General features: G+C 65.4%; 196 protein-coding genes, 1 pseudogene and 3 riboswitches (2 of these 200 running past the window's edge). Of the genes and pseudogenes, 81 read left to right on the top strand and 116 right to left on the bottom strand.

The features are described 5' to 3' along the window. Window positions 1-975, bottom strand: the 5' portion of a protein-coding gene (hydA, locus tag JQ572_RS11410) for a dihydropyrimidinase (RefSeq protein ID WP_211383098.1). 495 nt of this gene lie to the left of the window's left edge; 975 of the gene's 1,470 nt are visible here — the first part of the coding sequence; it begins with the start codon at window positions 973-975; its stop codon lies beyond the left edge, outside the window. Window positions 976-1,031: 56 nt separating this feature from the next. On the opposite strand from hydA (JQ572_RS11410), the gene JQ572_RS11405 reads away from it, so the two are divergent. Further along, entirely contained in the window at window positions 1,032-1,694 is a 663-nt protein-coding gene (locus JQ572_RS11405; RefSeq protein WP_211383097.1) for an aspartate/glutamate racemase family protein, read from the top strand. On the opposite strand, the gene JQ572_RS11400 is transcribed toward JQ572_RS11405, so the two are convergent. From JQ572_RS11400 to JQ572_RS11370, 7 genes are all read right to left on the bottom strand, one after another. Beyond that, complete coding sequence (locus JQ572_RS11400; protein ID WP_211383096.1) at window positions 1,691-2,359, bottom strand: flavin reductase family protein; 669 nt, start codon at window positions 2,357-2,359, stop codon at window positions 1,691-1,693. The two genes, JQ572_RS11405 and JQ572_RS11400, sit on opposite strands and share 4 nt — an antisense overlap. Before the next feature lie 5 nt (window positions 2,360-2,364). Further along, window positions 2,365-3,297, bottom strand: coding sequence for an N-carbamoyl-D-amino-acid hydrolase (locus JQ572_RS11395; RefSeq protein ID WP_211383095.1), 933 nt, complete (start codon window positions 3,295-3,297; stop codon window positions 2,365-2,367). Window positions 3,298-3,444: 147 nt separating this feature from the next. Beyond that, window positions 3,445-4,740, bottom strand: a complete 1,296-nt coding sequence (locus JQ572_RS11390; RefSeq protein ID WP_211383094.1) for an aminotransferase class III-fold pyridoxal phosphate-dependent enzyme — start codon at window positions 4,738-4,740, stop codon at window positions 3,445-3,447. Then, window positions 4,737-6,332 (bottom strand): hydantoinase B/oxoprolinase family protein, encoded by a 1,596-nt coding sequence (locus JQ572_RS11385; protein WP_211383093.1) that lies wholly within the window; start codon window positions 6,330-6,332, stop codon window positions 4,737-4,739. Before JQ572_RS11385 ends, JQ572_RS11390 begins: the two co-directional genes overlap by 4 nt. Beyond that, on the bottom strand, window positions 6,329-8,338 hold the full coding sequence (locus tag JQ572_RS11380; RefSeq protein WP_211383092.1) for a hydantoinase/oxoprolinase family protein: 2,010 nt from the start codon (window positions 8,336-8,338) through the stop codon (window positions 6,329-6,331). Before JQ572_RS11380 ends, JQ572_RS11385 begins: the two co-directional genes overlap by 4 nt. A gap of 556 nt (window positions 8,339-8,894) precedes the next feature. Beyond that, on the bottom strand, window positions 8,895-10,304 hold the full coding sequence (hydA, locus tag JQ572_RS11375) for a dihydropyrimidinase (protein ID WP_211383543.1): 1,410 nt from the start codon (window positions 10,302-10,304) through the stop codon (window positions 8,895-8,897). 26 nt (window positions 10,305-10,330) lie between these two features. Then, a complete protein-coding gene (locus tag JQ572_RS11370) occupies window positions 10,331-11,071 on the bottom strand; it encodes a maleate cis-trans isomerase family protein (RefSeq protein ID WP_211383091.1) in 741 nt (246 codons plus the stop codon). A 200-nt stretch (window positions 11,072-11,271) separates the two neighbouring features. On the opposite strand from JQ572_RS11370, the gene JQ572_RS11365 reads away from it, so the two are divergent. The 6 genes from JQ572_RS11365 to JQ572_RS11340 all read left to right on the top strand — a co-directional run bounded on the left by JQ572_RS11365 (window position 11,272) and on the right by JQ572_RS11340 (window position 16,699). Beyond that, complete coding sequence (locus JQ572_RS11365) at window positions 11,272-11,988, top strand: GntR family transcriptional regulator (RefSeq protein ID WP_211383090.1); 717 nt, start codon at window positions 11,272-11,274, stop codon at window positions 11,986-11,988. Continuing rightward, window positions 11,985-12,737, top strand: coding sequence for an aspartate/glutamate racemase family protein (locus tag JQ572_RS11360; protein ID WP_211383089.1), 753 nt, complete (start codon window positions 11,985-11,987; stop codon window positions 12,735-12,737). Before JQ572_RS11365 ends, JQ572_RS11360 begins: the two co-directional genes overlap by 4 nt. Before the next feature lie 107 nt (window positions 12,738-12,844). Then, a complete protein-coding gene (locus JQ572_RS11355) occupies window positions 12,845-13,939 on the top strand; it encodes an ABC transporter ATP-binding protein (RefSeq protein WP_211383088.1) in 1,095 nt (364 codons plus the stop codon). A gap of 30 nt (window positions 13,940-13,969) precedes the next feature. Then, the gene (locus tag JQ572_RS11350; RefSeq protein ID WP_211383087.1) at window positions 13,970-15,016 is read left to right on the top strand and encodes an ABC transporter substrate-binding protein; all 1,047 of its coding nucleotides are present in this window, start codon (window positions 13,970-13,972) and stop codon (window positions 15,014-15,016) included. Window positions 15,017-15,020: 4 nt separating this feature from the next. Beyond that, window positions 15,021-15,884 (top strand): ABC transporter permease, encoded by an 864-nt coding sequence (locus JQ572_RS11345; protein WP_211383086.1) that lies wholly within the window; start codon window positions 15,021-15,023, stop codon window positions 15,882-15,884. Next, window positions 15,884-16,699 carry an ABC transporter permease gene (locus tag JQ572_RS11340; protein WP_211383085.1) on the top strand — a complete coding sequence of 272 codons (816 nt, stop codon included), beginning with the start codon at window positions 15,884-15,886 and terminating at the stop codon, window positions 16,697-16,699. The genes JQ572_RS11345 and JQ572_RS11340 overlap by 1 nt, the downstream gene beginning before the upstream one ends. On the opposite strand, the gene JQ572_RS11335 is transcribed toward JQ572_RS11340, so the two are convergent. After that, window positions 16,700-17,035, bottom strand: a complete 336-nt coding sequence (locus JQ572_RS11335) for a hydroxyisourate hydrolase (RefSeq protein WP_211383084.1) — start codon at window positions 17,033-17,035, stop codon at window positions 16,700-16,702. A 26-nt stretch (window positions 17,036-17,061) separates the two neighbouring features. Here JQ572_RS11335 and JQ572_RS11330 point away from each other — a divergent pair, with 26 nt between their 5' ends. Continuing rightward, a complete protein-coding gene (locus JQ572_RS11330) occupies window positions 17,062-18,258 on the top strand; it encodes an MFS transporter (protein WP_211383083.1) in 1,197 nt (398 codons plus the stop codon). Beyond that, window positions 18,239-19,606, top strand: a complete 1,368-nt coding sequence (locus JQ572_RS11325; RefSeq protein ID WP_211383082.1) for an amidase — start codon at window positions 18,239-18,241, stop codon at window positions 19,604-19,606. Before JQ572_RS11330 ends, JQ572_RS11325 begins: the two co-directional genes overlap by 20 nt. Window position 19,607: 1 nt before the next feature. On the opposite strand, the gene JQ572_RS11320 is transcribed toward JQ572_RS11325, so the two are convergent. After that, a complete protein-coding gene (locus JQ572_RS11320) occupies window positions 19,608-21,041 on the bottom strand; it encodes a PepSY domain-containing protein (protein ID WP_211383081.1) in 1,434 nt (477 codons plus the stop codon). A gap of 12 nt (window positions 21,042-21,053) precedes the next feature. After that, window positions 21,054-23,423, bottom strand: a complete 2,370-nt coding sequence (locus JQ572_RS11315) for a TonB-dependent receptor (RefSeq protein WP_211383080.1) — start codon at window positions 23,421-23,423, stop codon at window positions 21,054-21,056. A 115-nt stretch (window positions 23,424-23,538) separates the two neighbouring features. After that, window positions 23,539-23,740, bottom strand: a riboswitch (cobalamin riboswitch). Window positions 23,741-23,812: 72 nt separating this feature from the next. Between JQ572_RS11315 and JQ572_RS11310 the strand changes: the two genes are divergently transcribed. After that, a complete protein-coding gene (locus JQ572_RS11310; protein ID WP_211383079.1) occupies window positions 23,813-24,385 on the top strand; it encodes a histidine phosphatase family protein in 573 nt (190 codons plus the stop codon). A 6-nt stretch (window positions 24,386-24,391) separates the two neighbouring features. Here the strand turns inward: JQ572_RS11310 and cobT are convergent, their stop codons facing one another. From cobT to cbiT, 8 genes are all read right to left on the bottom strand, one after another. Further along, window positions 24,392-25,444 (bottom strand): nicotinate-nucleotide--dimethylbenzimidazole phosphoribosyltransferase, encoded by a 1,053-nt coding sequence (gene cobT / locus JQ572_RS11305; protein ID WP_211383078.1) that lies wholly within the window; start codon window positions 25,442-25,444, stop codon window positions 24,392-24,394. A gap of 10 nt (window positions 25,445-25,454) precedes the next feature. Continuing rightward, window positions 25,455-26,204, bottom strand: a complete 750-nt coding sequence (gene cobF, locus JQ572_RS11300; RefSeq protein WP_211383077.1) for a precorrin-6A synthase (deacetylating) — start codon at window positions 26,202-26,204, stop codon at window positions 25,455-25,457. A 45-nt stretch (window positions 26,205-26,249) separates the two neighbouring features. After that, window positions 26,250-26,927, bottom strand: a complete 678-nt coding sequence (locus JQ572_RS11295) for an energy-coupling factor ABC transporter permease (RefSeq protein WP_211383076.1) — start codon at window positions 26,925-26,927, stop codon at window positions 26,250-26,252. A gap of 39 nt (window positions 26,928-26,966) precedes the next feature. Next, window positions 26,967-27,186: riboswitch (cobalamin riboswitch) on the bottom strand. 45 nt (window positions 27,187-27,231) lie between these two features. Then, on the bottom strand, window positions 27,232-27,963 hold the full coding sequence (gene cobA / locus JQ572_RS11290) for a uroporphyrinogen-III C-methyltransferase (protein ID WP_211383075.1): 732 nt from the start codon (window positions 27,961-27,963) through the stop codon (window positions 27,232-27,234). Next, window positions 27,960-29,270, bottom strand: a complete 1,311-nt coding sequence (locus JQ572_RS11285; protein ID WP_211383074.1) for a cobyrinic acid a,c-diamide synthase CobB — start codon at window positions 29,268-29,270, stop codon at window positions 27,960-27,962. Before JQ572_RS11285 ends, cobA begins: the two co-directional genes overlap by 4 nt. Beyond that, window positions 29,270-30,052 (bottom strand): precorrin-4 C(11)-methyltransferase, encoded by a 783-nt coding sequence (cobM, locus tag JQ572_RS11280; protein WP_211383073.1) that lies wholly within the window; start codon window positions 30,050-30,052, stop codon window positions 29,270-29,272. The genes JQ572_RS11285 and cobM overlap by 1 nt, the downstream gene beginning before the upstream one ends. Next, entirely contained in the window at window positions 30,049-30,417 is a 369-nt protein-coding gene (locus JQ572_RS11275; RefSeq protein ID WP_211383072.1) for a cobalamin biosynthesis protein, read from the bottom strand. Before JQ572_RS11275 ends, cobM begins: the two co-directional genes overlap by 4 nt. Continuing rightward, window positions 30,414-31,595, bottom strand: a complete 1,182-nt coding sequence (gene cbiT / locus JQ572_RS11270) for a precorrin-6Y C5,15-methyltransferase (decarboxylating) subunit CbiT (protein WP_211383071.1) — start codon at window positions 31,593-31,595, stop codon at window positions 30,414-30,416. Before cbiT ends, JQ572_RS11275 begins: the two co-directional genes overlap by 4 nt. Between cbiT and JQ572_RS11265 the strand changes: the two genes are divergently transcribed. Beyond that, window positions 31,594-32,340, top strand: coding sequence for a cobalt-precorrin-6A reductase (locus JQ572_RS11265; RefSeq protein ID WP_211383070.1), 747 nt, complete (start codon window positions 31,594-31,596; stop codon window positions 32,338-32,340). The two genes, cbiT and JQ572_RS11265, sit on opposite strands and share 2 nt — an antisense overlap. On the opposite strand, the gene cobJ is transcribed toward JQ572_RS11265, so the two are convergent. From cobJ to JQ572_RS11230, 7 genes are read right to left on the bottom strand one after another with little or no spacing between them, the layout of a single operon-like run. Continuing rightward, window positions 32,316-33,050, bottom strand: coding sequence for a precorrin-3B C(17)-methyltransferase (gene cobJ / locus JQ572_RS11260; RefSeq protein WP_211383069.1), 735 nt, complete (start codon window positions 33,048-33,050; stop codon window positions 32,316-32,318). The genes JQ572_RS11265 and cobJ overlap by 25 nt on opposite strands. After that, window positions 33,047-33,778 (bottom strand): precorrin-2 C(20)-methyltransferase, encoded by a 732-nt coding sequence (locus JQ572_RS11255; protein ID WP_211383068.1) that lies wholly within the window; start codon window positions 33,776-33,778, stop codon window positions 33,047-33,049. Before JQ572_RS11255 ends, cobJ begins: the two co-directional genes overlap by 4 nt. Window position 33,779: 1 nt before the next feature. Next, window positions 33,780-34,409 carry a precorrin-8X methylmutase gene (locus JQ572_RS11250; protein WP_211383067.1) on the bottom strand — a complete coding sequence of 210 codons (630 nt, stop codon included), beginning with the start codon at window positions 34,407-34,409 and terminating at the stop codon, window positions 33,780-33,782. Then, on the bottom strand, window positions 34,409-35,572 hold the full coding sequence (cobG, locus tag JQ572_RS11245) for a precorrin-3B synthase (RefSeq protein ID WP_211383066.1): 1,164 nt from the start codon (window positions 35,570-35,572) through the stop codon (window positions 34,409-34,411). The genes JQ572_RS11250 and cobG overlap by 1 nt, the downstream gene beginning before the upstream one ends. Next, the gene (cobN, locus tag JQ572_RS11240) at window positions 35,569-38,817 is read right to left on the bottom strand and encodes a cobaltochelatase subunit CobN (RefSeq protein ID WP_211383065.1); all 3,249 of its coding nucleotides are present in this window, start codon (window positions 38,815-38,817) and stop codon (window positions 35,569-35,571) included. Before cobN ends, cobG begins: the two co-directional genes overlap by 4 nt. Then, window positions 38,817-39,866, bottom strand: a complete 1,050-nt coding sequence (cobW, locus tag JQ572_RS11235; RefSeq protein ID WP_211383064.1) for a cobalamin biosynthesis protein CobW — start codon at window positions 39,864-39,866, stop codon at window positions 38,817-38,819. The genes cobN and cobW overlap by 1 nt, the downstream gene beginning before the upstream one ends. Further along, a complete protein-coding gene (locus JQ572_RS11230; protein WP_211383063.1) occupies window positions 39,863-40,237 on the bottom strand; it encodes a DUF1636 family protein in 375 nt (124 codons plus the stop codon). Before JQ572_RS11230 ends, cobW begins: the two co-directional genes overlap by 4 nt. Before the next feature lie 95 nt (window positions 40,238-40,332). Then, a riboswitch (cobalamin riboswitch) is annotated at window positions 40,333-40,550 on the bottom strand. A 40-nt stretch (window positions 40,551-40,590) separates the two neighbouring features. On the opposite strand from JQ572_RS11230, the gene cobO reads away from it, so the two are divergent. Both cobO and JQ572_RS11220 read left to right on the top strand, forming a co-directional pair. Beyond that, on the top strand, window positions 40,591-41,226 hold the full coding sequence (gene cobO, locus JQ572_RS11225) for a cob(I)yrinic acid a,c-diamide adenosyltransferase (RefSeq protein WP_211383062.1): 636 nt from the start codon (window positions 40,591-40,593) through the stop codon (window positions 41,224-41,226). Window positions 41,227-41,236: 10 nt separating this feature from the next. Next, entirely contained in the window at window positions 41,237-42,685 is a 1,449-nt protein-coding gene (locus JQ572_RS11220) for a cobyric acid synthase (protein WP_211383061.1), read from the top strand. Here JQ572_RS11220 and cobD read toward each other — a convergent pair. Next, entirely contained in the window at window positions 42,674-43,639 is a 966-nt protein-coding gene (gene cobD, locus JQ572_RS11215) for a threonine-phosphate decarboxylase CobD (protein WP_211383060.1), read from the bottom strand. The genes JQ572_RS11220 and cobD overlap by 12 nt on opposite strands. An 11-nt stretch (window positions 43,640-43,650) precedes the next feature. Beyond that, entirely contained in the window at window positions 43,651-44,574 is a 924-nt protein-coding gene (gene cbiB / locus JQ572_RS11210) for an adenosylcobinamide-phosphate synthase CbiB (RefSeq protein ID WP_211383542.1), read from the bottom strand. A gap of 140 nt (window positions 44,575-44,714) precedes the next feature. On the opposite strand from cbiB, the gene cobU reads away from it, so the two are divergent. From cobU to bluB, 3 genes are read left to right on the top strand one after another with little or no spacing between them, the layout of a single operon-like run. Beyond that, window positions 44,715-45,218, top strand: a complete 504-nt coding sequence (cobU, locus tag JQ572_RS11205; protein WP_211383059.1) for a bifunctional adenosylcobinamide kinase/adenosylcobinamide-phosphate guanylyltransferase — start codon at window positions 44,715-44,717, stop codon at window positions 45,216-45,218. Continuing rightward, on the top strand, window positions 45,215-45,997 hold the full coding sequence (gene cobS / locus JQ572_RS11200; protein ID WP_211383058.1) for an adenosylcobinamide-GDP ribazoletransferase: 783 nt from the start codon (window positions 45,215-45,217) through the stop codon (window positions 45,995-45,997). The genes cobU and cobS overlap by 4 nt, the downstream gene beginning before the upstream one ends. Window positions 45,998-45,999: 2 nt before the next feature. Then, entirely contained in the window at window positions 46,000-46,632 is a 633-nt protein-coding gene (gene bluB / locus JQ572_RS11195) for a 5,6-dimethylbenzimidazole synthase (RefSeq protein WP_211383057.1), read from the top strand. A 95-nt stretch (window positions 46,633-46,727) separates the two neighbouring features. On the opposite strand, the gene JQ572_RS11190 is transcribed toward bluB, so the two are convergent. From JQ572_RS11190 to JQ572_RS11180, 3 genes are all read right to left on the bottom strand, one after another. Further along, on the bottom strand, window positions 46,728-48,422 hold the full coding sequence (locus JQ572_RS11190; protein WP_211383056.1) for a ShlB/FhaC/HecB family hemolysin secretion/activation protein: 1,695 nt from the start codon (window positions 48,420-48,422) through the stop codon (window positions 46,728-46,730). Window positions 48,423-48,433: 11 nt separating this feature from the next. Next, window positions 48,434-64,792, bottom strand: coding sequence for a leukotoxin LktA family filamentous adhesin (locus JQ572_RS11185; protein WP_211383055.1), 16,359 nt, complete (start codon window positions 64,790-64,792; stop codon window positions 48,434-48,436). A gap of 71 nt (window positions 64,793-64,863) precedes the next feature. Then, on the bottom strand, window positions 64,864-65,607 hold the full coding sequence (locus JQ572_RS11180) for a hypothetical protein (RefSeq protein ID WP_211383054.1): 744 nt from the start codon (window positions 65,605-65,607) through the stop codon (window positions 64,864-64,866). Between the two features lie 296 nt (window positions 65,608-65,903). On the opposite strand from JQ572_RS11180, the gene JQ572_RS11175 reads away from it, so the two are divergent. Continuing rightward, a complete protein-coding gene (locus JQ572_RS11175) occupies window positions 65,904-66,935 on the top strand; it encodes an ABC transporter substrate-binding protein (RefSeq protein WP_211383053.1) in 1,032 nt (343 codons plus the stop codon). After that, window positions 66,932-69,625, top strand: coding sequence for a hybrid sensor histidine kinase/response regulator (locus JQ572_RS11170; protein WP_211383052.1), 2,694 nt, complete (start codon window positions 66,932-66,934; stop codon window positions 69,623-69,625). The genes JQ572_RS11175 and JQ572_RS11170 overlap by 4 nt, the downstream gene beginning before the upstream one ends. On the opposite strand, the gene JQ572_RS11165 is transcribed toward JQ572_RS11170, so the two are convergent. Beyond that, the gene (locus JQ572_RS11165) at window positions 69,618-70,541 is read right to left on the bottom strand and encodes a LysR family transcriptional regulator (protein ID WP_211383051.1); all 924 of its coding nucleotides are present in this window, start codon (window positions 70,539-70,541) and stop codon (window positions 69,618-69,620) included. The two genes, JQ572_RS11170 and JQ572_RS11165, sit on opposite strands and share 8 nt — an antisense overlap. 128 nt (window positions 70,542-70,669) lie before the next feature. On the opposite strand from JQ572_RS11165, the gene JQ572_RS11160 reads away from it, so the two are divergent. The 4 genes from JQ572_RS11160 (at window position 70,670) to JQ572_RS11145 (ending at window position 73,322) form a co-directional block, all read left to right on the top strand. Continuing rightward, window positions 70,670-71,608 (top strand): ring-cleaving dioxygenase, encoded by a 939-nt coding sequence (locus tag JQ572_RS11160; RefSeq protein WP_211383050.1) that lies wholly within the window; start codon window positions 70,670-70,672, stop codon window positions 71,606-71,608. Further along, on the top strand, window positions 71,605-72,231 hold the full coding sequence (locus JQ572_RS11155) for an alpha/beta hydrolase (protein WP_211383049.1): 627 nt from the start codon (window positions 71,605-71,607) through the stop codon (window positions 72,229-72,231). Before JQ572_RS11160 ends, JQ572_RS11155 begins: the two co-directional genes overlap by 4 nt. A gap of 216 nt (window positions 72,232-72,447) precedes the next feature. Continuing rightward, window positions 72,448-72,573: a hypothetical protein gene (locus JQ572_RS35330; protein ID WP_256806291.1), complete on the top strand. Its 126-nt coding sequence runs from the start codon at window positions 72,448-72,450 to the stop codon at window positions 72,571-72,573. Beyond that, a complete protein-coding gene (locus JQ572_RS11145; RefSeq protein WP_249128953.1) occupies window positions 72,570-73,322 on the top strand; it encodes an ABC transporter permease in 753 nt (250 codons plus the stop codon). The genes JQ572_RS35330 and JQ572_RS11145 overlap by 4 nt, the downstream gene beginning before the upstream one ends. Window positions 73,323-73,772: 450 nt before the next feature. Here JQ572_RS11145 and JQ572_RS11140 read toward each other — a convergent pair whose 3' ends face one another. From JQ572_RS11140 to JQ572_RS11115, 6 genes are all read right to left on the bottom strand, one after another. Then, window positions 73,773-75,266, bottom strand: coding sequence for an ABC transporter substrate-binding protein (locus JQ572_RS11140; RefSeq protein ID WP_211383048.1), 1,494 nt, complete (start codon window positions 75,264-75,266; stop codon window positions 73,773-73,775). Between the two features lie 54 nt (window positions 75,267-75,320). After that, window positions 75,321-76,325: an ABC transporter ATP-binding protein gene (locus JQ572_RS11135; protein ID WP_211383047.1), complete on the bottom strand. Its 1,005-nt coding sequence runs from the start codon at window positions 76,323-76,325 to the stop codon at window positions 75,321-75,323. Then, complete coding sequence (locus JQ572_RS11130; protein ID WP_211383046.1) at window positions 76,322-77,335, bottom strand: ABC transporter ATP-binding protein; 1,014 nt, start codon at window positions 77,333-77,335, stop codon at window positions 76,322-76,324. The genes JQ572_RS11135 and JQ572_RS11130 overlap by 4 nt, the downstream gene beginning before the upstream one ends. Window positions 77,336-77,337: 2 nt before the next feature. Then, window positions 77,338-78,231: an ABC transporter permease gene (locus JQ572_RS11125; RefSeq protein ID WP_211383045.1), complete on the bottom strand. Its 894-nt coding sequence runs from the start codon at window positions 78,229-78,231 to the stop codon at window positions 77,338-77,340. Continuing rightward, on the bottom strand, window positions 78,228-79,178 hold the full coding sequence (locus tag JQ572_RS11120; protein WP_211383044.1) for an ABC transporter permease: 951 nt from the start codon (window positions 79,176-79,178) through the stop codon (window positions 78,228-78,230). The genes JQ572_RS11125 and JQ572_RS11120 overlap by 4 nt, the downstream gene beginning before the upstream one ends. A gap of 84 nt (window positions 79,179-79,262) precedes the next feature. Further along, window positions 79,263-80,684: an amidase gene (locus tag JQ572_RS11115; RefSeq protein WP_211383043.1), complete on the bottom strand. Its 1,422-nt coding sequence runs from the start codon at window positions 80,682-80,684 to the stop codon at window positions 79,263-79,265. 123 nt (window positions 80,685-80,807) lie between these two features. Here JQ572_RS11115 and JQ572_RS11110 point away from each other — a divergent pair, with 123 nt between their 5' ends. After that, entirely contained in the window at window positions 80,808-81,695 is an 888-nt protein-coding gene (locus JQ572_RS11110; RefSeq protein WP_211383042.1) for a LysR family transcriptional regulator, read from the top strand. A gap of 9 nt (window positions 81,696-81,704) precedes the next feature. Here the strand turns inward: JQ572_RS11110 and JQ572_RS11105 are convergent, their stop codons facing one another. From JQ572_RS11105 to JQ572_RS10985, 25 genes are all read right to left on the bottom strand, one after another. Further along, window positions 81,705-82,637 carry a carbohydrate kinase family protein gene (locus JQ572_RS11105; protein WP_211383041.1) on the bottom strand — a complete coding sequence of 311 codons (933 nt, stop codon included), beginning with the start codon at window positions 82,635-82,637 and terminating at the stop codon, window positions 81,705-81,707. Between the two features lie 5 nt (window positions 82,638-82,642). Beyond that, window positions 82,643-84,289 carry an FGGY-family carbohydrate kinase gene (locus tag JQ572_RS11100; protein WP_211383040.1) on the bottom strand — a complete coding sequence of 549 codons (1,647 nt, stop codon included), beginning with the start codon at window positions 84,287-84,289 and terminating at the stop codon, window positions 82,643-82,645. 37 nt (window positions 84,290-84,326) lie between these two features. Then, a complete protein-coding gene (locus JQ572_RS11095; protein ID WP_211383039.1) occupies window positions 84,327-85,100 on the bottom strand; it encodes an SDR family NAD(P)-dependent oxidoreductase in 774 nt (257 codons plus the stop codon). Window positions 85,101-85,131: 31 nt separating this feature from the next. Further along, window positions 85,132-86,139 carry an ABC transporter ATP-binding protein gene (locus JQ572_RS11090; RefSeq protein WP_211383038.1) on the bottom strand — a complete coding sequence of 336 codons (1,008 nt, stop codon included), beginning with the start codon at window positions 86,137-86,139 and terminating at the stop codon, window positions 85,132-85,134. Between the two features lie 11 nt (window positions 86,140-86,150). Further along, window positions 86,151-86,981, bottom strand: a complete 831-nt coding sequence (locus JQ572_RS11085; protein ID WP_211383037.1) for a carbohydrate ABC transporter permease — start codon at window positions 86,979-86,981, stop codon at window positions 86,151-86,153. Window positions 86,982-86,984: 3 nt separating this feature from the next. Further along, a complete protein-coding gene (locus tag JQ572_RS11080; RefSeq protein ID WP_211383036.1) occupies window positions 86,985-87,857 on the bottom strand; it encodes a carbohydrate ABC transporter permease in 873 nt (290 codons plus the stop codon). An 86-nt stretch (window positions 87,858-87,943) separates the two neighbouring features. Continuing rightward, window positions 87,944-89,254, bottom strand: a complete 1,311-nt coding sequence (locus tag JQ572_RS11075; protein ID WP_211383035.1) for an ABC transporter substrate-binding protein — start codon at window positions 89,252-89,254, stop codon at window positions 87,944-87,946. Window positions 89,255-89,500: 246 nt separating this feature from the next. Then, window positions 89,501-90,451 (bottom strand): sugar-binding transcriptional regulator, encoded by a 951-nt coding sequence (locus JQ572_RS11070; RefSeq protein ID WP_211383034.1) that lies wholly within the window; start codon window positions 90,449-90,451, stop codon window positions 89,501-89,503. Window positions 90,452-90,459: 8 nt separating this feature from the next. Then, window positions 90,460-91,125 (bottom strand): HAD family hydrolase, encoded by a 666-nt coding sequence (locus tag JQ572_RS11065; protein ID WP_211383033.1) that lies wholly within the window; start codon window positions 91,123-91,125, stop codon window positions 90,460-90,462. Between the two features lie 130 nt (window positions 91,126-91,255). Beyond that, the gene (mmsB, locus tag JQ572_RS11060; RefSeq protein ID WP_211383032.1) at window positions 91,256-92,446 is read right to left on the bottom strand and encodes a multiple monosaccharide ABC transporter permease; all 1,191 of its coding nucleotides are present in this window, start codon (window positions 92,444-92,446) and stop codon (window positions 91,256-91,258) included. Further along, window positions 92,443-94,020, bottom strand: a complete 1,578-nt coding sequence (gene mmsA, locus JQ572_RS11055) for a multiple monosaccharide ABC transporter ATP-binding protein (protein WP_211383031.1) — start codon at window positions 94,018-94,020, stop codon at window positions 92,443-92,445. The genes mmsB and mmsA overlap by 4 nt, the downstream gene beginning before the upstream one ends. A 195-nt stretch (window positions 94,021-94,215) precedes the next feature. Further along, the gene (chvE, locus tag JQ572_RS11050; RefSeq protein WP_211383030.1) at window positions 94,216-95,289 is read right to left on the bottom strand and encodes a multiple monosaccharide ABC transporter substrate-binding protein; all 1,074 of its coding nucleotides are present in this window, start codon (window positions 95,287-95,289) and stop codon (window positions 94,216-94,218) included. 73 nt (window positions 95,290-95,362) lie between these two features. Further along, complete coding sequence (locus tag JQ572_RS11045) at window positions 95,363-96,241, bottom strand: SMP-30/gluconolactonase/LRE family protein (RefSeq protein WP_211383541.1); 879 nt, start codon at window positions 96,239-96,241, stop codon at window positions 95,363-95,365. Then, window positions 96,241-97,317, bottom strand: a complete 1,077-nt coding sequence (locus JQ572_RS11040; RefSeq protein WP_211383029.1) for an aldose epimerase family protein — start codon at window positions 97,315-97,317, stop codon at window positions 96,241-96,243. The genes JQ572_RS11045 and JQ572_RS11040 overlap by 1 nt, the downstream gene beginning before the upstream one ends. 2 nt (window positions 97,318-97,319) lie before the next feature. Continuing rightward, window positions 97,320-98,246: a Gfo/Idh/MocA family protein gene (locus tag JQ572_RS11035; RefSeq protein WP_211383028.1), complete on the bottom strand. Its 927-nt coding sequence runs from the start codon at window positions 98,244-98,246 to the stop codon at window positions 97,320-97,322. Further along, a complete protein-coding gene (locus tag JQ572_RS11030; protein WP_211383027.1) occupies window positions 98,243-99,016 on the bottom strand; it encodes a FadR/GntR family transcriptional regulator in 774 nt (257 codons plus the stop codon). Before JQ572_RS11030 ends, JQ572_RS11035 begins: the two co-directional genes overlap by 4 nt. Then, a complete protein-coding gene (gene yjfF, locus JQ572_RS11025; RefSeq protein ID WP_211383026.1) occupies window positions 99,013-99,993 on the bottom strand; it encodes a galactofuranose ABC transporter, permease protein YjfF in 981 nt (326 codons plus the stop codon). The genes JQ572_RS11030 and yjfF overlap by 4 nt, the downstream gene beginning before the upstream one ends. Beyond that, window positions 99,990-100,982, bottom strand: a complete 993-nt coding sequence (locus tag JQ572_RS11020) for an ABC transporter permease (RefSeq protein WP_211383025.1) — start codon at window positions 100,980-100,982, stop codon at window positions 99,990-99,992. The genes yjfF and JQ572_RS11020 overlap by 4 nt, the downstream gene beginning before the upstream one ends. Further along, window positions 100,979-102,523: a sugar ABC transporter ATP-binding protein gene (locus JQ572_RS11015; protein ID WP_211383024.1), complete on the bottom strand. Its 1,545-nt coding sequence runs from the start codon at window positions 102,521-102,523 to the stop codon at window positions 100,979-100,981. The genes JQ572_RS11020 and JQ572_RS11015 overlap by 4 nt, the downstream gene beginning before the upstream one ends. Before the next feature lie 116 nt (window positions 102,524-102,639). Next, window positions 102,640-103,605 carry a galactofuranose ABC transporter, galactofuranose-binding protein YtfQ gene (gene ytfQ, locus JQ572_RS11010; protein WP_211383023.1) on the bottom strand — a complete coding sequence of 322 codons (966 nt, stop codon included), beginning with the start codon at window positions 103,603-103,605 and terminating at the stop codon, window positions 102,640-102,642. Window positions 103,606-104,083: 478 nt separating this feature from the next. Then, window positions 104,084-105,256 carry a fumarylacetoacetate hydrolase family protein gene (locus JQ572_RS11005; RefSeq protein ID WP_211383022.1) on the bottom strand — a complete coding sequence of 391 codons (1,173 nt, stop codon included), beginning with the start codon at window positions 105,254-105,256 and terminating at the stop codon, window positions 104,084-104,086. Window positions 105,257-105,369: 113 nt separating this feature from the next. Further along, complete coding sequence (locus tag JQ572_RS11000; RefSeq protein WP_211383021.1) at window positions 105,370-106,347, bottom strand: HEAT repeat domain-containing protein; 978 nt, start codon at window positions 106,345-106,347, stop codon at window positions 105,370-105,372. 2 nt (window positions 106,348-106,349) lie between these two features. Then, complete coding sequence (locus JQ572_RS10995; RefSeq protein ID WP_008141081.1) at window positions 106,350-106,583, bottom strand: 4Fe-4S dicluster domain-containing protein; 234 nt, start codon at window positions 106,581-106,583, stop codon at window positions 106,350-106,352. Window positions 106,584-106,614: 31 nt separating this feature from the next. Beyond that, window positions 106,615-108,357: a fumarate reductase/succinate dehydrogenase flavoprotein subunit gene (locus tag JQ572_RS10990; protein ID WP_211383020.1), complete on the bottom strand. Its 1,743-nt coding sequence runs from the start codon at window positions 108,355-108,357 to the stop codon at window positions 106,615-106,617. Window positions 108,358-108,460: 103 nt separating this feature from the next. Next, the gene (locus JQ572_RS10985; RefSeq protein ID WP_211383019.1) at window positions 108,461-109,234 is read right to left on the bottom strand and encodes a ferredoxin--NADP reductase; all 774 of its coding nucleotides are present in this window, start codon (window positions 109,232-109,234) and stop codon (window positions 108,461-108,463) included. A gap of 229 nt (window positions 109,235-109,463) precedes the next feature. Between JQ572_RS10985 and JQ572_RS10980 the strand changes: the two genes are divergently transcribed. From JQ572_RS10980 to JQ572_RS10960, 5 genes are all read left to right on the top strand, one after another. Continuing rightward, window positions 109,464-109,760: a gamma-butyrobetaine hydroxylase-like domain-containing protein gene (locus JQ572_RS10980; RefSeq protein ID WP_211383540.1), complete on the top strand. Its 297-nt coding sequence runs from the start codon at window positions 109,464-109,466 to the stop codon at window positions 109,758-109,760. A gap of 252 nt (window positions 109,761-110,012) precedes the next feature. Then, the gene (locus JQ572_RS10975; protein WP_211383018.1) at window positions 110,013-110,789 is read left to right on the top strand and encodes a Crp/Fnr family transcriptional regulator; all 777 of its coding nucleotides are present in this window, start codon (window positions 110,013-110,015) and stop codon (window positions 110,787-110,789) included. Window positions 110,790-110,969: 180 nt separating this feature from the next. Then, window positions 110,970-112,391, top strand: a complete 1,422-nt coding sequence (locus JQ572_RS10970) for an ABC transporter substrate-binding protein (protein WP_211383017.1) — start codon at window positions 110,970-110,972, stop codon at window positions 112,389-112,391. A 35-nt stretch (window positions 112,392-112,426) separates the two neighbouring features. Continuing rightward, window positions 112,427-113,296, top strand: a complete 870-nt coding sequence (locus JQ572_RS10965) for an ABC transporter permease (protein ID WP_211383016.1) — start codon at window positions 112,427-112,429, stop codon at window positions 113,294-113,296. After that, complete coding sequence (locus JQ572_RS10960; RefSeq protein WP_211383015.1) at window positions 113,293-114,165, top strand: ABC transporter ATP-binding protein; 873 nt, start codon at window positions 113,293-113,295, stop codon at window positions 114,163-114,165. Before JQ572_RS10965 ends, JQ572_RS10960 begins: the two co-directional genes overlap by 4 nt. 104 nt (window positions 114,166-114,269) lie before the next feature. Here the strand turns inward: JQ572_RS10960 and JQ572_RS10955 are convergent, their stop codons facing one another. The 7 genes from JQ572_RS10955 to JQ572_RS10925 form a co-directional block, all read right to left on the bottom strand. Beyond that, window positions 114,270-115,328, bottom strand: a complete 1,059-nt coding sequence (locus JQ572_RS10955) for a YeiH family protein (RefSeq protein WP_211383014.1) — start codon at window positions 115,326-115,328, stop codon at window positions 114,270-114,272. A gap of 111 nt (window positions 115,329-115,439) precedes the next feature. Further along, a complete protein-coding gene (locus JQ572_RS10950) occupies window positions 115,440-115,658 on the bottom strand; it encodes a hypothetical protein (RefSeq protein ID WP_211383013.1) in 219 nt (72 codons plus the stop codon). Window positions 115,659-115,824: 166 nt separating this feature from the next. Continuing rightward, the gene (locus JQ572_RS10945) at window positions 115,825-116,538 is read right to left on the bottom strand and encodes an ABC transporter ATP-binding protein (RefSeq protein ID WP_211383012.1); all 714 of its coding nucleotides are present in this window, start codon (window positions 116,536-116,538) and stop codon (window positions 115,825-115,827) included. Continuing rightward, the gene (locus tag JQ572_RS10940) at window positions 116,535-117,290 is read right to left on the bottom strand and encodes an ABC transporter ATP-binding protein (protein WP_211383011.1); all 756 of its coding nucleotides are present in this window, start codon (window positions 117,288-117,290) and stop codon (window positions 116,535-116,537) included. The genes JQ572_RS10945 and JQ572_RS10940 overlap by 4 nt, the downstream gene beginning before the upstream one ends. A 2-nt stretch (window positions 117,291-117,292) precedes the next feature. Beyond that, window positions 117,293-118,312, bottom strand: coding sequence for a branched-chain amino acid ABC transporter permease (locus JQ572_RS10935; RefSeq protein ID WP_211383010.1), 1,020 nt, complete (start codon window positions 118,310-118,312; stop codon window positions 117,293-117,295). Continuing rightward, window positions 118,309-119,211, bottom strand: coding sequence for a branched-chain amino acid ABC transporter permease (locus JQ572_RS10930; RefSeq protein WP_211383009.1), 903 nt, complete (start codon window positions 119,209-119,211; stop codon window positions 118,309-118,311). Before JQ572_RS10930 ends, JQ572_RS10935 begins: the two co-directional genes overlap by 4 nt. Before the next feature lie 90 nt (window positions 119,212-119,301). Continuing rightward, window positions 119,302-120,561: an ABC transporter substrate-binding protein gene (locus JQ572_RS10925; RefSeq protein WP_211383008.1), complete on the bottom strand. Its 1,260-nt coding sequence runs from the start codon at window positions 120,559-120,561 to the stop codon at window positions 119,302-119,304. Between the two features lie 169 nt (window positions 120,562-120,730). On the opposite strand from JQ572_RS10925, the gene JQ572_RS10920 reads away from it, so the two are divergent. The 4 genes from JQ572_RS10920 to JQ572_RS10905 are packed head-to-tail and all read left to right on the top strand — an operon-like array spanning window position 120,731 to window position 125,422. Beyond that, on the top strand, window positions 120,731-122,224 hold the full coding sequence (locus tag JQ572_RS10920) for an AMP-binding protein (protein ID WP_211383007.1): 1,494 nt from the start codon (window positions 120,731-120,733) through the stop codon (window positions 122,222-122,224). Further along, window positions 122,221-122,868 carry a TetR/AcrR family transcriptional regulator gene (locus JQ572_RS10915; protein WP_211383006.1) on the top strand — a complete coding sequence of 216 codons (648 nt, stop codon included), beginning with the start codon at window positions 122,221-122,223 and terminating at the stop codon, window positions 122,866-122,868. The genes JQ572_RS10920 and JQ572_RS10915 overlap by 4 nt, the downstream gene beginning before the upstream one ends. Further along, window positions 122,865-124,775: a flavin-containing monooxygenase gene (locus tag JQ572_RS10910; RefSeq protein ID WP_211383005.1), complete on the top strand. Its 1,911-nt coding sequence runs from the start codon at window positions 122,865-122,867 to the stop codon at window positions 124,773-124,775. The genes JQ572_RS10915 and JQ572_RS10910 overlap by 4 nt, the downstream gene beginning before the upstream one ends. 11 nt (window positions 124,776-124,786) lie before the next feature. Beyond that, window positions 124,787-125,422 (top strand): 2-hydroxychromene-2-carboxylate isomerase, encoded by a 636-nt coding sequence (locus tag JQ572_RS10905; RefSeq protein WP_211383004.1) that lies wholly within the window; start codon window positions 124,787-124,789, stop codon window positions 125,420-125,422. Between the two features lie 2 nt (window positions 125,423-125,424). Here JQ572_RS10905 and ald read toward each other — a convergent pair whose 3' ends face one another. Then, a complete protein-coding gene (gene ald / locus JQ572_RS10900; protein WP_211383003.1) occupies window positions 125,425-126,540 on the bottom strand; it encodes an alanine dehydrogenase in 1,116 nt (371 codons plus the stop codon). Window positions 126,541-126,674: 134 nt separating this feature from the next. Between ald and JQ572_RS10895 the strand changes: the two genes are divergently transcribed. The 3 genes and pseudogenes from JQ572_RS10895 to JQ572_RS10885 all read left to right on the top strand — a co-directional run bounded on the left by JQ572_RS10895 (window position 126,675) and on the right by JQ572_RS10885 (window position 130,552). Beyond that, window positions 126,675-127,160, top strand: a complete 486-nt coding sequence (locus tag JQ572_RS10895; protein ID WP_211383002.1) for an Lrp/AsnC family transcriptional regulator — start codon at window positions 126,675-126,677, stop codon at window positions 127,158-127,160. 449 nt (window positions 127,161-127,609) lie between these two features. After that, window positions 127,610-129,967 (top strand): annotated as a pseudogene (locus JQ572_RS10890) (Orn/Lys/Arg family decarboxylase). A 6-nt stretch (window positions 129,968-129,973) separates the two neighbouring features. Next, window positions 129,974-130,552 (top strand): GNAT family N-acetyltransferase, encoded by a 579-nt coding sequence (locus tag JQ572_RS10885; RefSeq protein ID WP_211383001.1) that lies wholly within the window; start codon window positions 129,974-129,976, stop codon window positions 130,550-130,552. 3 nt (window positions 130,553-130,555) lie between these two features. On the opposite strand, the gene JQ572_RS10880 is transcribed toward JQ572_RS10885, so the two are convergent. Both JQ572_RS10880 and JQ572_RS10875 read right to left on the bottom strand, forming a co-directional pair. Then, the gene (locus JQ572_RS10880) at window positions 130,556-130,768 is read right to left on the bottom strand and encodes a hypothetical protein (RefSeq protein ID WP_211383000.1); all 213 of its coding nucleotides are present in this window, start codon (window positions 130,766-130,768) and stop codon (window positions 130,556-130,558) included. Between the two features lie 119 nt (window positions 130,769-130,887). Beyond that, window positions 130,888-131,937, bottom strand: coding sequence for a hydroxyacid dehydrogenase (locus JQ572_RS10875; protein WP_211382999.1), 1,050 nt, complete (start codon window positions 131,935-131,937; stop codon window positions 130,888-130,890). Window positions 131,938-132,183: 246 nt separating this feature from the next. Here JQ572_RS10875 and JQ572_RS10870 point away from each other — a divergent pair, with 246 nt between their 5' ends. From JQ572_RS10870 to JQ572_RS10860, 3 genes are all read left to right on the top strand, one after another. Next, window positions 132,184-132,750: a thiamine pyrophosphate-binding protein gene (locus JQ572_RS10870; RefSeq protein ID WP_211382998.1), complete on the top strand. Its 567-nt coding sequence runs from the start codon at window positions 132,184-132,186 to the stop codon at window positions 132,748-132,750. 22 nt (window positions 132,751-132,772) lie between these two features. Next, window positions 132,773-133,369: a thiamine pyrophosphate-dependent enzyme gene (locus JQ572_RS10865; RefSeq protein ID WP_249128952.1), complete on the top strand. Its 597-nt coding sequence runs from the start codon at window positions 132,773-132,775 to the stop codon at window positions 133,367-133,369. Between the two features lie 76 nt (window positions 133,370-133,445). Beyond that, window positions 133,446-133,823 carry a VanZ family protein gene (locus JQ572_RS10860; protein WP_211382996.1) on the top strand — a complete coding sequence of 126 codons (378 nt, stop codon included), beginning with the start codon at window positions 133,446-133,448 and terminating at the stop codon, window positions 133,821-133,823. A gap of 39 nt (window positions 133,824-133,862) precedes the next feature. Here JQ572_RS10860 and JQ572_RS10855 read toward each other — a convergent pair whose 3' ends face one another. The 8 genes from JQ572_RS10855 to JQ572_RS10820 form a co-directional block, all read right to left on the bottom strand. After that, the gene (locus JQ572_RS10855) at window positions 133,863-134,246 is read right to left on the bottom strand and encodes a DUF1236 domain-containing protein (protein WP_211382995.1); all 384 of its coding nucleotides are present in this window, start codon (window positions 134,244-134,246) and stop codon (window positions 133,863-133,865) included. Between the two features lie 123 nt (window positions 134,247-134,369). After that, entirely contained in the window at window positions 134,370-135,281 is a 912-nt protein-coding gene (locus JQ572_RS10850) for a 2-hydroxy-3-oxopropionate reductase (protein ID WP_249128951.1), read from the bottom strand. Window positions 135,282-135,451: 170 nt separating this feature from the next. Continuing rightward, window positions 135,452-136,237: a hydroxypyruvate isomerase gene (hyi, locus tag JQ572_RS10845; protein WP_211382993.1), complete on the bottom strand. Its 786-nt coding sequence runs from the start codon at window positions 136,235-136,237 to the stop codon at window positions 135,452-135,454. A gap of 12 nt (window positions 136,238-136,249) precedes the next feature. Continuing rightward, the gene (gene gcl, locus JQ572_RS10840) at window positions 136,250-138,040 is read right to left on the bottom strand and encodes a glyoxylate carboligase (protein WP_211382992.1); all 1,791 of its coding nucleotides are present in this window, start codon (window positions 138,038-138,040) and stop codon (window positions 136,250-136,252) included. A gap of 152 nt (window positions 138,041-138,192) precedes the next feature. Further along, on the bottom strand, window positions 138,193-139,995 hold the full coding sequence (locus tag JQ572_RS10835) for an adenine deaminase (protein ID WP_211382991.1): 1,803 nt from the start codon (window positions 139,993-139,995) through the stop codon (window positions 138,193-138,195). 85 nt (window positions 139,996-140,080) lie between these two features. Continuing rightward, window positions 140,081-140,881 carry an NYN domain-containing protein gene (locus JQ572_RS10830; protein ID WP_211382990.1) on the bottom strand — a complete coding sequence of 267 codons (801 nt, stop codon included), beginning with the start codon at window positions 140,879-140,881 and terminating at the stop codon, window positions 140,081-140,083. A 105-nt stretch (window positions 140,882-140,986) separates the two neighbouring features. Then, window positions 140,987-141,835, bottom strand: coding sequence for an IclR family transcriptional regulator (locus JQ572_RS10825; RefSeq protein WP_211382989.1), 849 nt, complete (start codon window positions 141,833-141,835; stop codon window positions 140,987-140,989). Between the two features lie 61 nt (window positions 141,836-141,896). Next, window positions 141,897-144,026 carry an acetate--CoA ligase family protein gene (locus tag JQ572_RS10820; RefSeq protein ID WP_211382988.1) on the bottom strand — a complete coding sequence of 710 codons (2,130 nt, stop codon included), beginning with the start codon at window positions 144,024-144,026 and terminating at the stop codon, window positions 141,897-141,899. Window positions 144,027-144,373: 347 nt separating this feature from the next. Here JQ572_RS10820 and JQ572_RS10815 point away from each other — a divergent pair, with 347 nt between their 5' ends. From JQ572_RS10815 to JQ572_RS10800, 4 genes are all read left to right on the top strand, one after another. Continuing rightward, complete coding sequence (locus JQ572_RS10815; protein WP_211383539.1) at window positions 144,374-145,066, top strand: GntR family transcriptional regulator; 693 nt, start codon at window positions 144,374-144,376, stop codon at window positions 145,064-145,066. 74 nt (window positions 145,067-145,140) lie between these two features. Continuing rightward, window positions 145,141-146,874 (top strand): oxalyl-CoA decarboxylase, encoded by a 1,734-nt coding sequence (gene oxc / locus JQ572_RS10810; protein WP_211382987.1) that lies wholly within the window; start codon window positions 145,141-145,143, stop codon window positions 146,872-146,874. Between the two features lie 62 nt (window positions 146,875-146,936). Next, complete coding sequence (frc, locus tag JQ572_RS10805; protein ID WP_211382986.1) at window positions 146,937-148,214, top strand: formyl-CoA transferase; 1,278 nt, start codon at window positions 146,937-146,939, stop codon at window positions 148,212-148,214. Window positions 148,215-148,582: 368 nt separating this feature from the next. Then, window positions 148,583-148,765, top strand: coding sequence for a hypothetical protein (locus JQ572_RS10800; protein ID WP_211382985.1), 183 nt, complete (start codon window positions 148,583-148,585; stop codon window positions 148,763-148,765). Between the two features lie 86 nt (window positions 148,766-148,851). Here the strand turns inward: JQ572_RS10800 and JQ572_RS10795 are convergent, their stop codons facing one another. The 4 genes from JQ572_RS10795 to JQ572_RS10780 all read right to left on the bottom strand — a co-directional run bounded on the left by JQ572_RS10795 (window position 148,852) and on the right by JQ572_RS10780 (window position 150,976). Further along, window positions 148,852-149,076, bottom strand: coding sequence for a hypothetical protein (locus JQ572_RS10795; protein ID WP_211382984.1), 225 nt, complete (start codon window positions 149,074-149,076; stop codon window positions 148,852-148,854). Window positions 149,077-149,130: 54 nt separating this feature from the next. Next, window positions 149,131-149,373, bottom strand: a complete 243-nt coding sequence (locus JQ572_RS10790; protein ID WP_211382983.1) for a transcriptional regulator — start codon at window positions 149,371-149,373, stop codon at window positions 149,131-149,133. Window positions 149,374-149,470: 97 nt separating this feature from the next. Next, window positions 149,471-149,680 carry a cold-shock protein gene (locus tag JQ572_RS10785; RefSeq protein WP_211382982.1) on the bottom strand — a complete coding sequence of 70 codons (210 nt, stop codon included), beginning with the start codon at window positions 149,678-149,680 and terminating at the stop codon, window positions 149,471-149,473. 324 nt (window positions 149,681-150,004) lie between these two features. Beyond that, window positions 150,005-150,976, bottom strand: a complete 972-nt coding sequence (locus JQ572_RS10780; RefSeq protein WP_211382981.1) for a phytanoyl-CoA dioxygenase family protein — start codon at window positions 150,974-150,976, stop codon at window positions 150,005-150,007. 285 nt (window positions 150,977-151,261) lie between these two features. Here JQ572_RS10780 and JQ572_RS10775 point away from each other — a divergent pair, with 285 nt between their 5' ends. Together JQ572_RS10775 and JQ572_RS10770 are read left to right on the top strand one after the other, a co-directional pair. After that, entirely contained in the window at window positions 151,262-151,951 is a 690-nt protein-coding gene (locus JQ572_RS10775) for a hypothetical protein (RefSeq protein WP_211382980.1), read from the top strand. Window positions 151,952-152,081: 130 nt separating this feature from the next. Beyond that, entirely contained in the window at window positions 152,082-152,525 is a 444-nt protein-coding gene (locus tag JQ572_RS10770; RefSeq protein ID WP_211382979.1) for an SRPBCC family protein, read from the top strand. Between the two features lie 77 nt (window positions 152,526-152,602). Here the strand turns inward: JQ572_RS10770 and JQ572_RS10765 are convergent, their stop codons facing one another. Continuing rightward, window positions 152,603-153,934 carry an Hsp70 family protein gene (locus tag JQ572_RS10765; protein ID WP_211382978.1) on the bottom strand — a complete coding sequence of 444 codons (1,332 nt, stop codon included), beginning with the start codon at window positions 153,932-153,934 and terminating at the stop codon, window positions 152,603-152,605. Between the two features lie 311 nt (window positions 153,935-154,245). Here JQ572_RS10765 and JQ572_RS10760 point away from each other — a divergent pair, with 311 nt between their 5' ends. The 13 genes from JQ572_RS10760 to JQ572_RS10700 all read left to right on the top strand — a co-directional run bounded on the left by JQ572_RS10760 (window position 154,246) and on the right by JQ572_RS10700 (window position 169,917). Further along, on the top strand, window positions 154,246-154,383 hold the full coding sequence (locus JQ572_RS10760) for a hypothetical protein (RefSeq protein ID WP_211382977.1): 138 nt from the start codon (window positions 154,246-154,248) through the stop codon (window positions 154,381-154,383). 247 nt (window positions 154,384-154,630) lie between these two features. Further along, window positions 154,631-155,917: an oxalate/formate MFS antiporter gene (gene oxlT / locus JQ572_RS10755; RefSeq protein WP_211382976.1), complete on the top strand. Its 1,287-nt coding sequence runs from the start codon at window positions 154,631-154,633 to the stop codon at window positions 155,915-155,917. Between the two features lie 240 nt (window positions 155,918-156,157). Next, a complete protein-coding gene (gene oxlT / locus JQ572_RS10750) occupies window positions 156,158-157,480 on the top strand; it encodes an oxalate/formate MFS antiporter (protein ID WP_211382975.1) in 1,323 nt (440 codons plus the stop codon). A gap of 178 nt (window positions 157,481-157,658) precedes the next feature. Continuing rightward, window positions 157,659-158,087, top strand: coding sequence for a CBS domain-containing protein (locus JQ572_RS10745; protein ID WP_211382974.1), 429 nt, complete (start codon window positions 157,659-157,661; stop codon window positions 158,085-158,087). Between the two features lie 100 nt (window positions 158,088-158,187). Next, window positions 158,188-159,207 (top strand): 2-dehydropantoate 2-reductase, encoded by a 1,020-nt coding sequence (locus tag JQ572_RS10740; RefSeq protein WP_211382973.1) that lies wholly within the window; start codon window positions 158,188-158,190, stop codon window positions 159,205-159,207. Further along, window positions 159,207-159,992, top strand: coding sequence for a fumarylacetoacetate hydrolase family protein (locus JQ572_RS10735; RefSeq protein WP_249128950.1), 786 nt, complete (start codon window positions 159,207-159,209; stop codon window positions 159,990-159,992). The genes JQ572_RS10740 and JQ572_RS10735 overlap by 1 nt, the downstream gene beginning before the upstream one ends. A gap of 173 nt (window positions 159,993-160,165) precedes the next feature. Further along, window positions 160,166-161,572 (top strand): hypothetical protein, encoded by a 1,407-nt coding sequence (locus JQ572_RS10730; protein ID WP_211382972.1) that lies wholly within the window; start codon window positions 160,166-160,168, stop codon window positions 161,570-161,572. A 191-nt stretch (window positions 161,573-161,763) separates the two neighbouring features. Beyond that, on the top strand, window positions 161,764-161,964 hold the full coding sequence (locus JQ572_RS10725; RefSeq protein WP_211382971.1) for a hypothetical protein: 201 nt from the start codon (window positions 161,764-161,766) through the stop codon (window positions 161,962-161,964). Window positions 161,965-162,022: 58 nt separating this feature from the next. Next, entirely contained in the window at window positions 162,023-162,670 is a 648-nt protein-coding gene (locus tag JQ572_RS10720; protein ID WP_211382970.1) for a hypothetical protein, read from the top strand. Window positions 162,671-163,853: 1,183 nt separating this feature from the next. Beyond that, complete coding sequence (locus tag JQ572_RS10715; RefSeq protein WP_211382969.1) at window positions 163,854-164,849, top strand: NAD(P)H-dependent flavin oxidoreductase; 996 nt, start codon at window positions 163,854-163,856, stop codon at window positions 164,847-164,849. Window positions 164,850-164,874: 25 nt separating this feature from the next. Then, on the top strand, window positions 164,875-165,843 hold the full coding sequence (locus tag JQ572_RS10710; protein WP_211382968.1) for a quinone oxidoreductase family protein: 969 nt from the start codon (window positions 164,875-164,877) through the stop codon (window positions 165,841-165,843). A gap of 142 nt (window positions 165,844-165,985) precedes the next feature. Beyond that, window positions 165,986-167,359, top strand: coding sequence for a cation-efflux pump (locus JQ572_RS10705; RefSeq protein WP_211382967.1), 1,374 nt, complete (start codon window positions 165,986-165,988; stop codon window positions 167,357-167,359). Window positions 167,360-167,586: 227 nt separating this feature from the next. Further along, window positions 167,587-169,917 carry a PAS domain-containing sensor histidine kinase gene (locus JQ572_RS10700; RefSeq protein ID WP_211382966.1) on the top strand — a complete coding sequence of 777 codons (2,331 nt, stop codon included), beginning with the start codon at window positions 167,587-167,589 and terminating at the stop codon, window positions 169,915-169,917. A 2-nt stretch (window positions 169,918-169,919) separates the two neighbouring features. Here JQ572_RS10700 and JQ572_RS10695 read toward each other — a convergent pair whose 3' ends face one another. After that, entirely contained in the window at window positions 169,920-170,813 is an 894-nt protein-coding gene (locus tag JQ572_RS10695) for a LysR family transcriptional regulator (RefSeq protein WP_211382965.1), read from the bottom strand. Between the two features lie 224 nt (window positions 170,814-171,037). Between JQ572_RS10695 and JQ572_RS10690 the strand changes: the two genes are divergently transcribed. Genes JQ572_RS10690 through JQ572_RS10670 form a run of 5 tightly spaced genes read left to right on the top strand, consistent with a single transcriptional unit; the run spans window position 171,038 to window position 177,006 of the window. Beyond that, window positions 171,038-171,514: a formate dehydrogenase subunit gamma gene (locus tag JQ572_RS10690; RefSeq protein WP_211382964.1), complete on the top strand. Its 477-nt coding sequence runs from the start codon at window positions 171,038-171,040 to the stop codon at window positions 171,512-171,514. After that, window positions 171,511-173,067, top strand: a complete 1,557-nt coding sequence (locus JQ572_RS10685) for a formate dehydrogenase beta subunit (protein WP_211382963.1) — start codon at window positions 171,511-171,513, stop codon at window positions 173,065-173,067. The genes JQ572_RS10690 and JQ572_RS10685 overlap by 4 nt, the downstream gene beginning before the upstream one ends. 10 nt (window positions 173,068-173,077) lie before the next feature. Continuing rightward, entirely contained in the window at window positions 173,078-175,951 is a 2,874-nt protein-coding gene (gene fdhF, locus JQ572_RS10680; RefSeq protein ID WP_211382962.1) for a formate dehydrogenase subunit alpha, read from the top strand. Between the two features lie 4 nt (window positions 175,952-175,955). Then, window positions 175,956-176,783: a formate dehydrogenase accessory sulfurtransferase FdhD gene (fdhD, locus tag JQ572_RS10675; RefSeq protein ID WP_211382961.1), complete on the top strand. Its 828-nt coding sequence runs from the start codon at window positions 175,956-175,958 to the stop codon at window positions 176,781-176,783. After that, window positions 176,773-177,006 carry a formate dehydrogenase subunit delta gene (locus tag JQ572_RS10670; RefSeq protein ID WP_211382960.1) on the top strand — a complete coding sequence of 78 codons (234 nt, stop codon included), beginning with the start codon at window positions 176,773-176,775 and terminating at the stop codon, window positions 177,004-177,006. The genes fdhD and JQ572_RS10670 overlap by 11 nt, the downstream gene beginning before the upstream one ends. Here JQ572_RS10670 and JQ572_RS10665 read toward each other — a convergent pair. The 14 genes from JQ572_RS10665 to JQ572_RS10600 all read right to left on the bottom strand — a co-directional run bounded on the left by JQ572_RS10665 (window position 176,963) and on the right by JQ572_RS10600 (window position 194,328). Then, entirely contained in the window at window positions 176,963-179,950 is a 2,988-nt protein-coding gene (locus JQ572_RS10665; RefSeq protein WP_211382959.1) for a bifunctional [glutamine synthetase] adenylyltransferase/[glutamine synthetase]-adenylyl-L-tyrosine phosphorylase, read from the bottom strand. The two genes, JQ572_RS10670 and JQ572_RS10665, sit on opposite strands and share 44 nt — an antisense overlap. Next, window positions 179,947-181,407 carry a sensor histidine kinase gene (locus JQ572_RS10660; RefSeq protein ID WP_211382958.1) on the bottom strand — a complete coding sequence of 487 codons (1,461 nt, stop codon included), beginning with the start codon at window positions 181,405-181,407 and terminating at the stop codon, window positions 179,947-179,949. Before JQ572_RS10660 ends, JQ572_RS10665 begins: the two co-directional genes overlap by 4 nt. Beyond that, window positions 181,391-182,071, bottom strand: coding sequence for a response regulator transcription factor (locus JQ572_RS10655; RefSeq protein ID WP_038944287.1), 681 nt, complete (start codon window positions 182,069-182,071; stop codon window positions 181,391-181,393). Before JQ572_RS10655 ends, JQ572_RS10660 begins: the two co-directional genes overlap by 17 nt. Window positions 182,072-182,346: 275 nt before the next feature. Beyond that, window positions 182,347-183,930 carry a Do family serine endopeptidase gene (locus JQ572_RS10650; protein WP_211382957.1) on the bottom strand — a complete coding sequence of 528 codons (1,584 nt, stop codon included), beginning with the start codon at window positions 183,928-183,930 and terminating at the stop codon, window positions 182,347-182,349. A 224-nt stretch (window positions 183,931-184,154) separates the two neighbouring features. Next, window positions 184,155-185,498 (bottom strand): methyl-accepting chemotaxis protein, encoded by a 1,344-nt coding sequence (locus tag JQ572_RS10645; protein ID WP_211382956.1) that lies wholly within the window; start codon window positions 185,496-185,498, stop codon window positions 184,155-184,157. Window positions 185,499-185,606: 108 nt separating this feature from the next. Beyond that, complete coding sequence (locus JQ572_RS10640) at window positions 185,607-186,089, bottom strand: cytochrome c-type biogenesis protein (RefSeq protein WP_211382955.1); 483 nt, start codon at window positions 186,087-186,089, stop codon at window positions 185,607-185,609. A gap of 4 nt (window positions 186,090-186,093) precedes the next feature. Further along, on the bottom strand, window positions 186,094-188,076 hold the full coding sequence (locus tag JQ572_RS10635) for a heme lyase CcmF/NrfE family subunit (RefSeq protein WP_211382954.1): 1,983 nt from the start codon (window positions 188,074-188,076) through the stop codon (window positions 186,094-186,096). After that, window positions 188,073-188,579, bottom strand: a complete 507-nt coding sequence (gene ccmE, locus JQ572_RS10630) for a cytochrome c maturation protein CcmE (protein ID WP_211382953.1) — start codon at window positions 188,577-188,579, stop codon at window positions 188,073-188,075. The genes JQ572_RS10635 and ccmE overlap by 4 nt, the downstream gene beginning before the upstream one ends. Window positions 188,580-188,616: 37 nt before the next feature. After that, window positions 188,617-189,723: a c-type cytochrome biogenesis protein CcmI gene (gene ccmI / locus JQ572_RS10625; RefSeq protein WP_211382952.1), complete on the bottom strand. Its 1,107-nt coding sequence runs from the start codon at window positions 189,721-189,723 to the stop codon at window positions 188,617-188,619. A gap of 130 nt (window positions 189,724-189,853) precedes the next feature. Then, window positions 189,854-190,123: a hypothetical protein gene (locus JQ572_RS10620; RefSeq protein ID WP_211382951.1), complete on the bottom strand. Its 270-nt coding sequence runs from the start codon at window positions 190,121-190,123 to the stop codon at window positions 189,854-189,856. A 98-nt stretch (window positions 190,124-190,221) separates the two neighbouring features. Further along, complete coding sequence (locus tag JQ572_RS10615; protein ID WP_211382950.1) at window positions 190,222-191,622, bottom strand: hypothetical protein; 1,401 nt, start codon at window positions 191,620-191,622, stop codon at window positions 190,222-190,224. 161 nt (window positions 191,623-191,783) lie between these two features. Then, window positions 191,784-193,160, bottom strand: coding sequence for a sensor histidine kinase (locus JQ572_RS10610; RefSeq protein ID WP_211382949.1), 1,377 nt, complete (start codon window positions 193,158-193,160; stop codon window positions 191,784-191,786). Between the two features lie 93 nt (window positions 193,161-193,253). Further along, window positions 193,254-193,928: a response regulator transcription factor gene (locus JQ572_RS10605; RefSeq protein WP_211382948.1), complete on the bottom strand. Its 675-nt coding sequence runs from the start codon at window positions 193,926-193,928 to the stop codon at window positions 193,254-193,256. Between the two features lie 244 nt (window positions 193,929-194,172). Next, window positions 194,173-194,328, bottom strand: coding sequence for a hypothetical protein (locus JQ572_RS10600; RefSeq protein ID WP_165448146.1), 156 nt, complete (start codon window positions 194,326-194,328; stop codon window positions 194,173-194,175). 235 nt (window positions 194,329-194,563) lie between these two features. Here JQ572_RS10600 and ku point away from each other — a divergent pair, with 235 nt between their 5' ends. The 10 genes from ku (at window position 194,564) to JQ572_RS10550 (ending at window position 204,463) form a co-directional block, all read left to right on the top strand. Continuing rightward, window positions 194,564-195,547, top strand: coding sequence for a non-homologous end joining protein Ku (gene ku, locus JQ572_RS10595; RefSeq protein WP_211382947.1), 984 nt, complete (start codon window positions 194,564-194,566; stop codon window positions 195,545-195,547). A 58-nt stretch (window positions 195,548-195,605) separates the two neighbouring features. Continuing rightward, on the top strand, window positions 195,606-195,842 hold the full coding sequence (locus JQ572_RS10590) for a hypothetical protein (RefSeq protein WP_211382946.1): 237 nt from the start codon (window positions 195,606-195,608) through the stop codon (window positions 195,840-195,842). Between the two features lie 203 nt (window positions 195,843-196,045). Continuing rightward, the gene (locus JQ572_RS10585; protein ID WP_211382945.1) at window positions 196,046-196,228 is read left to right on the top strand and encodes a hypothetical protein; all 183 of its coding nucleotides are present in this window, start codon (window positions 196,046-196,048) and stop codon (window positions 196,226-196,228) included. Window positions 196,229-196,420: 192 nt separating this feature from the next. Then, complete coding sequence (locus tag JQ572_RS10580) at window positions 196,421-196,585, top strand: Flp family type IVb pilin (RefSeq protein ID WP_211382944.1); 165 nt, start codon at window positions 196,421-196,423, stop codon at window positions 196,583-196,585. Between the two features lie 153 nt (window positions 196,586-196,738). Next, complete coding sequence (locus JQ572_RS10575; RefSeq protein WP_211382943.1) at window positions 196,739-198,280, top strand: thymidine phosphorylase family protein; 1,542 nt, start codon at window positions 196,739-196,741, stop codon at window positions 198,278-198,280. Further along, on the top strand, window positions 198,277-199,197 hold the full coding sequence (locus JQ572_RS10570; RefSeq protein ID WP_211382942.1) for a ribose-phosphate diphosphokinase: 921 nt from the start codon (window positions 198,277-198,279) through the stop codon (window positions 199,195-199,197). The genes JQ572_RS10575 and JQ572_RS10570 overlap by 4 nt, the downstream gene beginning before the upstream one ends. After that, window positions 199,194-200,789, top strand: a complete 1,596-nt coding sequence (locus tag JQ572_RS10565) for an MBL fold metallo-hydrolase (RefSeq protein ID WP_211382941.1) — start codon at window positions 199,194-199,196, stop codon at window positions 200,787-200,789. Before JQ572_RS10570 ends, JQ572_RS10565 begins: the two co-directional genes overlap by 4 nt. Before the next feature lie 251 nt (window positions 200,790-201,040). After that, window positions 201,041-202,603 carry a hypothetical protein gene (locus JQ572_RS10560; RefSeq protein WP_211382940.1) on the top strand — a complete coding sequence of 521 codons (1,563 nt, stop codon included), beginning with the start codon at window positions 201,041-201,043 and terminating at the stop codon, window positions 202,601-202,603. Window positions 202,604-202,775: 172 nt separating this feature from the next. Beyond that, complete coding sequence (locus JQ572_RS10555; RefSeq protein ID WP_211382939.1) at window positions 202,776-203,771, top strand: glycosyltransferase family 2 protein; 996 nt, start codon at window positions 202,776-202,778, stop codon at window positions 203,769-203,771. Window positions 203,772-203,779: 8 nt separating this feature from the next. Continuing rightward, window positions 203,780-204,463 carry a class I SAM-dependent methyltransferase gene (locus JQ572_RS10550; protein ID WP_211382938.1) on the top strand — a complete coding sequence of 228 codons (684 nt, stop codon included), beginning with the start codon at window positions 203,780-203,782 and terminating at the stop codon, window positions 204,461-204,463. 1 nt (window position 204,464) lies between these two features. Here the strand turns inward: JQ572_RS10550 and JQ572_RS10545 are convergent, their stop codons facing one another. Continuing rightward, the gene (locus tag JQ572_RS10545) at window positions 204,465-205,910 is read right to left on the bottom strand and encodes a hypothetical protein (protein WP_211382937.1); all 1,446 of its coding nucleotides are present in this window, start codon (window positions 205,908-205,910) and stop codon (window positions 204,465-204,467) included. A gap of 757 nt (window positions 205,911-206,667) precedes the next feature. Here JQ572_RS10545 and JQ572_RS10540 point away from each other — a divergent pair. Together JQ572_RS10540 and JQ572_RS10535 are read left to right on the top strand one after the other, a co-directional pair. After that, a complete protein-coding gene (locus tag JQ572_RS10540) occupies window positions 206,668-208,302 on the top strand; it encodes a thiamine pyrophosphate-requiring protein (RefSeq protein WP_211382936.1) in 1,635 nt (544 codons plus the stop codon). 113 nt (window positions 208,303-208,415) lie between these two features. After that, entirely contained in the window at window positions 208,416-210,914 is a 2,499-nt protein-coding gene (locus JQ572_RS10535) for a GAF domain-containing sensor histidine kinase (protein ID WP_211382935.1), read from the top strand. A 3-nt stretch (window positions 210,915-210,917) separates the two neighbouring features. On the opposite strand, the gene JQ572_RS10530 is transcribed toward JQ572_RS10535, so the two are convergent. Together JQ572_RS10530 and JQ572_RS10525 are read right to left on the bottom strand one after the other, a co-directional pair. Further along, complete coding sequence (locus JQ572_RS10530) at window positions 210,918-212,504, bottom strand: MDR family MFS transporter (protein WP_211382934.1); 1,587 nt, start codon at window positions 212,502-212,504, stop codon at window positions 210,918-210,920. Between the two features lie 156 nt (window positions 212,505-212,660). Further along, window positions 212,661-213,176 carry a YcgN family cysteine cluster protein gene (locus tag JQ572_RS10525; protein ID WP_211382933.1) on the bottom strand — a complete coding sequence of 172 codons (516 nt, stop codon included), beginning with the start codon at window positions 213,174-213,176 and terminating at the stop codon, window positions 212,661-212,663. 292 nt (window positions 213,177-213,468) lie between these two features. On the opposite strand from JQ572_RS10525, the gene JQ572_RS10520 reads away from it, so the two are divergent. The 3 genes from JQ572_RS10520 to JQ572_RS10510 are packed head-to-tail and all read left to right on the top strand — an operon-like array spanning window position 213,469 to window position 216,926. Then, window positions 213,469-215,757 carry a transglycosylase domain-containing protein gene (locus tag JQ572_RS10520; protein WP_211382932.1) on the top strand — a complete coding sequence of 763 codons (2,289 nt, stop codon included), beginning with the start codon at window positions 213,469-213,471 and terminating at the stop codon, window positions 215,755-215,757. A gap of 9 nt (window positions 215,758-215,766) precedes the next feature. Beyond that, on the top strand, window positions 215,767-216,345 hold the full coding sequence (locus JQ572_RS10515) for a DUF1214 domain-containing protein (RefSeq protein ID WP_211382931.1): 579 nt from the start codon (window positions 215,767-215,769) through the stop codon (window positions 216,343-216,345). Continuing rightward, on the top strand, window positions 216,342-216,926 hold the full coding sequence (locus tag JQ572_RS10510) for a DUF1254 domain-containing protein (protein WP_211382930.1): 585 nt from the start codon (window positions 216,342-216,344) through the stop codon (window positions 216,924-216,926). The genes JQ572_RS10515 and JQ572_RS10510 overlap by 4 nt, the downstream gene beginning before the upstream one ends. 291 nt (window positions 216,927-217,217) lie before the next feature. Here the strand turns inward: JQ572_RS10510 and JQ572_RS10505 are convergent, their stop codons facing one another. From JQ572_RS10505 to JQ572_RS10485, 5 genes are all read right to left on the bottom strand, one after another. Further along, entirely contained in the window at window positions 217,218-217,988 is a 771-nt protein-coding gene (locus JQ572_RS10505; RefSeq protein WP_249128947.1) for an amino acid ABC transporter ATP-binding protein, read from the bottom strand. Between the two features lie 37 nt (window positions 217,989-218,025). After that, the gene (locus JQ572_RS10500) at window positions 218,026-218,721 is read right to left on the bottom strand and encodes an amino acid ABC transporter permease (protein ID WP_211382929.1); all 696 of its coding nucleotides are present in this window, start codon (window positions 218,719-218,721) and stop codon (window positions 218,026-218,028) included. Further along, on the bottom strand, window positions 218,718-219,512 hold the full coding sequence (locus JQ572_RS10495) for an amino acid ABC transporter permease (protein ID WP_211382928.1): 795 nt from the start codon (window positions 219,510-219,512) through the stop codon (window positions 218,718-218,720). The genes JQ572_RS10500 and JQ572_RS10495 overlap by 4 nt, the downstream gene beginning before the upstream one ends. A 68-nt stretch (window positions 219,513-219,580) precedes the next feature. Next, window positions 219,581-220,489 carry an amino acid ABC transporter substrate-binding protein gene (locus JQ572_RS10490; RefSeq protein ID WP_211382927.1) on the bottom strand — a complete coding sequence of 303 codons (909 nt, stop codon included), beginning with the start codon at window positions 220,487-220,489 and terminating at the stop codon, window positions 219,581-219,583. A 19-nt stretch (window positions 220,490-220,508) separates the two neighbouring features. Further along, window positions 220,509-221,669 (bottom strand): aminotransferase class V-fold PLP-dependent enzyme, encoded by a 1,161-nt coding sequence (locus JQ572_RS10485; RefSeq protein ID WP_211382926.1) that lies wholly within the window; start codon window positions 221,667-221,669, stop codon window positions 220,509-220,511. A gap of 190 nt (window positions 221,670-221,859) precedes the next feature. Between JQ572_RS10485 and JQ572_RS10480 the strand changes: the two genes are divergently transcribed. Beyond that, window positions 221,860-222,660: an IclR family transcriptional regulator gene (locus JQ572_RS10480; RefSeq protein ID WP_211382925.1), complete on the top strand. Its 801-nt coding sequence runs from the start codon at window positions 221,860-221,862 to the stop codon at window positions 222,658-222,660. Window positions 222,661-222,727: 67 nt separating this feature from the next. Here the strand turns inward: JQ572_RS10480 and JQ572_RS10475 are convergent, their stop codons facing one another. Genes JQ572_RS10475 through JQ572_RS10460 form a run of 4 tightly spaced genes read right to left on the bottom strand, consistent with a single transcriptional unit; the run spans window position 222,728 to window position 226,896 of the window. Then, entirely contained in the window at window positions 222,728-223,912 is a 1,185-nt protein-coding gene (locus JQ572_RS10475) for an MFS transporter (protein WP_211382924.1), read from the bottom strand. A 28-nt stretch (window positions 223,913-223,940) separates the two neighbouring features. Beyond that, a complete protein-coding gene (locus JQ572_RS10470; protein ID WP_211382923.1) occupies window positions 223,941-225,161 on the bottom strand; it encodes an MFS transporter in 1,221 nt (406 codons plus the stop codon). Beyond that, a complete protein-coding gene (locus tag JQ572_RS10465; RefSeq protein WP_211382922.1) occupies window positions 225,158-226,528 on the bottom strand; it encodes an NAD(P)-binding domain-containing protein in 1,371 nt (456 codons plus the stop codon). Before JQ572_RS10465 ends, JQ572_RS10470 begins: the two co-directional genes overlap by 4 nt. 50 nt (window positions 226,529-226,578) lie before the next feature. Continuing rightward, the gene (locus tag JQ572_RS10460) at window positions 226,579-226,896 is read right to left on the bottom strand and encodes an ArsR/SmtB family transcription factor (RefSeq protein ID WP_211382921.1); all 318 of its coding nucleotides are present in this window, start codon (window positions 226,894-226,896) and stop codon (window positions 226,579-226,581) included. A gap of 123 nt (window positions 226,897-227,019) precedes the next feature. Between JQ572_RS10460 and JQ572_RS10455 the strand changes: the two genes are divergently transcribed. From JQ572_RS10455 to arsC, 3 genes are read left to right on the top strand one after another with little or no spacing between them, the layout of a single operon-like run. After that, a complete protein-coding gene (locus tag JQ572_RS10455; RefSeq protein WP_211382920.1) occupies window positions 227,020-227,382 on the top strand; it encodes an ArsR/SmtB family transcription factor in 363 nt (120 codons plus the stop codon). After that, window positions 227,375-228,079, top strand: a complete 705-nt coding sequence (locus JQ572_RS10450; RefSeq protein WP_211382919.1) for an aquaporin — start codon at window positions 227,375-227,377, stop codon at window positions 228,077-228,079. The genes JQ572_RS10455 and JQ572_RS10450 overlap by 8 nt, the downstream gene beginning before the upstream one ends. Beyond that, on the top strand, window positions 228,076-228,477 hold the full coding sequence (gene arsC / locus JQ572_RS10445; RefSeq protein WP_211382918.1) for an arsenate reductase (glutaredoxin): 402 nt from the start codon (window positions 228,076-228,078) through the stop codon (window positions 228,475-228,477). Before JQ572_RS10450 ends, arsC begins: the two co-directional genes overlap by 4 nt. A 99-nt stretch (window positions 228,478-228,576) precedes the next feature. Here the strand turns inward: arsC and JQ572_RS10440 are convergent, their stop codons facing one another. The 3 genes in view from JQ572_RS10440 to JQ572_RS10430 are tightly spaced (at most 35 nt apart) and all read right to left on the bottom strand, a layout consistent with a single transcriptional unit that may run on beyond the window. Further along, window positions 228,577-229,341, bottom strand: coding sequence for a hypothetical protein (locus JQ572_RS10440; RefSeq protein ID WP_211382917.1), 765 nt, complete (start codon window positions 229,339-229,341; stop codon window positions 228,577-228,579). A gap of 2 nt (window positions 229,342-229,343) precedes the next feature. After that, a complete protein-coding gene (locus tag JQ572_RS10435) occupies window positions 229,344-229,502 on the bottom strand; it encodes a hypothetical protein (protein ID WP_249128946.1) in 159 nt (52 codons plus the stop codon). Window positions 229,503-229,537: 35 nt separating this feature from the next. Beyond that, on the bottom strand, window positions 229,538-229,927 hold the 3' portion of the coding sequence (locus JQ572_RS10430) for a hypothetical protein (protein WP_349643090.1). The gene runs 87 nt beyond the window's last position; only the last 390 of its 477 coding nucleotides appear in the window; the start codon falls outside the window, past its right edge; its stop codon occupies window positions 229,538-229,540.

Below are 229,927 nucleotides of genomic sequence, written 5' to 3'. Positions count from 1 at the left end.
GAAACGATACGGCGCGTGATCCGACGAGATGGTCTGGAGATCGCCGAGCGACAGCGCCTGCCACAGCGCCTCCTGGTCGGAATGTGTCCGCGGCGGCGGGCTGCACATCCACTTGGCGCCCTCCGCGCCGGGCTTGTCGAGATCGTTTGCGGTGAGGAACAGATATTGCGGACAGGTCTCGGCGAAGACCTTCAATCCCTGCCCGCGCGAGTCGCGGATCACCTTGGCGCCTTCGGCGGTCGAGACGTGGAAGATCATGATGGGCTGGTCGATCAGCGCTGCCATGCCGATCAGCCGGGTGAAGGCTTCCGCCTCCGACACGCGGGCGTGGCTGACGGCATGGTACTTCGGCATCGTGTAGCCGCGCGCGAGCAGGCGTTTCACCATCCAGGCGATGATGCCGTGGTTCTCGGCATGGGCGCACAACATCGCGCCGGACTGCCGCGCGGCAAGCAGGATGTCGAGCAGCGGCTCGTCATCGACCTTGAGCCGGTCGTAAGTCATGAAAATCTTGATCGACGCATGACCCTGCTTCACTAGCGCCGGAATGTGCTCCTCGACCGTCTCCCTGGTCGCATCAGCAATGATCATGTGGAAGGCGTAGTCGATCACCGCGCCCTTCTTGGCCAGCGCGTGATAATCCTCGACCACTTGCGGCAGCTTCATGCCGACATGCTGGGCCGCGAAGGGGATCACCGTGGTCGTGCCGCCGAAAGCGGCAGAGACGGTCGCGCTCTCGAATGTGTCGGCATTCATGATGCCGGCCGCGGACAATTGCTCGATATGGGCGTGGCTGTCGACGCCGCCGGGCAGCACCAGCTTGCCCCGGGCGTCGATCTCACGCTTGGCTTCTGGAAGCCCGCGGCCGATCGCCGCGATGGTCTCGCCGGAGATGGCGACGTCGGCTTCGAACACGTCGGTCGTCGTCGCGACGCGCCCACCGCGAATGATCAGGTCGTAAGCGGGTTTAGTCATGAGGCACTCCATGATAGGCTCGAGGCAAGTAATCGAAATTTTGCAGGAAGACCGTCATGCCCCGGCCGCGCATTCTCGTCATCAATCCGAACTCCAACCCTGCCGTGACCCAAGGGCTGGAGGACGCGCTGAAGCCGCTCGGTTTTGAGGGCGGTCCGGAACTGGTCTGCCAGACGCTGGCCGAGGGTCCGTTCGGCATTGAAAGCCAGGCGGATGTCGACGGCGTCGCGATGCCGCTGCGCCGGCTGGTCGAAGGCGACAACAGCTCGGCCGCCTTCGTCATCGCCTGCTACAGCGATCCCGGGCTGCAGGTCTGCCGCGAAGGCACCGATAGGCCCGTGTTCGGGATCGCCGAGTGCGGCGTGCTGACGGCGCTCGCCCGCGCCGAGACATTTGGCGTCATCGCGATTGCGCAGCGCTCGATCCCGCGTCACATGCGCTACCTCAGGCAGATGGGGCTGACCGACCGCCTCGCCGGCGAACGGCCGCTCAACATGAGCGTTGCGGAAAGCGCCTCGGGCGAAGGTACACTCGCCAGGATGATCGACATCGGCCGTGCGCTGCGCGACGAGGACGGCGCCCGCGCCATCGTGATGGGCTGCGCCGGCATGGCACGCCATCGCCGGCCGCTGGAAGACGCCCTTGGCATTCCCGTGATCGACCCGACACAGGCGGCCGTTACCATGGCGCTGGGTACGGTGCAGTTCTCGGCTCACTAGGCGTCCTTCAGCTCTTTGGCGTCCTGCCGCGCGAGCCATTGCGCATGGCTCTCGCGGACAAGCGCAAACGTGTCCCGCTGCGTCGTGTAGAGATTGCCGAACATGCGGCCGATCGGCCGGTAGGCGTCTAGATCGACATACATGTTGGCTTCATCGACGAGGCCCTCGCGGGCGTGAACCCTGAGCACCTCGCCGACCAGCAGCTCGCGGTCGGGCGAAAAATTCAGCACGACATGCCGCCGGCATTCCAGCGCGAACGGTGCTGCGGCCAGACGCGGCACTTTCACGTCGACGGAGGGAAGCGTGGCCAGCCCCGTCGCTACGACCTCGCTGTCGCCGGAGGGAAAATCGATCGCGCAGTCGTTCATCGACGCTGACAGCGCCTCGTCCACCATGTGCACCACGAACTCGCCGTCGCGATGGATGTTGCGGGTCGTGTCCTTCGGGCTGTGATCCGGCTTGTGCTGGAGCCCGAGCACGATCAGCGCCGGGCTCTCCGAGAAGACATTGAAGAAGCTGAACGGCGCGGCGTTGACCGCCCCGTTCTCGTCCAGCGTCGTCACCAGCGCGATCGGCCGCGGCACCACCACGCCGCAAAGCAGCTTGTAGCGGTCGCGCGGATCGAGCTCGTGCAAGGATATGCCCGGTGCGGTATGGCCAGCCATCAGTGTCACTTCTCCGGCGGCGGCACTGCGCCGGTCTGGCTGGTGATCAGGCCGTAATGCTCGATGCGGCGATGCCGGGCGAAATCGAAGATCGTGGTCTTGCCGAAGGCGGTGGCGTCGAGGTCGCAAGCGTGAACCAGAACCTCGTCGTCCTCGGTCTTGGCCTCCGCGACGATCTCGCCGTTGGGATCGACAATCAGACTGCCGCCGAACAGCGGGTGCCCATCCTCGACACCGGCCTTACCCACCGCGACGACCCAGGTCGCGTTCTGGTAAGCACCGGCCTGTACCGACAGGCGGTTGTGAAACAGGCGCTTCTCGACGCCCTCTTCGCTCTTCTCCGCGTTGACGGACGGCGTGTTGTAACCGATCAGCACCATCTCGACGCCCTGCAGGCCCATCACACGGTAGGTCTCGGGCCAGCGCCGGTCGTTGCAGATGGCCATGCCGATGATGCCGCCGAGTTCGCGCCAGACTTTGAAGCCGAGGTCGCCCGGCTCGAAATAACGCTTCTCCAGATGCTGGTGCGAGCGCTTGGTGTCGTACTCCACATGACCCGGCAGATGGACCTTGCGATATTTGCCGACGATATTGCCCGACTTGTCGGTCAGGATCGCGGTGTTGAAATGATGGCCGTCCGGCGTCAGCTCCGCATAGCCGAAATTCATCGCCATCTGGTGGCGCGCGGCTCGTTCGAACAACGGCTTCGTCGCAGCGCTCGGCATCTCGCGCTCGAACCAGATGTCGAATTCAGCCCGGTCCTCCGCATACCAGCGCGGGAAGAAAGTCGTGAGCGCAAGCTCCGGATAGACGATCAGGTCGGCGCCCTTCGCCTTGGCTTCGTCCATCAACGCAATCATGCGCTTGACCACGGCCTCGCGGCTGTCGGCCTTCTGGATCGGGCCCATCTGGGCGGCGGCAACATTAACGATGCGCATCAGCGAATTCCTGGTGATCTCTTGGTGATTTCTTGGGGGAAGCCACGGCTTCAGTGATTGTCCGGCGCCGGCAGCTTAGCGCAGCCCCGCCGGGCATTGCCAGTCGCCCCCTTCGGGGCGGCAGTGCGTGCCTCGCGTGATCCGCGCTCACCCGTGCTCCTTGTCGGCAATATCGAGGCCGTGGTCGAGCGCGTCGAGCAGCAGTTCGGCCTCGCGCGCGGAGATGACAAGCGGCGGCGCCAGGAACAGCGAAGTCTGCTCGCCGCTGGTTCCGATCACCGCGCCGGCCTCCAGGGCGCGCTCCGCGACGCGCGAGGCGATCGGCACCTCGCTCGTGTCGGCACGCCAGGAGCGCCAATCCGGGCCGTGCAGTTCCACCGTCCAGTGCAGCCCCTGCCCCGCCACACGCCGCACGCTCGGATGCTTTTCCGCGATCGCAAGCAGGCGGCGGGTAAAAAGCCTTTCGAGCGTCTGCACGTGCTCCAGAATGTTTTCGTCAGAGACGACCTTCAGATAGGCGCTGACAGCAGCCATGCTGATCGGATGGCCGCGCAGTGTGCCGTAATTCTGCCAGCTGGAGCCCTCGAGCCGCTGGACGATCGCCTTCGACACCACGACCGCAGCGACGGCAGCTGCACCACCGCCAAGCGATTTTCCGAGTGTCACGATGTCGGGACGGCTTTGGGCTCCCTGGAACGCGAACCAGCGGCCGGCACGGCCGGCGCCGGTCACCACTTCGTCGGCGATCCAGTACGAGCCAGCCTGGCGCGCACAGCGGGCCACTTCATCCTGATAGGCGCCATCGTAATAGATGCCGCCCTGCGTGTAGTCGATGATCGTTGCTGCGGTGTCCGAGAGCACGCGCGTGGCGTCTGCCAGATATTCGCTGGGCGGGGCGTTGTTGGCCGGCCCACCATAGATCGCGCCATCCGGCGCCGGGAGAACCCGCACGGGCGCCATCGGCGCCGGCAGCTTCGAGCCGCCTGAGTGCACCGCGAGCCCGCCATGCCATTGCGGCTGCACCGTCATGCTGCGAGACAGGCCGGTGATACCGTGATAGGCGCGCTCGCGTGTCGCCAGCGCCGAGCGCTGTGTGAGAGCCTGGCAGAGCGACAGCGCCATGTCGTTGGCCTCGCTGCCGCTGATGCAGAAGCGCACCGCGCCGACCCAATCCTGTTCGCCGTTGAAGGCAGTGGCCATCAGGTCGTCGGCGGCCTGCTCGCGGCCGACCCAGGTCCAGCCTTCGTTGACGACCGGCGTATCCGCCGCGCGGCGGATCGCCTCCACCATCGCGGGATGGCGATGGCCGAGGCCGCCGCCGGTGTTGCTGCCGTCAATGAGCTTGCGGCCGTCAGCGAGATGAAAGTACACGCCCTCGCCGCCGATCACAGCCATGGGTGCGCTGTCGCCCGCATTCAGCCCGGTTCGCAGCAATCTGCTCATCGCAATCCCTTCATTTCCGCGGCCACGGCGCCGTAACCACCGCCGCCGCAAGTCTCGACCGTGACGAGATCACCCTGCTGCAACACCAGGTTCGACTTGCCGTCGATCGGAACGTTTCCGCCCTGCCTGATCAACGAGATCCGACAGGCCTTGCCGGGTTCGCCGCCCTGCATGCCGAACGGAGGAATCACCATGCGCTCGATGCAGGTGGTCAGATGCATCGAGGGGGCAAGGATACGATAGGTGCGAACGACACCGTCGCCACCGCGATGCGCGCCGGCGCCGCCGGAATGCCGGCGAATGGCCTGCTGCTCGAGGCGGATGGCGTAGTTCGCCTCGATGACTTCGACCGGCGTGTTCGAGGTGTTGGACAGATGCACCCGGGTGGCCGAGATACCGGCCCGATCGTGCCGCGCGCCCTCGCCGCCGCCGTGAACCTCGTAGAGCATCTTCCACGAGCCGTTTTGGCGCGGTTCGGCGAAGAACAGCACGCCCGCCGTGGTCGCCCCGCCCGCCGACAGGCGCTCTGGAATGGTGTGCTGCATGGCGCGAAAGATCGCATCGACGATGCGCATGGAGGTCTCGTGGTTGCCGGCGGCGACGGACGCGGCCCAGCCCGGCTCCAGGATCGAGCCCGGGCGCGTGATGATGGTCAGTGGCCGTAGCGCGCCGGCGTTCTGGTGCATATCGCGCCCGCTCATGATGCGCGCGGCATAGGCCACCGCCGAGCGCGCCATGAACGGCGTCGTATTGCAGAAATTGGAGACGCGGTCGCAGCATTCGGAGAGGTCGAAGGTCGCCTCGTCACCCGCGATGGTGATTTTCACGTGGATCCGCGCCGGCGCATTGTTCTCGCTGCCGTCGTCGAGATGGTCCTCGCCTTCGTAAACACCGTCCGGCAGGTCGCGCAACGCCTCGCGCATCTCGATTTCGGAGAGATCGTGCAGGCGCGACTGCGTCGCCATGAAGACCGCCTTGCCGTGCTCGCGGCAAAGCTCGACGATACGCTTCTCGCCGGCCTTGGTCGCTGCGATCTGGGCGAGAAGGTCGCCCTCGCAGGATTCGGGATCGCGGACGTTAGCCTTGAGCAACTGCACGATCGGCGTGTTGACGCCGGCCGAGGTTGCGATAAGCACCGGCGGAATCCGCATCGCTTCCTGGAAGGTGTCGATGGCCTTTGCGAAATAGCTGCCGGGCCAGGTGCCGCCGATATCGGGCCAGTGCGCAAGGCTGATCGCAAACGCCACGATCTCGCTGTCGACGAAGACGGGCCGCACGACCTTGACGTCGTTGAGATGATTGCCGCCGAGCGCGCCGACATTGTATATCAGCGCGTCACCGTCGTTCAGGCTATCGCGCGGCACCACTTTCAGCAATTCGGGAACCGTATAGGCCATCGCGCCGAGATGGATCGGGATGTCGCGGCCCTGCCCGACCAGATCGCCGCGGCCGTCCGTGATCGCCGACGACAGGTCGCCGGCCTCGCGCAGCAGCGGCGAGCGCGCCGACCGCGTCATCACCAGGCTCATCTCCTCGGCCGCGGCGGAAAGACCGTGGCGGATGACCTCGACGACGAAAGGATCGAGCTTCATGCCGCCCTCCGGGTCAGGAACAGATTGCCTGAAACGTCCGGCCTCGCCTGCCAACCCGGCGGCACCACCACCGTCGACCACGCGTCTTCGATGATGGCCGGACCGCCGACGATGTCGGTCAACGAGGCGCGGTCGATGATGGCTGTTGCGATGTCGTGGAAGCCTTCGAACGAGCAAACGCGGCGACCGCTGGACACCGCCCTGACGGCGGTCGCCGGCCGGCTCACCACGGTCGTGGACGGGCGGCGCGCTTGCACCCGCACAGATTCGATGACGCAACTCTCGCTCGTCGCATAGCCGAAGAGCTCGTGATGCCGCGCCAGGAAGTCCTTCTTCAGCCTGGCCACATCCAGCGGTAAGGCGAACGACACCGGAATGGCGTCATTCTGCGCCGCGTAGCGCATCAAGGCCACCAGCTCGATCTGGATTTCAGCCTTGGCGATGCCATTGGCGATCAGCGGCGCCGAGGCATCTTCGATCAGCGTGTCGATGCGCTCCGACGCGCGGGCGAGATCGATGCCGTCCAGCGCCGCGCGGAGTGTCTGCTGCTGGAGGAAGCTGAAGTCGGCGGTGAGACAACCCAGTGCCGAGAACGCACTCGAGGCGCTCGGCACGACGACCTCTGCAATCCCGTAGAGATCGGCAAGACCCGCAGCGTGCATCGGACCGCCGCCGCCGAAGGCGAGCAGCATGCAGTCGCGCCCGTCGATTCCGCGCTCGACGGTGACGCGGCGGAGCGCGCGGGCCATTGTCGCGTTCGCGACCTTGACGATGCCGAGCGCGGTTTCGGTCAGGCTCAGTCCCAATGCGCGCGCAATGGGATCAATGACGTCAGCAGCAGCCTTGATATCGATCCCGATCCGGTCGCCGAGCTTCGTCTCGGGATTGAGGTAGCCGAGCACGGCATTGGCGTCGGTGATCGTAGGTTCGGTGCCGCCGCGGCCGTAGCAGGCCGGTCCCGGCTCGGAGCCGGCGCTTTCCGGCCCGACCGTCAGGCCACCCGGACCATTGCGCACGATCGAGCCGCCACCCGCCCCGATGGAATGAACCGCGAGCATCGGCTGGCGCAACGGCTTGTCGCCGAGCATGCGGCCGTCGGTCATTTCGGCCTGGCCGTCGACGATCAGGCACACGTCCGTCGTCGTGCCGCCCATGTCGAAAGTCAGCATGCGCGACGTGCCGAGCTGGCGCGCGATGCTGACGGAGGCCGAGACGCCGGCCGCCGGGCCGGACATCGCCATCACCAGCGGCCGCCGCTTCACGGCGGAGATCGGGATCATGGCGCCGGCCGAATGAAACACCTGCAGGCCAGGCCCGATCGGCAGGCGCTGCTCGAGCTCGCTGAGATATTCGACAGCGATCGGCATCGCAGCCGCATTGAACACGGTTGCCGACGTGCGCTCGTATTCGCGCGCCTCGGGATTGACCTCGTGCGACAGCGAGACGTGGGCAACGACGTCCTTGAGGCGTTCGCCGAGGATTTTTTCGTGGATGGGATTGGCATAGGCGTGAAGCAGAGCGACCGCGACACTCTGGACGCCGGTCTGCTTCAGCCAGGCCACCAGACGCCGGATTTCCGTTTCATCCAGCGCCTTCAGCACCCCGCCCTCGTGATCGAGACGCTCGACAAGCCCAAAACATCGTTCAGGCGGCACCAGCGGCGGCGATTTCGGCGGCACGTCGAGACGATAGAGATCGCGGCGGCGATAGCGCGCGATCTCCAGCACGTCGGCAAATCCTTCGGTCGCGACCAGCGCCACCTTCGGCAGCCGGCCCTCGACGATCGCGTTGGTCACGCGCGTGGTGCCGTGGACGAAGCGCTTGACCTCGCTCTTGCGCAGCCCCACCGCTTCGATCGCTTCCAGCATCGCCTGGACCGGCGCCTGCGGGCGCGACGGCACTTTCGCAATCCGCGCCTCAGCGGTATCGCGCCGGATCGCGATGATGTCGGTGAAGGTGCCACCGATATCGGTGCCGACTTCCCAGCGATTTTCGTCAGTGCTCATGTCCAAGGGTCAGTCACGGATGACGTCCGAACCGGACGCCGGGTCCTTCCCGTCCGTCGCCAAGTTCAATGCCGAGTCCAATGCCAAACCGGGAGCGCTCATCTTGCATCCCTTCTCATGCCACTGTCTGCGAGGGTGCGACAGAGCCACGGGCTCGGGAAAGGGCCGGAGTTGTCGCAATCCGCCACTCCAGCGCGTGACCGACGCCGTCGCGCCGCGGCATCAGCTGCCCATTTTGGTGCAGTGCTGCTCGCGCAAAGAGCAGGCAAACGCTAACCGTCCCACGCGAGAAAAGTGCAGCGCACCACGGGTTTTTCTGCACGAAACCCGCGAGCCTGCTGCATTGCAATCCGAGTGCCCGAGATCGACTGTCTAATTTGCAGGCGATCAACCGGCGCTGCGGACCATCCGAATGCCTATGAGCTATGCACGACGGTCGGCTCAGCCTCTCTTTATTGTACGAACAATAAGATGCGACGTGGAGGGTCGCATGGTGCGTTGCCGCCAATGCCGGCTGCGATTGTCGCGAGCAGTGGCCGCGCACCTTCGTGGCGCATCACACCAGGCTGGACTTGCCGCGGCTCAGCACCCGGCCCGCCCCTTTGTCGCCCACGATTTTGCCCTGCTCGTACACGACGCGCCCGCGCGCGATGGTGGTGACGGGCCAGCCGGTGACGTCAAACCCTTCCCAGGGCGTATAGTCCGCGCCGTGATGCAGGTCGACCTGCCGGATCGGCCTGGTCAGCCTGGGATCCCACAGCACGATATCCGCATCGAAGCCGACGCCGATCGAGCCCTTGCGCGGATAAAGGCCGTAGATGCGCGCATGGTTGGTCGCGGTCAGCTCGACGAATTTCTGCAAGCTGATCCGTCCCTTCGAGACGCCTTCCGAGAACAGGATCGGCAGCCGCGTCTCGACACCGGGAATGCCGTTCGGCACCCAGCGAAACGAGGTGCGGGAATTCGGCGTCAGCTTGCCCTTGGGATCGTCGTAGCGGAACGGACAATGGTCGGACGAAAAGGTCTGGAAAACGCCTGATGTGATGCCTTCCCAGATCGCCTGCTGGCTCTCGGCATCGCGCGGCGGCGGCGAGCAGACATACTTCGCGCCCGTGATGTCCATGTTCAGGCCCTTCATGTCGTCGGCCGTGAGCGTGATGTATTGCGGGCAGGTCTCCGCATGGACCGGCAATCCGCGCTGCTGGGCCCAGCGCACCTGCTCCATGGCCTCTCGCCCGGAGACGTGCACGATCATGATGGGGACGCCGATCACCTCGGCATGGCTGATGGCCCGATGCGTCGCCTCGCGCTCGACGGCCTGGGGGCGCGAGGTGCCGTGATAATAGGGCGCGATATGGCCTTCGCGTTCGAGCTTGGCGGTGAGGAAACGGATGGCGTCATAGCCCTCGCAATGGACCATGACCAGCGCCTCCTCGCGGCGCGCGACGTCGAACACCTCCAGCAACTGCTTGTCGCTGAGCACGAGGTCGTCATAGGTCATGAAAACCTTGAACGAGGTGTAGCCGTCCTTGACGAGAGCCGGCAGCTCCTGCCCGAGCACGACCGCGGTCGGATCGGAGATGATGAGGTGGAACGCGGTGTCGATATAGCACTCGCCCTCGGCAAGCTTGCGGTAGTTCTCGACGCAGGTCCGCAGCGAGGTGCCCTTCTCCTGGAGCGCGAAGGGCAGCACCATGGTGTTGCCGCCGGCTGCCGCCGCGCGCGTCGCCGAGGCAAAATCGTCGGCCATCACCACGTCGGGGCCTGAGGCTTGCGAGATGTGGACGTGGCTGTCGATCCCGCCCGGCAGCGCCAGCAGGCCCGTCGCGTCGATCTCGCGCGCCGCGCCCTCGATGCTGTCGGCGATGGCAACGATCTGGCCGTCGCGGATGCCGATATCGGCGCGAAACTCGTCGCTGGCCGTTACGATGGTGCCGCCGCGAATGGCGAGATCGAGCTGCGTCACTTGACCTTGAAGCACGTGCGTCTCCGTCATTTGATGATCGGCATTGTCTGGAATATCCGTCCCCACGGCGCAAGGGCCGCGATGTCGCCACCGGCGAGGCCGAGGCTTCGCCACAGCGTGACCGCAACGGAGTCGAGCACAACGATATTCAGCTCCTGCTCGAGCGAGGCCGCAAGCGCTGCGCCGTCCAGATTGGTGCAGAGGATGACGACGGCGTCGGCACCCTCCGCCGCCACCGCACGGATCATGTCCGCGATCGTCGCGGGCGCGACCTCGCCGAACGAGAAATTGTCGCGCAGGCCGAGGTGTCGCTCGACGTGTGGCGCGATACCCTCCCGTGCCCAGACGTCGGCGATGCGCCGCTGCACGTCATCCGTATAGGGCGAGACGAGCGCGACGCGTTCGGCTCGAACCGCGCGGGCGGCGTCGATGCAGGCGAGCGTCGAGGTTGTCGCCGGCACGCCGGTGCGCGCCGTGATCGCCTCGCAAAGGCTCCTGTCGCGGCCGATGCCGAGCCAGCTTGCCGACGTACCGTTCCAGGCGATGGCGTCGACCCTGGCATCGGCGAGAAGGTCAGCGGCGGGCAGCATCACCGATGCATCGAACTGACTCAGCGCTGCCGCGTCGAGCGCGATCTCGGTGACGCGGAATCGGGAGAAATGTGCGGTAACGCCGTCGACGCCGTGAAGCATGGCGCTGGTGACGGGCTCCAGCACCGAATTGGAAGACGGCGTGATCATGCCGAGACGCTTGCGCAGGACTGACATCGATCACGGACGCTCCATTGCGGGGGCGCGATTGCCCCCTCGAAAGATCATCCTTGCCGGCATCGCGCTACGCAAGCCGCAATCTGCATGCTGCATACAATTTGTTCGATATGCATTTGTTTTGAGCCACATACGTCGCCAATTTGGGCATCGTATTTGGCTGGGAGTGGATAGGATCATGCGCAGGCAGGAAGTCCGGCGTGCAGCAGAAATCCGAACCAAACCCGGGACGAAAGTCGCCCAAACTCAAGCGGATGGGCTTGCACGAGCGTGCCGCCACGCGGATGCGGACGATGATCATTCGCGGCGAGTTGCCGCCGGGATCGCAGACCCAGGAGACCAAGCTGTCGAAGTCGCTCGGCGTGTCGCGCACCCCCTTGCGCGAAGCGATAAAGGTGCTCGCCGCCGAAGGATTGATCGAGCTCCGTCCCAACCGCAGCCCGCGCATCGCCGATATCGCGGTCGGCGGGATCTCGGAATTGTTCGAGGCGCTGGCCGGCATCGAGCGACTTGCCGCAGAGCTCGCCGCGGAGCGCGCCACCGAGCGCGATCTTGCCCGCTTGCGCACGCTTCAGACCCGGATGGAGGGTCATCACCGTAACGGCAAGCTCGACGACTACTTCGCCATCAATGGCGAGATCCACAACACCATCGTCCGTATGGCCCGCAACACGCCGCTACGCGAGGCGCATGAGACGCTGATCTCCCGCGCCGAGCGCGCGCGCTACCTCGCACTCGGTGCCGACCGCCGCTGGAGCAATTCCGTCGACGAGCACGCCGGTATTCTTGCCGCGCTCGAGGCGCGCGACGGCGAGGCGGCCGGCCGCCTGCTCGGCGCTCATGTCGCACGCACCGGCACGGCGCTGCTCGAAGTCCTCGCCAAATCCCAACCCAGGCGGACGGCGTCGCAATCATGAAGCTTCTGCTGCTCAACCCGAACACCAGCACCGAGGTCACCCGGCTGATGACGGGCGTCGGACAGCGCGCGGCGTCCCCCGGCACCGAGCTGATCCCCTGCACCGCGACGCGCGGTGTGCCCTATATCTCGACTCGCACCGAGGCCCAGATCGGCGGCGCGATCGCGCTGGAGATGCTGGCCGAGCAGCAGCGGAACGTCGACGCTGCGATTATCGCAGCCTTTGGTGACCCAGGCCTGTTCGCCGCACGCGAGACCTTCGACATTCCCGTGGTCGGCATGGCAGAAGCGGCGATGCTGACGGCGTGCATGGCCGGGCGCCGCTTTGCCATCGTCACTTTCGCACAGGCCCTTGGGCCCTGGTACGAGGAATGCGTCCGCGCCCACGGGCTGTGGGAGCGCTGCGCCGGTATCCGCATGCTCGATACGCCGTTCCAAGCGATCTCCGAGGTCGGCACCGAAAAGGAGGATGTGCTCGTCGAGCTCGCGCAACGTGCGATCGTCGAGGACGAGGCCGACGTTCTGATCTTCGCGGGCGCCCCGCTTTCGGGTCTCGCCGAGCGCGTCGCCCACCGGGTCCCCGTCCCTGTGGTTGATCAAGTGGCGGCCTCAGTGAAGCAGGCCGAGGCGCTGGTTGCGCTGCGCCTGCGCAAGGCCACCGCGGGGACGTTCCGAAGGCCTGCTGCCAAACCGACCATTGGCCTGGCCGAGGTGCTCGCCGCCCGGCTCGAGCATCGCGACAACCAGTGAGAAGGGTCTGACGATGCGAGCGGTACGATCGGTTTTCAGTTGCACGGCTGGCGGCAGACCAGGGCACGAGACTTGCTTTCTCTCCGAGGAGAACGGGAGGCAGCACCATGGCTGAAACGCAAGGCGGCCGTTCGCTCGTCGTCGACGCGGTGACCCACCGCTATCCGAGCGGCGCGCTTGCCGTCGAGAACATCAATCTCGACATCAAGGGCGGCGAGATCATTGCGCTACTCGGCCCCTCCGGCTGCGGCAAGACCACCCTGCTGCGGATCATCGCCGGCTTCATCGCGCAGAGCCAGGGGCGGATCATCATCGGCGACGACATCGTCGACGCACTGCCGCCGAACCGCCGCGCCGTCGGCATCGTGTTCCAGAACTACGCACTGTTTCCACATCTCTCGATCAGCGAGAACGTCGGCTACGGCCTCGCCGCCCGCGGTGTCGATAAGGCGACGCGCCAGCGCGAGGCCCAGCGCCTGCTCGAACTGGTGCAATTGCCGACAATGTCGGAGCGGCTGCCGCGGCAGCTTTCCGGTGGCCAGCAGCAGCGTGTCGCACTCGCCCGCGCGCTCGCGATCAAGCCGTCGATCCTGCTGCTCGACGAGCCCTTTGCCGCGCTCGACAAGAACCTGCGGCTCGACATGCAGATCGAGGTCAAGCGGTTGCAGCGCGTCTCCGGGATCACGACGTTGATCGTGACGCACGACCAGGAAGAGGCGTTGTCGATGGCCGACCGCGTCGCCGTGCTCAGTCATGGCAAGCTCGAGCAGTTCGGGTCGCCATCGGACGTCTATGATCGTCCGCAGACGCTGTTTGTGAACACCTTTGTCGGCGCCAGCAACCGGATGCCCGGCGTTGTGGTATCGGCAGACCGAACCGCTGCAAAGGTGCGCCTCGACGCCGGCGCGGAGATCATCGCGCGGCCAGCGGGCGGCGCCCTGACCGAAGGCGGCCGCGTCACCGTCTGTATCCGGCCCGAGCATCTGCAATTCGTCGGCGACGAGACCGGCTTTGCCGGCGTGGTCGGCATGTCGCTGCCGCTAGGGGCCACCGTCGTCCACGAGGTCACCACCGCCGACGGCTCCGGCGTCAAAGTTTCCCAGGCGCGTATCGGCGAGACGCGCGCGCTGGAGAGCGGCGCCGCGGTGCGCCTCGCACCGCTCGCCCCGTCGCTCGCCAACGCCTTTCCTGCAACGCTTTAGATCCAGTCTTTGTCCAAAGGGAGTTCGAACATGATCATGAACCGCCGAAGCCTGATGACGACCGCACTCACCCTCGGCGCCATGAAGGCGTTTCCCGGGCTGAGCTACGCCCAGGCCCGCCCACTGGTGTTTGCAACCTTCACCGGAAGCTGGGAGGAAGCGCACAAGGCCGTGCTGGTGCCGGCGTTCCGCAAAGCCAGCGCCGACGCGGCGGTCGTGCTCGATCCGATGCTGTCGGTCGACCAGATCGCCAAGGTCAATGCGGCCAAGGCCAATCCGCCGATCGACGTCATGCTGCACGATCCTGGTCCGGCGCTTGTCGCGATCGGCCAGGATCTGGTCGAGCCGTACCCGGTCGAGAAGAGCGCCTATTACAAGGACCTGATCGCCGAGGCGCAGGAGCCGATGGGCCCCGCCCCGTTCTTCCAGGTCGTCGGCCTCACCTACAATCCCGAAACGATCAAGACGCCGCCGACCTCCTGGGCCGATCTGTGGAAATCCGAGTTCAAGGGCCGCGTCGGCATCACCAATCTGAACTCGACGCTCGGCACCGGCTGGCTGGTCGAGATCGCCAAGATGCGCGGCGGCTCCGAGGCCAATGTCGATCCGGGCTTCAAGGCGCTGGAGGAGTTGAAGCCCAATCTCGCCGCCGTGGCCGCCAATCCCGGCGCGCTCGCGACCCTGTTCCAGCAGGGCCAGATCGACATCTCGCCCGGCAATTTCAACGCGATCCAGATCCTGAAAGCGCGCGGCGTGCCGGTCGAGTTCGTGGCGCCGAAGGAAGGTGCCATCGCCTTCAAGACCACGATCCACATCGTCAAGAACTCGCCCAACCGCGAACTCGCGTTCAAGCTGATCGAAGCGTCGCTGACGCCGGAGGTGCAGACCACGCTGATGAACCCGCCTTATCTGATCGTGCCGACCAACTCGAAGGTCAAGATGGGCGGCGAGATCGCGCGCGTGCTGGCCAAGGATACCGCCGAGCTGAAGCAAAAGTTCGTGTTCCAGGACTGGAAAAAGATCAACGAGCAGCGCTCGGCCTGGATCGAGCGTTTCAACCGCGAGATCAAGATCTAGCGCCATGGGCACAGCACCGGCATCACGGGACGTGACGTCCTACGGGATGGGATTGGCAGCGCCGCTGGCGCTGTTCTTCCTGGTCTTCTTCGTGGCGCCGCTGCTGCAGCTGCTCTGGCTCTCGCTGCACAACGACACGGCCGCGCTCCATTGGGGGTTCGGCCAGTACCTGCACTTCCTCACCGATCCCTTCAGTTTAGGGGTGCTCGGCTCGACGCTGCTGCTGGGGGCCGAGGTGACGGCCGTCTGCCTCGTGCTCGGCTTTCCCATCGCCTGGCTCTACCAGCGGGTCGGGCCGCGGCTGCAGACCATCATCATCCTGATCGTGCTGCTGCCGCTCCTGACCAGCGTCGTGGTGCGCACCTTCGCCTGGATCGTGATCCTGGGGCGCCAGGGCATCATCAATGCGACGCTGCAGTCGCTCGGAATCATCGATACGCCGCTGAAACTGCTCTATACCCAGTTCGGCGTGGTGATCGCGCTGGCTCAGGTGCAGATGCCGCTGATGACACTGCCCCTGATCACCGCGCTCGGCCGGATCGACCCCAATCTCGACGACGCCTCCTGCTCGCTCGGCGCCGGGAGCTGGCGGACCTTCTTCAGGGTCGTGCTGCCGCTGTCGCTGCCCGGCGTGATCGCCGGCTGCACGCTGACCTATGCCGCCGCGATCACCGCCTTCATCACCCAGTCGCTGATCGGCGGAGGGCAGATGCTGTTCATGCCGATGTATCTTTATCAGCAGGCGTCCACACTGCAGAACTGGCCGTTCGCGTCCGCGATCTCGATCATCTTCCTGCTCGCCGTGCTCGCGGTCGTCTCCGTCTTCACCACGCTCGGTCGCATGTCGCGCGGCTATGGAGGCGCGTGATGAGTGGGCGCAAGCGCACCCTGGAAGCGATCAGTTTCGAATTCGTCATGACCGTCATCGCGATCATCGCGTTGATCATCATCATTGCACCGTCGCTGGTGGTCCTGATCGTCTCCTTCACCAGTGGCTTCTCGCTGCGGTTCCCGCCGCCGGGTTATTCGTTGCGCTGGTACGCCGAGCTCTGGGATGCCTGGCAGCTCCACTTCGCGGCGAAGAACAGCCTGATCGTCGCGCTTTGGGCAACGGGCCTGTCCGTCGTGCTCGGCGTTGCGGCGGCACTTGCGATCTCGCGATCGCGGACGCTGTCGGCGCGGCTGCTCGATTCCCTCTTCATGTCGCCGCTGGTACTTCCGGCGCTGGCTTTCGGTCTCGCCGCGCTGATGTTGTTCTCGCTGGTCGGCCTGCCGGTGTCGCCGCTGACGCTGGTGATCGGCCACGCCGTGGTCTGCGTCCCCTATGTCGTGCGCAACACCGTTGCGGCGCTGGCCCAGCTCGAACCGACCCTGCTCGAAAGCTCGGCGGTGCTGGGCGCGAGCCGGCTCTACACGTTCCGCCGCATCGTGCTGCCGCTGATCCGGCCCGGCATCATTGCCGGGGCCTTCATCGCCTTCATGTCGTCGTTCGACAACGTGCCGGTCTCGCTGTTCCTGCGCGATGCCGCAACCGACATGCTGCCGATCCGGATGTGGCAGGACCTCGAAGGCAAGCTCGACGTCACCATCGCAGCACTTTCGAGCGTGCTGATCATCGCGACGGTCGCGATGGTCGCGGTCATGGAGCGCGTCACGGGACTGTCGCGGCGGCTGACCAACTGATCAGGCGCCGCGGAACAGCGAATAGCCCCAGCGCGTGAATTTCAGCGGCAGATGAAAATGCTCGTCGACGTGCTTGATGCGGAAGCGGAACGGCGTCACCGTGAGAAAACCGTCGCCGTCGCCAAAGAACTCTCCGAGATGAAACAGGACCTCGTACTCGCCTGCCGTCACACCAGCGCCCTGGACAATGGGATGATCGAGTACACCATTTGCGCCGAGCCGCCCGTCGGCGACGCGCGAGGAGTCCGGATCGATCCGCCATATCTCGACGCGCAGCCCCTGCGCGGGACGTCCGCTCGCCACATCGACCGCGTGAATGGAAATGCCGCCTGCCACAATGTTCCTCCCGTGAGCGCAGCGCCATGGTAGACGCAAACCTGGCCGCTCGGCCAGCGTCCGCTTTGCTGCCGGCGCTCGGAGCAATGACCTGGCTTCAGGCGCTGGTGGCGCTGGCCTTGTTTGCGCCGGGCGTGGTGGCGCCGCGCGCCCATATCGAGGTCTGGCAGCTCTCGATGTTCTCATGCGCGGTGTTCGCCGTCGGCATCCCCGCCTCGTTCTGGGGCGGCGGCTTCATCGCGCGGCTCGGATCGCTCCGGATCGCGAGCCTGTGCGCGGTGGCCATCGTCGCCAGCATGGCGCTGGCCTCGCTCGGATCGACCGCCGCGCTGCTTGCAGCAGGCCTCTGCCTCGGTCTTGCCATGGGGCCCGAGACGCCCGCGAGCGCGGCGTTGCTGGCGCGGCTCGTCACCGCCGAGCGGCGCGCCTTCGTGTTCTCGGTGCGCCAGACCGGCAACCAGATTGGCGCGGTCTTCGGGTCGCTGGCCCTGCCCGCACTCGCCATCTCGTTTGGCCCCGCCTGGTGCTATGCGGCCGTCGGTGCCTGCGCCCTTCTGGCGATCGCCCTGTTCGAATGGCTGCGGCCGGCCTATGCCGGCAGGATCGTGCCGCCGCCGAAGCTCGATCTGCGCGCGCGGCTGGCGCTGGTGACCGCGGACCGGCGGATCGCGATGCTGGCGCTGGCCTCGATGCCGTTCAGTGCGATGCAGGTGTCGCTCAACACCGTCTTCGTCACGCTCGGCACCCGCGAGCTTGGCCTCAGCCACATCGAGGCCGGGATGGCGCTTGCCTGCGCGCAGGCCGGCGGCCTGGTCGGCCGGCTCGGTTGGGGCTATGTCGCGATGCGCCTCGACGCTTCGCGCATGGTGCTCATCGTCATTGGCCTCGGCATGGCCATCTGCGCCGCGCTGCTTGGCCTCGACGGCGCATCGCTCGGCCGCCCCGGTCAGTTTGCGTTCGCCGCATTGTTCGGCCTGACGGCCTCGGGGTGGAACGGTGTCTTCATCGCCGAGATCGCGCGCCTCGCGCCGCAGGACCGGATCGGCGAGACCACGGGCGCGGTGCTGACCGCCTCCTATTTGGGCCTGCTGGCCGCGCCGGCGCTGGTATCGATCCTCGATGGTGCAGCCAGCCTCGGCGCGGCCTTTGTCGCCTTGGCCTGTCTTGCGCTGTGCGGCACATTGGCGCTGATCTGGGGGGACCATGACAAAGCCGGCAGATAGCGCGCGGGAGATCGCAGCCGACGTTACGGCCGGGCGGACGAGCGCCGTCGAGACAGCCAGGGCCGCGCTCGCCCGGATCGAGGCCGGCAAGGCGTTGAATGCGGTCGTCACGACCGATCCCGCCCGCACACTCGCCGATGCCGCCGCGGTCGACGATCGCCTGCGCGCCGGCGGGATGATGCCTCTCGCCGGTGTCCCCGTCATCGTCAAGGACAACATCTGGGTCGGCGGCTGGCGTGTAACGCAAGGCTCGCGTCTGTTTGCCGATTTTGTCGCGCCACGCGATGCCATCGCGATCGAGCGGCTGCGTCGCGCCGGCGCGGTCGTTGTCGGCATAGGAGCGACATCCGAGTTCGCCAGCAAGGGCGTCACGACGTCGCCGCTGTTCGGGCCAACGCGGCATCCGCAAAATCCCGCGCTGACGCCGGGCGGCTCTTCGGGCGGACCCGCCGCAGCCGTCGCAGCCGGCCTTGTGCCACTCGCGATCGGCACCGATGCCGGCGGCTCCAGCCGCAGGCCCCCGGCCCATGTCGGCGTCGCCGGCTTCAAGCCGTCCTTCGGCGCGATCCCCTATGGGCCCGGTTTCGCCGAGCCATTCTTCGGCCTGTCCGTCATTGCGCCGATCGCCATTGATGTCGGCGATATCGCCCTGGCGTTCGAAACCTTGGCCGGCGACGATCCGCGCGATCCGGACTCGGCGAGCATCGCGCAAGATGCCAGGGACATCTCCAGCCTGCGCATCGCGTTCTCGCCGCGTCTCGGGCTCGACGTCGCAGTCGACGATGTCGTCGCAAATGGCCTCGCCTCCGCGATTGCGCGTCTCGCCGCCGCAGGTTTACCTCTCGCACGACGCGATCCCGTCTGGCCGCCGGATGCGACGGAAGACGCAATCATGCCGCTTCAGCACGCGGGCCTTTCCGCTCTCTACGGCGATGCCTTTCGCAAGGATCCGGCCGCTTTCGATCCTGATATCGCCAAACAGGTCGAACGCGGTCTCGCCTGGTCAGGCAGCGATGTCGCCCGGGCGCTGGTCGCCAGCACGTCGATCGCCCATGCTTTTGCGACTTTCTTCACCGAAACCGACCTGCTGCTGGCCCCGACGGTGCCCTGCGTCGCCTGGCCGTTCACCCAGCTCGGACCCGACATGATCGGCGGTCGCCCGGCGAGCCCCCGCGGGCACGCCGTATTCACGCCCTTCGTCAATCACGCCCGGCTGCCGGCGATCTCGATCCCCTGCGGGCGTGATAAGGCCGGACTTCCTTTCGGCCTCCAGATCATCGCCCGGCGCGGACAGGACCGCACATTGCTGTGCGCCGCACGACATATCGAGGCGCTGCTGCGGGTGTAATTCACGTCACGAAAGTCGCCCGCAAACGCCGCCAGCCGATCACGATGCCGGTGACGGAGAACACCAGGCCGAGTGCACAAAGCCCGACGATCAGGACGTCGCGCAGACGCGGATGCGCCATGAGGACAGGGAAATCGAGCGTGTGCAGCGCGCTGTAGAACCAGCGATAGGCCCGCCGGGAGGCGTCCAGCCGTTGCAACAGGCTGCCGTCGGCGCCGTCGATGTCGAACCAGAGATCACCGCAGCGGGAGCGGTAGACGGGCGCGCCGGGAACGATGGACTGGGCGGGGTAGTCGTCGTTATCAGCAAGGACGGAGGGTGCGCCGCAGCCGGCCGCAAGGCGCGCGGTCAGCCTCTGGACCTCGTGCACATCCAGAAATCCCGCAGGCCCCGCGCGGGGCGCCTCTTCCGCCTCGATCAATGTCTGACCATCAAGGTCGATCCGATCCCGCCGATAGACATTGCCGTTGAAGACGAACCATTCGATTTCGCGGGCCGACGGCGATAGCGGCTGCTGACCGAACGATGAGGCCGCCGTCCAGTCCGGCCGGGCATTCATCGCGCCGGCTTCGGCTGCGGTCAACTGCCCGCGCGAGAACAGCCTCCCGTGATCCATGGAGAGCCAACCGCTGAAGATCCAGGTCAGGACGAACGTCATTGCCGCAAGGCCCATGAGATGATGGAGCGCGTGCCAGCCACGATAAGGCGACGACACCTTGTACCTGCGCAATTTCACCCGCGCGATCCCGAGCACCGCGCCGAGCACCGCCGCACTCAAGGCCAGCAGCGACAAGGTCCAGACCACGCGATCCCACAGCGGCCAGTTGCTCCTCAAAGCCGTCGGATAGATCCAGTGCAGCACGCTGCCGACGAGATTCCAGCCTCGTTCCTTCCGCGTCGTATCCAGGACGATCTCGCCGGTCAGCGACGAGACATAGACCTCCGTTCCCGCGGCATCGCCCAGGGCAATGCGAAACAAGGGCCGATGGCGGTCAAAGCCGTTCGGCACGCTCCATTGGTCATAATCCGCGTGGGCGAGGATCATCGCCCGCGCGGCGTCGAGCCCGCGCCGGCGGGCGTGGTCTTGCGCGATGGCCAGCGCAATATCGGACGAGGCGACAGACGCGCCGGCTCCGTCGGAGGCGTGGACTGCGCCTGTGCGCGATGGTCCTGAGACGATATAGACCGGCCCGTCGCTGCGCTGGACCAGGCGAACGCGGCTGGCATCGGCAATTCCGGTCGCGGTCACGGCATCGGCGACCGAGATCCTCACCTGCGCGCGATCCAGCGGCACGAGTCCGGCAAAGCGTTCCGTTTCCGCCAGCGACGGAAACGGAACGAAGTGCATCACGATTCCGCTCGCGAACCACATCGCGAACAGGAGACAGAACGCGATCCCGAGCCAGCGATGCAGCAGGACGATCGCGCTCATCATGCGGTCAGCGCCTCACCATTTGAACGCGGCCGAGAGCTCGTAGGTGCGCGGCGCACCCAACAGGATCTGATCGGGATAAAACGGGTCGCCCCAGATCGCGTAGCGCTTGTCGGTGAAGTTGCGCACCCGGAAAGTCAGGCGAGCCTGGTCAACCGCATTGAAGATCGTCCTGGGGATATCGACGAAGGCGTAGACATCGCCGACGGTGTAGGCATTCATGGTCACGGTGTTGGCGTCGGTATTGTAGCGGTCGCCGACGTGGCGGCCGGTGATGCCGACCTCCACCGGCCAAGGCGTGAAGAACCGGTACGATGCGCCGGCATTGGCAACGATGCGCGGCACGTTCGGCGGCGTGTTGCCGGAGAATGTGCCACCGACGAAATTGTAGTCGGCGTAGCGGGCATCGACATAGGCGATATTACCCCAGAGCCGCAGCGGCTCGATCGGGCGCACCGAAGCGGCAAGTTCCATGCCCTTCGACTCCTGCCGCCCGGCGATGTTGAGCGCCATGCCGCCGGCGGCCGCGTAGACGTTCTTGCGCTGGATGTCGTAAGCGGAGAACGACCACTCCGCCCGGTTGTCCCAGAACAGATGCTTGACCCCGGTCTCATAGGTACGCGCAGTCGTCAGGTCGAGCGGCTGGGTGGGCCCAAGCAGGAAGATGTTGTTGGCGGAGATGTCGGCGCCGGTGGCGTACTGGCTGAAGAAGGTCAGGCCCGGAACGGCCTCCCAGGTGTAGCCGATACGGCCGGTGACCGGCGTCCAGGATTTCGAGAACGGAAAATTCGCGTTCTCCAGACCGTTGACGTCGGTCGAGTTGCGATCGAGCCCGATATGCTCCACACGGAGACCACCAACCAGCGCGAAGCTGCGCGTGAGCTTCAGCCGGTCCTCGAACGACAGCGCCTCGTTGTCGATACGCGCGGTCTGCTGCTTGGTCGTCAGCAGGCCGTAGAAGCCGCGGTTCGGATCAACGAGATCAACGGAATCGCCGGGAAAATTCGCGGCACCCGGCCTGACGAAGTCGAGGTAGCTCGACGACAGCGTCGTGACGAGACGATTGTCGAAGCCTGCGATGTTCGCATCCCAGGTCAGGTCGGTGATGTTGCCGACCAGACGCTGGCTGTGCGCCACATAGAAGCGGCTGCGATCAACCGTGTTCGTCGCGGTGTTGAACGCCTCGACCTCGTTGTTGAACCAGGAGCGCTCGGCGCCGTAGGCATAGGCCTGGCTCTTCAACGTCAGGTCGGGGGCAAGCTTCAACTCGAAGCCACCACGCAGCCAGACCTCCTGCGCCACGTTGCGATTATCGAGGACGTTGTAGTTGGTGTTGAAGGTGCGGTCGTCGATCGTGATCGACCCGAGATTCGACGGGTTGAAGCTCGAGACATAAGTGCCCGAGACGATGCCTGCCGTCGCGTGCGAGCCGCTGAAGGCCACCGGCACCAATGGCGCGCCCCAATAAGCCTTGGAGCGGTCTTCCCGGTACTCGATCGCGCCCCAGACCTTGAGGCTGTCGGAGATGCGGTAGTTGAGCTGACCGGAGACGTCGAGGGTCCTGGTGTTGGTATCGTCGGCAAAGCCGTTGAGCGAGGAGCGGCTGATGTCGAAGCGATAGTCCAGCCCCTGCACATTGGTGCTGCCGCCGGACCCGTAATGGGCGCGGAACGAGTTCAGCGAGTCCCAGGAGAAATCGGCTTCGCTGCGGATCGGCCCCGTAGGCGGCTGCTTGTTGACGAAGTTGATCGCGCCGCCAGCGGCGCCCTCGCCCGAGATCAGCGAGGCCGGGCCCTTGAGGATTTCCACAGCTTCGAGATTGGCGGTGTCCATGATCCGCGAGGTCATGTTCTGCGGGCCGATCTTGATGCCGTTGTAGAGCGTGTTGATCTGGCTGTTGGTGAAGCCGCGCATCGAGAAGGCCGAGGGTTCGGCCGGATTGTCGCCGGCGGTGACTCCGACGGCGCCTTGCGCCACGTCGGAGACGGTGCGGTAGCCCTGATCGCGCATGGTCTCGGCTGAGATCACCTCGACGGTGGCGGGGGTCTCCCGCACGGTCAGGCCGAGCCGCGAGGCGCTCTCCGCCACCGCGTTGCTGTTGAGCGGTGTCGGCGTTTGTTCCGGCGCTGCCGCACCCGGCACCGTGGGCTTTGGCTCTGCCGCTGTGCCAGCGGACCTGCGCGATGAGGCGCGGCGTGCGGTTTGCCCCTCGCGACCGGCTGGCCTCGCCTGCCTGCGGGATTGGGCCGGCGACACCTCAACCGGCGGCAGGGGTTCGCGGGCCTGCTGCGCGACGACAGCGGGCAGGTCGGCGGCTGCGAGCGATGTGAGAGCAGCGGAAGCGAGCAGGAAGCGGCGCGGTCGTACAATACGGATGGAAGACACGGCTTTGGACCTCGGTGTGACGTCAGTGGCACGTCACAGCGAACGAGGTCTCACCCTGGGCCTGTCAGCCTTCCGATGAAGCCGAATGTCTGTACTCCCCGACCGACATCTTCGCGTGTGACCACGGCTGACGGCAGGTCTCCTGGCTCGCGGGTCATTACCTTCCGTCGCCTTCCCGGGACCGAGATACCCAGTGGCTCGTGACGCAAGATTCGCCGCTTACAGTTGCGGGGGCAGCCACGGCATTGGGGACAAATTCCCCGCACCGCATTCCCTTTTCATCCCCTCTCGGGGAAACCGTCGCGAGCATCTAGGATTACGATCCAGACAGAGTCAATGTGCCAGTTGCGGCGTTATTGCCACAGCGACCAACTTCCTTGGAGATAAGCATGGAAGGCGAGACCTTCCTCTGGCTGATACGGCATGCGCGCGTCGACGGCATTCCCGGGACGATCCATGCCGCCGACGCGCCGGCCGATCTTGGCGATCGCGCACAGTTGGAGGCGCTGCGACAGAGACTGCCACGCGACGGCGCGGGCTATGCCAGCCCGGCGCGCCGCACGGTTGAGACGGCGCGCGCACTGGGACTCGAACCGGTGCAGATGGCCCAATTCGGTGAGCAGGACTTTGGCGACTGGACCGGCCGGCGGCACGACGATCTCGCAGCGGCCGGCGGCGAGACCTATGCGCGGTTCTGGAGCGATCCGGCTTGCGAACGGCCGCCCGGCGGCGAAAGCTTCGAGGATCAGGTCGCGCGTGTCCGGACGGGACTGTCGGGGATCGGAACCGGGGCCGCGACGCTTGTCGTGCATTCCGGCACGATCCGCGCGGCGCTGTGCGTCGCGCTGGATCTCGCGCCACAAGCGGCCCTGCGCTTCGTGATCGATCCGCTGTCGCTGACCCGGATCGACCGGCTCGCAACCGGCTGGCGCGTCGTGTCCGTCAATCAGCGAATGGTTTGAGCCGGATCAGGCTGGACGATCCGGCACATTGGCCTGCGCAAACGTCGCCATGTCGTTGTGGAGGGTGCAGGCCGACCGCACCAGCGGCAGCGCGATCGCGGCGCCCGATCCTTCGCCGAGCCTGAGATCGAGGCTGATCAGCGGCTGCACATTCAGCGCGCGCAGCACCAGCCGATGCCCCTGCTCCGCCGAGAGGTGGGAGGCGAGCTGGAACGGCTGGCACGACGGATTGAGCCGCGCCGCGACCAGCGCCGCCACCGACACGATGAAACCGTCGATCAGCACGGGAATGCGCGCTTGCGCGGCCGCGATGATCGCGCCTGCGATCGCTGCGATCTCGAGACCGCCGACGGCACACAGTATCTTTTCGGGCGATGCGCCCGCAACGCCATGGCGGGCTATCGCAGCGTCGATCACCCGCGCCTTGTGCGCCCGGCCGGCCGCATCGACGCCGGTGCCGCTGCCCGCGATCTCCTCGGCGCTCACGCCGAGCAGGCTGGCTGCAATCGCCGCGGACGTTGTGGTGTTGCCGATGCCCATCTCGCCGAAGATCAGAAGATCGGGCTGCCCGGACCGCGCGCGCATGACCGCTCGTCGGCCGGCTTCGAAAGCAAATGCCAGCTCTGCAGCTGCGAGCGCGGCCTCGACGCTGAAATCACGCGTGCCGCGACGCGGCTTGTCGGTCACGATGCCTGCCGTCTCCTCCTGCGCCAGCGTGCCGACGTCGACGACCTCCAGGCTGGAGCCAAGCTCACGCGCCAGCACCGAGATCGCGGCGCCGCCGGACGCAAAATTCGCCATCATCGCGATGGTCACTTCTTGCGGATAGGCCGACACGCCCTGCGCGACGATGCCGTGATCGCCGGCGAAGATGATGATCGGCACCCGCGCCGCGCGCGGCTGTTCGGTCGCCTGCAGGCCCGCAAGCTCGATCGCGAGTTGCTCGAGCCGGCCGAGCGCGCCGGTTGGTTTCGTGAGTTGCGCCTGCCGCGCGATCGCCGCCTCGCGGTGGACCGCCGAGATCTCGGGGCATTCCTGGGAGACCCATTCGGGGAGCATCGTGCCTCGCTTACGGCCTGCGCTTGAGGATGTAGCTGTCCATGATCCAGCCGTGACGCTCGCGCGCGTCCTGTCGCGCAGCGACGATGCGCGGGCCGATCTCTGCCAGAACGCCGGACATGATGATCTGGTCGGGCATGCCGAGATAGGCGCCCCAGTAGATATGAAGCTCGCCAGCATCGAGCGACTGGAACGCGGTGCCACCGTCAAGCATCACTACGACTGTATCGACGCCTTGCGGCCAGCCGCCTTCGCGCAAACGGCGTCCTGTCGTGACAAGGAACGGCTCACCGACGTCGTTGAGCGGCAGCGCATGCGCCGCGCACAGCGTCTGGATCGAGGTGATGCCGGGCACGACCTCGATCTCAGGCAATGGATTGAGCCGCCGCGCGATGCGTAGCGAGGAATCATAGAGCGAGGGATCGCCCCAGATCAGCAGTGCGACCTTGCCCTCGCCCTCGAGGCGATTTGCGATCGTCTGCGACCAAGTTGCGGCCACGGCATCGTGCCAATCGTCCACGCCCTTGCGGTAGTCCGCTTCGGCCGCATCGCGCACGGGAAGATCGAACTCGGCGATATCAGTCGTTTGGTTGGTAAGGACATCCGCGCAGATCGTGCGCCTGAGATCGGCGAGATCGGACTTGGCCGTCCCCTTGCGCGGAATCAGGATGAGATCGGCCGCGTTGATGGCGCGGATCGCGGCGCGCGTGAGTTGCTCGGGATCGCCGCAACCGATGCCTATCAGGGAGAGCGTGAGCATCTTGCCCGCGAAAGGCGGCCATGACGGCCGCCTTTCGCTTGTCTCTTAAGCCGCGTTGTGCAGACGCGGGGTGACGAGGCCGGGCGCGGTGACGCCGCGCAACGACTTCGCCAGCGCCAGCACGGCGAGATCGGCGAGCGGCTCGATCACGATGACCAGCGCATAGGACGCCGCGAAAGTCGCGATGTTGACGAGGTTGGTCACGGCAAAACCGGAGCCGTAGAGCGCCCAGAACGCCACCCAGGCGATGACGCCGGCCTGATAGGTCGTCGAAAGCGCCAGCGCCTGGCGATACCTGAGATCGACATAGGCGGTGTTGCGGGCAATGATCCGCGCGGCGATTGCCTGGATCGCGAACAGCGGCACCAGCAGCGTGGTGACGTTCATGCCGTATTGCGGCAGGTCGGCCGGCTCGAAGAACATCCCCTGGAGCAGCAGGCCAATCGCGAGGCCGAAGGCCGCGGGCGCCGCGCCGAACAGCAGGAACAAGGTCGAGCCGAGGATGAAGTGCACCTCGGAGACCCCGACCGGGAAGTGCGGCATGATCTCGAAGAAGGTGAACACCAGGCCGGTGGTGGCGAGCGTTCGCGCCGCGAACGACGTGATCCCCTGCTCGCGCACGGTCTCGGCCGCGAGCTTCAGGGCAACGCCGCCTGCGGCGATGCCGGTTGCGTAACTCAACACGAGCTTGGCGCCCGTCACGATCCCGGGTTCGATATGCATGGCTCTCAGATCCTTCCTGCCGTCACACCCGACGGCCTTGGCCTCAAAACGTGCACGGCCGGTCTCCTGGCTCGCGGTTCACTGGGGTTCTCCGGCCTTCCCGAACCCTTCGGCCCAGTGGCGGTTCGGAGCCCCTCACCGCTTACAGTCGCGGGGGCGGCTGGGGTTTTGGGCGCCGCAACTGGGTCCGCCCACCCCCATTCCCGATTATGCTCCGGCGCTTTGCGCCGCGTGGAGCACCATGCATCTCCTGTGTGCCCCTTTCGCGGAGCCGGCGTCAAGGGGCGAAGGGCGGCCGACGCCGTCATGACGGATAATCCCCCGCCAGCGCGCCGAACAGGATCACGGCCGCCGTCGAAGCGGCGCCGCCTCGCCCAAGCTGCTCGGCAAGCTCGGCAATCGTGGTGCGAACCAGCCGCTCGTCGGGGCGGCCGAGAGATTCGGCGAACAGCGCCGGGGTGGTCGGCGAGAGGCCGTGCTCGATCAATTTCGCGACAAGCGCCGGAAACGTGCGGCGGCCCATATAGACCACGGTCGTCGCCTCCGGATCGGCCAGCGCCGCCCAGTTCAGGTTTTGCGGCAGCTCGCCGGTGACATCGGCGCCGGTCACAAACTGCACCCGGCGCGAGGTGTGGCGCCGGGTCAGGGGAATGCCGGCATGGGCCGCGGCCACACAGGCCGAGGTGACGCCGGGGATGATCTCGTAGCCGATGCCGGCTTCGCGCAAGGTGTCGAGCTCCTCCTCGAGCCGGCCGAAGATGCCGGCATCGCCCGACTTCAGCCGCACCACGCGCGACCCCGTAGCCGCATAGTCGACCAGCAGGCGGTTGACGTGGTGCTGCTTGGTCGAGGGCCGGCCTGCCCGTTTTCCCACCGCGACGAGATTGGCGCCGGGCCGGGCCAGATCGAGGATCGCGCCGGATGCGAGGTCGTCATAAAGCACGACGTCGGCCTCGCGCAGCCGGGCGGCGCCCTTGAGCGTGAGAAGCTCGGGGTCGCCGGGTCCGGCGGAGATGAAAGTGACAAAGCCGCTCACCGGTCCTCCGCGATCAGATGGAAGAACGTGCCGGTGGCATGCCCGCGGCGGGAGCCGGTCTCGGCGATGACCGCGCCGGTGGCGTCATGCACGACCGCCAGAGGTGTATCGGGCTGCGCCGCGATAGTGGAATAGTGGAACTCGTGGCCGCGCAGGCGTGCGCCGACCTGGTGCCCCGGCATCGGCACGGCGAGCGCGGCGAGACGGTAACCGAGATGCATGCGGCGTTTGGCAAAGCTCGTTTCGAGGCCAAGCAGGCCCGTCATCTCATGACTGATGCCGTCGGCGTCGGTCAGAGCGGCTCCCAGCACCATATAGCCTCCGCATTCGCCGTGCACCGGTCGCGTCTCGGCGAAGGCGCGCAATCCGTCGCGGAAGCGGGCATTGCCAGCGATCGTCCCGGCATGCAGCTCGGGATACCCGCCGGGCAGCCAGCACACATCCGCACCCGCATCAGGACCTTCATCGGCAAGCGGCGAGAATGTCGATATCTCGGCGCCCGCCGCACGCCACGCCTCCAGCATATGCGGATAGACGAACGAGAATGCGGGGTCGCGGGCAAGCGCGATGCGCTGGCCGGGCGGCGTCACGTTGAAGGCGTTCGCGGCGGGTTGCGGCGACCAGCTGGCTGCCGATCGAAGCACCGCATCGAGATCGACGTGCTCGGTGACGAAGCGCGCAGCTTCGTCGATCAGCTTGCCGATCTCCGCCTGCTCCTCGGCCTGCACCAGGCCGAGATGCCGTTTCGGCAGACTGATCTCGGCATGGCGCGGCAGAGCGCCGAACACGGCGATGCCGGCATCGTTGAGCGCACGCCGCACGAGGTCTTCGTGGCGCGGGCTCGCGACGCGGTTCAGCACCACGCCGGCAAGGCGCACGCCGGGGCGGTAGTCGCGCAGGCCCGCGGCGATCGCGGCCGCCGTCTGCGCCTGGCCGGAAGGATCGATCACCAGCACCACCGGCCAGCCCAGCATCTCCGCAATGTCGGCGGTGGCGCCGGTGCCGGAGACACCTCGCGCGGCGACGCCGTCGAACAGGCCCATCGAGCCCTCGGCCAGCACGACGTCGGCGTCAGCGCCGCGGTCGACGAGATGCGCGATTGCCCCGCGATCCATCGCCCAGCTATCGACGTTGACGGAGGCGCGTCCCGTGGCGGCGGCGTGGAAAGCAGGATCGATATAGTCGGGCCCGCTCTTGAAGCACTGCACGTTCAATCCGCGATTGCGCCAGGCGCGGGCGAGCGCCAGCGTCAGCGTGGTCTTGCCGACGCCGGAGGCCGGTGCGGAGATGACGAGGCCTGCTGCCATCACGACACCTCCGGAAAGCGCGGCTCGGCGCCGACCGGCCGGTAGCGGCGATCGTAATCGGCGGCATAGAGGCGGCTCTCGTCGAAGTCCGCCGCGCCCAGTGTCCTGCCGACCAGGATCAGCGCGGTGCGCTCCATCTCGGCGCCGACAGCGGCATCGAGCGTCGCCAGCGTCGCGCGAACGATGCGCTGGTCCGGCCAGCTCGCGCGCCAGACGATCGCGACCGGGCAGTCGGCGCCGTAATGCGGCGTCAGCTCTGCGATCACCTTGTCGAGCAGATGGATCGACAGATGGATGGCAAGCACCGCGCCGGTGGCAGCGAATGCGGCGAGCTTCTCGCCTTCAGGCATCGCGCTGGCGCGGCCCGGCGTGCGCGTGAGCACCACCGATTGGGCAAGCCCGGGCAACGTGAGTTCGGCTTCGAGCGCTGCCGCGGCGGCGGAGAACGAAGGCACGCCTGGCGTCACCGTATATGGAATCCCGAGGGCGCGCAGGCGCCGGAGCTGTTCGCCCATCGCCGACCAGATCGAGAGATCGCCGGAATGCAGGCGCACGATATCCTTACCTTCCGCATGCGCGGCCGTGATTTCCGCGATGATCTCGTCGAGCGACAAAGGCGCGGTGTTGACGATGCGCGCCCCTGGCGGGCAATGCGCCAAGACGCCCTCGGGCACCAGCGAGCCCGCATAGAGGCAGACCGGACAGGCGGCGATGAGGTCGCGTCCGCGCAACGTCAGCAGATCTGGAGCGCCCGGCCCGGCACCGATGAAATGCACCGTCATGGGCCGTCTCCTTCCGCGATCGCCGCGGTCGCGGTGCGATCCTGGGAGACCACGCGCGCCGCGATCAGCCGCGCGCCGGACCCGGCTGCCGCGAGCGCCGCAGCTTCGGCAACGGATCCTGTGCCGAATTTTTCGCTGATGAGCTCTGACTGGGTCGGCGTCGGGATGCCTGCAAGCGCGGCGGGCGGAACGGCCCTGATCGGCACACCGCATTCGCGCGCAAGCTGCTTCAGCGCCTCCGTGTCGGCCTTGTCGCTGACGGTCGCTAACGCCGCGAGGCCTGCAGTGCCGCCGGCCGCCAGCAGCGCCTCGCGCAGCGAAGCCAGCGTGACGTCCTTCTTGAACCCGAGTCCGGCAACTTTCATCGGACCGCACTCCACTGCACGACCGGCCGCGCCGCCTCCCAGGACCGGTAGCGGCCGAGCGAACCGGCACGGGCGATCTCGACCCGCATCAGCTCGCCGCCGTGGCGCTGGTGCAGTTCGCCGAGCAGTGCTTCCGTCTCCAGCGTCACGGCATGCGCGACGAGCCGCGTGCCGGGTGCTATGCGCGACCAGATGGCATCGAACACCGCGCTATCGAGGCCACCGCCGATGAAGACGGCGTCAGGTGCGTCCAGCGCGACCAGAGCTGCGGGCGCTTCGCCCGCGATGACATCGATCCGATGCGCCAATCCGAATTGCGCCGCGTTGCCCCGGATGTTGGCGGCGCGATCCTCGCGCGCCTCGATCGCGGTCGCCGTCCCGCCGCACAGCGCCCACTCGACCGAGATCGAGCCCGAGCCGGCACCGATATCCCACAGCCTCGCTCCGGAACGCGGCGCCAGCGCCGAGAGCGCAAGCGCGCGCACCGGCCGCTTGGTGATCTGGCCGTCATGGACGAACAGATCGTCTGGTAGGCCGGAGCTGCGGGGAATGCCTTGGGCGCCCTTTGCCTCGACGGCGACCGCGACCAGGTCTCCAGCGACATCATTAGCAAAACCGTCGGTGCGATGCATCCTGATGCTTTCGCGCGGCCCACCGAGCGCCGCGAGAGTCCAGAATGCCGAGGCGCCCCATCCGCGCGCGCTCAGCCACTTCGCGAGATCGCCGGCCGCCTTGCCGTCGCGCACGAGACAAATGATGCGCGCATCATGCGCCAGAAGCGGTACGAGACGCTCGAACGGCGCGGCGTGGAGACCAAGACAAGCAATTGCTTCGAGGCGCCAGCCGAGCCGCGCGGCAGCGAGTGAAAACGTCGAGGGCGCCGAATGCGCGATCCACTCGCTTGCATCCAGCTTTTCGGCAAGGCCGGCGCCGGCGCCGTGCCAAAACGGATCGCCGGACGCGAGCACTACCGTCCGACTGCCGCGACAAGTCAGCACAACGTCCGCATCGAACGGCACCGGCCACAGGTGGCCGCGCCCGGTCACACCCGCAAGCGCGAGGTGACGCTCGCCGCCGAAGACGGTTTCGGCCTCACGCAGCGCCTTTCGGCTTGCCTCCGACAGCCCGGCAAGGCCATCTTCACCGATACCGATGATGGTTAGCCAGGGATCAGCCATGACACGCGCCCTCATTCTGGGCGGAACGAGCGATGCTAGCTTGCTCGCCGTTGAAATCGCTCGCGCGCGCATCGACGCCGTCTATTCCTATGGCGGTCGCACCCGCGCGCCCGCCGACCAGCCGCTGCCGACCCGCATCGGCGGTTTCGGTGGCGTACGCGGGCTTACCGACTACATCCGCGCGGAAGCCATCACGCATGTCATCGACGCGACGCATCCCTTCGCCGCCGAGATGAGCCGCAACGCGATTGAAGCGTGCGCGGAAACCGGCACGCCGCTGATCGCACTGGAGCGTGCGCCTTGGGCCCAAGCGTCCGGCGACAACTGGATCGAAGTGCCGGACGTCAACGCCGCCGTCGTCGCACTGCCCGAGCGGCCCGCAAACGTGTTCCTCGCCATCGGTCGCCAGCACATCGCGCCGTTCGCGACCAGGCCGCAGCACGCCTACACGCTGCGCTTCGTCGATCCGCCCGAGGCGCCGCTGCCGTTCCCGGCCGATGTGATCGTGTCGCGTGGGCCGTTCACGCTTGACGCCGAGCTGGAGATGCTGCCCGCGCGCGGCATCGCCTGGATCGTCGCCCGCAATTCCGGCGGCGACGGCGCGCGTGCCAAGATCGATGCGGCCCGCATGCTGAGCCTGCCCGTGATCATGATCTCGCGCCCGGAATTGCCCGAGCGCCGGCGGGTCGAGAGCGTCGCCGAAATCATGCAGTGGCTCGGTCATCGCGCCTGCCTCGGCGCATAAACCCAGCGGCCGACGCGGCGTGTCTGCGAATTGCCGACGATCACCAGCGTGCGCATGTCGGCCATCTCGGGCGTCGCGTCGTCCAGCGTCACGATCTCGATTGTCTCGTCAGCCGCGCTGATCGCGCGCGCGAAGATCACGAGGCGCCCGCCGCAGCCGGCTTCCTTCAGCACCGCAAGCGCGCGGCCAAATCCCTCCGGCCGGCTTGCCGAACGCGGATTGTACATCGCAATGGCAAAATCGCCTTCCGCCGCGAGCCGCAAGCGCTTCTCGATCACCGCCCAGGGCTTGAGATTGTCGGAGAGGTTGATCGCGCAGAAATCATGGCCGAGCGGCGCGCCGGCGCGCGCAGCCGCCGCCAGCATCGCGGTGATGCCGGGCAACACGCGGATCGGCAGCTCCTGCCATTGCGGCGCCCGTTCGAGCGCCTCGAATACGGCTGAGGCCATTGCGAACACGCCGGGATCGCCGGAAGACACGACGACGACCTGACCGCCTTCGGCAGCCAGCCGCAGGGCTTCGCCGGCACGCTGCAGCTCTTCGCGATTGTCCGACGGATGCAGGTTGAGCCCAGCCCGCGGCGGCACGCGCGCGACATAGGGAGCGTAGCCCAGAATGTCGGTCGCGGCCGCCAGCGCGGCGGAAACCTCGGGCGTCACCAGCGCATCATTGCCCGGCCCGAGGCCCGCGATGGTCAGCGTGCCCGTCATTCGGCGGCGTCCGGATGCCGGCCCTTGCCGTGCACCAGCACGATCGCAAAGTAAGGACAATCGGCGGCATCGATGGCGGCGAGTCGCACCACGCGCTCGCCGGGCATGGTGCCACGCTCGACCAGCCAGGCATCGTCCAGCCGGCCGGCGGCAGCGAGCGCGCGGCGCACCTTTGCGAGATTGCGGCCGGTCTTCATGATCACGATTGCGTCGGAATCGCGCATACGCCGTTCGAGCTCGTCCTCGGCCAGCGTGCCCATCAGCACCGTCGTCACGTCGTCGCCAAGCGCGATCGGCTGTCCCACACCATTCCAGCAGCCCACCATGCCGGGAATGCCCGCGATCACCTCGATCTCGACGCGGCCCTGCAGGCGCGTGTGCAGATGCATGAAAGAGCCGTAGAAGTAGGGATCGCCCTCGCAGAGCACGACGACGTCGACCGCGCGCGCCAGCTGCGCCAGCCGCTCGGCCCATTCGTCGTAGAAGCCGGCGAGCAGCTGCACGTATTCAGGACTGTCGAAGGCGATCTCGGTCGTGACCGGATACTCCATGGGATATTCGGTGACGCCGCTTCCGAGCATGCCCTCGACGATGCGCCGCGCCTGTCCCGGCCTGCCCTTCTTGCGGAAATAGGCGACGTGCTCCGCACCGCGCACCGTGCGGTCGGCGCGCACGCTCATCATATCGGGGGCACCGGGGCCGAGACCGCAGCAGATGATGCGTCCCATCTTACTCGCTCCGGCTCGCCAGCGCATTCACGGCGGCGACCGTGATCGCGGAACCGCCGAGACGGCCCTCGACCGTCAGCGCCGGCACCGGCGGATCGGTCATCAGCGCAGCCTTGGATTCGGCCGCGCCGACAAAGCCGACCGGGCAGCCGATGATCGCCGCCGGCCGCGGGCAGTCGCGATTTTCCAGCATGTTGAGGAGATGAAACAGCGCCGTCGGCGCGTTGCCGATCGCAACGATCGCGCCACCCAGATGCGGCCGCCACAGTTCCAGCGCTGCGGCTGAGCGCGTGTTGCGCATGGATTGCGCCAGCGCGGGAACGGTCTCGTCGCCGAGCGTGCAGATCACGGCGTTGGCCGCCGGCAATCTCGCGCGCGTAATTCCTTCGGAGACCATGCGCGCGTCGCACAGGATCGGTGCGCCCTTCTGCAAGGCCGCGCGGGCAGCGACGGCCATGCCTGGCGTGAAGCGGATATGCGCTTCGAGGCCGACCATGCCGGCGGCATGGATCATCCGCACCACGACCTGCTCCTCGTCCGGCGTGAAGTGCGCGAGATTCGCTTCAGCCCGGATGGTGGCGAAGGATTGCCGATAGATCGCAGCGCCGTCTGTCTCGTAGCGATGCGGCATCAGTGTCCTCCCATCAGGATGGAGGGATCCCTGACGATGTCGTCGCGGTTCAGCCCACGCAGGATCGGTTCATCGCGCGTCGACCCGGCGCACACGAGGTCGAAGCCCGCGCCGGTCGCGACCAGCGTGATGGCCGCCGCACCGGAATGGGCGCAGCCCTTGGCGCAGCCGGAGACGTGAAGGCGTGCGGCTGCGCCTATGTTCGGGGCCAGGGCCGCGGCAAGGCCGCGCGTATCGGCATGCGCCTCACGACAGCGTGGCGCGCCGCTGCAGGCGATGACGCGCAGCGCGGGGTCGTAGGCCTCGGTGATCAGGCCGGTCGCGTTCGGCATCACGCGCTTGGCTTCGCTCAGAACCATCCGCCATGGCGTCATGCGCAGCGCATGTCCGCAACCGGCGAGCTGGTTGAGCGTCGCATGCGGCATCTGTCCAAAGGCGACGCCGACCATCGCACCTTGCGAATAGAGGCCGGGACGCGCCGCGGCCATGATCGGGGCGGGCTCGGCCTCGCCGCGCAATGCCGCAGGCAAGGTTGCCCCGGCGGCAAGATGCGCAGCCATCCGCCCTCGTCCGCCTTTGGCGCCGCCCGAGACCACGAACCATTCGGCGAGCGCGAGCGCGGTGGTCACGGCCTCGCCGCGCGCGACCGGGCGGCCGAGCTTGTCGCCATCGGCTCGCACCAGCAGCCCGCCGGAACGATCACGCTCGATCCGCACATCCGCGGAATCGCCCGCAAGCACGCGCGAGGTGCCGTCATCGATGGCGAAGCCGAACTTGGTCGGAAGGTCGAGCTTGCACTCCGCGAGCGCCTCTTCGAGCTCGGCGGCGAGCAATTGGGTCTCGTCGCCGGTGCGCCAGAACGGCGTCACGAGGATATTGCGGCGGGATTCGGTGTCAGCGTCCGGGTCGAGCAGAGCCAGTTGCGAAAGGCCGTCGAGCAGCCGCCGATGGCTGCTGTCGTTGACGCCCCTGATCTGGAGATTGGCGCGGCTGGTGACGTCGATCAGACCGTTGCCATGGCGTTCGGCAAGATGGGCCAGTCCGGAAATTTGTGCCGCATCGAGCCGCCCACCGAACGGCCGCACGCGGACCACGAGGCCGTCGCCCGATTGCATCGGGCGCAGTGCGCCGGGACACCAACCCTTGACCACGGAAGCGCTCATGACGCCTCCCGCAACGCCGCCGCGATCGAATTGCGGCGCGTTCGCCAGAGTGACGCCTCATGCAGGCGCGTGAAGCATGTCTCCATCGCAGCGAGCGCCGCCGGATTTTCGTGCGCCATGAAGGCGCGGACGTCGTCATGGCCAAGCGTCGCATCGTAATAGAGATCGAACAGATGCGGCGGCACGGCGCCGGCCAGGTGCGCGAATGCGGCCATGTGCTCGAGCGTCGCGGTGATTTCGGCGGCGCCACGAAAACCGTGACGCATCATGCCGGCGATCCAGGCCGGGTTGGCAGCGCGCGCGCGGACCACGCGGGAGATTTCCTCGGTCAGCGTGCGCGCATGCGGCTGCTCGGGCCGGGTCGTATCGAGATGATAGAGTGACGGGCCCGTCGTACCGAGATGTGCCGAAGCCGCAGCAACGCCGGCTTCATGCGCGGCATAGTCGGCGGCGAGCAGAAGATCGGTCTCCGGCAGATCCTGGACGTGGACAAAGGCATCGGCCGACGCGAGCCGCTGTTCGATGCCCGCACGATCGGGCTTGATCTCGCCGTCGGCAGAGAACGCCCAGGAGGACGCCCACAGCCAGGCTTCGCCGGCCGCGTCGCGCGTCTCGGCCGTGAAGGCATCCGGGATCACCGAAAGGCCGACGCCGTATTGCCCCGGTCGCGGCGCGAACACGCGGGATGCACGATCGCGGTATGGATTTTCATCGCCCTCCTCATCGCGCGCCGCGAGCGCCTCGGAAGCGGCTTCGAACAATTGCGCAAGGTTCGCGAAGACGTCGCGAAACAGGCCCGAGACGCGCAGCGTGACGTCGATGCGGGGACGGCCGAGTTCGGCCGGAGCGATGATGTCGTAGCCCGTGACGCGACCGGAGGCGTGATCCCAGCGCGGCGCGAGGCCGGCCAGATGCAGCGCCATCGCGAACTCCTCGCCGGCCGTGCGCATCGTCGCCGAGCCCCAGAGATCGACCACGAGGCCTTTCGGCCAGTCGCCATGATCCTGTAAATGGCGGCGGAGCAGCTCTTCCGCGAGCTTGATGCCCTGCGCATGCGCCGACGGCGTCGGCACCGCGCGCGGGTCGACGGCATAGAGGTTGCGCCCGGTCGGCAGCACGTCCTGGCGCCCGCGGTAAGGAGAGCCTGAAGGCCCCGGCAGAACACGTTTACCGGCGAGCGCGGCACGGAGCGCGTCCCGTTCCGCGTTGCCGCAGGCACCGCGGCCGAACACATGCAAACCGTCGCCGAACTGGCTTTCCTTGAGATCGCAGACGAAGCGATCGATCCGCGGGATCGCTTCGGCCGGTGCTGCCGATGCATCGAGGCCGAGATCGTCTTCGAGGCCTGCGGCGCGCGCCTCGTCGCGGATCGCGGCAATCAGACGCTGGCGGCGGGCGGGATCGAGGCCATCGGCCGTCGAGTACTCGTCGAGAAGGTGTTCGAGCCTTCGCAGCCCTTCCGGCACCGCTGATGCTGCCAGCGGCGGCGGCAGATGGCCAATGGTGACGGCACCTAAGCGCCGCTTCGCCTGCGCGGCCTCGCCGGGGTCGTTGACGATGAAGGGATAGATGATTGGCAAATCGCCGACCAGAGCATCCGGCCAGCAGCTCGGTGACAGCGCCACGGATTTTCCGGGCAGCCATTCCAGCGTGCCGTGCGCGCCCATGTGCACGACAGCGTCAATGCGCTGTGCGCGAAGCCACAGATAGAACGCGACATAGGCATGCCGCGGCGTGCGGGCGAGATCGTGATAGTCGGAATCGCGCGTGGTCGCATCGCCGCGCTCCGGCTGAACCGCGATGATCGAGCGGCCGGACTGGATCGCGGCGAAGTGGAACGCGCTGTCGCGACAGCTCGGATCGGTCTCCGGCGCGCCCCAGGCTCGCGCGAGATCATCCTGCAACGATTGCGGCAGGTGCGAGAGCGCGGCGCTGTAATCGGCGACATTCCAGGCCAGTTGCCGCTCCAGCAGCGTCTCGCCGAGCGCGTGGACCGGTCCAACTTCGAAGCCGCAATCGGCGAGGTCGGATACCAAAGCCTCGACCGAAGCGAGCGCATCGAGACCAACCGCATGCGCGATCTGGTGCGGACGTCCCGGATAGGTCGAGAGCACGAGCGCCATCCGCTTCTGGGCGGCCGGCGTCTCCGCAAGGCGCCGCCAGGCTGCAACGCGCGCAGCGACGGCCTCTACGCGCTCCTCGTCGGACCTGTGAGCGAGATGCGAAAATTGCAGATCGGGATCGCGCATTGCGGCCGACTTGAAGCTCACCACGCCCGCGAACAGGCGGCCGTCGACCTCGGGCAGCACCACATGCATCGCAAGGTCGCCGGGCGACAGGCCGCGCAGCGACGCCGCCCAGTCCTCGCGCCGCGCCGTGGAGAGCGCGACCTGGAACACCGGACATGGTACGGCGTCGAACGGCGTCGTTCCGTCGTCGCCGATGGCCGAGAACGCCGTCGCATTGATGATCGCTGCGGGAGGAGTCTTCGCAAAATTATCCTGCAGCCAGCCCGCGACGCCCGCCGCCTTCAGCGAGGTGACAAACGCGCCGTATGCGTCAAATCCCTTCTCACGAAGCGCGGCAATCAGGGCGTCGACCGGGCCGGTGTCCGCGGCGGTGAGATAGGACCGATAGAAGGTCACCAGCGCGCGCGGCCTGCCCTCGCCGTCCGACGGTGCGGCAATCACACCACGCGCGGGATCATAAAAGCCCATCTCGGGAACGATCATCTCGCCGACGACCGGTCCGGCATAGAGGCCGGAGGCGAGCGCAAGCTGCGCGATCGCAGCCTGGGCCGCGACGGGACCGCCGGTATCGCAGAGCACCTTGAGCCGCCGCAGCGTCGAGACCGGCAAGGTCGAGTACGCATCCAGCCGCGTGTCATCGCGACCGTCGGCCGGCAGCACGGCGAGCACGATACCCCGCGCCTGCGCGAGTTGCTGAAGGGTTGCGAGGCCGTAGGGCCAGTAGGACTCACCGCCGATCAGGCGCACCAGAATGCCGCGCGCCTGTGACAGCGTGCGCTCGACATAGGTGTCGACCGAGAGCGGATGACGCAGTTCCGCAAGATTGACGAGCCGCAACGATGGCAGGCTGTCGCGGCCGCGGCGCCAGCCCGCCGCGAATGCGGCAAGGTCGGAATCCGAATACGAGAGCACCACGAGATCGGCCGGGTCCTGGCCGATGTCCCTTGGCGTCGCGGTCTCCTCGAGACCACGGCTCTCGCGGAAAACGACGTGCATCAGATGCCGGGTCCTGAAAGTCCGAGTCCCGCTCTTATCGCGGCCTCGTCGATATCGCCGTGCTCGCCGATCACGACGAGCTTTGACTGCCTGATACCCGCACCCCAGGGCTTGTCGAACTGGTGCCGCACGCGCTCGCCGACCGCTTGCAGCAAGAGACGCATCGGCTTGCCTTCCACTGCGATATAGCCCTTGACGCGCAGCACGCTCTGCTCCCTCGCCAGACGCTGCACCGACGCCACCAGTGCGTCGATGTCGGTGATTTCAGGAAGATCGATCACGACCGAGGCAAAATCGTCGTGCTCGTGATCCTCCTCGCCGTCGTGGTGCGAGGGACGCGCGGCGAGATCATTCTCCGCCGCAGCGCCGAGACCAAGGATCACACGCGCATCGATCGCGCCGTCGGTGATCGCCAGCATCGGCACGAGGCGCGGCATCTCGGCTGTGATCGCCGCCTTGGCGGCTTCAATGCCCGCGCTGCCGGCAAGATCGGCCTTGGTCAGCAGCACGATATCGGCGCAGGCGATCTGGTCCTCGAACACTTCCGACAGCGGCGTCTCGTGATCGAGATTTTCGTCGGCCGCGCGCTGCGCTTCGACAGCAATCGGGTCGGGCGCGAAGCGGCCGGCGGCGACGGCCTCGGCGTCGGCGAGCGCGATCACGCCATCGACCGTGATGCGCGAGCGGATCTCTGGCCAGTCGAATGCCTTGAGCAGCGGCTTTGGCAACGCCAGGCCCGAGGTCTCGATCAGGATGTGATCTGGTCTGACGGGTCGCGACAGCAACTTCTCCATGGTCGGAATGAAATCGTCGGCGACGGTGCAGCAGATGCAGCCATTGGCGAGCTCGATGATGTTCTCTTCCGGGCAATTGGCATCGGCGCAGGATTTCAGGATTTCGCCGTCGACGCCCTCGCTGCCGAACTCGTTGACGAGCACGGCAAGCTTCTTGCCGTTGGGGTTGGCGAGCAGATGCTGGATCAGCGTCGTCTTGCCGGAACCGAGGAAGCCCGTGACCACCGTGACCGGGACTTTTGCGAGCGAATTCATTCGGCGGCCTCCGGCACGACGGCGATGGGGGGAATGCGGGCAAGCGACTGCTTGCGGAAGATTTCCGGGCGGCTGCGCCACGGTACGATTCCGTCAGATGCTGCGGCGTAAGCTGCAGCCCCCGCGACGACGTCTTGCGCGTTCGCATCCGAGAGACGGCCATAGACGTAGGACCAGCGGCCGGGCGCGCTGAGCGCGACCGAGCAACCCTGGCTGCATGCCGACAGGCATTCGACGGGAACCACATTGACTCCGTCGGGCACGCCGGCCTCGATGATCGCGCCATGCAGGCGCTTGCCGGGCGTCGTCTCGCCCTCGTCAAGCGTCTGACCGGCGCGGCAGGTGATGCAGACGTGAAGTGTGACGGTCATCGCCTCTTCCATAATAAACAGCGGGAAGCGAAGAGGCCCACGAACCGTTCTTGCGAAGGTCCGTTTCCCCGTCGCGGAACACCCCGTCCGCCGGTCCAAGATCGTCCGCGCTGGCAGGTCTCCCGGCTTGCGGAGCAGGGTTTCCCCTTCGATCCCCGCCTTCCCGATCCCCAGGGGATCAGTGGCTTCGGGCATCTCTCCGGTCACGGTCGCGGGGGCGGCTGCATTTTGGACCCAAATCTTGCCGATTCGGACCCTATCGCATTCCCTCTTCGCCTGTCATAGGACAGGAACCAACGCCGGGCCACCATTTGCCCCCGGCCGCCTCTTGTCAAGCCGAAGGACGAGGTACGATGACGCCTGAACCGGATACCCAGACGGCCGAGGAAACCGACGCCCGCCACGCCGCGAAAATGGCGAAGAAGAAGGTCGCCCGCGACAAGATCATGGCGACCAAGAGCGGCGAGAAGGGCCTCGTCATCGTCCACACCGGCGCCGGCAAGGGCAAATCCTCCTCGGCCTTCGGCATGATCGTCCGCTGCGTCGCCCATGGCTTCCCCTGCGCAGTCGTGCAGTTCATCAAGGGTGCCTGGGACACCGGCGAGCGGCGTCTGCTCACCGGCCATTTCGGGGATCTCTGCCAGTTCCACGCCATGGGCGAAGGCTTCACCTGGGAGACGCAGGACCGCGCCCGCGACGTCGCCGCCGCACTCGCCGGCTGGGAGAAGGCCAAGGAGCTGATCCTCGATTCCAGCCTGCGCATGGTCGTGCTCGACGAGATCAACATCGCGTTGCGTTACGATTATCTCGATATCGCCGAGGTGGTCGAGTTCCTGACGACTTCGAAGCCGCCGATGACCCATGTCGTGCTCACCGGGCGCAACGCCAAGGACGAGCTGATCGAGATCGCCGATCTCGTCACCGAGATGACGCTGGTGAAACATCCGTTCCGCTCCGGCATCAAGGCGCAAGCCGGCGTCGAGTTCTAAGTCTTCCACGATGGCGCGCGCATTGATGATCCAGGGAGCCGGCTCGGACGTGGGCAAGTCGCTTATCGTCGCCGGCCTCGCGCGCGCCTTCACGCGGCGCGGCCTGCGCGTGCTGCCGTTCAAGCCGCAGAACATGTCGAACAATGCCGCCGTCACCGTCGATGGCGGCGAGATCGGCCGCGCCCAGGCGCTGCAGGCGCTCGCCGCCGGCGTCGAGCCGCACACCGACATGAACCCGGTGCTCTTGAAGCCCGAGACTGACGTCGGCGCGCAGGTGATCGTGCAGGGAAAACGCATCGCGACCGCGCGTGCGCGCGAATATGCGGCGATGAAGCCGTCACTGATGGGCGCGGTGCTGGAGAGTTTCGCGCGGTTGAAGGCGCGCGCCGATCTCGTGCTGGTGGAAGGCGCCGGCAGTCCCGCCGAAGTCAACCTGCGCAAGGCCGACATCGCCAATATGGGCTTTGCGCGCAAGGCCGACGTGCCGGTCGTGCTGGTCGGCGACATCGATCGTGGCGGCGTCATCGCCCAGCTCGTCGGCATCAAGACGGTGATCGACCCTGACGATGCCGCGATGATCCGGGGCTTTGTCATCAACAAGTTCCGCGGCGATCCCACGCTGTTCGACGACGGCTACAGACTGATCGAAGCGAAGACCGCGTGGCGCGGCCTTGGCGTGCTGCCCTGGTTCACGCGCGCCGGCGAGCTGCCGGCCGAGGACGCGCTGGGCCTGAGTGATGCGCGAAAGCCGGGCCAGTGCAAGATCGCCTGCCTCGCGCTGTCACGGATCGCCAATTTTGACGATCTCGATCCGCTCAAGCTCGAGCCTGGCGTCGACCTCGTGATGGTGCGCCCGGGCGAAGCCATCCCCGGTGACGTGCGCCTCGTCATCATTCCGGGCTCCAAATCCACCCGCGGCGATCTCGCATTCCTGCGCGCGCAGGGCTGGGACATCGATCTCCTGGCCCATCACCGCCGCGGCGGCCACGTCCTCGGCCTCTGCGGCGGCTATCAAATGCTCGGACGCAGCGTTGCGGATCCTGATGGGATCGAGGGCCCAGCCGGCGACACGGCGGGGCTCGGACTTCTGGATGTCACCACGGAGATGACCCCGCAGAAGACGCTGACGCGCGTCTCCGCGGTGCATGCGGCGACCAATCGGCCGATCGAGGCTTACGAAATCCACATCGGCCGCACCGACGGGCCGGATCGCGCGCAGCCATTCGCAAGATTGAATGGCGAACCGGAAGGGGCGATCTCGCGTGATGGACGCGTGCAAGGGAGTTATCTGCACGGCCTGTTCACCTCGGATGATTTTCGCAAGGCGTTTTTGGCAAAGCTCGACATTCCCACGGGCGACGAGCCCTATCATGCCAGGGTCGAGAGCGCGCTCGATGCGCTCGCCGCTCACGTCGAAACCCATCTCGATGTCGAAGGCCTGCTCGCGCTAGCGCGCTAGCACCTCGGCAAGGCGCGTCCATTCGGCCTCGCTGCCGGGAAGCCCGAGCCGCAGCCATGTCGGCTCCTTTGCGAACACACGCGACCAGATCTGGCCGCGCGCCAGTTCCTCCTGCGCGGCGAGCGCGTCGGGCGTCTCGTAGAGACGAAACAGCGGCGTTCCGCCGACGAGCCGCCAGCCCTGGGCTTGCACCAGCACGTCGAGGCGAACACAGTCCCGCACGAGCCGCGCGGACGTGGCCTCCGCCCACGAATTGTCAGCCAACGCGCGGCAGCCGATTGCGATCGCCACTCCCGAGACCGGCCATGGCCCCGACATTGCCGAGAGCCTGCCGATGTCGGCCGCATTGCCGATAGCAAACCCGAGTCGCAGACCGGCGAGGCCATAAAACTTTCCGAACGAGCGCAAGATCAGCAGTCCCGGCTGGGCCGCTTCCGGCGCGAGCGATAGTTGCGGAACGGCATCGACAAAGCTCTCGTCGATCACGAGACGGCCGACGCGCGGCAGCAGTGCGAGCAAATCCTTTTGCAAATGGCACCGGCCGTCCGGATTGTTCGGATTGACGACGATCGCAATATCCGCGCCCGCCATCGCGTCGAATTCATCGACTTCCTGGACGTCCCAGCCCGCGGCCGATAACACGCCGGCATATTCGTTGTAGGTCGGCGCGAGGATCCGGGCGCGGCCGGGTGGCGCCAGTTGCGGCAGCAATTGAATGGCGGCCTGTGCGCCGCCCATCGCGACGACCGGTGCGCTTGTGCCGTAAGCGTGCTGCGCAGCGTGGTGCAGCGCTTCGATCTCGGCGCGCGACGGCAATGCATTCCAATAATGCGCGCCGATCTCGCCGACGGGATAAGGCAGCCGGTTTATCCCGGTCGACAGATCGATCCAGTCCTCCGCGCGCCCGCCGAACCGCTGCCGGGCCAGATCGAGATTTCCACCGTGCTCGCGCATCTTTTGTTCTTTCACGCGAAAGCCAGGATCGCAAGGATTCCGGCGAGCAGCAGCATGGCACGGCGGTAGACCGTCAGTCCCGCGCCGATATCGGGGCCAAGCGGATCGCGCGCGCCTTCGTTGAGCCAGGGCTCGTTGGTGATGCTGCCATGATAGATGCGCGGACCGCTGAGCCGTACGCCGAGCGCGCCCGCCATGGCCGCTTCCGGCCACCCGGCGTTCGGCGAGCGATGACGGCGTGCATCCCGCGTCATGCATGACAGCGCCTCAAAGCGTCGCGGCGCGAGCAGCACGAACAGAAATCCGGTCAGGCGCGCCGGAATGACATTGGCGGCATCGTCGATGCGCGCCGCCGCCCAGCCGAAGGCCTCGTGCCGTTCGTTGCGATGGCCGATCATGGAGTCCAGCGTATTGATCGCCTTGTAGCCGAAGATTCCCGGCAAGCCGAACAGCGCGCCCCAGAACACCGGCGCCACGATGCCGTCGGATGCATTCTCGGCGAGGCTCTCGAGCGCCGCGCGCGCGATGCCGGCTTCGTCGAGCGCCGCGGGATCGCGACCGACGATGCGCGACACCGCGTCGCGCGCTGCGGCGATGTCGCCGGCTTGCAAAGGCGCCGCGACTGCGGCGACATGGTCATGCAGCGAGCGTAGCGCGACCAGCGGCCAGGCCAGGACGCCGACCAGCACGATCTGGATCCAGCCCAGGGAAAGCAGGGACTGAAGCGCCCAGCCGAGCGCGACGGAGAGCGCGATCACCGCGAGGGCGCCGGCGATACCCGCGGCGCGACGGAGCGCCGGCGGATCGGACGGCCGATTGCATGCGTCATCGATCGTGGAAATAAGCCGGCCGAGCCAGGTCACGGGGTGGCCGATCCGCGCGAACAGCCATAACGGCCAGCCCATGAGGGCATCCACCGCTATCGCTACCGCCATCGCACCCGCAAAACCCACGCACGCCTCCTGTCCCGCCCCTGTTGCGCAAAGCACGGCCGGAGCGCAAGCCCCTGCCCGTCTGATTTCGGCTTTGTCTTTGGCCTCGTTTGGTGATTAGTGCTGGCCGGCAGGAGACCTTCATGGCCGTCATCTTGATCACAGGCGGAGCGCGATCGGGCAAGAGCAAGCGCGCGGAAACGCGCGCGCGCGCCTTCCCCGGGCAGCCCGTCTATGTCGCGACGGCCGAGGTCCTCGATGCGGAAATGGAGGCGCGCATCGCCAAGCACCGTGCACGCCGCGGAACCGACTGGATCGAACGCGAGGTGCCGCTCGATCTCGTCGAGGTGCTGGCCGCAACCGATGGCGGCGGCGCGAGGCTCGTGGACTGCCTGACGCTGTGGCTCTCCAACCTGATGCATGCGGAGCGCGCCTGGGAACGCGAGGTGAGCGAACTCGCCGCCGCCTTGCCCCGCCTCAAAAGTCCCGTCGTCTTCGTCACCAACGAGGTAGGCCTCGGCATCGTGCCCGACAACGCACTGGCACGCAGCTTTCGCGACGCCGCCGGGATCATGAACCAGACCGTCGCGGCCGCTGCCGACGAGGTCGAGTTCATCGTCGCGGGCCTGCCGATGAAACTGAAATGATGCCGCGCGCCGAACTTCTGAAAGACATCGTCGCCGATCTCAGGATCGCTGTGTCCTTCGTCACGATCCTGCCGGTGGCATCGTCGAAGCCCGCCGGTGACGGCACCGTTGCGCGCGCGACCTGGGCCGTTCCGGTCGCCGGACTGCTGGTCGGCCTCGCGGGCGCTGCGGCCTATACGATCGCGAGCAGGCTGGGATTGACGCCGGGCCCTGCCGCCCTTCTCGCGCTGGCCGCGACTGCTCTCATCACCGGAGCGCTGCACGAGGACGGTCTTGCTGATACCGCCGACGGGCTCGGCGGCGGGCGAACCCGCGAGCGCAAGCTCGAGATCATGCGCGACAGCCGGATCGGCACTTATGGCGTCTGCGCGCTAATCCTGTCGTTCGGCCTGCGCTGGAGCGCGCTCGCCGTCATCGCCAACCAGTGGACGGTCACGCTGGCGCTCTGCGCTGCGCATGCCGCGGCCCGCGCCGGAGTACCGGCCTTCATGTCGCTGGTCGCGCCGGCGCGCCCCGACGGTCTGTCGGCGAGCGCCGGAGAGCCGCCGCGCCGCAGCATCGCCATCGCCTTTGCTGTCGGAACGCTCACCCTCGCCCTCGCGCTCGGGCCGGGCAAGGCGCTCGTCGGCCTGATCCTGCTGTCCCTCGCCGGCCTGATCCTGGCGCGGCTCGCCGTCCGCCAGATCGGCGGGCAGACCGGCGACATCCTCGGCGCGTTCGAGCAGAGCGGCGAGATCCTCATCCTGCTGGTGGCGGCATCGTTCCGGATGGGAGACTGATCATGGTCGAGTTTGACGACACCTTCCGTCAGCACTTGCGCGAGTTGTTCGTGTGGCGCCGCGACGTGCGCCGCTTTCGAACGAACCCGCTGCCGGACGGCGCCATCGCGCGGCTGATCGAAACCGCCTGCCTTTCGCCTTCGGTCGGCCTCAGCCAGCCCTGGCGCTTTGTCATCGTCGAGGATGCCGCGCGGCGCCGCGCCGTGATCGACGATTTCAAAGCGTGCAACGCCGATGCATTGAATGCCTACGCCGGCGAGCGCGCCGCGCGCTATGCCACGCTGAAACTGTCGGGCCTCGAACAGGCCCCAGGCCACCTCGCCGTGTTCGCCGACAAGGCCAGCGACATCGGTCACGGCCTCGGCCGCGCGACCATGCCGGAGACGACGGAATACTCCGTGGTCGCCGCGATCACCGCGATGTGGCTCGGCGCGCGCGCCGACGGCATCGGCCTCGGCTGGGTATCGATCCTCAATCCGGATCGCATCCACACCATTCTCGACGTGCCGGACTCCTGGAAATTCATCGCTTATCTCTGCATCGGCTATCCGGAAGTAGAATGCGACCAGCCTGAGCTCGAGCAGGCGAAATGGGAACATAGGCGGGGAGCAGAGGGATTCACGGTGCGGCGCTAATTGCGAGCGCAGCGAGCAACCAGAGTTCATTGGCGGAAAGATTCTGGTTTGCTTCGCTGCGCTCGCAATGACGACCGAGAGAGAGCAATCCGCCTCTACGACTTGCTCTTGCCGGCAACCGCCGCCACAGGCGTCGGATTTTCCGGCTTCTGGAACATCAACAGCGGGCGGAAGATCACGCGGCCATAGGCCTCGTAGTGCTTCTGGGTCGAGACCGCCACCTTCAGCGGCGTCGCGTAATTTGCCTCGAATGTCAGGAACGACGCGTAGGTCCAGGAGAAGCCGACACCGACCGAACTCAGCTCGGTGACCCCCGGGTATGTCGAATACACCGCGCCCCAGTCGGTGAAGACGTAGGTGTCGAAACCCCTGAGCCATTGCGACCAGTTGTAGTGCAGTTCGGCGTTGAAGTAATAGCCGCTGTCGCCGGACGCCGAGTTGGAGGGATAACCGCGCACGGTGGTGGGACCGCCGATCGAGAATATCTGGTCGCCCGGCAGCAGCTTCTCCTGCGTGTACTGCCAGCTCGCCAGCAAATTTGTGCTGAAATTCGCCGGCCCGGCGGCGCTGGTCGCGATCAACGAGCCGGTATAGGTGTTGAACGAGCGGTTGTTGCCGAGCACATGGTCCTGCCATTCGATATAGTTCACGGCCGGAGAGACCGTGATCGAATAGGCGTCGCCGGAATTGGTCACCGAGAAGCCTGCCGTGGCCTTGTCGTAGTGATCGTCGGTGACGGCGACGGTGGCGAAGCGGCTCACAGTCTTGCCTTCGGTCTCGGCGGCGTTGAGCAGCACCAGCCAGTTCTGCGTCACCCAGACCGGCTGGCTGAAATTGACCGCGGCCTGGCTCGAGCGGCCGGTGACGTCGAGCGAGACGAACGGTCCCTGGATGATCTTGATCTTGCCTTCGGTGTAGCTGACGCCGACGCGGCCGCCCCAGGGATTGACCGGAACGCTGTAGGCGACGTTGCCGTTGAGATTGCCGTCGGAACGCACGCCGTAGAAGGTCAGGCGGTCGTCGACGCCGAACAGGCCGTGGCGCTTGTAGAAGGCCCCGCCCTCCCAGCGTCCGGTGTTCTCGACGCCCTGGTTGTCGGTGAACAGCTGCAGGGTGTCGACCGGCGGCTCGATCACCGCGAACTGGAGGTCGGTCAGGCCGAAGCTCGTGCCGGGCTGGAGCAGCGCCTTGATCTGCACGTCGTCGGTCCGGTTGAACCAGATCACGTCGCGATTGAGTTTTGGAACGTCGAGGACCTCGCCTTCGGGCTCCTTGACACGCTGAAGGATGTAGTCGGTGCGGGTCTGCTTGTTGCCCTCGATGGTCGTCTTCTGAAGCCGGCCCTCGGTCAGCTTGACGCGGACGATGCCGCCCTTGGCATCCTGCTCGGGCAGCGTCGCGATACCCGTGACGATGCCGCGCTCGGTGTAGATGGCGTTGATGTCGGCGACGAGCTGCAACAGCGCGGCGATGTCGACGTTCTTGCCGACATATTTCTTCGCGATCTCATCGAACTCGGCCGGCGTGATGAACTTGGACCCGCTGAACTCGACCTTGCGCAGGCGGAATTTCGGCCCGCCCGGCTTCAGGAGCTGGGACTTTTCCCGCTCGCCGCCGATCACGGCCGGCCCGTTGAGCTTGGGCGGCGCGCTCCGCTGCTCGAGCTGGCGGCGCTGCCGGTCGATGTCGTTCTGGATCACGCCGGGGTTGATCGAGGGAACTTGCGCGCGCGAGGCTGCGATGCAGCAAGCTGCAAGCCCGACCCCAAAAGCTGCCCCCCAAATCCGCATCCCGAATCCCATTACCACGCCTGTGCGAGCCGGCCGACCGCCGGCTTCGTCGTCTCAACCGCCGCGTCCTTCCAGCCCGTGCGCCCCGCGCGCTGCCCCTGGCGGCGCAGCTTGCGCATGTCGCTCAATCCCTCGATGTTGACGGCTGGCCCGGAACCGATGGTCTCGACCGGCCGCGGCGTCAGCAGCGCGTCGAGCCGTGCCTGGCCGGAGAGACCGAGCAGGTAGAACGTGCCCCCGTCCTTCTTCGCGAGCCAGGTCTCGATGCTCTCGCTGCCCTCGCCGTCGACGGAGATGTTGCGGATCATGCTGGCGCCGGTGAAGTCGTTGCAGCAGGTGTGGGTCGGCCCGTAGTTGGTGACAGTCGCCGAGATGTCACCGGTGTAGAACACCACATAGGCGTTGCTGACATTGGCGTTGCCGACCTGGCTCATCGTGAACACGCCACCCGGTTGATAGAGCTGAAGCGTCGGCCAGTTGGACGGAGCCGGCGTACGGTTGTTGAGCAACACCTGCTGGGTCGCCGTGGTGAGCATGAGCTGACCAGGCACATAGCCGCTCAGGATCGCGACGGCCCGCGCGTCGGTCCAGAAGTTGGCGTCCACCACCCTGAACTGGTTGATGATGATGCTGTCAGGATCGATCGAGACGTTGGCCGAGGTCGCGGTGCCGCCGTTGTAGCCCGTCACGTTCATGATCAGCGGGATCTGCGGCGTCGAGCGGATCTGCTCGCCCCTGACGTTGATCGTGTCGGCCGCGAGGTCGAGCTCTTTCCGCACGCTGACGAAGCCGATGGTCAGGTCACCCGGCGAGGACAGCTTGATCGTGGAGCCGCTGATCCGGTCGAGCGAGACCGATCCCGCCGAAGCGAAGTGCGTGTCGCCGTTGGCGAAGATCGATCCACCCCGGATCGAACCGGCATCTGCGCGCAGGTCGATATCACCGGCATCCCCGGGGATGCCTGTGGTGGTGAGCTGGGCGAATACGATGTCGCCCGCGGCGTGCAGGGTCTGCGTGCCGCCGCTGACGGCGGTGCCGAGCGTGATCGCACCTGTCGTCGCGGTCATGCCGAGCGAACCGCCGACATTGAGATTGTCCCAATTGACGACGGTGCCCTGCAGCACCGCGTTGCCGGTCGACGCCGTGAGGTTATGACCGGTGTTGGTCCCTGCCGCGATCAGCCGCGCCGAGCCGTTGGCCGAGACCGAGCCGAGTGTCGGCACGCCGCCCGCCATCACTGTCTGCGCCAGGATGAAGCCGTTGTCGGCAGTGACGGTGACGTTGCCGATGTCGCCGCTATTGCCAGTGGCCGCCAGCGCCTTGAACGTGACGTTCTGGCTGGCGTGGACCGTCTGCGAGCCGCTGGTGTCGGCGGTTCCAATGACGATGCTGCCATTGTTGGTAACGGCGCTGAAGAAGCCGCTCGCCCCGGTTGCCGTGCCCGCCAGCACCTGATCGAGCGTCAGCTCGCCTGTGCCGACGATGTCCACGCTGCCCTTTATCGCGGACAGCAGGCTCGCCTCGGTGTCGGTCAGAGCCTTCAGATAGATGTCGCCATCGCTCGTGCTTGCCGACAGCCGCGCAGCGTTGAAGTCGTACCGGCTCGTCGCGCTGCCGATGCCGTTCGATGCGCTCAACGAAACTTCGGCGCCCGCGCCGGACGCTACGAACTTGGTCTGGCCGTCGCCATTGTCGATGATCGCTCCGAGCGAGGCGACGCCACCGGCAGTGACGATGATCGAGGGCGCGTTCGAAGCCGCCGCATAGGACAGCGACGAATTCAGCTGGCCGATCGTCGCATCGCCCGTGGTGGTCACCGAGATCACGCCGGCCGCGTTGATGGCCGAATAGGTGCCCATCGACAGCGTCGCGGCGACCAGCGTCATACCGTCGGAGCTGCTGGTCGCAACCACCGGCGCTGCGCTGGAGCCGGCGGCGAAGGTCAAACCGCGGTTGGCGAGCAGTTGCATCAGGCCGTCGCTGGTGATGTCGGCATTGATGGTGAGCGCACCGCGCGGCACGTTCAACGTCAGTGCGCCGCCGGCCGTCACCGTCCCGTAGGCGCCGCTCGCGCCGATCACGAGATCGCCGGTGACCGCCAGGATGCTGAGATCGCCGAACGCCGAGCCGGTTACGCTGCCCGAGATATTCACCTGCAAGGGCTGGAAGATGGAGCCATTGAAGCCGATGTTGCCGCCGGCGCGCAGATCAAGGTCGGTGCCCAGGATATGGATCGCCGAACGGTCCGTGAAGCCGGCTTCGGCGTAGATGCTGCCGCTCGCCGCGAGCTGGATCGCATTGCCGGCGGAGATATTGCCGAGGATGAGATCGCCGGTGGTCTGCTTCACATAAATGCCCTGAGCGGACGAGACCTGGTCGAGCTGGTCGTTGGCCGGGTCGGCGAAGGCGATCTGGATCGCGTTCGCGTTGGTCGCGGGATTGCTTCCGGCTGCCCCTGAGGCGCCGACATTGCCATGCTCGGCGATCAGGGTCAGGTTGCCGATATCGCCTGATATCACCGGAGTGCCGGTCACGCCGGCGGCGGCGCTGATGCTGGTTACAGCGTCGAGCTTGACGTCGCCGCGGCCGGTGACCTCGATGCCGTTGGCCTGTGCGGCCGCGATCGGGCCATAGTTCGCGGTGATGCCGCCGAGCGTGAGGCTGTTCTTGCTGCCGAGATACACATTCGTCAGCGCCTTGGCCGAGATCGCGATCGGATTGTCGACAACGACGAGGTTCTGCTGCGACAAGCTGACCGTATAGGTCACGACATGGGTCGTCGGGTCGGTGGTCGCGCCGACGGTGAGCTGGCCGGGACCCGCCGTCGCGAGCAATCCCCTCTGCTCCGGCGACAGCGCCGAGGAATCGACGCTGGTGAAGTTGAAAGTCTGGGGCGCGGCCGAATTGCCGACCGAGCCGCGCGGCGCGTAGAGCATGATCTGGTTCGCGCTGACATTGGCAACGACGTTCTCGTCGATCGGCGGCGGTGCGGCGCCGACGGCCGACGAGGACACGGTGTAGGCGAGCTGGCTCTGCGTCCACTGCGCGCCGGCGGTGATGATGCCGTAGACCCGCTCGGTCGATGCGAGCGTGTAGGCGTAGCCCGCATTGTAGGAGTTCAGCGCTGTCTGCAGCGCCGTGTTGCTCGGCATGCGCTGATTGGCCGTGGAGACGCCGTCGAACAGCTTCGTGAACAACGCCGACGACAGCGAGCTGCCGAACACGGCCCCCAGCGGATCTGCGGGGGCGGTGCCAAGCAGTGCCGTCAGCGAGCTCTTGAGCTCGTCGGTGGTGATCTTGCCGAGCAGGAACTGGTCCCTCAGGAACCGCGTGGTGGCCTCGACTTTCATGTCCATCGTCGAGACGTTGGCCGGATCGATGCCGAGCTTGGCAGCCACTTGCGCCCGAAGCACCGTCAGGCCCACCGAGGTCGGGTTGTAGGTGCTGCCGTTCGCGAAGGCGATGTTCTTGAGCTGGAAGTAGTCGTTATAGGCCGACGTCACCATTGACTGGTAGCTGTTGACGGCGTTGGTGGCGGCGTTGCCGCTGAGCAGGTCGAGGCTGGCCCAGACGTCCTGGAGATGCTGGCTCTGCGCCTGGGTGAGACCCACCGCTGCCCGGCCGTTCAGGATGTTGGCCTGATTGCCGTCGGAGCCGGCCGCCTCCAGGAACACCGGGCCGCCGCTCGACTGGACCGTGCCGAGGCGCAAATCGCCCTTGGACTGGACGATGTAGGTGCCGGTGGCCGAGGCGCTGTCGAGAACGCCGCCATCGACGCTGCCGCCGGCCTGCGCGGTGCCCGTCGCCTGGATCACCAGCGGATTGATGTTGGTCAGGGTAGACGCGCCATTGACGACGCTGCTCGTCGCGCCGATCGCGCCGGCGGTGGAGTCGATCTCGACGTTCTTGCCGGTCACGACGGGGTTGGCGCCGTTGTAGGGGGACGCCGAGTTGATGTCGCCGGTCGCCGAGATAGAGACGCTGCCCTGCGGCGGCGCGCTGCCTGCCGAATTCACTTTCACCTGGTTGATCGAAAGCGAGCCGATGGCCGCGATCGCGATGTCGTGGTCGATCGAACTAGCCGTCAGGCTGCCGCCATAGACCTGCACCTGGACGGGAACACCGTTCGCGCCGATCGTGCCGATACCGCCATCCGCCGAGAGAATCACGCTCCTGCCCGATATCATCGGGTTGTTCGCGTCCGCGCCGGAGGTGACGGCCGAATTGGCTCCGGTGGCGCTGACCGTCGTCGTGCCCGAGAGGTTGTTGATCGGACCGTTGACGACGATGCCGGAGTTCGAAGTGACCGAAACCGTGCTGTTGCCGCCGCCGCTGAACGAGATGTTGATCGGGTTCGACGCCTTGACCGTATTCGTCAGCGTCAGGGTCAGGTGATCGTAGATCTCCTGGTACCAATTGTATTGGCCGTCCGCGCCGCAGCACTTCTCGGGATGGGTGCCGCCGCCGCCGCTGTGATAGCCGCCGGTCGCGGTGACGACTTCCTGGAAGTTGCTGCTTTGCAATTGGCCGGTGTTGCCGCCGCCGCCCGTGGCCTGCATCACATTCGAAACGAGGCTGATCGTGCGGGTCCAGTTCTGCCCGGTGGTCGAATTAGGCGTGTAATGCCAGCCGTAGTCGAACTGCGTCGAGTCCGTCGGACGATCGAGCGTGGCCGTATCGACCCACTGGTAATACATGTTTGCCTTCGGCGCGTACTGGATGCCTGCCGTGCCGCTGAGGCCGGTCAGCATCGAGTCGGTGTACTGGCTCGCATTGACGCCGCTCGTCCGATACGTCGACACCTGCTGGCTGCCCGCAGCGGAAGGATTGTAGACGTACCACGTCGTCTGCTGCTGGAGCTGATCGACGATCTCGATCACGCTCGGCGCGCTGACGCCGGTATTGATGGTGTTGGTGACGAGCTGGAGCCCGGTTGAGTTGTTGACCGTGATCGAGCCGGCGCCGCCTTTGACCGCGATAGTGCCCTGGGAAACTCCATCCTGGGTCGAGGTCGAGATGATCTTTCCGTTCAAATAGACGTAGCCGCCCGAGCCCTGCACCACGCCGTTCACCATGATCTGGTCGGTGAGAGCGTTGTACTTCACCCCGATCTTGATGTCGCTGGCGGCCTCCGTCGTCGCAGAGGCCGTGATGTCGTAATAGCTGCCGTTCCGCGCGTTGGCCTGGGCCTGGGCAAAGTCCGCGCCATTGTTGCTGGTCTTGAGGGTGTTGATAGCGGTCAACGCGGCGCCGCCGATATCGACCGAGTAATCGCTGCTCGTGCCGCTCTGGATGGTGCCGTTGATGTTGATGACGCCAGCCGAGATGATGATCGCCTTGCCGAAGATGAAAGGCGCGTTAGCGGGCGTTTGGTACCCCGCGGTCGCGGTCGAGCTATTGTTCGAGGAAGAGTTCGATTGCGCGGTCCTCGGCGTGATCACGTCGGGCTGGATATTGACGACCTGGAAGTAGGCAGAACACCCCGCGCAATTGAATGGCGAGTAGAACGTGGACGTGTGGTTGGTGGTGGTGGTGTTGCCCTGGGAATCTGTCGAGGTCGTGGTGTAATCGTAGGTCGTGTTGCTGTAGACGCCCTGGCCGGTATAGGTATCCCGTTCCCACGGCGCGGTGGAGATGGTCTGAACCGTCGGCCCTTCCATGATCGCGAGCGTAGCGGCGTTAGGCACGCTGCCGGCGTTGGGATTACCGTTGCCCGGCGCACCCTGGCCCATCGGCAGGAAGATCGCCGAATAGAGCGACAGGCCGTCGTAGTACAGATCCAGCATGCGCGCGGTGAAGATCGTGCTGCTGCTCGCCGTTTGCTGAACGCCGGTATTGCCGTCGACGCAGCAATAGTAGGAATACGGGTGGCCGCCGCCCGCGCCGATATGCGGGCTGGTCGCGTAGTCGCCATAGGCGCCGAGATAGGTCGCCGCCGCCATGACCGCCGTCAGCGTGTCATCGTCAGCCGGCTTGAATTCGACACCCGCCCATTGCGAGAGAACATCGTGGTTGGAGGTGTAGAAGCTGCCAAGGCCGCCCAGGAAGACGAACGAGCCGTTGGGCGCCACCATCTGGACGGTCGCGGCATTGAGCGACTGCGACGCGACGATGCTGCCGAGATTGTTGGTGATCTTGAGCAGGCCGTTCTCGTTATTGACGGCGCCGTCGAAGTAGATGTCGGGCGTGCGGGTCAGCTGGTTGCCGTTCTGGTCGACGCCGAGCCCGCTGAAGGGATCCAGGCGGTTGTAAGTGGCCGAGATGTCGATGATCGGCGTCGCGCTCGGTGTGGCGGTGAAGGTCACATTGGAGTGCGAATCCGGGTCGACATGGTCGATCTGGCGATAGGTGATGTTTCCTCCGGTCACATTGGTGACCGTGAGGTTGGCCAGGTCGATGAAGTCGAGGCCCTTGTTCTCGATCTTGATCATCGGCGAGCTGCGCGCGATGACCGCGGGCGCCGCGGGGTTCGTGCCGCTGTTTCCAGTCAGCTTCTGCGCCAGGATCGAGACGTTGCCGGCGGATACCAGCATGTCGCCGAATGCGAAGGCGTTGCCGGGGGAGTCGGAGGTATACGGCGCCTGCTGGATCAATGTGTTGATCTGGCGCTGGATGTCGCCGGTCGGATCGGTGCCGGACGGCGACATCGTCGCTGGCGCCGCGGGCGTCGCCGCCGCGAGCTGCGAGCGGATTTGCGTCTCGGTCAGGCCGGTCAGCGTGACGAGCTGGTTGACGACGTTCTGGTAGGGATTGAAGCCGCCGACGATGGTGTACTGGACCACCTGATGGTTCCAGCTCATCATCGGGTTGAAGTGATCGACGTCGGCGACATATTCGAGGGTGGGTGTCGACGAACCGCCGGACAGCAGTGACGAGTAAGCACTCGTCGTGCTCGCGGTCGGCGCACTCGCACCGATGTCGATCGTGATTGTGATATCGTTGTTGATGCCCGCCACCACCAGGCCATTGAGCGCGACATCGCCGGTTCCGCTGGTGTGGCTGTGGTTGTCGCTGTTCTTGGCGCTGAAGATGCCCAGATACGGATTGTAGTTGCTGCCGTTGCCGGAGGCCGTGACCTGACCCTGGGTCGCTCCCAGGGCAATGTTCTGTACGCCGAGCACGCTCGAGGTGTTGGCGAGTGTCAGGCTCGTGGTGTCGCCGGCATTGGCCGTGCCGCGGTAGAGCGCGGAGATCGGAACGGCGGTGTTGTTGTAGACCACCGTCGTCGCGGTTGCCTGCACGCTGCTGAAGGTGATGGTATCGCCCGACATGCCGGCATAGATGTTGATCTGGCCCCAGGCCTCGACCTTGGCGTGGTCGCCGACATTGACGGCCTGGTCCGCGTGGACCCAGCTGTTGGTGCTGGCACCGACGCCGGCGATCGCGCCGTAGAGACTGGCGTTGGCATTGTTGGCCGCCGCCATCTTCGCAGCCGTGCCGATATAGATCTTGCCGACGCTGAACAGCTCGCGGGCATTGATGTTGACCGCAAGCGTGGCGTTCGCCGTCATGTTGGATTCGGCGCCGCCACCGGCGAAGAAGCTGGCCGTGGCCAGGCTCGCCGTGTCGTTGGTGTTCAGCGTGTTGTAGGCCTCGATGTTGATCACCGCCGCCGAGGTCCGCGGATCGCCGTTCAGGCTCAGGACCGTGCCGGCGCCGATATTGGTGGTGACCGTCTGGGTGACGTGGGAGTCGCTGAGCGCGGCAGCGCCCGAGAACGAGCCGCCGGAGCCCGACCGCGCGCCGCCGCCGGCCTGGTTGACGATGTCGTTGGAGATGACGACCATGTCGCCGCCAGCCGAGTTGATGATCAGATGCGTTCCGATCTCGGCAGTGGTGGTCGAGTCGACGTCGTTCTGCGCGTTGCCGGCGGAGACGCCGGCCGTGGACGCCTGATAGGCGTCGCCGCTGGCGGCATAATTCGTGGTGTGCTTGGCCTGGATATTGAGACCGCCGAAATAGAGCGTGTCATCCGTCGCGCCACCGTCGAACCGCGCATCTGTCACGGCGGTCGAACTCGTCGTCGCGACCGCCGCGGCGCCGGCGTAAGTGCCGCCCGCGCCGACCGTTGCGCTGGAGACGTTGGTATCCTTGCCGGTGGCCGTGATCTGCAGGATGCCGGTGTAGTCGGTGTGATTGAGATGGGTCGCGTCCATATCCGCGGGCGCCCCCAGATAGGCGTAGGTATGCGCGATCGACGACGTCTGGGCGACGGTCGCACCCAGTGCCAGGAACCCGGTCGAAAGGCCGGTCGCCTGGGCGTATTGGCTGCTGTCGTTTTCAGCCGCAATCACCACATCGCCGTTGGGAAGCGTAATCCCGGTTCCGCCGTACGCGCTGACCGTCGCGTTCTCGGAAGCCATGGCCAAACTGCCCTGCGCGCCGATCAGCGAGCCGCCGCCCCCTGCGAGCGCCCAGGCGTAGGTCGTCGTGCCGCTGGTCGGAACCAGCGCCATGGCGGTCACGGCGAGCGCACCGCCCGAGAAGTCGGCATTGTCGCCGACATCGGCCGTGACCGTGGCTCCGACCGTAGACTTGGCGACGGCCACGCCGACCGCGCCGCCGCCGACCGAGACGCCGATCGCGCTGCTCGACAGATTGGGCATGATCGACGCGGTCACCAGCGTGCCGACGCCGGTCGCGGACGTGGTGATCGAGGCGCCCGATCCGATCTCGGCCAGTACGGACGAGTTCTCGTGCGCCTCTGCGTCCGCACCAACGCCGGCGACGATACCGCCGCCGAGTGCGGTTGACGTCGTGGTCATGGTGCCGGCGCCGGATGCACCGACCGCCAGCGTCGAGGCATTGACGGTGGCGTCGTCCAGAACCTTCGCCGCGACCGAGCTCGATCGTCCCGCGGTGGCGACGGAAGCGCCGACGGCCACGGCGCCGCCGGTGACGCCGCCGGTGAAGACGACCTGGGTCGAGGAGTCCTGCGCCATGACGGCGACGCCGGTGCCGCCGGTGCCGGTGACCTGGCCGCCGAGCTGTGCCATCACGGTGTTGGCAACGTTACCGACCGCCACGGCCGCGTCCGCGCCGAAGTAAAGCGCCGCGCCGCCGGCGATCGCCTCGGTGTCGATGGTCTTGCCGGCATAAGGCCCGGTGCTGGCGTCCTTGACGACCGCCGCGACGCTGACGGAGGGCGCGGACACGACCGCGCTCAGATTGGCCAGCACGCTGCTGTCGACGCTGGTGTAGCCGATGCCAGCACCGATGCCGACGTTCTTTGCGAAGCCGGCGCCGAGCAGGTACATCTTGGCCGCATTGGCGCTGGTGGCGGCGACATGGACCTCAGAACCCGTGACGTTGCCGCCCGCGATCTGCGCGGTGACGCCGTCATTGCCGCCCGTGAGCACGCTGCTGACGTCGTAGGTCGACGTCACATTGGCATTGTTCGGATTGCCAGCTGTGCCGCTCGCGACCGCGTTGCTGCCGTGCGAGGAATTGGTGCCGGCGTTTACTGACGCGATGGTGCCGTTGCCGCCCTGATTGAGCTGGCCGGTCTGCTCGCCCTGCGTATCCGGATCGGCCGTGTTGGTGCCGATGATGATGACGCCGACGGTCGCACCGATGCCGACGCTGCCGCCGATGCCGGCGGTGACCGCGTAGGACAGCACTTCCTTGGTGCTGAGCGCGCCGACATTGATCGCACCGGACGAGTTCAGATTGCTGTTGCGGCTTTCGGCAGTGGTCTGGCTCTTGAACACGATGACATTGGCGGCCGCTCCGACGCCGACGCCGCCTCCGCTGGCACCGATCGCGAGCGCGCCGGCGATCTCCTTGATCGCGACGTCCTCGTTCGCGTTGATGGTGACCGCGCCGGCGGCCCCGCCGGTGACCGATTGCAGGGTCGTGTCGTAGACGCCGGCGATGGTGGTGTTGCTGGCGATCTCGATGTTGGCCATACCGGCGATCGCGGCCGTCCCGGTCGAGAGCGCGCCGCCGACCGCATAGGCCTCGAAGCGATTCTTCGTGTTGGCCTCGACGTCGAGCGCGCCGCTCAGATTGAGCGCGGTCGTATGCGCGGCGCCGTTGCCCTGATAGTGGAACTCGTCACCGACATACGCCTCGGTCCGGTTTGATGACACCTGGACCAGGAACGCCGCGCCGATCGCGGCCTGGCTGCCATAGGCGCCGGAGCCATTCGCGGAGAAGATGCCGGTGTTGTTGTTGGCGTTTACCGTGAGTGACGCCGCCGTCAGCGCGCCGCCATCGACATAGGCTTCCGTCGTTGCCTGGAAGACGTTCAGCCCGACCGAGCCGGTGTTGAATCCGATCGCGATCGAGGACGCGTCCTGCTCGGCATTGGCCTTCACGGTGACGGCGCCGACCGTCGGGCTCGACGAGGACACGCCGCCGACAGTGGAATTGGTAATGTAGGCGCGCGTGTCGCGTGACATCGTCGTGCTGATGATGGTGGCGCCGCCGCCGCCGCTACCGGTGGGCGGCACGATGCCGACGCCCAACGCGCCGGAATAGGAGAAGCTCGAGGCGGCGACCTCGATCTGCGGCGCCAGCGTCGACGAGGTCAGGCGAGAGTCGATGGCTGCGCTGTCGATATAGGCCCGGGTCGCTCCGCTCATCACATTGGTGATCGGGTTGATCATGATCGCAATGCCGCTGCTTGCGGCGAGCGACGCCACGTTGGTCACGACCGCCTGGTGCGAGCTCGCGACGACGGCAAGGCCGCGCACCGTGTCCTGGTTCTCGGAGAGGTCCGGCGTGTTGTCGCTCGGCGTCTGTGCGGCGCCGAGATCGAAGGCATGAACGAGCGTGCCGTTGTTGACCGACAGCGTATCGGTCGCGCTGGTTCCGCGCGCATCGACCTTGGTGTTCGTCCCGCTGATATAGGCCGCGGTGGTTCCGGTAATCTGACTGGTCACCAGCGAGCCCGCGGCGCCGCCCGCGCCCTTGCTGATCGACACGGCGCCGCCAAATACCGCCGCCTTGTCGTTGTTGCCGGCGATCACGGCAACATTGTTGTTCGCGGTCACATCGGCGCCGTTGATACCGTTGGTGCCGGCAGCGGTGATGCCGGCGGTGACGTTGGTTCCCAGCAGATTGGTGGCGACCGAACCGGCCAGGCCGACCTGCGAGGACATCGCGATACCGACGGCAACGGTCGAGATGCTGGCGTTCGAGTTCGCGCTGACGGCGAGATTGCCCGAGGCGGTCAGCTTGGAGCCGGTGACGCCGGCGCCGACATTGTTGGCGATGCTGCTGTAGACGAGCGCGAGACCAGCAGCGCTGCCCTGCGTCGAGGCGCCCGCGATAGCGGCCGTTCCGGTGATGCTGGAATTGTCGCTCGCACTGACGGAGATGTTGGAGGCCGTCACGGTCGATTGCGTCGTGTCGGACTGACTGTTTCCGATAGCCGCCGAAACGGTATTGGCGATCGAGCTGATCGTCATGCCGCCGACGCCGGCAAACTGGCTGGTCGCCAGGCCGAATCCGATTGTGACCGACTGGATCTTCGTGGTGTCGACAGCATTCACACTGACACTGCCGAGGGCCGACATCCGGACGTTGGCGATATAGGCCCAATGCGTCGTCGCGATGGTATCGTACACCATCGAGGCGCCGACATTGTTCTTGCCGGCCTGGATGGTGCCCGCAACGGAGATGATGCTGGCGCCCGGACCGTTACCCATGCCATCGTTGAGCGCCGCCGCGCTGAAATCGATGCAGTTCTGCGTGCCATTGCCGGCGGCGGCCGTGCACGTGTCCGATGCGAGATGATTATTGTTCGACTTCTTGACGAGATTTCCGAGCGCGGTATCGAGGTCCGACACAGCGCCGCTGTCCGCCAGCACCGTCACGCGCCCGACGTTGATGTTCACAGTCGAGCTGCTGTTGATATAGGCCGTCGTCGTGGGCGTAACCTCGTCGACGACGATCGCACCGGCAAGCCCGTTGGCCCCTGCCCCGCCCGTGGCCGCACCGGCGGCAATGACGCTGGCGCTGTCGGCCAGCACCAGCAGGCTGTCATAGTTCGAGATCGACGTGCTGCGGATATGCGCGTCAGTGGCATTGCCGCCCGTGGGATCGGCAATCGACGCGTAAGTCAGCCCGATGCCGACACCGGCCTTACCGCCGGACACATAGAGCGAGCCGCCGCCGATTGCGATGTTCGTGGTCTGATAGGCGTCGACCTCGATCGCGCGATTGGTCCCCGTCGCGTAGCCCGTGATGGTCGAGCTCTCGATGTAGGCGTTGGCGCTGTCCGTCATGATGCCGACCGACCCCGACAGCGCGGCCGCATTGGCTGACGTCCCGCCCGCAACCCCGATGGCGACGACGGTTTCCGACCCGCCATTGAGCGCCTGCACCGTCACAGACGTCTGGTTCTGCATCGTGGTGCCGTAGATATAGGCGAGCGTGGCATTGCTGGACATCGCAGCCGCAATGGCGGCGCCGACGGCGGCTCCCTGAGCCGACGAGCCCGACATGTTGGCCGCGGCGGAGCCGGAGCCGTTGCTGAGGATCGTGTCGTTGAGCGCCTGCACGATCGTGCCCGTGTTCGCCGCGGTCGCCGTGGTGAATTTATTGACCGACGTATTCCTTATATAAGCACTGGTTCCGAGCGAGACGTCGCTCACCGACGAACTACCCGCGAGGTCCATGGTGAAGCCGTTCGTGCTCGATCCGGAGCTCGAGCTGATCTTGTTTGCAGCCAGCGCAATTCCGGCCGGCCCGCCGGTCGCGGCGGCGCTGGCGGCGCCCGCCTTGTCGGCGAAGCTGGACAATGAGGGCTCGGTAATCGAAGCCGCGACGGCCGCTGACGTGATCCGGCCTGAGGTGGTGGCGCTGATCGTGAGGTTGTCGACGTTGACCGAACCGCTTCCGCCGCTGTTGCCGGCAAACGGATCGTCGGTGCTGAACGGCCCGGGCCGGATGTCGGAATGGTTGTCGCCGATATAGGCGGACGTATCCATATTCGCGCCCAGATAGGCAACGGACAATCCAACCGCCGAGCCGCCGCCAACATTGACCGCACCGGCGATCGTCACGACCGACAGGTCCTGTTGCGCCAGGATGTTGAGCGTCGGAGAAAAGACGCTGGCCTGGCTGGAGATCGAGGCGTGCGTCGTGTTGTTGAGGAAGCCGAGCGAGGTGATGCCGTTCAGCGCCAGCGCGCCGGCCGCCTTTCCGGACGACGGCGCCACCGCGACAAACTGGTCCGAGGTGATCGCGTTGACGGCGATGTCGTCCGCCGCCCGCAGCGTCGCCTGGTCGGAAACGCCGGCGATCGTGCTGGTGTTGAACTGGACGAAATTGAGCGAGCCGCCCACCGAGGAGCCGCCGGACGTGTTGCCGGGCAGGAAGCCGAGCGTGCCGACATTGCCGGCGGCGTCGATCGAGGCCGTCGTCGTCGTCGCCGCGATCTGGATGCTGGAGTCGTAGGCGTGGACGTCGCCGTTGTTCACCGTCGCGGACCAGCTGCTGCCGCAAGCCGCCGTCGTGCATGTCGCGGTCAGGCTGGCACTGCTGGCCACCCACGCCGTGGTGTTGTTGTCCACGACGAAATGGTTCACCGAGCCGGCGACGGCGGCGGTATCGCCGGCGTCGGCCGTGGCGTTGGCATAACTGGTCAGGATGTTGCCGCCGACGCCGAGATTGCCGTTGAGGTGGCTGAGAACCTCGGTCAATCCGTCCCACTTCAGCCAGGTATTGGTGATCGGCATCCAGGTGCTGGCGTCGACCGCGATGTTGGCTGCGTTGATCACGGTGCCGCCGCCGATATAGGCGTTTGAATTGTGGTTGAAATTGCCCCAGGCGACCGCGGCGCTGATCGCAACCCCCTCGCCGGTTGATGCGTTCGACGTGATCGCAGCAGCCGTCGCGTTGCTCCGCACGCCCCGGTCGATGAGAGTGCTGACGACGGCGACGTTGCCGTTGATATAGAGGCTGGGTGTGCCACCGCTTGGATTTTGCCCGATCGATGCGGTCGCGTTTTCGGTGCTGTTGGCCAGCGACAGCGCGGCGGCAACCTTCAAATCGAAGTTCACCGGAAAGAGCGGGACCATCTGCTGGGCGATCAGCGGACTAAGGGTTGGCGAGGAAACCATGAACTCCTGGATAGCGCCGATCAGGGCCGGCGTACCGACGATGGTCGAGGCCATGGTCGAGTTGCTCGTGGTGTTCGACGTCGCCTCGACCGTCACGGAGCCGTTCATCCGGGAGGAGGCGCTGGCGCCAAGCGACGAGCCGAGCTTCGCGGTCGCGGAGGTGGTGACGTCGCTGATGGCAAGCGCGCCGCCGATCCCGCCGCTCGCATTCGGCGTGCTCAGCGCAACCGACGTGGCACCGGTCGAGAAAGAGTTGTTGTTGATCGCACGCAGCGTCAGCGAATTGCCGGATGCAATCACGGTGCCGACGGAAAGGTTTGCACCGGTCGCGACGTTCGCCGTGGTCGAGACCGAGCCGGTAGAATAGGCAACGGTCTCGATGAATTGCGCGCTGGAGGTCGCCGCGACCGCAGTCACGTTCAGCGTGGCGTCGTTGGTGGCGTGGATGGCGAGGTTGCCGCCCGCGCTGATCGTGGCGCCGGAGGCCACGTTGGTCGTGACGTTACCGTCGAGCTTGCCGACGACCGCGGCGGCGCCGATCGGCGAGCCGCCGAGCAAGGTGCTCGCGATCGCCGGATCCTGCGCCGTCTCCGAGCCATGCGAGGCGATCATGATATTGCCGGCGCCGTTGATGTTGGCGTTGCCGTTGATGTTGACCGTCGCCGTGGCGCTCGCGGCCACATAGCCGCCGTTGATGCCGAGAAGCGAGGCCGCAAGCGTGGTGCCCACCAGCGTGAAGAGGCCGGGGACCGAGCTCGTGAAGCTGGACGTCGCGATCGACGTCGCGCCGATCGAAATGTCGCCGCCGGTGATCTGGCCGTCGACCGTGATCCCTGTGGTCGCGGTGGCCTGGCCCGACAGCCTGGTGTCGCTCGCCGTCGCCGTCAGCCTGACGTTGCCGTTGGTGTAGTGGGAGCCACCGAAATCGACCACCTGGGCTAGAATCCTGGCGCCGCTCGAAATGGTGATATTCGGCGCGTCGATGGTGACGTTGTTGGCATTGCCTGTCGAATGACCATTGGCATCGAGCCGTCGGGCATCGACCAGCGCATGCGCCAGCATCGTGATCGAATTGTCGGCCTGGACCAGATAGGTGGCGCCGGCGCTCAGCGCCGCAATGGCGTTGGCGACCGAGCTGTTCGACAGCGTCACGCCGGTGTCGCCCTGGCTTGCGTCACCGATGACCACATCGGTCGGGTCGATCAGCAGCGTGCCAGCCAGGCCGGCCGGTGCGCTGAGGTTGATGGTAACCCCGCTGCCGACGTCGATGACGCCGTTTCCGCTCAGCTCGACCAGGCCCGCATTGCCCATCTTCGAGCTGGCATTGAACTTCGCGCCACTCCTGACGGTTACGTCGTTGACGGCCTTGACGAGAACGCCGCCGGCATCTCCCGTCCTGCTCGCCGTGCTCAGCCTGGCGTTCTTGCCGAGGTCGATGTTGTTGCCGGCCTGCACCGTAATGTTGCTCGGCGTCGAGGTCTTGCTGCGAGCGGTCAGGCGCCCGTTGATCCTGGCGTTGTTGACCGCGCCGATATGGATCGAGCCGTTGCTCACGGTGATGGCGCTGGCGCTGCGCAGGCCCTTGGAATTGACCGAGGCTGCGAACTTCGCGGCGTGATCGAGATTGGCGATGTCGCGCTGGCTGGCACCGCCGACGAAGACGTTCTGCCCGGTCAGGCGCACGCCGTCGATGGCGTTGACCCGGCCGTAGATGCGGATGTTGCCGTCCGGCGAGACCGGGAACGAGCCCGCCATCAGATGGCCGACGGCAGAGCCGTTGATCTGCCCCTGCGCACCGATCAGGCTGTCGGTGAACTCCCGCGTCGGCGTCGAGACGTTGAGGCTGCCGACGTTCACGGTGCCGCTGCGGCCGACCACGAAACCCTTGGGATCGGCGAAATAGACGTTACCGCCGATCGCACCATTCATGTACGAATTGAGCGTGCCGTTGACGTAGACCGGCGCGTCGCGAACGATGTTGACGAGGTTCCGCGTCCCGGTCGGCAGTTGCAGATTGACGGTGTTGCCCTGCCCGACGCTGAACTGCGAGAACGAGTTGAAGGCGTTGTTGCCCGAGACCGTCGAGGTCGTGACGTTGGTGACGCTGCCGGAGGTCTGAAGGCTGGTCCCGGTGCGGCCATCGGGTGTGATCACGTTCGCCGTCTGTGCCTGGAGGCGCACGCTGAACACCGGCAGGAAGACCATCTGCAGCGCGCAGAGCAGTGACATCGAACGGAAGCGCGCAAGCCCCCGCAGCGTCAGCTCGGCATTGTCTCGCCTCGCAGATGGCCTGCGCATTTCAGATCCTCGTCATCGGCATTGGCGCCGATCCACAACCGGGTGGGAGAATGTCGTGCGGCTGTCCGGCATCAGAACTGGCCGGGCGGCAGCTTGAAGATGTCGGGGCTCTTGGCGTCGGCCACGTAGAACAGCAGCAGGCTGGTCGGCGTCAGCACACGCTGGTTGTTCTCCTTGTTCTCGAACGTGCCCTGGAGCAGGAGGATCACCGAGCGGTCCCTGGGGTCGCTGCCGCGGAACATCACGATGCCGCCGTTGACGGGCATGTTGACCGCGATGGAGTCGGGCTTGAATCCCTCGCTGAGGAAATGGGCGCGCAGGATGTTGGCGTTGGAGAACAGCTTCTCCGGCGTCATCGCCGCGTCGGTGCCCTTCGACCAGACGACGCCGACCTGGATCAGCGATTTCGACTTGTAGCCGAACACGTAGGAGAGTTCGGCGGTGCCACCGTTCGGCAGCAGGTCGGGCGCTGAATAAAGCAGGCTGTGCGTCAATTCCGAGGCATTGTCCTGTGCCTTGACCGCGTCGGGCTTGGCGCCGAAATCCTTGGACATCGCCGCGCGCACGTCGGCCTCGTTCATGCCGAACTTGGCGGAACGGAAACCGTCGATCGCCTTGATCTTGTCGTCTGCGGCCGCTGTCTCGGCGGCGGCTGCCGACGTCGCGCCGGCGGCAGTGGGTGCAGTACCGGCTGCGGCAGCTTTCGGCGCCGGCGCGGCTTTCTGCTTCGGCACGGCGCCCTGGGCCGCAAGGGGCCCGGCTGCAACGGAGGTGAGCAGACCAACGAGGGCCGGAACGAGATAGATCTTGCGCATTGAAAACCTTCGAAACAACTTGAAACAGCGCTTCAAAAATCGGCAGCTACGAAATCGACTTCTCCGGACCGACCTCGCAACCCAAGCGGAAAATGTTGCAACGCCACAATGCGTTACAGATCGGCACGGAGCAGACAAAGCTCGAAACAGCGACTCCTTGGCCGGGACAGCAATACGGTATCGGACTGCCGAATGCTGCGAACGAACATTCATAAGCGCATTTTTTCATCAATTGTGGACACCGCCCTTTCGCGTTAAGCAACCGGCTTGGGACCGACCATCGTGCAAAGAATTCCATGACCGAACGGCCTTCCGCGCTCGCGCTCGATCGCCGCGGCTTCATACGGCTTGCAGGCACAACCGCGGCAGGCTGGATTGCGCTCGGCGCAACGTCAGATCGCATGCGCGTGGTCGCATCGCTGACGGCATTGCCGCTCGACGACGAACTGACCAGACGAAGCATGATCGACGGCCCGTCCTCCCGCCTGGGTGGCCTCATCGTCGGCTTGAGGCAGCGAGGCTGGGTCGAAGGCGTCAACTTCAGATTCGAGCTCCGCTCGACTTTCGGCGGAGCGGACAAGCTCGCGACCGCGGTCCGGGAATTGATGGAGCTCAAGCCGGACGTGATCGTGACCGGCTCGACGATCGATACCGCGGCAGTCCTGGCGGCCACCAAGACCATCCCGATCGTCTTCGCGACCGCCAACGATCCGGTCGGCAACGGCTTCGTCGAGAGCCTCGCGCATCCCGGCGGCAACGTCACAGGCTTCACCAACAGCACCGCCGAGATGGGCGGCAAATGGCTCCAGCTCATCCGGGAGGCCGTGCCGGATCTTGCGCGCGTCGGCGTCCTGTTCAACCCGGCGACCACACCTCGCGGCGGCCGCTTCTTCCTCGAATCCATCGAGCAGGAGGCCGCGACGGCCGGAGTGTCCGTGGTCCCCGCCCCCGTCAACGCGCCGACGGAGATCGACGAAACCATCGGGCGCTTTTCCGAACCGCCCAAGGCCGCGATGGTTGCGCTGGTCGACAGCTTTCTCGTAGTCAACCGGAAGGCCGTCGTGACGGCTGCGGCGAGCCATCGCGTGCCCACGATTTATCCGTTCCATTATTTCATGGATGTGGGCGGGCTGATGAGCTACGGGCCGACACTCGAAGTGCGCTCGGCCGACTACGTCGACCTGATATTGCGCGGAACCAAGGCCGGTGATCTTCCGGTGCAATCGCCGCGGAAATACGACCTCCTGATCAACCGCACGGTCGCCCGCGCTCTGGATTTGACGATTCCATTCACGCTGCTCGCGCGCGCCGACGAGATCCGCGAGTGAACGAGACGGTCGACCAGGAGCATTTGCCGACGCCTCCCGGCCGATTGTTCCGCAAATATCTCTACTCGATCGTCGCCCTCGCCTTTGCAGCACTTGCGATCAGCACCGGATTCGACGTCTGGTTCTCCTACCGCGAGCAGAAGCAACTTCTCGCGGCGACCCAGCGCGAGCAGGCCGCTTCCGCGGCCATTCAGATCGGCCAGTTCATCGGCCAGATCGAAAACCAGATCAAATGGCTCTCGCGGCTGCCGCCGGAGCTGTCCTCGAACGAAGACGAGCGTCTGAACGCCATCCGCCTCCTGCGCCTTTCGCCCGCAATCGCCGAAATTGCGGAGCTCGACTCGCAGGGCCGCGAGCAGGTGCGCGTGTCGCGCCGTGTCGCGGACAGAGTCGGCGGCAAAGCTGACCTCTCTGCCACCCCGGCCTTCCGCGGCGCCAACGAGAGCCGCACCTATTACGGGCCGGTCTACTTCTTCAGCGACACCGAACCGTTCATGACGATCGCCGCGCGCGGCGTCGGCCGCGATCCGAGCGTGATCGTCGCCGAGGTCAATCTGCGCTTCATCTGGGACCTCGTCGCCGGGATCAGGGTGGGCAATACCGGCAAGGCCTACGTGGTCGACCGCATGGGGGTCTTGATCGCGCATCCCGATTTATGGCCGGCACTGCGCAGGAGCGATCTTTCCGGCCATGCCGACGTCCGCGCCGCGCTCGATGGCGTGGGGCCGCCCTCGAACGGCCTGGTCAAGGAGGATCTGTCGGGCCAGCGCGTGCTGTCGACCTACGCAACGGTCCCCTCGCTGGGCTGGCTGGTGTTCGTCGAGCTGCCGCTCACCGAAGCCTACGCGCCGATCTATGCATCGATCGGACGCTCGACGTTTCTCCTGGTCGTCCTTCTCGCAATTGCGGTGCTGGTGTCGCTCTGGCTTAGCCGGCGCATGACCGTGCCGATCCAGATCCTGACGCAGGGCGCGCGGCGGATCGGCAGCGGCGATCTCGGCCTGCGGCTCGCGATCAAGACCGGCGACGAGCTGGAAGCGCTCGGCGACCAGTTCAACCGGATGGCCGCGCATTTGCGCGAATCCTACGCGACGCTGGAGCGCAAGGTGATCGAGCGCACCTCCGAGCTGGAGAAGACCCGCGACCAGGCTCTTGCCGAGCACGACGCCGCCGAGCGCGCGCGCAGCGCGGCGGTGGCTGCCAACGAAACCAAATCGCGCTTCCTCGCGGTCGTCAGCCACGAGTTGCGTACGCCGCTGAACGGCGTCATGGGCGTGCTGCAATTGCTCGACGACGGCGGCCTCGGCGATGCCCAGCGGCGTCACCTCGCGACTGCGGCCGCATCGGGCGAAACGCTGATCGCATTGGTCGACGCCATCCTGGAATACGCACGGCTGGAAGCCAGCGTCGAAGCGCTGGAGACGCGTGACTTCCGGCTTGACCAGCTCATCGAGACGGCCGCCGATCTGATGCGCCCGCAGGCCTTCGGCAAGGGACTGACCTTCGACCTGTCCTGCGATACGACGGTCAACACTTCCGTGCACGGCGATCCGGTGCGGCTCAACCGCATCCTGCTCAATCTGATCGGAAATGCGATCAAGTTCACCCCGCGCGGCGGGGTAGGCTTGAACGCGGCCGCCGGGCGGCATGATGACCAGATCCTGCTGCGCATCACCGTTCGCGACACCGGCATCGGCATCGCACCCGACATGCACGAGCGGATTTTCGAGGATTTCGTCCAGGCCGACGACAGCATTGCGCGGCGGTTCGGCGGCACCGGCCTCGGACTTGCGATCGCGCGCCGCCTCACCCGGCTGATGCGCGGCGAGCTGACGGTGGAGAGCACGCCGGGCGCCGGCAGCGCGTTCACGTTTGAAGTGCCGCTCGGCCACGCCGCCAGCGGCACCGCGCAAGGCGCGCCTTCGCCGCCATCGCGGCAGTGCCGCGTCCTGCTGGTCGATGACGACCCTGTTAATTGCGAGGTCGGCGAAGCCATATTGAACCGGCTCGGCCACCGTTGCGCGATCGCAACGAACGGCGCAGCCGCGGTCGCGCTCGCCGGCGACCAGACGTTCGACGTCATCCTGATGGATCTGCACATGCCCGACATGGATGGCGTGGAGGCGGCCGCGCGCATTCGGCACCTCCCGCTGCAGCCGATGCCGCGGATCATCGTCGTGACTGCCGATGTGTCGCGCGGCACCCGCGAGCGGCTCGCAGGCGCCGGGATCACCAAGGTCGTTAGCAAGCCGATCCTGATCAACGCGCTTCGCGAGGCGATCGAGGACGAGCCCGAGCATGCCGCGACCGACGCTCCGCTTGCGACCGGCGCGTTGATCGACCAGCATTTTCTCGACGACCAGAAAGAGCTGCTCGGCGCCTCACAGATTGCGAAGCTTCATGATCTGCTGGATCAGACCGGCGAAAAGCTGATCGCCGACATCACTGCGGCCGCCGCGTCCGGCGATCACAAGCAGCTCGCGCGATTGGCGCACCAGCTTGGCAGCGCGGCGAGCGCGCTCGGCCTCGTCCGCCTGTTCGAGCGTTGCCGCGACATCGAGTTGGCGGCGCCCTTGATGTCACCTCCCGAATGCCAGAGTGCCGCGCGTGAACTTGCCGCGCTTCGGCGGGCTTCGATGAATTCGTTGAACGATTTGCTTCACGGCACCGAACAGCGCTCGTTCAGTTAGCCGCAGCGGTTTTACGCGCGCCTGCCTCCTCCTCCCGGCCAAAACGTTCGACCAGGAAGTCGATGAACAGCCGTACCTTGACCGACAGATGCCGCGTCGGCGGATACACCGCATAGAGCGCAAGCGGCGGCGCGGAATAGACGTCCAGCACGGTCCGCAGCTCGCCCTTCCGCAAAGCGTCCGCGGCGATAAACTCGGGAAGCAGCGCGAGCCCCCTGCCCTTGATCGCGACGTCGCGCAGCACCTCGGCGTTGTTGACGCAGAGCGACCAGGCCGGCTGGATCCAGTGATCGCCGTCGGCGCCGGTGAGCTTCCATTGATTGCCGGTGAGCAGGAAGCCGTAGGTCAGCGAGGCGTGCTCGCGTAGATCCTGCGGATGCCTTGGCGTGCCGTGGCGCGCCAGATAATCCGGCGAGGCGCAGATCATGCGCGCCACCGGCATGATTTTTCGCGCGATCAAACTCGAAGATTCCAATTCCGCGATCCGCAGCGTCACGTCAAAGCCGTCCTGCACCGGATCGAGCAGATCGTCGCTGAGCACGATCTGGAGCTGAAGCTCCGGATAACGCGCCATGAAGTCGGCGAGCACCGGCCCGAGCCGCATGGTGCCGAACGACATCGGCGCGTTGACGCGCAACAGGCCGCGCGGCGCCAACTGGGCCTGCGTCACCGCCTGGTCGGCGGCCTCGATCTCCGAGAGGATGACGACGGCGCGCTCGAAATAGCGCTGACCATTCTCCGTCGGGCTGGCGTGCCGCGTGGTCCGGTTCAGGAGCTGGACGCCGAGGCTCTCCTCGAGGTCGGCGATGTATTTGCTGATCGCCGAGCGCGACAGCCGCAATTGCCGGCCGGCCTCGGCAAAGCTGCCGCTTTCGACCACTTTGACGAAGGCCCGGAGGCTGGCGACCTTATCCAAGGGCCGGCCTCCGCGATTGTTTCCAAATCGTAGACATAGACGTCATATTTGCATGGATTGTCTCCAAACCAAAGCGGAACGATATTTCCGGTCAGAGCAAGACGCTGCCAGAGTTTTGGAGGACGACAATGTCTGGACTGCACCATGTCACCGCGATTGCAGGCGACCCCATCAGGAATTTTGGCTTCTACACCTGGGATCTCGGCCTGCGCTTCGTCAAGAAGACGGTCAATTTCGACGATCCCGGCACCTACCACTTCTATTATGGCGACGAGACCGGCCGGCCAGGCACCATCCTGACCTTCTTCCCCTGGGCCGGCGTGCCGGCCGGGCGCCGCGGCGTCGGCGAGACCCATCAGACCGCCTTCCGCGTGCCGCAGCGCTCGCTCGGCTACTGGACGCAACGCTTCACCGAAAAGGGCATTGCTTATGAGGCGCTCGAGAAGCGCTTTGGCGAGTCCGTGCTGCCGTTCACCGATCCCGACGGCATGGCGCTCGCGCTGGTCGGCATCCCCGGTGCCGAGAACGAACCGGGCTGGAGCAATGGCGATGTGCCGGCCGAGCATGCGATCCGCGGCTTCCACGGCGTGACGCTGCTGCTCGACAGCGCGGCGAAGACGGCGGCGGTCCTCACCGACGTGTTCGGCTTCAAGGAAACGGGCCGCGAAGGTTCCGTGATCCGCTTCAAGGCCCCAGGCGATGCCGAGGGCAGCGTCGTCGACATCTACGAGGCCAAGGGCTTCTTGCGCGGGCATCAGGGCGGCGGTTCGGTGCATCACATCGCCTTCCGCGCGGCCGACGATGCCGAACAGGGCAAGATGGCGCAAAAGCTCGTGAGCAATCACGGCCTGCACCCGACCGAGCAGAGGGACCGCAACTACTTCCGCTCGATCTACTTCCGCGAGCCCGGCGGCGTGCTGTTCGAGATCGCGACTGATGTCCCCGGCTTCGCCGTCGACGAGCCCGTGGCGACGCTGGGACGTGACCTGAAGCTGCCGAGCTTCCTCGAAGCGCAACGCAAGCAGATCGAGGGCGTGCTGCCGAACCTGGAGGAGGGCGTGTCGTGACCAACACCTCATTCGTCCATCGCTTCGAGCCCGCGACCAGCGCGGGCTCCCCACCGCTGCTGCTGCTGCACGGCACCGGCGGTGACGAGAACGATCTGCTCGGGCTCGGCAAGATGATCTCGCCCGGCTCCGCCCTGCTCTCGCCGCGCGGACGCGTGCTCGAGCACGGCATGCCGCGCTTCTTCCGCCGTCTTGCCGAGGGCGTGTTCGACGAGGAAGACGTGCGCCGCCGCGCGCACGAGCTCGGCGACTTCGTCAGCGAGGCACGGCAGCGCTACGGCATCGCCGCGCCCGTCGCGGTCGGCTTCTCCAACGGCGCCAACATCGCGGCCGCGCTGTTGCTGCTAGAGCCGAACGTGCTGGCGGGCGCGATCCTGCTCCGCGCGATGGTGCCGCTGTCGGATTCGCCTAAGGCTGAACTCGGCGGCAAGCCCGTCCTGCTCCTGTCCGGACAAGGCGATCCGATCGTCCCGGCGAGCAACTCGGCACGCCTCGCGGCGCTGCTGTCGCAGGCAGGCGCCGACGTGACTCACAAGGTCCTGCCGGCACGCCATCAATTGTCGCAGGCCGATGTCACGCTCGCCCGCGACTGGATCGGCAACGTCGCCGCGGAAGCGGCTTGATCCCCAGAAGCGGCGCACCGCCATCCGCGGTGCGCCGCTTCGAAATCCTGGCCAAGCGAGCTTCCGCCGCATCTGCGCAATTGGGCACCACCCTGCCGGAAATTTCCGCTTGCCCGTTTCCGCGTCGGGCCTGGAATTGGGCAAGCCGAAGAGCTCGACCTCGCGGCTGCTGCGCTCCTTGCGCGACCGGCGCTCGCCACTTCGAACGGCCGCGCCATGCTCGCCCGCCTCACCGACGAGGACATCCGCGCACGTGTGCCCGCGACCTATCCAAAGCTGCGGCGGATGACCGGAGATCCCATCGACCAGGCCGCGGCACGCGTTCAGACGGGGACGCGATGAGCAGCGCCACCACCCCGTGCCCCAACGGCCTTGCGCTCTTTGTTCTGCCAAGCGCACTGCTGTTTGCGCTGTTCTTCTTCCTGCCGATCGGATTGATGGCGCTGATGAGCGTGCTCACCGGCAATCCGGTGGTGGCGCCGAAGGTCGCCTTCACCACGCGTCACTACGCCCGCATGTTTGATGTTCCGTTTTATCTCGAGGTGATCTGGACCACGATCCGGATCGGGCTCGTGACCACGCTGGTCGCGCTCCTGATCGGCTATCCGCTGGCACACTGGATGGCCCGCATCAGGAGCCGCACCGGGCACGCGCTGCTGCTGATGGCGGTGCTGGCGCCGATGCTGACCGGCATCGTGGTGCGCACCTTCGCCTGGATGACGCTGCTGCCCGACAAGGGCGTGATCAATCAGACGCTCATCTCGCTCGGCGTGATCAGCCAGCCGCTGAAGCTGATGTACACCGAGACCGGCATCGTGGTCGGGCTCGTCCACATCTACGTCCCCTTCATGGTGCTGACCCTGACCGGCGTGATCGGCCGCATCGACGAGCGGCTGGAGCAGGCCGCGGAAAATCTCGGCGCCAGCCCCTTGCGCGCCTTCATCGAGGTGACGCTGCCGCTCAGTCTGCCCGGCATCCTCGCCGGCTCGCTGCTCGTCTTCGCGCTCGCGATCAGCGCCTATGTCACGCCGATCCTGCTCGGCGGATTCCAGATCATGACGCTGCCGATCCTGATCTACCAGCAGATCTAGACAAAAACTGCGAAAACAACCCCATGCACAGTAGCCGGGGATAGCAAGATCAACGGCTTGTGCGGGCAGGCCACGAGGCGGAGACAGACCCCTCACCCGAGTGAGTTCATGTCTACCGGCGTCGCTGCCCTCTCCCGCAAGGGAGAGGCGCAGCAACGGGCATTCCTGCTGTTTGACACGTCGGGCAAAACAGAGGTATATTGCTAATATTCCGAAATCTTGCGGTCTTCTCTCCCTTCTCCCCTTGTGGGTGAAGGTGGCGCGAAGCGCCGGATGAGGCGTCTCTATCCGCGGACAAAGCTGCTCAAGAATGAGAGAGGGTCATACGCGGAGACATACCCCTCACCCAAGTGAGTCCGCATCGACGAGCGGAACTGCCCTCTCCCACAAGGGGAGAGGGCACAATAACGGGCCGTGCGCGCTCGAACGATGAGGGTGCTTCCGCGCCCCCTACTCCCAGGCCCACGCCGAGAAATCGTTCTCGAACTGCGGGACTTCCTTCCAGACGCCCTTCAGCTTCTTGTTGATGACGGTGGGCCATTGCGGCTGGAACAGGTAGGCGGAGACGGCGTCGGTGGCCAGCATACGCTGGGCTTCGCCGAGCAGCTTGGCGCGGGCCGTTTGGTCCGGCGTCGACACGATCTGCTTGTAGAGCGCGTTGAACGCCGCGTTGTTGTAGCCGAGATAATAGTCCGGCTCGGTGATCTTGACGAGGTCGAACGGCTCGACATGGCTGACGATGGTGAGGTCGAAATTGTGCGGACCGTTGCCGGCGAACACCTGCGACAGCCACTGCGCCCATTCGACGTTCTCGATCTTGGCGATGATGCCGACCTTGGCGAGCTGGGCCGCGACGATCTCGCCGCCCTGCCGCGCATAGGGCGGTGGCGGCAGCTTGAGCGACAATTCGAGCGGCGTGGCGACGCCGGCTTCAGTGAGCAGCTTCTTGGCCTTTTCAGGATCGTAGGGATTGATGCCGGTGGTGTCGACATAGCCCAGCGATCCCGGCGTGTAGAAACTGCCGATCGGCGTGCCGAGCCCCTCGACCGCGCCGTCGATCAATGCCTTGCGGTCAATCGCAGCGAGGATGGCGCGGCGAACGCGGACGTCATCGAGCGGCTTCTTCCGATGATTGATCGCGACGATGGTCTTGGCCTTGGAGCCGCCGATCAGCACCGTGAAGCGCGGGTCGCTTTTGAACTGAGCAACGACGCGAGTCGCGATGCGCGGAAATGCATCCACGTCTCCCGACAGCAGCGCCGCAGCCTGGGCGGCCGGATCGGAGATGAAGCGGATCGTCACCTTCGAGAGCTTGATCGCGGATGCGTTGCGGTAGTCCGCCCATTTGGTCAGCGTGATCGAGGAACCCTTGGCCCAGGCGCCGAGCTGATAGGGCCCGGTTCCGACCGGCTGCGTGATATTGGTGGCTGCGCTCTTCGGCTCGACGATCGAGGCACTCGCCTGTCCCATCAGGAACGGCAGGTTCGGCTCGGAATTCTTCAGGGTGATCACGACCGTATCGGCATCGGGCGCGGCAACGGACTCGAAGCTCTGGAACAGGCTCTTGTCCTTGTTGGTGCTGGTCGGCGCCGCATTGCGCTCGAACGAGAACTTCACCGCGGCGGAGTCGAACGGCTCGCCATTGTGGAATTTGACGCCCTTGCGCAGCTTGAAGGTGTAGGTCTTCAGGTCAGGCGAAGCGGTCCAGCTTTCCGCCAGCAGGGGCGAAGTGGAGCCGTCCTCGTTGATCTTGGTCAGGGTCTCGTAGATGTTGTAGAGCGTGACTTCGGCGATCGCCGCGGCGGCCGCGTTGGTGGGATCGAGCCCCGGCGGCTCCAGCGTCATGCCCATGACGACGCTGTCCTTCTTGCTTTGCGCCAGCACCGGCAGCGGCGCCGCGACAAACGCGGCAATGAGTGCGACGATGGATAGTTTCCTGAACATGCGTAACTCCCCTGCCTTCTCTAGTCCCAGTCTACGCCAATCCCGCGCCCGAGACTAACCCTCCGCGGCCGCTGGCGGCAACGCCATCACTGCCTCCGCCTTGTGGCAGGCGGCGAGATGGGCTTCCCCGACCTTGCGTAGCTCAGGCAGAACCTCGCGGCAATGCTGGTCGGCGAGCCCGCAGCGCGCGACGTAAGGGCATCCGGCAGCGGTCGCCGATTGCGAGGCGATCGCCTGGGCCCCGCGCCGGCGCCGGCCGCCCGCGGGACGCGCCCGCGGCACGGCGTCGAGCAGCGCCCGCGTATAGGGATGGGCGCCGCGCTCGAACAGGTCCTCGGGACGGCCCTGCTCGACGATGCGGCCGAGATACATCACCGCGACCTCGTCGCAGAGATAGTCGACGACGGCGAGGTCGTGGCTGATCAGGACGTAACTCAGGCCGAACTGCTCCTGGAGATCTTGCATCAGGTTCAGGACCTGGGCCTGCACGGAGACGTCGAGCGCGGAGACCGGCTCGTCGGCGACGATCAGCTTGGGCTGGGTGATCAGCGCGCGCGCAATGGCGATGCGCTGGCGCTGGCCGCCGGAGAATTCGTGCGGGTATTTGTCCATGTCGGCATCGCGCAAGCCGACCTGCCGCAGCACCGCGGCGACGCGTTCCCGGAACGTAGTGCGGTCGGCGCCGTCCAGCACGGTGAGCGGCTCGGCGACGATGCGGGCGATGGTCTGGCGCGGATCGAGCGAGCCGTAGGGATCCTGGAACACCATCTGGAAATCGCGCCGGGCGCGGCGCAGCTCATCGGCGGAGATGCGGTTGAGGTCCTGGCCGAGCAGCGCGACCTGGCCGGATGTCGGCCGCTCCAGCGCCATCACCACCCGCGCGAAGGTGGACTTGCCCGAGCCGGACTCGCCGACGATGCCGAGGCTCTTGCCGGCGGCCAGCTGCACGCTGACGCCGTTGAGCGCGCGCACCTGTCCGGGCGGCTGGAACAGGCTCTCGCGCGGCAGCTTGTAGCGTTGCTCCAGATCCTTCACGTCGAGAAGAGGCGCGGTGCTCATGCGGACAGCGCTCCGACATTTTCGGCCATGGAGACGTCCGTCCGGATGCAGCGCACGGAGTGGCCGGGGCCGACGTCCACCATCGGCGGCAGCGCGGTGCGACACGGCTCGATCACGAGCGGACACCGATCGGCGAAGGTGCAGCCGGACGGCAGATCCGCGAGTTCCGGCACCGTGCCCGAGATGGTCGTCAGCCGCGTGCCCTTGCGCGCGCCGAGCTTCGGCCGGGCGCGGAACAGGCCCTGCGTGTAGGGATGGCCCATCCGCCGGAACACCTCATCGGTCGGCCCGCTCTCGACGACGGCGCCGCCATACATCACCATCATGCGCTGCACGTTCTCGGCGATGACGCCGAGATCGTGCGAGATCAGGATCATCGACATGCCGCGCTCCTCGACGAGATCGGCGATGAGGTCGAGGATCTGGCCCTGGATGGTGACGTCGAGCGCGGTGGTCGGCTCGTCCGCGATCAGAAGATCGGGCTCGCAGGCGAGCGCCATCGCGATGGTGACGCGCTGGCGCTGGCCGCCCGAGAACTGGTGCGGATAGGCATCGACGCGCCTCGCCGGGTCGGGCAGCCCGACGCGGTCGAGCAAGGCGATCGTCTCCTTGCGCGCCTGGGCCGCCGAGTATTTCTTGTGACGCCGCAGCGGTTCGGCGACCTGGTGGCCGATCGTGTGCATCGGATTGAGCGCGGTCATCGGCTCCTGGAAGATCATGCTGATGCGGTTGCCGCGCAAGCTGCAGTAATCCGCATCCGGAAGCCCGGCGAGCTCGCTGCCGTCAAGCCTGATGCTGCCGGTGACGACGGCGCTGTCCGGCAGCAGTCCCATCAGCGACAGCGCAGTGACCGACTTGCCACAGCCGGATTCGCCGACGAGCCCGAGCGTCTCGCCGCGCTTCAGCGCGAAGCTGACGCCGCGCACGGCCTGCGCCGGCCCGCGGCTGGTGTTGAGGCGCACACCGAGGTTATCGACCTCGATCAGCGGCATGGTCGAGCGCTCGCCCATCGTCATCGTTCCCGCGCCAATCGTGGATCGAGCAGATCACGCAGTCCGTCGCCGAGCAGATTGAGGCCGAGCACGGCGACCGCAATCGCCGCGCCCGGATAGACGGCGAGCATCGGCGACTGGAACAGCAGCGTCTGCGCATCGTTCAGCATCCGCCCCCAGGACGGCTGCGGCGGCTGCGTGCCGAGACCGAGATAGGACAAGGCGGCTTCGGCGAGAATTGCCAGCGCGAACTGGATCGTCACCTGCACGATCAGGATCGACAGGATATTGGGCAGCACATGCTCGATGGTGATGCGAAACTTGCCCTTCCCCGCGGCGCGCGCGGCCAGCACGAATTCGCGCGCCCAGATCGCGTTGGCAGAGCCGCGCGTCAGCCGCGTCAGCGTCGGGATCTGGAAGATGCCGATCGCGACGATCGACGTCACCATGCCGGGTCCTGCGACCGCGGCGAGCATGATCGCGGAGAGCACCGCCGGAAAGGCAAAGGTGAAATCGGAGAAGCGCATGATGATCTCTTCGGTCCAGCCGCGCCTGGCCGACGCCACCAGGCCGAGGCAGACGCCGAAGGTGAGACCGATGCTCACGGCAATGATGCCGACCATGATGGTGGAACGGGCGCCGGCGAGCAGCAGCGAGACGATATCGCGGCCGAAAGCGTCGGTGCCGAGCCAGTGCGCCGCCGAGGGCGGCCGGAGTTTCGAGGCGATGTCGATCTCGTACGGTGACCAGGGCGTCCACACCAGCGACAGCAGCGCCGCGGCGAGCACCACGAGACTCAGCGCGCCGCCGAGCACGAAGCTGCGGTGGCGCAGCGCACGGCGCCAGAACGTCCGGGCCGGCAAAGGACGCGTTGCGATCGGCGCGTCAACCAGAGTGGTCAGCGGCGCGCTCACAGATCGTGGACCTTGATGCGGGGATCGATGAAGGCATAGAGCACGTCGACCACGAAATTGACGATGACGACCATGGTCGCCAGCAGCATCACGCAGTTGCGCACCACGATCAGGTCGCGGTTGGCGATCGACTGGAAGATCAGGCGGCCGAGGCCCGGAAGATAGAACACGTTCTCGATCACGATGGTGCCGGCGAGCAGATTGGCGAATTGCAGCCCCATCACCGTCATCACGGGAATCATGGCGTTGCGCAGCACATGGCTCCACAGCACCTCGCGCTTGCCGAGCCCCTTCGCGCGCGCGGTGCGGACGAAGTCTTCGCGCAGCACCTCCAGCACCGCCGAGCGCGTGACCCGCGCGAGGATCGCGGCCTGCACCACCGCAAGCGAGATCGCCGGCAGCAGCAGCGACTTGATCCCGAGCCAGATGCCGTCCTCCCAGCCGGCAAAGCCGCCCGCCGAGAGCCATTGCAGCCGCACCGAGAACAAGAGCACCAGCAGGATCGCGAACCAGAAATTCGGCAGCGCGATCCCCACCTGCGTCAGCGACATCACGCCGACGTCGCCGAGCTTGTTGTGGTTGGCGGCGGTGTAGATGCCGGCCGAGAGCGCCAGCGTCACCGTGATCAGCATCGACATGATCGCGAGCGGAATGGTCAGCACCAGCCGCTCCGCGATCAGGGCGGCGACCGGCGTGCCGTAGACATAGGAGTTGCCGAGATCGCCGACGAGCAGGCCCTTGATCCATTGCAGATAGCGAACTGCCAGCGGCTGGTCGAGCCCGAGCTTGACGGTGAGCGCGCGCACCGCGTCGGCCGAGGCATCGGCGCCCATCAGCATCTGCGCGGCGTTGCCGGGAAGTGCATCCAGCACCAGGAAAATGATCACGGATGCGCCGACCAGCGTCGCCAGCAAGGTCAACAGACGTCGGAGGACAAATACGCTCATGCGCGCTCGGCTTCAGGGCTCACCCGCGGCACGATCAACATGTCCGGGCGCCGGAGGCAAGTGCTTTGCGGCATCTGCCTCACCTCAGCCGGGCCAACGTGACAGAAGGTCCTGCGAAGCCTCGAACAGCGCGCTCACGCGCAGCAATTCAGCATCGGCGCGGAAACGCCCGACCAGTTGCAGGGCGATCGGCAGGCCGTCGCGGCCGAAGCCGCAGGGCAGACTGATCGCGGGGTGTCCGGTCATGTTGAACGGCATGGTCCAGGGGAACCAATGCGGCCGGACACTGTCAAAGTGCTTGCCGTCGATCTCGATGGTGCCGAACAGGTCCTGCTCGATCGGCAGCGCGGTGCGGGTGAGCGTCGGCATCGCCAAAAGGTGTCCGCGCGCAAGCAGGGATTGCACCCGGCGGAACAGCGCGGTGCGCGCGAACATCGCCTCCTGATAGGCGACGCCGCTGACGTCGGTGGCGAGCGCGAGCTGTTTGAGGAAGGCCTCGCTCAGCGCCTCCCCGTGCTCGTCCGCGAGCCTGGCAAAGCGCGTCCGCCAGACCGTGTGATTGATGGCGCGCCAGATCGGCTCGATGTCGAAGCCGTCGCCGGAGAATTCCTCGAGCTCGGCGCCAAGGCTCGCGAGCCGATCGAGGCTCTCTTTGAATGCCGTGGCGACGTCCGCAGACACGGGGCGTCCCGGCGGCGACAGGCAGAACAGGATTTTCTGCCCGCGCAGATCGCCGCGCGGAATAGCGGTGCCGATGAAATCGGGCACGGGCATGCCGATCGACCAGGGATCGCAAGCGTCCTCCCCGGCCATCGCCTGCATCATCAGCGCGGTGTCGGCGACATCGCGCGTCATCGGCGTGACATAGGTCTGGTTGCCGAACGCATCCAGCGCCTGGCTGTGCGCGATCACGCCATTGCTCTGCTTCAAGCCCACGACGCCGTTGCAGGCGGCGGGAATTCGCGTCGAGCCGCCGCCGTCGGTCGCGATCGCGAGCGGCGCGATGCCGCTGGCCACTGCCACCGCCGCGCCGCCGCTGGAGCCGCCGGAGGAACGCTCCGCGCTCCACGCATTGCGGGTGCGGCCGAACAGCGGCGAGTCGGTCAGGCATTTGCTGCCGAATTCCGGCGTCGTGGTCTTGCCGATCAGGATCGCGCCCTCGCTGCGCAGCCGCGCGACTGCCACCGCGTCCTCAGCCGGCACGTTATCCTTGTAGGGCACGGCGCCGAAGGTGGTCTTCACGCCCCTGGTGTTGACGATATCCTTGACGGTGACGGGGATGCCGTGCAGCAGGCCGAGCGGCTCGCCGGCCATCATCTTGCGCTCCGCCACGCGCGCGGCCGCCATGGCCTCGTCGCCGCACAGCGTGATGAAGCAGTTCAATTCGGGCTGCAGCGCCTCGGCGCGGGCAAGCACGGCACGGGTGAGCTCGACGGGGGAAATCCGCTTTTCGGCAATGAGGCCGCGCAGTTCGGTTGCGGACAGCAGGCAGGGATCGCCGTTCATCGTCTCATCACGCTCCGAAGCCGGCCGCCGTTGGCCGATACCATTGACAGCGAGAATGACAGTTTTGTTAACTCGCCGTCCAATACGATTTTGATGGTCAACCCATACGTTTTCGGTATGCCAATGGAACTTCGCCGGCTCCGCTATTTCGTCGCCGTCGCCGAGGCGCGCAGCGTCGGCAAGGCCGCCGAGCGGCTGCGCATGGCGCAGCCTCCGCTGTCGGTGCAGATCCGCAAGCTGGAGGCCGAAATCGGCGCGCCGTTGTTCCGCCGCGGCACGCGCGGCATGGACCTGACCGCGGCGGGCCAGGCCCTGCTGGTGCGCGCCGGCGAGGCGCTGGCGCTGGCGGCCGACGGCGTCGAAGCCGCCCGCGCGGTCGCAGCCGGGCGCCGCGGGCGGATCTCGGTCGGATACATGTTCGTGCTGGCGAATGCGATGCTGCCGCGCCTGATCCCGGAGCTGCGGCGGTCCATTCCCGGTGTCGACCTCGAGTTCGCCGAGCTCAGCGCCTCGACGCGCGAGGCACGGCTGCTCGATCGCAGCGTCACGGTCGCGCTGTGCATGCCGGCGATCCATCATCCCGAGATCCAGGTGGCGCGGATTGGCGCGCAACCGTTCATGCTCGCCATGCCGATCCGCTCACCGCTCGCGCGCCTCGGCGCAGTGCCGATGGCGAAATTGCAGGGCCGCCCCCTGATTGCACTGCCGCCGCCGGAGCAAGACCCCGCCTCGTCCGCGGTCGCGGCCTTGCTGCGGCGGCACCAGGTCGTGATGCCGGTCGCAAGCCGGGTCGAGACGGTGCACTCGGCGATGAGCCTCGTTCTCGCCGGTGAAGGTCTCGCGATCGTGCCCGCCTGTGCGCAGCTCGGGGCACCGCGCGGCATCGTGTTCCGGGCGCTGCGGGATGCGACCGACTCCATCGACATCGCCGTCTGCTGGCGCCGGGACACCCACAGCCCGCTGATCCGCACCTTCCTCAAATGCGCCGAGAGGGTCGTGGCGCGGCTGTGATGCGCGCCGTCAGCTCCAGCCCATCTCATGGCTCCAGGGCGGATCGGCACCTGGGCGCGTGCAGGTGAGCCCGGCGCAATTGGCGGCAAAGGACAGCGCGCGGCGGAGTTCGTCCTCGCCGATGTCCTTCAACCGCTGCCGCGCGAGGCGTGTCTGCTTGTGCAGGGCGAACAGCAGCGCCGCCTGGAAACTGTCGCCGGCGCCGATGGTGTCGGCGACCTCGATCCTGGGCGCGGCGACCTCGATCTGCCCTGCCCCCGCGTGCCATGCGATCGCACCGTTGTTGCCACGGGTGATCACGACGAGGCTCGTGCCCTGCCCGAGCAGCGCGCTCGCGCGCTCGTGATACGGCTCGTCGCCGAAGAGATAGGAAAAATCGACGTCCGACATCTTGATGAGATCGGCGGTGCTCGCGAACTCCGCCATGCGCGCGAGATAGGCCGGCTTGTCCTTGACGAGGTTGGGGCGGCAATTCGGATCGAACGAGATGGTCGACGACATCCGCGCGTCCGCGATCAGCGCTTTCGTTTCGGCCGCGCCCTGATCATTGACCAGCGTGGTCGAGCCGACATGAAGGGCTTCGACGTTCGCAAACGGAATCGACCCGCGCCGATAGGTCCAGTTCCGCGTCGCGGTCTCGGCATCGTAGAAGGCATAATGCGACTCGCCCGCGACAATGCGGACGAAGGCCAGCGTGGTCTGGTGATCGCTGCGGGTGGCGAGAGCGAGTTCGACGTTCGACGCGGTTGCATGATCGGCGATCATGCGCCCGAACATGTCGGTCGAGATGCCGCCGACGAAACCGGTGGGCGCGCCCAGCCGCGCCATGCCGATCGCGACGTTGAGGCAGGAGCCGCCGACGGCCGGCATCACCGCTTCGCGCCCGTCGGCATTTCGCGTCGGGACGAAATCGATCAGCGCATCGCCGCAGGAAATCAACATCCGTCTCAACCTCTCGCGATGTCGCGCATCGCGGCGCGGCTGCCGCGATCGACCTCGCGCAGCAGCTTGTAGACCTCGCGCTTGCGCGTGTGAAACACGGCCATCTCGGGCACGGTCGGCTCGCTTTTCCGGCCCAGCGCCGACATCTTTGCCATGGTCTCGCCGATCGAGGCATAGGCGCCGCCGGCCACCGCCCCGAGCATCGCGGCGCCCAGCAGCACCGGCTCTTTCGTCTGCGGCAGCGCGACGGTGAGACCGGTCGTATCGGCCATGATCTGCCTCACCAGCGGGCTGCGGCTCGCGCCGCCGCCCATGATCATGATGCTGGAATGGACGCCGTGTGCGGCAAAGGCTTCGATCACCTCGGCGAGACCATAGGCGAGCCCGCAGAGGCCGGCCACGAACAGGCGTTCCATCGAGGCGATATCGGTGTCGAGATCGAGGCCCGCGATCACCGCGCGCGTGTCGGGATCGGCGTAGGGCGAGCGGTTTCCGATGAACTCAGGGAGCACATGGACGTCGCGGGCGAGCAGCGCGGCGCGACTGGCATCACCTGCGCGCGCGATGATGCGGCGCTCGAGGAAATCGATGAGGTCGAGGCCTTCGCTGCGCGCCGCCGCGCTCGCCTCGACGTGCCCGGGATGCGATTTAAGAAGATGGTCGATCGCCGCGCCGGCGGCTGACTGCCCGCCCTCGTTGAGCCAGAAGTCCGGCACCATGCCGGAATAATAAGGACCCCACACGCCGGGCACGAAACACGGCTCCCTGGTCGTCGCCATGATGCAGGCCGACGTTCCCATGATGTAGGCGAGACGGTCGCAGACCTCCGTTGCGCCGTCCGATCCGTCGCGGCCTCCGATCGCGCCGATACCGCCGGCATGCGCATCGATCAGCGATGCGCCGACCGGCGTGCCGGGCGACAGGCCAAGCTCGGCCGCCGCCGCGCGCGTGAGTCCCTCGCCGAGCCGCGTGCCGGGGGCGACGATCTCGGTGCCGACACGCCCGTAATTTTCCGCGACGAAGTCGGCGAGACCGATGCGCTTGAAGAACGGCGCGCTCCAACCGCCGCCGTCATGCGCCAGATAGTTCCACTTGCAGGTGACAGTGCAGGTGGAGCGCTGGAGCGAGCCGGTTGCGCGCCAGGTCAGGAAATCCGCCAGGTCGAAGAAGTGGCCGGCCGCGTCGAAGCTCGCGCGCATGCGCCGCTTCAGCCACAGCAGTTTCGGCATCTCCATCTCGGGTGAAATCGAGCCGCCGACATAGCGCAGCACCGGGTCCCCGGTCTCGTTGATCAGCCGGGCCTCGGCCGTGGCGCGGTGATCCATCCAGACGATGACGTTGCGTTGAGCTTCGCCGGAGGCGCTGACGGTGAGCGGCTCGCCCTGCCGGTCAAGCACCACGAGAGAACAGGTGGCATCGAAGCCGATGCCGCCGACGCTGTCGGGCGCGATTGCAGCCTCCGCCATCGCGGCGCGCACCGAGGTCGTGCAGGCATCCCAGATGTCCTGGGACGATTGTTCGACGACGTCGCCCGCCTCGTGCCAGATCCGGATCGGATGCCGCGCAGTCGCCAGCAGGGTGCCGGCCTCGTCAAACACCCCAGCCCGCGTGCTCGTGGTCCCCACGTCGACGCCGATATACGCTCGCGGCATTGTCGCTCCCGGTCGCTTCGTCAGTTTTGACGCAAGCCTACCAGCAAGTATAGCCGCCATCCACCAGCACGATACTGCCGGTCATCAGGCTCGCGGCCTCGGACGAGAGGAACAGGACGACGGAGGCGATCTCCTCGACCTGCCCCAATCGCGCCATCGGGGTTCCTCCGATCCAGGCGTCGTACATTTTCGGATTGCTCTTCACGAAGGCGTTGAGCGGCGTCTCGATATAGGTCGGCGCCACCGCATTGACGCGGATGCCGCGTGCGCCCCATTCGGCCGCAAGTGACTTGGTCAGATGGTGCACGGCGGCCTTGGAGGCGTTGTAGAAACACTGCTCCTGCGGCTTGTTGACGATGAAGCCGGACATCGAGCCGACATTGACGATGGCGCCGCTCCTGGCCTTGAGCATATGCTTGCCGAATTCGCGGCAGCACCAGAAAGTGCCGTTCAGATTGACGTCGATGACGTTGAGCCAGTGCTCGTCGGTGACGGTCTCCGCCGGCGTCTCGCTGCGGGCGATGCCGGCATTGTTGACGAGGATGTCGACCTTGCCGTGACGGGCGACGAGGTCGTTGGCAACTTCGGCGACGCGCCTAGTGTCGGTCACGTCCATGGTCGCCGTCTCGATGTCGTAGCCTTTCGCTTTCAGCTCGGCCTTTGCGCTGTCGGCGACCTTGCTGTCGCGGTCGCCGATCACGACCCTGGCGCCGGCTTCGGCCAGCGCTTCCGCGCAGCCAAGGCCGATGCCCTGCCCGCCGCCGGTGATGAACGCGGTCTTGCCGTCCAGCCTGAATTTTTCCAGATACATTTTGGTCTTTCCGTTTTCTTGCCGTTTCTTGTCAGCCCCGAATGGCGTTTCCGCCCGCATCGAAGCGGTGAATGCGCGCTGGGTCCGGCACCAGCGACACGCGGTCGCCGGCATGCAGGCTCAATTCGCCGATATAGCGCGCCGTCAGCATTCCGAACGGACCGGCATCGACATAAAGGAACGTGTCGCTGCCGAGATGCTCGGCGACCGCGATCGTGCCCTGCCATCCCCCCGCCCCGTCGCGCTCGATCTTGAGATGCTCCGGCCGTACGCCGATCGTCGCCGCGCCCTTCTGCAAGGCGTGCTCTCCGGTGACGAAGTTCATCTTGGGCGAGCCGATGAAGCCGGCGACGAACAGATTGGCGGGCTTCTCGTAGAGTTCCAGCGGCGAGCCGTATTGCTCGATCTTGCCGCCGTTGAGCACCACGATCTTGTCGGCCATCGTCATGGCCTCGACCTGGTCGTGGGTGACGTAGATCGCGGTGGTGCCGAGCTGCTTCTGGAGCCGCGTCACCTCGATCCGCATCTGCACGCGCAGCGCCGCGTCGAGGTTGGAGAGCGGCTCGTCGAACAGGAACGCCTTGGGCTCGCGGACGATGGCCCGGCCGATCGCGACGCGCTGGCGCTGGCCGCCGGACAGCTCGCGCGGCTTGCGGTCGAGATAGGGCGTGAGATTCAGCGTCGCAGCGGCCGCCTCGACCTTGCGGTTGGTTTCGTCCTTGGAAAGCCCCGCCATCTTCAGGCCGAAGCCGATATTGCCGCGCACGCTCATGTGCGGATAGAGCGCGTAGGACTGGAACACCATCGACAGCCCGCGCTTGGCGGGCGGCGTGTCGACGACGTTCTTGCCGTCGATCAGGATCTTGCCGCCCGAGACGTCCTCGAGCCCGGCGATCAGCCGCAGCAGCGTGGTCTTGCCGCAGCCCGAGGGGCCCACGAACACCACGAAGGAGCCGTCGGCGATCTCCAGATCGGCGCCCTTGATGATGTGCACGGGGCCGAAGGATTTCTGCACGTCCTGAAGTGTGATCTGACCCATCGCAGCCCCTTCTACTTCACCGCGCCAAAGGTGAGCCCGCGCACGAGCTGCTTCTGGCTGAACCAACCGAGGACGAGAATGGGCGCAATCGCCAGCGTCGAGGCCGCCGACAGCTTTGCCCAGAACAGCCCTTCCGGGCTCGAATAGGAGGCGATGAACGTCGTGAGCGGCGCGGCATTCGAGGTCGACAGATTGAGCGTCCAGAACGCCTCGTTCCAGGCGAGAATCAGATTAAGCAGCATGGTCGAGGCGAGGCCCGGGATCGCCATCGGCGTCAGCACGTAGACGAGCTCGCGGCCGATGGTGGCGCCGTCCATGCGCGCGGCTTCGAGGATGTCGCGCGGAATCTCCTTGAAATAGGTGAACAACATCCAGATCACGATCGGCAGATTGCCGAGGCAGAGGATGAAGACGAGGCCGATGCGGGAGTCGAGCAGGCCGAAACTCTTGTAGATCAGGTAGATCGGCACCAGCACGCCGACCGGCGGCATCATCTTGGTCGAGAGCATCCAGAGCAGGATGTCCTTGGTGCGCTTGGTCGGCGAGAACGCCATCGACCAGGCCGCCGGGATCGCGATCAGGAGCGCAATCAGCGTCGAGCCACCGGCGATGATGACCGAGTTCAGCGCGTGGTGAAAATAGTCGCTGCGCTCCTGCACGGTGACGTAGTTTTCCGTGGTCCAGTGGAAGAACAGGAAGGACGGCGGAATGGCGAAGGCCTCGAGCTCGGTCTTGAAGCTCGTCAGCACCATCCAGAGGATCGGGAAGAAGATCAGGAAGCCGAAGAACCACGCCCCGATCGTCGATATCACCACCCGCCGCGTCGTCGCCATTCGCGCCATGCTTCAGGCCTCCAGATTGCGGCCGACGATGCGGACGAGGAAGAAGGCGACGATGTTGGCGATCACCACCGCGACGAGGCCGCCCGCGGACGCGCTGCCGACGTCGAACTGGATCAGCGCCTGCGAATAGATCAGGAAAGCGATGTTGGTGGTCTGAAGGCCCGGCCCTCCCCCGGTCGTCACGAAGATCTCGGCGAACACCGTCAGCAGGAAGATGGTCTCGATCAGGATCACCACCGTGATGGGACGCGCCAGATGCGGCAGCGTGATGTAGATGAAGGTCGACACCGCACTGGCGCCGTCCATCTCGGCGGCTTCCTTCTGTTCCTCGTCGAGCGATTGCAGCGCGGTCAGCAGGATCAGCGTCGCGAACGGCAGCCATTGCCAGGCCACGATCAGGATCACCGCGAGCAGCGGCGCGTCGGTGAACCAGTCGATCGGCGTCAACCCGACCAGCTTGGCGAGCCAGGCGAACAGGCCGGACACGGGGTGCATCAACAGGTTCTTCCAGACCAGCGCGCTCACCGTCGGCATCACGAAGAACGGCGCGATCACCATCAGCCGCACGAAATTGCGTCCGATCACGGGCTGGTCCATCAGCAGCGCCAGGGGAATGCCGAGCAGGATCGTCAGCGCCAGCACCGAGCCGACCAGCACCAGCGTGTTCTGGAGCGAGGCGAGGAAGGCGGGATCGGTCAGGAAGTAACGGAAATTCTCCAGGCCGACGAACTCTTCGGAGCCGGGGTCGAGCAGGCTGTAGTGCAACGTCGAGAAATAGATCGTCAGCGCGAGCGGGACGATCATCCAGATGAAGAGCAGCCCGACCGCCGGCATCAGGAGCGAGCGCGCAAGAATCTGCGTTTGCCGGGTTGCCATTCCTAACTTCTCCGCCTGCGGGAAGAAGGCGGCCATCCATCGAAGCGGTGGATGGCCGCAAGTTTGAGCTCAGGGAGAACTCGGGCTCACTTGATGTAACCGGCCCGCTTCATCTCGCGCTCGGTCGCGGATTGCGCGGCGGCGAGCGCGGCATCGACCGTCATCGATCCCGCGAGCGCGGCGGAGAATTGCTGGCCGACCTGCGTGCCGATGCCCTGGAACTCGGGGATCGCGGCGTACTGCACGCCCACATAGGGCACGGGCTTGACGGTGGGCTTGTTGGGGTCGGCCGCGTCGATCGAGGCCAGCGTCAGCTTCGCGAACGGCGCAACCTTCAGATACTCAGGATTCTGGTAGAGCGAGGTCCGCGTGCCCGGCGGCACGTTGGCCCATCCGTCCTTCGAGGCCACGAGCTTGGTGTAGTCCTTGCTCGTTGCCCAGGCGATGAACTTCTCGGCCGCATCCGCCTTCTTGGAGCCAGCGGGAATCGCCAGATTCCAGGCCCACAGCCAGTTGGCGTTCTTTCCAAGCCCGGTGTTGGGCGCCAGCGCAAAGCCGACCTTGTCGGCGACCTTGGAATCCTTCGGATTGGTGACGAAGGACGCCGCAACCGTCGCATCGATCCACATCGCGCATTTGCCGGCGTTGAACAGCGCGAGGTTCTCGTTGAAGCCGTTCGAGCTTGCACCGGGAGGGCCGGCGTCCTTCATGAGATTGACGTAAGTCGTGAGCGTCGTCTTCCATTCCGGCGTATTGAACTGCGGCTGCCATTTCTCGTCGAACCAGCGCGCGCCGTAGGAATTGGCCATGGCCGAGAGGAACGCCATGTTCTCGCCCCAGCCGGCCTTGCCGCGCAGGCAGATGCCGTAGGTGCCGGCGCTCTTGTCCGTGAGCTTCTTGGCCGCGTCGACGACGAAATCCCAGGTCGGCTTTTCCGGCATCTTCAGGCCGGCCTTCTCGAACAAATCGGTGCGATACATCACCATCGAGCTCTCGCCGTAGAATGGCGCGGCGTAGAGCTTGCCGTCGACGGAGACCGCGTCCTTGATCTTCGGCAGCAGGTCGGCGACGTCGTAATCCGCGCCGAGATTGGCGAGCGGCACCAGCCAGCCCTTCTTGGCCCAGATCGGCACCTCATAGGTGCCGATGGTCAGAACGTCGAACTGGCCGCCCTTGGTGGCAATGTCGGTGGTGACGCGCTGGCGCAGCACGTTCTCCTCGAGAGTCACCCATTTGACGGTGATATCGGGATTCTTCTTGGTGAATTCAGCCGTCAGCCCCTGCATGCGGATCATGTCGCCGTTGTTCACGGTGGCGATGGTCAGGGTGGTTTCGGCCATCGCGGGGACGGCCAGCAACAGGCAAGACGCGCCGACGGCGCCGAGGACGTGTTTCACGGTGACCTCCCTCAAACTCGCGTTTTGAGCATATGCCCACGCGTTGGGCGTATGTTCAACTCACGGACGGAAGATTGTCAAGCAGTCGCGCGGGCGTTTTGGCAACTTCTGAGTGCTGCGATGCGGGAAGGATGTCGCGTACTGCGAGTGTGGTGGCAGTTGTCCGGGCAAGCGCCCGCGGCTTGCTCCACCTCTCCCGCTTGCGGGAGAGGGAGCGCAGTCCCGATGCGGCTACGGCGAACGGCCCTACCGCTCCAGAATCGCCCTTGCCGTCGCCTCGTCGGTGATCAGGCCGTTGATCAGGCGTCCATTCAGCGCCGCCGCGATCGCCGGCACCTTGGCCGCGCCGACGGCGGCCCCGATCGTCGTGGTCCTCGCCGGCACTTCCGGCGAAATGCTGGTGAGGCGCTTGTTGGTGCCGCCCTTGAGCACGCGGCCCTTGGAATCATAGGCCCAGCCGGTGATCTCGCCGATGGCCCCCTGGCGCATCATCTCGAACAATTCGTCGCGGGTGACGAAGCCGTCGACATGGACCTGCGCCTTCTGGTCCATTTGCCCGATGCCGACGAGGCGCAGATCGGCCTTGGCCGCAACCGCCTTCACCTTCGCGATCGGCTCGATCCTGACCATCTTGTTGCGCTCGTCCTCCGAGGACATCAGGAACGGCAGCGGCATCGGATAGTGGCGCGCACCGGTGCGGTCGGCGAGCCGGCCGACGGTGTCGTAGAAGCTCGCAGAACCGTCAGCGGAGATATTGCCGACCAGCGAGACGATCTGGTGATTGGGCCGGTCGATCGGCGTGACGCGCTCGACCGCGGCGCGCACCGCGCGCCCCGTGCCGAGTGCGACGATGACGGGCGTCTCCGACCGCAGCGTCGCGTCCAGCAGATTGGCGCAACGTTCGGCAATTCCCGAGGTGGCCTGCGGCGCAGCAGGATCGGCCGGCACCACCTCGCAATGGGCAAGGTCAAAACGCTCCTTCAGCCGCGCGGCCAATTCCATGCAGGCGGCGATAGGGTGTTCGAGCCGAAAGGTGATCAGACGTTCGGCAAGGCACAGCGACACCAGCCGCTGCGCCGAAGCGCGCGAGACCTGGAGCATCTTTGCGATCTCGTCCTGGGTGTGGCCGGCAATGAAATAGAGCCAGCCGGCGCGCGCGGCATCGTCGAGCCTGGATTTTTCGTTCTCGGCGGCCATGGCGGGCGTCAGGCGTCCTTCCAGAAATCGCTCATGCGCGCGAAGACCCGATCGGCCCCGGCGCCGGACAATATAGCCTGTCCGTCGCGTCCGCGATAATGGCTGCCGCCGACAAATCCCCAGACGGTCATGCCGGCCGCCTTCGCCGCCTGCACTCCGCTGACGCTGTCCTCGATCACCAGCGTGCGCGCAGGTTGCACATCCATCTTCGCCGCCGCATGGAGAAACAGGTCCGGGGCCGGCTTGCCGTGCCTGACCATTTGCGCCGTGTAGATCCGTTGGCCGAAAGATGGCGCAAGGCCGGTCACCTTCAGCGACAGCGCGACGCGGTCGAGATCACTCGACGAGGCCACGCAATAGGGCACGCGCAGGCCGGACAGGACGATTTCGACGTCCGGAACCGGATGGAGCGCCTGCTCGAAGGCGGCCAGCACGCGCGATTTCAGCCGGAGGGGGAAATCGACCGGCAGCACGTGGCCGAGTTCGCGATAATGCTGCGTGACCGCGCTCGTGCTCCGCCCGAGAAACAGCTCGAGCGCCTGCGCAAGCGTCAGCGATATCCCGAATGCGGACAGCTCGTCGGACAGGCACTGGCAGCTCAACAGTTCGCTGTCGACGAGCACGCCGTCGCAATCGAAGACGACGAGGTCGGGCTCTGGCCGGATTTGGTCCATCCCGCCATTCGATCATATACCCAATCTCTGAGCAATAGTTCGGCTGGAACCGAGCGCGGCGATTTTACCTTCGGTTCAATGAGCAACCTGCCGGCAGATCGCCGGCAGCGCCGCAGGCACTATCGTCCCCTCACCTTCGCTGGTTATACACGTCGATGCACACCGCCCCGAGCAGCACCAGGCCCTTGATGACCTGCTGATAGTCGATGCCGATGCCGAGGATGGACATGCCGTTGTTCATCACGCCCATGATCATGGCACCGACCACGGCGCCGCCGACACGCCCCACTCCGCCATAGGCCGAGGCGCCGCCGATGAAGCAGGCGGCGATGACGTCGAGCTCGAAGCCGAGTCCGGCCTTCGGGGTCGCGGTGTTGAGGCGCGCGGCGAAGACGAGGCCGGCGAGCGCGGCCAGCACGCCCATGTTGACGAAGGTCAGGAAGGTCAGCCGCTCGGTCTTGATGCCCGACAGGCTTGCCGCTTTCGCATTGCCGCCAACCGCGTAGACCTGCCGGCCAATCACGGTGCGGCGGGTGACGAAGCCGTAGAGTGCGATCAGCGCGGTCATGATGACCAGCACGTTCGGCAGGCCCCGATGCGAGGCGATCAGATAGGTGAAATAGAGCACGGCGCAGGCCAAAAGAATGCTCTTGCCGAGGAAGAACGCGTAAGGCTCGACCTCGATGCCGTGCAACTGCTCGCGCGAGCGGCCCTTGGCGCTGGCATAGACGAGGCCGAGCGCGAGCACGGCACCGATCAGCATGGAGGTCGGATGCAGCGTGCCGGCCTCGGGCAGCACTTCCGGAATGAAGCCGGAGGACAGTTTCTGGAAGGTCGCCGGAAACGGCCCGAGCGACTGGCCCTGCAACACCGCGAGCGCGAGGCCCTTGAACACCAGCATGCCGGCCAGCGTCACGATGAAGGACGGGATCTTGAAATAGGCGACCCAATAGCCTTGCGCCGCGCCGATCGCCGCCCCCAGCAGCAGGCAGGCGATGAAGGCCAGCGTGTAGTCGACCTTGTATGTCACCATCAGCACGGCGGCCACCGCGCCGACGAAGCCCGCGACCGAGCCGACCGAGAGATCGATATGGCCGGTGACGATCACGAGCAGCATACCCAGCGCCATGATGACGATGTAGCTGTTCTGGAGCACCAGATTGGTCAGGTTGAGCGGCTGCAGCAGCGTGCCGCCGGTCATGACCTGGAAGAACAGCATGATCGCGATCAGCGACAGCAGCATGCCGTAATTGCGCAAATTGTTCTTGATGAAGCTGCCGTGCCGGCGCTCCTCGGGCAGCGAAACCGTCTTGTCGGTCATGGCTGCGATCCTCCCATCTCGGCGCCCGCCAGGGCGCTGCTCCCATAATTTCTGTCGTTGCGCATGATGGCACGCATGATCTTTTCCTGCGTCGCCTCTACGCCCTTGAATTCCCCGACGAAGGCGCCGTCGTTCATGACACAGATGCGGTCGCAGATGCCGAGCAGCTCGGGCATCTCCGAGGAGATCACCACGACGCCGCGGCCGGCCTCCGCGAGCTCGTTGATGATACAGTAAATTTCGTATTTGGCACCGACGTCGATGCCCCGGGTCGGCTCGTCCAGGATCAAGACCTTGGGATCGGTCATCAGCCATTTCGACAGCACCACCTTCTGCTGGTTGCCGCCGGAGAGCTGGCCGGTCTCCTGGTAGACGTCGGAGCAGCGGATGCGCATGCGGCTCTTGTAATCGCTGGCGACCTTCAGCTCGGCGATGTCATCGATCACGCGGTTAGGCGCGACCTGGTGGAGGCTTGCGAGCGTGATGTTCTTGCGGACGTCGTCGGCGAGGATCAGGCCGAGCTGCTTGCGGTCCTCGGTGACATAGGCAAGGCCGGCGTCGATCGCCGCCGCGACGCTCGGCAGCGCGATCTCACCGCCTTCGAGCCGGATGCTGCCGCTGATATTGGTGCCCCAGGACCGGCCGAACAGGCTCATCGCAAACTCGGTGCGGCCGGCGCCCATCAGCCCGGCGATGCCGACGACTTCGCCGCGCTTGACGCCGAAGTTGACGTTCTTGATGACCTGCCGCTCGGGATGAATGGGGTGATAGACCGACCAGTTCTCGACGGTGAGGACAGGCTCGCCGATCTTCACGCTGCGCTCGGGGAAGCGATGGGCGAGATCGCGGTTGACCATGCTGCGGATGATGCGGTCTTCCTGGATCGGCTCGGCACGGCAATCGATGCTATCGACGGTGCGGCCGTCGCGCAGCACGGTGATGTGGTCGGCGACCTTGGCGACCTCGTTGAGCTTGTGCGAAATCAGGATTGAGCCGATGCCCTGGTCGCGGAAGGCCATGAGGCGTTCGAGCAGCGCGGCGCTGTCGGCCTCGTTGAGGCTGGCGGTCGGCTCGTCCAGGATCAGCATCCGCACCCGCTTGGACAAGGCCTTCGCGATCTCGACCAGCTGCTGCTTGCCGACGCCGAGGTCGGTGATCAGCGTATCCGGGGATTCCTTCAGGCCGACCTGCGCGAGCAGGTCCCGTGTCCGCCGGTACACCTCGTCGCGGTCGATCACGCCTAACTTTGACGGCGGATGCGACAGGAAGATGTTTTCCGCGATCGACATCAGCGGGATCAGCGCCAGCTCCTGATGGATGATGATGATGCCAAGCGCCTCGGAATCGTTGATGTCACGAAAACGCCGCTCCTCACCCTCGAAGATGATGGTGCCCTCGTAGCTGCCGTGCGGATAGACGCCGCTGAGCACCTTCATCAGCGTCGACTTGCCGGCGCCGTTCTCGCCGACGAGGGCATGGATCTGCCCGGCGTCGACCGAGAAATTGACGTCGCGCAGCGCCTGGACGCCGGCAAAGCTCTTGCTGACGTTGCGCATCTCCAGCATTGCGGTCATCGTTTCATGTCCCATCCGTTACTTCAGCCCGCCCCGCTGGCGGGGAGAGCATAGGCCGCTTTGTGCGGCCGTTCCTGGAAACGCCGAGCCAGAGCTTCGGCTATGCGCGAAGCGATCGGGTGAGGGAGAGTCTCCGCGAAGAGTTCGCCCTCACCCGCACCCTCTCCCCGCAAGCAGGGAGAGGGAATAGGCCCCTTACTGGAACTGCGCCTTCTTGTAGTAGCCGCTATCGACCAGAGTCTTCTCCCAATTGTCCTTGTAGACCACGACCGGCTTCAGGAGATAGGACGGCACGGTCTTGGCGCCGTTCTCGTAGGTCTTGGTGTCGTTGACCGTGACCTGCTTGCCGGCGAGCGCGGCGTCGACCATGTCGGCGGTCACCTTGGCGAGATCGCGGGTGTCCTTGAAGATGGTCGAGTACTGGTCGCCGCGCAGCATCGCCTTGATCGAGGGCACCTCGGCGTCCTGGCCGGAGATAATCGGCATCGGCTGGTCGGCGCTGCCGTAGCCCACGCCCTTCAGCGAGGAGATGATGCCGATCGAGAGGCCGTCATAGGGCGACAGCACCGCGTTGACCTTCTTGTTGCCGTAGTAGGCGCTGAGCAGATTGTCCATGCGGGCCTGGGCGGTGGCGCCGTCCCAGCGCAAGGTCGCGACCTTGTCCATGCCCATCTGACCGGAGGCGACCACGAGCTTGCCGCTGTCGATATAGGGCTTCAGCACGCTCATCGCGCCGTTGTAGAAGAAGTACGCGTTGTTGTCGTCGGGCGAGCCGCCGAACAGCTCGATGTTGAACGGGCCCTTGCCTTCCTTGAGGCCGAGCCCCTTCTCGATCGATTGCGCCTGGAGCACACCGACCTGGAAATTGTCGAAGGTCGCGTAATAGTCGACGTTCGGCGTGCCGCGGATCAAGCGGTCATAGGCGATCACGGTGATGCCCTTGGCCTTGGCCTGCTTGAGCACGTCGGACAGCGTGGTGCCGTCGATCGCGGCGATCACCAGCGCCTTGGCACCCTTGGTCACCATGTTCTCGACCTGCGAGAGCTGGTTCGGGATGTCGTCCTCGGCATATTGCAGGTCGGTGTTGTAGCCACGCTCCTTCAGCACCTTGACCATGTTGTTGCCATCGTCGATCCAGCGCGCGGAGGATTTGGTCGGCATGGCGATGCCGACCGTCGCCTTGTCCTGCGCGGAAGCGGCGACGCCCGTGGCCATCGTCGCAGCGCCGGCCAGCGCCAACGCGAGGAATGTCGTCTTCAGTTTCAGCATATTTCACTCCCTTGGGTGTCAAACTGTTTCTTCGTTTCGTCGAGAACGTTGGTCGTATGCGGCTTCGGTCCTCCTATGCAAGCTTGACGTCGGGCTCCGCGCGCCCTCGCGCGGATGCCTCGAGCAGAAAGGTGCGGCCGGCCTGCGGATCGGCGGCGCGCGCCGCCGCGTCCATGTCCTGCCAGGCCGAGGTGACGAGGAGGCGCGATAGATCGGGGCCGACGAAGGCCGGGCAGCTCGCCTGCTTTGCCGGCACGCTCAATGAGCGCAGGCGCTCGCCCTGCGGGCTATAGACGTCGACCCGGCTAGCGCCCCAGCACGCATTCCAGATCCGCCCGTCGGCGTCGCACACCGAGCCGTCGAGACCGCCGATGCCGGTGTGGCGCAGCAACACCTCGGGCTCGCCGCGCGGCAGACCGGTCGCGGGATTGAGCGGCACCGCGTAGAGCACCGCGCGCGCGGTGTCGGCGAAGTAGCCAATGCCGCCGTCCGGAGAGAAGCAGATCGAGTTGGGAATGCTGATACGCGGGAACAGCAGCGAGATCTTGCCGCGGTGGAACGCGTAGATCGCGCCTGCCCCTGCTTCCGCCTTGCGGCCCATGGTGCCGATCCAGAACGTGCCGGACTGATGCACGCGGGCATCGTTGGAGCGCGTCGCGGGATTGTCGGCTTCGAGCGGACAGAGCAGCGTCATCGCGCCGTCGGCGAGCGTGCGGATATAGAGGCCGTCCTCCGCGACGATCAACTGGCGGCCGGCGTCGATGCGCCCGAGCGCGCTCGCCATCCGGCCGAGCACGTGGACGCGAATGCCGCCACGGCCGAGTTGTGCCTCGAACAGCCGCCCCTCGCGGATGTCGAACCACCAGGCCGTACCGGTGGTCACGTCATAGGTCGGCCCTTCGCCGAGATGGCAGGGATCGTCCGACAGAACGGACGTCGGCACCTCTTCCATCATGGCGACCTCACTGCGAAGCGATAGACCGTGTGATGGCGGTAGACCTGGCCGGGATCGAGGCGCGGGCTCGGAAAATCCGGCCGGTTCGGCGAATTGGGCCACATATGCGGCTCAAGGCAGATGGCGTCCGACTGGCGATAGAGCTTGCCGCCCTTGCCCGAAATCGTGCCGTCGAGATAGTTGCCGGAATAGACCTGGAGGCCGGGCTGATCGGTGAACAGTTCCATGACGCGCCCCGAGCGCGGCGCCTCCAGCCGCGCCGCCAGAGCAAGCTTGCCGTCGCTTGCGAGGCAGTAGGTGTGGTCATAACCCCTGCCGTTGCGCAATTGCTGGTCGTTCTCGCGGATGCGTTGGCCGACGGGCCGCGGCTCGCGGAAGTCGAACGGCGTGCCGGCAACGCTGCGCGGCGGCTCCGGCAACGGAATGGCGGTGGGATCGATCGCGAGGAAATGCTCGGCAGCGACCATCAGCTTGTGATCGAGAGTTGGCGTCCCCGAATTTGCGCCTTCCAGATTGAAGAAACTGTGATTGGTCAGGTTGACGATGGTCGGCCGATCGGTCCGCGCCTCCATGGTCAGCGATATCTCGGCCGGGCCGGTGACGCGATAGGTCAGGCGCACATCGAGCCGACCGGGATAGTTCTCCTCGGCATGCCGGCTCGTGTAAGTCAGCGTGACTGCAGGCCTGGCGCCGTCGTCGATCTCCGCAATATCCCAGAGCTTGCGGTCGAAGCCGTCGAGGCCGCCGTGCAGCGCATTCGGACCGTTGTTGACGGGAAGCTGCACCGTTTCGCCGTCGAGCGAGAACTGCCCGTTGGCGATGCGGTTGGCGTAGCGGCCGACGGTGGCACCGAAGAACTTCCGTTCGGCAAGATAACCTGCGAACGTGTCATGGCCGAGCACGACGTCGTCATGGCCGCCCCTGGCATCCGGCGCGATCAGTGCCTGGATCACCGCGCCGTGGGTGATGATGCGCGCTTCGAATCCGCCCTCGCCGCGCAGCACGATGCGCTCCACGCTGCGGCCGTCCGGCAGCGTTCCGAAGACGTCTTTTGCTATTTTCGAGCCAGCCATGATCAATCCACAAACGGTTCGACGACAGTGCGCCTGCCGAGCAGGAAGGCGTCGGCGACCAGACGAAGCGGCGCGAGATCGACGTCGCTCGCGCCGGTTTCGGCAAGCGTGACGAAGCGCCGGTAAAGCTCCCGATATTCCTCATCCGGCGCCTCGGCAACGGTTTTGCCGTCAATCGCCATGCGCCGGCCGCCGCCGGACAGCGTCAACCGGCCTTGGTCGGTTTCGACGAGGATATCCCAGCTCTGCGGCCCGGTCTGCCGGAAGTCGAACTCGGCGGTCACAGGCAGGCCGCCAAGGTCGGTCAGCGTCAGGCTCGCGGCGATCGGCGCCTGGCAATTGGCGGGGAATGAAAGATCGGCCGCGGTGACGAACACCGGCTTCGGCAGTATCCTGGTCAGGATCGACAGCGCATTGATGCCGGGATCGAACACGCCGAGCCCGCCCGGATCCCAGATCCAGGCCTGCCCGGGATGCCAGACGCGGACGTCCTCCTTCCAATTGATATGCACGGAGGCGATCCGCCGCGTCGCGAGCCACTCGCGCGCCGGCTCGACTGCCGGCGCATGACGCGAATGCCAGGTCGCAAACAGCGTTCGCTTTGCCTCCCCCGCCATCGCGATCAGCGGATCGAGCTCGGCAACGCCGATGCCCGGCGGCTTCTCCAGCATGACGTGCTTGCCGGCTTTGAGCGCTGCAGCGGCCTGGGCGCGGCGCACTTGAGGCGGCGTGCAGAGCGACACGGCGTCGATCGGCGGGCCCTGCTCCAGCAATTCCTCGATGGTGGCGAAATGCGGCAGCCCCGGCAGCGATGCGTTGCGGCTGGCGACCGCCGCGAGCGTCGCGCCCGGCACCGCTGCGATCGCGCCGACATGCTGGTCGCGCGCGATCTTGCCGAATCCGACGATGGCGATGCGAAGTTCAGTCACGATTTTTCTCCAGCTTCCGCGGATGGCAACTCGCCCGGCGCGGCTACGGTCACCGCACCCTCATGGCGGCGCATGCCGTTGTGAATGACGTAGATCATCGCCTCCGATGCAGTCGCGGCGTCACCGGCCGCGATGGCATCGACGATCTTCTGGTGCCAGAGCAGCACGGTGTCGCGGTCCTCGGGTTCGACCGGCGCACTGAGCAGGAACGAGGCGCGCAACGCAGCCTCGATGACATGCCCGATCGAGCGCATGAAAAGATTTCCGGACGCGCGCGCCACGGCGACGTGGAGCGCGAGGTCGGCATCGGCGAAGCCGACGGAGTCGGAGGCTTCGAGCCGCATCCGTTCCATGCTGCGACGGAGCTCGGCGAGATCCGCCTCCGACCGCTGCGCCGCCGCCAGCCCGGCCGCGCGCGGCTCGACCGCGAGGCGGATCTCGGCGAGGTCGTTGAGGAAGCGCTTGTCGATGCCGGCGTCCAGGTGCCAGGCCAGCACGTCGGCGTCGAACATGTTCCAGGCGGTGCGCTCGCGCACCACGGTGCCGACCCGCGCCTTGGTGGTGAGCAGGCCCTTGGCGACCAGGGTCTTCACGCTCTCCCGCAGCACCGGCCGCGAGACGCCGAACATCGCAATCATCTCGGCGTCACCGGGCAGGCGCGTCCCCTCCCCGTAGCGGCCGGCGATGATGTCGATGCCGATCGACTGCGCCACCTCCGCGTGGTTGGAATGGGCCCGCCGCGTCGGGATCACGACGATGCGCGAGGTCATGAGGCAGCTCCCACGCTCTTCGCCGCCGGCCGGCGCGCCAGCGCGACCAGCCCCTGCTGCAAGGCGATGAAGGCGAACAACAATACGCCCGTCGCGATCTTGGTCCACCAGCTCGACAGCGTGCCGTCGAAATTGATGTAGGTCTGGATCAACCCCTGGATCAGCACGCCAAGGAATGTGCCGATCACCGAGCCCTGCCCGCCCGTCAGCAGCGTGCCGCCGATCACGACGGCCGCGATGGTGTCGAGCTCGACGCCGACGGCGGAGAGCGAATAGCCGGCGCTGGTGTAAAACGAGAACACGATGCCGGCAATGCCCGCGAGCACGCTCGACAGCATGTAGATCCTCACCGTCATCCTGCCGACGGCCACGCCCATCAGGCTCGCCGCGGCCCGGTTGCCGCCGAGCGCGTAGACGTTGGCGCCGAACCGGGTGAGCTGCAGCAGCAATGCTCCGCCGATGACGATCACGAGCATGATGATCGCGATCGCCGTCAATCGCCCGCCACCGGCCATCCGCAAAGCGAAGTCCGACACGGTGGAATAGACCGGCGCGGTGATCGGCACCGATTCGGTCGAGAGCAGGAAGCTTGCACCACGGGCCAGGAACATGCCGGCGAGCGTCACGATGAAAGGCGGCAGATCGAAGACATGGATGATCGCGCCCATCGCCGCGCCAAAGGCCGCCGAGATCGCGAGAATGGCGACGAAGGCGAGCAGCGGCGGCACGCCCCAGCGCTCGATCGCCAGCGCCACGAATACCGTGGTGAAGCCGATCACCGAGCCGACCGACAGATCGATGCCGCCGGAGATGATGACGAAGGTCATGCCGGTGGCGACGATGCCGAGGAAGGCGTTGTCGGTGAGGAGATTGCCGACCACGCGCGTCGAGGCGATGTTGGGGAATTGCACCGCGCAGAGCGCGAATCCCGCGACGAGCACGATGGCCGTGATGAGGACGGGCGGCAGGCCTTTCATGCTTTCGTCCCCCGCAGCCGCGCGATCATTGCTGCGATCCCCGAGAATTTCGGCGATTGCAGCAGCAGCACCGCGAGCACCACCACCGCCTTGACCAGCAAATTGAACTCCGGCGGATAGCCTGACAGCAGAATGCCGGTGTTCATGGTCTGGATGATCAGCGCGCCCAGCACGGCCAGAATGAGGCTGAAGCGGCCGCCGAACAGCGAAGTGCCGCCGATCACCACGGCCAGGATCGCATCGAGCTCGAGCCAGAGGCCGGCATTGTTGGCATCCGCACCCATGATGTCGGCGGCCGCGATGACGCCGGCAAGAGCGGCGCAGACGCCGCACCAGACATAGACCGCCAAGATCATCGCGCGGGTGCCGACGCCGGCAAGCTCGCTCGCCCGCGCATTGCCGCCGGTCGCCTCGATCAGCAGCCCCAGCGCCGAGCCGCGCACCACCGCGGCGGTGAGGATCAGCATGCCGATGGCAATCGCAATCGGCACCGGCAGGCCGAGCACGGCACCATTGCCGAGCCAGACCAGATCCGGTGAGGAGAAGGTCACGATGCGGCCTTCGGTGATGAGCTGGGCGATGCCGCGGCCCGCCACCATCAGGATCAGCGTCGCCACGATCGGCTGCATGCCGAGCACCGCGACGAGAAATCCGTTCCACAATCCGCAGATCAGCCCCGCGCCGAGCGCCGCCGCCAGCACCACGGGCAGGCCGTGAGTGTCGGCGAGACTCGCCGCAATCGCGCCGGAGATCGCCATCACTGCGCCGACCGACAGATCGATGCCGCGCGTCGCAATCACCAGCACCATGCCGAGCGAGAGCAGCGCCACCGGCGTGCCGCGGTTGAGCACGTCGATGAGGCTGCCGAACAGGCGGCCGTCCTGGAGGCGCAGGTCGAAGAATTGCGGCGAGACAACGCGATCGACCGCCAGAATGACGATCAGCGCCAGGATCTGGGCAAGGCCGCGGCGCGGCAACAGCGCGGTCATGCCCGTCCCTCGTGCGCGATGCTGGCGCCATCGGCGGCAATGGCCGTGAGAATGCTGCCGACGTCGATCGCCTCGCCCGCGAGCTCCTCGACATGGGCGCGATCGCGCAGCACCACGACGCGGTCCGAATAGGTCACGATCTCGTCGAGCTCGGACGAAATCACGAGCAGCGCCAGACCGTCGTCACAGAGCCCGCGGATCAGGCGGATGATCTCGGCATGCGCGCCGACGTCGATGCCGCGCGTGGGTTCATCCAGCACGAGGAGCCGCGGCGAGGTCGCGAGCCAACGCGCCAGCAGCACCTTTTGCTGATTGCCGCCGGACAACAGGCCCACCGGACGTTCCGGATCCGAGGGGCGGATGTCGAGCATTTTGACGTAGCGGCGCGCAATCTCATCCTGCTCGCGGCGCGACAGCGGCCGATGCAGGCCGCGCTTGGCCTGAAGCGCCAGCACGATGTTCTCGCGCACGGTGAGCTCGGCGACGATGCCGTCGGTCTTGCGCTCCTCCGGGCAGTAACCAAAACCGTGGCGCACGCCGTCGCGCGGCGACTGCAGCCGGACAGGCGCGCCTTCCACCCTCGCCTGCCCGCGGTCGGCGCGCTCGGCGCCGAACACCAGCCGTGCGGTTTCGGTGCGGCCCGAGCCCAGCAGGCCGGCAAGGCCGACGACCTCGCCATGGCGCAGCTCGAGATTGAACGGCGCGATATAACCGGCCTTGCCGTAGTTCTCGAAACTGGCGCAGATTTCGCGCGGCATCTGCTCGCCTGCCGCGGCTCGCGCGCTGGTGGTTTCGGCAAGCTCGCGGCCGAGCATCATCCGGATCAGCTCGATCCGCGGCAACGAGGCGGCCTCGCGCTCACCGACCAGGCGGCCGTTGCGCAGCACGGTGATGCGATCGGAGATCTCGTAGACCTGGTCGAGGAAATGGCTGACGAAGACGATGCCGATGCCGCGCTTTGCCAGCTGGCGCATGATGCCGAACAGGATTTCGACTTCGTGACGGTCGAGGCTGGCGGTCGGCTCGTCCAGGATCAGCACGCGCGCGGAGAGATCGACGGCGCGCGCAATCGCGGTGACGTGCTGTACGGCGACGGAATAGCTGCCGAGCGGTGCTGATACGTCGATGTCGAGACCGAAATCCGCAAGCAACGCCTTGGCGCGACGTCGCATCTCGCCTTCGCGCACGATGCCGAAGCGCATCGGCTGGCGGTCGAGGAACAGGTTCTGCGCCACCGAAAGGTTCGGCAGCAGGTTGACCTCCTGGTAGACGGTGGCGATGCCCGCCTGAAGCGCGGCCTTGGCCGAACGCGGCGCGACCTCTTCGCCACCGAGCCTGACGATGCCGGCATCGCGCGGGAACACGCCGGTGACGACCTTGATCAGCGTGGACTTGCCGGCGCCGTTCTCGCCGAGCAGCGCATGTATCTCACCTGCGCGAAGCGTGAAGTCGACCTCCTGCAACGCGCGCACCGCCCCGAAACTCTTGCTGAGCCCGCGCACCTCCAGCAGGGACGGAGCAGGATCCGGGCTGTTCTCCATGGCAAATTCACTCCCACCGGTGCCCGCGGATGACGCGGACACCCAGCCTAGTCGTACGCGCAGCGGTTTCGAAGGGGCTGCCGGACCGCAGGGAACGGTCCGGCGCGGCGCCCGCCTCAGTAACCGAGGCCCTTCTTGCTGTCGTAGATCTTCTGCGGATCGTCGGCGGCAGTATAGAGCTTGGAGTCGGTCTGGATCCACTTCGGCGGAACCGTGCCCTTGCCCTTGAAGGCCGCGATGGCATCGAGTGCCGGGCCCGCCATGTTCGGCGTCAGCTCGACCGTGGCATTGGCTTCGCCGGCGGCCATCGCCTTGAAGATATCCGGGACCGCGTCGATGGAGACGGTGAGGATTTCCTTGCCGGGCTTGAGGCCGGCTTCCTTCATCGCCTGGATGGCGCCGACCATCATGTCGTCGTTATGCGCGTAGACCGCGCAGATCGACTTGCCGCCGCCTTCGGCCTTGATGAAGCTCTCCATCACTTCCTTGCCCTTGGCGCGGGTGAAGTCGCCGGTCTGGCTGCGCACCACTTTCAGGTTCGCATGCTTGGCGATGGCGGTGTCAAAACCCTTCTTGCGGTTTGCGGCGACGCTGGCGCCGACCGTGCCCTGCAATTCGACGATGTTGCAGGCTTTAGCCCCGACGGTCTTGGCCAGCCAGTCCCCGGCGACCTCGCCTTCGTGCACGCTGTCGGAGGTCACGGCGGTGAGATAAAGATCCTTGCCGGAGGGATCGATGTCGCGGTCGAGCAGCACGACCGGAATCTTGGCCTCCTTGGCTTCCTTCAGCACCGAGTCCCAGCCGGTCGAGACGACCGGCGCGAGAAAGATCGCATCGACGTTCTGCGCGATGAAGGAGCGGATCGCCTTGATCTGGTTCTCCTGCTTCTGCTGCGCGTCGGCGATCTTGAGATTGACCTTGCGCTTGGCGGCCTCCTGCTTGGAGACCGACGTCTCGGCTGCGCGCCAGCCGGATTCCGATCCGATCTGCGAAAAGCCGATGGTGAGTTCGGCGGCGCTGGCCGGCAGCGCGAGGAGCAAGGCGGCCGTGGCGCTGGCCGCGAAGAGGGCTTTGAGGATCATCAGGCGTGTCTCCCAAATGTTATCCCGGGCGCCCCATTGGTAGCATGACACCCGACGACCGCCCTTTCCGGACGGTGAAGGCACTATTTCACGGAACATCGGTTCCGACTAGTCATATTATCTGACTATTGAACGGAAATGCAGGGCGGGCGGATGGGCGCTATCTACGACACACCCAAAGCGTTTTAGTTCCAGAAATGCAACGAAAAGATGAAGAAAATGATGCGGTAGTTGGGATGAGGGCACTCTCTGCGAGGACGGTCAAAGACGGACCCGCAACCTCTCTTCCCCATCATCGCGAGCGCAGCGAAGCAAACCAAAGCCTCTTCGCGGAGCGATCCTGGATTGCCTCGCTGCGCTCGCAATGAGGACGTAGAGCTCTGCGGATGTCGACCAAATCGACTCGCGAAGAAGCCCCCTCACCCCGCATCCGCCTTCGCTGAAGCTTCGGCGGACAAGCGCGGGGAGAGGTGAAAAGCTAGATCAGCTTCCGCTGCGCCAAATTCTTCATCAGCGCACCGATGCCGAAGGTCCAGGGCTCGCACTCGTCGCTGGTCCGCATGCGGTTGACGAGCTTGCCGAGCTGCGGCGCTGAGATCGTGACGATGTCGTCGCGCTTGTGGGTGAACCCCTGCCCCGGCGCGTCGCGATCCTTGACCGGCGCGAACATGGTACCGAGGAACAACACGAAACCATCTGGATATTGATGGACCTTGCCGATCGTCTGCTCGACGAGGTCCGTGGGATCGCGGCTGATCATGCTGATCGAGGAATGGCCGTCGAGAACGAAGCCGTCCGCGCCCTTCACGTTCAGGCTGATGTCGAGCTTGCGCACGTCGTCGAGGGTAAAGCTGTCGTCGAACAGGCGCAGCAACGGGCCGATCGCGCACGAGGCGTTGTTGTCCTTGGCCTTCGACAGCAAGAGCGCAGAGCGTCCCTCGAAGTCGCGGAGGTTCACGTCGTTGCCGAGCGCGCCGCCGACGATCTTGCCGCGGCTCGACACGAACAGGACCAATTCCGGCTCGGGGTTGTTCCAGGTCGACTTCGGATGCAGCCCGGCATCCATGCCGGTGCCGACCGAGGACAGTGTCGGGGCCTTGGTGAAGACCTCGGCGTCCGGACCGATGCCGACCTCGAGATACTGGCTCCAGGCATTCTGATCGATCAGCACCTGCTTCAGATGCATGGCCTGGTCCGAGCCAGGCTTGAGCTTCGACAGATCGTCACCGATCAGCCGCGTCACTTCTTTCCGGATCGCCTCGGCCGAGGCCGGATTGCCTTTCGCCCGCTCCTCGATCACGCGCTCCAACATCGAGATGGCGAAGGTGACGCCGGCCGCCTTCAATGTCTGGAGATCGACGGGCGCAAGCAGCCACGGCTTTTTCGGGTCGCGCCTATCGGGTGCCGTATTGGCCACGATGGCGTCGAGCTCGCCGATGCGCTCGCCCTTGGTCGCAGCAAGCGCCTTGGCCGGATTGTCCTCCTCGCAGAGCGCGCTGACGGTGGGGAATTTCGCGGTGACGTCGAACACGCCATCGCCGCGCACGGCGACCACGGCCGGGCCATTCGCCTGCGGCAGCCAGACGCGGCCGACCAGCGTCCCCTTCGTTCCATCCTCGGGGAGAAGGTCTTTAACCGTCAATGTCGTCATGGCCGGCGTCCTCGCTGTTTTTCGGACCGGCCGCGTTCACGGCAGCCGATCCCATTGGCGAAGACCAATAAACGTCTGGCTCCGGAAGTCCAGAGCGCCAGCGCGCCGCGCTTCTATGCCCCTGCCCGCGCCTTTCGGGCCGCGATCTGCTGCAGCGCCCAGCGCGCGTTCTTCCGGACATCGGGATCGGAATCGTCGGCGATGACGGCCAGGAACACCTCGCCGTCGGGATGGGCGATCTCGCCGAGCGCGGCAGCCGCCTCCTTGCGTAAATTGGCCTGGTCGTGATTGACGCAATTGCCGATCGAGCGCACCGCGCGCTCGATCTTCATCCTGCCGAGGCTGCGGATCGCCTTCAGCCGCACCTGCCAGAACTCGTCGGCAAGGCATGCAACCAATTGATCGGCGGCAATTGCGCCGTTGACGTTGAGACCGAGCGTCTCCGCCGCCATCTCGCGAACCATCCAGTCGGTGTCCTTCAGCGCGCGGGTAATCGTCTCCGCCGCCGGCTTCAGTTGGGAAAACGCCAGCGCACTCACCGCAGCGCGGCGCACATGGGCGTCGGGATCGTTGATCAGCGCGGTCAGCGCGGGGATCGATTCTTCCAGCTTGAGGAAGCCGATCACACCGATCGCCTGGACGCGGACGGCGGCATCCGTATCCTGGAGCGCTTCCAGCGCCGGCTTGAGCGTGTCCTTGCAGCGCAGCTCCTTCAGCGCGCGCAACGCGCCCATGCGAACGAAGGCGTGGGCGTGCTTCACCAGCGGCAGGATGACTTCGGCGCAGGCGGGATCCTTGAACTCGGCCATGCTGTCCGCCGCGGCCGATGCCACGATCCTTTCGGGATCGACCAGCAGCTTCACCAGCGCACTCGCCGCTTCCGGCCCGTCGAACTCGCCGAGCGCCATCGCGACCTGCTGGCGCACGCCGGCGTCGGGATCGGCGACCATGTTGGCGAGATGGACGACCGCAGCCGGATCGCCGGAATGGCCGAGCGCGATGATGGCGACGCGGCGCTCGGCGGGATCGGCGGCCTGAAGCCGCTCGTCGGCGTCTTCGAGGTCGTCGTAGGATTCGAACGGGCTCGACATGATCACCTCAACAGATAGGGAATGTTGACGGTGACGGCGCCAGTCGGACAATCGGCCTCGCAGGGCATGCAGTACCAGCACTCGTCATAGGCCATGTAGGCCTTGCCGGTCATGTCGCTGATACGGAGGACGTCGAGCGGGCAGACGTCGACGCACACGGTGCAGCCCTTGTCGGCGATGCATTTGGCGTCGTCGACGACCACCGGAACCGATGTCTGATAGGAAGCGAGAGGCATTGGATGTCTCCTGTTGCTATGTTCTGGTGGGTCAGGCCGAGGCGCGGATGCGCTGCTTGTCGTAGAGGTCCTTCTCGTCGTCGGCGATCGGCACGACATAGGGCTCCACGGCACGCTTCTCGCTGGTCATCTTGCCGTTCTGCTTGCTCAGCAGGGTGTGGCAGAACCAGTTTTCGTTGTCCTTCTCGGGAAAATCCGTGCGCCAGTGATAGAGGCCCCAGCGGCTTTCCTCGCGGTACAGCGAGGCATGCACCGCCATGTCGGCGCAGTCCATGATCGACTGCACTTCGAGCGCGCGGAGCAATTCGTGTGCGTTGCGCGCGATCATGTGCTCCTGCATGTCCTCGCGCGTCTCTGCGAGACGGCGCATCCCGAGCTCGTATTTGCGGGTGACCTTCGGCGGCTGGAGATAGTCGTTGACCAGGCGCCTTGTCTTGTACTCGACCTGGTTCGGCGGAATGCCGTCCTCGCGCCTGGTCGGTGCCAGCACGCGGTCGCGTTCCTTCGCCACATCCTGCGCATCGAACTCCGCAAAATCGTGATTGTCGGCAAACTCCATCGCATCGATGCCCGCGACCGAGCCGTTGGTGAAGGCGCCGAGCATGTAGTTGTGCGGCACGCTCGCCATGTCGCCGGCGGCGTAGAGGCCCGGCACGGTAGTGCGGGCATTGTCGTCGACGAACACACCCGAGGCGCTGTGGCCGGAGCAGAAGCCGATCTCGGAAATGTGCATCTCGATCGACTCGTTGCGGTAGTCGACGCCGCGCCCCTGCTGGAACAGGCCGCGCGTCGGCCGCTCCACCTTGTGCAGCGTCGATTCAATCTCGGAGATGGTGTCGGGATGCAGATGCTTGAGCTGGAGGAACACCGGACCCTTGCCGGACAAGAGCTCGTTATAGAACTCGAGCATCATCTGGCCGGACCAGTAGTCGCATTCGATGAAGCGCGATCCCTCGTTGTTGGCGGTGAAGGCACCGAACGGGCCGGCGACATAGGCGCAGGCCGGGCCGTTGTAATCCTTGATCAGAGGGTTGATCTGGTAGCATTCGAGGTTCGCGAGCGCGGCGCCGGCGTGATAGGCCATGGCATAGCCGTCGCCGGAATTGGCGGCGTTCTCGTAGGTGCCGAACATGTAGCCCGAGGTCGGCAGACCGAGCCGGCCGGCGGCGCCCATGCAGAGGATCACGGCCTTGGCCTTGATCACCAGAATCTCGGCGGTGCGGGTGTTGACGCTGATCGCGCCGGCAATGCGGCCGTCGGCGGATTTCAGAAGTCGCGTCGCCATGTAACGGTTCGAGATCAGGATGCGGGCGCGGCGGAGCTGGCGGTACAGCGCCTTCTTCACGGTCTCGCCGTTCGGCATCGGCAAGACATAGGTGCCGATATGGTGCACCTTCTTGACTGCGTAGTCGCCGTTCTCGTTCTTCAGGAAGCGGATGCCGAAACTGTCGAGCTCCTCGATGATGCTGTAGCAGTTTTGCGCGTATTTATAGACCGCCTTCTGGTCGACGATGCCGTCATTGGCGATGGTGATTTCCTTGGTGTACTGCTCAGGCGTCGCGTAACCGGGGATGACGGCATTGTTGAGCCCGTCCATGCCCATCGAGATCGCGCCGGAGCGCTTGACGTTGGCCTTTTCGAGCAGGACGACGTTGGCCTTCGGATTCTTCAGCTTCGCCTTCAGCGCCGCCATCGGGCCGGCCGTGCCGCCGCCGATGACGAGCACGTCGCAGGAAACCTCCGAAAGTCCGTCGACGATCTGATCTAGTGCCATCGCTTGCTCCTGGTTCGCCGGCAGGTCCGGCGCCTTTGCATCAGATTTGTTCAGGGGGCTTTCCGGCGATAGCAATTAGTTGTCGCCGGAGGCCGATTTGTCCTCAGCGCTCGACGAAAGCCTTCTCGATCACGAAGTGGCCGGGCCGGCTGTGATTGCCCTCGACAAAGCCGCGCGCGGAAAACATCGCGGGGAGTTCCTCGAGCATCGCCGGGCTACCGCACAGCATGATGCGGTCGGTCTCGATATCGAGGCCGGATTGCCCGATGTCGTCGAACATCTGGTTCGAAGCGATCAGGTCGGTGATGCGGCCGCGGTTCCTGAACGGCTCGCGGGTGACCGTGGGATAGTAGACGAGCTTGTCACGGATCAGCGGCCCGAAGAATTCGTGATTGCGCAAGCCATCCACCAGGTGCTCGCCATAGGCAAGCTCGGAGACCTGGCGACAGCCATGGGCAAGCACGATGGTCTCGTAATTCTCGTAGACGTCGGGGTCCTTGATCAGGCTGGCGAAGGGCGCAAGGCCGGTGCCGGTCGAGAGCAGCAAGAGACGCTTGCCGGGAATGAGATTGCCGGTGATCAGCGTGCCCGTGGCCTTGCGGCCGACCAGGATGATATCGCCTTCCCTGATCTTCTGAAGGCGCGAGGTCAGCGGCCCGTCCTGGACCTTGATCGAGAAGAACTCGAGCGCCTCCTCGTGATTGGCGCTCGCCATGCTGTAGGCCCGCATCAAGGGCTTGCCCTCGACCTCCAGCCCGATCATGGCGAACTGCCCGTTCTGGAAGCGGAAGCCGGGATCGCGCGTCGCGGTGAAGCTGAACAGCGAGTCGGTCCAATGTCTGACCGACAAAACCGTTTCCTTCTGAAATGCGCTCATCCGTCGTCTCTCCTTGTCGCGATGGCGCACAAGGTTTCGGAGAGACGGGACTCCGGCAACGCAGAACTGAAATTTCCGGTCGATTAGTTTCACATTTCGCGGGCGATGACCGAAGAGGAAGCAGTAAAGGTCGGGCGACCTGCCTCGCCGCGCCTCCGCGCCGGCAATTAGTTGCTATTCGCGCCGGCCAGCGACAACGTAGAAGAGAGGTCGGAGATACGTCATGACCATGACCTTGGTGGCACCGACCGTGGCCGACTATGAAGCAAGCGCTGATCTCGCGACGCTCCTCGTCCGCACAACCGAGGGCGATGCACTCAGCCTGCCCGCCGAGCAGCTCCGCCTCTCCTGCAAATGCGCCCACTGCACCCGCGCCCGCTTCGACGGCCGCTTCCCCGATCGGTTTCCCGGCATCGCGATCACCGAGATCGGCGATCTCGGTTACGGTCTGAACATCTCGTTTTCGGATGGGCACGACCGGGGGATCTATCCCAAGCCATATCTGCTGAGCCTGGCGGGGCGGTAGGTCCAAACCACGTCACCAACTCCGCAGGCATTCCCTGCGACCCGGCTACGCCAAGGCTTCGCCGGGGCTGAAGTCCAGGGGCGCCGAAGCTCCAGCATAGTCTGCAAGCGGGGAATCCGGTACGCCGCAGCTTCTCCGTATCCCATTGCAATCCCTGGAATACTGGATCGTCCGCCTTCGCGGGCGATGACAGTGGAGTGATTGGCACGGACATTGCTCGTCTTTAGAACGATTTGAACGTTCCGGAGGCAGATGATGTTGCAGGCGGCCAATGTGGTTCGCGGGACGGTTCCCGCAACGGTCCGGCCTGCCGGCAGCTCCTCGCTGTTGCTCACCGAAAACCAGCAATGGATCGGTGGACCGCCGGCGCTGATGGACAAGCTCACTCAGCGCGAGCGGGAGCTGGTGCTGAAGCAGGGCCGCCGCAAGGTGCTCAACCGCGGCCAGACGCTGTTCAGCCAAGGCGGCAGGCATGACGGTATCTGGCTGATCGAGAGCGGCCGTATCCGGGTGTTCTACACCTCCCCGCTCGGCCGCGAGATCACGCTGGCCTACTGGCATGTCGGCAATTTCGTCGGTGGGCCCGAGGTATTCGAAGGCACCGTACACCAATGGTCCGGCGTTGCATCCAGCAATTGCAGCGTCGTGCACCTGCCCGGAAAAGAGCTGCGGGCGCTTGCCGTGGATATCCCGAATCTGGCCATCGGCCTGATCGAAGGGCTTACTTTCAAGGGCAAGTGCTATTCGGCGCTGGCCCAGATGCTGGGAACACGCTCGATCACGCAGCGCCTCGCACATCTGCTTCTGCATCTGGTCGACCTCTACGGCGTCGAGGACGCCGACGGCCGGGTGATCGCGGCGGCCTTCACCCATGCCGACATCGCTCACATGGTCGGCGCGACCCGGCAATGGGTCACGATCAGCCTGAAGCGCATGCAGGAAAAGGGAATCGTCGTGACCAAGCGGTCGCAGATCGTGGTCTGCCGGACCGACGTGCTCGAGGAGATGCGCGGCCAGGCGGCCGATTAAAGCGGCCGCGATCAGGGTCGATGCACAGGCAAGCGGCTTTATAGTGCAGGACTGCCCAAGGAGTATGCAATCAGCTTTTCCCGGCAACTAATCGACTGCGGCGGACATTCCGGATTTGCCCTGCTCTCGCCCTCACCCAATCATGGCAACCACAGCACATCCAACCGAATGAGGATGAGAATGGTCCGCCATCTTCCCACGCTCTCGATCGCGATGTCGGTGACGTCGCTGGCGCTTCTTCTCGCGCCGCCGGCCTCGGCGGAAACCGTCACGCTCGGCATCGGAATACAGGACACGACGACGAACACGGTCACGGCCGGCGCCGTCATCCGCCAATTGCATCTCCTCGAAAAATACCTGCCGAAAGACGGCAAATACGCCAACATCAAATTCGAGATCGAATGGCAGAATTTCACCTCCGGCCCGCCCGTCACCAACGCGATGATGGCGAACAAGCTGCAGATCGGCATGATGGGCGACTACCCGCTGATCGTGAACGGCTTCACCTTCGACAGCAATCCCGAGAGCAAGAGCCGGCTGATCGGCATCGCCGCCTACAGCCTGTCCGGCTCCGGCAACGGCATCGTCGTTCACAAGGATTCGCCCTACTACGATCTCGCCGACCTCAAGGGCAAGCTCGTCAGCGTACCGTTCGGCTCCGCCGCGCACGGCATGGTGCTCAAAGCGATGCAGGACCGCGGCTACGGGTCGGATTTCTTCCAGCTCGTCAGCCAGAGCCCGGAGGTCGGCTCGACCAACCTCCAGGAGAAGAAGATCGACGCGCATGCCGACTTCGTCCCCTTCGCCGAGCTGCTGCCGTTCCGGGGCTTTGCGCGAAAGATCTTCGACGGTGTCGAGACCAATTTGCCGACCTTTCACGGCATCGTGGCCCGTACGGACTTCGCCGAGAAATATCCTGAAGTCGTCGTCGCCTACTTCAAGGCGCTGATCGCCGCCAATCAGTGGCTGCGCGACGATCCCAAGCTCGCCGCCGAGAAAATCCAGGAATGGACCGGCATCAACAAGGAGGTCGTCTACATCTTCTTAGGTCCCGGCGGCAACATGACCACGGATCCCACGATCAAGCCGGCGCTGATCGACGCCGCCACGGCCGACGTCAAGGTGCTGCAAAACCTCGGCCGCATGAAGGAGTTCGATCCGAAAAAATGGGTCGACGACAGCTACATCCGCAAGGCCTTTGCCGAGATGAAGCTCGACTATGACGCACAGCTTGCGAGCACGAAGAACTATGAGATTTCCGGCGAGGATTCCTTCTGCAAGAAGCCGATCACCGATCCGCGCAAGGCCGGCGAGGTCTGGGTCGACGACGCCGGAATCCTGCCGTTCTCGTCGGCCGCCTGCACGCTCGGCGCCTATGCCGACTTCAAGGCCAAGGGCAAGAAGATCAATGTCGCCTACGTCTTCGACGGCACACGCGGCATCAAGCTGTTCGCCAACCAGGCGTTCTTTGCGGTCGGAAATGGCGAGGTCGCCCCGTTCCTGCTCAAGAAGGACGCCGAAGCCTACGCCGCCAAGATCAGCGGCAAGGTGCTGGGCTTCGACGACGCGGTGAAGGCGGCGGTCGGCGGAGGCAAGACGTGAGCAGTCCCGCCCTCCTCAGACAAACCGAGGACAGCATGTCGGCAAGTGCAATCGCGGAAACGACCTCCGTGCCCGCCACCACTCCACCCGTGGCACCGCCCTCCTTCAGCACGCTCGCGCTGCGCTGGTACCGGCTCAACCGGGACGGGCTGCGCGCGATCGCGATCGGCATCGTCTCGCTCGCCGCCTTCCTGCTGGTCTGGCACCTGCTCACGACCTACCGCGTCGTGTTCTTCGTGCGTTTTACCAACGTGCCCTCGCCGCTCGCGGTCTATGCGAGCTTCACCAAGGCGATCCACGATCCCAAATTCCTGATGCACATCGTGCTGAGCTGCCGGCGCATCTTCATCGGCTTCTCCCTCGCGGCGATCGTCGGCGTACCGCTCGGCCTGATCATGGGACGCTTCAAGCTGGCGCATGAGATCATCTTCCCCGTTGCGGAGGTGCTGCGGCCGATCCCTGCGATCGCCTGGGTGCCGATGGCGATCATGCTGTGGCCGACCAACGAGCAGAGCATCGTCTACATCACGTTCCTCGGCTCGTTCTTCCCGATCCTGGTCAACACGCTGCACGGCATGTCGCTCGTCGACCCGGTGCTGGTGCGCGCGGCGCAATGTCTCGGCGCACGCGAACGCTCGATCTTCCGCGAGGTGTATTTTCCGGCGTCGCTCCCGCACATCTTCACCGGCCTGACCGTCGGCATGGGCGTGGCCTGGGTGTCGCTGATCGCCGCCGAGATGATCTCGGGGCAGTACGGCATCGGCTATTTCACGTGGGAGGCCTATTCGCTGGTCCAGTACGCCGACATCGCGCTCGGCATGATCGCGATCGGCGTGCTCGGCCTCGGATCGAGCATGTTGATCCGGGGCGCCGGACGATTGGTGATGCCGTGGAGGCTGAAATGAACGAAATCCCGACCAAAGCACCGCAGGGTCATATCGAGGTCAGAAACTTCTCGCTCAGCTACGAGAGCATCGAGGGACCGGTCGAGGCCGTCACCGATACGCAGATTCACGTGAAGCCCGGCGAGTTCGTCTCGATCGTCGGCCCGTCCGGCTGCGGAAAGTCGACGCTGCTCAACGCGGTCGCGGGCTTCCTCAAGCCGACCACCGGCGTGGTCACCGTCGACGGTGAGCGCGTGAACGGCCCCAGCGCCGAGCGCGGCATGGTGTTCCAGCAATATTCGCTGTTTCCCTGGAAGACCGTGCGGGAGAACGTCGAGTTCGGCCTGAAGATGCGCGGCATGGCGCGCTCGCAGCGCGAGCGCGCCGCCCGCACGCTGCTCGGGCTCGCGGGTCTCGAGGCCTTCGAGAAGCATTATCCGGAAAAGCTCTCCGGCGGCATGAAGCAGCGCGTCGGCATCGTCCGCGCGCTCGCGACGGGGCCGAAAGTGCTGCTGCTGGACGAGCCCTTCGGCGCGCTCGACGCGCAGACCCGCGTCATCATGCAGCAGATCCTCACCAACATGTGGCAGCGCCTGAAGATCTCGGTGCTGTTCGTCACCCACGACATCGACGAGGCGATCTTCCTGTCCGACCGCGTCTACTGCATGACCGCACGTCCGGGCTCGATCAAGGCGGAAATCCCGATCCCGCTGGAGCGGCCGCGGCAGCAATCGATGATGATGTCCTCGGAATTCCTGGCGCTCCGCCGCGGGCTGATGTCGCTGATCCGCGAGGAAAGCCTGAAGGCGATGGGCGGTGAGATCAGCGACATGGGCCTGCAGGGGCTCAACATCGAGCTGCACGGGCATTCGCTCGCGGATGTGATCTGATTCATCTCGACGCTTGCACGCTGCCTTCCCGTCTCGCCGCTACGCGGCGAGCCACTCTCTCCCACAAGAGGAGCGGGTGCACTGCCATCGCCGCGCGATTATTCTCACTTGAACCAATGCACCAGCGCGATGCTGATGCCGAGCAGCAGCATCAGCGACAGCGTCACGGCCGCCGTCACCCTGCCCCCGACATTGGCCAGCACGCGGACGTCGACACCCAAGCCCAGCGCCGCCATCGACACCACCGTGAGGAAGCTCGTGATCTTCGTCACCGGCCCGACCACGGTGCCCGGCACGATCTCCAGCGAGCGCAACGTCGCGAGCGCGAGGAAGCCGAGGATGAACCAGGGGACGAGGCGGAAGAAGCCGACATTGGTCTTCTTGGCGCCGCTCTGCCAGCGCGAGGCGGCGAGCGACAGGCCGACGACGACCGGCCCCAGCATCAGCACCCGCATCAGTTTCACGAGCGTACCGATCTGCGTCGAGACCAGCCCCGCCGGCACCGTCGCCGCCAGCACCTGCGGCACGGCATAGACGGTGAGGCCCGCGAGGATGCCGTATTGCGTGGCCGTGAGGTGCAGCAGCGGAATCAGCAGCGGCAGGCCCAGCACCATCATCACGCCGAGAATGGCGGTGAAGGAGATCGACGATGCGATCTCGTCGTTGTTGGCGCCGATGATCGGCGCCACAGCCGCGATCGCGGAATTGCCGCAGATCGAATTGCCGCAGGCGATCAGGATCGACAGCCGCGTCGACAGGCCGAGTACGCGGCCGATGCCGAAGGAGACGGAGAGCGCGATCACCACGACGGCCGCGATCGACAGGAGGAGCGCGACGCCGGAGGCCGCGATGGCGGCAAAGCTGATGGAGGCCCCGAGCAGCATGACCGCGACTTCGAGCAGCTGCTTGGCACTGAAGGCGATGCCCGCCTGCCAGCGCGGCGCGGGCTTCCAGAAGCTGCGCAGCGCCATGCCGAGCAGAATCGCCATCACCAGCGCCTCGACATAGGGATGCTCGAACACGCCCAGTTCGGCCCGCTCGAGCAGGGCCGAGATGCCGGCCACGGCAATGCAGAGAAGGATGCCGGGAATCAGCGCGACAATGCGGCTTACGGCAGTGGCCGGCTTGGCGTCGGCCGGGCTGGATGCTTGATTCTGCGACACAAATCTCTCCCAGAAGAGAAAGATTTATACGCAGCGACGCTCGATTGGGAAATAAGTTTTCGACATATCAGGGTCGAGGGAAGTTCTGTCCCCAGCCCGGAATAAACGGGATCAGAAGATCAAGCTCTTGGCGAGCGAAGCGACGCGGCTGAAGCCGTCATAGACACCGGGCTCGAAGAAGGCTGCACGCGCGAGCACGATGCCCGCCACCAGCGACCAGAACAGGCCCGTGCCGGCACGCAGCAGGAGCTTCGACGCACGCGACCGCGGCTGGGTGTCCGTTGCGGACACCAGCTGCTCGCCGAAGGGCTCAAATCCAGTGCGTTCCATGGCAGTCGATCCATCAATTTCTGACAGGAATGTCGTTGTTTCGGCCCAAAACAGCAATGGAAGCGATTGGCGTTTTTACCCCGGGGAAGGGAAACTCCTTCCGCAGGAAGGTCCTGCGGCAATGGTTTTCTTCTTCAACCCTATTTGGGCACCGGGAGCTCCCCGGCTAAAGTGCCAGGTAGCGGCGGCGGATGGCGTCATTGGCCTTCAGCTCGTCGATACCGGCGGCATAGACGATCTGGCCCTTGTCGATGACCGTGGCATGGCTCGCAAGCCCCAGGCAGAAATGCATGTTCTGCTCGGCGATCAGCACGGTCGAACCGAGCTGGCGAAGCTGCCGCAGCAGCTCGCCGATCCGCTGCACGATGATGGGCGCGAGGCCCTCGCTCGGCTCGTCGAGCAGCAGCAGCGCCGGATTGCCCATCAGCGTGCGCGCGATCGCGAGCATCTGCTGCTCGCCGCCCGACAGGCGTCCGGCGATGCGTTGGCGCAGCGGCTCCAGCAGCGGGAAGACTTCATAGATGCGCTTGATCGGCCATTCGTCCTGGCCTTCCGGGCCCTTTTTACGACCGATGACGAGATTGTCCTCGACGGTGTGCTCCGGGAAGATCTGGCGGTCCTCCGGGACGAAGCCGAGACCGGCGCGCGCGATGTGGTGCGGCTTCTGGCCGGAGATCACCGCACCGCGCAGGCTGACCCTGCCCCGCCGCGGCGGCGCCAGGCCCATGATCGCTTTCATCGTCGTCGATTTGCCGGCGCCGTTGCGCCCGAGCAGCGCCATGGTTTCGCCCTTCCGCACGGAGAGAGCGACGCCGAACAGGATCTGACTGGTGCCATAATAGACGTCGAGATCGGCGACTTCGATGACTACGGCACTCATGCGGCGGCTCCCGCATGTTCAGTGCCGAGATAGGCCTCGATCACCGCGCTGTCGTTGCGGATCTCGTCGGGCGTGCCGATCGCGAGAATGCGGCCGTAACAGAGCACGACGATCTTCGGCGCGATCTTGAACACGATGTCCATGTCGTGCTCGATGAAGACGACGGTGATCTTTTGCGTCTCCCAGAGCTCGCGCACCTTGTCGATCATGCGCCAGCGTTCTTCCGGACCCATGCCCGCGGTCGGCTCGTCCAGCAGCAGCACTTTCGGTTCGAGCACCAGTGCCAGCGCGATGTCGAGGAGCTTTTGATCGCCATGCGAGAGCGTCGCGGCGGTGCGATTGCGTTTTCCCGCGAGCCCAAGCAGCTCCATCACGTGCTCGGCGCGGTCGCGCGTCTCGGGCAACGGAAAGCGCCTGTGCAGCACCGCGGAGGAGCGCTGGTCGGCGCTGACGGCGGCGAGCATGGTCTCCTGCACCGTCAGCGATTTGAAGATGCTGGCGACCTGGAAGGCGCGGCCGATGCCATGGCGCACGATCTCAGGCGGCGAACGGCCGGCCAGATCGACGCCGTCGAGCAGCACCTGGCCGGAATCCGGCTTCAGCGCGCCGGTTATCAGGTTGAAGAAGGTGCTCTTGCCCGCACCGTTCGGGCCGATCACGGCCGTCAGCGAGCCGTCGGGGAAGTCCAGCGTGACGTCGTTGGTCGCCTTCACGCCACCAAAGGATTTTGCGAGGTTGCGGATTTCGAGCATGGCTAACGCCCCTCGCCCGCATCGCGCCGGTGCGCAAACCATTCGGCGACGAAATCCAGCAGACCCTTCCGCAAGCCGAGCGCAAAGAACAGGATGACCACGCCGAGCACGATGCCGTGGTATTCCGTGAAGCGCGTGACTGTGTCGTTGAGCAGCAGCAGCAATACCGTGCCGACCATCGGTCCGAGGAAGGTCGAGACGCCCCCGAGCATGTTGATGAAGATGCCCTCGCCCGAGATGGTCCAATAGGCGAACTCCGGATAGGCGCCGGAGACGAACAGCGCCATCACCATGCCGCCCATCGACGCGAACAGCGCCGCCAGCACGAACACGGTGAGCTTGGCGCGCCAAACGTCGATGCCGAGAAAGCTCGCGCGCGCGGCGTTGTCGCGGATCATGCGCAAGGTGTAGCCGAACGGCGATTGTGCGATCTGGCGCATCGCGAGCAGGCCGAGGATCAGCAGCGCACAGCTCGCGATGTAGAGATGGACGTGGTTGGACAGATCGATGCCGAGGAACCGCGGCCGCGCGATGCCACCGCGCAGGCCCTGGTCGCCGCCGGTAAAGGAGGCCCACGACAGGATCGTCGAGTGGATCAGCATCTGGAAGGCGAGCGTGACGAAGGCGAAATAGATCTCCTTCAGCCGCACGCAGATCGCACCGATGATCGCCGCAACCACTGCGGTGATTGCAAGCGTCGCAACGAAGGCGACCGGAATAGGCACGCCGAGCTTCTGCATGATCAGGCCGAAACTATAGGCGCCGAGCCCGAAGAACATGCCGTGCCCGAACGAGGTCAGGCCGGTGTAGCCGACCAGCAGATTGAGCGAGGTCGCGAACAGGCCGTAGGCGGAGCAGCGGATGACTAAATCGAGCAGCGCCTTGCTGCCCGTGAACAGTGGCAGGCTCGCCAGCACGGCGAAGGCGACCAGCGCGATCAGCACGTCGCGGTATCGCTGAAGTCCGGCGTCGCCGCGCACCGGCACCAGCGTCCGCGTACGTCCGGCCTCCAGCTCGGTCATGCCGCCTCCTTGCCGAACAGGCCGGTGGGCTTGGAGACCAGCACGATCACCATGAAGAGATACATCAGGCCTTCCGTGAACAGGGGAAAGCCGAGCGAGCCGAACGAACGGATCAGGCCGAGCAGCAGCGCGCCGACCAGCGCGCCCACGATCGAGCCCATGCCGCCGATCACGGTGACGATGAAGGATTCGATCAGCACCGAAAATCCCATGCCAGGGGTCAGCGACCGCACCGGCGCGGCGAGCGCCCCCGCCAGCCCCGCCAGCATCCCGCCGAGCGCGAACACGCCGCCATAGATCAGGCCGGTGTTGATGCCGAGCGCGGAAACCATGCCGGGATTGTGCGCGGCGGCGCGTATCACCTTGCCGATGCGACTGCGCGACAATCCGATGCCGAGTACGATGGCCGCGACGAGCGCGACGCCGATCAGCAACAGGTAATAAGGCGGCACCACCCCGCCGGCGATGAACAGCGGCATCACCTGGAACGCCGCCGGCATGCCCATCGACTTGAATTCCGGTCCCCAGATCAGCCGCACCACATCGTCGAAGATGAGCACGAAGGCGTAGCAGACCAGAAGCTGCATCAAGACGTCGGCGCCGTAGACGCGGCTCATGAAGACGCGCTCAAAGATCAGGCCGAGAACGGCGGTGCCGGCCGCACCCGCGAACATCGCCAGCGCAAAGCTGCCGGTGAGCTGATATGCCGTCATCGCAAAATAGGCGCCGAACATGTAGAAGGCGCCGTGACTGAAATTGACGATCTTGAGCACACCGAAGATCAGCGTCAGCCCGACCGCGACCAGGAACAGCAGCATGCCGATGATGAGGCCGCTGGTGGTTTGCGTCACCAGGCAGGCGGAGCTGGAGAGGCAACCGGCAAGCGCGTCGAGATCCACGGGAGCACTTTCATTGCGTCGCGCCGGATCCGGCGCGGAGAGCCAAACGAAGCAGGCGGAGACGGTCGGCCGTCTCCGCCTTGTGCGTGATCAGGTGTAGCCCTTGCTCTTCTTCCACTCGGCTTCGAGTTCGAAGATGGTCTTCCAGTCGCCGGCCTTGACCTCGGGCACGTACGGCTCCTGCGGGATCGTGGTGCCCCAGCCGATGGCGTAGCCGACCAGCGTATGGTCGTCGCCGCGCATCGTCACGGTACCGTCGGCGCCGAACGGGCACTTGATGGTGAGGCCGGCCAGCACCTCCGCGATCTTCTTGCCGTCGGTGGAATTCGCCTTCTTGGCGGCCTCGGCCAGGAACATCACGGCGGTGGCGTTCTGCCACGACCAGTTGGTCGGATATTCGTTGTACTTGGCCTTGTAGGCATCGCCCCAGGCGGCGTTCTCCGGCGTGGCCGGGAAGGTCTTGATGTAGCGATTGCCGGAGTGGATGCCCTTCGGCAGGTTCTTCACCACGGTGAGCGCGGTGTAGTCGGCCATGTTGACCGCGAACACCTCCATCTGGCCGAACATCGCGTAGATGTTGGCCTGGTCGATGTAGGAGGTGAGATCACCGCCCCACAGGCAGGAGTACAGCGCCTGCGGCTTGGCCTGCAAAATCTTGGTCACCACCTCGGTGTAGTCGGGCTGGAAAAGTTTTGGCCAGGACTCGCTGATGAGCTCGACGTCGGGCGCGAAGCGCTTCAAGTACAGCGTGAACTCGCCGGTGGTGTCGCGGCCATAGGCATAATCCGGCGAGCAGGTCGCCCATTTCTTCAGGCCCTTGGTCTTGGCGATCGCGGCCGCATAGCTGCCGCCGACGATCGAATCGTGAATGCCCTGCCTCACGCAGCGGAACGCATTCGGAATGTGCTGCTTCGGATCGGCAGTCAGCGAGGACGCTTCCGAGCAGGTATGGACACAGAGCACGCCGAGATCGCGCGCCACCTCGTGCACCGCGAACGATCCGGACGACGCCTCGCCGTCGATCAGCCATTCGCAGCCGTCGGTGTTGACGAGTTCGCGCGCGACACGCGCGGCTTCCTGCGGCTGGCCCTTGGAGTCGCGGATCACCATCTCGATCTGCCGGCCGGCAAGACCGCCGGCCGCATTGACCTTGTCGACCTCGAGCATCACCGCATTGCGCGACGACGTGCCGAGCTGCGCGACGCGGCCCGACAGAATCGTCGGCATGCCGATCTTGATGGTCTTGGCTTGCGCACGCGCCACCCACGGCGCGGCGACGCTGATTGCACCGGCGCCCATCAGCGCCAGTGACGAACGGCGGCTGATGCCCGGTGTGCGGGTTCTCGTCAATTTCCCCTCCCTCTGTCGGGTCGGCGTTTCCTGATCCCAGTCGGAGATCGTCGCGTCTCCGTGGCTCCAACAATTCCAGAGGTAGGGGGTGACGTCAAGACAAACATGAATTATGAGTCACTATTCAGACGGGAGGAAACGAGGCCGGCAATCGGCCCGAAACCGCAGCATGATCAACCTTTCGAGCTTCATCGCCTTCCATGCCCGGCGCTCGCCGGATCGGCCCGCGCTGAAATATCGCGGCCAGGAGATCTCCTACGCCGTTTTCGATGCGCGCATCCGGCAGGCGGCCGGCTGGCTCGCCGTACAGGGTATCGGCGCCGGTGACGTCGTTGCCGTGCTGATGAAGAACAGCGCGGCGTTTCTGGAGCTCGTCTTCGCGACCAGCCATCTCGGCGCGGTGCTTCTGCCGATCAACTTCCGCCTCTCCCGCGACGAGGTCGGCTACATCGCCGGCAATGCCGGCGCGCGGCTGTTGATCGTCGATGAAGAACTCGCGCCGAATGCAGCGGGCGCGAAGATCGTCGTACTCGATGAGGCCGCGCAACAGAGCCTCACGCGCCTCGTGGGCGATGTTTTGGCCGCGCCAATGCATGTCCGCGCTCCATCCGACCTGATGCGGCTGATGTACACCTCGGGCACCACCGACCGCCCCAAGGGCGTGATGCTCACCTACGATAATTTCTACTGGAAGTCCGCCGATCAGACTATTGCGCTGGGCTTGAGCGCGCAGACGCGCCTTCTCGTCGTCGGCCCGCTCTATCATGTCGGTGCGCTCGATTTGCCCGGCATCGCCGTGCTCTGGCATGGCGGGTTCATCCACATCGAACGCAATTTCGAGCCGGAGACCGCGCTCGCAGCGATCGCCGAGGACAAGCTCAACGCCGCGTGGTTCGCGCCTGTAATGACCACCGCGATGCTCACCTGCCCCACCCGCGACCGCTACGACGTCTCCAGCCTGGAATGGGCGATCGGCGGCGGCGAGAAGACGCCGGAGATACGTATTCGCGCGTTTTCCGAGTATTTCCGCAACGCGCGCTACATCGACGCCTATGGCCTCACCGAGACCGTCGGCGGCGACACCTTCATGGAGCCCGGCCGCGAGATCGAGAAGATCGGCTCGACCGGACGCGCCATCGCTCATGTCGAGATCGAGATCCAAGACGAGAACGGCAAGACCCTGCCTCCGAACGTCAACGGCGAGATCTGCCTGCGCGGCCCAAAGATCACGCGCGGCTATTGGCAGGATCCGGAGAAGACGGCCTCCGCCTTCTTCGGCGACTGGTTCCGCAGCGGCGACGTCGGCTATCTCGACGAGGAGGGCTTCCTGTATCTCACCGACCGCAAGAAGGACATGATCATCTCCGGCGGCGAGAACATCGCCTCCTCCGAGGTCGAGCGCGTCATCTACGAGCTATCAGGAGTGCGCGAGGTCGCGGTGATCGGCCTGCGTGATCCGCGCTGGGGCGAACGGCCGGTGGCTATCGTCGTGCTGGCCGAGGGCGCGAGCCTCGAGCTCCCTGCCCTCACCGAGCACTGCCGGGCGCGGCTGGCGAGCTTCAAGGTGCCCAAAGAGCTCATCATTCGCGACGGCCTGCCGCGCAATCCCTCAGGAAAGATTCTCAAGCGCGTGCTGCGCGCCGAACTGGAGACCGTGGCATGACGCAAGGCCCCGCCACCGCAAAAATCACAAAACTCAACCGGGTCGAGCGCAACGCCTGGACCAAGCAGAAGATCTTCGAGGCCGCGACGAAGGTCGTCGGCAAGCACGGCTATGCCGAGGCCTCGGTCGCCCGTATCACCGAGCAGGCCGGCGTCGCCCAAGGCACCTTCTACAATCATTTCGAGAACCGCCAGGAATTGCTCGACCAGCTGCTGCCCAAGATCGGCCTCGACATGGTCGAGTTCATCCGCGCCCGCACCGGCACGGCGGATGCGGCACGGCAGGAGATCGCGCGCTTTTCCGCCTTCTTCGACTTCATCCGCGAGGTGCCGGAGTTCTTGCGCATCCTCAACGAAGCCGAGTTCTTTGCGCCGGTCGGATACCAGAAGCATCTCGACAACATCTCGGTCGCCTATGTCCGCATTTTGCGGCGCGCACGGCATTCGGGCGCCATCGCGGATTACAGCGACGAGGAATTCGAAGCCATCGTCCACATGCTGATGGGATCGCGCGGTTATCTCAGCCGCCGCTACTCCTATTCGGAAGGCGGCGTCACCGCCGTGCCCGAGCACGTCATCTCCGCCTACCGCAAGCTGATGACGCGCGGCCTCTTTCGTGCATCCGGAGATCAGGACACGCCATGAACATCGAATCTCCGCACAAGCCGCTCGACCTCGCCTCGACCATCGCCGAGGGCGACATCCGCTGCCTTCTGATGGTGCTGGTGCACATGACCGGCGACGACAAATGGCTCGCGCCGCCGTATTTACCCAGACGCGACATCCGCCTCATTCCCGATCCCGAGGCCGGGGTGCCGAAGGAGGTCCAGGACGAAATTCGCGCAGCGGTCGTCGAGCTCTTTGCCGATGGTACGCCGAAGCCAGTCATTGCCGACCCCGGCGAGGAGCTGCTGCTCAAGATGATGCGTGCCTGCCTCGGCGAGAACGTCGCGCCGGAATATGCGCCCCTGATGCGCGAGGAGATGGGTTTTGTGCCGCGCGAGCCGCGCTGGACCAAGCGTCCCTCCGACGAGAAGCTTGCCGACCAGCATGTCCTGATCGTTGGTGCCGGCGTCTGCGCCATCGCGCTTGGCGTCGCGCTCGGCCATCTCGGCATCCCCTACACCATCGTCGAGAAGAACGACGAGCTCGGCGGCACCTGGTGGATCAACCGCTATCCCGGCTGTGGCGTCGACACGCCGAACCACTCCTATTCCTACTCTTTCGGCTCGGGGAATGCATGGACCCGCTATTTCTGCCAGCGCGAGGAACTGCTCGGCTACCTGCAGAAGGTCGCGGAGGAATACGGCATCCGCAAGCATCTGCGCGTCAACACCGAGCTGACATCATCGCGCTGGGACGAAGGCAGGCGGCGCTGGATCTCGACGCTCAAGACAAACAGTGGCGAGGAGACCTTCGAATCAACCGCGCTGGTCTCCGCGATCGGCCAGCTCAACGATCCCTCCCGCGCCCGCTTCAAGGGCGAGGACGAGTTCGAGGGAACGATCCTGCATTCGGCGCTGTGGTCCGACGATATCAACATTGACGGAAAGCACGTCGCCGTGATCGGCACCGGCGCGACGTCGATGCAGCTGGTGCCGGCGATTGCAGGCCGTGTCGCCTCGGTCACGGTCTATCAGCGCAGCGCGCAATGGGCGCGGCCGGTGAAGGGCTATGCCGATCCGATCAGCGACGGCGCGCGCTGGCTGCTCGCGCACCTGCCGTTCTATGTGCAGTGGTATCGCTTCAACATGTTCTGGCGCTACGGCGACGGGCTGTTGCCCTTCTTGCGCAAGGACCCGACCTGGCCGCATCCCGAGCGCGCCGTCAACAAGGGCAATGACCGGCATCGTCAGGAGCTGACCGATTTCATCCTGTTGGAGCTGAAAGACCGGCCCGATCTGATCGAAAAATGCGTCCCGACCTACCCGCCCTACGGCAAGCGCATCCTGCTCGACAACAACTGGTTCAAGACGTTGACGCGGCAGAATGTCGAGCTCGTCACCGACACCATCGATCATATTGACCGCGATGGCATCGTCACGGCCGACGGCAAGCACCGCCCCGCCGACATCATCGTGGTGGCGACCGGCTTCAAGGTCACGGAGATGGCGGCGCGTCTCAACATCAGCGGCCGTGACGGCAAGGATTTGCGCGACGCCTGGGTCAACGACAATCCAACCGCGTTCCTCGGCCTCACCGTGCCGGGCTTTCCAAATTTCTTCTGCATGCTGGGCCCCAACTCCGGGCCCGCCCATGGCGGCAGCGTCATCTTCCAGTCGGAATGCCAGAGCCGCTACATCTCCGCCTGCCTTGCCGACATGATCGAGCACGACGTCGCCGCCATCGACGTCCGCAGGGAGGTGCTCGACGACTACGTCCAGAAGGTCGATGCCGAGCACGAGGCCATGATCTGGACTCACCCCGGCATGAGCACCTACTATCGCAACAGCAGCGGCCGCGTGTTTTCGGCGATGCCCTGGCGGTTCGTGGATTACTGGCGCATGACGCATGATCCGGATCTGAGGCAGTACAGGCTGACGAAGGCGTAAGGAATCCGCCTATGCCCAAACCCCGCGTGCGCATCTACACCGACTACAAGAGCCCCTACGCATTCGTGGCGAACAAGCGCCTGTTCGAGTTCGAGGAGACGCACGGCGTCGAGCTCGAATGGCTGCCCTACACGCTACGCATCGCCGAATTCATGGGGACGGTGGAGGAGCGCAAGCCGCATTTCTGGCGCAAGGTGCGCTACGCCTATATGGACGCGCGGCGCTATGCCAATGCGCAGGGGCTTGTCATGAAGGGCCCGAGGCGGATCTACGATGCCTTCTATTCCAGCGTCGGCATGCTGTTCGCGCAAGCCCACGGCTTCTTCCGCCCCTACCACGACACGGTGTTCCGAAAGTTCTGGAGCCATGAGCTGGAGATCGACGATCTCACCGCGATCACGGATGTCATCACGTCGTGCGGCGGCTCGGCGAGCGAGTTCGAGGCCTATGTCAGCGGCCCCGCCCGCGCCGAGCATGACCGCATCATCGACGAGGCCGAAGCGCTCGGCGTGTTCGGCGTGCCGACCATGGTCTTCAACGGCGAGCTGTTCTGGGGCGGCGACCGCATCGACATGCTGATCGAGCGCATCGAGAGACCCGAGACGATCGAAGCCGCACTCGGCAGCCGCCACCGCAAGCCGACATAGTCCTACGCCGCCAGCCCGCTCTCCACGGGCGCGAACTCAAGCCCGAGGCTTTCGGCCACGGCCTTGTTTGTGATCCGGCCGCGATGGACATTGAGGCCGTTGCGCAGATGCGGATTTTCCAGCACCGCGGCAAAGCCCTTGTTCGCGAGCATCAGGCCAAACGGCAGCGTCGCATTGTTCAGCGCCTGGCTGGATGTCACCGGCACCGCGCCGGGCATGTTGGCGACGCAATAATGCACGACGCCGTCGACCTCATAGGTTGGATCGACATGCGTGGTCGCATGGGACGTCTCGAAGCAGCCGCCCTGGTCGATCGCGACGTCGACCAGCACGGCGCCCGGCCGCATCGATTTCAGCATCGCGCGCGTGACGAGCTTTGGCGCGCTGGCGCCCGGCACCAGCACCGCGCCGATCACGACGTCGGCGGCGAACACCTCCTCTTCGACCGATTCGATCGTCGAGAACCGGGTGCGCACGCGCCCGGCAAAGAGATCGTCCAGTTCACGCAAGCGCGGTATGGAGCGGTCGATGACGGTGACTTCGGCGCCGAGCCCTGCAGCCATGCGCGCGGCCTGTGTTCCCACCACGCCGCCGCCGAGCACGACGACCCGCGCCGGCTGAACGCCGGGGACACCGCCCAGCAGCAGCCCGCGTCCGCCAGCCGAACGCCTGAGCGCGGCGCCGGCGGCCTCGATGGCGAGGCGGCCGGCGACTTCGCTCATCGGCGCGAGCAGGGGGAGGCGACCGGCCGCGTCGGTGACGGTTTCATAGGCGATCGCCGTACAGCCGGAGGCAAGCAAGCCCTTGGCCTGTTCGGGATCCGGCGCGAGATGCAGATAAGTAAACAGGATCTGGCCTTCGCGAAGTTGGGCCCACTCAACCTTCTGCGGCTCCTTCACCTTCACGATCAGGTCGGACTTCGCGAAGATATCGTGGGCGCTGTCGGCGATGGAGGCCCCTGCCCGCCGATAGACCTCGTCGGAGGCGCCGATGCCGCTGCCGGCGCCGGTCTCGACCGTCACCTGGTGTCCTGCCGCGCTATATTCGCGGACCGCGCCCGGGGTAAGCCCGACGCGATATTCCTGCACCTTGATTTCCTTGGGCACACCGACGCGCATTCTGGGCTCCTTTTGATTCACTCCGATCATCGTAACGACGTGCCCGGTTTGGTTTCGTGCAAATATCCGCTAGCTTTGCCCTCCCCGCGCCGGTTTCAGGCGCGGAAGTGCCCTTTCACGCTGGAAACCAAACCTTGGCCCTGGACCGGAAAGATCTCGCCATCCTTGCGGAACTCACCACCAATGCGCGGGCCAGCCACACCGAGCTCGCCACCAAGGTCGGCCTGTCGAGCACGGCGCTGGCGCGGCGGCAGAAAACCCTGGAGGACGACGGCTACATCCAGGCCTACCAGGCCGCGCTCGACCTCGCGCAATTCGGCCTCACCACGACGGTGCTGGTCCGGATCGCGCTGGAAAGCCAGAGCGACGAGGCGCTGAAGGCGTTCGAGGCGGAGGTGGTGAAATGCCCCTCCGTCGTGCGCTGCTTCCTGATGTCGGGCAACGACGACTACATCCTGATCGTGCTTGCCCGCGACATCCAGGATTTCGAACGCATCCACCGCACCGAGCTGTCGCGCCTGCCGCGGGTGGCGCGGGTGCAATCGAGCTTCGCGCTACGCGACGTCGTCAACCGCGCGGTGCCGACCGTGGTGTTCGGCGAGGCAAAGCGACAAGGCTGATGGCTTCCGTCGGCACACCCGGCTCGTGACTGGAGAGTTACACGCGCCAGGGAATACGCGAGTTCCCATCACACGCAAGCACCGAGATCAACCGAACGGTTGAAGACACCCCGCGCCTCGCGACCCACACCCGCGTCCTCGGTACGGGTGCCCCCGCCCAGAAGACCACGGCCATCATCTCTGACGTCGATCTCTACGACATTCCCGGCGGGGTCGGGAAAGTGATCGGCGTCCTCCGCAAGGGGCAGAAGTTTCCGCTTGTGGGATGCCGGACGGACGATTGGTGTCAGTTCTCGAACGGCTGGGTGTGGGGTTCCTTCATCATGCGCACTCACGTGCCCTGACCCGCGAACCGCCATTGGCTCATCAACACCGGCCTTTTGGCTCCGTCATAGAACTGTCATCGAATACGCAGAGACCTGTCGGTCCCTGCACATTCGGGACCTGACATGGACTATTTCAAGCGCTTCAACTTCCTCTTCGCCGCACCCGTGTTCGACGCGGACGACCTCGAAGGCATCCGCTTCAACCAGATCATCGAGGAGATCCAGCGCTCCGGCTTCGAGGTGGTCCGGGCCCGCAAGCTGGAGGACGCCGAAATCGCGGTGCAGACCGATGCCGCGATCGGCTGCATGGTGGTGGACTGGGGCAAGAAGGGCCTGGAGGGCAAGACCTCGGCGCTGATCAATCTGATGCGGCGGCGCGGCCTCGATTTCCCGATCATCCTCCTGATCCGGCGCAAGCGCTTCGAGGATCTCCCCGTCGAGGTGCTCGACTTCATCGACGGCTACGTCTTCCTGTCCGAGGAAACCCCGACCTTCATCGCCAAGAACCTGATCAGCCGGCTCAAGCAATATGCCGAGACGCTGAAGACACCGTTCTTCGGCGCGCTGGTCGACTATGCCGAGGAAGGCAACCAGCTGTGGACCTGTCCGGGCCACAATGGCGGCGTGTTCTACAACCGCAGCCCGATCGGCCGGGTCTTCGTCGAGCATCTCGGCGAATCCGTCTTCCGCGACGATCTCGACAATTCCGTGCTCGACCTCGGCGACCTCCTTACCCATGAGGGACCGGCACTGAAGGCGCAGAAGGAAGCCGCCCAGATTTTCGGTGCGGAAAAGACCTATTTCGTGCTCAACGGCACCTCGACCTCGAACAAAGTCGCGCTCGGCGCGCTCGTGACCGACGGCGACCTCGTGCTGTTCGACCGCAACAATCACAAGGCCGCTCATCATGGCGCGCTGATGATCAATGGCGGCGTCCCGGTCTACGTGCCGACCATCCGCAACGCCTGGGGCCTGATCGGCCCGATGCGCTGGGATATGCTCGACGAGAAGGCCTTGCGCGAGGCGATCCGCAACCATCCGCTGGTCACGGACAAGGATGCCTGGCGCAAGGAGCGGCCGTTCCGCGTCGCCGTGGTCGAGCAGTGCACCTATGACGGCACGATCCACAGCGCCGAGATGATCCTGAAGCGCATCGGCCATCTCTGCGAGTACATCCTGTTCGACGAGGCCTGGGCCGGCTTCATGAAGTTCCACCCGCTCTATGCCGGCCGCTTCGCCATGGGGCTTGCGAACCTTTCCCCCGAGGCGCCCGGCATCATCGCGACGCAGTCGACCCACAAGCAGCTCGCGAGCTTTTCACAGGCCTCCTAGATCCACGTCAAGGACCGCCACATCCGCGGCCAGAAGCGGCGCGTCGAGCACCGCCGCTTCAACGAAAGCTTCATGCAGCACGCCTCGACCTCTCCCTTCTATCCGCTGTTCGCCTCGCTCGACGTCGGTGCGCAGATGATGAAGGGCCGCTCCGGCGAGGTGTTGTGGGACGACACGATCCGCCTCGGTATCGAGCTGCGCAAGAAGATCCGCGCGATGCGCCGGGAGTTCGAGGAGAAGGAGCAGAAACCGGACCGGCGCTGGTTCTTCGAACCCTTCGTTCCCGATCGCGTCGCCATTCCCGATGTCAGCCGTCCCGGCGCGGCGCACAATGTCGCCTGGGAAACGCTCTCCACCGACGAGCTCGCCACCAATCCCGCACTGTGGCAGCTCTCTCCCGATACCAACTGGCACGGCTTTCCTGGCCTCAGCGAAGGCTTTGCCATGACCGATCCGAACAAGCTGACGCTGCTCACCCCCGGCTTCGATCGCGCCAGCGGCGCTTATGCCGAGCACGGCATTCCCGCGCCGGTCGTCGCGCAATATTTGCGCGAAAACCGCATCGTCCCCGAGAAGAACGATCTCAACTCCCTGCTCTTCCTGCTCACGCCCGGGGTCGAGGCGAGCAAGGCCGGCACGCTGATCTCCGGTCTCGTCGCATTCAAGAGGCTGCACGACGACAACGCGCTGCTGGCCGACGTGATCCCGGAATTTTATCAGCGGCGACAGGCGCGCTATGCCGGCGTGAGGCTGCGCGACCTCTGCGGCGAGATGCACCGCTTCTTCCGTGCCGCCGATGTCAGCGCGCTCCAGGCTCGGCAGTTCATGCCCGAGCACATGCCCGAGATCGCGATGTCGCCCCGTGATGCCGCGCGTTATTTGTTCCGCAACGACGTCGACTATCTGCCGATCGAGGCGATCGCGGGTCGCATCGCCACCACGCCGTTCGTGGTTTATCCGCCCGGCATTGCCACCATCGTGCCCGGCGAGCGGCTGACGGAACGGGCCAAGCCCATGGTGGATTATCTCAAGATGTTCGAGACCTGCTTCAACACGTTTCCGGGCTTCGATGTGGAAATCCAGGGCGTCTACAAGGAGATCGATGCGCAGGGGCGTATCGGGCTCTATACGTACGTCGTTGCCGAGTAGTTGCCGATGAACGAGACGGCGGTTGCACGTCAGGATGACGAGCCGGTGCTGGTCCGCACCTCACGCGAAAGCGACGTCGAGGCGATGCTGGCGATCTACCGCCATCACGTCCGCACTGGCGTGCCGCGCGACGTCGAGGGAACCGGCGCGCCGGAGCCCGACGATCTGCGCGACCGGCGCAAGAATCTGAAGCAGACGCGCCTGCCGCATCTGGTTGCGACCTATCGCGGCGAAGTGGTGGGCTATGCCTATGCGGTGCTGTTCCGCAAGCGTCCGGCCTATCGCTATACGGCCAAGCACTCGATCTACGTCCACCACGCGCATCTCGGCCGTGGGGTCGGACGGCTGCTGCTCCAGGGAATGATAGACGCCTGTGCCGCGGCCGGCTTCCGCCAGATGATCGGCTATATCGATGCCGACAACGCCCCGTCGCTGGCGCTGCACGAGCGGTTCGGTTTCACGCGCGCCGGCCTGCTCAGCGGTGTCGCCTATCGCCACGGCCGCTGGTCCGACACCGTCATGGTGCAACGGTCGCTCGGCGCCGGGACGACGGCGCCCCCGCCTGTCACGACTCCGGGCCGGTAGGTCTCACGACGGAAAGTCAGCCGGTCTGACCTGGATGCGGTCGGCATGCAACGACCAGTGATGCAACGCCTGGTCCTTGCAAAACCTGGCCTTCGCCCGCTCCCGGGCCTCGTCCTCATCGGAGGCGTCGATCTCGAGCGTGCCTTGGCACACCTCGATCTGCCGGCCGTACTGGCCGAGCACGTCCTTCATGAACCTGACGACATAAGTTGACATGGGACCTCCTGCCTGCCCCGGCGGCACTCTAATCCCATTTAGCCTGACTGCGGGAGGGGGATTTTGACGCGGATCAAGGTGGGAGGGCGGTTCTCGCCACCGTGTCGTTCCGGCGGCCCCTACCCCGGCGTCACCCCGAAGGCCTGCTTGAAACGCTCCGCGTAGACCGGCCAGACCTCCGGATTGATCAGGCGCGGCGGACGCTTGCCGTCCAGCACGTCAAGAACCTGCTCGGCGGCGATCCGGCCCATGTTCTGGCGGGCCTCGATGGTGACGCCTGCGGTATGCGGGCTCGCCAGCACGTTGTCGAGCTGGAGCAGCGGATGCTCCGGCGGCGGCGGCTCCTTGGACCAGACGTCGAGGCCGGCGCCGGCAATACGCTTGTCGCGCAACGCCCCGAGCAGCGCGTCCTCATCATGGATGAAGCCGCGCGCCGTGGTGACGAAATAGGCATGCGGCTGCATCAGCCCAAACTCGCGCACGCTGATCATGTTGCGGCTGCCCTTGTTGAGCGGGCAGGAGATCGAGACGAAATCTGCGCGGCGCAACAGCTCATCGAGCTCGACCTTCTCGCCGCCGCGCTCGGCCATCACCTCGGCCGACAGGTACGGATCATAGGCCAGCACCTTCATGCCGAGCAGGCCCTTGCACAATGCGGCGATGCGGCGGCCGACATTGCCGAGCCCGATGATACCGACGGTCTTGTGTTCGACCTCGTTGCCGACGAGCTCGTTGCGGTTGACGTCGCGCTCGCGGCGCAGGCGGCGATCGGACTGGATGATGCGCTTGGACAAGGTCAGCATCATCGCCAGCGCGTGCTCGGCCACGGAATGGGCGTTGCCGCCGGACTGGTTGACGACCAGCACGCCCGCGTCCGTGCAGGCCTCGACGTCGACCGGATCGAATCCGGCGCCGTTGCTGGAGACGAGCAGCAGGTTCGGCGTCCGCTTCAGGAAGGCGGCGTCGACATGGAAATGAGGCGCGAGCTCGTCGCGGGCGGCGCCGATCTGGTAGACATGGGCGGCACTGATGATCGGCGCGTAGAAATCCTCGGGGCTCTCGTTCTCGATGCGATCGAGCCGGACGTCGGGCCGCGCCTTCAGGATGTCGATGTAGATCGGATTGGCCAAATAATTGGAGTAGAAGACGCGCTTGCTGTTGACGGACATCAGGACCCTTCCGGCTCTCTCGAGGAGATCCGCAAGGCCGGCGCATCGAGCACCCCTTCCATGCGTCCCTCCGCTTTTTTTCGTTGCCGCCCCCTATGACATGGCGGTGCCGGCCGCGGCAGGCCATCTGGCGCAGATCACGGTCCGGCCCGGACATGTTGACAATCCGGCCCGCCGCGTCAAGTTCGGCAGACCGCCGTGACGTCCGAAAAACCAAGAAGCATGCGCGGCTGAAGGGAGAACGCAATGGCGATTGCGGAACAGCAGTCCTCGCCCCAGGCGAAACAGGAGTCGAGCGACAGGAGCTGGCACGGCATCGTGCAGCAAACCCTGAAGCGGAACGAGATCAGCCTGATCCCCTACGTGCCCGACCGCGTGCTGACGCCGCTGATCAAGAACCTGCACGCCGATCCGTTCTTCACCACCTTTGCCACCGCCCGCGAGGAGGAGGCCGTCGGCATCGTCTCGGGCGCCTGGATGGGCGGACGACGCGGAGCAGTGCTGATGCAGACGTCCGGCTTTGCCACGCTCGCCAACGTGCTGGCCTCGCTCGCGGTGCCCTACCAGATTCCGCTGATCATGTTCGTCTCCGAGCGCGGCACGCTCGGCGAGTTCAACTACGGCCAGTCGCTGGTCTGCCGCACCATGCGTCCGGTGCTGGATTCGCTGGCGCTCGAACACCACACCATCACCCGGCTCGACGAACTCGAATTCATTGCGGACCGCTCGATCAAGCAGGCCGTCACCACGCAGGCGCCGGTGGCGCTGATCCTCAACCCGCTGCTCACCGGCGGCAAGACTTTCGACAAGTGAGGTCGGCCAAATGAGTTCTAAAATGAACACGCGCAATACCAAGGTGATGAACCGCTTCGATGTGACCTCGCGCCTGATCGCAAAACTCAAGCACGAGGAAGCCGTGATCGGCGGCATCGGCAACACCAATTTCGACCTCTGGGCCGCCGGCCATCGCCCGCAGAATTTCTATATGCTGGGCAGCATGGGCCTCGCTTTCCCGATCGCGCTGGGCGTGGCGCTGGCGCAGCCCGATCGCCGCGTCTTCGCGCTCGAAGGCGACGGCTCGCTGCTGATGCAGCTCGGCGCGCTCTCGACCATCGCGGCCTTGAAGCCGAAGAACCTCATCATGATCGTGATGGACAACGGCATCTACCAGATCACCGGCGCGCAGCCGACGCCGGCGTCCAGCGTGGCCGACATCGTCGCCATCGCTGCCGGGTCGGGCCTTGGCAACAGCGCCTGGGCGGCGGACGAGGAGGATTTCGAGCGGCTGGTCGACGAGGCCATGGCGGCTGGCGAGCCCAGCCTGATCGCCGTCCGCATCGACGACAAGCCGGGCGTGGGGGCCACCCGCAGGGATCCCGTGCAGATCCGGGAACGCTTCATGCACGGGCTCGGCGTGCGCGAGCCACTTTAAAGTTTCGTCATTAACTACACGGCGATCTGATGCCGGCGCCCCGGCAGGCTGCTGCAATCCGTGCTAAGCGGATCGGATGTCCATTTTGGTTCGCTCCTCCGCCTGGCTGCTTGCCGCCGCCGTCGCCTTTGCAACCCTCGGCCCGCCCGGCCTGCGGCCCCATTCCGACCTCGGCCAGGACGGCGAACATGCCCTTGCGTTCATCCTGGTGGGATTCGCCTTCGGCCTCGCCTACCGGAGCCGCCGGACGTCCGTCGCGGCCATCTCGGTGGTCCTGATCGGCCTGCTCGAGCTGATGCAATTCTGGGCGCCGGGACGGCACGCGCGGCTCGAGGACTTTCTGGTCGATGCCGGCACCGCCTGCGTCGGCTTCACGCTCGCGGCCATCGCCGATTGGGTCAGGACCCGGTTTCGCGCAAATTCGGCCCTGACAAGCCAAGGCCCCGCGGAGTGATGCTCCGCAGGGCCCGCCTCTTCAAAGCTCAACGTCCGATCAGTCGATGATCTTGACGACGCGGCGTGTGCGCGGCTCCACGATCACGCGGCGATCGTTCACAACCGCATAACGATATTCGGTGTAGTTGGGCACGGGGCGCAGCACCACGGTCGCGGGCAGCGGCTCGCCGACCACGACGCGCTCGTGAACCACCACGGAGTCATCGCGCGGGATTCCACCCAGGATCGCATTCGGGATTTCCAGGCCAGCACCGACGGCCGCACCGACCGTGCCGCCGACCATGGCTCCGACCGGGCCGCCAATGTCGCCGCCAGCGCGTGCGCCGTTCCTGGCGCCTTGTTCGGTCGTCGACTGAGCAAAGGCTGCACTCGACGCCAGCAGTGACGCGGCAACCAACGAAATCGCAAGACGGGTTTTCATGTGCTTATGTCTCCAGTGATTGTCCTGCGCTCACAACCCGCGGGGCCGGACCATTGTTCCGGTTCCCGCGTGACGAAAGACAGGCCAAATCTGGCAAATCTGGAGAGTGTTACTGTGTAACACTTACACCGCCGAAATCTCGTGCCCTGCCATCAGTTCCAGCGCGCGCACCATCGCCGAGTGGTCCCAACCCTTGCCGCCATGCGCGGTGCAGGACGAGAACAATTGCTGCGCCACTGCCGTGCTCGGCAGCGACAGGCCGAGCGCGCGGGCGCCTTCGAGCGCGAGGTTGAGATCCTTCTGGTGCAGCTCGATGCGAAAACCCGGATCGAAATTGCGCTTCACCATGCGCTCGCCATGCACCTCGAGAATGCGCGACGACGCAAAGCCGCCCATCAGTGCCTGCCGCACCAGCGCCGGATCCGCGCCGGCCTTCGATGCGAACAGCAGCGCTTCGCTCACCGCCTCGATCGTCAGCGCGACGATGATCTGGTTGGCTACCTTCGTCGTCTGGCCATCACCATTGGCGCCGACCCGGGTGACGTTCTTGCCCATCCTGTCGAAGACCGGCTTCATGGTGCCAAAGGCGCGCTCGGGGCCGCCGACCATGATGGTGAGGCTCGCCGCCTTGGCACCGACCTCCCCGCCCGACACCGGGGCGTCGAGATAATCCGCGCCGAGTGCCTCGATCTTCTTTGCGAACTCTTTCGTTGCGAGCGGCGAGATCGAGCTCATGTCGACCACGATCTTGCCCTTGGAGATACCACTGGCAACGCCGTCCTTGCCGAACAGCACGGCTTCCACATGCGGCGTATCCGGCACCATGATGATGACGGCATCGGCCTCCTCCGCGACCTCCTTGCCCGACTTGCAGGCGACACCGCCGGCCGCGATCAGCTCGGGCGGGACCGGGGCGACGTCATGCAGGAGAACGCGATGACCAGCGGCCAGAAGATGGCCGGCCATCGGCCGTCCCATGGTGCCAAGTCCGATGAAGCCGATTTCGATCATGGTTTTGGTTTCTCTCAGTTGCATTAGTGAAGTTTCATCCACGCGCTCGGTGCTCCTCTCCCGCTTGCGGGAGAGGTCGGCGCAGAGCGCCGGGTGAGGGCTCCTTCCACCGGGGATTTTCTCAGTGCACCTCAACGAGCCCTCCCCTCTCCCGCAGGTGGGAGAGGGAGCGCACCGTCGCTGCGGCTACAGTTTCACGTCTCGAATGTCTGCGCGGCGTGCCAGGACAGGCCTTCCAGCGTCGTGGTGCGCGGCTTGTATTCGCAGCCGATCCAGCCGCGATAACCGATCGCGTCGAGGTGGCGGAACAGGAACGGATAGTTGATCTCGCCGGTGCCGGGCTCGTGGCGGCCGGGATTGTCGGCGAGCTGGATGTGCGCGATCCGGGGCAGATATTCCTGCATGGTGCGGGCAAGATCGCCCTCCATGATCTGCATGTGATAGATGTCGTACTGGATGAAGAGATTGTTCGACCTCACCTCGGAGATCAGCTGCACTGCCTGTTCGGTACCGTTGAGGTGGAAGCCGGGAATGTCGAGCGTGTTGATCGGCTCGACCAGCAGCTTGATGTTCTCCCGCGCCAGCGTCGAGGCGGCGAAGCGCAGGTTCCCGACCAGCGTCTCGTTGAGCTCGCGCGGATCGGCGTCGACAGGCGCGATGCCGACCAGGCAGTTGAGCTGCTCGCAATCGAGCGCCTTGGCATAGTCGATAGCGCGGAACACGCCGTCGCGGAATTCGGCGACGCGATCAGGCAGGATCGCGATGCCGCGCTCACCCGCTGCCCAGTTTCCGGCTGGCAGATTGTGCAGCACCTGCGTCAGCCCATGGTCATCGAGCTGCTCGCGCAACAGCGCCTTGTCGAAATCATAGGGGAAGAGGTACTCCACCCCGGAAAAGCCCGCCGCCTTCGCCGCGGCAAAGCGGTCGACGAACGGCATCTCGTTGAAGAGCATGGTGAGGTTGGCGGCAAATTTCGGCATGATGCTGTGCTCCTACTCTGCCGGCTGCAACACGCCCGGCCGCGCCCGCTCGACCTCGTCGAGTGGCAGATCCAGCACCTCCTCGAACTCGACGATGTTGTCGATCTCCGTGCCCATCGCGATGTTGGTGACGCGTTCGAGGATGAACTCGACCACCACGGGCACGCGATGCTTCGCCATCAGCTCGCGCGCGGTCGCGAATGCGGCCTGCGAGTCCTTCGGGTCGGTGACGCGGATCGCCTTGCAGCCGAGCCCCTCGGCGACTGCGACATGGTCGACGCCGTAGCCGCCGAGTTCGGGCGCGTTGATGTTCTCGAAGGAGAGCTGGACGTGGTAGTCCATGTCGAAGCCGCGCTGGGCCTGACGGATCAGGCCGAGATAGGAATTGTTCACGACGACGTGGATGTAGGGCAGATTGAACTGCGCGCCGACCGCCAGCTCCTCGATCAGGAACTGGAAGTCGTAGTCGCCGGAGAGCGCGACGATGGCGCGATCGGGACACGCCGCACGCACACCGAGCGCGGCGGGCAGCGTCCAGCCGAGCGGACCTGCCTGCCCCGCATTGATCCAGTTGCGCGGCTTGTAGACACCCAGAAACTGCGCGCCGGCGATCTGCGACAGGCCGATCACGGTAACATAGGTGGTATCGCGGCCGAAAGCCTTGTTCATCTCCTCGTAGACGCGCTGCGGCTTGATCGGGACGTTGTCGAAATGGCTCTTGCGCAGCATCGATCGCTTGCGATCGCGGCAGGCCGCGGGCCACGCCTGGCGCTCGCGGAGCCTGCCCGACCGGCGCCACTCCCTGGCGACGGCGACGAAGAGTTCAAGCGCGGCCTTGGCGTCCGAGACGATGCCGAGATCGGGATTGAACACCCGCCCGATCTGGGTCGGCTCGATGTCGACATGCACGAAGGTGCGGCCCTTGGTGTAGGTCTCGACCGAGCCGGTGTGACGGTTGGCCCAGCGGTTGCCGATACCGAGCACGAAATCGGATTCGAGCATCGTGGCGTTGCCGTAGCGGTGGCTGGTCTGAAGGCCGACCATGCCGGCCATCAGCACGTGGTCGTCGGGGATGGCGCCCCACCCCATCAATGTCGGCACTACCGGCACGTTCGCGATCTCGGCGAATTCGACCAGGAGGTCCGAGGCGTCGGCGTTGATGACGCCGCCACCCGCGACGATCAGCGGACGCTCGGCGGCGTTGAGCATGTCCAGCGCCTTCTCGACCTGCTTGCGCGTCGCGGCTGGCTTGTAGACCGGCAGCGGCTCATAGGTCTCGTCGTCGAACTCGATCTCGGCGAGTTGCACGTCGAGCGGCATGTCGATCAGCACCGGTCCCGGCCGCCCCGAGCGCATCACGTGAAACGCCTGGCTGAACACGCGCGGCACCAGCGCCGGCTCGCGCACCGTCACCGCCCATTTGGTCACGGGCTTTGCGATCGACTCGATATCCACCGCCTGAAAATCCTCCTTGTAGAGCCGTGCGCGCGGCGCCTGGCCGGTGATGCAGAGGATCGGAATGGAATCGGCGATCGCCGAATAGAGCCCGGTGATCATGTCGGTTCCCGCCGGCCCCGACGTGCCGATGCAGACGCCGATATTGCCGGCCTTCGCCCGCGTGTAGCCCTCGGCCATGTGCGAGGCGCCCTCGACATGGCGCGCAAGAATGTGGCGGATCGAGCCGCGCTTCTTCAGCGCCGAGTAAAGCGGGTTGATCGCAGCCCCGGGAACGCCGAAGGCGGTCGAGATACCTTCCTTCTCCAGGATACGCACGGCAGCATCGATAGCTCGCATCTTCGCCATATCGGACCTCGCTCAGGTTGCGTCAGCGAGCGGGATCATCAGGCGCGCAAGATGCGATCTCAACGAGATCGATTTTATTTTCCACGATGCGGCAGCCGCGGAAAAATCGCGGCGGCTTCAGTCAGTTAGGCGAAGACAGGCGTGAAAGCGGATCACTCGAACAGCGGCGCCAGCTCCATCTGCGGCACCAGCACGAGGCCCTTGTCGGTGATGCGAATTTCCGGAATGACCGATAGCGGAATCAGATTGAAGCCCATGTAGGGGATGGTGCAGCCGGCTTCCGCCCATTCCTTCTTCAACACCTTAACCTCTTCGGCCACCTCGGTGACGCGCTTGTCGGACAGCAGGCCGGCGATCGGCAGCGGAACCAGCGCCCTCACCTTGCCGTCGGCGACGACACAGACGGCGCCCTGGTGTTGCTTGATCGCGGCAATCGCCACTTGCATGTCGCCCTCGTTGGTGCCGGCAACGATGATGTTGTGGCTGTCGTGCCCGACGCTGGAAGCGACCGCGCCCCGCTTCAGGCCAAAGTCCTTCAGCAGGCCATAGGCGACGTTGCCGGCGGATTTGCCGTGGCGCTCGACCACCGTGACGAAGCACAGGCCATAGCGCGCGAACAGCGACGGCCAGTCCTTTGCGGGCTCGATCGCGACCTTCTCGTGGATCAGCGTGATGCCCGGCAGTGCGGTCCTGATCGCGTTGACGGTGCAGGCCTTGGCCGGCAGCGCCGGCGTCAGCTTGACCTTCTCGGGCAGCTTCACGGTCGCATAGGCCGCCTTTGGATATTGATAGCGCTGCGACAGCGCCTGATCGAGCCGGGAGGTGATCTTGCGGTTCTCGACCACGAGCTCGCCGCCATACCAGGTGCATTGCGGCTTTAGATTGTCGTCCGTCAGCACCAGATCGGCGCGGCGGCCACCGCCGAGCCCGCCGATGTCGCTGTCCATGTTGAAGCGCGTCGCGCCATGCAGCGAGCCCATCGACCATGCTTGCTCGGGCGACATCCCCGCTTTCACGGCCTCGCGCACCACCCAGTCGAGACCGAACAGAAGGAGGTCGTCGGCATCGCGGTCGTCGGTGCACACCGCGGTGCGCTTGTGCGAGGCGCCGAGCTCGGTGATGGTCCGGATCGCCTGCGGCAGCGAGTGCCACGGCGTAGTCGGCGGTCCCCCGCGCAGGAAGACCCAGACGCCGGCATCGAGCAAATCGTCGGCGATGTCGCGGTCGATCGCCTCGTGCGTATCGGTGACGCCAGACGCCGCATAGGCCGCCACAAACTCGCGGCCGTAGACGTGTCCGGACACCGGGCGTCCGCGCTTCAAGGCGGCGGCGAGGATCGCATGACTGCGCTCGTCGCCCATGGCGACAGGCACGAAATCCATCTTCTCGCCGAGCGCGACGGCTTCCGGCCAGCGGTCGAACAGGGCGGCGATCTTGTCGGGCGTGAGATCGCCGCCGGCGGTCTCCAGTTCCGCCGACGTGGCCGGCACCGTCGACGGCACCGTCAGGAAGATCGAGAGCGGCGCCTCGCGCGCATCCTCGAGCATCGCCTCGACGCCGGCGACGTCCATGACGTTGCCGATCTCGTGGCTGTCGCAGAAGATCGTGGTGGTGCCGTTGAGGAGCGCGGCCTCGGCATAGGCGCAGGCCGTCACCATCGAGGATTCGATGTGGATGTGCGGGTCGACCAACCCCGGCGCGATAATGCCGCCGGCCGCGTCATAAACCGCAACGTCGCTCCACACCTTCCTGGCCATGCCGGCCGGCTTCACGGCAGCGATGCGGCCACCGGTGATCCAGACCTCCCGCCCGGGATGAATGCGTTCCGAATAGGTCGAGAGCACCCGCGCGCCGGTGACGACGAGATCCGGCCCGAGACGCGCGGAAGCGACATCGGCCAGACGCCGGGTCATCGAATGCAGGGGTGCGACGGCGAAGCGGGTGAGTTTGGTCATCGGGACCCTCGCATGGCGTTATGGCCACGCGATGGTTACGCCCTGCGCCGGACCGGGCAAGCGCAAATATAACGGCAGGTCCTGCTTACGCCTTGGGCGGCGAACCGCCTGGCGTCCCTGGCCTTGCAGGTCTGCGCGAGTTCCGCCGTCTCGGGGCTGGTGCGGCAGCGGGCTTGACCCGGATCCGCATCGACCTCCCATTCTGCTCGTCGATCTCGAAGGAATTCGTCTTTCGCACGAGGTCACTCAGCTTGCGGAAGCCGAACGTTCTCGGATCGAAATCGGAAGCGAGGTTGGCAAGCTGGCGGCCGACTTCCCCGAGCGTCACCCAGCCGTCCTCGCTCTCCATCTGGGTAATGACCTTCTTGATGATGGGGGTCGCCGCATCAAGCGGCTGAAGCGACGCCGATCTCGAGGCGGCCTCCTGTGTGTTCGCCGGGGCGGCCAGCAGGTTCTCCGTGTAGACGAACCTGCGGCAGGCTTGCCGGAAGCTCTCCGGCGTCTTCTGCTCGCCGAACCCGAAGACGTCGATGCCCTGCTCCCGGATGCGGGCGGCCAGGCGGGTAAAGTCGCTGTCGGACGACACCAGGCAAAAGCCGTCGAACCGGCCGCTGTGAAGCAGGTCCATGGCGTCGATGACCAGGGTGATGTCGGACGCATTCTTCCCAGTCGTATAGGCAAACTGCTGCTGCGGGATGATGGCGTGTTTGGACAGGATGTCGGCCCAGCCCCTGGACCTGGCATTGGAGAAATCGCCGTAGATGCGGCGAACGCTGGCCTCGCCGATCTTGGCAATCTCCTCGAACAGTCCATCCGCGATCTTGGCGGACGCGTTGTCGGCATCGATCAGGACGGCAAGACGGGGCGAACGGAGCTCGGACGGCATGACATTCCCCAAAAGGATGCGACAACGGTTGATCGATATACCGATGTTGGGGCTCTTGCCGCCAGACCTGATTTTTCAAGAGGCGCGCCGGAACGCAAACTCTGCTCAATCCGGCTTGGCCGCCGGCATCACGCCGCCCAGTGCCGCCGTCAGTTCCGCCGCCACATCCCGCACCACGCGGCCGATCTCCGGCAGCCGGGCGTCGGTGACGCGGCTGGTCAGACCTGAGACGGAGATCGCGGCGAGCGGCTCGGCGAGCGCATTGTAGACCACGGCGGCGACGCAGCGCAGACCCATCTCGGCCTCTTCGTCGTCCACCGCAAAACCTTGCTTCCGGATCGTCGCGAGTTCCTTGAAGAGGTCGCTCGGACGCACGATGGATTTCTCCGTCAGGCGCGGCATGCCGTGATGACGGATGACGGCGCCGACGTCCTCGTCGGAATAGGTCGCGAGCACCGCCTTGCCGACGCCCGACGTCACCATGGGAACGCGGCCGCCGACCTTGGTCAGCGAGCGCATGATCTCGCGGCTCTCCATGCGCGTCAGCACGATGATGAACTCGTCGTCGACGACAGCGAGATTGGCGGTTTCACGGGTGAGATCGCGCAGCTTGCGCAGGTACGGAATCGCCTGCGCCGTGAAATTGCGCCGCCGGGCAAAACTCGCGCCCACCGTGAAGCTGCGCACGCCGACATGCCATTTGGATTCGGCACGGTCGAACTGCACGAAGCGGCGGCTTTCCAGCGTGGCGAGCAGGCGGTGGACGGTGGAGGCCGACAGGCCGGTCCGCACGGCGAGGTCGCTGAGGCGATAGCCCTCGTCGTCTTCGGCGAGCGTCTCGAGGATCGACAGCGCGCGGTCGACGGACTGCACGCCGCCGTCGCGCGCCTCGTGATCGGCCTCCACGGGCGACCTGGGCTCGAGCGATTTGCGCCGGATCACGTTCTTGCTCATCGCGACCTGACTGTTCTCACCTCTCCCCGCACGCGGGGAGAGGTGAATGGGTATCGTCGTCTCAGAGCAGCCCTGCCCCGCGCGCCCATTTGTACTTGGCGCCTAGGACCTCGACCGGCAGTTCGGTCGAGTAGGCATAGGCCGGGATACCGTTCTGGTACAGATATTCGGCAGCTTCCTCGACCTCGACGTCGCCGGCGAGCGAGGCCACGATCGGCTTCACGAAACCCTTGGCCTCCATCTCCTTCTTCACCTCGACCATGTTGCGGGCGAACACCATCGGCGGCGTGACGATGGTGTGCCAGTAGCCGAGGATCAGCGAGTGGATGCGTTCATCCGACAGGCCGAGCTTGACCGTGTTGACATAGGTGATCGGCGGCTCGCCGCCGGTGATGTCCACGGGATTGCCGGCCGCGCCGAACGGCGGGATGAACTTGCGGAAGGCCGCATCCAGATCCGGCGGCATCGACATCAGCGACAGGCCGTTGTCGACGCAGGAGTCCGACAGCAGCACGCCCGAGCCGCCGGCACCGGTGATGATCAGCACGTTCTCGCCCTTCGGCGTCGGCAGCACCGGCACGCCGCGGGCGAATTCGAGCAGTTGCCGCAGGCTGCGGGCGCGGATCACGCCGGACTGCGCCAGGACGTCCTCGTAGATCTTGTCGTTGCCGGCGAGCGCGCCGGTGTGCGACGAGGCCGCCTTGGCGCCGGCCGAGGTGCGGCCGGCCTTGAGCACGACGACCGGCTTCTTCCTGGAGACGCGCTTGGCGGCTTCCGCGAAGGCGCGGCCGTCCTTGAGATCCTCGCAATGCTGAGCGATCAGGTTCGTGTTCGGGTCCTGCTCGAAGAAAGCGAGCAGATCGTCCTCGTCAATGTCGGACTTGTTGCCGAGGCCGACGATCGCGGACACGCCCATCTTGGCCGAGCGCGAGAAGCCGATGATGGCCATGCCGATGCCGCCCGACTGCGAGGACAGCGCCGCGTGGCCCTTGACGTCGTAGGCGGTGCAGAAGGTCGCGCAGAGATTGGCGGGCGTATAGTAGAAGCCGTAGATGTTCGGCCCCATCAGGCGGATGTCGTACTTCTTGCCGATCTCGACGATCTCGGCCTGCAGCTCGGGCGCGCCGGCTTCGGCGAAGCCCGACGGGATCAGAACCGCACCCGGGATTTTCTTCTCACCGCATTCAACGAGCGCGCCGGCAACGAACTTGGCGGGGATCGCGAACACCGCGGTGTCGATCACGCCCGGTACGTCCTTGACGCTCCTGTAGGCCTTGTAGCCGAGAATCTCCGGTGCTTTCGGGTGGATCGGATAGATCTCGCCCTTGTAGCCGCCGTTGATCAGGTTCTTCATCACGGAGTTGCCGATCTTGCCGTCCTCGGCGGAGGCGCCGATCACGGCGACGCCCTTCGGCTGCATGATACGGCTCATGGCCGCGACGATCTCTTCGGTCGGGCGCGGCTTCGGCTTGGGCACATAGGCGAAATCGACGACGATGCGGACGTCGGCGGCGATCGCGTCCTTCGCCGTCGCAAACACCGGGTTGAGATCGAGCTCGACGATTTCAGGGAAATCGGTGACGAGCTGCGAGACCTTAACGATCACATCGGCCAGCGCCGTGCGGTTTACCGGCTCTCCGCCGCGAACGCCCTTCAAGATCTCATGCGCCTGGATGCCGTCGAGCATCGAGAGCGCATCTTCCCTGGTCGCCGGCGCGAGGCGGAAGGTGATGTCCTTCAGCACTTCGACCAGCACGCCGCCGAGGCCGAAGGCGACGAGCTTGCCGAACGAGCCGTCGGTGATCGAGCCGACGATCACCTCGGTGCCGCCGGCCAGCATCTGCTGGACCTGGACGCCTTCGATCTTGGCGTCGGACTTGTACTTCCTGGCGTTGCCGAGAATGGTCTCGTAGGCCTTCTCGGCATCCTGCGCCGTCTTGAGGCCGACGATGACTCCGCCGGCTTCGGTCTTGTGGAGAATGTCCGGCGAGACGATCTTCATCACCACCGGGAAGCCCATCGAGGAGGCCATCTTGCCGGCCTCGCCGGCCGACTTCGCCACGCCTTCCTTCGGCACCGGAATGACGTAGGCGTCGCAGACCAGCTTGCCTTCCGGCGCCGTCAGGCTGGTGCGGTTGTCCGCCTTGACCTGGTCGAGCACCTTGCGGACGGCATCTTTGGAATTGGACATGTGGCTTCTCCCTTGACCTCGGTTCGTTCTTTTCAAAGCGCGCGCGTGTGCGGCTGCCCGTGATGCTTGCCATTCGCCGCGCTCTGTTCCATGTCGCGGAATGGAGTGGCATAAAGCCGAGGCTACTCCGCCGCTTTGGATCAAAAATGGCTGGCGATGGCATTTGGTATGCCAGAAGCCAATTTGTCAAGCGACCGCATTGCCTAGAATGCCGCAAAAAATAGGCAGCTTGACATTCTGGCATTTGGTATGCCAAAAACTTTCCAGTTAATAATCCTGTAAAAGACGACTCCCACTGGAGGAGATTCGTCGTGTCACTGCGGAAACCAACCAAGGCGTTGCCGAACATGGCCGAGGCAGATATCGCAATCGTTCGTATTGCCCCGGAGAGCAGCTTCAAGAACAAGGCGTATGACGCCTTGAAGGAAGCCATCCTCAAGATGGACATCTACTCGACGCCCGAGCCGGTGATGCTCGACGAGCGAGCGCTGTCCGAACGCCTCGGTGTGAGCCGCACACCGATCCGCGAAGCCATTGCGATGCTCGAGCAGGACGGTTTCGTGAAGACCGTTCCGCGCCGCGGCATCATGGTGGTGCGCCGGACCAAGAGCGAGATCGTCGACATGATCCGCGCCTGGGCGGCGCTGGAGAGCATGGCGGCCCGCCTCATCACCACCACCGCGCGCAAGAAGGACATCACGGCGCTGCGCGACTACTTCAAGGATTTCAGCAAGGACCGCCTGCCCGAGGATCACGTCGAGGAATATTCGCGCGCCAACATCGCCTTCCACCAGGCACTGATCTCGCTGTCGGAATCGCCGGTGCTGGTCGACCTCACCAATGACCTCTTGCTGCACGTGCGCGGCTACCGGCAACTGACGATCGGACGCAAGGATCGCACCGCGACCTCCCTGCCCGAGCATATGGGCATGATCGAAGCCCTGGAGGCGCGCGATACCGACCTCGCCGAGAAGCGCGCTCGCGACCACACCCTTGGCCTTGCAGCTTACGTCGAAGCGCACGGTCAGGAACTCTTCTAGCAACGTTCACCAGAAGGGCGAGCAATTCGCCCACAAAGCCTAAACGGCATCTTGAGACCAGGGAGACAAGGCCCATGCTGAATACCGCGACCAAGTCCGAAGCACCGGGCACCGAGCAGGAACTGACGGATGGCTTTCATCTCGTCATCGACGCGCTCAAGCTGAACGGCATTACTACCATCTATAATGTGCCGGGCATCCCGATCACGGATTTGGGCCGCATGGCGCAGGCCGCCGGCATTCGCATGATCTCGTTCCGTCACGAGCAGAACGCCGGTTACGCGGCGGGCATCGCCGGCTTCCTCACCAAGAAGCCCGGCATCTGCCTCACCGTCTCCGCGCCCGGCTTCCTCAACGGTCTCACCGCACTCGCCCACGCCACCACCAACTGCTACCCGATGATCCTGATCTCGGGCTCCTCCGAGCGCGAGATCGTCGACCTCCAGCAGGGCGACTACGAGGAGATGGACCAGCTCGCTATTGCCAAGCCCCTGTGCAAGGCGGCCTATCGCGTGCTGCACGCCCAGGACATCGGTATCGGCCTTGCCCGCGCCATCCGCGCCGCGGTCTCGGGCCGTCCGGGCGGTGTCTATCTCGACCTGCCGGCAAAGCTGTTCGGCCAGGTGATGAACGCCGATGCCGGCCAGAAGTCGCTGGTCAAGGTGATCGACGCTGCGCCCGCGCAGATCCCCTCGCCCGCTTCGATCAAGCGCGCGCTCGACGTGCTCAAGGCGGCGAAGCGTCCCCTGATCATCCTCGGCAAGGGCGCTGCCTACGCGCAGGCCGACGAGGAGATCAAGACCTTCGTCGAGAAGAGCGGCATCCCGTTCCTGCCGATGAGCATGGCCAAGGGCCTCCTCTCCGATACCCATCCGCAATGCGCAGGTGCTGCGCGCTCCACGGTGCTGAAAGATTCCGACGTCGTGCTGCTGATCGGCGCGCGGCTGAACTGGCTGCTCTCGCACGGCAAGGGCAAGAACTGGGGCGACGCACCCAAGAAGTTCATCCAGGTCGACATCGAGCCGCGGGAGATGGACTCCAACGTCGAGATCGTCGCGCCCGTCGTCGGCGACATCGGCTCGGTCGTCTCGGCCTTCAACCAGGCGATGGCCTCCGGCTGGAGCGTCCCGCCCGCCGAATGGACCAAGGCGATTTCGACCAAGCGCGAAGAGAACGTCGCCAAGATGGCGCCGAAGCTCATGAACAACAAGTCGCCGATGGACTATCACGGCGCGCTCGGCGTGCTGAAGAACGTCATCAAGGAGTATCCCGAGGCGATCCTCGTCAACGAGGGCGCCAACACGCTCGACCTCGCCCGCGGCGTCATCGACATGTACAAGCCGCGCAAGCGTCTCGACGTCGGCACCTGGGGCGTGATGGGCATCGGCATGGGCCAGGCGATCGCCGCGACCCTCGAGACCGGCCACCCCGTGCTCGCAGTGGAAGGCGACAGCGCCTTCGGCTTCTCCGGCATGGAGGTCGAGACCATCTGCCGCTACAATTTGCCGATCTGCGTCGTCATCTTCAACAATGACGGCATCTATCGCGGCACCGACGTCAACAGCGTCAACGCCGATCCAGCGACGACGGTGTTCGTCAAGGGCGCGCGCTACGACAAGATGATGGAAGCCTTCGGCGGTGTCGGCGTGAACGCCACCTCGCCCGACGAGCTCAAGCGTGCCGTCAACGAGGCGATGGCCTCGGGCAAGCCGACGCTCATCAACGCGGTGATCGATCCGGCCGCGGGTTCGGAGAGCGGCCGCATCGGCAACCTCAATCCGCAGAGCGTTCTGCAGAAGAAGAAGTAAGTCCCCCCTCAACCCTTTATTCCCTGTGGTTAGCAGGGGCAGACAGAGTACGGAGCAACATAATGACCAAAGCGCTCGAGGGCGTTCGCATTCTCGACTTCACCCACGTTCAGTCCGGGCCGACCTGCACGCAGCTGCTCGCCTGGTTCGGCGCCGACGTGATCAAGGTGGAACGCCCGGGCGTGGGTGACATCACCCGCGGCCAGCTGCAGGACATCCCGAACGTGGACAGCCTGTATTTCACCATGCTCAACCACAACAAGCGCTCGATCACGCTCGACACCAAGAACCCCAAGGGCAAGGAAGTCCTCACCGAGCTGATCAAGAAGTGCGACGTGCTGGTGGAAAATTTCGGCCCCGGCGTGCTCGACCGCATGGGCTTCCCCTGGGAGAAGATCCAGGCGATCAACCCGAAGATGATCGTCGCCTCGATCAAGGGCTTTGGTCCCGGGCCGTACGAGGACTGCAAGGTCTATGAGAACGTCGCGCAGTGCACCGGCGGCGCCGCCTCCACCACCGGCTTCCGCGATGGTCTTCCGCTCGTGACCGGCGCACAGATCGGCGACAGCGGCACCGGCCTGCATCTGGCGCTCGGCATCGTCACCGCGCTCTATCAGCGCACGCATTCGGGCAAGGGCCAGCGCGTCACCGCCGCGATGCAGGACGGCGTGCTCAACCTCGCCCGCGTCAAGCTCCGCGACCAGCAGCGTCTCGCCCACGGCCCGCTCAAGGAGTACAGCCAGTTCGGCGAAGGCATTCCGTTCGGCGATGCCGTGCCGCGCGCCGGCAACGACTCGGGCGGCGGCCAGCCCGGCCGCATCCTGAAGTGCAAGGGCTGGGAAACCGATCCCAACGCCTACATCTACTTCATCACCCAGGCCCCGGTCTGGGAGAAGATCTGCGACGTGATCGGCGAGCCGACCTGGAAGACTGATCCGAACTACGCCAAGCCGGCCGCCCGTCTGCCGCGCCTCAACGAGATCTTCGGTCGCATCGAGCAGTGGACGATGACCAAGACCAAGTTCGAGGCGATGGAAATCCTCAACAAGGACGACATCCCCTGCGGCCCGATCCTGTCGATGAAGGAGATCGCCGAGGACCAGTCGTTGCGCGCCACCGGCACTGTGGTCGAGGTCGATCACCCCACCCGCGGCAAGTACATCTCGGTCGGGAACCCGATCAAGCTGTCGGATTCCCCAAGCGACGTGGAGCGCTCCCCGCTGCTCGGGGAGCACACCGACGAGATCCTGCGCAGCGTGCTCGGCTTCTCGGACCACCAGGTCGCCGAGATCCACAAGTCCGGCGCGCTCGACCCGCCGCAGAAGCAGGCCGCGGAGTAAGCGGACTTATCTCAAGACACGAAAGGCCGCCGGTTTCGGCGGCCTTTTTTGTCGACCCCGAGATCGACCGGGCCGGCAATCAGTCCACTTCCGGCGTTGATCCTGCCAAAGTCAAATTAAACACCGGTCCCCAGGGAACCAGACACATTGGCCGCCCGTTGTCTCCTCAAACGGCGTGCTCCTGGAAGCAAAAGCGAGTCCGCCTTCTTCACAGCGAGTGACCAAGCACCTCGCAAGAGACCTGCCCAACGCTGAAGAATTGGCCGCCTTCTCCGCCCAGAGGGTGTCGATCCATGTCGGCTTGTGCGAGGATATTGTCGCGTCCGGCACTCGTCGGGACCACGCTCGTTGATCAAACCGAGGTCGAAATGTCGAAAGATCAATCCCCTGATCGCGCCAAGCGTGAAGCCAACAAGGCGTTCAAGCCTGCCAAGCCGCAAAAGCCGATGAATGACTATGCGAAGGACCAGCACTCCTTCAACGAGAACCGCGAGCGCTTGAAAGCGGAGCGATTGGCCCGCGAAGCCAAGCCGGGAAGCCGCTCCGAATAGGAAGGGCTCCGGACCGCCTTCGATCGCAATCGCGCCGGAAGCCGTGCCCTCGAAGACTTGCATCGAAATCGACGCCTGACCTCGACCTATAGCATCGAGAGCACGACGATTCCGTCTTCGAGCTCCCCTGAAGCCAGCCGCGCCCGGGCGATGCGCTCGAATTCCGTTCGGTTCCTTTGAAGATAGCTGAAGGCCTGCTTCTGCGTCAGGAACGTGGTCGCCAGTCGGCACATTTGCCGGCCCGCGCCCAGCGCGAGAAAGAACGTGATCGTGCCACCACCGTCCAACTTGATTCTAGGCACGATCTGCACTCTGTGGCATGTGACCGGCCCTCTCCAGATTGTCGATGGCGTTATCTGCGCAGGCTATTTCGGCAGCTTCTTCTTGCGCTTGGCCGGGGTGGGTGCCGGCAGGGATGCCTGAAGGGTTATGTCGGCCGCTTCCTTGGCTTGGCGCAGCTCTCGAAGCCGCGCCATGTTCTTGCGAACATCCACGGCTTGCCTTTCGGCATCCGCCATCGCTCGCGCCCCCTCTTCAACAGCCAAACGCTGACGATTGGAGCGCGCGATGGCCTCGGGCGTCGGTTCGGCCGATTTCTTGGCGCTCATGATCCACCCTGTTCCACAACGGACAAAACCCGCTCAATCCGGGGATCGAGCGGGCAGCGCGGCCGTTTCAGTACATCCGTGAAACGGCACCAGGTCGTTAGGCCAGCGAGAGATTCTCTGCGCTGACCTTACCCCGCATCTTGTCGGTCTTGAGCTCGAAATTGACCTTCTGGCCCTCAGCGAGACCCGCAAGACCAGCCCGCTCGACCGCGCTGATGTGAACGAACACATCGCTGCCGCCGTCGTTGGGCTGAATGAATCCAAAGCCCTTCTGGCCGTTAAACCACTTCACAGTACCTGTCGTCATCTTCTTCTCCAAAGCGCATACGTGCGCATTCCGCGCGAATCGTCGCGCAGATGAAATTCAATTCGTCGATGTCTATGGAAAAGGAGCCCGCGGGCGCATTCAACAAGGCACAGCGGCTGAACGAACAGACCTCACCGTATACCTCATCACGCTCATTTGCAAGGCGTGGCCGGATTTAAATGCCCGGAGGCCTCAGCGGAAGGTTCGCAGGATTGAGGACCCGGACTCGGCGGGGGCGCCTGAGGAGAGGCAAGATGGGCCTTCTCGAGCACGCCGGCAGGCCAAAGGCACGACACTTCGCCCGATCGAACTCAGCATTGATCTCTAGAGCCGCGCGCGCGGCACGATCCGGGCGAGAAGAGGTACGTTCGCGTGCCACAGCAAGCAGGCCCGCGCCCGGGCGGTCTGGCCTGCGGCAAATTCCAAAAGCTGCTGCCGCGAGAACAGATGCCGTTCGCAGTAGAACGGCCGAAGCGGCGCGTGAGAGAAAAAATTGTAGAAGAGCGCGCAGCGGTCGCGCGCGATCGCCGGGCGCCCGCGATGATAGTGACTTGCGACGTCCGCGAAGATCACCGTGCCGGCCCTGCCGGTGCAGGTCGTGACGTCGCCGCTGCCCAGCGTCGCGCCGAGCCTGTCCTCCAGCATTTCCTGCGTGAGGACCGGAAAATTGGCGCCGTCGAGCGTGTCGCTGCCGGGAAAGGAGCGGTGCAGGACTTCGAGCGGGCCGGTATCCATGTCGACATCATGCAGGTAGACGATCACCTTGACCATCCGCCGATCCTCGACATCGCGATGCCATCTGCGTGCCCCCACCTGCCGGCCGTCGGCCTGGGTATAGAAGAAATTCAGCGTGTCATATCCGGCAGGCAGGCCAAGATAGGTTTCAACGATGTTGAGGATGCGATCGTGAAGGGGCCAGCGGACGATGTGCGGATGGCGCATCATATCCTCGGCGCCGACCTGCACGGTATATTCGCCGGCAAACTCGCCCTGTTTGGCACGGTGCGCATAGCTGTTCGCGATACCGGTCGCAGATGTCCAAAGCGCGTCAGTGCCAGGCAGATCCAGCTTTTCGAGCGACGTGATGTGGACCCCGTTGTTTTCCAGCCCGGCGACGATATCCATCTCGAGTGGGGAGAGTTTGGGCAGGCGCGGCCTATAGGATGCCCGCGCCCTCTCGTAAGCCTCATCCAATTTCCGGCTGATCGCCGGCATTCCAAGCAATCTCGAAGTGGTCTGCGCTGGCAGGCTGCGGATCCGGCGCAAGGCCCGGTAGCGCAGCGTCGTCTGCTTCATGTCGTAAGTCTCTTCGGTTATGATGGATGCACGGCGAGATCGCCGTCGGCGCCGGACGGAGTCAGCCGATAGCTAATCGCCGAGTTGAGCCAAATTTCGGCTTGAACGTTACGAAGTGTGAACGGAGCGTATCGAGCACCACTGCAAGCAAGTGAGGCAGATGGCGCCGCGTCGTAGCGCACGCCGTGGAGACCCGCGACGCCGGAAGCATCGGGACGATCGCGATCGTCTTTCGGTCCTCGACGGTGCGGCTACAGGCAACGACTTGAAGAAGACGAGGTCAACATGTCACTGCTAGGCAAGGCAGCCGTCGCGATGTGGTGGAGCGTCCGCCCGGAGCAGCGCGCGGAGTTCGGCGACTGGCATTCGCACGAGCATTTTCCGGAGCGGATGAGCATTGCCGGCTTCCGCCGCGGATCGCGCTGGACCAGCACGACCGACACCGAAGGCTTCTTCGTGCTCTACGAGCTGGAGCAATATGAGGTGCTCACATCGAGAGGATATCTCGATCGCCTCAACGCGCCGACCCCATGGTCGACCAGGATGATGCCGCATCATCTCGGGATGGTGCGCAGCCAGTGCCGGATCGTCGCGAGCTTTGGCGGCGGCGTCGCCACCTCGCTGGCCACCATCCGGCTTTCGCCGGAGGCCGGACGCGAGGCGGAGTTGCAGACGCGCCTCTCGGAGATGCTCGGCACATTGGCGCAGATGCCGGGACTGACAGGCGCCCACCTCCTCGTGACGGACACGCCCCGGACCAGCTTGCCCACCACCGAACAGCAGATCCGCGGCAAAGACGGCGCTGCCGACTGGATCGTGCTGCTATCCGGCTACGATGCCGGCACGGTCGAGCGCGTGATCGCCGAACAGCTCTCGCCGTCAACACTTCGCGGCGCGGGCGCGCGGAACCATGCGACGACCGGCTGCTACGCGCTGGCGTTCACGATGACGCCGCAGGATGCAGCGGTGGTCTAGCGACTCCCGCCGGGCCACCTTCAGAAAATTCGGGACGCGCTGTCGGATCGGCACTGTCTCGTTCGTCATCTAGACATGAATGGGCCATAGACGCTGAATTCGCGCCCGTCGATCCACGAGGATGATCATCATGCCGAGCACTGTCCGCCTTCACCGCGTCCTGACCACCAGCCCGCAGAAAGTCTATCGCGCCTTCCTGGAGGCGGATGCGCTGGCAAAGTGGCTTCCGCCCAACGGCTTTACCTGCACCGTCAATCATTTCGAGCCCAAGGTCGGAGGCACGTTCAAGATGTCGTTCCGTAACTTCACGACGGGCAACAGCCATGCCTTTGGCGGCGAATATCTCGAGCTCGTCCCGGGCGAACGTCTTCGCTACACCGACAGATTCGACGACCCCAATCTGCCCGGCGAAATCCAGGTCACCGTGATCTTGAAGAAGGTCTCGGTCGGCACCGAGCTCGACATCACGCAGGCGGGCATTCCCGACGTCATCCCGCCGGAAGCCTGCTATCTCGGCTGGCAGGAATCGCTGCGGAATCTGGCGAAGCTCGTCGAGCCGGAGATCAACCAGTAGCCGCAGAGCTGGACTGGCCTGAGGGGCACCTTCCTTGTGGCCTTCCTTCGACACGCGCACTCAAATGGCGCCAAAACCTACACGCCCGCCCTCGGCGCGAGCCCGCCGCTCGCGGTCCAGCGGTCCGGGTCGGGACTGTGTCCGATCAGCGCGAGACCGTAGGCGATCGACTCGAACTGATCGCCCGACATCAGCCGTTCGTTGCCGAACCGTTCGGCGAACAGTTTTCGCACCGCCGGCACGAACGAGGTGCCGCCGGTCAGGAACACCTTCTCCACCTCGCGCGCGGTGATGCCGGCCTCGCCGAGCACCTTGTCGACGGTGGCGCCGAGCCGGGCGATGTCGTCGGCGATCCAGGCTTCGAAGTTCTTCCGTGTGATGGTCGATCCGATCTCGACCCCGCCGCCTTTGAAGCGGAAGTCCACCTGATCCTGCGCCGACAGTGCGACCTTGGCGTCGGACACCGCCCGGTACAGCGAAAAGCCGAGGTCGAGATCGACGATGGTGATGAAATCCTCGAGCAGAGCCGGCTTCAGCGCGGAGCGCGCAAGCTCCCGCAGCTCGCGCAGATCGCCGTTGCTCTTCATCATCGCGAGCTGATGCCAGCGCGCGAGGTTGGTGTAGTGGCCGCTCGGGACCGGCAGCACCTTGTCGAACGAGCGGAAGCTCGAGCCCTTGCCCAGCCGCGGCGAGACGACGTGATCGACGATGCGGTAGTCGAACGTGTCGCCGGCAATCCCGATGCCGGCGTGGCCGAGCGGCTCGGCGCGCAAGGTGCCGCCCGCGCGCGAGAAGCGCATCACCGAGAAATCGCTGGTGCCGCCGCCGAAATCCGCAACCAGAACTGTCGCATCGCGCTCCAGCCGGCGGGCGAACGAGAACGCGGCGCCGACGGGCTCGTAGACGTAGCGCGCATGGCCGGCGCCGAGGCGCTCGAACGCCGCCCGGTATCGCTGCATCGCCAGCGCCTCGTCGGGATTGCCGCCGGCAAAGCGGACGGGGCGGCCGACCGTGATGGTCGACGTTTCGAAGCCGAATTTGTCGCCGCCATGGCGCGCCAGGGTCCGCAGGAACGCCGCCAGAATATCCTCGAACTTGTAGCGCTGCCGGAACACCTGGGTGGTGTTGAAGCTGCTGCTCGCGGCGAAGGTCTTGAACGACTGGAGGAAGCGGTAGACATGCCGTCCTTCGAGGAACTGCTCGATCGCCCACGGGCCGCCTTCGGCCTGAGCGCCGGCTCCCGGGCGGTCTTCCCAGAAGCACAGGGCCGAGACGTAGACGCTGTGGCGCTGTCCGCCATGGTCGAAGCGGATGGCCTCGACCCGGCGGTTGTCCGCCGCGAGCGCGACGACCGTGTTGCTGGTCCCAAAATCGATGCCGATCGAGACGGCGGCCGAGGCGCTCGACATGAACCACTCTGACAGATGATTGGAAGGGCGCAGAGCACTAACGGCTTTGATCCGCCCTGCCAAGACCCCGGTCCATTGCATTTGCGCAGCTTTTCGGGGTGGCGGTGGGGTGTTTGCGGAGCAAGCGACGTCCTTGGGCAACAAATTTGCGACTTTAAGGCCGAAACGGCCTCGTTAACCCGGCGTTATGCTGCAATGCAGCAGATTAAATGCTGCTATGCAATGACGTGCATGGACATTGGCATCTGGTATACATAAATTCCCTTTCGAAATGAGACAGCAATACTGACCGTCTCAAGAAAGGATTTCCGATGTCCAAGACCGCCGCAGTTGCTCTCGCTCCGTCCTCCTCGCTGTTCGCCCGCCTGATGGCCGCGATCGACCGCCTCCTGATGGCGAGCGCCGAGATCTCGAATCACAACGGCGACCTGCCGCGTTTCGGCCTGTAAGCCAGTACGTCCCCGCGCGGCCGGACCGCGCGGCGGTTTCAGAGCCGCTCTCATACTACTTTTGATGAATGGCCCCGCAGCGCGGGGCCATTTCTACTTGTGCTGTCCCGAGTCACAGCCCGCGACCAGGCAAGGTGCTGCGGCATTTGCGCACGGTGGCCGGACCAGCGCTTGAAGCTTGGCATAATGCATACAAGAATGCCCCTCCAGCGCTCGCAGAAAAATTAGAGGCGCCACGGGAGGCTTTATGACGGACATGGTGCAAGCAACCGCCCCGACAGCCGCGCGCGTCAGCGACACGTATCGCTGGGCGCAATTGGCAGTCGGTGTAGCGGCGATGGTGATGATCGCCAACTACCAATACGGCTGGACGTTCTTCGTCCCCGACATCCAGAAGAAATTCGGCTGGGATCGTGCGTCGATCCAATGGGCCTTTACGCTGTTCGTGCTGTTCGAGACCTGGCTGGTGCCGGTCGAAGGATGGTTCGTCGATAAATACGGTCCGCGCCTCGTCGTGCTGATCGGCGGCGTGCTCTGCGCCGTCGGCTGGGCGATCAATGCGCAGGCCACCACGCTGAACGGCTATTATCTCGGCATGATCGTCGCGGGCATCGGCGCCGGCGGCGTCTACGGCACCTGCGTCGGCAACGCGCTGAAGTGGTTCCCCGACAAGCGCGGTCTCGCCGCGGGCATCACCGCCGCGGGCTTCGGTGCGGGCTCCGCCCTCACCGTCGCGCCGATCCAGGCCATGATCAAGGACAGTGGTTTCCAGACCACCTTCCTCTATTTCGGCCTCGGACAAGGCATCATCATCTGCGTTCTCGCCTTCTTCCTGCTGGCGCCGAAGCCGGGCCAGGTGCCGAACGTGGTGCCGAACGCCAATCTGCAGCAGACCCGCCGCAACTATCAGCCGACCGAGGTGCTGCGTCAGCCGATCTTCTGGCTGATGTACTTCATGTTCGTGATCGTCGGCGCCGGCGGCTTGATGGTGACGGCGAACCTGAAGCCGATCGCGGTGGACTGGAAGGTCGACGCCATCCCGGTCACGCTGATCGGCATGACCATGACCGCAGTGACGTTCGCGGCCACGATCGACCGCGTGCTCAACGGCCTGACGCGTCCGTTCTTCGGCTGGATCTCCGACATGATCGGCCGCGAGAACACCATGTTCATCGCATTCGGCATGGAAGGCGTCGGCATCTGGATGCTCTACCTCTGGGGCCACGATCCGATCTGGTTCGTGATCCTGTCGGGCTTGGTGTTCTTTGCCTGGGGCGAGATCTACTCGCTGTTCCCCTCGACCTGCACCGACACGTTCGGGGCGAAGTTCGCGACCACCAATGCCGGCCTGCTCTACACCGCCAAGGGCACCGCGGCCCTTCTCGTTCCCTTGGCCAATTACGTGCAGCAGACCTCCGGTCATTGGGACAGCGTGTTCATCCTCGCAGCCGGCGCAAACATCCTGGCCTCTCTGCTCGCGATCGCGGTACTCAAGCCCTGGCGCAAGGTCGTGGTCGCGAAGTCGACCGTCTGACACCAGACTTCATTCCTGCAAAACGCCCGGCCTTTCGGCCGGGCGTTTTCGTTTGCGCGGGCGATGCCGCCATGGCGATGGAACCGTGCATTTTGTCACAGGAAGCCAAGATAGGGCTTGCAATCTGGAATATGGTATACCAAGCTCCGGGCAGCGCTTGCGACGATAAGCCACAACATTTGCGACATCGGGTCATCTTGCAACCGGTGTCGACCAGACAAGCGCATTGGGAGGTTGTTGATGATTTCCAGCACGGATGGCGCCGTGACAGCTGCGCCCCTTCGCACAGGTTTCCGTTGGCTTCAGCTCGTCATGGGCATCGTCTGCATGGCGATGATTGCCAATCTGCAATACGGCTGGACGCTGTTCGTCGATCCGATCGATGCGGCCCATCATTGGGGACGCGCCGCGATCCAGCTCGCCTTCACCATCTTCGTCGTCACCGAGACCTGGCTCGTGCCGATCGAGGCCTGGTTCGTCGACAAATACGGCCCGCGCATCGTCATCATGTTCGGCGGTGTGATGATCGCGCTCTCGTGGATTCTCAACTCCTACGCCGATAGCCTTCCGCTGCTCTACACGGCGGCCGTCATCGGCGGCATAGGCGCAGGCGCGGTGTACGGCACCTGCGTCGGCAATGCGTTGAAATGGTTTCCCGACCGCCGCGGCCTCGCCGCCGGCGCGACCGCCGCAGGCTTCGGTGCGGGCGCAGCCCTCACCGTGGTGCCGATCGCGACCATGATCGCGACGAGCGGCTACCAGCACGCGTTCCTCACCTTCGGCATCGGCCAGGGCGTGATCGTGTTCGTGCTCGCCTTCTTCATACAGCCGCCACGGATCTCGATCCCGCCGAAAAAGAAGCAGCTCAACCTGCCGCAGACCAAGATCGACTTCACTCCGCCGCAGGTGCTGCGCGCTCCTATTTTCTGGGTGATGTATCTCGTTTTCGTCATGGTCGCCTCTGGCGGCCTGATGACCGCGGCGCAGATCGCCCCGATCGCGCACGACTTCAAGATCGCGAGCACCCCGGTGACGCTTGCCGGCTTCCAGATGGCGGCGCTCACCTTCGCGATCTCGCTCGACCGCATCTTCGACGGCTTCGGACGTCCGTTCTTCGGCTTTATCTCCGACACGATCGGCCGCGAGAACACCATGTTCATCGCCTTCGGCACGGCGGCGTTGATGCTCTTGACGCTGTCGGCCTACGGCCACGTCCCGATCGTGTTCGTGCTCGCGACCGCGGTGTATTTCGGCGTATTCGGCGAGATCTACTCGCTGTTCCCCGCCACCTGCGGCGACACCTTCGGCTCGAAATACGCGACCACCAACAACGGCATGCTCTACACCGCGAAGGGCACCGCCTCCCTGCTCGTCCCGCTCGCCAGCGTGATCTCGGCAGCCTACGGCTGGAAGGCGGTGTTCGTGGTGGCGGTAGCGCTGAACGCGACGGCGGCGCTGATGGCGCTGTTCGTAATCAAGCCGCTGCGCCGCTCCTTCATCCTCGGCAAGGAAGCCGAGAGCGCCAATGCCGCAACGGGCACCCCCAAGACCGAGACGGCGTAAGCCGCAACACGCCATTGCACGGCTGTAGAAGGGGCGCAGCGATGCGCCCCTTCTTTTTGGCGCGACGACAAACGTCAGCATTACTGCCGCAAGATTTTTCGGATCAGCCAAATCCAGCGCTTGACGATTGGCATTATGTATACCACACTTGCCTCATCATTCACCCAGGGAGGTTGCAATGCTGGTCGGAGACATTCTGCGCAAGAAGACGCCGCGCGTTGTCACGGTGCGAATGAACGAAACGGTGGGTATCGCCGCCAAGCTGATGCGCGCCAACAATATCAGCGCTCTGGTGGTCAAGGACGTGGTCCGCTCCGAGGGTAACACCGCGGTCGGCATGTTCACCGAGCGCGACGTCGTGCGCGCAGTCGCCGAGCACGGCGCCAATGCCGTCAACGTCAAGGTCTCGCAGCTCGTCTCGGTGCAGCAGCTCGTGTCCTGCACCTCGAGCGACACGATCGAGCACGTCCGCCATTTGATGAACCGGAATCACATCCGCCACCTGCCCGTCATCGACGATTACAGCCTCGTCTCGGTCATCAGCATGCGCGACATCGCCGCTGCCATGGACGAAGCGATCAACGGTACGCCGCAAGCGGCCGCCTAAAGCCACACGACCCTTCCCCTGCGACTACCGGCCCCGGCTCGGATCCGTCCGAGCCGGACCGGATCTTTCGTCCCGAATTCCGGTCACCCGCGAGGATTTCATGAAGATCTGCATCTACGGCGCCGGCGCAATCGGCGGATATCTCGGGGTTCAGCTCGCGCGCGCGGGCGCCGACGTCAGCCTGATCGCACGCGGTGCCCACCTTGCCGCGATGCGCGAGCGCGGCCTGACGCTGCTCGCGGGCGAAGAAACACACACGGTGCATCCGCGCTGCACAGACGATCCCACCGAGCTCGGCGCGCAGGACTACATCATCATTACCCTCAAGGCGCACTCGATCACCGGCGTGATCGAGAAGATGCAGCCGCTGCTCCGACCCCGCACCCGCATCGTCACCGCCGTCAACGGCATCCCCTATTGGTACTTCTACAGGCATGGCGGCGATTACGAGAATTCGACGCTGGAAAGCATCGACCCCGGCGGCCGGCAATGGCGCGAGATCGGTGCCGAGCGCGCCATCGGCTGCATCGTCTATCCCGCCACCGAGATCGAGGCCCCGGGCGTGATCCGCCATGTCTACGGCAACAATTTCCCGCTCGGCGAGCCCTCGGGCGAGATCACCTCCGACGTGCAGCGCCTCTCCGACCTCTTCGTCGCCGCGGGCTTCAAGGCGCCGGTGCTAGACCGCATCCGCGACGAGATCTGGCTCAAGCTCTGGGGCAATGTCTGCTTCAACCCGATCAGCGCGCTGACCCATGCAACGCTCGACGTGATCTGCACCGATCCGTCCACGCGCGCGCTGTCGCGCGCGATCATGATGGAGACGCAAGCGATCGCCGAGACCTTCGGCGTCAAATTCCGCGTCGACGTCGAGCGCCGCATCGAAGGCGCCCGCAAGGTCGGCGCGCACAAGACCTCGATGCTGCAGGATCTCGAGCGCGGCCGTCCGATGGAGATCGACCCGCTCGTCACCGTGGTGCAGGAGATGGGCCGCCTGACCGGCATCGCCACGCCCGCGCTCGACTCGGTGCTGGCGATGGTGACCCAGCGCGCCCGCATCGCCGGCCTCTATGACGGCGTCTCGGCACCGGCCGATCCGCGCGCACTGGCGGTGGCGTGATGGCGGGCGAGATGAAGCAATGGCTGCGCTTCCGCCATGCCGGCGCGACCGGCTTCGGCGCGCTGACGCCGTCGGGCATCAGCGTTCATGAGGGCGAGATATTCGGCCGCAATGCCGCCACCGGCAGGACGCTGGCGCTCTCTGAGGTCGAGCTGCTCGCGCCCTGCGCGCCCAGCAAGATCGTCGCGCTCTGGAACAATTTTCACGCGCTCGCAGCAAAACTGAATCAGCCCGAGCCGCCGGAGCCGCTCTATCTCCTCAAGGCCACCACCAGCATCACGGCGCCGGGTGCCGTGATCCGCCGTCCCTCTTATTACGACGGCAAGACGACCTATGAGGGCGAGCTCGGCATCGTGATCGGCAGGACCTGCGCCCGCGTGTCGCCTGTGGAAGCGGACAGCTTCATCTTCGGCTACACCTGCGTCAACGACATCACCGCCAACGACATCCTGACCAGCGACCCGACCTTTCCTCAGTGGGCCCGCGCCAAGGGCATCGATGATTACGGCGCGTTCGGCCCCGTCATCGCGACCGGCCTCGATCCGGCCAGGCTGGTGGTGCGCACCATCCTCAATGGCGCAGAGCGGCAGAACTATCCGATCTCGGACATGATCTTCACCGCGCAGGAACTCGTCAGCAGTATCTCCCACGACATGACCCTGCTCCCCGGCGACCTCATCGCGGTCGGCACCTCGGTCGGCGTCGGCGTGATGAAGGAGCCGGTCAATACGGTGACCGTCGCGATCGACGGCATCGGCGAGCTCACCAACGAGTTTCGGCTGTAGCCGCCCAACTCCGGGAAAACCCGGCACTTCTCGCCCGTCCACCGATCGTCTGACGCATCCAGCCGTGGATGGTGCTCGCGGAAACCGCCAACGATCCGGCGCGCCCCTTGATCTGGGTTCCGCACTCCAATAGCAACTATGGCGAAAATGTGTGCCGGCGTGAGGAAGTCACGATGTGGCTGTTTTTCCTGGTTGCCTGGTTTGCCCTGCTCGCCGCCATCGCGGTCTTCGCCCAGCAGGCGTTCGGTTACGACGTCGCCCACCTGGCCGCCTGGTTCGCGGGCCTGCCCGTGCCGCAGCGCATCGCGACCGGTACGATCCTGGCGGCAGGACTGGCGCTGATCGGCGCCTCCGCCTGGCGGCTCTCGCGCCAGGACCGGCGCCTGGACACGCTCAGCGACCGCCTCAAGAAGACCCGCGAGGACGTCGTCGTCGCCCACGCCCTGCAAAACCACCTCGACGCCACCGTCCAGCACTTGATCGAGAGCGATCCCCGGGAGGCCGTCTCCGCGCTGCACGACAAGCTGGGCCAGACCGAGCAGCGCGCCCTTCTCCAGCAGGGCCGCACCGAATCCACCGACATGCACGACCAGCTCGCCGAGATCCGCCGCCGGCAGCAGGGACTGCGCGACATGGTCGGCAAGGTCGCCGAGCAGCGCCGCGCGGTCGAGCCCGTCTTCACCGAGATCCGCGACCGCCAGAACCAGCTCGAACGCTCCCTGCACGATCTCGAGACCGACGACCGCAAGAACAACCTCGCCGACCGCCTCAAGGAGATCGCGCGCGACGTATCGGTGCTGCTGACGCGGGTGGGCAGGGTCCATGACATTTTCGCGACCCTCAACCAGTACAAGGAAGATCTGGCCAAGTCCCACGCCGAGCTGGTGCCGCTGCGCGCGTCGGACGCCGGCATCAACGCCCTGATCGGCGAGCTCAGCCTCAGCCACGATCGCCTCGCCAAGACCATGGACGAACTCGAGACCGGCAATGAAGCGCCGCTCTCCGCCCGCGTCGAGACGCTGTCGAAGAACAAGATCGAGATCGAGCAGCGCCTCGCCCGCGTCGACGACAGCTTCAACATCCTGAAAACCATCCGGCTCGATTTCGAGGAGCTCGGCCAGCGCCAGACCCAGCTCGATCGCTCCCTCGCCGAGGTCGAAACCGACCCCGATGGCAGGAGCCTTGCCGACCGCCAGAATGCGCTGAACGATTTCGTCGTCCAGTCGCGCCAGCGCCTCGGCGCGCTGCAGGAGACGCTGGCGACGCTGAACGCCTTCAAGGCGGAGCTGTCGAAATCGCAGGCCGACCTCGTCCCGCTGAAGGCGCCGGTGTTCGGCATCGAGGCCCTGATCGCCGAGGTCGGCACCACGCGCGACCTCCTCGCCAAAACCGTCGGCGAGATCGAGGCGAGCGGCGGCGTCACCCTCGCCTCGCGCGTCGACGCCCTGACCAGGAGCAAGCGCGAGGTCGAAGACCGCCTCGTCCGCATCTTCGACAATTTCAATGCGCTCGACGGCCTGCGCAAGGACATCGGCGGCATCTTCTCGACCATCCGCAACAGCCTCAACCGCATCGGGTGAAGGCCGACCACCCGCGCGCCGCACGCAATCGCCCGCCTCGGAAACATCCAGACACATCACATCTGCGCGCGCCCGGCATATGCCGCAGACATGTCCCGCGCTTGCCGCACTGTGGACGCATTCGGCCGCCCTTCTGTGAGGCGTGTCTGGGGGCACGGCATGGCCGTGTTTCGACCAAACCTTCTAGGGGTATGACTGTGAAGAAGATTGTAATTGTTCTGGGTGCCACGCTTGCTCTGGTGACGGCTGCGAACGCTGCGGATCTGCCGCGTCGCCAGCCCGTGCCGGTCTATTCTGAGCAGGCGCCGATCGGCAAGATGCCGATTGGCAAGAGCCCGATTGGCAAGGCCCCGATCGGCAAGGCGCCGGGCCCGGTGGCGGCGCGCTACTGACGCGCTGGCGAACGACGCGCGGAATTGGCGTAAGCGGCCGACAGTCGAGGGGCACAGCGTGACGAACAAACCTGATCGATCGGGATCCTGCATCCTTGCGGGATTTGCGCTCGCGGCCATGGTCGCGTGCACGACGCCCTCGGCCTCGGCCCACGAAGCTAACAAGCGCGTCGCCGACGCGAACGCGCTTGCCACGACCGACACCGCACGACCGGCGCCGCAAGCGACGCGGCGTCCCGTCGCGCGCGCGGAGAAAGGTCCCTACTACGTCGACTTCCGCGCCCGGACGGCCGCGAGCTGGGGGCATGCCTTCGTCTGGTACGGCAAGACCAGCGAGCGCGCCGTCGAGGTCGCGGGCCTGACGCCGGCCGGCGACACGCTTGCCTACGTGCTCGGACATCTGACCTGGGTGCCCTCGGAGACCGGCGCGAGCTACGGCGATCTCGACCCGGAATATCTGACCGCGAACTATCGCGTCTACCTGAACGAAGCCGACGCCAAGCGCGTGTTCGCCTACATCAAGAAATTGCAGGCGAGCTCGCCGGTCTGGAACGCCGAGACCACCAACTGCACCGGCTTCATCGGCGACATCGCCGAGTACATGGGATTGAAGGTCCCCTACCGCTGGCAGCGTCCGGAAAACTTCGTCAACAGCCTCAAGGAAATCAACGGCGGCCGCCAGATGGTGCGGCTGTCGGCGGAGTAGCCCGCCAGGGCGCACCGGGCGACCACGTCATCACGAAGAGCCCTTGCGACGACGCGATCCAGAATCCCTCCGCGGAAGGATTCCGGATTGCTTCGCGAAGCCTGTCATCGGGCCGCGCTTCGCGCGGACCCGTTGGCTCGCAACGACAAAGTTGAAGCAGCGGCGCACAATACGTCGGCAGAGCCCGGAACCTCGCTTCGCCCGTCGGGCAAAACACCCCGCACAAAATCTGCACCGCGACTGTCAACCCACCGTCGCAAATATATTCCGCTTTATCGAAATTCGGATTTGTCGTAGACACAAGACGCCCTGACCCGGGACAAGGGGCGGATCGCGATCGTCACGAACCGCGGGTTGGGGTGCGATGGACGCGACGGCGTCGGGCGCGAATGGCATTGCAGGGCGGGAAACCGTGAGCAAAGGCCTTCGCGCATACGACCCGGCGCCGACAGCGTCCTCGCATGGCTTCGGGTGTGAGCACACGCCAGCTCTCGAAGTCCCAGCGAGGACGTGCGCGGACGGCCAAGTCGTGTGGTCCTGACGCCCGGGGTCTGTGCGTCAAGTCCTGTGGTGATGCGTGCCGCCCGACCGGGCACACGCATCAGCGATCCGCGAGGGCGACGGGGGCAATAGTGCATCGCTCCCCGGGGAGAGCGCGAAGTAAGCCGTAAACCATCGCGCAGGGAAGGCCGGGCGATTGGCTGACCTGTGGTCCAACCCGTGTGCATTGTTTTGGCGCACGGACCTGCGGGTGCCAGCCGGCGCCCGGCCTTCCCTGCGCCCTTGTCTCGATGAGGGCGATGTGGACGAAGCAAAGCTCGGGCGGATGCGCCGCGAGGATGCAAAGGTGTGCCTTGCGACGGAAATGCAATTTGATGATCTCCGAAGGCTCCTCATCCTCCGTCATTGCGAGCGCAGCGAAGCAATCCAGAATCCCTCCACGGGGACAGCCTGGATTGCTTCGCTGCGCTCGCAATGACGGAATTGAAGTAGCGGCGCATAAAAACCCTCGCGCCACCCCGGTGCCAACACCTCAATTATCCGCCTCACGGAATCACCCCCACCCGTCGCATGATCGCCCCGCCCCCACCGCACACGCGCGCAATAGACTTTTCCCGACCCCGGCGGCATCCTGCCGCGATCAACCGACAACAAGACGCCACGCAGGCGGGGGAAACAGATCATGTTGCAGACACGGTTCACCAAGCTCGTCGGCGTCGAGCATCCGATCGTCCAGGGCGGCATGCAATGGGTCGGACGCGCCGAGCTGGTCGCCGCCGTCGCCAATGCCGGCGCGCTCGGTTTCATCACGGCGTTGACCCAGCCGACGCCCGAGGACCTCAGGAAGGAGATCGCGCGCTGCCGCGACCTCACCGACAAGCCGTTCGGCGTCAACCTCACCATCCTGCCCGCGATCAAGCCGCCGCCCTACGCCGAATACCGCGCCGCCATCATCGAGAGCGGCATCACGGTGGTCGAGACCGCCGGCAACAAGCCGCAGGAGCATGTCGACGAGTTCAGGAAGCACGGCGTCAAGGTCGTGCACAAATGCACCAGCGTCCGCCACGCGCTCTCGGCCGAGCGCATGGGCGTCGATGCCATCTCGATCGACGGGTTCGAATGCGCCGGCCACCCCGGCGAGGACGACACCCCCGGCCTGATCCTGATCCCGGCCGCCGCCAACAAGATCAAGATCCCGATGATCGCCTCCGGCGGTTTTGCCGACGCCCGCGGCCTCGTCGCAGCGCTGGCGCTCGGAGCCGAGGGCATCAACATGGGCACCCGCTTCATGGCCACCAAGGAGAGCCCGATCCATCAGCTCATCAAGGAGAAGATCGTCGCCAATGACGAGCGCGAGACCGAGCTGATCTTCCGCACCATGCGCAACACCTCGCGCGTCGCCAGGAACGAGATCTCGACCAAGGTCGTCGCGATGGAGAAGGAAGGCGCCAAGTTCGAGGACATCCGCGAACTCGTCGCCGGCGCCCGCGGCAAGATGGTCTATGCGACCGGCAATTCGGACGAAGGCATCTGGTCGGCCGGCCAAGTCCAGGGCCTGATCCAGGACATCCCGACCTGCGCCGAACTCATCTCGCGCATCGTGCGCGAAGCCGAAGCCATCATCCGCGGCCGGCTCGAAGGCATGATCGTTCATCCGACCGCACAGGCTGCGGAATAATCACTGCAAGAAGCGAGAGCAATTCATGAAGGCTTATGTCTACGGCCCTGACGGCGCTGGGATTTCCGACGTCGCTCAACCAAAACCTAAAGGCGCCCAGGTGCTGGTCCGTGTCCGCGCCTGCGGGCTGAATCGCGCCGACACCGGCATGCGCAAGGGCCACGCCCACGGCGCGGCCGGCGGCGCCGGCACCGTGCTCGGCATGGAATGGGCCGGCGAGGTCGCCGAGCTCGGACCGGATGCGAAAGGCGTAAAGGTCGGCGACCGCATCATGGGCTCGGGCGGCGCGGCGTTCGCTGAATACACGCTGGCCGATCATGGCCGGCTGTTCCGCGCCCCGTCGAACATGAACTTCGAGGAGGCCGCCACCCTGCCCGTCGCGCTGGCGACCATGCACAACGCGGTCGTCACCGTCGGCGGCGTACAGCCCGGGCAGGCCGTGCTGATCCAGGGCGCGAGCTCCGGCGTCGGCCTGATGGCGATGCAGATTGCCAAGCTCAAGGGCGCCAGGCTCGTGATCGGCTCCTCGACCCATGCCTATCGCCGCGGCAGGCTGAAGGAGTATGGCGCCGACCTCGCCGTCGACTCCTCCGACCCCAAATGGGTCGACGAGGTGCTGAAGGCGACGGGCGGCGACGGCGTCGATCTCATCGTCGACCAGGTCTCGGGCAAGGTCGCGAGCCAGAACCTCGCCGCGACGAAGATCAAGGGCCGCATCGTCAATGTCGGCCGGCTCGGCGGCACCCATGCCGACTTCAATTTCGACCTGCACGCGGCGCGCCGCATCGACTATGTCGGCGTCACCTTCCGCACCCGCACCATCGAGGAGGTCCGCGAGATCTTCGAGGAGGTCAAGAAGGACATCTGGGGCGCGGTCGAGTCGCGAAAACTGCAGCTGCCGATCGACAAGGTCTACGCCTTCGCCGACATCGACAAGGCATTCGAGCACATGGAGGCGAACAAGCACCTCGGCAAGATCGTCGTGACGATGTGAGGAGCCGCGGGCGGCGGGTCGCCGCTCTCACCGCTTGTCATGGCCGGGCATGACGGTGCCAGAGCCCGCTTCTGCAAATCACTAGCGACTACTCCTGTGGATCATCGCTTGATGTTCACCTGTGGGCTGCTACATCCCGGCCATGACTTCCCAGCACAACAAAGCCTCGGTCGCCGCGATCTCGATCTTCGCCAGCGGCGGCATGGCGGCGGCCAAATTCGCGGTCGGCATCGCGATCGGCTCGCTCGCGCTGATCTCCGAGGCCCTGCACTCCTCGGTCGACCTGATCGCGACCATCATCACCTGGGCGGTGGTGCGGGTGTCGGACAAGCCGGCGGACGACGAGCACCATTACGGCCACGGCAAGCTGGAGAGCATCTCGGCGCTGGGCGTCACCGCCCTGCTCTACGTGCTCGCCGGCGGCATCCTGGTCGAATCCTACAGCCGCCTGCGCGAGGGAACCGTGCCGCCGACGATCTCGGCCGTGCCGTTCGTGGTGCTGGTGATCGACATCGTCGTCAATCTCTGGCGCGCCCGCGCCCTGCACCGTGCCGCGCGGGAGACCCGGAGCCAGGCGCTCGCCGCCGACGCGCTGCATTTCGCCTCCGACGTCATGGGCTCGTTCGCCGTGATCGTGGGCCTGATCCTCGCCGCCCTCGGCTTCTGGTGGGGCGACGCCGCTGCAGCGGCCGCGGTCGCCGTGATGATCGCCCTGCTCGGACTGCGCATGGCCGGCTCGACCGTGCAGACACTGCTCGATCGCGCCCCGGAGGGCGCGCAGGAGAAGGCCACCGCCGCGATCCGGGGCGTTGCAGGCGTGATCGACGTCGACCGGCTGCGCGTCCGCATGGTCGGAGCGACCACGTTCATCGACACCATCGCGAAGGTGCCGCGGACCTATCCGATCGACCGCGTCGAGGAGATCAAGCGCAAGGCCCAGGCGGCCGTCGACAAGGCATTCGGCGACGCCGATCTGACCTTCACCGCCGTCCCCGTCGCGCGCGACAACGAGACGGTGCGCGACCGGATCATGGTCATCGCGCACAATTCAGGGCTCGCCGTCCACCATGTCACGGTGCACGATCTCGGCGCCAAGCTGATCGTCGGCATCGATCTCGAGGTCGATGCCGCGATGCAGCTCGACGCCGCCCATGACGTCGCCAACACGCTGGAGCGCAACATCCAGGAGGAGTTCGGCCCCGACGTCGAGGTCGACGTCCACATCGAGCCATTGGAACCGGAACTGCCGTTCGGGGTCGATGCCGCGCCGGAACGTGTGCAGTCCATCGCCGCCGCCCTGACCGAATATGCCGCCGGCGGCGAGATCCACGACATCCACAATGTCCGTGTCCGCAACACCGACGCCGGCGAGATCGTCAACTTCCACTGCCGCGCCGAACCGTCGATGAGCGTGACCAAGGTGCACGATCATGTCGACGCGATCGAGCGCGCGCTGCGGCGCGCGTTCCCGAGCGTGAAGCGCGTCATCAGTCACGCCGAGCCGCCGCGCGCGTGACAGAGAACGTGCGCGGAGTCACACGTTCTCGTTTCGGACTCGCCTCGCACGTAAGTTTGCGGACGTGCGCCGCGCAAATTGTACGTTGGATAAGAATAAATTCGCGTTAACGATTCGTTGACTCTCGACAGCCCGCGAAAACTGGATTCAAATCGGGCATGATTCGGAAGCGATGTGGGGCTGCTTCCGAACTCAAGTTGCAAGCAGCTTTTCAGGGGGCCGAAGGCATGGCGCGTGCAGACGCCGCGAACGCGTGCGTCCAATCCGATTCGATCAAAGGATTGGCGCAATCGATCGCGAAACCTGCCTATCATCGGCTCCTGATCGCGGAGCCGGCGCTGCGGCGCGCCGTGCCGACTCTCATCATTGCGTTCCTGATCACGATCTGCCTCGGCGCCTTCGTGCAGGTCGTCGACCAGACGCGCCAGAAGCGCCTGGTGATCCGCCACGACATCTCGGCGCTCGCCGACCTGCTCGCCGAGCGCATCGACCGCCTCACCTCCGCGCGACAGGACCGGCTGAAGAACATCGAGAACCTGCCGACGCAGCTGCCCGATCTCATTCCGTCCTGGGGCACCGCCTCGGGCCGCCACGTCATCGTCACCTCGGCCGGAATCGACCGCCGCATCCTCGCCCGCATCCCGATCGACAGCGATCCGTCAGGCAACGACCACCTGCTCGATGCGATCACCACGGCTCAATTGCTCGCGGCGCCGCCGCGCGACGGCAACATCTCCGACATGACGCTGCCGAACGGCAACGCCGCCATGGCGACCTCGCAGCAGATCAAGTCGCTGCCCGGCTTCGTCACCGTGATCCAGGAGCGCAACGAGCCGATCTGGGGCTCGGACGCCGCGCTCTCGGTGACGCTGTCGGCGACCACCGGCTTCGTCGTCCTGATCCTCGGCTTCGCCTTCCACTGGCAGTCCACCCGCGCTCGCGAGGGCGACCTGATCAACGACGCCGTGCGCGGCCGGATCGACACCGCGCTCAACCGCGGCCGCTGCGGATTGTGGGACTGGGACCTGTCGCGCGGCCGGATCTTCTGGTCGCAGTCGATGTTTTCGATACTCGGTCTCGACGGCCGCAACGAGCTCCTCACCTTCGGCGAGGTCAACGCGCTGGTGAAGTCCGACGACATCGACCTGTTCGAGATCGCCGACCAGCTCATCTCCGAGAAGATCGACCACATCGACCAGACCTTCCGCATGCAGCATGTCGACGGCCACTGGATCTGGCTCCGCGTCCGCTGCGAGAAGACGAGCGGGGCGACCGATTCCAGCGTGCACCTGATCGGGATCGCCGTCGATATCACCGAGCAGAAGAGCCTCGCCGAGAAGACCGTGGAAGCCGATCTGCGCCTGCGCGACGCGATCGAGACCATTCCGGAAGCCTTCGTGCTGTGGGACGCGAGCGACCGCCTCGTGCTCTGCAACTCCCACTTCCAGCGCCTGCACAAGCTGCCCGACAGTGCCGTCATTCCCGGTACCTCCTACGAGACGGTGCTCGAGGTCGGCCGCATGCCGGAAGTGCGCACCCGCCACAACGAGACCGCGAGCCAGGGCCCGGGGGCGCGCACCTTCGAGGCGCAGCTCGACGACGGCAGCTGGCTGCACATCAGCGAGCGCCGGACCAAGGATGGCGGCTACGTCTCGGTCGGCACCGACATCACCCGGATCAAGGAGCACGAGCAGAAGCTGGTCGACAACGATCTGCGCTTGCGCGCCACCGTCATCGACCTGAAGCGCTCGCAGGCCGCCCTGGAGCGCCAGGCGGGCGAGCTCGCCGACCTCGCCGAGAAGTACCAGCGCGAGAAGACCCGCGCCGAGGAGGCCAACCAGACCAAGTCGAAGTTCCTCGCCAATATGAGCCACGAGTTGCGCACGCCGCTGAACGCGATCATCGGCTTCTCCGAGATCATGGGGTCGGGCATGTTCGGCGAGCTCGGCTCGGAGAAGTACCAGGAGTACTGCCACGACATCCTGACCAGCGGCCACTATCTGCTCGAAGTCATCAACGACATCCTCGACATGTCCAAGATCGAGGCCGGCCGCATGAAGCTCGACATGGAGGAGCTCGACCTGGCGCAGACGCTCGCGGAATCCATGCGGGTCGTCACCGGCCGGGCGCAGGACAAGCACCTGACGCTCGACGCCGATATCGCAAAATCCATCTGCGTCGTCGCCGATCGCCGCGCCACCAAGCAGATCATCGTCAACCTGCTCTCCAACGCCGTGAAGTTCACGCCCGACGGCGGACGCATCGTCGTGCGCAGCCGGCAGCTCGACGACAGGATCGTGCTGATGATCGCCGATACCGGCATCGGCATCGCGCCGCATTCGCTGGCGCGGCTTGGCCGCCCGTTCGAGCAGGTCGAGAGCCAGCTCACCAAGACCTATCACGGCTCGGGTCTGGGGCTTGCGATCGCGCGCTCGCTGGCGCAACTCCATGGCGGCTCGATGCGGCTGCGCTCAAAGCTCGAAGTCGGCACCGTCGTGCGCGTGACCCTGCCGCGCGACGCGATCAAGGCGGCGTCCGGGATATCGGCTGCGGCCTGACGCTATGACTGCAGCGACGGCGCGACTTCCCGCGCCACATTGACCAACGCCGCGATCAGCGGCGTCATCGGATCGCGCTGCGGGATCACCATACCGATGCTGTAATTGACATCGGGATCGGTGATCGGGATCGAGCGCACCGTGTCGGACAGGCCGAGCGTCTCGGCGAGCTTGGCCGGCATCACGCTCGCCCACCGCCCCGTCTTCACATGCGTGAACAACACGAGCAGCGAGTTCGAGGTCAGCGTCGGCGTCGCCTCAGCGCCGACCGAGCGCAGCGCACGGTCGATGATGCGGCGGTTCTGCATGTCGGGCGTAAGCAGGCACAGCGGCACCTGCCCGACCTCCTTCCACGTCACCGTCTCGCGATCGCCGAACATGCCGTCCGGCGCGGTCAGCAGGCGATAGCTCTCGTTGTAGAGCGGAATGGTGCGAACCTTGCCGATCGGCTCGTTCTCGATATAGGTCAGCCCCGCATCGACCTCGAGATTTTCGAGCAGCCCCAACACCTCGGACGAGGTGGTGGACTGGATGCGGAAGCGCACCTCGGGATGCCTGGCGCGAAACGGCGTGGTCAGCGCGGCGACCATGCCGAGCACGGTCGGGATCGCCGCAATGCGGATCTCGCCGGAGAGCTTGTGCTTCAGCCCGTTGATCTCATCGCGCATCGCACGGGCATCGCCCACGATCCGCCGCGCCCAGTCCAGCGCCCGCTCGCCTTCCGGCGTAAAACCCTGGAAGCGGGACCCGCGCTGGACCAGCATCACGCCGAGGATCTCCTCGAGTTGCTTGAGCCCGGTCGACATCGTCGGCTGCGTCACGCCGCAGGCCTCCGCCGCGCGTCCGAAATGCCGCTCCTTCGCCAGCGCCAGCAGCAGTTCAAGCTTGTCGAGCAACCGGTCGTCCCCTCGGATTGTGTCGTGGCATGCAAGCTAGCATGCCCACCCGTTCCCAACACGTAAAAACCACCCGGCGGAATGGCTTTAATCGCAATTTCAGATCGACCGATCGCACTCGTCAATCGATCAGAATTCGCAATCGCAGCATGAGACAGCTTTATTGATCTTCGAATGATTCCAAATAGTTTGCGAGGCAGAAACGCTCCGGTTGAGAACGAAGAATGACAGCGGCTTACGAACCTTGGGACGAAACGCGCGGTGCCGAGATCATCGCCGAGCATGCCAGGCAAGAGGGCGCGACGCTCGTCATCCTGCATGCCCTTCAAGAGGCGTTCGGCTACGTGCCGGAGGCGGCCATTCCCATGGTGGCGCAGGCGCTCAATCTGTCGCGCGCCGAAGTGCATGGCGTGTTCACGTTCTATCATGATTTCCGCCACAAGCCGGCCGGCCGACACGTTCTGAAACTGTGCCGCGCGGAGGCTTGTCAGGCGGCGGGCGGCGATGCGCTGGCGGCGCGAGCCGAGGCCAAGCTCGGCGTTTCGCTAGGCAGCACCACGGCCGACGATCGCGTCACGCTGGAGCCGATCTACTGCCTTGGCCTGTGCGCGACCGCGCCGTCCGCGATGCTCGACGGCCGGCTCATCGGCAGGCTCGATGAAACGCGTATCGATGCACTCGTCGCGGAGGCGCAGCGATGAACATGCGTCTATACGTCTCACGCGATGCCGGTGCGGTCGCCGTCGGCGCCGACGAGGTTGCGCTGGCACTTGAACAGGCTGCGGCCAAGCGCGGCGTTGCGGTCGAGATCGTCAGGACCGGCTCGCGCGGCCTGTACTGGCTGGAGCCGCTGATCGAGGTCGCGACGCCGCAGGGCCGGATCGCCTTTGGCCCGGTCACCGAGGCCGATGTCCCCTCCCTGCTCGACGCGCTCGCCAGCAACACGCCGCACCTGCTGCGGCTCGGCGCGACCGACGAGATCCCATGGCTCAAGCGCCAGACCCGTCTCACCTTCGCCCGCTGCGGCGTCATCGACCCGCGCTCGCTCGACGACTACCGCGCCCATGGCGGCTACAAGGGGCTGGAGCGCGCGCTCTCGCTCGGCTCCGATGCGATCCTTGCCGAGGTCACCGCATCCGGCCTGCGCGGCCGCGGCGGCGCGGGCTTCCCGACCGGCATCAAGTGGAAGACGGTTGCCCAGACCAAGGCCGACCGCAAATTCATCGTCTGTAACGCCGACGAAGGCGATAGCGGCACCTTCGCCGACCGCATGATCATGGAGGGCGACCCGTTCCTGGTGATCGAGGGCATGACCACAGCCGGCATCACCGTCGGCGCCACCAAGGGTTACATCTACATCCGCAGCGAATATCCGCACGCGGTCGAAGCGATGAATGCCGCCATCATGGCAGCGAGGCGCGGCGGCTATCTCGGCGACAAGATCGGCGGGTCCACATACAGCTTCGATCTCGAGGTGCGCGTCGGCGCCGGCGCCTACGTCTGCGGCGAAGAGACCTCGCTGCTGGAGAGCCTCGAAGGCCGCCGCGGCCTCGTGCGTGCCAAGCCGCCGCTGCCGGCGCATCACGGCCTGTTCGGCAAGCCGACCGTCATCAACAATGTGCTGTCGTTCGCGGCCATCCCCTTCATCCTCGCCGAGGGTGCGAAAGCCTATGCCGATTTCGGCATGGGCCGCTCGCGCGGCACGATGCCGATCCAGCTCGCCGGCAATATCCGCCATGGCGGCCTGTTCGAAACGGCGTTCGGCGTAACGCTCGGCGAGCTCGTCGACGACATCGGCGGCGGCACGTTCACCGGCCGCCCGGTGCGTGCCGTGCAGGTCGGTGGTCCGCTCGGAGCCTATTTCCCGCGCGCGCTATTCGACACGCCGTTCGACTACGAGGCCTTTACCGCGCGCGACGGCCTGATCGGCCATGGCGGCATCGTCGTGTTCGACGACAGCGTCGACATGCGCAGGCAGGCGCGCTTCGCGATGGAGTTCTGCGCCATCGAATCCTGCGGCAAGTGCACGCCTTGCCGCATCGGCTCGACCCGCGGCGTCGAAACCATCGAGAAGATCATGCGCGGCGAGCGCGTCAGCGAAAACCTCGCGCTCGTCGAAGACCTCTGCAACACCATGAAATTCGGCTCGCTCTGCGCGCTCGGCGGCTTCACGCCCTACCCCGTGCTCAGCGCATTGAAGCACTTCCGGGAGGACTTCGTCCCGGCGCCGACCACGCTTCAGGCCGCTGAATAGGAGAACGACAATGTCTCTGATCGAAGAAATCGACTTCGGCACGCCGCGCTCGAAATCGGAAACGATGGTGACGCTGACCATCGACGGCAACGAGGTCACCGTGCCCGAGGGCACCTCGATCATGCGGGCTGCCATGGACGCCGGCCACCAGATCCCAAAACTCTGCGCGACCGACATGGTCGATGCGTTCGGCTCGTGCCGCCTTTGCGTGGTCGAGATCGAGGGCCGTGCCGGCACCCCGGCCTCCTGCACCACGCCGGTCATGTCCGGCCTGGTCGTGCACACCCAGAGCGAACGGCTGAAGAAGCTGCGCAAGGGCGTGATGGAGCTCTACATCTCCGACCATCCGCTCGACTGCCTCACCTGCGGCGCCAACGGCGATTGCGAGTTGCAGGACATGGCCGGCGCGGTGGGCCTGCGCGACGTGCGCTACGGCTATGAAGGTGAGAACCACGTCTTCGCGAAGTCCAACGGCGAGGTCAACGCCGCCTGGATGCCGAAGGACGAGTCGAATCCCTACTTCACCTACGATCCTTCCAAGTGCATCGTCTGTTCGCGCTGCGTCCGCGCCTGCGAGGAGGTCCAAGGCACCTTCGCCCTGACCATCTCGGGCCGTGGCTTCGACAGCCGCGTCTCGCCGGGAATGAGCGAAAGCTTCCTCGGCTCCGAATGCGTCTCCTGCGGCGCCTGCGTGCAGGCCTGCCCGACCGCGACGCTGACCGAGAAGTCCGTGATCGAGATCGGCCAGCCCGAGCACTCCGTCGTCACCACCTGCGCCTATTGCGGCGTCGGCTGCACGTTCAAGGCCGAGATGCGCGGCGAGGAAGTGGTTCGCATGGTGCCGTACAAGGACGGCAAGGCCAATCGGGGCCATTCCTGCGTCAAGGGCCGCTTCGCCTGGGGTTACACCAATCACAAGGAACGCATCCTCAAGCCGATGATCCGCGAGCGGATCGAGGATCCCTGGCGCGAAGTGCCGTGGGACGAGGCGTTCTCCTTTGCCGCAGCGAAGATGCGGGGCATCCAGACGAAGTACGGTCGCGACGCCATCGGCGGCATCACCTCGTCCCGCTGCACCAATGAAGAAACCTATCTGGTGCAGAAGCTGATCCGCGCCGGCTTCGGCAACAACAATGTCGATACCTGCGCGCGCGTCTGCCACTCTCCAACCGGTTATGGTCTTTCTGTGACGTTCGGCACGTCGGCCGGCACACAGGACTTCGACTCGGTCGAGCATACCGACGTCGCCGTGATCATCGGTGCCAATCCGGCCTCGGCTCACCCGGTCTTCGCCTCGCGCCTGAAAAAGCGGCTACGCCAGGGCGCCAAGCTGATCGTGATTGATCCGCGCCGCACCGAGATGGTGGAATCGCCGCATGTGAAGGCGCTGCACTTGCCCCTGATGCCCGGCACCAACGTCGCCGTCGTGACGGCGCTGGCGCATGTCATCGTCACCGAAGGGCTCGTCAACGAAGCGTTCGTGCGCGAACGCTGCGACTGGACCGAGTTCGAGGAATGGGCGGCGTTCGTGGCCCAGCCGAACAACAGCCCGGAAGCAACCGCCATCCTGACTGGCGTCGACCCGCACGATCTGCGCGAAGCGGCCCGCATCTACGCCACCGGCGGCAATGGCGCCATTTACTACGGCCTCGGCGTCACCGAGCACAGCCAGGGCTCGACCACCGTGATCGCGATCGCCAACCTCGCGATGGCAACAGGCAATATCGGCCGTCCCGGCGTCGGCGTGAACCCTCTGCGCGGCCAGAACAACGTGCAGGGCTCCTGCGACATGGGCTCGTTCCCGCACGAGCTGCCGGGCTATCGCCACATCTCAGGCGACGCCGTGCGCGACCAATTCGAGGCGCTTTGGAACGTCAAGCTCAACCCGGAGCCGGGCCTGCGCATTCCCAACATGTTCGATGCCGCGATCGAAGGCACGTTCATGGGCATCTACGTGCAGGGCGAGGATATCCTGCAATCCGACCCCAACACCAAGCATGTGGTGGCGGCGTTGTCGGCGATGGAATGCGTGATCGTTCACGATCTCTTCCTGAACGAGACCGCGAACTACGCTCACGTCTTCCTGCCCGGTTCGAGTTTCCTCGAGAAGGACGGCACCTTCACAAATGCCGAGCGCCGCGTCCAGCGCGTGCGCAAGGTGATGACGCCGAAGAACGGCATGGCCGATTGGGAGGTCACCATCGCCCTTGCCAAGGCCATGGGCTTCGAGATGAACTACAGTCACCCGTCCGAGATCATGGACGAGATCGCGGCGCTGACGCCGACCTTCGCCGGCGTCTCCTACGCCAAGCTCGACGAGCTCGGCTCGGTGCAGTGGCCCTGCAACGAGAAGGCGCCGGAGGGTACGCCGGTGATGCATATCGACGGCTTCGTCCGCGGCAAGGGCAAGTTCATCGTCACCGAATATGTCGCGACCGACGAGCGCACCGGCCCGCGCTTCCCGCTGTTGCTCACCACGGGGCGCATCCTCAGCCAGTACAATGTCGGCGCGCAGACGCGGCGCACCGAGAACGTGATCTGGCATGCCGAGGACCGGCTCGAGATCCATCCGCACGACGCCGAGCAGCGCGGCGTGCGCGACGGCGACTGGGTGCGGCTGAAGAGTCGCGCCGGCGAGACGACGCTGCGTGCGGAGATCACCGACCGTGTCGCGCCGGGCGTCGTCTACACCACCTTCCATCACCCGGACACGCAGGCCAACGTCATCACGACCGAGTATTCGGACTGGGCGACCAACTGCCCCGAATACAAGGTCACGGCGGTGCAGATCTCGCCGTCGAACGGACCGTCCGACTGGCAGAAGGCCTATGATGAGCAGGCGCGGCACTCCCGTCGCATCGCACCGGCAGAAGCTGCGGAGTAGCGGCATGCACGTGCCGGTCCAGGCCATCGACCGCGAAATCTGGCGCGACGGTGCTGCGTCCGAAGGCACGCGGCTGATCCCCGAAGAGACGCCGCTGGCGCTGACCTACAATGGCGGCACCTACGCCGTCATGATGGGAACGCCGCAGAACCTGGAAGACTTCGCCGTCGGCTTCAGCCTGGACGAAGGCATCATCAGATCGGTCGACGACATCAAGTCGCTCGAAGTGGTCCGCCTCGACGATGGCATCGAGCTGCGTATGTGGCTGGCGCCGGAAGATGCCGCACGCATCAGCCAGCGCCGCCGCCACATCGCCGGCCCGACCGGCTGCGGTCTCTGCGGCATCGATTCGATTGCCGAGGCCGTGCGGCCTGCGGCCGTCGTGCCGCAGGGACAGACGTTTACGCCCGAGCAGATCATGGCGGCGGTGCAGGCCATCGCGCCGCTGCAATCGATCAATTTGCAAACCCGCGCCGTTCACGCCGCCGCGTTCTGGTCACCCGCCGGCGGTATCGTCGCGCTGCGCGAGGATGTCGGCCGCCACAACGCGCTCGACAAGCTCGCCGGTTCGCTGGCGCGCAGCCGCACGGCTGCAAGCGGCGGCATGGTGCTGCTGACGAGCCGGGTCTCGGTCGAGATGGTGCAGAAGACCGCCGCCATCGGCGTGCCGGTGATGGTCGCCGTCTCCGCACCGACCGCGCTGGCCGTGCGCACGGCGGAGGCCGCCGGCATCACGTTGATAGCCATTGCCCGCCAGGACGGGTTCGAAGTGTTTTCGCATGGCGGCCGGGTTGTCGCCCGTCATGCCACGGAGATTGCCGATGTCGCCTGACCGTTTGATCTACATGGCCAACCAGATCGGCACGTTCTTCCGCAGCCAGGGTCACGACAAGGCCGTGCCGGGAATCGCCGAGCACATCAGGAAGTTCTGGGATCCCCGGATGAAGCGCGCGATCTTCGCCCATCTCGATGCCGGCGGCGCGGGCCTGGAGCCGAACGTGCGCGAGGCGCTTACCTCGCTGAAGAAGGCGACGTCGTTTCCAGCAGCGCCGTGAACACGCGCCGCACCTCGCCCTGCGTCTCCTTCACACGCGCTTCCAGCGACGAGAAATCCGGCGCATCGCCGGCGCGCGCCATCACACGCAGAAGATCGGTGCCGGCGGTCTCGGGCTTGAAGCGGTCGCTGACGCAAAGCCGCAGGATCTGCGTCAGGTCGTGATAGAGCCGCGCCGCGGCACGCAATATCTCGGTTTCCGATTGCGCCATCACGCCAAGCCTTGATGCATTTTCCAGCACCTGCATCGTACTGACGTCGAGGATGTCCGGCTTGTCGTGAGCGTGCACGAGCTGGAGATATTGCGCGATGAAGTCGATGTCGACCATGCCGCCGGCGGCATACTTGAGATCCCAGCAATCGGCCTCGCCCTTCTCCTGGGCGATCGCGCGCCGCATGTCGGCGACATCGTTGGCCGTGATTGCGGGGTCGCGGCGCCGGGTCAGGACATCCCGGATGACGCGTTCGATCCGTTCCCCGAATTCGGGCGATGCCGACACCACGCGTGCGCGCGTCAATGCCATGTGCTCCCAGGTCCAGGCCTCATTGGTCTGGTAGTCCGCGAACGAAACCAGGCTCGAAGCCACGGGGCCGGCGCGCCCCGAGGGGCGCAGGCGCATGTCGATCTCGTAGAGCACGCCGTAATTGGTGCGCGTCGTGAACGCGCTGATCAGGCGCTGGGTGAAGCGAGCGAAATAATGCGCACCTTGCAGTGACTTCGCACCGTCGGAGTCGGGATCGTCGCGGTCGAAATCGTAGAGCAGGATCAGGTCGAGATCGGACGACGCCGTCATCTCGCGGCTGCCGAGCCGGCCCATCGCGATGATCGCGGTCTCCTGCCCCTTGATGCGGCCGTGCTGCGCGGCGAAGCGGTCGGCGACGAGGCCATGCACCGTATGGACGATGCCTTCGGCGACGTCGGCGAAGGCCGTGCTCGCCTGCGGCGCCGAGACCGTGCCTGAGAGGATGCGCGTGCCGATCAGGAACAGACTCTCCTGCCCGAACAGGCGCAGGCGATCGAGGAACTCTTCGTAGGAGCCGGCGTCCTGCACGGTCGTCGCGAGCCGCCCCGACAATTCCTGCCGGTCGGGCATGGCGCCGAAGAAGCGCGGATCGATCAGGCCGTCCATGAGCTGCGGCTGCCGCGCCAGCATCTCGCCGAGCCGCGGCGCCGCGCCGAGCACCAGGGCCACGAGCGCGACGAGATCGCGGTTCTGGCCGAGCAGCGTGATCAGCCGGCCGCCACGCTGGAGCGCTCCGAGGAAATGATCGAACGCCACGACCGCGCGATCCGGCTCCTCGGCATGGGCGAGACCGTCGATCAGCGCCGGCACAAATTCGACGAAGGCGCTGCGCGTCGCCTCGACGCGGAACACGCGATAGTCGCCGGTGATCCAGTCGCGCACGGTCTGCGCCACCGCGGCAGGCTTCTTGAAGCCGAGCGTCGTCAAATATTGCAGCAGGCGCGGATCTTCGGGACCCGCCCCGTAGTCGAGCGCCGGCAGCTTGGCCGTGCCGGTCGGATCGTCGCCCTCGAACAGTTTTTCATAGTGGCCTTGGACGATCTCGAGCTGACGCAGGAGATCGCGGGCAAAGGCCTCGCGATCCGAATAGCCGAAGAACAGGGCGAAGCGCTCGACCGCCCCCTTGTCCTCGGGCAGCGTGTGGGTCTGCTCGTCGGCGATCATCTGGAGGCGATGCTCGACCCGGCGCAGGAATTCGTACGCCTTGGTCAGTTCGTCGCGCGCCGCGAAGGTGATCCAGCTGCTGGAAGCGAGAATGTCGAGCGCGGCGAGCGTTGGCCGCACCCGCAATTCCGGATGGCGGCCGCCGGCGATCAACTGCTGGGTCTGGGCAAAGAACTCGATCTCGCGGATGCCGCCACGGCCGACCTTGACGTTATGGCCCTCGACCGCGACGTCGCTCTGGCCGCGATAGGTCTGCATCTGCCGCTTCATGTCGTGGACGTCGGCCAGCGCCGCGAAGTCGAGATGCTTGCGCCAGACGAAAGGCGCGATCTCGGCGAGCAGTGCTTCGCCCGCTTTGGGATCGCCGGCGCAGGCACGCGCCTTGATCATCGCGGCGCGCTCCCAGGTGCGCCCCTCCCGCTCGTAATAGTTCAGCGCGGCGTCACGCGAAATCGCCACCTGCGTCGAGGACGGATCGGGACGCAGCCGCAGATCGACGCGGAAGACGTAGCCGTCATAGGTGCGCTGCTGGAGGATGCGCGCCATCCCTTGCGTCACCCTCACGAAGAATGGCTGGGGTTCGATATCGGGCGCGAGCGTCGTGTTGTCGGGATCGAAGAACACGATGAGATCGATGTCGCTGGAATAGTTCAGCTCGGCCGCCCCCATCTTGCCCATCGCAAGCACGATCAGCCCGCAGCCCTCCTCAGGGGTCTCGGGATTGGGCGGCGAGAGCTTGCCGCGTGCGGCTTCCTGCCGCAGCAAATATTGAAGCGCCGCCTGCACCGAGGACACCGCGACATCGGTGAGCGCCGCGGTCACCCGCATCACCGGCCAGACCCCGCCGATGTCGCACAGCGCGGTCAGCAGCGCGGCCTCCGCCTTCATGCGGCGAAGCAGCCGCATCACCTCGGTTTCGTCGGACGCGGCGAGCACCGCGCCCCTCGCCTCCCCGATCAGCGTGGCGAGATACGCATCCGGATCGCATTCGAGAAGCCGGATCAGGCGCAAGGAATCGGCGCGCATCAGATCGAACAGATAGGGCGAGAATTCCGCGATGCCGGCCAGGATGTCCCGTGCGAAGGGATGAGCCAGCAGCGCTTCAAGACGGGCCGATTGTGCCGGCTCGAGCTCGGCCAGCCAGTCCTTAAAACGTCGTTCGTCGTTCGTGGAAGCGGCAATATGGGGAGCTTCCGCGAAGCGCGCGGCCAGGCTCTCACCATGCTTGTCCGCGTTTCCCGGCGCGGAGTGGTTCATGCCACCTTCTGTGGCACATCCAGCATTGGCGGAGCAACCCTGTCGCCGGCCCCCGCGCGCACCGGCAGGACCAGGGTGGCGATAAGACCCGGCTGGGCGTCGCCCAACCTCAACTCACCGCCATGCAATGTCGCGACTGCCGAAGCGAGACTGAGGCCGAGGCCGGACCCAGGCAGGGTGCGGCTCGCTTCCAGCCGAACGAATCGTTCCACGGCATGCTTGCGGTCGCTCTCGGGGATGCCGGGACCGTGATCGGTGACGCTGAGGAGCACCTGATCGCCGTCGCGCCTGGCCTCGATCGTGATCTGCCTGCTATCCATGCTGACCACGGTTCCCGCCGTCTGCGCGACCGGCTTGCCGTATTTGATCGCATTCTCGACCAGATTGGCGAGCGCCTGGCTGATCAGTTCGCGGTTGGCGTGAACCGGTGTCGGCTCGGCCTTGACCTTCAACGTCATGCCGTCGTCCTCGGCGAGCGGCTCGTAGAGCTCGTGGATGCCACCTGCGACCTCGGCCGCGTCGAAATCATCCATGTTGCCGCGCGCCTGTCCGGACTCGGCGCGCGCGATCATCAGCAGCGCGTTGAAGGTACGGATCAGGCCGTCGGATTCCTCGATCGTCCGCTCCAGCGCGGCGCGGTAATCGGCTTCGCTGCCCGATTTCGCCAGCGCCTCCTCGGCCCGGTTGCGCAGGCGCGTCAGCGGCGTCTTGAGGTCGTGGGCGATGTTGTCGGAGACCTCCTTCAACCCCGCCATCAGCGCCTCGATCCGCTCCAGCATGGCATTGAGGTTTTCGGCGAGGCGGTCGAGCTCGTCACCGCTACGCCCCACGGGAAGACGCCCGCTGAGATCGCCGGTCATGATGCGCTGCGCGGTGCCGGTCATGGCGTCGATGCGCCGGAGCACACGACGCGCGACGAAGATGCCGCCGCCGAGGCCGAGCACGACGACGATCAGGATCGACCATTGCGCCGCCTTGGCGACGATGCCGAACAGGCGACGCCGCTCGGCGAGGTCGCGGCCGATCAGAAGCCGGAAGCCGTTTTCCAATTCGGTGACACGCACCAGCGCACGATGGTCGCGGTCGTCGGCGTCCTCGATCCGCCGGTAGGCGGTCTCCGACCAGCCGCGCGTCGCCATCACGCCCGGCGCCAGCGAGCCGACATTGCCGGCAACCGCCTGGCCGGTCGGCGTGGTCACGAGGTAGAGATTGGCGCCCGGCCGCAGTGCCCGATATTCGATCGCGCGTACGAGGCCGACCAGACCGCGGCGGCCGTAGATCTCGTTGATCTCCGAGGTCTCGGCATTGACCGTCTGCGTGATCTCTTCGGTGATCAGCCGCCGCGTATTCCAGGCGAAATAGCCCAGCAGCGAAGCCGCGAAGATCCCGAACAGGAACAGGTAGACCAGCGTCAGCCGGAACGCCGTGGTGCGGACGAGTTTACCGAATGCCGTCACGGATCATGTACCCGGCGCCGCGGATCGTGTGCAGCAGTGGCCGCTCGAAGCCCTTGTCGATCTTGGAGCGCAGCCGCGAAATGTGCACGTCGATCACGTTGGTCTGCGGATCGAAATGATAGTCCCAGACGTTCTCCAGCAGCATGGTGCGGGTCACAACCTGGCCCGCATGCTTCATGAGGTATTCGAGCAGGCGGAATTCGCGCGGCTGAAGCGTCAGCTCGTCCTTGCCGCGGGCGACGCGGTGGGACAGACGGTCGAGCTCGAGATCGCCGACGCGATAAAGGGTGTCCTCGGCCGGGCCGCCGCGGCGGCGCGACAGCACCTCGACGCGGGCCAGCAGCTCGGCAAAGGAATAGGGCTTTGGCAGATAGTCGTCGCCGCCGGCGCGCAGGCCCTTGATGCGGTCGTCGACCTGGCCGAGCGCCGAGAGAATCAGCACCGGCGTCGAATCGTCCTTGTCGCGCAGCGCGCCGATCAGCGACAGGCCGTCGCGCTTGGGCAGCATGCGGTCGACCACCAGGACGTCGTAATCGCCGTTCTCGGCCATGGCGAGACCTTCCTCGCCGTCGGCGGCGTGGTCGGCAATGTGCCCGACCTCGCGAAACGCCTTCACGAGGTAGTCGGCGGATTCGCGGTCGTCTTCGATAATGAGGAGGCGCATCGTGCGTTCGGCGACGGTCAAGGGAGTGAACCTTCTCTAAACATGGCGCGAGCGGCAATCGCATGCAAGCCGAGCGGAACGATCTCGGATCGAGAAAAAAGGCGGGCGGTGAAGCTGGGGGGACCTCACCGCCCTAGGCCTTCCGACGGAGGGGGGCGTAATTCCACCGGAAGGTAGACAGGGGAAGCAGTCGTTGCGCTGCTTCCCCGAAGGGCGCCGTCGGCGGGGGCGACTGATGCCGGCCGACACCCTTCATCTCGCAAGCCTCCTGAGGCCTAGCCCTTGGCGATGGGCACGGCGACGAAGCGCGACTGGCCGCCGCTCTTCACGCGCATCAGGACGCTGTTCTTGTTGTCGGTCCGCGCCGTATTGATGGCGTCGCGGACTTCGCCGGCGCTGCTCACGCTCTTGCCGCCGACTTCGAGAATCACGTCGCCCTCCTTGAAGCCGCGTTCGGCCGCGGCGCTCTTCGGATCGACTTCGGTGACGACGACGCCGTCCTTGCCGGCGCCGGCCACGGAATTGGCGGGGGCAACCGTCATGCCGAGCCTGGGCACGTCGGTGCCCTTGCTCGCACCCTTGCCGCCGTCATTGTCGGTGTCGGCCTTGGCCTCGATCGTGTTCGGCAGCTGGCCGAGGGTGAGGTTCACGACCTTGTCCTGGCCCTTGTGCAGTACGTTGAGCTTCACGGTCGCGCCGGGCGCCAGACCGCCGATGGTGCGGGCGAGTTCGCGAGCGTCCTTGACCGATTCGCCGTTGACCGACGTGATCACGTCACCGGACTCGATGCCGGCCTTGGCAGCCGGACCATTCGCCTGCGGCTCAGCGACCAGCGCTCCTTCGGCCTTCTTCATGCCGAGGCTGTCGGCGATGTCCGACGTCACCGGCTGAATCTGCACGCCGATCCAGCCACGGCTGACCGAGCCCTTGTCCTTGAGCTGCGCCACCACGCTCTTCACGGTGCTGGCGGGAATCGAGAACGCGATGCCGACGCTGCCGCCGGAGGGCGAGTAGATCGCGGTATTGACGCCCATCACCTCACCGTTGGTGTCGAAAGCCGGACCGCCGGAATTACCCTTGTTCACGGGCGCGTCGATCTGGATGAAATCGTCATACGGGCCGTTGCCGATGTCGCGGCCGCTGGCCGAAACGATGCCGGCCGTCACGGTGCCGCCGAGGCCGAACGGATTGCCGACCGCGAGCACCCAGTCGCCGATCCGGGGCTTGCCGTCGGCAAGCTTGGCGAACGGGAAGTTCGTGCTGCCCTCGACCTTGATCAAGGCGAGGTCGGTGCGCTGGTCCGTGCCGATCACCTTGGCGGAGTAGGTCTTGCCGTCGTCGGTGGTGACCTCGACCTTGTCGGCGCCGTCGACCACGTGGTTGTTGGTCACGGCAAAGCCGTCAGCCGAGATGAAGAAGCCGGAACCCTGGCCCTGCACGACGCGGCCGCGGCCGCCACCGCCCTTCAGGCCCGGGACGCCATCCGGACCGCCGAAGCGGCGGAAGAAGCGCTCCATCGGCGAGCCCGGCTGGAACGGCGAGGAAGAATCGTCGCCGTCATCGTTGCTTACGGTCTTTTGCTTGATATTGACCTTCACGGAGATCACCGAAGGCTTCACGCGCTCGACAATATCGGCGAAGCCGATCGGACGCTCGACCTTCCGGACCTCGTTGTTGACCTGCGCATGCGCCGGGCTGGAGAACAGGTCGCTCGGGGAGGTCGACGGGCTGAAGCCGTGGACGGCGATCCCGAGACCGGCGATGACCGAAGCCATCAGCGCGATCCTGCGAGCCGAGAAAACCGACCGGCGCGGCTGCCGGTAGGACGGAAGGTTCCTAAGGTCGATACGATCGGTCATGCAGGGATCTCCAGGGCCTTGAATTCCTTTTGGTGCCGGCTGCCAGCACCTTGCGGACCTGAAGATGGGGGCTCCCGCCTTACCGCGCGCTGGCGGGGGGGTTAAACTTTCGTAATGAACGGGAGGCGCGGATGCGGCAGTTTATCGCAGGCCGAAAATCGTGGTATTACAGCAACTTAATCAAGTTCCCGTAACGGCGAGCAGGCCTCCCGTTAAGGGGGCGCTCAGCTTGCCCTGACGCTGACGATGAACTCGTCGACTTCGCGCTTCAAGGTCTCGGCCTGCCGCGACAGGTCAACCGCGGAGTCCCGCGCCTCGGCGGCCATGCGGCCGGTCTCGGCGGAGGTCGAGGTGATCTGGACGATGTGATTGGAGACGTCGAGCGTGCCGCCGGCGGCGTCCCGGGCGCTGCGCGTGATCTCCTGCGTGGCGTTGCGCTGCTGAGCGGTGTCGACCTCGATGCCGGACATGATGGACGAAATCTCCGACAACGTCTTGGAGATGCCGTCGATCGCGCCGCGCGTCTCCGCTGTGATGCCCTGGATGCTGGCGACGTGGGCGGTGATCTCCTCCGTCGCCTTGCTGGTTTGGTGCGCCAGATTCTTCACCTCGGAGGCGACCACGGCAAAGCCCTTGCCGGCCTCGCCTGCCCGCGCCGCCTCGATGGTGGCGTTGAGCGCCAGCAGGTTGGTCTGCGAGGCGACCGCCTGCACCAGTTGCACGACCTCGCCGATCTTGTCGGCGGCGTCCGACAGGGTGTGGATGGTATCGCGGCTCTTCTCGGCCTGCGTCGCTGCGCCCTCGGCGCGCTGGGTCGCGTCCGTGACGCGGCGGCTGATCGTTCCGATCGAATTCGTCATCGCCTCGGCCGAGCCCGCCACCGTCTGCACGCTGGCGCTGGCCTGGCTAGCCGCGCTCGCAACCGCATTGGCCTTGGTGCTGGTGTCGTTGGCGGTCTGCGACAGCGTCTCGGCATTGCTCGTCAAATGCACGGCCGATGACGCCACGCTGTCGACGACGCTGGCGACCAGCTCGTTGAAGCGCTTGATCCGCGCGTCCAGGAATTTCGATCGCTCGGCCTGGTGCTGCGCTTCATGCAGCTGCTGCTCGGTGAGGCGCCGCCGCTCCAGGCCATTGGTCTTGAACACCTCCAATGCGCCGGCGAGCAGGCCGATCTCGTTGGTGCCGCCGAGCCCCGGAACCGATGTCTCGAACTTCTGGTCGGCGACCTCCCGCATGGCATGCACGATCGCCGCCAAGGGACTGAGGATGCCGTTGCGAACGACAAACCAGGTGGCGAGACAGATCGCGCCGGCGACAACCACGATCACGCCGCAGGCGACGAGAAAATAGGAGAACGCTGTCTGCGCCTGCTGATAGATCTGCATCGCGTGGTCGCGCGCAGGCCCGCTCAGTGCGGCGAAGTCCGATGACAGGCTGGTGATCTCGTTGTTGAGATAGAGCACCGCGACGAAGCCGGTGCCGCCGCCGATGCCGAGCAGGAACAATAATGCAGCGACGACGGCGCCGACCAGAAAGCGGATCGTCAGATTGCTGTTCGTGAACATCGTTGAGGACTCAAGGTCTGGAATCAAATGACGCGACAAGCTTCCAGACAAAGGTCAACAGAGCATGAAACATGCAGCGCCAGACGGCCTACGTATCATTACGTAGCGCTATGACGACCTTGGTTCTTCCGACATCAGTGCAGCGAGCCGCGCTTCCTCGTCGGGCGTAAGCGGCGGAGCTGGTACATCTGCACCGCTTCGCGAACGCCGACGGATTTGCAGCCACAGCGCCAGCCCGCCGCCGATCAGCAACAGCGGCGCGAGCAGCCACAGCAAGATGGTCTGCCGCTCCAAGCGAGGCTTGAGCAGCACGAACTCGCCATAGCGTGCGACCAGGAAGTCGAGCACCTGAGAATTGCTGTCGCCGGCTGCGATGCGCTCGCGTACCAGCAGCCGCAGATCGCGCGCGAGCGGCGCATCGGAATCGTCGATCGACTGGTTCTGACAGACCATGCAGCGCAGCTCGCGCGACAAATCGCGTGCGCGCGACTCCCTGGCGGGGTCCGACATGATCTCGTCGGGCTGCACGGCGTGCGCCGCGGGCAAGGCCAGCAGCGCGAGCGCGACGATCGTGGCCATCATCCGGCGCATCGGGTCACTCCGCCGGCTGCAGGCGCTGCTTGGCCCGCGCCGGTTTCGGCGCGCCGACCCGCAGGCGCCGGTCGGACAGCGACAGCATGCCGCCGAACGCCATCAGCACCGGTCCCCACCAGATCAGCAGCACCAGCGGCTTGTGATAGATGCGCACGGCGATGGCGCCCTCGGCGGTCGCATCGCCCAGCGAGATGTAGAGCTGGCTTGCGCCGCGCGTCAGCAGCGCGGCCTCGGTCGTCGACGAGCCGCGGGTGGTAAAGCTGCGCTTGGACGGCGTCATGACGCTGAGCGTCTCGCCCTCGTGGCTGACGTTGAACTCGGCGATCATCTCGCGAAAGTTCGGGCCCTGGCGCTGGAACAGGCCGTCCAGCTTCACGTCATAACCGGCGACATGAGCGACGTCGTTCTGCTTCATGGTCGCGATGTATTCGCTGTTCCAGGTGGTCTCGCAGACGATTCCGATCAGCGCGACGCCGAGCCCCGCATGCGCAAACACACTCCCCCATGCCGAGCGCGGCAGGCCGCGGGCGCGGTGCAGCGTCGTTGCGAAGGGCAGGCGAAACAGGCCGGTGCGTTCGGCCAGATCGGTCATGGCACCGGCGATGACGAAGACGCCAAGCCCGATCGCCAATGGCGCCAGTGCGCTGCCGCCGCGCGTCCATGCCCAGACGATGGCGATCACAACGAGCCCGGCAACGCCTGCCGCGAGCAGGCGCTGGGTCACGCCGAGCAGATCGCCGCGTTTCCACGCCAGCATCGGCCCGAACGGCACGGCGAGCAGCAGCAGCGTGAACAGCGGAGCGAAGGTAAGGTTGTAGAACGGCGCGCCGACCGACATCTTGAAGTCGGCGAGCAACTCCATCGCCAGCGGATAGAGCGTGCCGAACAGCACCACCGCGCAGGCGACCGTGAGCAGCAGGTTGTTCAGCACCAGCGCGCCCTCGCGCGAGATCGGCGCGAACAGGCCACCCTGCTTCAACGACCCGGCGCGGCCCGCGAAAAGCGACAGGCTGCCGCCGATGAACAGGCAGAGGATCAGGAGAATGAACACGCCGCGGGTGGGATCGGTGGCGAAGGCGTGCACGGAGGTGATGACGCCCGAGCGCACCAGGAAGGTGCCGAGCAGCGACAGCGAGAAGGTCAGGATCGACAGCAGGATGGTCCAGACCTTCAGCGCGTTGCGCTTCTCCATCACCAGCGCCGAATGCAGCAGCGCGGTGCCGGCGAGCCACGGCATCAGCGAGGCGTTCTCGACCGGATCCCAGAACCACCAGCCGCCCCAGCCGAGCTCGTAATAGGCCCAGTAGGAGCCCATGGCGATGCCGAGCGTCAGGAATATCCAGGCGACCAGCGTCCACGGCCGCACCCAGCGTGCCCAGGCCGCGTCGATCCGCCCCTCCATCAGCGCTGCGATCGCGAAGGAGAACGAGATCGAGAAGCCGACATAGCCGAGATAGAGCATCGGTGGATGCACGGCGAGGCCGATGTCCTGGAGCACGGGATTGAGATCGCGCCCTTCGATCGGCGGGTTGGCGATGCGCAGGAACGGGTTCGAGGTCACCAGGATGAAGAGGTAGAAGGCGCTGGCGATCCAGGCCTGCACGGCAAGCACATGCGCGCGCAGCGACAGCGGCAGATTGTTGCCCAAGGCCGCGACCAGTCCGCCGAACAGCGCGAGGATCGACACCCACAGCAGCATCGAGCCTTCATGGTTTCCCCACACGCCGGTGATCTTGTAGAGCAGCGGCTTCATGGAGTGGGAATTCTCGTAGACGTTGGCGACCGAGAAATCCGAAACCACGTGCAGCGTCACGAGCGCGATGAACGACGCACCGACGAACAGAAGCTGCGCCAGCGCAGTGGAGCGCGCCACATTCATCAGCGCGTCATCGCGCAGGCGCGCGCCGATCAGCGGCACGATGGACTGGATCAGCGCCAGACCGAGCGCCAGCACGAGCGCGTAATGTCCCGTTTCCGCGATCATTGCACTGCTCCCTGCGGATTGCCCTGCGCGGTCGTTGCCGCAGGCTTGCCGCGATCGGAAACCTTGCCATAATCGTCCTTCCAGTGCCCCTGCTTCTTCAGGGCATCGGCGACATCCTTGGGCATGTAGGTCTCATCGTGCTTGGCGAGCACTGTGTCGGCCTTGAACACGCCATTGGCGTCGAGCACGCCTTCGGCGACGACGCCCTGCCCTTCGCGGAACAGATCGGGCAAAATGCCCTTGTAGGCGACCGGAAGCTTTGCGCCGCCGTCGGCGACCTCGAACGTCACCGCGAGATTGTCGCCGCGCTGGAGCGAGCCGGGCTGCACCAGACCGCCGAGACGAAACCGCTTGCCCGGCGCAACGTGCTTCTCGGCGACCATGGTCGGCGTCGAGAAGAACACGATGGAGTCGCGCAGTGCGTTGAGCACCAGCGCGGCTGCGAGCGCGAGCACGGCGAGCGAGCCGCCGATAATGGTCATACGTCGCTGCTTGCGCGTCATGGCATATCCGTTCTTCGCTCGTCTCGTCGCAAATTCGTCATCCGTCGAGCCCGAGAGTCTTGAGGCCTTCGTTGAGCTGGCGCAGCCGCGCGGCATCGCTGGCGACCGCCTGGCGGGCATCGGCCGATGCCCCCACAGCCTTGTCACGGTCGCCCATCACGAGATAGGCGCGCACCAGGCGCAGCCAACCCTCGACGTCGTCGCCGTTCTGCTTGAGGCGCGTGGCGAGCCGTTCGACCATGCCGCGGACCATCGCGTTGCGGTCACCCTCGTTCATGTCCTTGGACGCGGCGATGGTCTCGTCCGACAGCGCCGGCACCGTGCCGCCGCCACCGACCCGCGCCAGCGAGGACTGCACCAGGGGACGCCACGGCGCATCCGCGGGTGCCTTGGCGAGCAGCGCGCGCCAGATATTGGCCGCCTCGTCCTTGTGGCCGTCCTGCTCGGCGGCAAGACCGAGGAAGTAGTTCGCCTTGGGATCGTCGGCGTTGATCGCGCGCGCGCGCTCGAATTCGATCTTGGCCTCGGCAGTCACGACGCCGCCAGCGGCGGCGGAGACCGCTTCGCCGAGATCGGAGCGGCGCTCTGCGCTCTCCCCGTTGTAGGTGAGCGAGTTGCGATAGGCGCGCACCGCCTCGTCGAAGCGGCCGAGCCGCTGCAGCACGGGCGCGAGCACGTTCCAGCCGCGCCCATCGGTCGGATTCTTTTCCAGATGTTGCTCGACCTGCACGACGAGATTCTCGAGCGTCATGCCGGAGCCTGACCCGCGCGCCCGTTGCGCCAGAGGAAAGTCCTCAAGCCTGGGCGAGCCGAGCGGCATGTAGACGCCGATCGTGACCAGCGGCAGGCCGACGAGCGCCAGCACGGCCGCCGCGCGGCGCCATTTGAGGCTGGATTTCGGCGCCGCTGCGGGCTCGCTGTCGGCCGCGGCGAGCAACCGGCGGCTGATCTCGACGCGGGCGGCCTCGGCCTCGGGCGCTGCGATCAGGCCGGCGGCAAGATCACGTTCGATTTCGGTCAGCTGGTCCTTGTAGACCGCGACCTCGCTGCCCTGATTTTGCGCGCGCCCGCTACGGCCGAGCGGCAGGAGCACGGCGAGAATCGCCGCGACCGTCATCAGCGCGAACACGAACCATAACGTCATCTGGCAAACTTCCGGCGGCGCGCGAGCCGCGCCCATAGGTGCGTTTACACCACGGCCGGACAATGCGGCAATTGACAATTGTCAATCGGCGCGACCGCGCACAATCCCGAAACGGTGAAAATCCAACGACTTAGGCGATCTCGAAGTCCGCGCTTTGAGCGGCGTCCTCGCCGTGCCCGTTGAAGGCTCTCAGGAAATACGTTCCCGGCTCGATTGCGTCAGGCAATCTGATGCGCAACGCCCCGACGGGAACGGGCGATGCAACCCTGGTGACGGTCTCGGGAAGTTGCCGACCGCTAGCCTTCTCGACCATCACCACTTTCGCGCCGACCATCAGCCTTTGATATTTGGCAACGACGACCCGGTTCTCGACTTCGATGGAGCTGATAACGGGTTTCATGCGCCCACAGATAGAATTCCAAAAGTTTGCACGGCGACCGTACGGCCCGCCCCCGATATCGTCAACCTCAAATTGTGATCACGAAAAATTCGCCTGAATCAGCTTGCGCGCGACGATTTGCGCTCGCCCGTGGCCGCGTTTTCCGCAGCCCTGCTCATCAGTGAGGCATAATCATCGCCGAACAACACCTGACAGAAGCGGATCGCGGCCTGCACCTGCTGCTGCCGATAGGTGCGGACCTTGTGATCGGCGGCGCGCAGGGACTGCACCAGTTGCTCGGTGGAACGCTCGACATATTGTTGAAGGTCGGAATAGGTGCGTAGCGTCACCTCGTTGATCGCAAGCTCGCTCGCATAGTTGCGGCAGGTCGCGACGAAATCGATCAGCGCCACGGTCTCCTCGACCTCGGTGCTGTCGATCCGCGCGCCCGGCGGAATGTCCTTCTCGGCGCGCTGGCGCAGGATGCGGCGGACGCGGCCGGGAACGCTGTCGATCTCGGATTGCAGCGCATTGGAGATGTCGGCCCGGATCGAGGTCAACTGCTTGCCCCAGGAGGAATCGTTGCGCAGGTCGAGTTCGGTCCGCAGGCCGCGCACGCCATCGTGCAGCGCCTTGAGATTGCCGGCAACGTTGTCGAAATGGCCGCGCTTGATGTCCATGCGCAGAATCGCGGCCACGCAGGACAAATCGTGCAGCGCGATCGTGACGGCGACGCCATAGGGCGTTGCCGCCACACGGATCTCGTCGTCGGACGCGGCAATCTTGATTGCGAGGCGAATGATCTGCCACGGCGCCGTCATCCGCTGCACGACGATCGACAGCGCGAAGGGCAGCATCTGCGGCGTCTGGAGGACGGGAATGTTGAGCGCCGAGCTCACCGAGGCGATCTGGGAATCGCCGAAAGCGCGCAGGAAGCGCGGCAGCTTCTCGTTCAGGGTGGCAATGGCGTCCCGGACCCCGAGTACCGCCCCGACCGAATAGAGATCCTCGATCACGTTGGGCGGGCCGACGCGGGCAAGCGCACGCGACTTGTCGCCGCCGCCCGGCCCCGTCAGCTCGAAGATGGCGTCCGCGGCCACCGCCTGGAGCTTCTGCGCCAGTGCCTCGACCTGCCCCGCGCTGTCAGCCGGCATGCGTGCCAGCGCCGCCTCGAATTCGTTCAGCTTGTCCGGGGCGCCGTCACGCCCGAGCCATTGCCAGATCGGATGGAGCGAGGAGCGGCGGATCTGGCCGACCCGGACCGGGGTACCCGCCTCGACCAGGAACGGTTCCAGTACCTGGAACAACAGCCGCGACAGATCATCCGTGCGCGGCGGCAGTGCCTCTTCGGCCTCGGTCTTGCGGACGATCTTGCGCAGCTGGTCGAGCACGAGGGTCGCCACGGCCGTATCCTGGCCGCGCTCAAGCGCGCGCTCGAACTCCCGCATCAGCAAAGCCTGCGCCTGCGGCGGGAGCTGCGCGAGATATTCCCTCAGCCGCTCGATTGATGTCTGGCTCATGCGCCCGGGTTATGCACGGTAAAATGGCGGACCTGGGATGCGTCCGGGCGCGATCATAGGTGGGGCCCACTTAAGAAGCCGTTTAGGAAGTGGCTCCGAATGCCTCCGACCGCCTTGGGACGGATGCCGAACGCGGCGAATAGCTCCATGGGAACAAGGGATTATATTCCGGGCAGGACCAGTTCGGCCCGCAAGCCACCGGTCGGCGCGCCGCCGAGCGAGAGGCTGCCGCCATAGAGCGCGGCAAGGTCGGTCACGATGGAGAGCCCCAGCCCCGATCCGGGCTTGGACTCGTCGAGCCGCTGGCCGCGCCGGGAGACCTGCGCGCGCTCGGCCTCGGACAGGCCGCGGCCGTCGTCATCGACGATGATCCGCAGACGCGGGCCGGCGCCCGCCGGATGCGGCGCCTCCACCAGGACCTCGATGAAGACGCGCGCGGCCGCCCATTTGCAGGCATTGTCGACGAGATTGCCGACCATCTCCTCCAGATCCTGCCGCTCGCCACGAAACTTTGCCGACGGATCGGCCTTGGCCTCGACCACGATGCCGCGATCGCGGTGGATCTTCTGCATGGTCCGCCGCAGCGCCTCGATGGCGGGCGCGACCTCCGTCACCGTGGCGACCACCGAGACCCGCGCCGCGATGCGCGCGCGCTCGAGATGATGGGCGAGCTGGTCGCGCATCACATCCGCCTGCTCCATCACCTTGGCCGCGAACGGATCGGCGGCGTGCACCCCGGCCTCGTTCACGATGACCGAGAGCGGCGTCTTGATCGCGTGGGCGAGATTGCCGACATGGGTGCGGGCGCGCTCGACGATCTCGCGATTGGCATCGATCAGCGCGTTGGTCTCGCGCGCCAGCGGCGCGATCTCGACCGGGAATTCGCCCTCGAGCCGCTCCGCCCGCCCGGAGCGGATGTCGGCGATGGATTCCGAGATGCGCTTGAGCGGCGCGAGGCCGAAGCGGACCTGGAACACCGTCGTCAGCAGCAGCACGATGCCGAGCGCGGTGAAGGTGCCACCGAGGTAGTAGTCGAAACTTCGCGTCTCGTCGAAAATCTCGGTGTCGTCGCCGGCGACGCTGACGAGAAACTTGCCGTCCGCGCCGAGATCGACCGGCCGCTCCACCATGCGGAGATTCTGCCCCTCGGGCCCGTCGACATAGGCCAGGCGAATGCCGGCGGCGGTGAGCTCGGTGCCCTGTTCCTCAAGCTTCGGCAGCTTCTTGTCCCAGAGTGAGCGCGAAGACCGTACCTCCGGCTTTTCGGTGTCGGTCCGCGTGATCTGCCAGTACCAGCCGGACAGCGGCAGCTCGAACAGGGGCTCGCCGAGCGACTGGAACTGGCGGTCCGGCGGCTCGTCGGGGGTGGCGACCTCCGCGATCAGCGTGCGCAGATAGAGATTGAGCCGGCGGTCGAAGGCGCGCTCGGTGGCGTTCTTGTAGACCGACGACAGCACCACGCCGGTGATGGCCAGGATCACCACGAGCCAGGCGGTCGCCGACAGGAACAGGCGGGTCGCAAGCGAGCTAGCGGGCATCGGAAAGGTCCCGGCAAGCGCAGGATGGCAGGGCGTCGGACGTCATTACCGGACCAAGGCCTCTGTTCGGCCTTCCGTCAAGCCCGACAGACCTCAAGCGCCCGGGGCGGGCGGCGGGGTCAGGAGATAGCCGAGGCCGCGGACGGTCTGGATGATGTCGACGTCGAGCTTCTTGCGGATGCGGCCGACGAAGACTTCGATGGTGTTGGAGTCGCGGTCGAAGTCCTGATCGTAGAGATGCTCGACGAGCTCGGTGCGCGACACCACACGCCCGGAATGGTGCATCAGGTAGGCCAGAAGCCGATATTCGTGGGAGGTCATCTTGACGGGATTGCCGGAGACGCTGACCCTGCCGGTCCTGGTGTCGAGCGTGACGGGGCCGCAGCTGAGTTCGCTCTGGGCATGGCCGGTTGAGCGGCGCAGCAGGGCGCGGATGCGCGCCAGCACCTCCTCCAGATGGAACGGCTTTGCGACATAGTCGTCGGCGCCGGCATCGAAACCCTGGACCTTGTCGCTCCAGCGGTCGCGCGCCGTGAGAATCAGGACCGGCATGGTGCGGCCGTTGCGCCGCCAGGCCTCCAGCACCGAGATGCCGTCCTTCTTCGGCAGGCCGATGTCGAGCACCACGGCATCGTAGGGCTCGTTGTCACCGAGAAAATGCCCCTCTTCCCCGTCGAAGGCGCGGTCCACGACATAGCCGGCGTCGGTCAATGCCTTGGTCAGCTGGCGATTGAGATCGGGGTCGTCCTCGACAACGAGCAGGCGCACGCTTCTCTCCAAAGACAGGCTGCAGGAATAGGCTGCATGAACACCACCAGATGACCAATTCCGGCGTGAACTGAATATGAACGCCGGGAACCGGCCGCGTTACTTTTTGGTCATCTGCAACTTGGTCGTATCCGTCCTCTGGCGCAGACGCGACTGCGCCCGCCAAGCCTGCCGGACGGTCCGGCGGCATGGCGGGCGCAATGTGCCGCGTTACGCGGCGAATAGGAAGGCGTTCAGTCCGTCGTCAGGTCCGGAAGAACACGAACCAGATGACGGCGAGGATCAGGATCGCAAGCCCGGTTGATATGGCCAGCAACGCTGCCACCGACGGCCCGGGCTCGCCCTGGCGCGCTTCGGTCGCAGTTTCCACGATCTGGTGTTGGTCTCGCGTGGTTGCCATGGTGACCTCAATCTCTGGCTGTCGCGTCGGAAGGCCGCGACCTTCTCGCGGCTTGATGTCCCGTGGCAACGCGTGATTGGATGTGATGTTCCGGCTTTTTGCCGCTCGCAATTTGGCAACCGCACGCCCAGCGGTCGGTTAACGCAGTTGCAAGATTCCGTACTGAGCCATGTATGATTCGGTGTTCCCCGATGGTATCTTCATAAGTCTGTCCCCGTTGCGTTTGGAGTAGCCCATGGCCCCCCGCGCCAATTGGAAGGGTTTTCTGCGGTTGTCGCTCGTGACCTGCCCGGTCGCGCTCTATCCCGCCACCTCGGATACCGAGAAGGTTTCCTTCAACCAGATCAACCGCAAGACCGGCCACCGGATCAAGTACCTCAAGGTCGACGCCGAGACCGGCGACGAGGTGACCTCCGAGGACATCGTCAAGGGCTACAAGGTCGACACCGACACCTACATCGAGGTCACCAAGGACGAGCTCGACGACATCGCACTCGACTCCACGCACACGATCGACATCGACGAGTTCGTGCCGAAGGCCGACATCGACAACCGCTATCTGATCCGCCCCTATTATCTCGTGCCCGACGGCAAGGTCGGTCACGATGCCTATGCGGTGATCCGCGAGACCATTCGCAGCATGGACAAGGTCGCGATCGGCCGCGTGGTGCTGACCAATCGCGAGCACATCATCGCGCTGGAGCCGCTCGAGAGCGGCCTGATGGGGACGCTGCTGCGCTACCCCTACGAGGTCCGCGGCGAAAAGGAGTATTTCGACGACATCCAGGACGTGAAGCTGACCGAAGACATGCTCGACCTTGCCAAGCATATCGTGGAGAAGAAGTCCGGCGCGTTCGAGCCCGAGCTGTTCGAGGACCATTACGAGACCGCGCTGATCGACCTCATCAACAAGAAGCGCAGCGGCACGCCCATCACCGCGAAGGCCGCGCCGAAGACCGGCGGCAACGTCATCAACCTGATGGACGCCTTGAAGAAGAGCATCGCGAACGAGAAGGACGCCGCGCCCGCAGCGAAGGTCGCCAAGGAGACCGTCAGGGAGACCGTCAAGGGCAAGAAGCCGAAGAAGCGCGTCGAAGGCCAGCGCGAGATGCTGCTGCCGATCTCCGGCAAGGGCGGCAAGGACGTCGCGGCAAAAGCCGCTCCCAAAAAGGCCGACAAGCCGGTTCGCGCGCCGGCGCGGGCGAAGAAGGCTGGCTAGCAGCAGGCATCTTTCGACCTCGCCGTGATGTCTCCCCTCGCCGATCGGCCGATCTGACATGCCCTGGTCGGCCGCGTTCGACGATCCCATTTCCATGCGCGGCGGGCGCAAGCTCCGGACGCTGCAAGAGGCTGCCGACCACATCATGCGGCTGCCCGAGGATACGCAGCACGCGAGCCACTGGCAGACCGCGATCGAGACCCTGATCAACGCGGCCGAGACGGGCGGCGGCTGGATGATGTTCGCCCGCATCGCGATGTTGCGGGCGCTGCACGCTGAGCTTCGTCGCAAGTGAGCGCGGCGCCGGGCATAACCTCCGCACCGTCGCCGAGCAGCCCTGGGAATAGGCTCAACAATCCGTTAAGCCGTGCCATCGTTTTCGGCGCCCGCCTTCGATTGCGGCGGCGGCCCGTAATCGTACGGAAGACAAAATTAACCGTCGGTTCCCGCGATGCACAGCATGGTCGCCCCTCGATTGAATCCGGGGGTTTCAGGCCCGTGCAGCAGCAGGACGCCAAAAAGAACTACATCGGCATCGTGAACGACACGGCCGAGCAAGAACGCCTCGCCCGCAGCTCCGCGCGCGCGCAGCCGCGCGTGGTCAGCTATCTGGTCGGACGCATTGCATCGGCCCTGAAACGCCCCGGAAAGGCCGCGCCGGAGCGCCCGATCCCGTCCTGAGACGAGACGACGACATCACCAAATCCGCGCCAATTGTGTGACGAAACCTTAAGTCAATCGGTGACAACATATGAAACGGCAGGGAAGGACGATCCGACCTGCATTTTGACGCGCCCGCGAAAACTTAGTGAATCAATTTACCATTCCGAAAACGGCACCAGCCTACGTTGGACGGATGAACAGGAGTTGACGATGACTTTGCTCAGGTCATTTCTTGCCGATGAATCCGGTGCCACCGCCATCGAATATTGCCTGATCGCCGCCGGCATCGCGCTCGCGATCATCACCGCCGTGAACAACACGGGCAGCGCACTCCTCAGCGGCAAGTTCAACTCGATCAGCGCGGCTGTGAAGTAACCGGCAAACTTCCGGCCCGATGCACCTTCTGACATCGGCGAGACCGCGACGGCACGCGGGCCTGCCAGCGTGGCAGACCATGATCTGGGTCAACAGCAGCGGGACTGCGACGGCTAAGCATGGAGGCCAAGCTTCCTTCCTGCCGGCCCGTCCATGCAAGCAGACATCCCGCACTCCCAACTGAAAATCCGCCGCGTTCGCCTCGATACCGGCCGTGAGAACGTCGTCGTCATCTCCAGGCAATCCAAGGCATTGCGCGCGGAGATCTTTCGCGGCTTCAGCCGCGTCGAGCTCCGTCTCGATGGCAAGGTACTGCTGGCGACGCTGCTGATCACGGACGACGATACCTTGGCCGCCCAGGACGAGATCGGCCTCTCCGAGCCCGCATTCCACCGTTTCGCCGAACCGGTCGGCGCGCTGGTCACGGTGACGCCCGCCACGCCGCCCGAGAGTCTCGAAGCGGTGCGCGCGAAGATCCACGGCCGAACCCTGAGCCAGGCCGAGATCAGCGCGATCATCAACGACCTCGCGCATTATCGCTACTCCGACATGGAGATCGCCGCCTTCCTGATCGGTTCGGCGAGCTTCATCACCAGCGATGAACTCCTGGCCCTCACCGGGGCGATGGCCCAGGCCGGCACGCAGCTGGTGTGGCCGGACCCTGTCGTCGTCGACAAGCACTGCATCGGCGGCATTCCCGGCAATCGCACCTCGATGGTGGTGGTGCCGATCGTCGCCGCGCACGGCCTGCCGATCCCCAAGACCTCTTCGCGCGCCATCACCTCGCCCGCCGGCACCGCCGACACGATGGAGGTTCTGGCGCGGGTGAACGTCGGCGTCGAGGAGATGAAGGCGATCGTGTCGGCCTGCAACGGCTGCCTGATCTGGGGCGGACACGTGAACCTGTCGCCGGCCGACGACGTCCTGATCTCGGTCGAGCGCCCGCTGAGCCTCGACACCCGCGAGCAGATGGTCGCCTCCATCATGTCCAAGAAGATCGCGGCGGGCTCGACGCACCTGCTGATCGACATTCCGGTCGGGCCGACCGCGAAGGTCACCGGCGCCGTCGACGCCATGCGGCTGCGAAAGCTGTTCGAATTCGTCGGCGACCGGTTCGGCCGCACGGTCGAAGTGATCACGACCGACGGCCGCCAGCCGATCGGCAACGGCATCGGGCCGGTGCTCGAGGCCAATGATGTGATGGCGGTGCTCGGCAACGATCCGGATGCCCCGCGCGACCTGCGCGAGAAATCGCTGCGGCTGGCCGCCCATCTGCTGGAATACGATCCGAAGCTGCGCGGCGGCGCCGGCTATGCGCGGGCGCGAGAGCTGCTCGAGAGCGGCGCGGCGCTGAAGCAGATGCAGAAGATCATCGACGCCCAGGGACCGTCGACATGCAGCACCGAACTGGGATCGCTTGGCTTCGACGTCAAGGCGGCGCACGACGGAACGGTGTCCGCGATCGACTGTCTTCGGCTGAACCGGCTCGCCCGCACCGCCGGCGCACCGCTGGACAAGGGCGCCGGCATCCGCCTGTTCAAGAAGATCGGCGACCGCGTCGAGCAGGGCGAGCCGCTCTATCGCGTCTACGCCTTCGACCGGCCCGAGCATGATCTGGCAGCCTCCGCCGCGGCAGCGGAAAACGGCTACGCCGTCGATGGTCACGACGCCCTCCCGGGCAAGACGGCGTCGTGAGCACCGTCGCGTTCCAGACCCTGCCGTTCGGCACCGAGGCCGCGAAGCGTCTCGCGGCGCGGCTTGGGATTGCCTGCGACGAGATCAGCCTGCACCGCTTCCCGGACGGCGAGCTGCGCGTAACGGTCGCGCCGGCGGCCGACACCACCATTCTCTATGCCGCGCTCGATCAACCCAATGACAAGCTGATCGCGCTGCGGTTCGCCGCGGAGGCGCTGCGACGCGGCGGCGCAAAGCGGCTGGTCCTGGTCGCCCCCTATCTCTGCTACATGCGGCAAGACATTGCGTTTCATGCGGGCGAGGCCATCAGCCAGCACGCCATGGGCGCTCTGCTTGCGGAGATCGTGGATCGCGTCGTCACCGTGGACGCGCACCTGCACCGCACGTCCGACATCGTCGCCGTGTTTCCCGGCATCGAGGCGGAGAACCTGTCGGCAATGCCGGCGATCGCGAAAACGCTGGCGAAGGCCGGCATCGATCCGGCAACCGTCGTGATCGGCCCCGATGCCGAATCCGAGCCTTGGGTGCGAGACCTCGCGAAGCGGCTGGACTTGCAGCACACGGTCGCGCGAAAATTGCGGCGCGGCGACCGCTCCGTTGAGATCGACTTTGCCGACGACACCCTGCTCGCGGGGCGGCCGGCGCTGATGGTCGACGACATCGTCTCCTCCGGGACGACGCTCATGGTCGCAGCGACGACATTGCGAGCGATGGGCGCAAGCGCCGTCGATTCGGTCGTGACGCATGCGCTGTTTCAGCCCGCGATGATCGTCGCATTCGCCGATGCAGGCATCCGCTCCATTCGCTCGAGCGACAGCGTGCCGCATCCGACCAACGCGATCGCGCTCGACGAAATTCTGGCCACTACCCTCGAGCGCGAGCTCAACCCGACACCTCCGCCGGAGACGACGACATGAGCGTGACTGTTCGATTCTGCGGCGCCGCCCGCACCTTGACCGGCTCGAGCTACCTGTTCCAGACCGCGAAGGGGCGCTTCCTGGTCGATTGCGGCTTGTTCCAGGGACAGAAGACGCTCAAGGCACTCAACTACGGCGCCTTTCCCTTCCGGCCCGCCGACATCCAGGCGGTGCTGCTCACGCACGCCCATATCGATCACAGCGGATTGCTGCCGAAGCTCGTGCGCGAGGGTTTTGACGGCCCGATCATCGCGACGCGCGGCACGATCGACCTCTGCTCCTGGATGCTGCCGGACGCCGGCAGCATCCAGGAGTCCGAGGTCACGCAGCTCAACCGGCGCAATGTGGCGCGCCGACGGAAGGAGGTCGCCCCGATCTACACGCAGGCGGATGCGACGGCATCGCTGCAATCGTTCCGCCCGATCGACTATGAGCGCTGGACCGAGGTGATCCCCGGCGTCCGCGCGCGCTACTGGAACGCCGGCCACCTGCTCGGCTCCGCCTCGATCGAGCTGGAATTCGACCGGGACGGCCGGGAACGCCCGTTGCGCGTCCTGCTCTCGGGCGACGTCGGGCCAGAAGCAAAGCTGCTCCAGCCCGATCCCCAGGCGCCGGTGGACCTCGACTATGTCATCTGCGAGTCCACCTATGGCGACCGCGTGCGCGCAGTCACGACGCCCGAACAACGCCGGCAACACCTCGCAAGCGAGATCCGCGACGCGGCCGCGGCCAAGGGTGCCCTTCTGATCCCCGCCTTCGCGGTCGAGCGGACCCAGGAGCTGATCGTTGATATCGTACACCTGATGGAACGCGGCGAAGTTCCGGCGGCGCCGATCTTCCTCGATTCCCCGCTCGCGATCCATGCGACCGAAGTCTTTCGCCAGCATGCCGCGAGCCTCGATTCCAGCGTCGACGTCGATCGCCTCCTCAACTCTCCGCATCTCAAATTCACCGAGACGGTTGCCGAGAGCAAGGCTATCATGCGCCTGACCGGCTTTCACATCATCATCTCCGCCAGCGGAATGTGCGACGCGGGCCGCATCCGCCATCACCTCAAGCGCTGGCTTTGGAACGAGCGCGCGACCGTGCTCCTCTGCGGCTTCCAGGCGCACGGCACGCTCGGCCGCTTCATCCAGGATGGCGCCAAGGCCGTGCGGATCCAGGGCGAGGAGATCAGGGTCGCCGCACGCATCCGGGTGATCGACGAATATTCCGGACATGCCGATGCCGTCGGCATCGCCGGCTGGATCGCGGCGCGCCGCCCGATCGCCCGCGGCCTGTTCCTCACCCATGGCGAACAGGATGCGATCGCCGGTCTTGCCGAACGGCTGGGCGAACGCATTCTTCCGGCCGCAAAGATCTATCAGCCGTTGCTCGACGACATCTACGAGCTCGAGGCGCCCGAGCCGCGCGTGCTCGACGTCGACCATCGCCGCCGGCTGGCGCCCGAGGCCGTCACGCATCTCGACTGGCACAACGAAAGGTCGGAGCTGATGCTCGACATCAGCGACAAGGTCGCGGCCGCCGCCGACGACCGCGCCCGCGGCGTCATCATCCGCAGGCTGCGGCGCGCGTTGGAGGAGAATGAGTAGAGCGACGCGAGATGAGATTGAAGGCCATGAGCCGGGACCCATGCCAAGGCGCACTTGCCACGCTAGCGGGGTAAAATTGCCCCTCCGTTAATGCGACGGCCCAAACACGGCGGAGTTTCCGTTTCCCTGATGTTGAGCGCAAGGCAACGACGCTCAATTGCTGCGTGACGCTTGTTCTTTACGATGTTCGCGCTATGGCATTGTGTCGTGCTCTTGCGCCAAGAGCGTAAACTCAAATCCCGCGGCCCGACATGGTGACTTCCGATAGGCCAATCCTGACAATCCGGGCGCGTCCTGGCTCGGACCGATCCGTGGCGATCACCGTTCTTGCCGTGCTGGCGGCCGTCTCGTTCCTGCCGGTGCTGCTGACCCCTATTCCCGCGATGGTCGATTATCCCAATCACCTCGCCCGCATGTATATTCTGAGCCAGAACGGCACCCCCAGCGCCAATCCGCATTACGAGGTGGCCTGGGCGTTCTATCCCAACCTTGGAATGGATCTGCTGGTCCCGCAGTTGGCGCGGCTGATGAGCGTCGAGAACGCCACACGGCTGTTTCTGCTGCTGAGCCAATTCCTGATAGTCGGGGGCGCGCTTTTGCTCGAACGGGCCCGGAAGGGACGGGTCCATCTCGCCGGCTTCGCTGCGCTCGCCTTCCTTTACTGCCTGCCGTTGAGCTGGGGCTTCGTGAACTTCGAGTTCGGACTGGGCCTCGCGCTCTGCGGCATCGCCGTCTATCTGATGCTGGCAGATGGCCCATGGCCGCTGCGTTTCGTTGCCAACGTGGTCTTTGTCGCCGCCCTGTATGCGGCGCATTTCTTTTCGCTCGGCATCTACGGCGCGACGCTTGGCCTCTACGAGCTCTGGCGCATCGGCCACCGGCGGATATCGTACCGCGACACAGCGGTACGGCTCGGCGCGCTGGCCATGCCGGCGCTGGCTCTATTCGGGGTCATGCACATGACCGCAGGCTCGATCGGAAGCGAAGGCACGAACTGGTTCCTCGAATTCAAGCCGATTTGGCCGCTCCGCATCATGAACGGCTATAATCTGACGGTCGCGGCAACGACCGGGCTGGTGCTGATGATCGCGCTGCTCTTCGCCGCAAGACGTGGCTTTCTCAAGCTCGAGGCAGCCGGTATCTGGATCGCGATCGGCTTTGCGCTCCTCTACGTGGCCATTCCCTCGAAGCTGTTTGGAACCTCGTTTGTCGACCTCCGCATGATTCCCGCAGCGGCACTGATCCTGCCGGCATTCTGTTCGCTGTCGCTGCCCAGCCGGGCATGGCGAATGGCGGCGCTCGCGGCGATCAGCGGCGTCATCCTGGTCAACCTCGCCGTCGTGCTCGCGGTGTGGCTGCCTTACCGCGCCGACTTTGCGGCTATCGTCGCCTCGTTCGACAAGATCGATCGCGGCTCACGCGTCCTCGTCGGCAGCACGGGCGACAATGGAGATCCGCCCTTCGCCGACCTGACCTCGTATCCCATGTATTATGCGCCAACGCTGGCCGTGCACTATGCCAACGCGTTCGTGCCCAATTTATTCACGGAAGCGGGCAAGCAGCCGGTGCGGGCGCGCGAGACCGTACGCCGTCTTGCCATTCCCTACGGAGGACCGGTGCCGGCAGACCTGCTTGCCGCGATTGCGACCAGCCAGCCGCCTGCAGACGTGCCGCCCTTTGTCCGCACCTGGTACCGGGATTACGACTATCTCTATATGCTTGGACCGCCGGCCGCGAACCCGCTTCCCGATCTGCTGGAGGTGCTGGACACGTCGGAGCGATTTGTTCTCTACAGGATCCGCCGCAGGTCCTAGACCGCACAGCGTGGTTAATCGGGCGTCACCATCCGGCTGCGCCTCCCGGCTCTCGGGCGGGTCGACCGGCTGCATCGCCCCAGAGCCCTAGATCCTTAACAGTTGCGGCAAGGCCGCCTTAACCACCGACGAACTAAACTCCCGCTCCTTGAACCGAGTTGGGCTCTTCCGCATGGCGGCCAGTTTCAGATCGATCCGCTACAGCCTCGTCATCCCCGTGTTCAACGAGGAAGCCGTGCTGCCGGTGCTGCTACGCCGGCTCGAACAGGTATTGTCCCGGCTCGACGGGCCGGCCGAAGCGATCTTCGTCGACGACGGCAGCAGCGATTCCAGTTCGATCGTGCTGCGGTCGCTCGCCACGCGCGACCCGCGGTTTCGCTATATCGGCCTGTCGCGAAATTTCGGCCATCAGGTCGCCATCACCGCCGGCATGGACGCCGCGCAAGGTGACGCGATCATCGTGATGGATGCCGATTTGCAGGATCCGCCCGAAGTGATCGAGCAATTGATCGCAAAATGGCAGGAGGGCAACGACATCGTCCACGCCCGCCGCCTGTCGCGCGAAGGCGAAAGCCGGTTCAAGCGTGCGACCGCGCATCTGTTCTACCGGCTACTCGGCAAGATGTCCTCGGTCGGCATCCCCGCCGATGTCGGCGACTTCCGCCTGATCGATCGCAAGGTGCTGGACGCACTTCGGCAGATGCCGGAGCAGGACCGCTTCGTACGAGGCATGATCGCCTGGCTGGGCTTCCGCCAGACCGAGGTCGCCTTCCACCGCCTCGAGCGCGCGGCGGGCGAGACCAAATATCCGCTGCTCAAGATGGTGCGGCTCGCGATGAACGCCGCACTCGGCTTTTCCGATCTGCCCCTGCGGTTCGCAATCTGGTGCGGATTGACGGTCTCGGGACTCGCGCTGCTCTACGGCGGCTGGGTGGTCGTGTTGTGGCTCAGCCAGGACAGTCACCTTGTGACCGGCTGGTCCTCGACGATCGTCGTCGTGTCCCTGCTGTGTGGAATCAACATGCTGATGACGGGCATCGTCGGGCTTTATGTCGGCCGCATCCATGCCGAGGTGAAACGACGCCCGCTCTATGTGGTGCAGACGCGAGCCGGCTTCGATCGCAACGAGGCGGCGGACGCACCGGCGATCCACGCCGTCAACGAGTGACCCGGCGCATGACCGAACTCTTCGACGGCTATCACGACAATTATCGTGAGGTGGTCCAATCCTCGATCGACTTCTCCGGCCTGCCGCATCATTTCTTCATGCGCGCGAAAGCCGATCTGCTGCGTGATCTGATCGCGCGGCGGCTGGACGCGAAGAAGCCCGAAATGCTCGACGTCGGCTGCGGCGTCGGCAGCCTCCATCCCCTGCTGCACGGCATGGTCGGCCGCTTGAACGGCATCGACGTTTCGTCGGCCAGCCTGGCGCAGGCTCGGGCTGACAACAGTGCAGTCGACTACCGCGAGTTCGACGGCCGCACTTTTCCTTTCGACGACGCCAGCTTCGATCTGGTCACGGCGGTCTGCGTGATGCACCATATCGCGCCGCGCGAATGGCCGGATTTCATCGCCGAGATGCGGCGCGTGGTGCGCCCCGGGGGGCTCGTCTGCGTGATCGAGCACAATCCGTACAACCCGTTGACGCGTCTTGCCGTCGCGCGCTGTGAGTTCGACCGGGACGCCGTCCTGCTCAGTGCCGGCACGACGCGAAAGTTGATGGCTGCGGGCGGCTTGCGCGAGATCGGCGCGCGCCATTTCCTGCTGCTCCCCTGGGACACCAAACCGGCGCGGCGTCTGGAAGATGCCCTCAGTGGCGTGTCGCTCGGTGGCCAATACGCCGCCTTCGGGACCGCTTGACCTATTTTTGCGGCGCATCTCGCCGCTTGTGCACGACCGCCACATCGTCGCTGTAGACGCGCTGCCATTCGGGCAGCCGGTCGAGCAACGCGACCGCCGGCGTCTTCGGCGTGAGCAGCGTCGCGCCGATCTTGTAGTCGTCAAGCAGCTTGAGAAAATCGCCGAGGTCGACCAGCGCCACGGCACGATTGTAGCGGTTGATGAACGCCCCGCCGAACAGTTCGCCGCGACCGTCGATGAAGGTGGGAATGCCGGCAAAGATCAGATAGCCGCCGAAGGAATAATCGTTGAGCACGGGCCCCGTCCTGGCGAGGTCGGCTTGAGCGATGGCAGCCGCAGGCGTGATGATCGGAGCCGGCCGCACGTCGCGCGCCAGGGCCGCGCCGCTCATCACGACCAGCACTCCGAGCGCGGCGACACCGAGGCCGCGCGACGTGCCGGCGGTATCCTCCCCGGCCGGTCCGCCGAATTTCCGCCCGAGCGGGGCCGCCAGATAGAGCGGCGCCAGCAGCGCCAGCAGGTCCGCATTGCGGATCTGCGCCAGCGCGAAATGGAGCAAGCCGATCACCACCAATGCCCGCACGACCGGCAGCGTCACGCCGCGCGAGAGCGCAAAGATGCCGCCCAGCAGCAGCAGTTCGAAGAAGCTGATATGGCTGAAATCCTGCGGTCGCCATTCCGATATCCAGCCGAGCGCCTGGCCGAGGCCGAGCGTCGTCAGCGGCATCAGCAGCGGCTCAGGCCCATGGGGCGTCAGGCAGGCCGCGGCGACCGCGAGAGCCGTGAATGGCAGCCATCGCAGCACGACGCGCGGCCATTCGCTTCGCTTTGCGTTCAGCAGCGCCTCGAGCCCCACGGGGCCGATCAGTCCAAGCGCCAGGATCACGCTGCCGTGCAGATTGGCCCACAGCACCAGCAACGGCAAGGCCCAGTATGGCGGAAGCCCTCCGCGATCCATGCAGCGCACCAGGGCAGCTGCCCAGATCACCATCAGCGGCAGCACCAGCACGTGTGGCCGCGCCAGCATATGCGGTGCGAGCAGGATAACGGCCGCGATCACCATCAGCAGCGTATGGGTCGGCGAAAGCTCGCGCAGCAGGAAGAAGGTGAGCAGCCCGAAGGCGAGCGCTATCGCGGCGGCGGCGAGGACGACGACGCCCGGCCAGCCGCCAAGCGCATAGGCGCCGGCATAGATGACCTCCGAGAGCCATTCGAAGGTGATCCAGTGCGCGCCGCGCATCGAAAAGGAAAACGAGTCGCTCTCCGGCAACGCGCCATGCGCGATGATCCAGCGCCCGATCTCGATATGAGAGTAGGTGTCGGGATCATTGAGCAGCCGTGGTCCGAGGATCAGCAGCAGGACATAGACGCCGACGCTCACCATCCAGGGCAGCGCCGCGCGCGCCGAAAACGGTTGAACCTCGCTGTGGACGACCTGGTCACTCATGGCGAGCGCAAATTAGGGCGCAAGCGTTAAATTCTTCTTCGAAGTTCACCGCCCGTCCCAAGGCGGGATCGAAATCGTTACCCTCCATGAACCATGTTCCGTCCGACGAACGCGCGAGTTCCCCATTTCGGCCAATTTTGACGGCCATCGGGCTGCTGATATTGTCCGCCGCGGCGTGGCGCGACCAGGCCATTGAACCAAAGCTGTTTGAGGATGCGGATGAGACGCGTGACGTTCCTGGCTCTCGGCCTCGTGTTTGCCGGCGTCTGGTCGCATGACAGCGCGAGAGGACAGACCTCGGTCGCCCCTCCGGTGTCGCTTGCTCGGCCCGATGCATCCCCGCCGCGCGCGGGTGCCAAAAATTCCAGGAAGCATCCAGCGGCATCCAGCCGAGAGGCTTCGCCACCCGCGATCGGCGGGCTTCCATCGGCGCAGACTCCAGCCACCGACTATGATGGCTTCAGCGCAGGCACCGTCGATGACAATGACGCCGCCAGTCAGGTGACGCCGCCTGCCGGTTCACGCACAGCAAAAGGCCTCGCCGGCCAGTCATCGTTCGATGAGGAGGATGAGGCGCTGAGGCGAAGGCTGACGATCTGCAAAAACTGCAAATAGGAATTTCGTGGCCCGGATCGCGGCTCGCTGCATAGCTGACCTACCGCGACTATCCTCTGCCCGCGCTTTACCCTCCTCCCATTTCCTGATCCTCTCTCCCTAATCGGCCGGACCAACCGGCATCGCCAGGGAGAGAGACGCCATGAAGCTCGGCACCGCGATCGCGGAAATCATGAAGCGTGAGGGGATCGAGATCCTCTGCGGCTATCCGGTCAACCATCTGATCGAGCATGCGGCGAAAGCCGAGATCCGGCCCGTGATGGTGCGGCAGGAGCGCGTCGGCATCCACATGGCGGATGCGATCTCGCGGGTGACGTCCGGGCGTTCGATCGGCGCGTTCTGCATGCAGCACGGGCCCGGTGCGGAAAACGCGATGGGCGGCGTCGCACAATGCTACGGCGAATCCGTGCCCGTGCTGGTGCTGCCAATGGGCTATCAACGCAGGCTTGCGCATATCGAGCCGAACTTCAATTCCAGCGAGGCGATGAAGCCGTTCGCGAAATCCTCCGAGCCGATCATCCTTGCTGCCGAGGTCGCCAATATCTTTCGCCGCGCCTTCACGAAACTGAAGAACGGCCGCGGCGGTCCCGTCATCGTCGAGATTCCCTCGGACATGTGGAACGAGGAGGTGCCGGAGCCGCTGAACTACACGCCGGTGCTGCGCACCCGCTACGGTGCCGATCCCGTGCATGTGAAGGAAGCAGCAGGCCTCCTGGTCAACGCCAGGCGTCCGGTGATCTATGCCGGCCAGGGCGTGCATTACGCGCAGGCCTGGCCGCAACTGAAACGGCTCGCCGAGCGGCTGGCCATCCCCGTCACCACCAGCTTGGGAGGCAAATCGTCGTTCCCGGAAACCCACCGGCTCTCGCTCGGTTCCGGCGGCCTCGCGGTCCCGCGCGCGGTGCCGAAATTCCTCGCTGAAGCCGACGTCATCTTCGGCATCGGCTGCTCCTTCACCGAAACAAACTTCGGCATCGCGATGCCGAAAGGCAAGACCATCATCCATTCGACGCTCGACCCCAACCACCTCAACAAGGATGTGGAGGCGACAATAGGCCTCGTCGGCGACGCCGGGCTCGTGCTCGACGCGCTGCTGGAGGAGATCGGCAGGACGATCACTGCGGATCGCGATGCATCCGCGGTCACGGCCGAAATCGCGGCCTCGCACAAGGAGTGGCTGGCCAAATGGATGCCGAAACTCACCAGTAATGACGCGCCCTTGAGCCCCTATCGCGTGCTGTGGGACCTGCAGCACACCGTCGACATCAACAACACCATCATCACGCACGATGCCGGCAGCCCGCGCGACCAGCTCTCGCCGTTCTGGAAATCGGTCGAGCCCCTCACCTATCTCGGCTGGGGCAAGACGACGCAGCTCGGCTACGGCCTCGGGCTTGCAATGGGCGCCAAGCTCGCAAAGCCCGACAAGCTCTGCATCAACGTCTGGGGCGATGCGGCGATTGGTTTCACGGGCATGGATTTCGAGACCGCGGTACGCGAGCGCATCCCGATCATGTCGATCCTGCTGAACAATTTCTCGATGGCGATCGAACTGAAGGTGATGCCGGTTTCGACCGAGAAATATCGCTCGACCGATATTTCCGGCGACTATGCCGCGATGGCGCGCGCCTTCGGCGGCTACGGCGAACGGGTGACCAGGCCTGAGGACATCATCCCCGCGATCAAGCGCGGCATCCAGAAGACGCAGGAAGGCACCCCTGTGCTGCTGGAGTTCATCACCAGCAAGGAGACCGAGGTGTCGCGGCCCGGCACGTGAGCCCGGCCGGTTTTGGCGGCAAACCTTGCTGTCGCAGGCGCTGGCCCCGGCCGCAGGAGATATGATAATCCGCCTTGGTGCCGCGAACGTCGCGGTATCAAGCCGGATCGCGAATGACCACGCCTTTCATCGATATCGAGGAACTCGAGCGCCGATTGCAGTCGGCCACGGCCGAGAATGCGCAGCTTCGAAGCGAGCTTGCGATCGCCGGCGATCGTCAGCGCGCCAGTGCCGAGATCTTGCGCACCATCGCGGCCTCGCCCTCCGACGCCCGGCCGGTCTTCGAGGCGATCGCGTCCAGCTCCAAACGTTTGCTCGGCGGCTTTTCCGCCACCGTGCTTCAGTTCATCGAGGACGAGCTGCACCTCGTGGCCTATACACCAACCAGCCTCGAGGCGGACGAGGGGCTCAAGGCGGCGTTCCCGCGCAAGATTGCGGACTTTCCGACCTTTGCGCTGGTGCGTGGCGGCGAGACGATTCAATTTCCCGATAGCGAAGCCGAGGGCGTCCCGGAGCTGAACCGGGACCTTGCACGGCTGCGCGGCTTCCGCAGCGTGTTGTTCATGCCGCTGATGAACCGTGGCACACCGGTCGGCATGATCAGCGTGACGCGCGCCGAGCCCGGCGCGTTCGCAGCCGACGTCGTGCAGCTGCTCCAGACTTTTGCCGACCAGGCCGTGATCGCGATCGAAAATGCGCGGCTGTTCAACGAGACGCGCGAGACGCTGGAGCGCCAGACCGCCACGGCCGACATTCTCAAAGTCATGGCCGCTTCGCCGTCCGACGTGCAGCCGGTGTTCGACGCCATCGCCGCCAACGCCAACCGGCTGATCGGCGGCTTTTCCACCGCAGTGCTGCGCTACATCGACGGCGCCGCGCATCTTGCCGCGTTCACGCCGACGGATGCCGCCGGCGACCGCGCGCTCCAGGCCTCATTCCCGGTGCCGTTCGCGCAGTTCCCGCCCTACCAGCTCGTGGCCGATGGTGCGGCGGCGCAACTGCCCGACACCGAGCTCGAGCCGGCCGCGCGAGACATCGCGCGCGCCCGCGGCTATCGCAGCATGCTGTTCGCGCCGCTGATGGGCGAGGGCGAGGCCATCGGCGTGATCATCGCCACGCGCCGCGCGACCGGCGCGTTCACCTTGCATCATGTGCGGCTGCTCCAGACCTTCGCCGACCAGGCGGTGATCGCGATCAAGAATGTCAGCCTGTTCAACGCCACACGGGAAGCGCTGGAACGGCAGACCGCAACCGCCGACATCCTTAAGGTGATCGCGGCTTCGCCTGCGGACGTCACGCCGGTGTTCCAGGCGATCTCCGACAGCGCCAAAGCGCTGGTCGGGGGACATTCGTCGACGGTCACCCGCGTCATCGACGGCATGCTGCATCTGGCCGCCTTCACCACCGACAACGAAGCCGGCAACGCGGATCTGCTCAGCTCCTTTCCGGCGCCGCTGTCGTCGCCGGGAATTCACAGCCGCGTGGCGACGAGCGGAGAGTTCGCGTTCCGGGGCGACATGCAAAGCGAACCCGACCTCACGGACGCCATGAGGGAGCTGGCGCGGATACGAGGCTATCGCAGCATCCTGGTCGTGCCGATGCTGCGCGACGGCGTTGCGATCGGCACCATTGCGGTCACACGGCCGCAGCCCGGAGCTTTCCCGGACAAGGCGTTCAACCTGCTCAAGACCTTTGCCGACCAGGCCGTCATCGCGATCGAGAACACGCGCCTGTTCAACGAAGTGCAGGACCGCACCAGCGAGCTTGCCAAATCGCTCGAGGATCTGCGCGCCGCGCAGGACCGGCTGATCCAGACCGAGAAGCTGGCATCGCTCGGCCAGCTCACCGCCGGCATCGCGCATGAGATCAAGAACCCGCTCAACTTCGTCAACAATTTTGCCTCGCTCTCGGCCGAGCTGACCGATGAGCTGAACGAAGTGCTGACGCCCGTCCGGCTCGCGCACGACGTCCGCAGCGAAGTCGACGAACTGACCGGGCTTCTGAAGGACAATCTGGAGAAGGTCGTGCAGCACGGGCGGCGCGCCGATTCCATCGTCAAGAACATGCTGCTGCATTCGCGCGAAGGCGGCGGCGAGCACCGGCTGAGCGACATCAACGCGCTGGTCGAGGAGAGCCTCAACCTCGCCTATCACGGCGCCCGCGCCGAGAAGCCGCTATTCGACGTGACGCTGAAGCGCGAGCTCGATCCCGAGGCCGGGCAAGCCGAAGTGTTCCCGCAGGAGATCACCCGGGTGCTGCTGAACCTGATCTCGAACGGCTTCCACGCGGTCGCCAAGCGAAAAACGGACAACGGCACCGCCGATTACGAGCCGACGGTGATCGCGGCCACGCGCGACCGCGGCGACAAGATCGAGATCCGCATCCGCGACAACGGCACCGGCATTGCGCGCGAGGTGAAGGAGAAGATGTTCAACCCGTTCTTCACCACCAAGCCCGCCGGCGAAGGCACCGGCCTCGGGTTGTCGATGAGCCACGACATCGTGGTGAAGCAGCACGGCGGTACGATCGACGTCGCGACGGAGCCCGGCGCGTTCACGGAGTTCACGATCCTGTTGCCGCGAAAGAGCGGCTTTGCCGATCGGGGCGGCTAGGCCCTACTCCACCATCTCGACATGCTTGGTGACGGAGGGGCCGGCCAGCGGCCGCTCCTCCATCATGATCAGGCAGAGCGCGGCCCCGGTCATCAGCGCGGTCGCGGCGCCGAAGACGTAGCGGAACGCGTGCCGCATGTCGTCGGCGGGGATCGCAGGGATGCTGCCCGCGGCATGATGCTCGCCGGCGAGCGGAATGTCGGTGCCGAGCGCGATCAGCAGGATGGCGGCAAAGGCCGCAACCGTGAACGAGGACATCAGCGAGCGAAAGAAGTTCAACGCGCCGGTGATGGTACCGACCTGCGGACGGGCGACCGAATTCTGCAGCGAGACCACGCAGACCGGAAAAGTGGTGCCGAGGCCGAGCGCAAACGCAGCCATCAGCGTCAGCAGGGCCCATAGCGGCAGCGTCGTCAACGTGAGACCGAGGCCGCACAGCGCGGCCCAGGACGTGCCGATGATGGCGACCCGCTTGTAATGCTTGGCGCGCGCCATGGTGCGACCGGCGATCGCCGCGCCGCAGGTCGAGACCGCCGCGAGCGGAATCAGGGCGAGGCCCGCTTCGCTGGCGCTGAGGTGATAGACCTGTTCGTAATAGAGCGGGAGCTGCACGGTGAGGCCCGTGATCGCGCCGAGCGCGCAGCCGCCGGCCATCAGCCCGAACGGCGCGACCGACCCTCCGAGCAGCGGCAGCGGCAGGAACGGCTCGTCCGCACGCCGCGCGTGCCACACGAAGGTGACAACGAGCGCGACGGCGCCACCGACCATCGCGAGCACGGTCGGCGACAGCCATGGATAGCGCGTCCCGCCCCACGTCAGCACCAGCATGAAGACCACCGCGGACGCCATCAACAACACGCCGCCAAGCCAGTCGACCTTGCGCTTGCGATGGAACACCGGGATCTTCTTCATCTTCGGCAGCAGCAGCGCGAGCGCCGCGGCCGTGAGTGGAAGGTTGATCCAGAAGATCATCGACCAGTGCAGATGCTCGGCGAACACGCCGCCGATGACCGGGCCGAGGATGCCGCCGACCATCCAGACGCTGGAGAAATAGGCCTGATACTGGCCGCGCTCGCGCGGCGACACGACGTCGGAGATCACCGTCTGCACCACTGGCATGATGCCGCCGCCACCAAGGCCCTGGAGGCCGCGCGCCAGAATCAGCATCGGCATGTTCGGTGCGACCGCGCACAGCACCGAGCCGGCGACGAACAGGCTGAGCGAGATGATGATCATGACGCGGCGACCGTAGATGTCGCTGAGCGTGCCGAACACCGGCGCAACCGCGGTCGAGGCGAGCAGATAGGCCGTGATGACCCAGGACAGGTTCGAGACGTCCTGGAACTGGCGACCGATGGTCGGCAGCGCGGTCGCCACGATGGTCTGGTCGAGTGCTGCCAGGAACATCGTCAGCATCAGGCTGAGCACGATGGTCCGCACCTCGTCCTGTGACAGCGGCGCCGGCGGCGCGAGCGAAGGAGCGTCGTCGACGCTCAAGACCTCGCTCGGAAGCCGCGACAGCTCTTCGGCGATATCGTCGGGCAACACCTGGGTATCGGCAGAACTGCTCCGCCGGTCAAACTTGTTCATCTCGATCGGAAACCGTGGTGCGGCGCAACGCCGCGAAGGATTCGTTCTATGCAGCCCAATGTAGACAGCAAAGTTCTTCCCGGGCAGGCACCGCGGCGCATGGGTGCATCCCACCCCACGGCCATCCCGAAGCCGTGATCCGAAGTTGCAGGCGGATCAGTCCTTCGGGCGTCGCTTCAGGCGCGCCCGTTTCGGCAGCTGCGCCGGCCACTGCACGATGTGGTTCTCGAGCTCATCGTCCGGGATCTGCTCCTCGCTGCCCTCGACCCGGCCGCGCACGGAGACACCGGCCTCATGCACGGTGTTGGGATCGCCGGATACCAGCGGATGCCACCAATAGAGGTCGCGGCCTTCCGCGACGAGCTTGTAGCCGCAGCTCGGGGGCAGCCAGTTCAGGGTGCGGACATTGGCCGGGGTCAGGCGGACACAGTCAGGAACCTTGTCGGAACGATTCGCGTAATCCTTGCAGCCGCAGGTCCCGGCATCGAGCAGCTTGCAGCCGACATGGGTGAAATAGATCTCCCCGGTGTCCTCCTCTTCGAGCTTGTTCAGGCAGCAGCGGCCGCAGCCGTCGCACAGGCTTTCCCATTCCGGCCCCGACATCTCCTCCAACGTCTTGGTTTTCCAGAAGAATCCTTCCTGGCCTGAAGGTCGTTTGGGAGCTGCGGTCATGCGCCTCAACAAGATTCGAAGAGCTACGGCTGGTGCCATCTAGGGCGTGCGGCCGTAAGGCTGCAAGCAGCGCTCGCGGAAGGCCCGTAATGAACCGGGGTCAATTAGGCCTGTTGTTCAAAATCGCAAGCGTGACCATTGGTTTATAGGCCCTGCTCGGCTAGAAGGAACGGCAAGTCCCCACGGACGCGAACCGGGCGCCTTGGGTTTGCCGCAACATTCCCGCAAGACGTCTCGATGCCGCCCCGGCCGGGTGCTTGAACGCTTTCGAACCAAGCCTCAAGGGTTCTAGGTGCGCCAGATCATACCACCGCATTGGAAGCAGAAGGTCCGGAATTTCTTCCTGGATCTCGATGCGCGCATCGACTCCTCGCTGTTCTCCTCGGCCAAGGGCATCCGCGAGCTCTACGAGCGCTACTCGACCTTCATGGACCGCTTCTATGTCGGGCGGTGGAAGCGCTGGGTGTTCATCGAGCCGCTGTCGGAGGCCGCGACCCTCGGCCTCGGCGGCCTGGTCGTGATGCTGACGCTCGCCATCCCCGCTTTCCGCGAGACCGCGGACGAGGATTGGCTGAAGAAGTCCGATCTCGCCGTGTCCTTCCTCGACCGCTACGGCAACCCGATCGGCAGCCGCGGCATCAAGCACAACGACTCGATCCCGCTGGAAGATTTTCCGGACGTGCTGATCAAGGCGACGCTGGCGACCGAGGACCGCCGCTTCTACGAGCATTTTGGCATCGACATCGCCGGCACCGCGCGCGCGCTCGTCACCAACGCCCAGGCCGGCGGCGTCCGCCAGGGCGGCTCCTCGATCACCCAGCAGCTGGCCAAGAACCTGTTCCTGAGCAACGAGCGAACCATCGAGCGCAAGGTCAACGAAGCCTTCCTCGCGGTCTGGCTCGAATGGCGCCTGACCAAGAACGAGATCCTCAAGCTGTATCTCGATCGCGCCTATATGGGCGGCGGCACTTTCGGCGTCGACGGCGCCGCGCATTTCTACTTCAACAAGTCCGCGCGTGACGTGACGCTGGCGGAAGCGGCGATGCTCGCGGGCCTGTTCAAGGCGCCGACGAAATACGCCCCCCACATCAACCTGCCCGCAGCCCGCGCCCGCGCCAATGTCGTGCTCGACAACCTCGTCGATGCCGGCTTCATGACCGAGGGCCAGGTGTTCGGCGCCCGCCGCAATCCCGCCTTCGCGGTCGACCGCCGCGACGAGGCTTCGCCGAACTATTATCTCGACTACGCCTTCGACGAGATGCGCAAACTGGTCGACACCTTCCCGAAATCCTACACCGAGCGCGTGTTCGTGGTGCGGCTCGCGATCGACGCCAACGTGCAGAAGGCGGCGGAAGACGCGGTCGAGAACCAGCTGCGCCAGTTCGGCCGCGACTATCACGCGACCCAGGCCGCGACCGTCGTCTCCGATCTCGACGGCGGCATCCGCGCCATGGTCGGCGGCCGCGACTACGGCGCCAGCCAGTTCAACCGCGCCACCGACGCCTATCGCCAGCCGGGCTCCTCGTTCAAGCCTTACGTCTACACCACCGCGCTTCTGAACGGCTTCACGCCGAATTCGATCGTGATCGACGGACCGGTCTGCATCGGCAATTGGTGCCCGCAGAACTATGGCCATTCCTATTCCGGCGCGGTGACGCTGACACAGGCGATCACGCGCTCGATCAACGTGGTGCCGGTGAAACTGTCGATCGCGATCGGCCAGAAGGAGCAGCCGAAGGCGCCGAACCCGGCCAAGATCGGCCGCGCCAAGATCGTCGAGGTCGCCCGCCGCTTCGGCCTCAAGGCGCCGCTGCCCGACACGCCGTCGCTGCCGATCGGCTCGGACGAAGTCACCGTGCTCGAGCACGCCGTCGCCTATGCGACCTTCCCGAACCGCGGCAAGGCGGTGACGCCGCATGCGGTGCTGGAGGTGCGCACCGGCGCCGGTGACCTCGTCTGGCGCTGGGACCGCGACGGGCCGAAGCCGCGGCAAGCCATTCCGCCGAACATTGCCGCCGACATGGCCGGCATGATGAGCCACGTCGTCAGCGAAGGCACCGCGCGCCGCGCCGCCCTCGACGGCATTCCGACCGCGGGCAAGACCGGCACGACCAATGCGTATCGCGACGCCTGGTTCGTCGGCTACACCGGCAATTTCACCTGCGCGGTCTGGTACGGCAATGACGACTATTCGCCGACCAACCGCATGACCGGCGGCTCGCTGCCGGCACAGACCTGGCACGACATCATGGTCGCGGCGCATCAGGGCGTCGAGGTCCGGGAGATCCCCGGCGTCGGCATGGGCCAGAAGCTGCCGCCGGAACGCGTTGCCAACGCGCAAGCCAACGCTGCGCCGAAGGTGCTGGAGACCAAGCCCGGTCCGCCGCCCGTCTTGACCAAGCGCGGCGCCGACATTCTGGTCCGCGTCGAGAAGCTGCTGGATGACGCGGCCCGGGCCGCCAACAAGTCCGCTGCCGACGACGGCAAGACAGCCAAGCCGGCCGCGTCCACGAGCGCGCTCGCCTTCCCGCAGAACTATGCGGAAGAGAATGCGAACGCATCCGCCCCGCGCAAGAACTGATCGAAACCCGTGCGGCTGATCCTGATCACATTGACGGCCCTTCTGCTCGCAACCGTGGTGGGCGTCGGCGCGACCTGGATGACGACGACGCGCGGCACCGAGATCGGCGCGCTGACCATCGGCCCCTGGACCGCCCGCCCGCGCACCGGCACCGCGGACGTCGATCCCTATTCGCGCGCCACCATCGTGCGCAACGGCGAGCTGCCGATCGGCACCGGCGACGGCGTCGCCTTCACCGCGACCGCCGACGACAAGAAGAAGCCGCTCGACGGCCGCTGCGACGTCGTCGTCTCCGGAGTGACGCCGCCGGCGCGGTTCTGGACGCTGACGCTTTACGACCGCAAGGGCCACCTCGTCGCCAACACGCTGCAGCGCTACGGCTTCACCAGCCAGGAGATCGTGCGGGGGTCCGACGGCACGTTCGAGATCCGCATCGCCTCGCGCTCGCGCGCCGGCAACTGGCTGCCGACCGGCGGCATCGAGCGCTACGCCTTGATGCTGCGGCTCTACGACACCCCGGTCGGCGTTGCGACGCGCACCCAGCGCGATGCGCCGATGCCCACGATCTCGACGGTGGGCTGCTCATGATCCGGCTCCTGTTCACCATCGTCGCGGGCGTGCTGCTGGGCCTCGTGGTCCATCTCGTCAGCGTGCTGGCGCTGCCGCGGATCGCGACCCAGGACGCCTATTCACGGCTGACGCCGATGACCAAGCTCAACGGCGTCACCCAGCTTCCCCTCGCCGATCCCAACACCTCACCGATGCCGTTCATGGACCCGGCCTTTGCGCTCGCGATCTGCCGCTATGACCTCACAAGCGGGCCGATCAAGCTCACCGTGCCGGTGAGCCAGGCCTACACCTCGGTGTCGTTCTACACCCGCAACGAGATCGCCTATTACGCCATCAACGATCGCTCCGCCGGCAGGAAGGTGATCGAGCTCGACCTGATGACGGAAGCGCAGCACAGCGAGTTGCCCGAGGACGAGGAGATCACCGCGGCCGACCGCCTGATCATCGATTCCCCGACCGCGACCGGGCTCATCGTCATGAAGGCGCTCGCCGCCGAGCCCGGCCTGATGCCGCAGGCGCAAGCCTCGCTTCAGGCTGCAACCTGCGCGCCGCAGACAGAGGTGCCCGCCAAGGCCGAGGCGCCGCGCGGACGGCGCTGACGTGGGGCTGCGTCAGCAGTTCAAAGCAAAAAGCGCGAAAACAACCCCATGCACAGTACAGGGTCATTGAAATCGTTGGACTATCCGATCACCCAAAACTCACGTCGCAGATCCCAGGGCGAAGCGGCGGCGCCATGGACTTGGAAGCTTTGACACGTCGGGCAAAACACTGGCAGAATGACAAGATCGAAAGATCGTAACACCCGCGCCGAGCAATCCGCCGCGGGTTTTTTCATGTCGGAGCAAGGGATGCCATGATCACAGCGCCCGCACCCTGCACGGACGCCGTTCCTAATGGATGATCTGGCTGAGAAAACCCTTCGCTCGTTCGGTCCTGGGCGCACGAAAGAAGGTTTCAGGATCGGCTTCCTCGACGATCGACCCGCGATCCATGAAGACCACCCGGTCAGCGACTTCGCGGGCAAAACCCATCTCGTGCGTGACACAGACCATGGTCATTCCATCCCGCGCCAGCTCCACCATGGTTTCGAGCACCTCCTTGACCATCTCCGGATCGAGCGCAGAGGTCGGCTCGTCAAACAACATGATCTTCGGCTGCATGCAGAGGGCGCGGGCGATCGCAACGCGCTGCTGCTGGCCCCCGGAGAGCTGTCCCGGATATTTGGTCGCTTGATCATGGATCCGCACCTTCCGGAGAAAGCCGATCGCACGCTCATACGCCTCCACGCGGGACAGGCCGCGCACCTTCATCGGCGCCAGCATGCAGTTCTCGACGACCGAGAGATGCGGAAACAGATTGAAGCTTTGGAACACCATGCCGACCTCGCGGCGGACGCTGTTGACGTCGGTCATCCGGTCCGTCAGCTCAACGCCATCGACGACGATGCGGCCGCCATCATGCTTCTCGATATGGTTGATGCAGCGGATCAGCGTCGATTTGCCAGAACCCGAGGGACCGCAAAGGACGATCTTCTCGCCCGCCGCGACACTGAGATTGATGTCGCTCAGGGCCGTGAAACGGCCGAACCGCTTCACCACGCCCTCCACGGCAACGATGGCCGATGATCGGCTCGTCTCGTGTGCGGCGATCTCCTGAATCATCTTCGTCTCCCAAGGACGGCGGTTCTCGAACGATTCCTCATCGATGCGCTCCCGCGATCGCATAGCGCCTGCGCAGCAACGCGACGCACTGCGATGCCGCCGAACTGATGGCGAGGTAGACCGCGACGACCACGAGGTACATCTCAACGAGACGGCCGTTGAGCTGCGCAAGTTTCGAGGCTGCACCGAGCAGGTCAGTCAGCGAAAGCACGTAGACTAGCGAGGTGTCCTGGAACAGGATGATGGTCTGGCTGAGGATGATCGGGCTCGCCACGCGGAGCACCTGCGGGAGGATCACGCTCCGATACGTCTCGAAGGTGGACAATGCGAGCGCCTGGCACGCCTCAAACTGTCCCCGGTTCACGGCGCGCAATCCGACGCGAATGATCTCCGAATAGTAGGCCGCCTCGAACAGGCCGAAGGTGATGAAGGCAGTCCAGGTGGCGCCGATCGGAATCGGACGGCCGTTGCCGGCGAGATGGCCAAGCACGATCGGCACCAGAAAGAAGAACCAGAACAGGACGAGGATCAGTGGGATCGAGCGGATCAAGGCGATGTAGCCGCGCACAATCTTTCCGATCACAGGCAGCTCGAAGTGCTGCAGGAGCGCAAAACAGGTGCCCAGGATCATGCCGACCACGAAAGCCACAGCAGTCAGCGCGAGCGAAAACAGCAACCCGGACCAGAGATAGGGCCACGCCTGAAGAACAATCGAGAAATCGAGGCTGTTCATTTCGCGACCTCCATCGCGTCGGGTAAGCAGCCGACCTGTTTGACGTCGTCGACCAGGCTCGGCTCGATCGCATCGCCAGCCCGTGCGGCACCGGGGATGCGCACGGCCCGATCGATCAGCGCCATCCCCTGGTAGGCGATCAGCGCCAGCGCGAGATAGATCAGCGTCGCGGCGCCGAAGGCCGTGAAGGTCTGGAACGTCGCTTCGCTGATCTGGCGAGCCTGAGCCGTAAGCTCCATCAGGCCGATCGTGAGTGCGACGGAGGTGTTCTTGTAGATGCCCATCACCTCGCTGGTCAGGCTTGGCATGATCAAACGCAGCGCCTGCGGCAGGATGATGTGCCGATAGGTCAGATATCCGGTGAGCCCGAGCGCGTTTGCCGCCTCGGTTTGCCCTTTCGGCAAGGCCTCGATCCCGGCACGAACCTGCTCGGCGATACGCGCAGCGGTGTAGAGGCTCAGGCACACGAGCGCCGGGAAGAACGATCCCCAGGGCGGCGGTATCTGCTTGATGGCGTTTCCAAGCGCGGGCGGAAGGATCTCCGGCAGGACGAAATACCAGAGAAACATCTGCGCCAGGACGGGGATGTTGCGGAATATCTCCACATACAGGCGCGCGAACGCTGCGACGACCCGGTTCTGCACGGTCCGGCCGATCCCGACGACAACCCCGACCGCAAAGGCAATCCACCAGCCGAAGAAAGCCAACGCCAAGGTCCAGCCGAGACCCGACAGAAGCCAGTCGATATAGCGCTGGCCATCCGCCGTCTGCTCAAAAAGCACTGCGAACATGGCGAACCTCGGGGCTCCGGATGCGAGAGAGGATCAGCTTGCCGAAAAATTCTCCGGTATCATTTCGACTAGTCGACCGCGTCGCTCGGATGCGCGATCCGCTCCATGAGTTCGTCCGTCAGCGGGAACGCGAGATTCTCGCCTTTGGGCGGAATCGGCCGGGTGAACCATTTCGTGTAGGTCTTTTCGAACTGGCCCGACGCCATCTGTTTCGAAAGAACGTCGTCGACGAGCGCCTTGAAGCCGGCGTCGCCCTTCGTGAACATCAGGCCATAATAGACCTTCGCATAACCCTCGGGGAGAAATATCAGCGCGTTCGGATTCGGAGCTGCGGCCTTGAGGCCGGCGAGAAGGATATCGTCCTCCATAAAGGCGGCGGCGCGGCCGGTATTCAGCATCAGGAAGGATTCCGCATGGTCTTTCGCCTGGACGATGTTGAATCCGAGTTGCTGCTTCGCATTCACACCTTGCGCGAAGCCAACGGCATTGGAGCCCTGGGTGACGACGATCGTCTTGCCCTTGAGATCGCCGGCCGTCTTCAGCCCGCTGTCCGCCTTCGTCAGCCAGCGCGGCTGGCTGACGAATGTCGCGACCGAAAACGAAACCTGCTCCTGCCGTTTCTTGTCGTTCGCCGTACCGCCGCATTCGATGTCAACGGTACCGCTTTGAATGAGCGGAATCCGGTTGGACGAGTTCACCGGAGTGTAGTTGACGGCGAGATTGGGCAGATTGATTTCGGCCTTGATGCGCTCGACGATGGCGGCGCAGAGGTCCAGCGAAAAGCCGATCGGCTTTTGATCGGGACCAAGATACGAGAACGGAATGGAAGCCTCGCGATAGCCGATGGTGACGGCACCGCTCGACTTGATCTTGGCGAGCGTGGGACTATCGGCCGCGGTCGACGGCTGGACAAAGGCGCCGACGGCCACGAGGCCGGACAGAACACCGAATACACGTGCAAAATTCATCATGTGCATCTCCCCTTTGATGGACGGCCTAGGCGGCCCTGGATGACGGCTTCAGGCCGCGCCGCTTGATGACATCGATCAGGCGATCGACATCCGCGAAATTGTTGAACATTCCGAACGACACGCGAATGCCGTCCCGCTCCGGCGACACGCGGACACCATTCTGCTCGAAATGGCCAAGCCACTCGGCGGCAGGGAGCGCGATGACGTAGATATGCGGCGCGCGGTGCTGCCGGTTGCGGGGACCGACGAGGCGAATGTCCAGAGCATCGAGCTGGGCGATGAGATGATCGCCGAGATCGAGGCAATGATTCTGGATATTCTGCACGCCCAGCGCTTCGATCATGTCGAGCGAGGCGCCGAGCGCATGGATCGCCGGGAGGTTGAAGTTGCCGAGCTCGAAGCGGCGCGCGCTGGTGGCCAAGTCGAGCTTGTCGGAGCTGGCGATGAGATCGGCCGGGACCTCGGCAAGGCTCGCGACGGCGAGATAGGCGGGCTCGAGCTCGGTCCTGGATTTGTCCCAATACAGGAGCCCGAGCCCTTGCGGCACGAGCAATCCCTTGTGGCTGCCCGACCCGATGAAGGTCGCGCGCAGGGCTTTCGCATCGATCGGCACGACGCCGATCGCCTGCATCACGTCAACGACGAAATAGAGTCCCATCTCCCGGCACAAGGCGCCGATGCTCTCGACGTCAAAACGATGACCGGCATGGAAAGTCACCTGCGACATCGAGATCGCCCTTGTGTTCGCGTCGATATGCGAACGAAGGCTCTCGGCATTCACGACTGCCGTCATCGGCACAAACTCGACCGTAACGCCCTTGCGTCGCAGATTGAGGAACGCATAGGCGTTATTCGGATGATCGCCGTGGATCATCAGCACCTTGTCGCCGGCACGCAGAGGCAGCGCGTTGGCCGCGATGTTCATGCTTTCCGAGGTGTTCTTGGTGAACGCGATTTCATCTGTCGCTGCGCCGAGGAGCCGCGCCAGCTTTTCCCGGGTCTGCTCGACGCGATCGAGCCACACGCTTTTCGGACCGGCCGTCTCGAGGCCTTCGCGGAGAAAAAGGTCGATCGCCGCTTTGACGGGACGCGAGAGGGGCGTCTGGAAGCCGGAGTCGAGATAGGTGATCCGCTCGACAGCCGGAAATTCCTTCCGCACGGCATCGACGTTGTAATGGCGAGACATCCCACTCTCCTGATGAGCGCGCCCGGCAGGGCTTCACTTTGCGCTGCACAAATCCTGTTCACCTTTCGGCAGAGCCAACGATATGGGCAACAAGCGATCGCATCAAAGATATTTTTCATATTTTGGTAGTTTTAATTCCGAAAAATGATAATTTGTCTTACAGAGACGACTACGCCTGAGAGGATGCAAAATGCCGCAAGACAACGCCGAAGGACCTCTCGACCGTGCATTCGCCATCGTCGGCCATGTCGCCGGTCAAGTCAGGGCGGTCTCGGTCGCAGAAATCGCCAATGCGCTCGCTCTGCCGCTACCGACCGCGCATCGACTCATCGGAAATCTGGAGCAGCGCGGGCTGCTTCAGAGAGCGCTCGGAACAAAGCGCTACGTGGTCGGCAATCAACTGGTCACGTTGTCAGCCCGGGTCATCGGCGCCGCTTTTCGTACCGCACGTCGGCATGCTGTGCTCCGCGCAGTCGCCACTGAAATCGGCGAGCAGTGCGAGATCGGCGTCGTGCGTGACAATGTCGTTGCGTATGTCGACAGCGTCCGCGTGTCGCAACCTCAAGGTCTCCAGTTCAACCCGGGGGAAGCAGCGCCACTTCACTGCACGTCCACCGGCAAGATCTACATGAGCCGGTTGCCGGAGCGGGCGCGTGAGAGGCTGTGCTGGGCGCTCCCTCTCACCAAATATACCGACACGACGATCATCGACGTCGAGAGCCTGATGAAGGTCCTCGATGAGACCCGCAAACGCGGCTGGGCCAAGACCAACGAAGAGTATGTGAGAGGGGTCGTTGGCTGCGCTGTTCCGATCCTGTCTCCGGATCGCGAGTTGATCGCGTGCCTGGGCGTCTCCGTTCCCGTGGCACGCGTGAGCTTCGCCGAGTTGGACCGGTTCATAGCTCCACTCCAGAAAGCCGCTGCGTTGCTATCGGAAACAATCCTCCAGGCTGATGAGGATGGGGGGAGCGATGCATCCGAGAAATTCTGATCCTGTTCCCCTGTCCATTTCCACCCCGTCCAGTTCTGCACTCCCCTCGAAGCGAGCACCTGACTCGCTAGTCCACCGACACCGGCTTCCGTGGTGGGACCTTCCGCGCCCAGAGCAGTGCGAGCGGCCCCACCGCGATTCCGGCTGCGAGGACGATGAACGCCAGCAGCCAGCCGTGCGCGCTCTGCGGGCCGCCGGCAATGTCGAGCGCAGCGCCCGTCCCCCAGGCCCCAACCGCTGACAGGCCGAAGCCCACCGTCGAGTGCAGGGCCAGGGTTGCACCCCGATGCTCTGATGTCGCGGCGGCCGACATGCCGGCGGTCAGCGCGCCCGAATCCGCCGGCACCGTCAAACCGTAGACGAGCAGCAGCAGCGCGAGCACCCATGCCGGCGCAGTTGCGTTGAGCCCGATGATCAGTGCGACGCAGGCCGACGTGATCATCACGATCGTGATCGCCCGATGGCGGCCGAACTTCAGTGCGGCCTCGTTGCCGAGGATGCTGGCGGGCATCGAGATCACTGCGAAGCAGAAGCTCAGCAAGACGGGGCTCAGCCACGACGGCGCGCCTTGATGAGCGATGACGAAGGTCCAGAACCCGACCAGCCAGGTGCGGATGCCGTAGAGTTCGAAGCAATGGGCGCCGTAGCCGAATATGTATCCGAGCGCCTCGCGGTTGGCGAAGACGGGTGCGAAGTTCAGGAGGCGTCCGGCCTTCGGCGCAGGCCGCTGCCCCTGCATGAGGAGGCACGCGACGACCATTGCGACGGGACCGAAGCCGGTGACAAGGAAAGCGGTCCGCCAGCCCCAACGGTCGGCGATCACTTGCGCGAGCAGGAACGAGAGGCCGACGCCGACCGAGAAGCTCGACGTGTACAGCGTGACGGCGCGCGAGGTGTCGCCGGCAGGAAGCCGGTCCGTCAGCGCCTTCAGGCCGGGCATGTACGCACCGGCAAATCCAAGCCCTGCAAGGGACCAGATCGCGGTCGCGGACCAAAACCCTTGCGCGAAGATTCCGAACGCTACGGTCGCCAGCCCGCTGACGATCGAGCCCCAGAGCAGAACGAGCCGTGCGTCGACCCGATCGGTCAACGTCGTCAACACGGGCACGGCGAGCATGTAGCCGAACGCATAACCGCTCGCCATCAAGCCGCCTTCGGCCGCCGACAGCCCCCACGCCGGCATCAGATGCTGCGCCAGATTCGCGGACAACGTCACATGCGGCAGCAGGTTGCCGACCTGGCCGATGCACATCACCGCAATCAGGGACCGGCCGCTCAGGTTACGAATGCTGTCCTCCCGCCTGAAGCGGTTTCGATGGCGCCTCGTCCGTACGAAGCAGCAGAAGCGCAAAGAAGGCCGAGACCGAGACCAGCGCACTGATCCACAGCGCACCGCTGCCGATGTGCTCCACCATCAACCCCAATGCGAGCGGCGCGGCGGCACCCGTCACCCGGGACGGCAGCGAGATCATGCCGACGCGCCTGCCGAATCCGGCCGGCCCGAACAGCACCAATGGGAGCGTCCCGCGGGCAATGGTGATGATGCCGTTGCCTGCCCCGTACAGCACCGTGAAAGTCGACGCGAGCAAGGGTCCGCCCACCACCAGCGCAACGACGCCGATTGGATTCATCAGCACGGCCAGCCTCGCCGAGAGCAGCGGATGAAACCGGGCGAGCCATCCTGCCTCCAGCAGGCGCGCGCCGACCTGCGCAGGGCCAACCAACGCGCCCGCGAGCAAGGCCTGGGCCGGTGTCGCGCCGAACGCAACCAGCATGGTCGGCAGAATGGCCGAGATTCCCGAACTGACGAAACTTGCTGCCGCAAACATGTAGGCCAGCAGCACCATGGCGAAAGTCTCGCTCTGGCGTCCGGTCTGCTGGTGCGCGCCGGTGCCCGGTCGGGACTGCTGGTCCAACGGGACCGCACGCGGCAGCGAGAGATTGAGCGGCAACGCAAGGCCGATATGGATCACCGCCCAGACCTGGCAGGCCACACGCCAGCCGTACTCGGAATCCAGCCACGTCGTGAGGGGCCAGCCGAGGGTGCTGGCAAAGCCGGCAATCAGGGTGATGCCGGTAATGGTTCGTCGTGCATGGGTGCCATAGATGCGCGCAAGCGTCGCGAAAGCCGCTTCATAGAGCCCCATGCCCATGCCGATCCCGAGCAGCGTCCAGGCTGCAATCAGGACCGCTACGCCATGGGCGACGGACAGCAGGAGCAAGCCTGCTACGAACACGAGGTTCGAGATGGCGAGCAGGCTTCGCCCTCCGAACGTATCGATGGCGTGCCCGACGCGCGGGCCGAGCAGCCCGGAGATCACGAGCGCTCCCGACAGCGCGCCGAACACGTAAGTCGGCGCAAGACCGAGATCGCGCGCGATCGGCGCAGCCAGGATGGCGGGGAGATAGTAACTCGACGCCCACGCGATGGTTTGCGCGGTGCCGAGCGCGAACACGATGGCGAACGGACCTCGGGCCTGGCCCGCAGGGACCGGCGTCATGAACAACCGCACCCCGCGCCACCTGCCTCCTTCGCCGCTTCGTCGGCGGCGCAACAGGCCGTTGGTTCCTGCTTCGCCGGCCCGCCGCAACACCCTGATGCGGCTTCAATGGACTCGACGCCGCCGCGCGTGCAGACGCCGGTCTCCGGCAGCACGAGCTCGACCCTCGCCGCAGCCTCCTTGTCGCCGGCAAGTTCGGCCGCGATCGAGCGGACCTGCTCATAGCCCGTCATCATGAGAAAAGTCGGGGCGCGCCCGTAGGACTTCATGCCGGCGAGATAGAAACCCGGCTCGTCATGCGCGAGCTCGCGCGCGCCGTGCGGGCGCACCGTACCGCAGCTGTGCTCGTTGGGATCGATCAGCGGCGCCAGCGCGGCCGGTGCCTCGATGGCGGGATCGAGCCGCAGGCGCAGTTCGGACAGGAACGACAGATCGGGACGAAAGCCGGTGGACACGATCAGCTCATCCGCAACCACGCTTCGCGCGCCGCAACAGCTGCCGGCCGCGATCCTGAGGCGACCGTCGGATTCGGACAGATGCGTGACGCCGAATTCGGTCTCGACCTTGATCTTCCCGGCGGCAACAAGCGCGGCGAAGGCGCTGCCAAGCTCGCCGCGTGCGGCAAGCTTGTCGTTGCGGCCGCCGCCAAATGCCTTGGCGGGATCGGCGCCGCGCAACAGCCAGATCGCTTGCGTCCCCGGCACCTCGTCCGCGAGATGCACGAGATCGATCAGCGTGCCCACCGCGGAATGACCGGCGCCGAGCACCGCGACGGTCTTGCCGGCATATCTGGCGCGAGCGGCCCCGCGGACATCCGGCATGCCGTAGCCGATGTGGCCGGCGCATTCACGCTCGCCGATCGCCGGCAAGCCGTTACCGCCGGCCGGATTGGGCGAGAACCATGTGCCTGATGTATCGATCACGGCATCCGCGCGCAGGACTTCGGGACCTTTGCCGTTCTGGTAGCGGATTTCGAAAGGCACCTGGTTTCGTCCCCGGGTCTTCGCCTTGTCGAAACCGACGCGGCTGATGGCAGAGACGCGGCTGGATGTCCGGATCACTTCGCGCAGCGGCGTTCGCCTCGCGAGCGGCGTCAGATATCGATCGAGCAGTTCGCCGCCGGTCGGATAGGACTTGGGATCCGGCGAATTCCATCCCGTCGGTGCGAGCAAACGCGCGGCGGCGTTGTCGACATTGTATTCCCATGGCGAGAAGAGCTGGACGTGGCTCCACTGGCGAACCGCGTGTCCCGCTTCGGGTCCGGCCTCGAGCACGATGGGCGACATGCCGCGTTCGAGCACATGGGCGGCCGCAGCGAGACCCACCGGCCCCGCCCCGACGACGGCAACTGTCTTCACGTCGCTCATGTCCCTACTCCCGTCATTCTAGAATGATCGAATAAATCGGCCGAGAAGGATCACGCCGCCGTCTGCGCATTCCTGCATCCGACTTCGTCTGCGCAGCACTCCGCCGCCAGAAAATCGACCAGCCCCCGCATCGCATCGAAGTTCGCGTGACAGACCAGGGTCGTCGATTCCCGGACTTGACTGACAAGCCCGACCGAGACCAGCGTCTTGATGTGATGCGACAGCGTCGACGCCGGGATCTTCAGCTTCTCCTGTAAACGGCCCACGGGCATGCCCGAGTGCCCTGCCCGGACCAGGGCGCGATAGATCTGGAGCCGGGTTTGATTGCCCAAGGCTTCCAGACGTGCGGCTGCGTCAGCGATCTTCATCGCTCCATATTGCGTCCGACCGTCTGCGCCGTCAACTGTACTTCTAGAATATTCGAAATATGAACCGAGAAGGCGCTCCGGATTCGGTTGACGGAAATCCAATATTTCCATAAATCTGGATATATGGAAACTGAAGAAGCCGTTCTCGCGCTCGCCGCCCTCTCCCAGTCGACCCGCCTGGAGGCGTTCCGGACGCTCGTCAGGCACGAGCCCGACGGCCTTGCGGCCGGCGACCTCGCCCGCCTGCTGGAAGTCCCTCCGAACACGCTGTCGGCCCATCTGTCGATCCTGACACGCGCGCGCCTCGTCAGCTCCGAGCGCCGCAGCCGCTCGATCGTCTACCGCGCCAACCTTTCCGAATTCCGGGACGTCGCGGTCTTCCTGCTGCGGGATTGCTGCGGCGGGCGGCCGGAAGTTTGCGAGCCGGTCGTCGATAGCCTTCAAGCCTGCTGCTCGCCAAAACGAAAGGAGAAAAGCCGTGCCTGACCAGTTCGATCTTCCGCGCCGCCTCGCGGCTGAAGCGCTGGGCACGGCCATTCTCGTCGCCACGGTGGTCGGATCGGGCATCATGGCCGAGACGCTGACCAAGGACGCCGCTCTGGCGCTTCTGTGCAATACGTTGCCGACCGGCGCCATTCTGGTCGTCCTGATCACCGTGCTCGGACCGATCTCCGGCGCGCACTTCAATCCGGCGGTCACGCTGGTCTTTACCGGCAAGCGCGAACTGCCGGTGAACGAGGCCGGACTTTACGTGGCCGCGCAGATCGCCGGCGGCATTGCGGGAACGATGGCAGCGCATCTGATGTTCGGACTCCCGCTGATCGACCTCTCGACGAAGGTGCGAACCGGAGGGCCGCAATGGTTCGCCGAAGCCGTCGCCGCCTTCGGCCTCGTCGCAACGATCCTGGCCGGCATCCGTTTCCAGCGCACTGCCGTCCCCTGGCTGGTCGGCCTGTACATCACGGCGGCGTACTGGTTCACGGCCTCGACCTCGTTTGCCAATCCGGCGGTGGCGATCGCAAGGTCGCTGACAAACACGTTCTCGGGCATACGTCCCGCCGACCTGCCCGGATTCATCCTCGCGGAGCTCTGCGGAGCCCTTGCCGGCATGCTGCTGATGAACTGGCTGCTCGGACGGCCCGAGGCGCGAGGCCCCATCCCAATCGCGGAGACGACCCGATGAGCGTCACGATCTATCACAACCCCGACTGCGGCACCTCGCGCAACACGCTGGCGATGATCCGGCAGAGCGGCGTCGAGCCTGTCGTCATCGAATATTTGAAGACGCCGCCATCCCGCGAAACACTGGTCGGGCTCGTCAAGGCCATGGGCATGTCCGCTCGCGCGCTGCTGCGGGAGAAAGGCACGCCCTATCGCGACCTCGGCCTCGACGACACCAAATGGTCCGACGACGAGCTGATCGATCAGATGCTCGCGCATCCCATCCTGATCAACCGTCCGATCGTCGTGACGCCAAAGGGCACGCGATTGTGCCGGCCCTCGGAAGCGGTGGTCGACCTCCTGGACAACCCCGTCGGCCGCTTCGTGAAGGAGGACGGCGAGGTGGTCGAAACGCGATAGCTGCGCTGGCGGACGCGCTGAAGGATCTTGTCGCAAAACTGCAGAAGCAGCGGCGCAAACCCGACCGGAGCGGGCGACGGCGCTGAACCGCTCGGCCAGCTATCCCAGCAAGCCCTTCAAGCCGGCGTAGATCGAGCCGACGGCCGTCGCGGCGATGCCGGCCAGCGGCCCCACGGTTTGCATGAGGTCCTGGATCAATCGAGCCCTGCGACGCAACTGTTCTTCACCGACATGCTGTCCGAGCAAGCGCGCCATCCTGAAGGCGAACGCGTTCGGCTTGCCTCCCTGGGCAAGCACACGCGGCAGCACCTGGAAGATCAAGACGCCCAGGATGTTTCCGGAGACGAAGGCCAGCATGATGCTCACCCCGTATTCGAACACTTCCCGCCATTCAATCCACACCGTCGGCAGGATCGGGACGCGATCGTGGATTCCAGTGACCGTCAGCATCGCCAGGATGCTGACGCTCGCGGCCAGGACCGCCAGCAGAAACGCCCCCATCGCCGAAACCCTGTGCAGGGGATAGGCGACGAATCCGAACAGCAGCGGGATGACGATCGATGCAATCCGAAGCGGAATCGGAGACAGGTTGAAGGCGATGGTCACGAGGACATGTGCCACGGTCAGCAGCGCCGCCGGAATCACGACGTAGAGCAGCGCATGCGTTCCGAAATAGCGCAGCGGATTGTTGTATCGCTCAAGGCGGACATTGACGCGGTCCAGATCGCGCCTGAGCTTGTCCAGTTCGGAAACGATGTCGTCGATCTCGAGAAGCGTTGGCCGCACGACGCGCAAATCCCGCGAGCAGTGCTTGCACGCGATCGCTTCGTCCTTGATCGTCTCGGCGCAGAACGGACATTCCATCGTCAGCGCGACTTCCGGCGCAGCATGATGGCCTCGATCTCGCCCCTGGCCCGCTTCAGCTCGTCGCGCAGCTCATCGCGCTTGCGCAGGAGATCATCCCGCTCCGCGATCAGCGTCGCGGGGACAGCGATGTCGCGCGAGCAGGACGTGCAAACCAGCACACCATCCGCATTCACGGATTGGCAGTACGGACATATCACTTGGGCGCGACCTTCAGGGTGAAGATGGTCGTGCCCGGCCTGCCATCGCTATCCTTGATGTCGACCCGAACCGTGTATTCGCCCGGCGGCAACTCCGCGTCCTGCATGTTGATGCCGTCGGACTGGACAAACGGCTTCACCCGCGAGGTGAGATCGACATTCGGCGTCCGCAGAAAGATCACCTTCACCGACTCCGGATCAATCTTTGCCCCGCCATACGACTCGAATTTCAATACGAGCCGCATGGGCGAGTTGACGGCGTCGCCCGGCGAGACGAACTCCACCTTTGGACCGCGCATGATACCGCGCCGGTCCGCCGCGATCGCACCCTTTGGCGGCGGCAATTTGGCTTCCTCTTCCGTGATGAGAGGTGTCGCTCGCGATGC

This window comes from Bradyrhizobium sp. SZCCT0153 (genome assembly GCF_018129995.1).
Taxonomy (GTDB): Bacteria; Pseudomonadota; Alphaproteobacteria; order Rhizobiales; family Xanthobacteraceae; genus Bradyrhizobium; species Bradyrhizobium japonicum_G.
Note: the sequence above shows the minus strand (reverse complement) of the source record. Positions and strands in the feature narration are given on the sequence as shown.

What these genes read in the sequence shown, in the direction of transcription:
- JQ572_RS11405 (WP_211383097.1), top strand. Translation starts at nt 1,032, where the DNA reads ATGCCCCGGCCGCGCATTCTCGTCATCAATCCGAACTCCAACCCTGCC.
- JQ572_RS11400 (WP_211383096.1), bottom strand. Translation starts at nt 2,359, where the DNA reads ATGGCTGGCCATACCGCACCGGGCATATCCTTGCACGAGCTCGATCCG.
- JQ572_RS11395 (WP_211383095.1), bottom strand. Translation starts at nt 3,297, where the DNA reads ATGCGCATCGTTAATGTTGCCGCCGCCCAGATGGGCCCGATCCAGAAG.
- JQ572_RS11390 (WP_211383094.1), bottom strand. Translation starts at nt 4,740, where the DNA reads ATGAGCAGATTGCTGCGAACCGGGCTGAATGCGGGCGACAGCGCACCC.
- JQ572_RS11385 (WP_211383093.1), bottom strand. Translation starts at nt 6,332, where the DNA reads ATGAAGCTCGATCCTTTCGTCGTCGAGGTCATCCGCCACGGTCTTTCC.
- JQ572_RS11380 (WP_211383092.1), bottom strand. Translation starts at nt 8,338, where the DNA reads ATGAGCACTGACGAAAATCGCTGGGAAGTCGGCACCGATATCGGTGGC.
- JQ572_RS11370 (WP_211383091.1), bottom strand. Translation starts at nt 11,071, where the DNA reads ATGTCAGTCCTGCGCAAGCGTCTCGGCATGATCACGCCGTCTTCCAAT.
- JQ572_RS11360 (WP_211383089.1), top strand. Translation starts at nt 11,985, where the DNA reads ATGAAGCTTCTGCTGCTCAACCCGAACACCAGCACCGAGGTCACCCGG.
- JQ572_RS11355 (WP_211383088.1), top strand. Translation starts at nt 12,845, where the DNA reads ATGGCTGAAACGCAAGGCGGCCGTTCGCTCGTCGTCGACGCGGTGACC.
- JQ572_RS11350 (WP_211383087.1), top strand. Translation starts at nt 13,970, where the DNA reads ATGATCATGAACCGCCGAAGCCTGATGACGACCGCACTCACCCTCGGC.
- JQ572_RS11345 (WP_211383086.1), top strand. Translation starts at nt 15,021, where the DNA reads ATGGGCACAGCACCGGCATCACGGGACGTGACGTCCTACGGGATGGGA.
- JQ572_RS11340 (WP_211383085.1), top strand. Translation starts at nt 15,884, where the DNA reads ATGAGTGGGCGCAAGCGCACCCTGGAAGCGATCAGTTTCGAATTCGTC.
- JQ572_RS11330 (WP_211383083.1), top strand. Translation starts at nt 17,062, where the DNA reads ATGGTAGACGCAAACCTGGCCGCTCGGCCAGCGTCCGCTTTGCTGCCG.
- JQ572_RS11325 (WP_211383082.1), top strand. Translation starts at nt 18,239, where the DNA reads ATGACAAAGCCGGCAGATAGCGCGCGGGAGATCGCAGCCGACGTTACG.
- JQ572_RS11320 (WP_211383081.1), bottom strand. Translation starts at nt 21,041, where the DNA reads ATGATGAGCGCGATCGTCCTGCTGCATCGCTGGCTCGGGATCGCGTTC.
- JQ572_RS11310 (WP_211383079.1), top strand. Translation starts at nt 23,813, where the DNA reads ATGGAAGGCGAGACCTTCCTCTGGCTGATACGGCATGCGCGCGTCGAC.
- cobT (WP_211383078.1), bottom strand. Translation starts at nt 25,444, where the DNA reads ATGCTCCCCGAATGGGTCTCCCAGGAATGCCCCGAGATCTCGGCGGTC.
- cobF (WP_211383077.1), bottom strand. Translation starts at nt 26,204, where the DNA reads ATGCTCACGCTCTCCCTGATAGGCATCGGTTGCGGCGATCCCGAGCAA.
- JQ572_RS11295 (WP_211383076.1), bottom strand. Translation starts at nt 26,927, where the DNA reads ATGCATATCGAACCCGGGATCGTGACGGGCGCCAAGCTCGTGTTGAGT.
- JQ572_RS11285 (WP_211383074.1), bottom strand. Translation starts at nt 29,270, where the DNA reads ATGGCAGCAGGCCTCGTCATCTCCGCACCGGCCTCCGGCGTCGGCAAG.
- cobM (WP_211383073.1), bottom strand. Translation starts at nt 30,052, where the DNA reads ATGACGGTGCATTTCATCGGTGCCGGGCCGGGCGCTCCAGATCTGCTG.
- JQ572_RS11275 (WP_211383072.1), bottom strand. Translation starts at nt 30,417, where the DNA reads ATGAAAGTTGCCGGACTCGGGTTCAAGAAGGACGTCACGCTGGCTTCG.
- JQ572_RS11265 (WP_211383070.1), top strand. Translation starts at nt 31,594, where the DNA reads ATGACACGCGCCCTCATTCTGGGCGGAACGAGCGATGCTAGCTTGCTC.
- cbiT (WP_211383071.1), bottom strand. Translation starts at nt 31,595, where the DNA reads ATGGCTGATCCCTGGCTAACCATCATCGGTATCGGTGAAGATGGCCTT.
- cobJ (WP_211383069.1), bottom strand. Translation starts at nt 33,050, where the DNA reads ATGACGGGCACGCTGACCATCGCGGGCCTCGGGCCGGGCAATGATGCG.
- JQ572_RS11255 (WP_211383068.1), bottom strand. Translation starts at nt 33,778, where the DNA reads ATGGGACGCATCATCTGCTGCGGTCTCGGCCCCGGTGCCCCCGATATG.
- JQ572_RS11250 (WP_211383067.1), bottom strand. Translation starts at nt 34,409, where the DNA reads ATGCCGCATCGCTACGAGACAGACGGCGCTGCGATCTATCGGCAATCC.
- cobG (WP_211383066.1), bottom strand. Translation starts at nt 35,572, where the DNA reads ATGAGCGCTTCCGTGGTCAAGGGTTGGTGTCCCGGCGCACTGCGCCCG.
- cobN (WP_211383065.1), bottom strand. Translation starts at nt 38,817, where the DNA reads ATGCACGTCGTTTTCCGCGAGAGCCGTGGTCTCGAGGAGACCGCGACG.
- cobW (WP_211383064.1), bottom strand. Translation starts at nt 39,866, where the DNA reads ATGAATTCGCTCGCAAAAGTCCCGGTCACGGTGGTCACGGGCTTCCTC.
- JQ572_RS11230 (WP_211383063.1), bottom strand. Translation starts at nt 40,237, where the DNA reads ATGACCGTCACACTTCACGTCTGCATCACCTGCCGCGCCGGTCAGACG.
- cobO (WP_211383062.1), top strand. Translation starts at nt 40,591, where the DNA reads ATGACGCCTGAACCGGATACCCAGACGGCCGAGGAAACCGACGCCCGC.
- JQ572_RS11220 (WP_211383061.1), top strand. Translation starts at nt 41,237, where the DNA reads ATGGCGCGCGCATTGATGATCCAGGGAGCCGGCTCGGACGTGGGCAAG.
- cobD (WP_211383060.1), bottom strand. Translation starts at nt 43,639, where the DNA reads ATGCGCGAGCACGGTGGAAATCTCGATCTGGCCCGGCAGCGGTTCGGC.
- cbiB (WP_211383542.1), bottom strand. Translation starts at nt 44,574, where the DNA reads ATGGCGGTAGCGATAGCGGTGGATGCCCTCATGGGCTGGCCGTTATGG.
- cobU (WP_211383059.1), top strand. Translation starts at nt 44,715, where the DNA reads ATGGCCGTCATCTTGATCACAGGCGGAGCGCGATCGGGCAAGAGCAAG.
- cobS (WP_211383058.1), top strand. Translation starts at nt 45,215, where the DNA reads ATGATGCCGCGCGCCGAACTTCTGAAAGACATCGTCGCCGATCTCAGG.
- bluB (WP_211383057.1), top strand. Translation starts at nt 46,000, where the DNA reads ATGGTCGAGTTTGACGACACCTTCCGTCAGCACTTGCGCGAGTTGTTC.
- JQ572_RS11190 (WP_211383056.1), bottom strand. Translation starts at nt 48,422, where the DNA reads ATGCGGATTTGGGGGGCAGCTTTTGGGGTCGGGCTTGCAGCTTGCTGC.
- JQ572_RS11185 (WP_211383055.1), bottom strand. Translation starts at nt 64,792, where the DNA reads ATGCGCAGGCCATCTGCGAGGCGAGACAATGCCGAGCTGACGCTGCGG.
- JQ572_RS11180 (WP_211383054.1), bottom strand. Translation starts at nt 65,607, where the DNA reads ATGCGCAAGATCTATCTCGTTCCGGCCCTCGTTGGTCTGCTCACCTCC.
- JQ572_RS11175 (WP_211383053.1), top strand. Translation starts at nt 65,904, where the DNA reads ATGACCGAACGGCCTTCCGCGCTCGCGCTCGATCGCCGCGGCTTCATA.
- JQ572_RS11160 (WP_211383050.1), top strand. Translation starts at nt 70,670, where the DNA reads ATGTCTGGACTGCACCATGTCACCGCGATTGCAGGCGACCCCATCAGG.
- JQ572_RS35330 (WP_256806291.1), top strand. Translation starts at nt 72,448, where the DNA reads ATGCTCGCCCGCCTCACCGACGAGGACATCCGCGCACGTGTGCCCGCG.
- JQ572_RS11145 (WP_249128953.1), top strand. Translation starts at nt 72,570, where the DNA reads ATGAGCAGCGCCACCACCCCGTGCCCCAACGGCCTTGCGCTCTTTGTT.
- JQ572_RS11140 (WP_211383048.1), bottom strand. Translation starts at nt 75,266, where the DNA reads ATGTTCAGGAAACTATCCATCGTCGCACTCATTGCCGCGTTTGTCGCG.
- JQ572_RS11135 (WP_211383047.1), bottom strand. Translation starts at nt 76,325, where the DNA reads ATGAGCACCGCGCCTCTTCTCGACGTGAAGGATCTGGAGCAACGCTAC.
- JQ572_RS11130 (WP_211383046.1), bottom strand. Translation starts at nt 77,335, where the DNA reads ATGGGCGAGCGCTCGACCATGCCGCTGATCGAGGTCGATAACCTCGGT.
- JQ572_RS11120 (WP_211383044.1), bottom strand. Translation starts at nt 79,178, where the DNA reads ATGAGCGTATTTGTCCTCCGACGTCTGTTGACCTTGCTGGCGACGCTG.
- JQ572_RS11115 (WP_211383043.1), bottom strand. Translation starts at nt 80,684, where the DNA reads ATGAACGGCGATCCCTGCCTGCTGTCCGCAACCGAACTGCGCGGCCTC.
- JQ572_RS11110 (WP_211383042.1), top strand. Translation starts at nt 80,808, where the DNA reads ATGGAACTTCGCCGGCTCCGCTATTTCGTCGCCGTCGCCGAGGCGCGC.
- JQ572_RS11105 (WP_211383041.1), bottom strand. Translation starts at nt 82,637, where the DNA reads ATGTTGATTTCCTGCGGCGATGCGCTGATCGATTTCGTCCCGACGCGA.
- JQ572_RS11100 (WP_211383040.1), bottom strand. Translation starts at nt 84,289, where the DNA reads ATGCCGCGAGCGTATATCGGCGTCGACGTGGGGACCACGAGCACGCGG.
- JQ572_RS11095 (WP_211383039.1), bottom strand. Translation starts at nt 85,100, where the DNA reads ATGTATCTGGAAAAATTCAGGCTGGACGGCAAGACCGCGTTCATCACC.
- JQ572_RS11090 (WP_211383038.1), bottom strand. Translation starts at nt 86,139, where the DNA reads ATGGGTCAGATCACACTTCAGGACGTGCAGAAATCCTTCGGCCCCGTG.
- JQ572_RS11085 (WP_211383037.1), bottom strand. Translation starts at nt 86,981, where the DNA reads ATGGCGCGAATGGCGACGACGCGGCGGGTGGTGATATCGACGATCGGG.
- JQ572_RS11080 (WP_211383036.1), bottom strand. Translation starts at nt 87,857, where the DNA reads ATGGCAACCCGGCAAACGCAGATTCTTGCGCGCTCGCTCCTGATGCCG.
- JQ572_RS11070 (WP_211383034.1), bottom strand. Translation starts at nt 90,451, where the DNA reads ATGGCCGCCGAGAACGAAAAATCCAGGCTCGACGATGCCGCGCGCGCC.
- JQ572_RS11065 (WP_211383033.1), bottom strand. Translation starts at nt 91,125, where the DNA reads ATGGACCAAATCCGGCCAGAGCCCGACCTCGTCGTCTTCGATTGCGAC.
- mmsB (WP_211383032.1), bottom strand. Translation starts at nt 92,446, where the DNA reads ATGACCGACAAGACGGTTTCGCTGCCCGAGGAGCGCCGGCACGGCAGC.
- mmsA (WP_211383031.1), bottom strand. Translation starts at nt 94,020, where the DNA reads ATGACCGCAATGCTGGAGATGCGCAACGTCAGCAAGAGCTTTGCCGGC.
- chvE (WP_211383030.1), bottom strand. Translation starts at nt 95,289, where the DNA reads ATGCTGAAACTGAAGACGACATTCCTCGCGTTGGCGCTGGCCGGCGCT.
- JQ572_RS11045 (WP_211383541.1), bottom strand. Translation starts at nt 96,241, where the DNA reads ATGGAAGAGGTGCCGACGTCCGTTCTGTCGGACGATCCCTGCCATCTC.
- JQ572_RS11040 (WP_211383029.1), bottom strand. Translation starts at nt 97,317, where the DNA reads ATGGCTGGCTCGAAAATAGCAAAAGACGTCTTCGGAACGCTGCCGGAC.
- JQ572_RS11030 (WP_211383027.1), bottom strand. Translation starts at nt 99,016, where the DNA reads ATGACCTCGCGCATCGTCGTGATCCCGACGCGGCGGGCCCATTCCAAC.
- yjfF (WP_211383026.1), bottom strand. Translation starts at nt 99,993, where the DNA reads ATGAAAGGCCTGCCGCCCGTCCTCATCACGGCCATCGTGCTCGTCGCG.
- JQ572_RS11020 (WP_211383025.1), bottom strand. Translation starts at nt 100,982, where the DNA reads ATGACCGCGCTGTTGCCGCGCCGCGGCCTTGCCCAGATCCTGGCGCTG.
- JQ572_RS11015 (WP_211383024.1), bottom strand. Translation starts at nt 102,523, where the DNA reads ATGGAGAACAGCCCGGATCCTGCTCCGTCCCTGCTGGAGGTGCGCGGG.
- ytfQ (WP_211383023.1), bottom strand. Translation starts at nt 103,605, where the DNA reads ATGATCCTCAAAGCCCTCTTCGCGGCCAGCGCCACGGCCGCCTTGCTC.
- JQ572_RS11005 (WP_211383022.1), bottom strand. Translation starts at nt 105,256, where the DNA reads ATGACGACATTGACGGTTAAAGACCTTCTCCCCGAGGATGGAACGAAG.
- JQ572_RS11000 (WP_211383021.1), bottom strand. Translation starts at nt 106,347, where the DNA reads ATGTCGAGCCCGTTCGAATCCTACGACGACCTCGAAGACGCCGACGAG.
- JQ572_RS10995 (WP_008141081.1), bottom strand. Translation starts at nt 106,583, where the DNA reads ATGCCTCTCGCTTCCTATCAGACATCGGTTCCGGTGGTCGTCGACGAC.
- JQ572_RS10990 (WP_211383020.1), bottom strand. Translation starts at nt 108,357, where the DNA reads ATGGCACTAGATCAGATCGTCGACGGACTTTCGGAGGTTTCCTGCGAC.
- JQ572_RS10985 (WP_211383019.1), bottom strand. Translation starts at nt 109,234, where the DNA reads ATGAGCGCATTTCAGAAGGAAACGGTTTTGTCGGTCAGACATTGGACC.
- JQ572_RS10980 (WP_211383540.1), top strand. Translation starts at nt 109,464, where the DNA reads ATGACCTTGGTGGCACCGACCGTGGCCGACTATGAAGCAAGCGCTGAT.
- JQ572_RS10975 (WP_211383018.1), top strand. Translation starts at nt 110,013, where the DNA reads ATGATGTTGCAGGCGGCCAATGTGGTTCGCGGGACGGTTCCCGCAACG.
- JQ572_RS10970 (WP_211383017.1), top strand. Translation starts at nt 110,970, where the DNA reads ATGGTCCGCCATCTTCCCACGCTCTCGATCGCGATGTCGGTGACGTCG.
- JQ572_RS10965 (WP_211383016.1), top strand. Translation starts at nt 112,427, where the DNA reads ATGTCGGCAAGTGCAATCGCGGAAACGACCTCCGTGCCCGCCACCACT.
- JQ572_RS10960 (WP_211383015.1), top strand. Translation starts at nt 113,293, where the DNA reads ATGAACGAAATCCCGACCAAAGCACCGCAGGGTCATATCGAGGTCAGA.
- JQ572_RS10950 (WP_211383013.1), bottom strand. Translation starts at nt 115,658, where the DNA reads ATGGAACGCACTGGATTTGAGCCCTTCGGCGAGCAGCTGGTGTCCGCA.
- JQ572_RS10945 (WP_211383012.1), bottom strand. Translation starts at nt 116,538, where the DNA reads ATGAGTGCCGTAGTCATCGAAGTCGCCGATCTCGACGTCTATTATGGC.
- JQ572_RS10940 (WP_211383011.1), bottom strand. Translation starts at nt 117,290, where the DNA reads ATGCTCGAAATCCGCAACCTCGCAAAATCCTTTGGTGGCGTGAAGGCG.
- JQ572_RS10935 (WP_211383010.1), bottom strand. Translation starts at nt 118,312, where the DNA reads ATGACCGAGCTGGAGGCCGGACGTACGCGGACGCTGGTGCCGGTGCGC.
- JQ572_RS10920 (WP_211383007.1), top strand. Translation starts at nt 120,731, where the DNA reads ATGATCAACCTTTCGAGCTTCATCGCCTTCCATGCCCGGCGCTCGCCG.
- JQ572_RS10915 (WP_211383006.1), top strand. Translation starts at nt 122,221, where the DNA reads ATGACGCAAGGCCCCGCCACCGCAAAAATCACAAAACTCAACCGGGTC.
- JQ572_RS10910 (WP_211383005.1), top strand. Translation starts at nt 122,865, where the DNA reads ATGAACATCGAATCTCCGCACAAGCCGCTCGACCTCGCCTCGACCATC.
- JQ572_RS10905 (WP_211383004.1), top strand. Translation starts at nt 124,787, where the DNA reads ATGCCCAAACCCCGCGTGCGCATCTACACCGACTACAAGAGCCCCTAC.
- ald (WP_211383003.1), bottom strand. Translation starts at nt 126,540, where the DNA reads ATGCGCGTCGGTGTGCCCAAGGAAATCAAGGTGCAGGAATATCGCGTC.
- JQ572_RS10885 (WP_211383001.1), top strand. Translation starts at nt 129,974, where the DNA reads ATGAACGAGACGGCGGTTGCACGTCAGGATGACGAGCCGGTGCTGGTC.
- JQ572_RS10880 (WP_211383000.1), bottom strand. Translation starts at nt 130,768, where the DNA reads ATGTCAACTTATGTCGTCAGGTTCATGAAGGACGTGCTCGGCCAGTAC.
- JQ572_RS10875 (WP_211382999.1), bottom strand. Translation starts at nt 131,937, where the DNA reads ATGTCCGTCAACAGCAAGCGCGTCTTCTACTCCAATTATTTGGCCAAT.
- JQ572_RS10870 (WP_211382998.1), top strand. Translation starts at nt 132,184, where the DNA reads ATGGCGATTGCGGAACAGCAGTCCTCGCCCCAGGCGAAACAGGAGTCG.
- JQ572_RS10865 (WP_249128952.1), top strand. Translation starts at nt 132,773, where the DNA reads ATGAACACGCGCAATACCAAGGTGATGAACCGCTTCGATGTGACCTCG.
- JQ572_RS10860 (WP_211382996.1), top strand. Translation starts at nt 133,446, where the DNA reads ATGTCCATTTTGGTTCGCTCCTCCGCCTGGCTGCTTGCCGCCGCCGTC.
- JQ572_RS10855 (WP_211382995.1), bottom strand. Translation starts at nt 134,246, where the DNA reads ATGAAAACCCGTCTTGCGATTTCGTTGGTTGCCGCGTCACTGCTGGCG.
- JQ572_RS10850 (WP_249128951.1), bottom strand. Translation starts at nt 135,281, where the DNA reads ATGCAACTGAGAGAAACCAAAACCATGATCGAAATCGGCTTCATCGGA.
- hyi (WP_211382993.1), bottom strand. Translation starts at nt 136,237, where the DNA reads ATGCCGAAATTTGCCGCCAACCTCACCATGCTCTTCAACGAGATGCCG.
- gcl (WP_211382992.1), bottom strand. Translation starts at nt 138,040, where the DNA reads ATGGCGAAGATGCGAGCTATCGATGCTGCCGTGCGTATCCTGGAGAAG.
- JQ572_RS10835 (WP_211382991.1), bottom strand. Translation starts at nt 139,995, where the DNA reads ATGACCAAACTCACCCGCTTCGCCGTCGCACCCCTGCATTCGATGACC.
- JQ572_RS10830 (WP_211382990.1), bottom strand. Translation starts at nt 140,881, where the DNA reads ATGCCGTCCGAGCTCCGTTCGCCCCGTCTTGCCGTCCTGATCGATGCC.
- JQ572_RS10825 (WP_211382989.1), bottom strand. Translation starts at nt 141,835, where the DNA reads ATGAGCAAGAACGTGATCCGGCGCAAATCGCTCGAGCCCAGGTCGCCC.
- JQ572_RS10820 (WP_211382988.1), bottom strand. Translation starts at nt 144,026, where the DNA reads ATGTCCAATTCCAAAGATGCCGTCCGCAAGGTGCTCGACCAGGTCAAG.
- JQ572_RS10815 (WP_211383539.1), top strand. Translation starts at nt 144,374, where the DNA reads ATGGCCGAGGCAGATATCGCAATCGTTCGTATTGCCCCGGAGAGCAGC.
- oxc (WP_211382987.1), top strand. Translation starts at nt 145,141, where the DNA reads ATGCTGAATACCGCGACCAAGTCCGAAGCACCGGGCACCGAGCAGGAA.
- frc (WP_211382986.1), top strand. Translation starts at nt 146,937, where the DNA reads ATGACCAAAGCGCTCGAGGGCGTTCGCATTCTCGACTTCACCCACGTT.
- JQ572_RS10800 (WP_211382985.1), top strand. Translation starts at nt 148,583, where the DNA reads ATGTCGAAAGATCAATCCCCTGATCGCGCCAAGCGTGAAGCCAACAAG.
- JQ572_RS10790 (WP_211382983.1), bottom strand. Translation starts at nt 149,373, where the DNA reads ATGAGCGCCAAGAAATCGGCCGAACCGACGCCCGAGGCCATCGCGCGC.
- JQ572_RS10785 (WP_211382982.1), bottom strand. Translation starts at nt 149,680, where the DNA reads ATGACGACAGGTACTGTGAAGTGGTTTAACGGCCAGAAGGGCTTTGGA.
- JQ572_RS10780 (WP_211382981.1), bottom strand. Translation starts at nt 150,976, where the DNA reads ATGAAGCAGACGACGCTGCGCTACCGGGCCTTGCGCCGGATCCGCAGC.
- JQ572_RS10775 (WP_211382980.1), top strand. Translation starts at nt 151,262, where the DNA reads ATGTCACTGCTAGGCAAGGCAGCCGTCGCGATGTGGTGGAGCGTCCGC.
- JQ572_RS10770 (WP_211382979.1), top strand. Translation starts at nt 152,082, where the DNA reads ATGCCGAGCACTGTCCGCCTTCACCGCGTCCTGACCACCAGCCCGCAG.
- JQ572_RS10765 (WP_211382978.1), bottom strand. Translation starts at nt 153,934, where the DNA reads ATGTCGAGCGCCTCGGCCGCCGTCTCGATCGGCATCGATTTTGGGACC.
- JQ572_RS10760 (WP_211382977.1), top strand. Translation starts at nt 154,246, where the DNA reads ATGTCCAAGACCGCCGCAGTTGCTCTCGCTCCGTCCTCCTCGCTGTTC.
- oxlT (WP_211382976.1), top strand. Translation starts at nt 154,631, where the DNA reads ATGACGGACATGGTGCAAGCAACCGCCCCGACAGCCGCGCGCGTCAGC.
- oxlT (WP_211382975.1), top strand. Translation starts at nt 156,158, where the DNA reads ATGATTTCCAGCACGGATGGCGCCGTGACAGCTGCGCCCCTTCGCACA.
- JQ572_RS10745 (WP_211382974.1), top strand. Translation starts at nt 157,659, where the DNA reads ATGCTGGTCGGAGACATTCTGCGCAAGAAGACGCCGCGCGTTGTCACG.
- JQ572_RS10740 (WP_211382973.1), top strand. Translation starts at nt 158,188, where the DNA reads ATGAAGATCTGCATCTACGGCGCCGGCGCAATCGGCGGATATCTCGGG.
- JQ572_RS10735 (WP_249128950.1), top strand. Translation starts at nt 159,207, where the DNA reads ATGGCGGGCGAGATGAAGCAATGGCTGCGCTTCCGCCATGCCGGCGCG.
- JQ572_RS10730 (WP_211382972.1), top strand. Translation starts at nt 160,166, where the DNA reads ATGTGGCTGTTTTTCCTGGTTGCCTGGTTTGCCCTGCTCGCCGCCATC.
- JQ572_RS10725 (WP_211382971.1), top strand. Translation starts at nt 161,764, where the DNA reads ATGACTGTGAAGAAGATTGTAATTGTTCTGGGTGCCACGCTTGCTCTG.
- JQ572_RS10715 (WP_211382969.1), top strand. Translation starts at nt 163,854, where the DNA reads ATGTTGCAGACACGGTTCACCAAGCTCGTCGGCGTCGAGCATCCGATC.
- JQ572_RS10710 (WP_211382968.1), top strand. Translation starts at nt 164,875, where the DNA reads ATGAAGGCTTATGTCTACGGCCCTGACGGCGCTGGGATTTCCGACGTC.
- JQ572_RS10705 (WP_211382967.1), top strand. Translation starts at nt 165,986, where the DNA reads ATGACTTCCCAGCACAACAAAGCCTCGGTCGCCGCGATCTCGATCTTC.
- JQ572_RS10700 (WP_211382966.1), top strand. Translation starts at nt 167,587, where the DNA reads ATGGCGCGTGCAGACGCCGCGAACGCGTGCGTCCAATCCGATTCGATC.
- JQ572_RS10690 (WP_211382964.1), top strand. Translation starts at nt 171,038, where the DNA reads ATGACAGCGGCTTACGAACCTTGGGACGAAACGCGCGGTGCCGAGATC.
- JQ572_RS10685 (WP_211382963.1), top strand. Translation starts at nt 171,511, where the DNA reads ATGAACATGCGTCTATACGTCTCACGCGATGCCGGTGCGGTCGCCGTC.
- fdhF (WP_211382962.1), top strand. Translation starts at nt 173,078, where the DNA reads ATGTCTCTGATCGAAGAAATCGACTTCGGCACGCCGCGCTCGAAATCG.
- fdhD (WP_211382961.1), top strand. Translation starts at nt 175,956, where the DNA reads ATGCACGTGCCGGTCCAGGCCATCGACCGCGAAATCTGGCGCGACGGT.
- JQ572_RS10670 (WP_211382960.1), top strand. Translation starts at nt 176,773, where the DNA reads ATGTCGCCTGACCGTTTGATCTACATGGCCAACCAGATCGGCACGTTC.
- JQ572_RS10665 (WP_211382959.1), bottom strand. Translation starts at nt 179,950, where the DNA reads ATGAACCACTCCGCGCCGGGAAACGCGGACAAGCATGGTGAGAGCCTG.
- JQ572_RS10655 (WP_038944287.1), bottom strand. Translation starts at nt 182,071, where the DNA reads ATGCGCCTCCTCATTATCGAAGACGACCGCGAATCCGCCGACTACCTC.
- JQ572_RS10650 (WP_211382957.1), bottom strand. Translation starts at nt 183,930, where the DNA reads ATGACCGATCGTATCGACCTTAGGAACCTTCCGTCCTACCGGCAGCCG.
- JQ572_RS10645 (WP_211382956.1), bottom strand. Translation starts at nt 185,498, where the DNA reads ATGTTCACGAACAGCAATCTGACGATCCGCTTTCTGGTCGGCGCCGTC.
- JQ572_RS10640 (WP_211382955.1), bottom strand. Translation starts at nt 186,089, where the DNA reads ATGCGCCGGATGATGGCCACGATCGTCGCGCTCGCGCTGCTGGCCTTG.
- JQ572_RS10635 (WP_211382954.1), bottom strand. Translation starts at nt 188,076, where the DNA reads ATGATCGCGGAAACGGGACATTACGCGCTCGTGCTGGCGCTCGGTCTG.
- ccmE (WP_211382953.1), bottom strand. Translation starts at nt 188,579, where the DNA reads ATGACGCGCAAGCAGCGACGTATGACCATTATCGGCGGCTCGCTCGCC.
- ccmI (WP_211382952.1), bottom strand. Translation starts at nt 189,723, where the DNA reads ATGACGTTATGGTTCGTGTTCGCGCTGATGACGGTCGCGGCGATTCTC.
- JQ572_RS10620 (WP_211382951.1), bottom strand. Translation starts at nt 190,123, where the DNA reads ATGAAACCCGTTATCAGCTCCATCGAAGTCGAGAACCGGGTCGTCGTT.
- JQ572_RS10615 (WP_211382950.1), bottom strand. Translation starts at nt 191,622, where the DNA reads ATGAGCCAGACATCAATCGAGCGGCTGAGGGAATATCTCGCGCAGCTC.
- JQ572_RS10610 (WP_211382949.1), bottom strand. Translation starts at nt 193,160, where the DNA reads ATGCCCGCTAGCTCGCTTGCGACCCGCCTGTTCCTGTCGGCGACCGCC.
- JQ572_RS10600 (WP_165448146.1), bottom strand. Translation starts at nt 194,328, where the DNA reads ATGGCAACCACGCGAGACCAACACCAGATCGTGGAAACTGCGACCGAA.
- ku (WP_211382947.1), top strand. Translation starts at nt 194,564, where the DNA reads ATGGCCCCCCGCGCCAATTGGAAGGGTTTTCTGCGGTTGTCGCTCGTG.
- JQ572_RS10590 (WP_211382946.1), top strand. Translation starts at nt 195,606, where the DNA reads ATGCCCTGGTCGGCCGCGTTCGACGATCCCATTTCCATGCGCGGCGGG.
- JQ572_RS10580 (WP_211382944.1), top strand. Translation starts at nt 196,421, where the DNA reads ATGACTTTGCTCAGGTCATTTCTTGCCGATGAATCCGGTGCCACCGCC.
- JQ572_RS10575 (WP_211382943.1), top strand. Translation starts at nt 196,739, where the DNA reads ATGCAAGCAGACATCCCGCACTCCCAACTGAAAATCCGCCGCGTTCGC.
- JQ572_RS10565 (WP_211382941.1), top strand. Translation starts at nt 199,194, where the DNA reads ATGAGCGTGACTGTTCGATTCTGCGGCGCCGCCCGCACCTTGACCGGC.
- JQ572_RS10560 (WP_211382940.1), top strand. Translation starts at nt 201,041, where the DNA reads ATGGTGACTTCCGATAGGCCAATCCTGACAATCCGGGCGCGTCCTGGC.
- JQ572_RS10555 (WP_211382939.1), top strand. Translation starts at nt 202,776, where the DNA reads ATGGCGGCCAGTTTCAGATCGATCCGCTACAGCCTCGTCATCCCCGTG.
- JQ572_RS10550 (WP_211382938.1), top strand. Translation starts at nt 203,780, where the DNA reads ATGACCGAACTCTTCGACGGCTATCACGACAATTATCGTGAGGTGGTC.
- JQ572_RS10545 (WP_211382937.1), bottom strand. Translation starts at nt 205,910, where the DNA reads ATGAGTGACCAGGTCGTCCACAGCGAGGTTCAACCGTTTTCGGCGCGC.
- JQ572_RS10540 (WP_211382936.1), top strand. Translation starts at nt 206,668, where the DNA reads ATGAAGCTCGGCACCGCGATCGCGGAAATCATGAAGCGTGAGGGGATC.
- JQ572_RS10535 (WP_211382935.1), top strand. Translation starts at nt 208,416, where the DNA reads ATGACCACGCCTTTCATCGATATCGAGGAACTCGAGCGCCGATTGCAG.
- JQ572_RS10530 (WP_211382934.1), bottom strand. Translation starts at nt 212,504, where the DNA reads ATGAACAAGTTTGACCGGCGGAGCAGTTCTGCCGATACCCAGGTGTTG.
- JQ572_RS10525 (WP_211382933.1), bottom strand. Translation starts at nt 213,176, where the DNA reads ATGACCGCAGCTCCCAAACGACCTTCAGGCCAGGAAGGATTCTTCTGG.
- JQ572_RS10510 (WP_211382930.1), top strand. Translation starts at nt 216,342, where the DNA reads ATGATCCGGCTCCTGTTCACCATCGTCGCGGGCGTGCTGCTGGGCCTC.
- JQ572_RS10505 (WP_249128947.1), bottom strand. Translation starts at nt 217,988, where the DNA reads ATGATTCAGGAGATCGCCGCACACGAGACGAGCCGATCATCGGCCATC.
- JQ572_RS10500 (WP_211382929.1), bottom strand. Translation starts at nt 218,721, where the DNA reads ATGAACAGCCTCGATTTCTCGATTGTTCTTCAGGCGTGGCCCTATCTC.
- JQ572_RS10495 (WP_211382928.1), bottom strand. Translation starts at nt 219,512, where the DNA reads ATGTTCGCAGTGCTTTTTGAGCAGACGGCGGATGGCCAGCGCTATATC.
- JQ572_RS10490 (WP_211382927.1), bottom strand. Translation starts at nt 220,489, where the DNA reads ATGCACATGATGAATTTTGCACGTGTATTCGGTGTTCTGTCCGGCCTC.
- JQ572_RS10485 (WP_211382926.1), bottom strand. Translation starts at nt 221,669, where the DNA reads ATGTCTCGCCATTACAACGTCGATGCCGTGCGGAAGGAATTTCCGGCT.
- JQ572_RS10480 (WP_211382925.1), top strand. Translation starts at nt 221,860, where the DNA reads ATGCCGCAAGACAACGCCGAAGGACCTCTCGACCGTGCATTCGCCATC.
- JQ572_RS10475 (WP_211382924.1), bottom strand. Translation starts at nt 223,912, where the DNA reads ATGTGCATCGGCCAGGTCGGCAACCTGCTGCCGCATGTGACGTTGTCC.
- JQ572_RS10470 (WP_211382923.1), bottom strand. Translation starts at nt 225,161, where the DNA reads ATGACGCCGGTCCCTGCGGGCCAGGCCCGAGGTCCGTTCGCCATCGTG.
- JQ572_RS10465 (WP_211382922.1), bottom strand. Translation starts at nt 226,528, where the DNA reads ATGAGCGACGTGAAGACAGTTGCCGTCGTCGGGGCGGGGCCGGTGGGT.
- JQ572_RS10460 (WP_211382921.1), bottom strand. Translation starts at nt 226,896, where the DNA reads ATGAAGATCGCTGACGCAGCCGCACGTCTGGAAGCCTTGGGCAATCAA.
- JQ572_RS10455 (WP_211382920.1), top strand. Translation starts at nt 227,020, where the DNA reads ATGGAAACTGAAGAAGCCGTTCTCGCGCTCGCCGCCCTCTCCCAGTCG.
- arsC (WP_211382918.1), top strand. Translation starts at nt 228,076, where the DNA reads ATGAGCGTCACGATCTATCACAACCCCGACTGCGGCACCTCGCGCAAC.
- JQ572_RS10440 (WP_211382917.1), bottom strand. Translation starts at nt 229,341, where the DNA reads ATGGAATGTCCGTTCTGCGCCGAGACGATCAAGGACGAAGCGATCGCG.